General features: G+C 54.8%; 211 protein-coding genes and 2 pseudogenes (1 of these 213 running past the window's edge). 112 read left to right on the top strand and 101 right to left on the bottom strand.

The features are described 5' to 3' along the window. Positions 1 to 371 carry the 5' portion of a murein tripeptide amidase MpaA gene (mpaA, locus tag OOJ60_RS05165; protein WP_205612063.1) on the bottom strand. 358 nt of this gene lie to the left of the window's left edge, so the window shows 371 of its 729 coding nt (coding positions 1–371); the start codon lies at positions 369 to 371; its stop codon lies beyond the left edge, outside the window. A 183-nt stretch (positions 372 to 554) separates the two neighbouring features. Here mpaA and OOJ60_RS05160 point away from each other — a divergent pair, with 183 nt between their 5' ends. Further along, entirely contained in the window at positions 555 to 2,168 is a 1,614-nt protein-coding gene (locus tag OOJ60_RS05160) for a peptide ABC transporter substrate-binding protein (RefSeq protein WP_042283304.1), read from the top strand. A gap of 428 nt (positions 2,169 to 2,596) precedes the next feature. Here OOJ60_RS05160 and OOJ60_RS05155 read toward each other — a convergent pair whose 3' ends face one another. After that, positions 2,597 to 3,154 (bottom strand): LuxR C-terminal-related transcriptional regulator, encoded by a 558-nt coding sequence (locus tag OOJ60_RS05155; protein WP_205612062.1) that lies wholly within the window; start codon positions 3,152 to 3,154, stop codon positions 2,597 to 2,599. Between the two features lie 263 nt (positions 3,155 to 3,417). Here OOJ60_RS05155 and OOJ60_RS05150 point away from each other — a divergent pair, with 263 nt between their 5' ends. After that, positions 3,418 to 3,678: a DUF2534 family protein gene (locus OOJ60_RS05150; protein ID WP_042283301.1), complete on the top strand. Its 261-nt coding sequence runs from the start codon at positions 3,418 to 3,420 to the stop codon at positions 3,676 to 3,678. Positions 3,679 to 3,723: 45 nt separating this feature from the next. Here OOJ60_RS05150 and uspE read toward each other — a convergent pair whose 3' ends face one another. From uspE to ogt, 3 genes are all read right to left on the bottom strand, one after another. After that, positions 3,724 to 4,674 (bottom strand): universal stress protein UspE, encoded by a 951-nt coding sequence (uspE, locus tag OOJ60_RS05145; RefSeq protein ID WP_042283298.1) that lies wholly within the window; start codon positions 4,672 to 4,674, stop codon positions 3,724 to 3,726. A gap of 151 nt (positions 4,675 to 4,825) precedes the next feature. Then, positions 4,826 to 5,578, bottom strand: a complete 753-nt coding sequence (fnr, locus tag OOJ60_RS05140; RefSeq protein ID WP_060571260.1) for a fumarate/nitrate reduction transcriptional regulator Fnr — start codon at positions 5,576 to 5,578, stop codon at positions 4,826 to 4,828. A 193-nt stretch (positions 5,579 to 5,771) separates the two neighbouring features. Further along, positions 5,772 to 6,287, bottom strand: a complete 516-nt coding sequence (gene ogt / locus OOJ60_RS05135; RefSeq protein ID WP_042283293.1) for a methylated-DNA--[protein]-cysteine S-methyltransferase — start codon at positions 6,285 to 6,287, stop codon at positions 5,772 to 5,774. 421 nt (positions 6,288 to 6,708) lie between these two features. On the opposite strand from ogt, the gene smrA reads away from it, so the two are divergent. After that, on the top strand, positions 6,709 to 7,272 hold the full coding sequence (gene smrA / locus OOJ60_RS05130; RefSeq protein WP_042283291.1) for a DNA endonuclease SmrA: 564 nt from the start codon (positions 6,709 to 6,711) through the stop codon (positions 7,270 to 7,272). On the opposite strand, the gene OOJ60_RS05125 is transcribed toward smrA, so the two are convergent. Next, complete coding sequence (locus OOJ60_RS05125; protein WP_042284694.1) at positions 7,269 to 8,075, bottom strand: IclR family transcriptional regulator domain-containing protein; 807 nt, start codon at positions 8,073 to 8,075, stop codon at positions 7,269 to 7,271. The genes smrA and OOJ60_RS05125 overlap by 4 nt on opposite strands. 170 nt (positions 8,076 to 8,245) lie before the next feature. Between OOJ60_RS05125 and OOJ60_RS05120 the strand changes: the two genes are divergently transcribed. From OOJ60_RS05120 to pcaC, 6 genes are read left to right on the top strand one after another with little or no spacing between them, the layout of a single operon-like run. Next, positions 8,246 to 8,935, top strand: coding sequence for a 3-oxoacid CoA-transferase subunit A (locus OOJ60_RS05120; RefSeq protein ID WP_205612060.1), 690 nt, complete (start codon positions 8,246 to 8,248; stop codon positions 8,933 to 8,935). A 9-nt stretch (positions 8,936 to 8,944) separates the two neighbouring features. Beyond that, on the top strand, positions 8,945 to 9,601 hold the full coding sequence (locus tag OOJ60_RS05115) for a 3-oxoacid CoA-transferase subunit B (RefSeq protein ID WP_060571257.1): 657 nt from the start codon (positions 8,945 to 8,947) through the stop codon (positions 9,599 to 9,601). Between the two features lie 9 nt (positions 9,602 to 9,610). Then, positions 9,611 to 10,813, top strand: a complete 1,203-nt coding sequence (gene pcaF, locus OOJ60_RS05110) for a 3-oxoadipyl-CoA thiolase (protein WP_205612059.1) — start codon at positions 9,611 to 9,613, stop codon at positions 10,811 to 10,813. A 9-nt stretch (positions 10,814 to 10,822) separates the two neighbouring features. Next, positions 10,823 to 12,187, top strand: coding sequence for a 3-carboxy-cis,cis-muconate cycloisomerase (locus OOJ60_RS05105; RefSeq protein ID WP_205612058.1), 1,365 nt, complete (start codon positions 10,823 to 10,825; stop codon positions 12,185 to 12,187). After that, on the top strand, positions 12,165 to 12,929 hold the full coding sequence (gene pcaD, locus OOJ60_RS05100; RefSeq protein ID WP_205612057.1) for a 3-oxoadipate enol-lactonase: 765 nt from the start codon (positions 12,165 to 12,167) through the stop codon (positions 12,927 to 12,929). Before OOJ60_RS05105 ends, pcaD begins: the two co-directional genes overlap by 23 nt. Next, entirely contained in the window at positions 12,919 to 13,308 is a 390-nt protein-coding gene (pcaC, locus tag OOJ60_RS05095; RefSeq protein WP_200033319.1) for a 4-carboxymuconolactone decarboxylase, read from the top strand. Before pcaD ends, pcaC begins: the two co-directional genes overlap by 11 nt. 43 nt (positions 13,309 to 13,351) lie before the next feature. Here the strand turns inward: pcaC and OOJ60_RS05090 are convergent, their stop codons facing one another. Further along, positions 13,352 to 14,581: a sensor domain-containing diguanylate cyclase gene (locus OOJ60_RS05090; RefSeq protein WP_200033317.1), complete on the bottom strand. Its 1,230-nt coding sequence runs from the start codon at positions 14,579 to 14,581 to the stop codon at positions 13,352 to 13,354. Between the two features lie 493 nt (positions 14,582 to 15,074). On the opposite strand from OOJ60_RS05090, the gene OOJ60_RS05085 reads away from it, so the two are divergent. The 4 genes from OOJ60_RS05085 (at position 15,075) to dbpA (ending at position 19,128) form a co-directional block, all read left to right on the top strand. Continuing rightward, positions 15,075 to 16,196: a methyl-accepting chemotaxis protein gene (locus tag OOJ60_RS05085; protein WP_205612056.1), complete on the top strand. Its 1,122-nt coding sequence runs from the start codon at positions 15,075 to 15,077 to the stop codon at positions 16,194 to 16,196. Positions 16,197 to 16,285: 89 nt separating this feature from the next. Continuing rightward, positions 16,286 to 17,269: a zinc transporter ZntB gene (gene zntB / locus OOJ60_RS05080; RefSeq protein WP_042283273.1), complete on the top strand. Its 984-nt coding sequence runs from the start codon at positions 16,286 to 16,288 to the stop codon at positions 17,267 to 17,269. A gap of 286 nt (positions 17,270 to 17,555) precedes the next feature. Continuing rightward, a complete protein-coding gene (gene ynaL, locus OOJ60_RS24730) occupies positions 17,556 to 17,726 on the top strand; it encodes a proline-rich small protein YnaL (protein ID WP_373322593.1) in 171 nt (56 codons plus the stop codon). A 28-nt stretch (positions 17,727 to 17,754) separates the two neighbouring features. After that, positions 17,755 to 19,128, top strand: a complete 1,374-nt coding sequence (gene dbpA, locus OOJ60_RS05075; protein ID WP_205612055.1) for an ATP-dependent RNA helicase DbpA — start codon at positions 17,755 to 17,757, stop codon at positions 19,126 to 19,128. A 67-nt stretch (positions 19,129 to 19,195) separates the two neighbouring features. Here the strand turns inward: dbpA and ttcA are convergent, their stop codons facing one another. The 4 genes from ttcA to nifJ form a co-directional block, all read right to left on the bottom strand. Further along, positions 19,196 to 20,131, bottom strand: coding sequence for a tRNA 2-thiocytidine(32) synthetase TtcA (gene ttcA, locus OOJ60_RS05070; protein WP_042283261.1), 936 nt, complete (start codon positions 20,129 to 20,131; stop codon positions 19,196 to 19,198). Between the two features lie 196 nt (positions 20,132 to 20,327). Then, positions 20,328 to 20,762: a universal stress protein UspF gene (uspF, locus tag OOJ60_RS05065; RefSeq protein WP_042283257.1), complete on the bottom strand. Its 435-nt coding sequence runs from the start codon at positions 20,760 to 20,762 to the stop codon at positions 20,328 to 20,330. 203 nt (positions 20,763 to 20,965) lie between these two features. Next, positions 20,966 to 22,081 (bottom strand): porin OmpC, encoded by a 1,116-nt coding sequence (gene ompC, locus OOJ60_RS05060; protein ID WP_205612054.1) that lies wholly within the window; start codon positions 22,079 to 22,081, stop codon positions 20,966 to 20,968. 361 nt (positions 22,082 to 22,442) lie between these two features. Continuing rightward, positions 22,443 to 25,967 (bottom strand): pyruvate:ferredoxin (flavodoxin) oxidoreductase, encoded by a 3,525-nt coding sequence (gene nifJ, locus OOJ60_RS05055; RefSeq protein WP_205612053.1) that lies wholly within the window; start codon positions 25,965 to 25,967, stop codon positions 22,443 to 22,445. A gap of 602 nt (positions 25,968 to 26,569) precedes the next feature. On the opposite strand from nifJ, the gene OOJ60_RS05050 reads away from it, so the two are divergent. Both OOJ60_RS05050 and OOJ60_RS05045 read left to right on the top strand, forming a co-directional pair. Continuing rightward, positions 26,570 to 27,097 (top strand): C40 family peptidase, encoded by a 528-nt coding sequence (locus OOJ60_RS05050; protein WP_072014930.1) that lies wholly within the window; start codon positions 26,570 to 26,572, stop codon positions 27,095 to 27,097. A gap of 154 nt (positions 27,098 to 27,251) precedes the next feature. After that, complete coding sequence (locus tag OOJ60_RS05045; protein ID WP_042283247.1) at positions 27,252 to 27,524, top strand: putative hemolysin; 273 nt, start codon at positions 27,252 to 27,254, stop codon at positions 27,522 to 27,524. A gap of 3 nt (positions 27,525 to 27,527) precedes the next feature. On the opposite strand, the gene hslJ is transcribed toward OOJ60_RS05045, so the two are convergent. Together hslJ and OOJ60_RS05035 are read right to left on the bottom strand one after the other, a co-directional pair. Further along, complete coding sequence (gene hslJ / locus OOJ60_RS05040; protein ID WP_042283246.1) at positions 27,528 to 27,950, bottom strand: heat shock protein HslJ; 423 nt, start codon at positions 27,948 to 27,950, stop codon at positions 27,528 to 27,530. 104 nt (positions 27,951 to 28,054) lie between these two features. Continuing rightward, entirely contained in the window at positions 28,055 to 29,044 is a 990-nt protein-coding gene (locus tag OOJ60_RS05035) for a 2-hydroxyacid dehydrogenase (protein WP_042283245.1), read from the bottom strand. A 197-nt stretch (positions 29,045 to 29,241) separates the two neighbouring features. On the opposite strand from OOJ60_RS05035, the gene OOJ60_RS05030 reads away from it, so the two are divergent. From OOJ60_RS05030 to OOJ60_RS05000, 7 genes are all read left to right on the top strand, one after another. Next, a complete protein-coding gene (locus tag OOJ60_RS05030; RefSeq protein WP_042283241.1) occupies positions 29,242 to 31,881 on the top strand; it encodes a YdbH family protein in 2,640 nt (879 codons plus the stop codon). Further along, positions 31,878 to 32,069, top strand: a complete 192-nt coding sequence (locus tag OOJ60_RS05025; protein WP_042283238.1) for a YnbE family lipoprotein — start codon at positions 31,878 to 31,880, stop codon at positions 32,067 to 32,069. Before OOJ60_RS05030 ends, OOJ60_RS05025 begins: the two co-directional genes overlap by 4 nt. Before the next feature lie 7 nt (positions 32,070 to 32,076). After that, the gene (locus OOJ60_RS05020) at positions 32,077 to 32,400 is read left to right on the top strand and encodes a YdbL family protein (RefSeq protein WP_042283235.1); all 324 of its coding nucleotides are present in this window, start codon (positions 32,077 to 32,079) and stop codon (positions 32,398 to 32,400) included. A 101-nt stretch (positions 32,401 to 32,501) separates the two neighbouring features. Beyond that, positions 32,502 to 33,107, top strand: a complete 606-nt coding sequence (locus OOJ60_RS05015; RefSeq protein WP_181823136.1) for a CDP-alcohol phosphatidyltransferase family protein — start codon at positions 32,502 to 32,504, stop codon at positions 33,105 to 33,107. Next, positions 33,107 to 34,021: a phosphatidate cytidylyltransferase gene (locus tag OOJ60_RS05010; RefSeq protein WP_042283230.1), complete on the top strand. Its 915-nt coding sequence runs from the start codon at positions 33,107 to 33,109 to the stop codon at positions 34,019 to 34,021. The genes OOJ60_RS05015 and OOJ60_RS05010 overlap by 1 nt, the downstream gene beginning before the upstream one ends. Positions 34,022 to 34,026: 5 nt before the next feature. Beyond that, the gene (locus OOJ60_RS05005) at positions 34,027 to 34,638 is read left to right on the top strand and encodes a lysophospholipid acyltransferase family protein (protein WP_181823138.1); all 612 of its coding nucleotides are present in this window, start codon (positions 34,027 to 34,029) and stop codon (positions 34,636 to 34,638) included. 108 nt (positions 34,639 to 34,746) lie between these two features. Then, on the top strand, positions 34,747 to 35,160 hold the full coding sequence (locus OOJ60_RS05000; RefSeq protein ID WP_205612052.1) for a GFA family protein: 414 nt from the start codon (positions 34,747 to 34,749) through the stop codon (positions 35,158 to 35,160). A 30-nt stretch (positions 35,161 to 35,190) separates the two neighbouring features. Here the strand turns inward: OOJ60_RS05000 and azoR are convergent, their stop codons facing one another. After that, positions 35,191 to 35,796 carry an FMN-dependent NADH-azoreductase gene (gene azoR / locus OOJ60_RS04995; protein ID WP_042283223.1) on the bottom strand — a complete coding sequence of 202 codons (606 nt, stop codon included), beginning with the start codon at positions 35,794 to 35,796 and terminating at the stop codon, positions 35,191 to 35,193. Between the two features lie 201 nt (positions 35,797 to 35,997). On the opposite strand from azoR, the gene hrpA reads away from it, so the two are divergent. Further along, positions 35,998 to 39,900 (top strand): ATP-dependent RNA helicase HrpA, encoded by a 3,903-nt coding sequence (hrpA, locus tag OOJ60_RS04990; protein ID WP_205612051.1) that lies wholly within the window; start codon positions 35,998 to 36,000, stop codon positions 39,898 to 39,900. Positions 39,901 to 39,964: 64 nt separating this feature from the next. Here hrpA and OOJ60_RS04985 read toward each other — a convergent pair whose 3' ends face one another. Next, positions 39,965 to 41,284 (bottom strand): MFS transporter, encoded by a 1,320-nt coding sequence (locus OOJ60_RS04985; protein WP_200033303.1) that lies wholly within the window; start codon positions 41,282 to 41,284, stop codon positions 39,965 to 39,967. A 391-nt stretch (positions 41,285 to 41,675) separates the two neighbouring features. On the opposite strand from OOJ60_RS04985, the gene OOJ60_RS04980 reads away from it, so the two are divergent. Then, entirely contained in the window at positions 41,676 to 42,470 is a 795-nt protein-coding gene (locus OOJ60_RS04980; RefSeq protein WP_205612050.1) for a YdcF family protein, read from the top strand. Positions 42,471 to 42,667: 197 nt separating this feature from the next. After that, positions 42,668 to 44,107, top strand: coding sequence for an aldehyde dehydrogenase (gene aldA, locus OOJ60_RS04975; protein ID WP_181823141.1), 1,440 nt, complete (start codon positions 42,668 to 42,670; stop codon positions 44,105 to 44,107). A gap of 72 nt (positions 44,108 to 44,179) precedes the next feature. Here the strand turns inward: aldA and gap are convergent, their stop codons facing one another. Continuing rightward, complete coding sequence (gene gap / locus OOJ60_RS04970; protein ID WP_042283212.1) at positions 44,180 to 45,181, bottom strand: type I glyceraldehyde-3-phosphate dehydrogenase; 1,002 nt, start codon at positions 45,179 to 45,181, stop codon at positions 44,180 to 44,182. A gap of 189 nt (positions 45,182 to 45,370) precedes the next feature. Here gap and cybB point away from each other — a divergent pair, with 189 nt between their 5' ends. The 4 genes from cybB (at position 45,371) to OOJ60_RS04950 (ending at position 49,378) form a co-directional block, all read left to right on the top strand. Beyond that, positions 45,371 to 45,901, top strand: coding sequence for a cytochrome b561 (gene cybB / locus OOJ60_RS04965; RefSeq protein WP_042283210.1), 531 nt, complete (start codon positions 45,371 to 45,373; stop codon positions 45,899 to 45,901). Positions 45,902 to 46,095: 194 nt separating this feature from the next. Then, positions 46,096 to 46,371: a metal/formaldehyde-sensitive transcriptional repressor gene (locus OOJ60_RS04960; RefSeq protein ID WP_003833178.1), complete on the top strand. Its 276-nt coding sequence runs from the start codon at positions 46,096 to 46,098 to the stop codon at positions 46,369 to 46,371. 33 nt (positions 46,372 to 46,404) lie between these two features. Next, a complete protein-coding gene (locus OOJ60_RS04955; protein WP_060571240.1) occupies positions 46,405 to 47,523 on the top strand; it encodes an S-(hydroxymethyl)glutathione dehydrogenase/class III alcohol dehydrogenase in 1,119 nt (372 codons plus the stop codon). 166 nt (positions 47,524 to 47,689) lie between these two features. Beyond that, positions 47,690 to 49,378: a methyl-accepting chemotaxis protein gene (locus OOJ60_RS04950; RefSeq protein ID WP_233470874.1), complete on the top strand. Its 1,689-nt coding sequence runs from the start codon at positions 47,690 to 47,692 to the stop codon at positions 49,376 to 49,378. 62 nt (positions 49,379 to 49,440) lie between these two features. Here the strand turns inward: OOJ60_RS04950 and OOJ60_RS04945 are convergent, their stop codons facing one another. Further along, the gene (locus OOJ60_RS04945; RefSeq protein WP_205612049.1) at positions 49,441 to 50,364 is read right to left on the bottom strand and encodes a LysR substrate-binding domain-containing protein; all 924 of its coding nucleotides are present in this window, start codon (positions 50,362 to 50,364) and stop codon (positions 49,441 to 49,443) included. A 125-nt stretch (positions 50,365 to 50,489) separates the two neighbouring features. On the opposite strand from OOJ60_RS04945, the gene OOJ60_RS04940 reads away from it, so the two are divergent. After that, entirely contained in the window at positions 50,490 to 51,383 is an 894-nt protein-coding gene (locus OOJ60_RS04940) for a manganese-dependent inorganic pyrophosphatase (RefSeq protein WP_205612048.1), read from the top strand. Between the two features lie 42 nt (positions 51,384 to 51,425). Here OOJ60_RS04940 and pcaG read toward each other — a convergent pair whose 3' ends face one another. Both pcaG and pcaH read right to left on the bottom strand, forming a co-directional pair. After that, on the bottom strand, positions 51,426 to 52,046 hold the full coding sequence (pcaG, locus tag OOJ60_RS04935; protein WP_199957720.1) for a protocatechuate 3,4-dioxygenase subunit alpha: 621 nt from the start codon (positions 52,044 to 52,046) through the stop codon (positions 51,426 to 51,428). Beyond that, positions 52,043 to 52,783 carry a protocatechuate 3,4-dioxygenase subunit beta gene (gene pcaH / locus OOJ60_RS04930; protein WP_042283191.1) on the bottom strand — a complete coding sequence of 247 codons (741 nt, stop codon included), beginning with the start codon at positions 52,781 to 52,783 and terminating at the stop codon, positions 52,043 to 52,045. The genes pcaG and pcaH overlap by 4 nt, the downstream gene beginning before the upstream one ends. A gap of 236 nt (positions 52,784 to 53,019) precedes the next feature. On the opposite strand from pcaH, the gene hglS reads away from it, so the two are divergent. The 5 genes from hglS (at position 53,020) to rimL (ending at position 58,863) form a co-directional block, all read left to right on the top strand. After that, the gene (gene hglS / locus OOJ60_RS04925) at positions 53,020 to 54,363 is read left to right on the top strand and encodes a 2-oxoadipate dioxygenase/decarboxylase HglS (protein ID WP_205612047.1); all 1,344 of its coding nucleotides are present in this window, start codon (positions 53,020 to 53,022) and stop codon (positions 54,361 to 54,363) included. A gap of 45 nt (positions 54,364 to 54,408) precedes the next feature. Next, entirely contained in the window at positions 54,409 to 55,917 is a 1,509-nt protein-coding gene (locus OOJ60_RS04920) for a carboxylesterase/lipase family protein (RefSeq protein ID WP_205612155.1), read from the top strand. Positions 55,918 to 56,137: 220 nt separating this feature from the next. Next, a complete protein-coding gene (locus tag OOJ60_RS04915) occupies positions 56,138 to 57,793 on the top strand; it encodes a glucan biosynthesis protein D (protein WP_060571234.1) in 1,656 nt (551 codons plus the stop codon). Between the two features lie 161 nt (positions 57,794 to 57,954). After that, complete coding sequence (locus OOJ60_RS04910) at positions 57,955 to 58,185, top strand: YdcH family protein (RefSeq protein ID WP_042283183.1); 231 nt, start codon at positions 57,955 to 57,957, stop codon at positions 58,183 to 58,185. A gap of 132 nt (positions 58,186 to 58,317) precedes the next feature. Then, entirely contained in the window at positions 58,318 to 58,863 is a 546-nt protein-coding gene (rimL, locus tag OOJ60_RS04905) for a 50S ribosomal protein L7/L12-serine acetyltransferase (protein WP_205612046.1), read from the top strand. Here rimL and ydcK read toward each other — a convergent pair. Continuing rightward, the gene (gene ydcK, locus OOJ60_RS04900) at positions 58,855 to 59,835 is read right to left on the bottom strand and encodes a YdcK family protein (RefSeq protein WP_205612045.1); all 981 of its coding nucleotides are present in this window, start codon (positions 59,833 to 59,835) and stop codon (positions 58,855 to 58,857) included. The genes rimL and ydcK overlap by 9 nt on opposite strands. Before the next feature lie 112 nt (positions 59,836 to 59,947). Here ydcK and tehA point away from each other — a divergent pair, with 112 nt between their 5' ends. The 3 genes from tehA (at position 59,948) to OOJ60_RS04885 (ending at position 62,357) form a co-directional block, all read left to right on the top strand. Next, positions 59,948 to 60,952 carry a dicarboxylate transporter/tellurite-resistance protein TehA gene (gene tehA / locus OOJ60_RS04895; RefSeq protein ID WP_060571231.1) on the top strand — a complete coding sequence of 335 codons (1,005 nt, stop codon included), beginning with the start codon at positions 59,948 to 59,950 and terminating at the stop codon, positions 60,950 to 60,952. Further along, positions 60,949 to 61,545 carry a tellurite resistance methyltransferase TehB gene (tehB, locus tag OOJ60_RS04890; protein ID WP_042283172.1) on the top strand — a complete coding sequence of 199 codons (597 nt, stop codon included), beginning with the start codon at positions 60,949 to 60,951 and terminating at the stop codon, positions 61,543 to 61,545. The genes tehA and tehB overlap by 4 nt, the downstream gene beginning before the upstream one ends. A 143-nt stretch (positions 61,546 to 61,688) precedes the next feature. Next, positions 61,689 to 62,357 carry a DUF3313 domain-containing protein gene (locus OOJ60_RS04885; RefSeq protein ID WP_205612044.1) on the top strand — a complete coding sequence of 223 codons (669 nt, stop codon included), beginning with the start codon at positions 61,689 to 61,691 and terminating at the stop codon, positions 62,355 to 62,357. Positions 62,358 to 62,395: 38 nt separating this feature from the next. On the opposite strand, the gene OOJ60_RS04880 is transcribed toward OOJ60_RS04885, so the two are convergent. Continuing rightward, the gene (locus OOJ60_RS04880; protein ID WP_042283167.1) at positions 62,396 to 63,289 is read right to left on the bottom strand and encodes a DMT family transporter; all 894 of its coding nucleotides are present in this window, start codon (positions 63,287 to 63,289) and stop codon (positions 62,396 to 62,398) included. 171 nt (positions 63,290 to 63,460) lie between these two features. Between OOJ60_RS04880 and OOJ60_RS04875 the strand changes: the two genes are divergently transcribed. Next, positions 63,461 to 64,336: a helix-turn-helix domain-containing protein gene (locus OOJ60_RS04875; protein WP_060571229.1), complete on the top strand. Its 876-nt coding sequence runs from the start codon at positions 63,461 to 63,463 to the stop codon at positions 64,334 to 64,336. On the opposite strand, the gene OOJ60_RS04870 is transcribed toward OOJ60_RS04875, so the two are convergent. Beyond that, positions 64,313 to 65,479 (bottom strand): benzoate/H(+) symporter BenE family transporter, encoded by a 1,167-nt coding sequence (locus tag OOJ60_RS04870; protein ID WP_205612043.1) that lies wholly within the window; start codon positions 65,477 to 65,479, stop codon positions 64,313 to 64,315. The genes OOJ60_RS04875 and OOJ60_RS04870 overlap by 24 nt on opposite strands. 93 nt (positions 65,480 to 65,572) lie before the next feature. Between OOJ60_RS04870 and OOJ60_RS04865 the strand changes: the two genes are divergently transcribed. Both OOJ60_RS04865 and OOJ60_RS04860 read left to right on the top strand, forming a co-directional pair. Further along, on the top strand, positions 65,573 to 66,109 hold the full coding sequence (locus OOJ60_RS04865; protein WP_205612042.1) for a helix-turn-helix domain-containing protein: 537 nt from the start codon (positions 65,573 to 65,575) through the stop codon (positions 66,107 to 66,109). 78 nt (positions 66,110 to 66,187) lie between these two features. Then, on the top strand, positions 66,188 to 68,149 hold the full coding sequence (locus tag OOJ60_RS04860; RefSeq protein ID WP_205612041.1) for a peptidase U32 family protein: 1,962 nt from the start codon (positions 66,188 to 66,190) through the stop codon (positions 68,147 to 68,149). A gap of 104 nt (positions 68,150 to 68,253) precedes the next feature. Here the strand turns inward: OOJ60_RS04860 and OOJ60_RS04855 are convergent, their stop codons facing one another. Genes OOJ60_RS04855 through OOJ60_RS04845 form a run of 3 tightly spaced genes read right to left on the bottom strand, consistent with a single transcriptional unit; the run spans position 68,254 to position 70,792 of the window. Next, entirely contained in the window at positions 68,254 to 68,382 is a 129-nt protein-coding gene (locus tag OOJ60_RS04855; RefSeq protein ID WP_001164804.1) for a DUF2474 domain-containing protein, read from the bottom strand. Then, on the bottom strand, positions 68,382 to 69,392 hold the full coding sequence (gene cydB / locus OOJ60_RS04850; RefSeq protein ID WP_200033278.1) for a cytochrome d ubiquinol oxidase subunit II: 1,011 nt from the start codon (positions 69,390 to 69,392) through the stop codon (positions 68,382 to 68,384). The genes OOJ60_RS04855 and cydB overlap by 1 nt, the downstream gene beginning before the upstream one ends. After that, positions 69,392 to 70,792, bottom strand: coding sequence for a cytochrome ubiquinol oxidase subunit I (locus OOJ60_RS04845; protein WP_205612040.1), 1,401 nt, complete (start codon positions 70,790 to 70,792; stop codon positions 69,392 to 69,394). Before OOJ60_RS04845 ends, cydB begins: the two co-directional genes overlap by 1 nt. A gap of 168 nt (positions 70,793 to 70,960) precedes the next feature. On the opposite strand from OOJ60_RS04845, the gene OOJ60_RS04840 reads away from it, so the two are divergent. Both OOJ60_RS04840 and patD read left to right on the top strand, forming a co-directional pair. Further along, on the top strand, positions 70,961 to 72,370 hold the full coding sequence (locus OOJ60_RS04840; RefSeq protein ID WP_205612039.1) for an aminotransferase-like domain-containing protein: 1,410 nt from the start codon (positions 70,961 to 70,963) through the stop codon (positions 72,368 to 72,370). 309 nt (positions 72,371 to 72,679) lie between these two features. Then, positions 72,680 to 74,107: an aminobutyraldehyde dehydrogenase gene (gene patD / locus OOJ60_RS04835; protein WP_205612038.1), complete on the top strand. Its 1,428-nt coding sequence runs from the start codon at positions 72,680 to 72,682 to the stop codon at positions 74,105 to 74,107. A 101-nt stretch (positions 74,108 to 74,208) separates the two neighbouring features. On the opposite strand, the gene yncL is transcribed toward patD, so the two are convergent. Then, a complete protein-coding gene (yncL, locus tag OOJ60_RS04830) occupies positions 74,209 to 74,304 on the bottom strand; it encodes a stress response membrane protein YncL (RefSeq protein WP_072014929.1) in 96 nt (31 codons plus the stop codon). A 191-nt stretch (positions 74,305 to 74,495) separates the two neighbouring features. On the opposite strand from yncL, the gene ortT reads away from it, so the two are divergent. Continuing rightward, entirely contained in the window at positions 74,496 to 74,669 is a 174-nt protein-coding gene (ortT, locus tag OOJ60_RS04825; protein WP_042283144.1) for an orphan toxin OrtT, read from the top strand. A 39-nt stretch (positions 74,670 to 74,708) separates the two neighbouring features. On the opposite strand, the gene OOJ60_RS04820 is transcribed toward ortT, so the two are convergent. Genes OOJ60_RS04820 through OOJ60_RS04810 form a run of 3 tightly spaced genes read right to left on the bottom strand, consistent with a single transcriptional unit; the run spans position 74,709 to position 81,143 of the window. Further along, the gene (locus OOJ60_RS04820) at positions 74,709 to 76,862 is read right to left on the bottom strand and encodes a virulence factor SrfC family protein (protein WP_205612037.1); all 2,154 of its coding nucleotides are present in this window, start codon (positions 76,860 to 76,862) and stop codon (positions 74,709 to 74,711) included. Continuing rightward, positions 76,859 to 79,840 carry a virulence factor SrfB gene (locus OOJ60_RS04815; protein WP_205612036.1) on the bottom strand — a complete coding sequence of 994 codons (2,982 nt, stop codon included), beginning with the start codon at positions 79,838 to 79,840 and terminating at the stop codon, positions 76,859 to 76,861. The genes OOJ60_RS04820 and OOJ60_RS04815 overlap by 4 nt, the downstream gene beginning before the upstream one ends. 4 nt (positions 79,841 to 79,844) lie before the next feature. Next, the gene (locus tag OOJ60_RS04810; RefSeq protein ID WP_205612035.1) at positions 79,845 to 81,143 is read right to left on the bottom strand and encodes an SrfA family protein; all 1,299 of its coding nucleotides are present in this window, start codon (positions 81,141 to 81,143) and stop codon (positions 79,845 to 79,847) included. A 225-nt stretch (positions 81,144 to 81,368) separates the two neighbouring features. Between OOJ60_RS04810 and OOJ60_RS04805 the strand changes: the two genes are divergently transcribed. Next, positions 81,369 to 81,602 (top strand): YdcY family protein, encoded by a 234-nt coding sequence (locus tag OOJ60_RS04805; protein ID WP_060571221.1) that lies wholly within the window; start codon positions 81,369 to 81,371, stop codon positions 81,600 to 81,602. Between the two features lie 26 nt (positions 81,603 to 81,628). Here the strand turns inward: OOJ60_RS04805 and OOJ60_RS04800 are convergent, their stop codons facing one another. Next, positions 81,629 to 82,078 (bottom strand): DMT family transporter, encoded by a 450-nt coding sequence (locus tag OOJ60_RS04800; RefSeq protein WP_042283132.1) that lies wholly within the window; start codon positions 82,076 to 82,078, stop codon positions 81,629 to 81,631. Beyond that, positions 82,075 to 82,593, bottom strand: a complete 519-nt coding sequence (locus tag OOJ60_RS04795) for a GNAT family N-acetyltransferase (RefSeq protein WP_205612034.1) — start codon at positions 82,591 to 82,593, stop codon at positions 82,075 to 82,077. Before OOJ60_RS04795 ends, OOJ60_RS04800 begins: the two co-directional genes overlap by 4 nt. Before the next feature lie 37 nt (positions 82,594 to 82,630). On the opposite strand from OOJ60_RS04795, the gene OOJ60_RS04790 reads away from it, so the two are divergent. The 3 genes from OOJ60_RS04790 (at position 82,631) to OOJ60_RS04780 (ending at position 85,189) form a co-directional block, all read left to right on the top strand. Further along, positions 82,631 to 83,206: a helix-turn-helix domain-containing protein gene (locus OOJ60_RS04790; RefSeq protein ID WP_205612033.1), complete on the top strand. Its 576-nt coding sequence runs from the start codon at positions 82,631 to 82,633 to the stop codon at positions 83,204 to 83,206. Between the two features lie 57 nt (positions 83,207 to 83,263). Beyond that, on the top strand, positions 83,264 to 84,301 hold the full coding sequence (locus tag OOJ60_RS04785) for an NADP-dependent oxidoreductase (RefSeq protein WP_205612032.1): 1,038 nt from the start codon (positions 83,264 to 83,266) through the stop codon (positions 84,299 to 84,301). 222 nt (positions 84,302 to 84,523) lie between these two features. Further along, complete coding sequence (locus OOJ60_RS04780) at positions 84,524 to 85,189, top strand: GntR family transcriptional regulator (protein ID WP_042283124.1); 666 nt, start codon at positions 84,524 to 84,526, stop codon at positions 85,187 to 85,189. A 56-nt stretch (positions 85,190 to 85,245) separates the two neighbouring features. Here the strand turns inward: OOJ60_RS04780 and pqqU are convergent, their stop codons facing one another. Next, a complete protein-coding gene (pqqU, locus tag OOJ60_RS04775) occupies positions 85,246 to 87,366 on the bottom strand; it encodes a TonB-dependent receptor PqqU (protein WP_205612031.1) in 2,121 nt (706 codons plus the stop codon). Positions 87,367 to 87,630: 264 nt separating this feature from the next. Here pqqU and yncE point away from each other — a divergent pair, with 264 nt between their 5' ends. Both yncE and OOJ60_RS04765 read left to right on the top strand, forming a co-directional pair. After that, positions 87,631 to 88,692, top strand: a complete 1,062-nt coding sequence (gene yncE / locus OOJ60_RS04770) for a 7-bladed beta-propeller protein YncE (RefSeq protein WP_042283119.1) — start codon at positions 87,631 to 87,633, stop codon at positions 88,690 to 88,692. Positions 88,693 to 88,828: 136 nt separating this feature from the next. Beyond that, positions 88,829 to 89,050 carry a YgdI/YgdR family lipoprotein gene (locus tag OOJ60_RS04765; RefSeq protein ID WP_042283117.1) on the top strand — a complete coding sequence of 74 codons (222 nt, stop codon included), beginning with the start codon at positions 88,829 to 88,831 and terminating at the stop codon, positions 89,048 to 89,050. A 56-nt stretch (positions 89,051 to 89,106) separates the two neighbouring features. On the opposite strand, the gene ansP is transcribed toward OOJ60_RS04765, so the two are convergent. Beyond that, positions 89,107 to 90,549 (bottom strand): L-asparagine permease, encoded by a 1,443-nt coding sequence (gene ansP / locus OOJ60_RS04760; RefSeq protein WP_042283115.1) that lies wholly within the window; start codon positions 90,547 to 90,549, stop codon positions 89,107 to 89,109. 266 nt (positions 90,550 to 90,815) lie between these two features. Between ansP and OOJ60_RS04755 the strand changes: the two genes are divergently transcribed. Then, positions 90,816 to 91,433, top strand: a complete 618-nt coding sequence (locus tag OOJ60_RS04755) for a glutathione S-transferase family protein (RefSeq protein WP_205612030.1) — start codon at positions 90,816 to 90,818, stop codon at positions 91,431 to 91,433. Between the two features lie 50 nt (positions 91,434 to 91,483). Here the strand turns inward: OOJ60_RS04755 and OOJ60_RS04750 are convergent, their stop codons facing one another. Together OOJ60_RS04750 and OOJ60_RS04745 are read right to left on the bottom strand one after the other, a co-directional pair. Further along, the gene (locus OOJ60_RS04750; RefSeq protein ID WP_181823157.1) at positions 91,484 to 93,460 is read right to left on the bottom strand and encodes an alkyl/aryl-sulfatase; all 1,977 of its coding nucleotides are present in this window, start codon (positions 93,458 to 93,460) and stop codon (positions 91,484 to 91,486) included. Between the two features lie 166 nt (positions 93,461 to 93,626). Beyond that, positions 93,627 to 93,989, bottom strand: a complete 363-nt coding sequence (locus tag OOJ60_RS04745) for a DUF4406 domain-containing protein (protein WP_205612154.1) — start codon at positions 93,987 to 93,989, stop codon at positions 93,627 to 93,629. Positions 93,990 to 94,138: 149 nt separating this feature from the next. On the opposite strand from OOJ60_RS04745, the gene OOJ60_RS04740 reads away from it, so the two are divergent. Further along, a complete protein-coding gene (locus OOJ60_RS04740; RefSeq protein ID WP_060571213.1) occupies positions 94,139 to 94,894 on the top strand; it encodes a DeoR/GlpR family DNA-binding transcription regulator in 756 nt (251 codons plus the stop codon). Here the strand turns inward: OOJ60_RS04740 and OOJ60_RS04735 are convergent, their stop codons facing one another. Further along, positions 94,895 to 95,464 (bottom strand): flavin reductase family protein, encoded by a 570-nt coding sequence (locus tag OOJ60_RS04735; RefSeq protein ID WP_042283101.1) that lies wholly within the window; start codon positions 95,462 to 95,464, stop codon positions 94,895 to 94,897. Between the two features lie 135 nt (positions 95,465 to 95,599). Between OOJ60_RS04735 and nhoA the strand changes: the two genes are divergently transcribed. After that, a complete protein-coding gene (gene nhoA / locus OOJ60_RS04730; protein WP_205612029.1) occupies positions 95,600 to 96,445 on the top strand; it encodes an N-hydroxyarylamine O-acetyltransferase in 846 nt (281 codons plus the stop codon). Between the two features lie 40 nt (positions 96,446 to 96,485). Here nhoA and OOJ60_RS04725 read toward each other — a convergent pair whose 3' ends face one another. Continuing rightward, positions 96,486 to 99,287: an autotransporter outer membrane beta-barrel domain-containing protein gene (locus tag OOJ60_RS04725; RefSeq protein ID WP_233470873.1), complete on the bottom strand. Its 2,802-nt coding sequence runs from the start codon at positions 99,285 to 99,287 to the stop codon at positions 96,486 to 96,488. Position 99,288: 1 nt separating this feature from the next. Here OOJ60_RS04725 and OOJ60_RS04720 point away from each other — a divergent pair, with 1 nt between their 5' ends. Further along, complete coding sequence (locus OOJ60_RS04720; RefSeq protein ID WP_233470872.1) at positions 99,289 to 99,456, top strand: hypothetical protein; 168 nt, start codon at positions 99,289 to 99,291, stop codon at positions 99,454 to 99,456. Between the two features lie 312 nt (positions 99,457 to 99,768). Here OOJ60_RS04720 and narI read toward each other — a convergent pair whose 3' ends face one another. The 7 genes from narI to OOJ60_RS04685 form a co-directional block, all read right to left on the bottom strand. Next, on the bottom strand, positions 99,769 to 100,449 hold the full coding sequence (gene narI, locus OOJ60_RS04715; RefSeq protein WP_042283097.1) for a respiratory nitrate reductase subunit gamma: 681 nt from the start codon (positions 100,447 to 100,449) through the stop codon (positions 99,769 to 99,771). Further along, entirely contained in the window at positions 100,446 to 101,141 is a 696-nt protein-coding gene (narW, locus tag OOJ60_RS04710; protein ID WP_060569792.1) for a nitrate reductase molybdenum cofactor assembly chaperone, read from the bottom strand. Before narW ends, narI begins: the two co-directional genes overlap by 4 nt. Then, positions 101,141 to 102,685 carry a nitrate reductase subunit beta gene (gene narH / locus OOJ60_RS04705; protein ID WP_042283092.1) on the bottom strand — a complete coding sequence of 515 codons (1,545 nt, stop codon included), beginning with the start codon at positions 102,683 to 102,685 and terminating at the stop codon, positions 101,141 to 101,143. The genes narW and narH overlap by 1 nt, the downstream gene beginning before the upstream one ends. Then, positions 102,682 to 106,422 (bottom strand): nitrate reductase subunit alpha, encoded by a 3,741-nt coding sequence (locus OOJ60_RS04700; RefSeq protein WP_060569790.1) that lies wholly within the window; start codon positions 106,420 to 106,422, stop codon positions 102,682 to 102,684. The genes narH and OOJ60_RS04700 overlap by 4 nt, the downstream gene beginning before the upstream one ends. Positions 106,423 to 106,518: 96 nt before the next feature. Then, complete coding sequence (locus OOJ60_RS04695; protein ID WP_181823162.1) at positions 106,519 to 107,907, bottom strand: NarK family nitrate/nitrite MFS transporter; 1,389 nt, start codon at positions 107,905 to 107,907, stop codon at positions 106,519 to 106,521. A gap of 226 nt (positions 107,908 to 108,133) precedes the next feature. Continuing rightward, complete coding sequence (locus OOJ60_RS04690) at positions 108,134 to 108,712, bottom strand: TetR family transcriptional regulator (RefSeq protein WP_205612026.1); 579 nt, start codon at positions 108,710 to 108,712, stop codon at positions 108,134 to 108,136. Positions 108,713 to 108,780: 68 nt separating this feature from the next. Continuing rightward, positions 108,781 to 109,578: an IclR family transcriptional regulator domain-containing protein gene (locus tag OOJ60_RS04685; protein ID WP_042283082.1), complete on the bottom strand. Its 798-nt coding sequence runs from the start codon at positions 109,576 to 109,578 to the stop codon at positions 108,781 to 108,783. A 211-nt stretch (positions 109,579 to 109,789) separates the two neighbouring features. Between OOJ60_RS04685 and OOJ60_RS04680 the strand changes: the two are divergent. The 8 genes and pseudogenes from OOJ60_RS04680 to OOJ60_RS04645 all read left to right on the top strand — a co-directional run bounded on the left by OOJ60_RS04680 (position 109,790) and on the right by OOJ60_RS04645 (position 117,660). Next, positions 109,790 to 110,961: pseudogene (locus tag OOJ60_RS04680) on the top strand (muconate cycloisomerase family protein). Positions 110,962 to 110,973: 12 nt separating this feature from the next. Further along, complete coding sequence (gene catC, locus OOJ60_RS04675) at positions 110,974 to 111,264, top strand: muconolactone Delta-isomerase (protein ID WP_042283075.1); 291 nt, start codon at positions 110,974 to 110,976, stop codon at positions 111,262 to 111,264. Positions 111,265 to 111,330: 66 nt separating this feature from the next. Further along, positions 111,331 to 112,257, top strand: coding sequence for a catechol 1,2-dioxygenase (catA, locus tag OOJ60_RS04670; protein WP_205612025.1), 927 nt, complete (start codon positions 111,331 to 111,333; stop codon positions 112,255 to 112,257). 62 nt (positions 112,258 to 112,319) lie between these two features. Next, positions 112,320 to 113,702: a Rieske 2Fe-2S domain-containing protein gene (locus OOJ60_RS04665; RefSeq protein WP_205612024.1), complete on the top strand. Its 1,383-nt coding sequence runs from the start codon at positions 112,320 to 112,322 to the stop codon at positions 113,700 to 113,702. Further along, positions 113,702 to 114,187, top strand: coding sequence for a benzoate 1,2-dioxygenase small subunit (gene benB, locus OOJ60_RS04660; protein ID WP_042283068.1), 486 nt, complete (start codon positions 113,702 to 113,704; stop codon positions 114,185 to 114,187). The genes OOJ60_RS04665 and benB overlap by 1 nt, the downstream gene beginning before the upstream one ends. A 9-nt stretch (positions 114,188 to 114,196) precedes the next feature. Further along, the gene (gene benC, locus OOJ60_RS04655) at positions 114,197 to 115,213 is read left to right on the top strand and encodes a benzoate 1,2-dioxygenase electron transfer component BenC (RefSeq protein WP_042283064.1); all 1,017 of its coding nucleotides are present in this window, start codon (positions 114,197 to 114,199) and stop codon (positions 115,211 to 115,213) included. A gap of 10 nt (positions 115,214 to 115,223) precedes the next feature. Further along, positions 115,224 to 115,997, top strand: coding sequence for a benzoate diol dehydrogenase BenD (gene benD, locus OOJ60_RS04650; protein ID WP_205612023.1), 774 nt, complete (start codon positions 115,224 to 115,226; stop codon positions 115,995 to 115,997). 175 nt (positions 115,998 to 116,172) lie between these two features. Further along, positions 116,173 to 117,660 (top strand): MFS transporter, encoded by a 1,488-nt coding sequence (locus tag OOJ60_RS04645; RefSeq protein WP_060569783.1) that lies wholly within the window; start codon positions 116,173 to 116,175, stop codon positions 117,658 to 117,660. Between the two features lies 1 nt (position 117,661). Here OOJ60_RS04645 and OOJ60_RS04640 read toward each other — a convergent pair whose 3' ends face one another. The 3 genes from OOJ60_RS04640 to yddG form a co-directional block, all read right to left on the bottom strand. After that, positions 117,662 to 118,102, bottom strand: coding sequence for a GFA family protein (locus OOJ60_RS04640; RefSeq protein ID WP_042283057.1), 441 nt, complete (start codon positions 118,100 to 118,102; stop codon positions 117,662 to 117,664). Between the two features lie 87 nt (positions 118,103 to 118,189). Continuing rightward, positions 118,190 to 119,290: a porin OmpC gene (gene ompC, locus OOJ60_RS04635; RefSeq protein ID WP_042283054.1), complete on the bottom strand. Its 1,101-nt coding sequence runs from the start codon at positions 119,288 to 119,290 to the stop codon at positions 118,190 to 118,192. 451 nt (positions 119,291 to 119,741) lie between these two features. Next, complete coding sequence (gene yddG / locus OOJ60_RS04630; RefSeq protein ID WP_042283052.1) at positions 119,742 to 120,623, bottom strand: aromatic amino acid efflux DMT transporter YddG; 882 nt, start codon at positions 120,621 to 120,623, stop codon at positions 119,742 to 119,744. 288 nt (positions 120,624 to 120,911) lie between these two features. Between yddG and fdnG the strand changes: the two genes are divergently transcribed. From fdnG to fdnI, 3 genes are read left to right on the top strand one after another with little or no spacing between them, the layout of a single operon-like run. Then, positions 120,912 to 123,959 carry a formate dehydrogenase-N subunit alpha gene (gene fdnG / locus OOJ60_RS04625; RefSeq protein ID WP_205612022.1) on the top strand — a complete coding sequence of 1,016 codons (3,048 nt, stop codon included), beginning with the start codon at positions 120,912 to 120,914 and terminating at the stop codon, positions 123,957 to 123,959. A 12-nt stretch (positions 123,960 to 123,971) separates the two neighbouring features. Continuing rightward, positions 123,972 to 124,856 carry a formate dehydrogenase subunit beta gene (gene fdxH / locus OOJ60_RS04620; RefSeq protein WP_042283047.1) on the top strand — a complete coding sequence of 295 codons (885 nt, stop codon included), beginning with the start codon at positions 123,972 to 123,974 and terminating at the stop codon, positions 124,854 to 124,856. Continuing rightward, the gene (fdnI, locus tag OOJ60_RS04615; RefSeq protein ID WP_060569780.1) at positions 124,849 to 125,505 is read left to right on the top strand and encodes a formate dehydrogenase-N subunit gamma; all 657 of its coding nucleotides are present in this window, start codon (positions 124,849 to 124,851) and stop codon (positions 125,503 to 125,505) included. Before fdxH ends, fdnI begins: the two co-directional genes overlap by 8 nt. A gap of 111 nt (positions 125,506 to 125,616) precedes the next feature. Here the strand turns inward: fdnI and maeA are convergent, their stop codons facing one another. From maeA to bdm, 3 genes are all read right to left on the bottom strand, one after another. Then, on the bottom strand, positions 125,617 to 127,314 hold the full coding sequence (gene maeA, locus OOJ60_RS04610) for a malate dehydrogenase (RefSeq protein ID WP_042283043.1): 1,698 nt from the start codon (positions 127,312 to 127,314) through the stop codon (positions 125,617 to 125,619). Positions 127,315 to 127,473: 159 nt separating this feature from the next. Next, the gene (gene sra, locus OOJ60_RS04605) at positions 127,474 to 127,617 is read right to left on the bottom strand and encodes a stationary-phase-induced ribosome-associated protein (protein WP_042283041.1); all 144 of its coding nucleotides are present in this window, start codon (positions 127,615 to 127,617) and stop codon (positions 127,474 to 127,476) included. Between the two features lie 92 nt (positions 127,618 to 127,709). Further along, positions 127,710 to 127,925, bottom strand: a complete 216-nt coding sequence (gene bdm, locus OOJ60_RS04600) for a biofilm-dependent modulation protein (protein WP_042283038.1) — start codon at positions 127,923 to 127,925, stop codon at positions 127,710 to 127,712. A 331-nt stretch (positions 127,926 to 128,256) separates the two neighbouring features. Between bdm and osmC the strand changes: the two genes are divergently transcribed. After that, positions 128,257 to 128,688: a peroxiredoxin OsmC gene (gene osmC, locus OOJ60_RS04595; RefSeq protein WP_042283036.1), complete on the top strand. Its 432-nt coding sequence runs from the start codon at positions 128,257 to 128,259 to the stop codon at positions 128,686 to 128,688. Positions 128,689 to 128,757: 69 nt separating this feature from the next. On the opposite strand, the gene OOJ60_RS04590 is transcribed toward osmC, so the two are convergent. Genes OOJ60_RS04590 through OOJ60_RS04565 form a run of 6 tightly spaced genes read right to left on the bottom strand, consistent with a single transcriptional unit; the run spans position 128,758 to position 134,472 of the window. Further along, on the bottom strand, positions 128,758 to 129,528 hold the full coding sequence (locus tag OOJ60_RS04590; protein ID WP_205612021.1) for a 3-hydroxybutyrate dehydrogenase: 771 nt from the start codon (positions 129,526 to 129,528) through the stop codon (positions 128,758 to 128,760). Between the two features lie 10 nt (positions 129,529 to 129,538). Then, a complete protein-coding gene (locus OOJ60_RS04585) occupies positions 129,539 to 130,933 on the bottom strand; it encodes a GntP family permease (protein WP_205612020.1) in 1,395 nt (464 codons plus the stop codon). A gap of 43 nt (positions 130,934 to 130,976) precedes the next feature. Further along, complete coding sequence (locus tag OOJ60_RS04580; RefSeq protein ID WP_205612019.1) at positions 130,977 to 131,900, bottom strand: 3-hydroxyacyl-CoA dehydrogenase family protein; 924 nt, start codon at positions 131,898 to 131,900, stop codon at positions 130,977 to 130,979. Beyond that, the gene (locus OOJ60_RS04575; protein ID WP_205612018.1) at positions 131,890 to 133,095 is read right to left on the bottom strand and encodes an acetyl-CoA C-acetyltransferase; all 1,206 of its coding nucleotides are present in this window, start codon (positions 133,093 to 133,095) and stop codon (positions 131,890 to 131,892) included. Before OOJ60_RS04575 ends, OOJ60_RS04580 begins: the two co-directional genes overlap by 11 nt. Positions 133,096 to 133,105: 10 nt before the next feature. Continuing rightward, positions 133,106 to 133,762, bottom strand: coding sequence for a CoA transferase subunit B (locus OOJ60_RS04570; protein WP_042283025.1), 657 nt, complete (start codon positions 133,760 to 133,762; stop codon positions 133,106 to 133,108). Between the two features lie 11 nt (positions 133,763 to 133,773). Further along, on the bottom strand, positions 133,774 to 134,472 hold the full coding sequence (locus tag OOJ60_RS04565; protein WP_042283023.1) for a CoA transferase subunit A: 699 nt from the start codon (positions 134,470 to 134,472) through the stop codon (positions 133,774 to 133,776). Between the two features lie 142 nt (positions 134,473 to 134,614). Here OOJ60_RS04565 and OOJ60_RS04560 point away from each other — a divergent pair, with 142 nt between their 5' ends. The 3 genes from OOJ60_RS04560 (at position 134,615) to OOJ60_RS04550 (ending at position 138,133) form a co-directional block, all read left to right on the top strand. Continuing rightward, complete coding sequence (locus OOJ60_RS04560; RefSeq protein ID WP_181823173.1) at positions 134,615 to 135,502, top strand: LysR family transcriptional regulator; 888 nt, start codon at positions 134,615 to 134,617, stop codon at positions 135,500 to 135,502. 213 nt (positions 135,503 to 135,715) lie between these two features. Further along, positions 135,716 to 136,045 carry an acid-activated periplasmic chaperone HdeB gene (gene hdeB / locus OOJ60_RS04555; RefSeq protein WP_205612017.1) on the top strand — a complete coding sequence of 110 codons (330 nt, stop codon included), beginning with the start codon at positions 135,716 to 135,718 and terminating at the stop codon, positions 136,043 to 136,045. A 156-nt stretch (positions 136,046 to 136,201) separates the two neighbouring features. After that, positions 136,202 to 138,133, top strand: a complete 1,932-nt coding sequence (locus tag OOJ60_RS04550; RefSeq protein WP_205612016.1) for a methyl-accepting chemotaxis protein — start codon at positions 136,202 to 136,204, stop codon at positions 138,131 to 138,133. A gap of 49 nt (positions 138,134 to 138,182) precedes the next feature. Here OOJ60_RS04550 and dosP read toward each other — a convergent pair whose 3' ends face one another. Beyond that, positions 138,183 to 140,588, bottom strand: a complete 2,406-nt coding sequence (gene dosP, locus OOJ60_RS04545) for an oxygen-sensing cyclic-di-GMP phosphodiesterase DosP (protein ID WP_205612015.1) — start codon at positions 140,586 to 140,588, stop codon at positions 138,183 to 138,185. Between the two features lie 26 nt (positions 140,589 to 140,614). Then, positions 140,615 to 141,997: a diguanylate cyclase gene (locus OOJ60_RS04540; protein ID WP_042283011.1), complete on the bottom strand. Its 1,383-nt coding sequence runs from the start codon at positions 141,995 to 141,997 to the stop codon at positions 140,615 to 140,617. Positions 141,998 to 142,576: 579 nt separating this feature from the next. On the opposite strand from OOJ60_RS04540, the gene treZ reads away from it, so the two are divergent. Genes treZ through OOJ60_RS04520 form a run of 4 tightly spaced genes read left to right on the top strand, consistent with a single transcriptional unit; the run spans position 142,577 to position 149,807 of the window. After that, positions 142,577 to 144,367: a malto-oligosyltrehalose trehalohydrolase gene (gene treZ, locus OOJ60_RS04535; protein WP_205612014.1), complete on the top strand. Its 1,791-nt coding sequence runs from the start codon at positions 142,577 to 142,579 to the stop codon at positions 144,365 to 144,367. Beyond that, on the top strand, positions 144,364 to 146,934 hold the full coding sequence (treY, locus tag OOJ60_RS04530; RefSeq protein ID WP_205612013.1) for a malto-oligosyltrehalose synthase: 2,571 nt from the start codon (positions 144,364 to 144,366) through the stop codon (positions 146,932 to 146,934). The genes treZ and treY overlap by 4 nt, the downstream gene beginning before the upstream one ends. Beyond that, positions 146,934 to 149,015, top strand: a complete 2,082-nt coding sequence (gene glgX / locus OOJ60_RS04525) for a glycogen debranching protein GlgX (protein ID WP_205612012.1) — start codon at positions 146,934 to 146,936, stop codon at positions 149,013 to 149,015. Before treY ends, glgX begins: the two co-directional genes overlap by 1 nt. Beyond that, positions 149,016 to 149,807 carry an OBAP family protein gene (locus OOJ60_RS04520; protein WP_199957264.1) on the top strand — a complete coding sequence of 264 codons (792 nt, stop codon included), beginning with the start codon at positions 149,016 to 149,018 and terminating at the stop codon, positions 149,805 to 149,807. Positions 149,808 to 149,872: 65 nt separating this feature from the next. Here OOJ60_RS04520 and OOJ60_RS04515 read toward each other — a convergent pair whose 3' ends face one another. Genes OOJ60_RS04515 through ycgZ form a run of 3 tightly spaced genes read right to left on the bottom strand, consistent with a single transcriptional unit; the run spans position 149,873 to position 150,782 of the window. Beyond that, the gene (locus OOJ60_RS04515; RefSeq protein WP_060569769.1) at positions 149,873 to 150,139 is read right to left on the bottom strand and encodes a biofilm development regulator YmgB/AriR family protein; all 267 of its coding nucleotides are present in this window, start codon (positions 150,137 to 150,139) and stop codon (positions 149,873 to 149,875) included. Positions 150,140 to 150,185: 46 nt separating this feature from the next. Next, the gene (locus OOJ60_RS04510; RefSeq protein ID WP_205612011.1) at positions 150,186 to 150,491 is read right to left on the bottom strand and encodes a hypothetical protein; all 306 of its coding nucleotides are present in this window, start codon (positions 150,489 to 150,491) and stop codon (positions 150,186 to 150,188) included. Between the two features lie 51 nt (positions 150,492 to 150,542). Beyond that, the gene (ycgZ, locus tag OOJ60_RS04505) at positions 150,543 to 150,782 is read right to left on the bottom strand and encodes a regulatory protein YcgZ (RefSeq protein ID WP_042282993.1); all 240 of its coding nucleotides are present in this window, start codon (positions 150,780 to 150,782) and stop codon (positions 150,543 to 150,545) included. A 344-nt stretch (positions 150,783 to 151,126) separates the two neighbouring features. On the opposite strand from ycgZ, the gene OOJ60_RS04500 reads away from it, so the two are divergent. Together OOJ60_RS04500 and OOJ60_RS04495 are read left to right on the top strand one after the other, a co-directional pair. After that, entirely contained in the window at positions 151,127 to 152,344 is a 1,218-nt protein-coding gene (locus OOJ60_RS04500) for a diguanylate phosphodiesterase (protein ID WP_205612010.1), read from the top strand. Positions 152,345 to 152,493: 149 nt separating this feature from the next. Next, positions 152,494 to 153,231 carry a MerR family transcriptional regulator gene (locus OOJ60_RS04495; protein WP_042282988.1) on the top strand — a complete coding sequence of 246 codons (738 nt, stop codon included), beginning with the start codon at positions 152,494 to 152,496 and terminating at the stop codon, positions 153,229 to 153,231. A gap of 4 nt (positions 153,232 to 153,235) precedes the next feature. Here OOJ60_RS04495 and OOJ60_RS04490 read toward each other — a convergent pair whose 3' ends face one another. Then, a complete protein-coding gene (locus OOJ60_RS04490; RefSeq protein ID WP_205612009.1) occupies positions 153,236 to 154,597 on the bottom strand; it encodes a glycoside hydrolase family 10 protein in 1,362 nt (453 codons plus the stop codon). A 204-nt stretch (positions 154,598 to 154,801) separates the two neighbouring features. Between OOJ60_RS04490 and OOJ60_RS04485 the strand changes: the two genes are divergently transcribed. The 3 genes and pseudogenes from OOJ60_RS04485 to OOJ60_RS04475 form a co-directional block, all read left to right on the top strand. Further along, positions 154,802 to 155,068, top strand: a complete 267-nt coding sequence (locus OOJ60_RS04485) for a type II toxin-antitoxin system TacA family antitoxin (RefSeq protein ID WP_199957267.1) — start codon at positions 154,802 to 154,804, stop codon at positions 155,066 to 155,068. Continuing rightward, the gene (locus OOJ60_RS04480) at positions 155,056 to 155,541 is read left to right on the top strand and encodes a GNAT family N-acetyltransferase (RefSeq protein WP_060569764.1); all 486 of its coding nucleotides are present in this window, start codon (positions 155,056 to 155,058) and stop codon (positions 155,539 to 155,541) included. The genes OOJ60_RS04485 and OOJ60_RS04480 overlap by 13 nt, the downstream gene beginning before the upstream one ends. A gap of 471 nt (positions 155,542 to 156,012) precedes the next feature. Then, positions 156,013 to 156,279, top strand: a pseudogene (locus OOJ60_RS04475) (trans-aconitate 2-methyltransferase); the annotation flags it as partial. Positions 156,280 to 156,323: 44 nt separating this feature from the next. Here the strand turns inward: OOJ60_RS04475 and OOJ60_RS04470 are convergent. The 8 genes from OOJ60_RS04470 to sad all read right to left on the bottom strand — a co-directional run bounded on the left by OOJ60_RS04470 (position 156,324) and on the right by sad (position 165,701). Continuing rightward, on the bottom strand, positions 156,324 to 157,238 hold the full coding sequence (locus OOJ60_RS04470; RefSeq protein WP_042282973.1) for a bestrophin family protein: 915 nt from the start codon (positions 157,236 to 157,238) through the stop codon (positions 156,324 to 156,326). Between the two features lie 211 nt (positions 157,239 to 157,449). Beyond that, positions 157,450 to 158,901, bottom strand: coding sequence for a tagaturonate reductase (locus OOJ60_RS04465; RefSeq protein WP_205612008.1), 1,452 nt, complete (start codon positions 158,899 to 158,901; stop codon positions 157,450 to 157,452). Between the two features lie 106 nt (positions 158,902 to 159,007). Next, complete coding sequence (locus tag OOJ60_RS04460; RefSeq protein ID WP_407057097.1) at positions 159,008 to 159,535, bottom strand: GNAT family N-acetyltransferase; 528 nt, start codon at positions 159,533 to 159,535, stop codon at positions 159,008 to 159,010. An 85-nt stretch (positions 159,536 to 159,620) separates the two neighbouring features. After that, on the bottom strand, positions 159,621 to 161,057 hold the full coding sequence (locus tag OOJ60_RS04455) for a GGDEF domain-containing protein (RefSeq protein WP_205612153.1): 1,437 nt from the start codon (positions 161,055 to 161,057) through the stop codon (positions 159,621 to 159,623). A 180-nt stretch (positions 161,058 to 161,237) separates the two neighbouring features. Then, complete coding sequence (locus OOJ60_RS04450) at positions 161,238 to 161,597, bottom strand: DUF4186 domain-containing protein (RefSeq protein ID WP_042282964.1); 360 nt, start codon at positions 161,595 to 161,597, stop codon at positions 161,238 to 161,240. Continuing rightward, complete coding sequence (glsB, locus tag OOJ60_RS04445) at positions 161,597 to 162,523, bottom strand: glutaminase B (protein WP_205612006.1); 927 nt, start codon at positions 162,521 to 162,523, stop codon at positions 161,597 to 161,599. The genes OOJ60_RS04450 and glsB overlap by 1 nt, the downstream gene beginning before the upstream one ends. A 63-nt stretch (positions 162,524 to 162,586) precedes the next feature. Next, the gene (locus OOJ60_RS04440; protein WP_205612005.1) at positions 162,587 to 164,164 is read right to left on the bottom strand and encodes a methyl-accepting chemotaxis protein; all 1,578 of its coding nucleotides are present in this window, start codon (positions 164,162 to 164,164) and stop codon (positions 162,587 to 162,589) included. A 148-nt stretch (positions 164,165 to 164,312) separates the two neighbouring features. After that, entirely contained in the window at positions 164,313 to 165,701 is a 1,389-nt protein-coding gene (sad, locus tag OOJ60_RS04435) for a succinate-semialdehyde dehydrogenase (RefSeq protein WP_205612004.1), read from the bottom strand. 99 nt (positions 165,702 to 165,800) lie between these two features. Between sad and ptrR the strand changes: the two genes are divergently transcribed. Continuing rightward, positions 165,801 to 166,670: a putrescine utilization regulator PtrR gene (ptrR, locus tag OOJ60_RS04430; RefSeq protein ID WP_042282955.1), complete on the top strand. Its 870-nt coding sequence runs from the start codon at positions 165,801 to 165,803 to the stop codon at positions 166,668 to 166,670. Here ptrR and OOJ60_RS04425 read toward each other — a convergent pair. After that, entirely contained in the window at positions 166,667 to 167,455 is a 789-nt protein-coding gene (locus OOJ60_RS04425; protein WP_205612003.1) for a PhzF family phenazine biosynthesis protein, read from the bottom strand. The genes ptrR and OOJ60_RS04425 overlap by 4 nt on opposite strands. A gap of 194 nt (positions 167,456 to 167,649) precedes the next feature. Between OOJ60_RS04425 and OOJ60_RS04420 the strand changes: the two genes are divergently transcribed. After that, positions 167,650 to 168,846, top strand: a complete 1,197-nt coding sequence (locus OOJ60_RS04420; protein WP_060569751.1) for a sugar transporter — start codon at positions 167,650 to 167,652, stop codon at positions 168,844 to 168,846. Between the two features lie 56 nt (positions 168,847 to 168,902). Here the strand turns inward: OOJ60_RS04420 and OOJ60_RS04415 are convergent, their stop codons facing one another. Further along, on the bottom strand, positions 168,903 to 169,568 hold the full coding sequence (locus tag OOJ60_RS04415; RefSeq protein ID WP_042282942.1) for a MarC family NAAT transporter: 666 nt from the start codon (positions 169,566 to 169,568) through the stop codon (positions 168,903 to 168,905). Positions 169,569 to 169,825: 257 nt separating this feature from the next. Between OOJ60_RS04415 and marR the strand changes: the two genes are divergently transcribed. The 3 genes from marR to marB are packed head-to-tail and all read left to right on the top strand — an operon-like array spanning position 169,826 to position 170,912. After that, positions 169,826 to 170,260, top strand: coding sequence for a multiple antibiotic resistance transcriptional regulator MarR (marR, locus tag OOJ60_RS04410; RefSeq protein WP_042282939.1), 435 nt, complete (start codon positions 169,826 to 169,828; stop codon positions 170,258 to 170,260). A 20-nt stretch (positions 170,261 to 170,280) separates the two neighbouring features. After that, positions 170,281 to 170,661 carry an MDR efflux pump AcrAB transcriptional activator MarA gene (marA, locus tag OOJ60_RS04405; protein WP_148365360.1) on the top strand — a complete coding sequence of 127 codons (381 nt, stop codon included), beginning with the start codon at positions 170,281 to 170,283 and terminating at the stop codon, positions 170,659 to 170,661. 32 nt (positions 170,662 to 170,693) lie between these two features. Beyond that, positions 170,694 to 170,912 carry a multiple antibiotic resistance protein MarB gene (gene marB / locus OOJ60_RS04400; protein ID WP_042282936.1) on the top strand — a complete coding sequence of 73 codons (219 nt, stop codon included), beginning with the start codon at positions 170,694 to 170,696 and terminating at the stop codon, positions 170,910 to 170,912. A 30-nt stretch (positions 170,913 to 170,942) separates the two neighbouring features. Here marB and OOJ60_RS04395 read toward each other — a convergent pair whose 3' ends face one another. Beyond that, positions 170,943 to 171,554 carry a LuxR C-terminal-related transcriptional regulator gene (locus OOJ60_RS04395; RefSeq protein ID WP_042282935.1) on the bottom strand — a complete coding sequence of 204 codons (612 nt, stop codon included), beginning with the start codon at positions 171,552 to 171,554 and terminating at the stop codon, positions 170,943 to 170,945. Positions 171,555 to 171,882: 328 nt separating this feature from the next. Between OOJ60_RS04395 and OOJ60_RS04390 the strand changes: the two genes are divergently transcribed. Then, positions 171,883 to 176,010, top strand: coding sequence for an autotransporter outer membrane beta-barrel domain-containing protein (locus OOJ60_RS04390; RefSeq protein WP_205612002.1), 4,128 nt, complete (start codon positions 171,883 to 171,885; stop codon positions 176,008 to 176,010). A gap of 40 nt (positions 176,011 to 176,050) precedes the next feature. Here the strand turns inward: OOJ60_RS04390 and eamA are convergent, their stop codons facing one another. Continuing rightward, positions 176,051 to 176,950 (bottom strand): O-acetylserine/cysteine exporter, encoded by a 900-nt coding sequence (eamA, locus tag OOJ60_RS04385; protein WP_199957280.1) that lies wholly within the window; start codon positions 176,948 to 176,950, stop codon positions 176,051 to 176,053. A 205-nt stretch (positions 176,951 to 177,155) separates the two neighbouring features. Between eamA and ydeE the strand changes: the two genes are divergently transcribed. Further along, the gene (gene ydeE / locus OOJ60_RS04380; protein WP_205612001.1) at positions 177,156 to 178,343 is read left to right on the top strand and encodes an efflux MFS transporter YdeE; all 1,188 of its coding nucleotides are present in this window, start codon (positions 177,156 to 177,158) and stop codon (positions 178,341 to 178,343) included. A gap of 16 nt (positions 178,344 to 178,359) precedes the next feature. On the opposite strand, the gene urtE is transcribed toward ydeE, so the two are convergent. The 6 genes from urtE to OOJ60_RS04350 form a co-directional block, all read right to left on the bottom strand. After that, a complete protein-coding gene (gene urtE / locus OOJ60_RS04375; RefSeq protein ID WP_042282932.1) occupies positions 178,360 to 179,058 on the bottom strand; it encodes an urea ABC transporter ATP-binding subunit UrtE in 699 nt (232 codons plus the stop codon). A 9-nt stretch (positions 179,059 to 179,067) separates the two neighbouring features. After that, positions 179,068 to 179,865 carry an urea ABC transporter ATP-binding protein UrtD gene (gene urtD, locus OOJ60_RS04370; RefSeq protein ID WP_205612000.1) on the bottom strand — a complete coding sequence of 266 codons (798 nt, stop codon included), beginning with the start codon at positions 179,863 to 179,865 and terminating at the stop codon, positions 179,068 to 179,070. After that, complete coding sequence (gene urtC, locus OOJ60_RS04365) at positions 179,865 to 180,938, bottom strand: urea ABC transporter permease subunit UrtC (RefSeq protein ID WP_205611999.1); 1,074 nt, start codon at positions 180,936 to 180,938, stop codon at positions 179,865 to 179,867. Before urtC ends, urtD begins: the two co-directional genes overlap by 1 nt. Continuing rightward, the gene (gene urtB / locus OOJ60_RS04360) at positions 180,938 to 182,512 is read right to left on the bottom strand and encodes an urea ABC transporter permease subunit UrtB (protein WP_205611998.1); all 1,575 of its coding nucleotides are present in this window, start codon (positions 182,510 to 182,512) and stop codon (positions 180,938 to 180,940) included. Before urtB ends, urtC begins: the two co-directional genes overlap by 1 nt. 45 nt (positions 182,513 to 182,557) lie before the next feature. After that, positions 182,558 to 183,829, bottom strand: coding sequence for an urea ABC transporter substrate-binding protein (gene urtA / locus OOJ60_RS04355; RefSeq protein WP_205611997.1), 1,272 nt, complete (start codon positions 183,827 to 183,829; stop codon positions 182,558 to 182,560). A 207-nt stretch (positions 183,830 to 184,036) separates the two neighbouring features. Next, on the bottom strand, positions 184,037 to 185,140 hold the full coding sequence (locus OOJ60_RS04350; RefSeq protein ID WP_205611996.1) for a cobalamin-independent methionine synthase II family protein: 1,104 nt from the start codon (positions 185,138 to 185,140) through the stop codon (positions 184,037 to 184,039). Positions 185,141 to 185,580: 440 nt separating this feature from the next. Here OOJ60_RS04350 and mgtS point away from each other — a divergent pair, with 440 nt between their 5' ends. Both mgtS and OOJ60_RS24825 read left to right on the top strand, forming a co-directional pair. Then, positions 185,581 to 185,676, top strand: a complete 96-nt coding sequence (gene mgtS, locus OOJ60_RS04340; protein ID WP_000901367.1) for a protein MgtS — start codon at positions 185,581 to 185,583, stop codon at positions 185,674 to 185,676. Beyond that, positions 185,676 to 185,801 (top strand): hypothetical protein, encoded by a 126-nt coding sequence (locus OOJ60_RS24825; protein WP_420247951.1) that lies wholly within the window; start codon positions 185,676 to 185,678, stop codon positions 185,799 to 185,801. Before mgtS ends, OOJ60_RS24825 begins: the two co-directional genes overlap by 1 nt. 100 nt (positions 185,802 to 185,901) lie before the next feature. On the opposite strand, the gene OOJ60_RS04330 is transcribed toward OOJ60_RS24825, so the two are convergent. Together OOJ60_RS04330 and OOJ60_RS04325 are read right to left on the bottom strand one after the other, a co-directional pair. Next, positions 185,902 to 186,999, bottom strand: a complete 1,098-nt coding sequence (locus tag OOJ60_RS04330; protein WP_407057096.1) for a serine hydrolase domain-containing protein — start codon at positions 186,997 to 186,999, stop codon at positions 185,902 to 185,904. A gap of 272 nt (positions 187,000 to 187,271) precedes the next feature. Beyond that, complete coding sequence (locus OOJ60_RS04325; RefSeq protein WP_042282922.1) at positions 187,272 to 187,664, bottom strand: YdeI family stress tolerance OB fold protein; 393 nt, start codon at positions 187,662 to 187,664, stop codon at positions 187,272 to 187,274. A gap of 139 nt (positions 187,665 to 187,803) precedes the next feature. Between OOJ60_RS04325 and OOJ60_RS04320 the strand changes: the two genes are divergently transcribed. Genes OOJ60_RS04320 through OOJ60_RS04310 form a run of 3 tightly spaced genes read left to right on the top strand, consistent with a single transcriptional unit; the run spans position 187,804 to position 189,296 of the window. Further along, on the top strand, positions 187,804 to 188,313 hold the full coding sequence (locus OOJ60_RS04320; RefSeq protein ID WP_205611995.1) for a hypothetical protein: 510 nt from the start codon (positions 187,804 to 187,806) through the stop codon (positions 188,311 to 188,313). A gap of 9 nt (positions 188,314 to 188,322) precedes the next feature. Beyond that, positions 188,323 to 188,775, top strand: a complete 453-nt coding sequence (locus OOJ60_RS04315) for a DUF421 domain-containing protein (RefSeq protein ID WP_042282918.1) — start codon at positions 188,323 to 188,325, stop codon at positions 188,773 to 188,775. Next, a complete protein-coding gene (locus OOJ60_RS04310; RefSeq protein ID WP_042282916.1) occupies positions 188,775 to 189,296 on the top strand; it encodes a 2-oxo-tetronate isomerase in 522 nt (173 codons plus the stop codon). The genes OOJ60_RS04315 and OOJ60_RS04310 overlap by 1 nt, the downstream gene beginning before the upstream one ends. A gap of 37 nt (positions 189,297 to 189,333) precedes the next feature. Here OOJ60_RS04310 and dcp read toward each other — a convergent pair whose 3' ends face one another. Further along, positions 189,334 to 191,376 (bottom strand): peptidyl-dipeptidase Dcp, encoded by a 2,043-nt coding sequence (dcp, locus tag OOJ60_RS04305; RefSeq protein ID WP_205611994.1) that lies wholly within the window; start codon positions 191,374 to 191,376, stop codon positions 189,334 to 189,336. A gap of 137 nt (positions 191,377 to 191,513) precedes the next feature. Between dcp and ydfG the strand changes: the two genes are divergently transcribed. The 3 genes from ydfG to ydfZ all read left to right on the top strand — a co-directional run bounded on the left by ydfG (position 191,514) and on the right by ydfZ (position 193,422). Then, positions 191,514 to 192,260 (top strand): bifunctional NADP-dependent 3-hydroxy acid dehydrogenase/3-hydroxypropionate dehydrogenase YdfG, encoded by a 747-nt coding sequence (gene ydfG, locus OOJ60_RS04300; RefSeq protein WP_042282911.1) that lies wholly within the window; start codon positions 191,514 to 191,516, stop codon positions 192,258 to 192,260. A gap of 87 nt (positions 192,261 to 192,347) precedes the next feature. Next, on the top strand, positions 192,348 to 193,034 hold the full coding sequence (locus OOJ60_RS04295; protein WP_042282909.1) for a GntR family transcriptional regulator: 687 nt from the start codon (positions 192,348 to 192,350) through the stop codon (positions 193,032 to 193,034). Positions 193,035 to 193,218: 184 nt separating this feature from the next. Further along, positions 193,219 to 193,422, top strand: a complete 204-nt coding sequence (gene ydfZ / locus OOJ60_RS04290) for a putative selenium delivery protein YdfZ (RefSeq protein WP_042282907.1) — start codon at positions 193,219 to 193,221, stop codon at positions 193,420 to 193,422. A 103-nt stretch (positions 193,423 to 193,525) separates the two neighbouring features. On the opposite strand, the gene OOJ60_RS04285 is transcribed toward ydfZ, so the two are convergent. From OOJ60_RS04285 to OOJ60_RS04260, 6 genes are all read right to left on the bottom strand, one after another. Next, complete coding sequence (locus tag OOJ60_RS04285; protein WP_205611993.1) at positions 193,526 to 194,992, bottom strand: mannitol dehydrogenase family protein; 1,467 nt, start codon at positions 194,990 to 194,992, stop codon at positions 193,526 to 193,528. Between the two features lie 187 nt (positions 194,993 to 195,179). Continuing rightward, positions 195,180 to 196,517: an MFS transporter gene (locus OOJ60_RS04280; RefSeq protein ID WP_205611992.1), complete on the bottom strand. Its 1,338-nt coding sequence runs from the start codon at positions 196,515 to 196,517 to the stop codon at positions 195,180 to 195,182. Between the two features lie 57 nt (positions 196,518 to 196,574). Beyond that, positions 196,575 to 197,789 carry a starvation-sensing protein RspA gene (gene rspA, locus OOJ60_RS04275; protein ID WP_205611991.1) on the bottom strand — a complete coding sequence of 405 codons (1,215 nt, stop codon included), beginning with the start codon at positions 197,787 to 197,789 and terminating at the stop codon, positions 196,575 to 196,577. A gap of 179 nt (positions 197,790 to 197,968) precedes the next feature. Then, positions 197,969 to 199,342, bottom strand: coding sequence for an MFS transporter (locus OOJ60_RS04270; RefSeq protein ID WP_060569738.1), 1,374 nt, complete (start codon positions 199,340 to 199,342; stop codon positions 197,969 to 197,971). A gap of 75 nt (positions 199,343 to 199,417) precedes the next feature. Next, complete coding sequence (locus OOJ60_RS04265) at positions 199,418 to 200,437, bottom strand: Zn-dependent oxidoreductase (RefSeq protein WP_205611990.1); 1,020 nt, start codon at positions 200,435 to 200,437, stop codon at positions 199,418 to 199,420. A 105-nt stretch (positions 200,438 to 200,542) separates the two neighbouring features. After that, positions 200,543 to 200,869: a YnfA family protein gene (locus OOJ60_RS04260; protein ID WP_205611989.1), complete on the bottom strand. Its 327-nt coding sequence runs from the start codon at positions 200,867 to 200,869 to the stop codon at positions 200,543 to 200,545. Positions 200,870 to 201,022: 153 nt separating this feature from the next. On the opposite strand from OOJ60_RS04260, the gene OOJ60_RS04255 reads away from it, so the two are divergent. Next, positions 201,023 to 201,364, top strand: a complete 342-nt coding sequence (locus OOJ60_RS04255; protein WP_181823213.1) for a DUF1283 family protein — start codon at positions 201,023 to 201,025, stop codon at positions 201,362 to 201,364. A 33-nt stretch (positions 201,365 to 201,397) separates the two neighbouring features. Beyond that, positions 201,398 to 201,958 (top strand): spermidine N1-acetyltransferase, encoded by a 561-nt coding sequence (speG, locus tag OOJ60_RS04250; RefSeq protein WP_042282890.1) that lies wholly within the window; start codon positions 201,398 to 201,400, stop codon positions 201,956 to 201,958. 16 nt (positions 201,959 to 201,974) lie between these two features. Here the strand turns inward: speG and OOJ60_RS04245 are convergent, their stop codons facing one another. After that, a complete protein-coding gene (locus OOJ60_RS04245; RefSeq protein ID WP_042282888.1) occupies positions 201,975 to 202,703 on the bottom strand; it encodes a YnfC family lipoprotein in 729 nt (242 codons plus the stop codon). Between the two features lie 88 nt (positions 202,704 to 202,791). On the opposite strand from OOJ60_RS04245, the gene OOJ60_RS04240 reads away from it, so the two are divergent. The 7 genes from OOJ60_RS04240 to clcB all read left to right on the top strand — a co-directional run bounded on the left by OOJ60_RS04240 (position 202,792) and on the right by clcB (position 209,004). Then, positions 202,792 to 203,097: a DUF1161 domain-containing protein gene (locus OOJ60_RS04240; protein ID WP_042282886.1), complete on the top strand. Its 306-nt coding sequence runs from the start codon at positions 202,792 to 202,794 to the stop codon at positions 203,095 to 203,097. Between the two features lie 138 nt (positions 203,098 to 203,235). After that, positions 203,236 to 203,850 carry a Tat proofreading chaperone DmsD gene (dmsD, locus tag OOJ60_RS04235; protein WP_205611988.1) on the top strand — a complete coding sequence of 205 codons (615 nt, stop codon included), beginning with the start codon at positions 203,236 to 203,238 and terminating at the stop codon, positions 203,848 to 203,850. Between the two features lie 303 nt (positions 203,851 to 204,153). Next, positions 204,154 to 204,864, top strand: coding sequence for an osmoprotectant ABC transporter permease OsmY (gene osmY / locus OOJ60_RS04230; RefSeq protein ID WP_042282882.1), 711 nt, complete (start codon positions 204,154 to 204,156; stop codon positions 204,862 to 204,864). Positions 204,865 to 204,892: 28 nt separating this feature from the next. Further along, on the top strand, positions 204,893 to 205,795 hold the full coding sequence (gene osmX / locus OOJ60_RS04225; protein WP_060569730.1) for an osmoprotectant ABC transporter substrate-binding protein OsmX: 903 nt from the start codon (positions 204,893 to 204,895) through the stop codon (positions 205,793 to 205,795). Positions 205,796 to 205,804: 9 nt separating this feature from the next. Continuing rightward, complete coding sequence (gene osmW / locus OOJ60_RS04220) at positions 205,805 to 206,452, top strand: osmoprotectant ABC transporter permease OsmW (protein WP_042282879.1); 648 nt, start codon at positions 205,805 to 205,807, stop codon at positions 206,450 to 206,452. Next, positions 206,452 to 207,600 (top strand): osmoprotectant ABC transporter ATP-binding protein OsmV, encoded by a 1,149-nt coding sequence (osmV, locus tag OOJ60_RS04215; protein WP_042282877.1) that lies wholly within the window; start codon positions 206,452 to 206,454, stop codon positions 207,598 to 207,600. Before osmW ends, osmV begins: the two co-directional genes overlap by 1 nt. Before the next feature lie 114 nt (positions 207,601 to 207,714). Further along, positions 207,715 to 209,004 carry a voltage-gated ClC-type chloride channel ClcB gene (gene clcB / locus OOJ60_RS04210; RefSeq protein ID WP_205611987.1) on the top strand — a complete coding sequence of 430 codons (1,290 nt, stop codon included), beginning with the start codon at positions 207,715 to 207,717 and terminating at the stop codon, positions 209,002 to 209,004. On the opposite strand, the gene bioD is transcribed toward clcB, so the two are convergent. From bioD to OOJ60_RS04195, 3 genes are all read right to left on the bottom strand, one after another. Beyond that, positions 208,960 to 209,655: a dethiobiotin synthase gene (bioD, locus tag OOJ60_RS04205; RefSeq protein ID WP_042282874.1), complete on the bottom strand. Its 696-nt coding sequence runs from the start codon at positions 209,653 to 209,655 to the stop codon at positions 208,960 to 208,962. The two genes, clcB and bioD, sit on opposite strands and share 45 nt — an antisense overlap. A 125-nt stretch (positions 209,656 to 209,780) precedes the next feature. After that, on the bottom strand, positions 209,781 to 211,001 hold the full coding sequence (mlc, locus tag OOJ60_RS04200) for a sugar metabolism global transcriptional regulator Mlc (protein WP_042282872.1): 1,221 nt from the start codon (positions 210,999 to 211,001) through the stop codon (positions 209,781 to 209,783). 128 nt (positions 211,002 to 211,129) lie between these two features. Next, the gene (locus OOJ60_RS04195) at positions 211,130 to 212,029 is read right to left on the bottom strand and encodes a LysR family transcriptional regulator (protein WP_205611986.1); all 900 of its coding nucleotides are present in this window, start codon (positions 212,027 to 212,029) and stop codon (positions 211,130 to 211,132) included. Between the two features lie 121 nt (positions 212,030 to 212,150). On the opposite strand from OOJ60_RS04195, the gene OOJ60_RS04190 reads away from it, so the two are divergent. The 3 genes from OOJ60_RS04190 (at position 212,151) to OOJ60_RS04180 (ending at position 214,890) form a co-directional block, all read left to right on the top strand. Then, positions 212,151 to 213,404 (top strand): MFS transporter, encoded by a 1,254-nt coding sequence (locus OOJ60_RS04190; protein WP_060569726.1) that lies wholly within the window; start codon positions 212,151 to 212,153, stop codon positions 213,402 to 213,404. A 145-nt stretch (positions 213,405 to 213,549) separates the two neighbouring features. Next, positions 213,550 to 213,798 carry an acid resistance repetitive basic protein Asr gene (gene asr, locus OOJ60_RS04185; RefSeq protein WP_148365357.1) on the top strand — a complete coding sequence of 83 codons (249 nt, stop codon included), beginning with the start codon at positions 213,550 to 213,552 and terminating at the stop codon, positions 213,796 to 213,798. Between the two features lie 270 nt (positions 213,799 to 214,068). Next, the gene (locus OOJ60_RS04180) at positions 214,069 to 214,890 is read left to right on the top strand and encodes a trypsin-like serine peptidase (protein ID WP_205611985.1); all 822 of its coding nucleotides are present in this window, start codon (positions 214,069 to 214,071) and stop codon (positions 214,888 to 214,890) included. Between the two features lie 35 nt (positions 214,891 to 214,925). Here OOJ60_RS04180 and mdtI read toward each other — a convergent pair whose 3' ends face one another. From mdtI to OOJ60_RS24820, 3 genes are all read right to left on the bottom strand, one after another. After that, positions 214,926 to 215,255 (bottom strand): multidrug/spermidine efflux SMR transporter subunit MdtI, encoded by a 330-nt coding sequence (mdtI, locus tag OOJ60_RS04175; RefSeq protein ID WP_042282862.1) that lies wholly within the window; start codon positions 215,253 to 215,255, stop codon positions 214,926 to 214,928. Continuing rightward, the gene (gene mdtJ / locus OOJ60_RS04170) at positions 215,242 to 215,607 is read right to left on the bottom strand and encodes a multidrug/spermidine efflux SMR transporter subunit MdtJ (RefSeq protein WP_120714877.1); all 366 of its coding nucleotides are present in this window, start codon (positions 215,605 to 215,607) and stop codon (positions 215,242 to 215,244) included. The genes mdtI and mdtJ overlap by 14 nt, the downstream gene beginning before the upstream one ends. 108 nt (positions 215,608 to 215,715) lie before the next feature. Further along, a complete protein-coding gene (locus tag OOJ60_RS24820) occupies positions 215,716 to 215,886 on the bottom strand; it encodes a protein YdgV (protein ID WP_080949895.1) in 171 nt (56 codons plus the stop codon). A 136-nt stretch (positions 215,887 to 216,022) separates the two neighbouring features. Between OOJ60_RS24820 and OOJ60_RS04165 the strand changes: the two genes are divergently transcribed. Further along, positions 216,023 to 217,057, top strand: a complete 1,035-nt coding sequence (locus OOJ60_RS04165; RefSeq protein ID WP_205611984.1) for an AI-2E family transporter — start codon at positions 216,023 to 216,025, stop codon at positions 217,055 to 217,057. An 84-nt stretch (positions 217,058 to 217,141) separates the two neighbouring features. Here OOJ60_RS04165 and pntB read toward each other — a convergent pair whose 3' ends face one another. Both pntB and pntA read right to left on the bottom strand, forming a co-directional pair. Next, positions 217,142 to 218,530 carry a Re/Si-specific NAD(P)(+) transhydrogenase subunit beta gene (gene pntB / locus OOJ60_RS04160; RefSeq protein ID WP_205611983.1) on the bottom strand — a complete coding sequence of 463 codons (1,389 nt, stop codon included), beginning with the start codon at positions 218,528 to 218,530 and terminating at the stop codon, positions 217,142 to 217,144. 10 nt (positions 218,531 to 218,540) lie between these two features. Further along, positions 218,541 to 220,070: a Re/Si-specific NAD(P)(+) transhydrogenase subunit alpha gene (gene pntA / locus OOJ60_RS04155; RefSeq protein ID WP_205611981.1), complete on the bottom strand. Its 1,530-nt coding sequence runs from the start codon at positions 220,068 to 220,070 to the stop codon at positions 218,541 to 218,543. A gap of 527 nt (positions 220,071 to 220,597) precedes the next feature. Between pntA and ydgH the strand changes: the two genes are divergently transcribed. The 3 genes from ydgH to folM all read left to right on the top strand — a co-directional run bounded on the left by ydgH (position 220,598) and on the right by folM (position 223,917). Next, positions 220,598 to 221,542 carry a DUF1471 family protein YdgH gene (gene ydgH, locus OOJ60_RS04145; protein ID WP_042282850.1) on the top strand — a complete coding sequence of 315 codons (945 nt, stop codon included), beginning with the start codon at positions 220,598 to 220,600 and terminating at the stop codon, positions 221,540 to 221,542. A 211-nt stretch (positions 221,543 to 221,753) separates the two neighbouring features. Beyond that, positions 221,754 to 223,136: an amino acid permease gene (locus tag OOJ60_RS04140; protein WP_205611979.1), complete on the top strand. Its 1,383-nt coding sequence runs from the start codon at positions 221,754 to 221,756 to the stop codon at positions 223,134 to 223,136. A gap of 58 nt (positions 223,137 to 223,194) precedes the next feature. Next, entirely contained in the window at positions 223,195 to 223,917 is a 723-nt protein-coding gene (gene folM / locus OOJ60_RS04135) for a dihydromonapterin reductase (protein ID WP_199957303.1), read from the top strand. On the opposite strand, the gene OOJ60_RS04130 is transcribed toward folM, so the two are convergent. Beyond that, positions 223,914 to 224,249 (bottom strand): GlpM family protein, encoded by a 336-nt coding sequence (locus OOJ60_RS04130; protein WP_205611978.1) that lies wholly within the window; start codon positions 224,247 to 224,249, stop codon positions 223,914 to 223,916. The two genes, folM and OOJ60_RS04130, sit on opposite strands and share 4 nt — an antisense overlap. A 126-nt stretch (positions 224,250 to 224,375) precedes the next feature. On the opposite strand from OOJ60_RS04130, the gene rstA reads away from it, so the two are divergent. From rstA to tus, 3 genes are all read left to right on the top strand, one after another. Continuing rightward, positions 224,376 to 225,110 carry a two-component system response regulator RstA gene (rstA, locus tag OOJ60_RS04125; RefSeq protein WP_042282841.1) on the top strand — a complete coding sequence of 245 codons (735 nt, stop codon included), beginning with the start codon at positions 224,376 to 224,378 and terminating at the stop codon, positions 225,108 to 225,110. A 12-nt stretch (positions 225,111 to 225,122) separates the two neighbouring features. After that, positions 225,123 to 226,424 carry a two-component system sensor histidine kinase RstB gene (gene rstB / locus OOJ60_RS04120; RefSeq protein ID WP_042282839.1) on the top strand — a complete coding sequence of 434 codons (1,302 nt, stop codon included), beginning with the start codon at positions 225,123 to 225,125 and terminating at the stop codon, positions 226,422 to 226,424. 73 nt (positions 226,425 to 226,497) lie between these two features. After that, positions 226,498 to 227,427, top strand: a complete 930-nt coding sequence (tus, locus tag OOJ60_RS04115) for a DNA replication terminus site-binding protein (protein ID WP_199957305.1) — start codon at positions 226,498 to 226,500, stop codon at positions 227,425 to 227,427. Here tus and fumC read toward each other — a convergent pair. Both fumC and fumB read right to left on the bottom strand, forming a co-directional pair. Continuing rightward, on the bottom strand, positions 227,424 to 228,827 hold the full coding sequence (gene fumC, locus OOJ60_RS04110; RefSeq protein WP_200033164.1) for a class II fumarate hydratase: 1,404 nt from the start codon (positions 228,825 to 228,827) through the stop codon (positions 227,424 to 227,426). The genes tus and fumC overlap by 4 nt on opposite strands. 139 nt (positions 228,828 to 228,966) lie before the next feature. After that, a complete protein-coding gene (gene fumB, locus OOJ60_RS04105; RefSeq protein WP_205611977.1) occupies positions 228,967 to 230,613 on the bottom strand; it encodes a class I fumarate hydratase in 1,647 nt (548 codons plus the stop codon). Positions 230,614 to 230,686: the final 73 nt, after the last annotated feature.

Genomic DNA, 230,686 nt, shown 5'->3' with positions numbered 1-230,686 from the left:
ACATCGCGCTCAGGGGCGGCGCTGTTCCAGCGATAGACCGTTTCCCCGGCTTTCCAGTTCGCGGCGGGAAAATTGCGGTTCAGGTCGACGCCGTTGGCGTTGGCGCGCAGCCCTAACTGACAGCCGTCCGGATTCACCGCAAGGATCACATGATGGCGACGCAGCGACGGCGTCAGAGTACGCAGCGCGCAGGAAAGGGTAACCACCGACGAATTTTCGTCACCGTGCGTTCCCGCAACGATTAAACCGCTTTCACGATCTGCCGCCGGAGCCGGAAACCAGATCAGCGGAGCCCCTAACAGCGATCGACCATAATGTTCAGTGCCGGGCGGAAATGCGCCGCGCTCGGCGCGTGGGCGGGTAACGGTCATAAGCGTCTCGGATTGCTGAGGATAGTCTTCGCAGTGTTGTGCAATTTTTGCCGATAATCAAATTGATTTCACGCGTCCGGATATTTAGTCGTGATATCAATTTTTTGCCGGAAGGTATTTGCATTTCCCTATGGCGAAACAAATAATTACGCCATTAATGATAAGCCGTTTTGAGGGAATCGTATGAAGCACTCTGTTGCAGTCACCTGTTGTGCGCTGATGGTAAGCAGCATCTCTTACTCCTGGGCTGCGGAGGTTCCCGGCGGTACGGTACTGGCAGAGAAACAGGAGCTGGTTCGCCATATCAAAGACGAACCGGCAACGCTCGATCCGGCGAAAGCAGTAGGGCTGCCGGAGATCCAGGTCATCCGCGATCTTTATGAAGGGCTGGTGAATCAGAACGAAAAGGGGGAAATCATCCCCGGCGTCGCCACTCAATGGAAAAGCAACGATAACCGCATCTGGACATTTACCCTGCGTGAGAACGCCCGCTGGGCTGACGGCACACCTGTCACCGCGCAGGATTTTGTCTACAGCTGGCAACGGCTGGTTGACCCGAAGACCCTTTCTCCTTTCGCATGGTTCGCGGCGCTGGCAGGCATCAACAACGCGCAGGCGATTATTGATGGCAACGCGACGCCGGACAAACTCGGCGTTAGCGCCGTGGATGCCCGTACGCTGAAAGTCCAGCTGGATAAACCGCTGCCGTGGTTCGCCAATCTGACGGCAAATTTTGCGTTTTATCCGGTGCAAAAAGCCAACGTCGAAAGTGGGAAGGACTGGACCAAACCGGGTCATCTTATCGGCAATGGCGCTTACGTGCTGAAGGACAGGGTGGTGAACGAAAAGCTGGTGGTCGTGCCGAATACGCAATACTGGGACAATGCGAAAACGGTCCTGCAAAAGGTCACTTTTCTGCCAATCAATCAGGAATCCGCCGCCACAAAACGCTATCTGGCAGGGGATATTGATATCACCGAGTCCTTTCCGAAAAATATGTATCAAAAGCTGCTTAAGGACATTCCCGGTCAGGTTTATACACCACCGCAGCTGGGGACCTACTATTACGCGTTCAATACACAAAAAGGCCCTACGGCGGATTCCCGCGTGCGTCTGGCGCTGAGCATGACCATTGACCGTCGTATTATGGCCGGGAAAGTGTTAGGAACGGGCGAAAAACCGGCCTGGCGTTTCACGCCGGATGTCACCGCAGGCTTTACACCTGAGCCGTCGCCATTCGAACAAATGAGCCAGGAAGAGCTGAATGCGCAGGCGAAAACGCTGTTGCGCGCGGCGGGTTACGGACCGCAGAAACCGCTCAAGCTGACGCTGTTGTATAACACCTCCGAAAATCATCAGAAGATTGCCATCGCAGTGGCCTCGATGTGGAAGAAAAATCTCGGCGTAGAGGTAAAATTGCAAAATCAGGAATGGAAAACCTATATCGACAGCCGCAACACCGGCAATTTTGACGTTATTCGCGCCTCCTGGGTTGGCGATTACAACGAACCGTCGACATTTTTGTCGCTGCTAACGTCGACCCATTCCGGCAATATTTCGCGCTTCAATAACCCGGCGTATGACAAAGTGCTTACCCAGGCCACGCTGGAAAATACGGCCCAGGCGCGTAACGCCGATTACAATGCGGCTGAAAAAATTCTTATGGAACAAGCGCCCATCGCCCCGATTTATCAGTATACCAACGGACGGCTAATCAAACCTTGGTTGAAGGGGTATCCGATCGCCAACCCGGAAGATGTGGCCTACAGCCGGACGATGTATATCGTGAAGCACTGAATGTAAGCATGGCATTTCTGACTGGTCACACAGGGGCTATTCAGGTACCCGCCCCGGCAGGGAGATGCCATGCCAGTCGCGGCACAGATTGCCCATGCCGCGCAACAGAGAGTGGCGCAAGCGCTCGCACCTGTTTCTACAGACAGGTAACACAGTCGTGCAATGCGCCGCACTCCTTCATTATCAAATGAATCCGTTTGCAGAGTTAACGATGCAAGAAAAATAATGCCGTCAGCGCAAACAGAAGCGGTTTCCGTTAATCGCTCGCCAGCTAAGCGTAATAAACGTGTCGTAAGAGCACAAAAGAATAACAGTTTAATAATAAATTTAAACTATTTGGCTGGTGCGGAAAGAAGAGGGGGAGAAGGGACGTTCATATTTGGATGACATGCAAGCACGCCTCAGTGAAAAATCACTGAGGCGGTATATTAATGATAGTGACACCAGTGCCTGACCAGACTCACTTTATTACGCAGTCCCATTTTGCGCATCGCCAGACTTTTATAGGTATAAACCGTTTTACTGTCCAGTTGCATTACGCCTGCGATTCCCCTGACGGATATGCCGCTGATATACAGTGAAATGATCATGAATTCCTTCCAGTTGAGCATCCTTTGTGGCTCTTTGGGGCTTCTCACCTCGCACAAAGGGATAGCAATTTTTCTTTTACGTAACAGCAGAGATAGTCTGGCTTCAATGGCTACAAGGGGCATATTGATCTCACAATAGAACATCTTGCGATCGTCCACTTTCAGTGACAAAAAATTTAACAGCTGAGGATTGCCAATAATTAAAATACGTTCCGCATTACACGTGGTCAGCGCTTTTAGTTCTGATACGTCAATCCACGATTTTTCAAAGATGAAAACCGCTATACTGGCACCAGGATTTAATTCTTTTGAATTATGATTTATTATTTTTGCTACCAAATGCTCAACGGCTACTCGGGCGTAATGATCGTCGCCCTGAATAAAAATCTCCGCCATACCCAATCACCCATAGACATAAATAAGATTACATGTGAGACAACTTTAATGAAAAGTTCACCCCGATAGTGATTATTCTGGAGGGTAGAAAATAGGATAGCAATGCTTAAATTATCCAATTATGGACAGACTGTTTGTAACCAAACTGAATATTTGACAGGGATGTAATGTAAAGAGACGGAACATGACAGCAGACTTTAGCATAATGTCATGGTATTGTTACGCACAAGTAACGGAGCTTTCACTTACAGAAGGAGATCGTCATGATCATGAGAAAGCTTAAGACGGCGAGAGGAAAAAAATTCCTGCTTTGCCTGCTTGGCGTATTCATCATCGCTGCGACTGTCGTCACGCGTGCAACCATTGGCGGGGTGATTGAGCAGTACGACATACCGCTGGCGGACTGGACGACATCAATGTACGTCATCCAGTCATCGATGATTTGTGTCTACAGCCTGGTCTTTACGATTTTACTGGCGATACCGCTGGGGATTTACTTCCTCGGTGGGGATGACAAACCGTAAAAGAAAAGGCCCGACATTCGGGCCTTTCGCTTATAAATCTTACGGTTAATCGTCTTCGTCGTCGTCGAGTTCTACCGGAGTCTGATACTGATCGGGTTTGATGACCAGCAGGTCACAGCGCAAATGATCGATAACCTGTTCCGCGGTATTGCCAAGAAACGCGGCGGAGATACCGGTACGCCCCACGGTGCCCAGCACCACAATCCCCGCCTGCAAATGTTCAGCCAGATCCGGGATCACCTCTTCCGGTAATCCTTTCTCTACGTGGGTGACTTTTTCGTCGATACTGAATTTCTGGCGCAGAGACTTCATCGCCAACAGGTGCTGACCGCGAATCGCATCGTTATACACGCTGGGGTCGAACTCGGGCAGTTCAATAGCAATGTTGATGGGAGTGACCGGATAGGCGCCAACCAGATGCACTTCGGTATGGTTGACCTGCTCGGCCAGTTGCAGGGTTTCTTTAACCAGTTTCTCATTCAGCGCATTGTGATAAGGTTCTTCGCTGGCAAGGTTCACCGCCACCAGCGCTTTCCCGCCTTCTGGCCACGGCTGGTCTTTGACCATCCATACCGGGCTCGGACATTTACGCAATAAATGCCAGTCGGTCGGCGTGAAGATCACCGCTTCCAGTTTATCGTGCTGGTGGGCCATTTTTAGCACCAGATCGTGTCCGCCGCTGATGACCTCCTGAATGATGGCTTCAAAGGGACGGTTGTGCCAGACCACTTTAATGTCAATCGGAACGCCTGCTTCGAGATAGTATTTCGCCTGTTCGCGGATCCATGCGGTCCGCTGGCTGATGACGCCCTGACGCATTGCCGTACGCTCGTCTGGCGACAGCAGGGTCGTCATTTCGTATGAAAAGTCATAGATCGGCAGGAAGGCTTTTATGGTGCCACCAATCCGTTGATGCAAATAAACCGCACGCCGTAACGCAGGTTGATCGTCCTGATTCGGATCGATAACCACCAGCATGTTTTGATACATAGCCATACAGGGTCTCCTTACAACTGTCACCGCAGTCTGTAACTAAAAGAGTAACCCAATAACGAGAAATGAAACAGGGAAGAACCTTCTGTCAGATCAATAAATCAGGAAAATTTAGCGATTCGACAGAAGGTTTTCTGGAGAAGTTGCGGAAAGATTAAGCGACGTTACGCGTGTGACCGGCAAGCACCGCCAGCGCCTCACTGTTCTCGATGGTAATGTATTTGCCTTTTACTGCCAGCATGCCGCTTTTCTGGAAACGCCCCAGCAGACGGCTGATGGTTTCGACAGTCAGGCCGAGGTAGTTACCGATATCGCCGCGGGTCATGGTCAGACGAAACTCGCGCGGTGAGAAGCCACGCTGGGCAAAACGACGAGAAAGGTTATAGATAAATGCCGCCAGGCGCTCTTCCGCGTTTTTCTTTGACAGCAGCAGGATCATATCCTGGTCGCCTTTGATTTCGCCGCTCATCAGGCGCATCATCTGCTGACGCAGATTGGGCATTTTGCCTGACAGATCGTCCAGCGTCTCAAACGGGATTTCACAGACCATTGAGGTTTCCAGCGCCTGTGCAAAGCTTGGGTGATGGCCACTGCCGATAGCGTCGAAGCCAACCAGATCGCCCGCGAGGTGGAAGCCGGTAATCTGTTCGTCACCTTGTTCGGTAATGGTGTAGCTCTTGATCGTACCGGAACGAATGGCGTAGAGCGATTTCAGCTCATCACCTGCTTTAAACAGGGTTTGCCCTTTCTGGATCGGCTTTTTACGCTCGATAATATTATCAAGCTGATCAAGCTCATGCTCGTTAAGTGTGAACGGGATGCAAAGCTGGCTGATACTGCAATCCTGGCAATGGATAGCACAACCGCCAGACTGAATGCGCCGTATAATTCGCTTTTCCGGGATCATAGGTCTGCTCAAGCCGTAATTGATATTTGTCAATTTTAACATCTTTTTGGTGGGCACGTAAGTCTGAGCAGAGCGCAATAGCGGATAATTCCGGAAAGTGAGCGGAAAATATTTCTATCTTGTTGAAAAACCTCACCTTGAGTGAGGCATCTTTACGCAAAAGTGTGAGCAAGAAGGCACGAATTGCCTGGACTCAGAGTAACAAATAGCCTTCGTGACGTAGTAACCACTCTTTGCGCTGTACACCGCCAGCGTAGCCGGTCAGGGCGCCATTTCGGCCAATGACGCGATGGCAAGGCACCACAATGCTGATGGGATTCGAGCCATTGGCTGCGCCCACCGCGCGCGCCGCGCCGGGGCGACCAAGCTGTTCCGCCATCTGACCATAGTGCATCACCTGTCCTTTTGGAATAGTGCGTAACATCTGCCAGACGTCGCGCTGGAAGGGCGTTCCGCCGGTTGCGGTGGGGAGAGTGTCAATCACATCGATATTCCCGGCAAAATAGTCAGCCAGTTTATCGGCCAGCCCGCCGGGGTTTTTCGCCGGGATGCGGGAATACCCCCCGGCACGATAATGAATATCCAGCAGTTGTTCCATTCGGTCGCTATGCTGTTCCCATTCCACGGCGCGCAGGTGGAACTGTTCGTCGCAGAGGATCCACAATGGTCCCAGCGGGGTCGCAATTTTATCTTCCAGTAGTGTCAGCATTCGACGCCTCGTATCAGTACCGCTAATTAGCCGTCATCAATCTAGCATGGCGAACTTCCATGCCGCTATACCCCTGATTTGGGATAAAAAAAAGAGTCTGTCGACATCGCCAGACTCTACAGTACACACAGCAGTATTTCCTTAAGTAATCCCGGATGTTTTCCTGAATGCGGGTAATGACTTATAGCAAGAGCGGTGTTGGGGGTCCAGCCGGTATTAGTGATTGATTTTAAAAAATCATAAGTTAAATCAGATAGTTTAATTGCGGATAAACTGGGAGTGTATCACCCGTAAAAATTCTGCGCTGATAGCACGGACAAACAGGGATTCATCGTCGCTTACTGGAAACTTCTGTAAACCATTGTCGCTATTCAGGGGGACGGTTATGATAACGGTTGTCTTAAAAACGGGAGGATGAAGCATGAACCTTGACGACAAAGCGCTGTTTCTTGACGCCATGGAGGATGTCCAGCCTCTCAAACGTTGTACAGACGTTCACTGGCAGCCGGTGCGCAACGCGCGTAAGCCGCAGCGTATCGACACGCTGCAGCTTGATAATTTCCTCACCACCGGTTTTCTGGACATTGTCCCGCTGGCGCAACCGCTGGAATTTCGCCGCGAGGGGCTACAGCAGGGCGTGCTCGACAAACTGCGTGGCGGAAAATACGGTCAGCAGGCCAGCCTGAACTTATTGCGCCAGCCGGTGGAAGTCTGTCGCCAGCAATTGTTCCGCTTTATTCTCCAGTCTTTGCAGGATGGCTTACGTAATGTGCTCATCATTCACGGTAAAGGGCGGGACGATCACTCGCACGCGAATATCGTGCGCAGCTATGTGGCGCGCTGGCTGACCGAATTTGATGATGTGCAGGCGTACTGTACGGCGCTGCCGCACCACGGCGGCAGCGGCGCCTGTTACGTGGCGCTGCGTAAAACCGCACAGGCAAAACAGGAGAACTGGGAACGCCACGCCAAACGCAGCCGTTAATGTAGCAACAGCGACAGCTCCTGCGCGGCTTTTTGCAGTTCAGGCAGTACCCGGGTTCGCAGTTCCTCCGCGGAAACCTGTCCGGCATGGACGCCCACATTCAACGCTGCCTGTACCTGTCCCTGGGCGTTAATTAACGGTACGGCAATTGACCGTAGTCCCATCTCCAGTTCCTGATCGTTAAGCGCGTAGCCCTGTTGCCGCACTTTTTTTAGCTCCGCGCGCAGGGCCGAAACAGAATCGACGGTTTGCGAGGTGTAGCGAATCATGGTGATTCTTCCCAGCATATCATTCAGTTTATCTTCCGAAAGGTGGCTTAACAGTACGCGGCCCATTGAGGTAGACCACGCGGGCAGGCGGCTGCCAATGTCCAGATCGATGGTCATGATCCGCGAACTGGAGGCGCGGGCAATATAGAGAATATCGTCGCCGTCCAGCGTGGCGATGGAGCAGGATTCATTGAGCATATCGCTCAGATGCTTGAGTACCGGCTGCGTGGCGCGCGCCAGCGGCGTCGAGGCGAGGTAAGCATGCCCCAGCGCCAGGATCCGGGGGCGCAGTTCAAAATTTTTACCGTCTTCAGCATAGACAAACCCCAGTTTACCCAACGTATACAGACAGCGGCGTACCGCTGCGCGCGGAATGCCGGTCTTCTGGCTGATCTGCGATATCGACATCACCCGGCGCTGCGGCGTAAACGCCTGAATCACCTCCAGCCCGCGCGCCAGCGAGGCCATAAAATTCGGGTCGCCCTTAAACGGGTCGGCTTCGTTGCTCAAACGATCGTCCGGATGTTTTTCCACTGTTTTCCCCTCATTGTTCGCCATCGATCACATTCTTCGCACAAATATACACATCGTTCGATTATCGCACCATATTTCGATTATCGCCCTTGCCTGGCTTCGTTAAGTGGGTCACATTTTGTGCGAACAACGCAAAAAGGTGCGAAATACGCACAACAAGGAGCGACCAGATGATTGATAAGAGTGTGCCTTCGCTGGAGGAGGCCATTGCCGGGATCCCGGATGGCGCCACCATCATGATTGGTGGATTTGGTACGGCGGGGCAGCCCACCCGGCTGATTGACGCTCTGATAGACCAGGGGGCCCGGGAACTCACTATCATCAACAACAATGCGGGTAACGGCGAAGTGGGGCTCGCGGCGCTGCTGAAAGCGAAACGGGTGCGTAAAATGATCTGCTCTTTTCCGCGCCAGGTGGACTCGCAGATTTTTGACGGACTGTACCGTAACGGAGAGGTGACGCTGGAGCTGGTGCCGCAGGGGAATCTGGCGGCGCGGATCCAGGCAGCCGGTGCCGGAATTGGCGCAATTTATACCCCAACGGGCTATGGCACCCCGCTGGCGGAGGGTAAAGAAACCCGCTGCATTGATGGTAAAAACTATGTGCTTGAATATCCGATAAAAGCCGATTTCGCGCTGATTAAAGCGCACCGGGCTGACCGCTGGGGAAACCTGGTGTACCGCAAAGCGGCGCGGAATTTTGGACCGATCATGGCGACGGCCGCGCACACCACTATCGTCGAAGTGAATCAACTGGTTCCGCTGGGCGAACTCGATCCTGAACATATCATTACGCCGGGCATTTTTGTCCAGCGTATATTTTCGCTGGAAAACCTGGCAGAAACAGCGCTGCGTGCCTGAGGAGGAAAAATGAAAAGATTATCACGGGATGAAATGGCGAAACGCGTGGCGCAGGATATTCCTGAAGGGGCTTACGTCAATCTTGGTATTGGCCTGCCTACGCGGATCGCCAACTACCTGCCCGCAGACAAAGAAATCTTCCTGCACAGCGAAAACGGTCTGCTCGGCATGGGACCGAAGCCCGCGGAGGGTGAGGAGGATCCCGAACTGATCAATGCCGGAAAAGAGTATGTCACCCTGATGCAGGGCGGCTGTTATTTCCATCATGGCGATTCGTTCGCCATGATGCGCGGCGGTCACCTTGATATCTGCGTACTGGGGGCATATCAGGTTTCTGCGTCAGGGGACCTCGCGAACTGGAGCACCGGCGCGCCCGATGCGATCCCGGCGGTAGGGGGGGCGATGGATCTGGCGATCGGCGCGCGTCAGGTGTTCGTGATGATGGATCACTTAACCCGCGAGGGAGAATGTAAGCTGGTAGAGCACTGTTCCTATCCGTTAACCGGAATGAGATGTGTCAGTCGTATTTACACCGATCTGGCGGTGATCGACATTACCGAAAAAGGGCCCGTGGCGCGGGAAATTTTCAACGGACTCTCTTTTGAAGAGCTGCAGCGTATCACGCCGGTGACGCTGGGGTTTGAACAGCTGGCGCAAAGCGCATAAGGAACTAAGATGAATCAGGCATTTATCTGTGATGCGGTGCGCACGCCGTTTGGTCGCTTCGGCGGGACGCTGGCGAGCGTACGGGCGGACGATCTGGCGGCCATTCCGTTGAAAGCTCTGCTGGCGCGCCATCCGAATCTCGATCCGGCGGCGATTGATGATGTGATCTACGGCTGTGCGAATCAGGCAGGGGAAGATAACCGTAACGTGGCACGAATGGCGTTGCTGCTGGCGGGGTTGCCGGAAAGCGTGCCGGGCAGCACGGTGAACCGGCTTTGCGGCTCCAGTCTTGATGCGATAGGCATTGCCGCGCGGGCGATCAAGAGCGGAGAGACGCAGTTGATGATTGCTGGCGGCGTCGAGAGCATGTCGCGCGCGCCGTTTGTTATGGGGAAGGCGGAAAGCGCTTTTAGCCGCAGCATGAAAATGGAAGATACCACCATTGGCTGGCGTTTTATCAATGCGCAAATGCAGGCGCGATATGGTGTGGATTCGATGCCAGAAACGGCAGAAAACGTCGCACAACAGTTTGCCATTTCGCGGGCCGATCAGGATGCGTTTGCCCTGCGCAGCCAGCAACGTACAGCGGCGGCTCAGGAGCAGGGGCTTTTTGACCGGGAGCTGGTTTCTGTGACAGTGTCACAACGAAAGGGCGAGCCGCGGATATTCAGCGCCGACGAACACCCACGCGCCACCTCGGCTGATGCGCTGGCAAAACTGAAGGGCGTCGTGCGGCCTGATGGCTCGGTGACGGCAGGCAATGCCTCCGGGGTTAATGATGGCGCTTGCGCGCTGCTTATCGCCAGCGAGCAGGCAATGGCGCAGCAGGGATTGCAGCCACTGGCGCGCATTGTTGGCGTAGCGACGGCAGGCGTCGCGCCGCGTATTATGGGCTTTGGTCCCGCGCCCGCGGTACGTAAGGTGCTGGCGCTGACCGGATTAACGCTTGCACAAATGGACGTCATTGAGCTTAACGAAGCGTTTGCCGCTCAGGCGCTGGCGGTCATGCGCGATCTGGGTTTGCCTGATGAGGCCCCGCAGGTGAATCCGAATGGCGGCGCGATTGCGCTGGGGCATCCGCTGGGAGCATCCGGGGGAAGGCTGGCGATGGCCGCAGCGTATCAGCTACAGCGAACCGGTGGGCGTTATGGTCTCTGCACGATGTGTATCGGCGTTGGACAAGGCATCGCGCTGATAATCGAAAGGGTTTAAGGAGCAGAAATGCATTTGTTAACCCCGTTAATGCGCGGAACGGCGCTGACGGCAGAATTCTCAGAGCAGCAAGTGATCCAGGGGATGCTCGACTTTGAAGCCGCGCTGGCAAGGGCGCAGGCGGCTTGCGGTGTGATCCCTGTCGCCGCCGCCGGGCCGATCGTCCGGGCCTGTCGCGCAGAACGTATTGATGCGGACACGCTGGCAGAGTCGGCGCGCGCGGCGGGAAATCTGGCAATCCCCTTAGTCAAACAGTTAACCGCACAGGTAAAAGCCGATGATCCTGACGCGGCGCGCTACGTACATTGGGGCGCTACCAGTCAGGACGTTATTGACACCGGGATGGTGCTGCAACTGCGCGCGGCGCTGAACGCAACCCGTGCGCATCTCGCACGGTTAGTGGATACCGTTGCCAGCCAGGCATCGCGTTATCAGCAAACCGTCATGCCGGGACGGACCTGGATGCAGCAGGCGTTGCCGGTGACGTGGGGTCTGAAACTTGCCGGAACGCTCGACGCGTTATTACGCTGGCAGGAGCGCTTACAGCAATTGCTTCCGCGTGTGCTGGTGGTCCAGTTCGGCGGCGCGGCGGGCACGCTGGCGTCGCTCAGGCAGGACGCGCTGCCGGTGGCGTCGCGTCTGGCGCAGGAGCTGGCCCTTACGCTGCCGGATACGCCCTGGCATACGCAGCGCGATCGTATGCTGGAAGTGGCCGCGTGGTATGCCGGGATCGGCGGAACGCTGGGCAAATTCGCTCAGGATTTCGCACTGCTGATGCAGACCGAAGTGGCGGAAGTGAGCGAACCCGTCACCGCCGGGCGTGGCGGTTCCTCCACCATGCCGCATAAGCGTAACCCGGTCAGCTGCGCCGCCATTCTGACCGCGATGCAACGAACGCCGGGGCTAATGGCAACCCTCTACAGCAGTCAGCTTCAACAACATGAACGGGCGCTCGGCGGCTGGCAGGCCGAATGGGAAGTCTTGCCGGAAATCCTCATGCTGGTCGGTCACGCGATGCAAGAAACGCAACACTTGGTTGAAGGGATGCAGGTCTGCCCGCAAAAGATGCTTGAGAACCTGGAGATCACGCATGGCCTGATGATGGCGGAGTCGGTGACCCTGGCGCTCGCAGCGTTTGTCGGTAAACAAGAAGCGCATCATTTGATGGAAGATCTTTGCCATCGTGCAATCGAAAAGCGGTGTTCTCTGCTGTCGGTGTTGGTCGATGAACCACGCGTGACCGCGCATGTTGATAAATCTCGTTTAACAGCGCTGCTTGACCCGACGCAGGCCACTGGCAGCGCAAAACACTTTGTCCAGCGCGTACTTTCGCGCTATGAGGAGCGGCGGCATGGAACTGAACTTTCAGATTGAAGGGCCGGATAAAGCCCCGGTGGTAGTGTTATCGAATTCACTGGGTACGACACTGACCATGTGGGAACCACAGATGGCGGCGTTAACCGCGCATTACAGGGTGCTGCGTTACGACACGCATGGACACGGCGAAACGCGTAAACGGGGAGAAACGGACCTCGCGCGGCTCGGGCAGGATGTGATTGCGCTTCTGGACCATCTGGATATCCCGACAGCACATTTTTGCGGTATTTCAATGGGCGGGCTGACCGGTTTATGGCTCGCATGCCATCAGCCGCAACGAATGCGCAGTGTGACCGTGATAAACAGCGCGGCGCGGATAGGTAATGAAGCCGGCTGGCGCGACCGGGCGCAGCAGGTCCGCGCCAGCGGTCTCTCCGCGATTGCCGACAGCGCGCCTGAGCGCTGGTTTAGTCTGCCGTTTCGTCTGGCATCAGCAGAGACCGTGGCCGACCTGTGTCAGCAGCTCGTAGAATCGTCTGCGCAAGGCTATGCCGCCTGTTGTGATGCGCTGGCGACCGCCGATATGCGTGACGAGATAGCCGACATTCAGCGCCCGGTTTTGCTTATTGCCGGAGCTGACGATCCGGTGACCACCGTGGCCGATGCGCAGTATATGCACCAGCGCATTGCGGGTTCAACGATGGTCGTGGTGAAGGCGTCGCATTTATCCACGATTGAAGCGCCAGACGCGGTGAACGCGGCGCTGCTGTCATTCCTGGGAGGACAGAATGCAGGATGAAGACCGTTTTGAACAAGGCATGCAGGTGCGTCGCAGCGTACTGGGCGATGCGCATGTCGATCGCACCGTGAAAAACCTGACCTCGCTTAACGCCGATTTTCAGGATTTTATTACCCGCTATGCCTGGGGAGACATCTGGAGCCGTCCCGGGCTGGAACGCCATACGCGCAGCCTCATCACCATTGCGATGCTGATAGCGCTCAACCGGGAAGCGGAGTTGAAGATGCATTTGCATGCTGCTTTTAATAACGGGGCGACGCGAGAAGAACTGAAAGAACTGATCATGCATTCCGCGCTCTATTGTGGTTTACCTGCCGCCAACGCTACGCTGCATCTGGCGCAGCAGGTTTTCGATGAGCGTGATGCCGCCGGGCTGTAAGACACGCTGCCGGCGACCTGAAGCGTCGCCGGAAATGTCTCTGTCAGGCTGCGAGTACCCGATTGCGCCCTGCATTTTTGGCCCGGTATAAGGCAGCATCAACGCGTTTAAACAGGTCATCAAGGCTTTCATTTGGTTCATGTTGCGCCACGCCAATACTGACCGTAAATCGTGGCAGGCCCAACAGCGTGAGCTTTGCCACCGACGCGCGAATCGCTTCCGCCAGTAAAAGCGCATCATCCAGCGGCGTGCGTGGCAACAGCAGAATAAACTCCTCGCCGCCCCAACGGAAAACCCGATCGCCCTGGCGCGCGCTCTGCTGAAGGCAGTTCGCCAGCGCGCAGAGTACTTCATCACCCTTTAAATGCCCGTACATATCGTTAATGCTCTTAAACCTGTCAGTATCAATGAGCAGGAGACTGTAATCCTGCGCCAGGGAAAATGGGGTTATCTGTTCGGGGTCAGTCAGGAGATAAAGCTGGCGGCGATTAAGTAAACCGGTCAGCGCATCGTGTAATGCCGCATAGTGCAGCGCCTCTTCCAGCCGTTTTTGTTCGGTAATGTCGTGGACAATGCACAGCATCAAGCGATCGCCGTAGATTTCGATTGGCCCCGCATAGGTCTGGACATGACGGGGAGAGCCGTCCGCCATCTTGTGCACAAAATGTAATGGCTTATGGCCGCCGGGCAACCGGGCAATTTCATGCATGATGGGTAAGATTTGTCGTCCCAGCATATTAATTTCCCAGGTATGCTTTTGACACATCGCCTCAAGGCTGTAGCCGTAGAAATTGAGCGCCGCGAGATTGGCATCGACAATCAGTCCATCGCGCGAGGGATCAATCAGCAGAATAGGCGCCGTGTTGGTCAGAAAAAAACGGGCATAAAATCCCTGTTTCTTGCGCTGGTAGGCCACCGAACGGCTCGCTTTTAACCCCTGAACGGTCGAGATATCTATCCCTTCAAACAGAATCACCTCGCGATCGTCAGGCAGTTGTCTCAACGAAAGACGGCACGAGAGGGTGCCCGGCGTATTGTCCCGGCTTACGGTCAGGATTTCGATAATATCCCGGCGGCTGCGTAAATCGGTGATGTAATCTGCGAGCTGGCGGTGCGCATGAACCGAATACGCGCCCTGACGCAGTTGATTGAAGTCATTTTCCGGCATAAGCGCAGCGGCAGCGCGATTAGCAAACAACATTTCCCCCGTGAGCGGAAAGACGATCCAGACAGGCAGGGTCAATAAATCCAGAGCGTTAAAGTTGTGGGTCATTTTTATGGATCCTGTTTTTTAATCATGACATGTTGCGTAAGCGCAAAAAAACAGAACAAGAAGCAAGCGTGGCGAGACGGCGGCAATAAGCGAGCCAGATAAGTGCGCAAGTTTTAATCTAGCAGGGTTTCACCTTTACGCATGAGGAAACGGCGTGGCAACGCTTAAAAAAGCAGCGCTGAAATGGCCGCTGTCTGCAGGCAAAAACAGAAGAGGAATAAAAAATAGTAAAAACTAAACAGTTAAGCGCTGATGAAATTATCTGCGCAGAGATATTGCGTGGCTTAAGTATAAAACAACGGAAAGGAGTAAATAGCAGATTGTCCGTGTTTTATGCGTCCTTACTGCAAATTAAGGTGGTGGGGGAATGGCGTTAAGTGAAATTATCCATCGCATATCGTAAATGTTGGCGCAATGTGAAAAGCGGATGAAAATAGTGTTTCCTGATGCTATATAACTATTCACCCGCAATGTATTTTCTCCCGGAACTGAAATGTTAAAAAACATGAGTGTCAGAACGTTTATTATTGGCTTCCTGGTAGGCGTTTTCCTTTTATTCAATATTGTTCATATACTTTTCTCATCAAATATCCGCTTGGTTGTTTTAACGAATGTGATCTCGCTGACAGCGTTATTGTTTTTATGGTGGTATATGACAATATATCTTGTCACGCCGATCAACACGGTTAAGCGAAGTATTGCCGAAGTCACCGCCGGAAATCTGGGGGTGATAATCCCTGCGTTTGGTAATAACTGTGCGGGAAGACTCATTCCCGGAATTAACAGCCTGTCGGGTAATATCGCGACGCTGGTGCGTGAGATCCGCCATTCTTCTCACACCGCGCTGTCGCTGTCTGAACAGCTCGCCGCCCGCAGTGCGGAACTTTCGGTGAAAACCGAGCAGCAGTCGTCCTCACTGATTCAGACCGCGGCCAGTATGGAAGAAATGGCGGCGAGCACCCGTAATAATGCTGATAACACCCGTCTGGCCAATCATCAGGCCGATACGTCAAAACAGTGCGCGTATCACGGCAGCGAATTAATGGCGCAGGTTTCACATAATATGGAATCCATCGCGCACTGCGCGCAGCAGATGACGGAAATCATTACGCTGATTGACGATATTGCTTTTCAGACCAATATTCTGGCGTTAAATGCTGCCGTAGAAGCGGCACGCGCGGGTGAACACGGAAAAGGATTTTCCGTGGTGGCGACAGAGGTCCGGAATCTGGCGCACCGAAGCGCAGAAGCGGCGAAAAATATAAAAATGCTGATTGAAGAAACCCATAAAAATGTTCGGCAGGGAGCGGAGGTGGTCAGCGAAACAGAAAAAAATATGCAGATCATCGTCCAGGGCGCGGGGCAACTAAGCCAGCTCATGCGTGAAATTTCTGCCACTACCGTGGAGCAGGAAAAAGGCATCAACCAGATATCGCAGGCCATGAGCGAACTGGAAAGTGTTACCCAGAGCAATGCGCTGATGGTAGAGGAATTAACGGGTTCTTCTGCAGTATTGAAACGGCAGGTGGTCGAGTTGCAGTCTAAGACGCAGCAGTTTCGTTTATCTGCCACCACTACGTCGGCGCAACAGCACGTGCAGCCCAGGTTTTCATGATAAATATCAGCATTATGGGATAACGAGAAGTTGCTTAACCTACGCCGATAGCTAGACTAACCAGAAAAGCGCGACGTAGGGGAGGCGAAATGGAAGCCATAAAAGGGTCGGAAGTGAGTGTGCCGGATGCGGTGTTTGCCTGGTTGCTGGATGGCAAAGGCGGGGTGAAGCCGCTGGAGGATAACGATCTTATCGACAGCGCGCATCCCTGCTGGTTACATCTTAACTATACGCACCCCGACAGCGCGCAGTGGCTGGCCACAACACCGTTACTGCCAAACAATGTTCGGGACGCGCTGGCAGGGGAAAGCCTACGCCCACGCGTCAGCCGTCTGGGAGAAGGAACGCTCATAACCCTGCGCTGCATTAACGGCAGCACCGATGAACGTCCGGACCAACTGGTGGCGATGCGTCTGTATATGGATGAACGGCTGATTGTCTCCACCCGCCAGCGTAAAGTGCTGGCGCTGGATGACGTGGTGAGCGATCTGCAGGAAGGCACCGGTCCCGTTGACTGCGGCGGTTGGCTGGTGGACGTTTGTGATGCGTTAACCGACCATGCCAGCGAATTTATTGAACAGTTGCACGACAGGATCATCGACCTCGAAGACAATCTGCTCGATCAGCAAATACCGCCGCGGGGATTTCTTGCGCTGCTGCGTAAGCAACTGATTGTCATGCGACGCTACATGGCCCCCCAGCGTGACGTCTATGCGCGGCTCGCCAGCGAGCGTTTGCCGTGGATGAGCGATGACCAGCGGCGCCGGATGCAGGATATTGCTGACCGGCTGGGTCGCGGACTGGATGAGATCGACGCCTGTATCGCCCGTACCGGCGTAATGGCGGATGAGATCGCGCAGGTCATGCAAGAGTCACTGGCCCGTCGGACCTATACGATGTCGCTGATGGCAATGGTATTCTTGCCCAGCACCTTTCTGACCGGGCTATTTGGCGTCAATCTGGGGGGTATTCCTGGGGGAGAATGGCGTTTTGGTTTTTCGATCTTTTGCATTCTGTTAGTGGTTGTGATTGGTGGTGTTACTTTATGGTTGCATCGTAGTAAATGGTTGTAAAAACGGGGCTTTTAAGAGATTTCTTCTGCTAAAACGGCTTTAAAATTGAGCGAAGTCAATAAACATCGCGCCCGTTCGCGGCAATATCATTCTCGCAGGTGAATGCAACGTCAAGCGATGGGCGTTGCGCTCCATATTGTCTTACTTCCTTTTTTGAATTACTGCATAGCACAATTGATTCGTACGACGCCGACTTAAATAAGTCGGCTTTTTTTTGCCAGCAGGTTATCAACGACTACCCTAAAAGGGAGCCCACGATCTACCGGAGGCAAAAATGACTCGTCTGATGGTGTCCCTGAAACTGGAAATTCGTTTTTCCGATCCTGTACCGACCGATCCGGTTCCTGTTCCTGACCCGGTGCCGCGTCCGCAGCCCATGCCTGACCCACCGCCCGATGAAGAACCGATTAAATTGTCGCATCACAGGCGCAGATCTGCGAGGATACGCGCCTGCTGACTGTGAGTCGTTACCGCGAGATTAAATTGTGACCGCTTTTTCAACCCTGAACGTTCTGCCCGCCGCCCAGCTCGATAACCTCAACGAGTTGGGCTATTTGTCGATGACGCCTGTTCAGGCCGCCGCGCTACCGGCGATTCTGGCCGGGCAGGATGTCCGGGTTCAGGCCAAAACCGGCAGCGGTAAAACGGCGGCGTTTGGCCTTGGGCTTTTACAGCATATCGACGCCGCTCTGTTTAAAACCCAGTCGCTGGTGTTATGCCCGACGCGTGAACTGGCCGACCAGGTCGCGGGGGAATTGCGCCGTCTGGCACGCTTCCTGCCGAATACCAAGATATTGACCCTGTGCGGCGGCCAACCCTTTGGTACGCAGCGCGACTCTCTCCAGCACGCGCCGCACATCATTGTGGCGACGCCTGGACGGCTACTGGATCATCTGCAAAAAGGCACGGTTTCGCTGGATGCGCTTTCGACGCTGGTGATGGATGAAGCGGATCGGATGCTGGACATGGGGTTTAGCGACGCCATTGATGAGGTGATTCGCTTTGCCCCTGCGTCACGCCAGACGCTGCTGTTTTCGGCGACCTGGCCCGAGGCGATTGCCGCGATCAGCAGCCGCGTTCAGCGAAATCCGGTAACCATTGAGATCGATACGGTTGATGCGCTTCCGGCCATTGAACAGCAGTTCTTCGAAACGGCTCCCCAGGACAAAATTCCGCTGTTGCAAATAATACTCAGCCAGCATCAGCCAAAGTCTTGCGTGGTGTTCTGTAACACCAGGAAAGATTGTCAGGCGGTATGCGATGCGCTGAACGCAGCGGGGCAAAGCGCGCTGGCGCTGCATGGCGATCTGGAACAGCGGGATCGCGATCAGACGCTGGTGCGTTTTGCTAATGGCAGCGCACGCGTGCTGGTCGCCACGGACGTGGCAGCGCGCGGACTGGATATTAAGTCTCTGGAACTGGTCGTCAATTACGAGCTGGCGTGGGACCCTGAGGTCCATGTGCACCGTATTGGTCGAACGGCCCGCGCCGGGAATAGCGGTCTGGCGATCAGCTTTTGCGCGCCGGCAGAGGCGCAGCGAGCCAATATCCTTTCGGAAATGTTGCAGTTAACGCTGAACTGGCAGGATGCGCCAACGAACGTGACGCTAATGCCGCTCGAGGCGGATATGACCACGCTGTGCATTGACGGCGGGAAGAAAGCCAAAATGCGTCCTGGCGACGTGCTGGGCGCTTTAACTGGGGAGTTGGGACTGGACGGCGCGGACATTGGAAAAATTACCGTGCACCCGGCGCATGTCTACGTCGCGGTGCGTCAGGCGGTGGCGCATAAGGCGTGGAAACAGTTACAGAACGGGAAAATTAAAGGGAAGTCCTGTCGGGTTCGCCTGTTGAAGTAAGCCCTTTGGCGTTAACGCCGGATACGGCAAAGCCGTTATCCGGCAGGGTAAAAGCGTCAAACGACGCTTACTTCACCTCAACCACATTCAACCGTAGCTCAGCAAGCTGATGTTCATCTTCTTCTGGCTGCCAGCCTACAGGCTGTAGCGGGATATCTTCGCGATCGAACGCCAGATCGCCACCGTCTACCACCTCTGCGCCGTGTCTGATCCCTTTGAAGTCAAACAGGTTAATGTCGCTCAGGTGAGACGGCACCACGTTCTGCATGGCGCTGAACATGGTCTCAATGCGACCCGGGTAGCGTTTATCCCAGTCGCGCAGCATGTCGGCAATCACCTGGCGCTGTAAGTTCGGCTGTGAACCACACAGGTTACAAGGAATGATAGGGAACGCTTTCGCCTCGGCAAAACGTTCAATATCTTTTTCCCGGCAGTAGGCCAGCGGACGGATCACGATATGTTTACCGTCGTCGCTCATCAGCTTTGGCGGCATGCCTTTCATCTTTCCGCCGTAGAACATGTTAAGAAACAGGGTTTGCAGAATATCGTCGCGATGGTGTCCAAGCGCAATCTTGGTGGCGCCCAGCTCCGTAGCGGTACGGTAAAGAATACCGCGGCGCAAACGTGAGCACAGGGAGCAGGTGGTTTTGCCTTCCGGAATTTTCTCTTTTACGATCCCGTAGGTGTTTTCCTCAACAATCTTGTACTCCACGCCGAGTTGCTCGAGGTATTCAGGCAGAATATGCTCAGGAAAACCGGGCTGTTTTTGATCGAGGTTCACCGCCACCAGCGAAAACTGGATCGGTGCGCTTTGTTGTAAATTGCGCAAAATCTCCAGCATGGTATAGCTGTCTTTGCCGCCTGAAAGACAAACCATGATGCGATCGCCGTCTTCAATCATGTTGAAATCGGCAATGGCTTCGCCCACGTTTCGGCGCAGACGCTTCTGTAATTTATTGATGTTGTACTGCTCTTTTTTACTCATTTCTTGATTTTGCGACATGTAATAGAGGCTCAATTCATTGTGTGGCATCAGAGGGGGCGACATCACGCCGAAGGATCCGCGGACGCTGTCTGATATAAAAACCGTGGAGCGTATGGTACGGATTAGCGAGAAAAATGTCAGCACATTTAACAGGCAAAACGCAGGGGGCAGGTAAGAGAAGAAAAAGCCCGCAGCGGGGTGCGGGCTGAAAGGATTAGCGAACCACCAGTACCGAACATTCAGCGTGACGCACGACAGCCGCCGCGTTCGACCCTAACAGGTAGGTGGTGATATCCGGACGGTGCGAGGCAATAATGACCATATCCGCCGGCAATTTCTTCGCCATTTCCAGAATCTTGTCTTTTGGCGAACCCTCAGCAATATGTACCTGGACTCTGTCCGCCGGGATATTGAACTGCTTTATCATCTCTTCCAACTGAGATTTGGCTTCAGCTTTCAGATCGTCCATGGCGGGCAACTCTGCGGAGTAGGCCAGGCCCAGCGATGCGTAATAAGGCAGTGACGGAATCACGGTCAGAAAATGCACCTGCGCATCGTCAATCCTTGCTTCGGCTTCAACGTGGGAAATCACCCGTTGAGTTAATTCTGAGTCTGAAATATCGATAGGTACCAGAATCGTTCTGCTCATAAAAACCTCCTGTTAATGTATCCATATAAAGTGTAACGCCTTTTAGCTCGGTAAGTATAACGACGACGGTCACATTTTGGCATCACATATTTATGATTTTAATTATATGGTATGCATGTGTCAGCACAGCAAAGCGCGCAACAGAGAAGGACAGGGGTATTCAGCGCAGAGAATAGCCCGCCGTCGCCAGCGGGCTGAAGAGCTTAGAACTGGTAAACCAGACCCAGCGCTACAACGTCATCGGTGTTGATACCGTTGTTAGCATAGAAGTTGTCGTCTTCGTCCAGCAGGTTGATTTTATAATCAACATAGGTCGACATATTTTTATTGAAGTAGTAGGTCGCGCCGACGTCAGCGTATTTAACCAGATCTTTACTGGTGTCGTTACCCTGGCCGCTCAGGTCTTTACCTTTAGACATCAGGAAAGACACCGCCGGACGCAGGCCAAAGTCGAACTGGTACTGCGCAGTCACTTCCACGTTTTGCGTTTTGTTCGCTACGCCGTCATCGCCGTACGGGGTCATGTTGCGGGTTTCAGAATACATCGTCGCCAGGTAGATGTTGTTGGCATCGTATTTCAGACCCGCAGTCCAGGCATCCGCGTTTTCGCCGCCAGCCACTTTGCCGCCAGCGTTAACCTGTTCGTTGGTCCGGTCAGAGGTTGTGTAAGCAGCGCCAGCGCTGAAGCCCATGCCCATATCGTAAGTCGTCGAAATACCGAAACCGTCGCCATTGGAATGTTGAAGATCGCGGGCGTTGTTATTGGTGCCTTCCTGACCGTTCTGGTTTTCGTTGTTGCCCTGATACTGAAGCGCAAAGTTCAGTCCGTTTACCAGGCCGAAGAAGTCCGTGTTACGGTAGGTTGCGACGCCGTTTGTACGACCGGTCATAAAGTTGTCAGCCTGGGTGTATGAGTCGCCGCCAAATTCCGGCAGCATATCGGTCCAGCCTTCCACATCGTACAGTACGCCATAGTTACGACCGTAGTCGAATGAACCGTAGTCGCCGAATTTTACGCCCGCGAATGCCAGACGGGTCCAGGAATTTGAACCTTCGCCTTCTGTAGTATTCGCCTGAACGTTATATTCCCACTGGCCGTAACCGGTCAGTTGGTCGTTAATTTGGGTTTCGCCTTTGAAGCCAACACGAACATACGTTTGATCGCCGTCAGACTTATTGTTGTCAGAGAAATAATGCAGACCATCTACTTTGCCATAGAGATCTAATTTATTGCCGTCTTTATTATAGACTTCAGCGGCATGCGCTGCGCCAGCGGCTAACAGAGCAGGGATTACGAGAGCCAGTACTTTTCTTTTCATCGAAATAATCCTTTCGTTTATTATTTACCTGTGACTCCCTCTTAAGGGGAGTAAAAGCATGCTAAAGGAGAAGTTCCGTAAAGAGATAAGTATGAATTGTTACGTCTTAAGTAAAACCTTAATTAAATAATTCTATGGTAACAGTAATAATTAGCATGAATGTATTAACCAAAAATATATAAAATAAAAATTATACAAGTTGAATTTGATGCGATATTCTGCGCGGGTTATATGCCTTTATTGTCAAACTCTGCTTTTTGTTGGTCCATTGCGAAACGTACTGATTTACCAGCAAACATACTGACAAGCCCGAAACGATGTTCGGGCTTTTTTTTATTTCCGGGTGAATCCCGCCAGGCCGTTATTCACTGTTCGCTTTTTCTGCTTTCCCCGCCAGTTGCGCCAGTAAGTCATAGCGTTTTTGCAGGTCCACGGCGGCATCTTTCCATAGTTGCTCCGCGACCTCGGGCTGCTGCGCATTAAGACGGCGGAAGCGCTGCTCATTAAGCAGGGTTTCCGCCAGCGCATCTGACGGTGGACGAGAGTCAAGCGCCAGCGGCACTTTGCCTTCCTCCGCGCGACGCGGATCGAAACGATAAAGCGGCCAGAAGCCAGTCGCCGTCAGTTGACGCATCTGGTCGTGGCTCAGCGCCAGATCGTAGCCGTGCTCTTCACATGGGCTGTAGGCAATGATCAGCGACGGTCCTGGATACGCCTCCGCTTCCTGTATGGCTTTCACCGTCTGGTTTAGCTGCGCCCCAAGCGAGATCTGCGCGACGTAAACGTGACCATACATCATCATGCTGACGCCGAGATCTTTACGCGCCTTGCGCTTGCCGTGTTCGCCAAATTTTGTCACAGCCCCAAGCGGCGTGGCTTTTGACGCCTGGCCGCCGGTATTGGAATAACACTGCGTGTCCAGCACCAGAATGTTGACGTTTTCGGTCAGGCTCAGCACATGATCGAGACCGCCGAAGCCAATATCGTAAGCCCATCCGTCTCCGCCGATAAGCCAGATTGATTTCTCAACCAGCGCATCGGCATCGGCGACCAGCTCGCGCGCACCGTCGACATCTTTCAGATGCTGGCGCAGGGCGGCAACCTGTTCGCGGCGAACGTCCGGTGTCGCTTCGGCGTGCAATGCCTCGTAGAGCGCCGTTGGGATCTGTTCGGCAAACTGCGACAGCAGGCGCATCACCCGCACGCGATGCTGATCGACCGTCAGACGGAATCCCAGACCGAATTCGGCGTTATCCTCAAACAGCGAGTTAGCCCATGCCGGCCCCCGTCCGTTCGCATCGGTGGTGTACGGCGTTGAAGGCAGGTTACCGCCGTAAATGGATGAGCACCCGGTGGCGTTGGCAATCAACATGCGATCGCCGTACAACTGGGTCAGCAACTTGATATACGGCGTTTCGCCGCAGCCGGAACAGGCGCCGGAATATTCAAACAGCGGGGTGATTAACTGCGAAGTACGAATATCAATGCGTTCAAGTTTGCTGCGATCAATTTCTGGCAGAGCGAGGAAAAAGTCGTAGTTCACTTTTTCTTCTTCCACATGCTCAAGGCGGGACATCATATTAATCGCCTTGATTTCCGGGTTCTGGCGATCTTTCGCCGGGCACACCTCGACGCACAGGTTGCAGCCGGTGCAATCTTCCGGAGCGACCTGCAGCACATATTTCTGGCCACGCATATCACGAGATTTCACGTCCAGCGAATGCAGACTGGCTGGGGCGTTCTCCATCTCCTGTGGCGACACGACTTTGGCGCGAATCGCCGAATGCGGGCAGGCGGCGACACAATGGTTGCACTGAGTGCACAGTTCCTCTTTCCAGATTGGAATTTCTTCGGCTATATTACGTTTTTCCCAGCGCGTGGTGCCCATCGGCCAGGTACCGTCCGGCGGTAAGGCGGATACCGGAAGCGCGTCACCGAGTCCGGCGAGCATCGCGGCGGTGACCGTTTTGACAAAGTCAGGGGCTGCGTCCGAAACGACCGGTGGACGGTGGGCGCTTTGTGGATTCACCGACTGTAGCGGCACTTCAACAACCGATTCGCGGGCCAGCGCCAGCGCCTGCCAGTTGCGCTCCACCAGATCCTGTCCTTTGCTGCTGTAGCTTTTGGCGATTGCGCCCTGAAGTTCAGCCAGCGCGCTGTCGCCAGGCAAAATGCGCGTCAGATGGAAAAAGGCCATCTGCATGACGGTGTTGATGCGTGCGGCCAGACCGCATTCGCGAGCGATTTTCGCGGCGTTAATGACGTAGAAACGCGCCTTTTTCTGATTCAACACCGCCTGGACTTCCTGTGGCAAACGCGACCAGACCTCATCGGCGTTATAGGGGGTATTGAGCAGGAAAATCCCGCCAGGCTTGAGACGTTCTGCCATCGGGTATTTGTCGATAAACTGCAATTGATGACAGCCAACAAAGTCGGCCTGCGAAACAAGGTAGGCGGAACGGATCGGCTGTTCGCTGACGCGAAGATGCGAAACCGTCAAACCCCCGGCCTTTTTCGAATCGTAGACGAAGTAACCCTGCGCGTACCAGGGGGTCGAGTTACCGATAATCTTGATGTTGTTTTTGGTCGCCGAGACGCTGCCGTCGCTGCCCAGTCCGTAAAACAGCGCTTCCAGCCGGGCGCTGGAGGGAAGGGTGTTTTCCGGTAACGGCAATGACAAATTGGTCACATCGTCGTAAATACCCACAGTAAAACGCGATTTTGGTTGCGTGCTGCTCAGTTCAGTGAAGACCGCCAGCACGCAGTCGGGGCCGAACTCTTTCGAAGAAAGGCCGTAGCGTCCGCCGATAACGCGCGGCAGTGTCTCACGCTCGCCGCGGTTAAAGGCTTCCGCCAGCGCGGTCATGACGTCCAGATACAACGGCTCTGCCTGGGATCCCGGCTCTTTGGTACGATCGAGTACGGCGACCGAACGTACCGACGCTGGCAGAGCGCGCAGCAGGTGTTGTGCGGAGAACGGGCGGAACAAACGTACTTTCAGCACGCCAACGTTTTCACCGCGCGTCAGCAGTTCGTCGACCACCTCTTCGCAGGTACCGATACCCGACCCCATCAGGATGATCACGCGTTCAGCCTGTGGGTGACCGTAGTATTCAAAGGGGCGATATTGACGACCCGTCGCCGCGGCAAAATCATTCATCGCTTGCTCAACATGGTCGTAAACCGCGTTGTACCATGGGTTTGTCGCTTCCCGCGACTGGAAGTACGTATCCGGGTTTGCCGACGTGCCGCGAATCACCGGATGCTCCGGATTAAGCGCTCTGGCGCGATGGGCGTCGATTTCAGCCTGTGGCATCAGGTTCAGCAGCGTATCGTCAGCCAGCGGCACGATTTTGTTGATTTCATGCGAAGTACGAAAACCATCAAAAAAGTGAATAAAGGGCACCCGGCTTTTCAATGTGGCGATTTGGGCGATCAGCGCGAAGTCCTGCGCTTCCTGAACGCTGGCCGCGCACAGCATGGCGCAGCCGGTCTGGCGGACGGCCATTACGTCGGAATGATCGCCGAAAATAGACAGCGCATGTGTCGCCACGGTACGGGCGGCGACGTGCAGTACGAACGGAGTAAGCTGTCCCGCCAGTTTATACAACGTCGGGATCATCAATAGCAGACCCTGGGAGGACGTAAAGGAGGTCGACAGAGCCCCGGTTTGCAACGCACCGTGCACGGTAGCGATCGCGCCGCCTTCAGACTGCATTTCGACCACGCGCGGGGTATCTCCCCAGACGTTTTTAAGCCCGTTCCCCGCCCAGGCGTCCGCCTGTTCAGCCATTGTTGAACTGGGCGTTATGGGGTAGATGGCGATAACTTCACTGGTGCGGAACGCTACGGAGGCCACCGCGCCATTACCGTCAATTGTGATCATATGACACCCTTACATTGCGCAAATTGAAAGACGCTCTCTACAGCATGGCGTCCCGATAGTTATCTTTTCAGTATAGGACTTTCCTGTATTCCCTTGAAGTTATGCGGCTTTCGAGTGCACAAATTGACACACAGATCGCGAAACAAGATCGGAAATTTAATATTTATTTAACCCCGATGATGCCCACGTTTTTATTTTTCCGGGGGCAAGGTGTGCAATATATTTTTACGTTGTCATCAAAAAGTCGATTGTTTATTAACGTGGATTTAACAGCTTTATCTTATTTTTTAAGTGAGGTCCAAAACTGGACCGTAATTTTCTTTGAGAAATTTCTTAAGAAAATTATTACCCTTGCCGTTCTCCTGGGATATGGCTGTTCTTAATAAGATGATTTAAGTTTGGCTTTAGGTCTGCTGTCTCTACACTGGGTGCAGAACGGGGCAGGAAAGCCTTGTTATTTTTTGCTGTTAGCACAGTGATAATAACCAGCCAGTTGCGGATACACGCAATTTAAACATATTATTTACACGTAATAACGTGAATCTTCTTTGTGCGCGAAAAAGTCAGGATGTGATAATGTAATTACTTGTTTTGATTAAATTATGATTCGTTTATTTTTGCTTGCTTTACTTATATCTACCTCATCATCGTCTTTTGCGTTTGTTAAAATTCAGGCTAAAGACTGGGGCTTCAATACCTTTTCTACGTTGTCTTATGCTGATAATTCCGTAAATCGGTCGTCAGCTCAGCGTAACAACAAACAGCTTAAACAACGCATTATGCGTGAATTCGCACAGTGGCAGGGTACACATTACCGCTGGGGCGGGGACAGCCGCCGTGGCATTGATTGCTCCGCCTTTACGCGTCGTATTATTGCCTCGACGATTCATAAACACTTGCCGCGGACTGCCCGTGAGCAAAGTCATATCGGTCGTCGGATACATCAGAATGAACTTAACGTCGGTGATTTGGTGTTTTTCGAAACGAAACCAAACGTCCATCATGTTGGGGTTTATATCGGAAATGATGCGTTTATTCATGCATCCAGTTCGGAAGGTGTGACGTTGTCACATCTTTCAAACCGATACTGGCAGTCGCGCTATGTGACCGCTCGTCGGGTGAGTGTTTAAAGCTCGTGGGGCCACGTGAGATCAAAAACCGCACGGATAACGCGATAAAATGCGGCTGCGGCGCATAAATGCGCGCGTTGACTCTCGACGCGACAGCTTCGCATGCCTATTATTAGTGCGGTTCGTTTGGCTTTCAGAAGATAAGGGGAGAGAAATGCGCGCAGCGTTTTGGGTAGGATGTGCCGCGTTATTATTGTCGGCGTGCAGCAGTGACAATGAACCTGTTCAGCAGGCGACGGCGGCGCATGTCGCTCCGGGGTTAAGAGCGGCGATGACCAGCTCCGGCGAGGCCAATTGCGCCATGATAGGGGGATCGCTCTCTGTCGCCCGTCAACTGGACGGTTCTGCCATTGGCATGTGCGCGCTTCCCAACGGCAAACGCTGTAGCGAACAATCTCTCGCCGCGGGAAGCTGTGGTAGTTATTGATACTTACTGCATTAAGTCGGCCAGTTTATAGCTCAGAGTATGTTCCGCCGTCGCCAGCGTAAGCTGGTTAGCGGTCAGGTCTACCTGTGCACCCTTGCTGAGCATGGCGCTCAGCGTGGCGTCCAGTTGATTAAGTTGCGGGTCGGCGCACATCATCCGCGTCATTGCCAGATTTTTGGCTTTCAGCTCGCCATCTGACAGCGTGGCCTGACCGGTGAAGCGATTACACATCTTGCCTGAGATCGTCATCTTTTCTCCGAAGCTCAGCTCGGGAGCCTGCTGGCTTGCCGCGATCGGTTTTCCGTCCACGCTTTCCAGCACGAAGCGATGATGCTGTAGCTGCTCGCGGCTGACAGACACTTTTCCATTACTCACACAACCTGCCATCAGCAGGCTCAGCGCAACCAGCGCGACTACCTTCTTCATATCAACTCTCTGAATCTTAACAATCAATAACAGAATAACGATCTTACCGAATATGGCTTTGGGGAAAATCTGAAAACCCCTCCCAAACGTGGGAGGGATGAGCGTTAAAACAGGGCGTTAGGGCACGATTCACCGTTCATTAACTGCTGCAAATTGTGCAACGTAGTTTCTGAAATGCTGGTCAGCGCTTCCGCCGTGAGGAAGGCCTGATGCCCGGTAAACAGGACGTTGTGGCAGGCGGAAAGCCGACGGAACACATCATCCTGAATGACGTCATTAGACTTATCTTCAAAGAACAAATCGCGTTCGTTCTCGTAAACATCCATACCCAGCGAACCAATTTTCTGATTTTTCAGCGCTTCAATAGCCGCCTGGGAGTCGATCAGCGCTCCACGACTGGTATTGATCACCATCACGCCATCCTTCATCTGGTCAAAGGCCGCGTGGTTAAGCAGATGATAGTTCTCCGGCGTTAATGGGCAGTGCAGGGAGATCACATCCGACTCGGCAAACAACGTGGCGAGATCGACATATTCCACCCCCAGCTCAAGCGCAGCAGCGCTCGGGTAGGGATCGAACGCCAGCAGTCGCATACCAAAACCTTTCAGGATGCGCAGAGCGGCAATGCCAATTTTACCGGTACCAATGATCCCGGCTGTTTTACCGTGCATAGTGAAACCGGTTAAGCCCTCGAGCGAGAAGTTAGCATCGCGGGTGCGCTGATAAGCGCGGTGAATGCGACGGTTCAGCGTCATCATCATACCAACGGCGTGCTCAGCGACGGCTTCCGGCGAATAGGCCGGCACGCGCACGACCTGTAAACCCAGCTCCTTTGCCGCGTCAAGATCGACGTTGTTGAAACCCGCGCAGCGCAGCGCGATGAACTTAACGCCTTGTTTCTTCAGCTCTTCAAGTACCGGTCGACTTCCGTCATCGTTTACGAAAATACAGACGGCCTCGCAGCCATGGGCGGTTTTCGCTGTCTTTTCCGTCAGCAAAAAGTCAAAAAATTCAAGATCAAAGCCAAAAGCCTCGTTAACCTGTTGCAGGTACTTCTTGTCGTACTGTTTAGTGCTGTATACGGCGAGTTTCATAAGACTTTCTCCAGTGATGTTGAATCACACGTATTGAATTCAAATTATTTTACAAAATATAAAAAAGTATTGAAAGTGATACATATAATGAATAATTCTAGAGCATCTATCCTTAAACTGGGCATGTTTCGGCAAACATGACACAATAGTGGCCTTATTCGGCTTAATTTAATGCTAAATCAGGATATTAACTGCCCATGAAGGGTAAATACAAAGCCGTTCTGGCGATCGCTTTGCTGGTTATCCTCATACCGCTGACGCTGGTGATGACGCTTGGGTGGTGGGTCCCAACGCTGGCGGGCATTTGGCTGCCGCTCGGGACGCGCATAGCCTTTGAGCAAAGCCCACGCCTGACGCGTCAGGGCTTGCATATTCCTGAGATGACATATTTAGTCGGTGAATGTCCTTTGGCGCGCGTCACCCATGCGGACATTTCCCATCCCAGCCGCTGGCAGCTTACGATTAAAACCCTTCAGCTTGATTCCGCCTGCCTGGCTAAACTCCCGCAAAGCGAGTCGTCGCCCGCCGCGCCTCGCACCCTTGCCGAGTGGCAGGCGATGTTGCCGAATACCTGGGTCACTATCGACAATGTGGCGCTTTCTCCCTGGCAGGTATGGCAGGGAAAACTGAACCTTTCGCTTACCCCGTCGGTTCAACAAGTGCGCTATCAGGGGGAAAAGGTCACCCTTCGGGCGCAACTGCGCGGCCAGATGCTGTCCGTGAGTGAACTGGACGTGACGGCGTTTGAAGGGCAGCCGCCCGTCAGACTGGTTGGTGAATTCACGATGCCGCTGGTGCCGGATGGGCTGCCGACAAGCGGTCATAGCGTTGCGACGTTGACTCTGCCGCAGGCGCCTTCGCTGGTGGATGCGGAACTGGAATGGCGTGACAATACGGGGCAACTGATCGTGATGGCGCGCGGGCAGCATGAGCCGTTGCTCGACCTGCCGTGGAGCCTTACGTCTCAGCAACTCTCCATCAGCGACGGCCGCTGGACGTGGCCGTATGAGGATTTTCCCTTAAGCGGGCGTCTGGGCATTAAGGTTGATAACTGGCAGGAGGGGACAGAAAGGGCGCTGATTAGCGGTCGCCTTAATGTCCTTACCCAGGGCGACGCGGGCAAAGGAAACGCGGTGCTGACCTTTGGCCCAGGCAAACTCAGCATGGATAATAGCGCGATGCCGCTTCAGTTAACCGGCGAAGCGAAGCAGGACGATTTGATTTTTTACGCCAGGCTACCCGCCCAACTGAGCGGAAGCCTGAGCGATCCGCAACTGGCCTTTGAGCCTGGCGCGCTGCTGCGTTCGCGCGGGCGGGTCATCGACTCGCTGGACATTGATGAGATTCGCTGGCCGCTGGCAGGGGTGACGGTGACGCAGCGCGGCGTGGACGGTCGTCTGCAGGCCATTTTGCGCGCGCATGAAAATCAAATGGGTGACTTTGTGCTGCATCTCGACGGTCTGGCGAACGATTTCCTGCCGGATGCAGGGCGCTGGCAGTGGCGCTACTGGGGGAAGGGCCGTTTTACCCCTATGCATGCCGCCTGGGACGTGGCGGGAAAAGGGGAATGGCGCGATAAGGTCATCACCCTGACCGATCTCTCCACTGGCTTTAATCAGCTTCAATACGGCACCATGACGATCGACTCCCCGCGGCTGATACTCGACAAGCCGGTTCAGTGGGTGCGCGATGAAGCACAGCCGCGGTTTAGCGGCGCGCTCTCGCTCGACGCTGGCGAAACCCATTTTTCGGGCGGCAGCGTGTTGCCGCCGTCGACGCTCAAGTTCAGCGTTGACGGTAGCGATCCGACGTTGTTCCAGTTCAAAGGCGATTTACATGCCGGGGCGATTGGGCCGGTTCGGGTTAACGGACGCTGGGACGGCATTCGTCTGCGCGGACAGGCCTGGTGGCCGCAGCAGTCGCTAACGGTGTTTCAACCTTTGGTGCCGCCAGACTGGAAAATGACTCTGCGCGAAGGCGAGCTCTACGCCCAGGTCGCGTTCTCTGCCGCGCCGGAACAAGGGTTTGAAGCGGGCGGCCACGGTGTGCTCAAAGGCGGCAGCGCATGGATGCCCGACAACCAGATCAACGGTGTGGATTTCGTGTTGCCATTCCGTTTTGGCAACGGTACGTGGCAACTGGGTACGCGCGGACCGGTTTCGCTGCGGATCGCCGAAGTGGTCAATCAGGTGACAGCTACCAATCTCAGCGCCGATCTGCAGGGCGCGTACCCCTGGCGTGAAGAGGAGCCGCTGTTACTCACCGACGTCAGCGTCGACGTGCTGGGCGGTAAGGTGAGGATGCAGCAGTTGCGTATGCCGCAGCATGGCCCGGCGTTGATTCGTGTGGAAAATATTTCGTCCAGCGAGCTGATAAGCGCAGTGAATCCCAAGCAATTTGCCCTGTCCGGCCCGGTCAGCGGCGCGCTCCCACTGTGGCTGAATAATGAAAAATGGATCATTAAAGACGGCTGGTTAACGAATCCGGGTCCAATGACCCTGCGCATCGACAAAGACACCGCCGATGCGGTGGTGAAGGATAATATGGCGGCGGGCGCGGCGATCAACTGGCTGCGTTACATGGAGATCGCCCATTCCTGGACCAAAATCAATTTAGACAATCTCGGCGTACTGACCATGCAGGCGGCCATCACCGGCAACAGTCGCGTAGAAGGTAAGTCGGGGACGGTCAATCTCAACTACACCCACGAAGAAAATGTATTTGCGCTCTGGCGCAGTCTGCGCTTTGGCGACAACCTACAGGCATGGCTTGAACAGAACGCAACGCTGCCCCTGAAACACTGCCCGGAAGGCAAGGAATGTGAGGACTCCCAATGAAAATGATGACAGCCATGCTGGCGCTACTCCTGTCAGGGGTATTGACGGGCTGTACGCCGCGCATTGAAGTCGCGGCGCCAAAAGAGCCAATCACTATCAACATGAATGTCAGGATTGAGCATGAGATCCACATCAAAGTGGATAAAGACGTAGAAAGCCTGCTCAAATCACGTAGCGACTTGTTCTGAGGTTAGGATGAAACGAACATTACTTCTGACGACGCTGATTCTCAGCCTGCTGAGCGGAAATGCGCTGGCGCTGACCCTCAATGAGGCCAGAACGCAAGGACGGGTTGGGGAGACCCTGAACGGCTACCTCGTGGCGCTGAAAGAGGATGCCGAAACCCGGACGCTGGTGAAAGAGATCAACCAGGCGCGAAGCGTCAGCTACCAGCAGCTTGCTGAAAGCCACAATATTCCGGTAGAGGAGGTCGCGAAAATGGCCGGGCAAAAGCTGGTTGAGCGCGCCCGTCCGGGCGAGTACGTGCAGGGAATCAACGGTAAGTGGCTGCGGAAATAACTGATAAATTCTGAAATGTTGTCTGATAGCAGGGGGCGATGGCGCATCAATCGATAAAGTCAGGCATTATTACGCGACTTTTTAATTATCAGGGAATGATAATGACCCTCTATCAAATTAAGCCCGCTTTTCAGGCGCTTTTGCGTCCCCTCATGTTTTGGCTGCACCGACACCGCGTGACGGCTAATCACATTACCCTTGCCGCGATGGCGCTCTCATTCCTGACGGGCGGCGTGTTGGTGTGTTTCCCCCGTCTGGAACTGCTGGTCCTCCTGCCTGTCGTGCTCTTTGTGCGCATGGCGCTTAATGCGCTGGATGGCATGCTGGCGCGAGAGTGCAATCAGCAGTCAAGGCTGGGTGCGATTCTCAATGAAACCGGCGATGTCCTCTCCGACCTCGCGCTTTATCTGCCGTTTATGCTGATCCCGGACAGTAACCCAATGCTGGTTGTGGCGATGCTGTTCTGTGCGGCAATGACGGAATTTTGCGGCGTGCTGGCGCAAACCATTAACGGCGTGCGCAGCTACGCGGGTCCGTTAGGCAAAAGCGATCGCGCGCTGCTGTTTGGCTGCTGGGGACTGCTTTTGACGCTGTGGCCACAGCTGGCGACATGGAATAACGCCGTCTGGTGTGGCGCCATCCTTCTGCTGCTGTGGACGGCGGGTAATCGCTGTCGCAGCGCGTTGCGGGTCGAGGTGGCGAAGTGATGATGCTGGAGACATCCCTGGCGGCGGTATTCGCGCTGCTGTTGGCGGCAAGCGTGGTTAATGTGCTACTGGTTACGCTGCGTCCGGAGAAAGACTGGCGCGAATTAACGCTACGCATTCGCACATGGTGGGTCATCGTGGTGCTGTTTTCGCTGGCGATCCTGAGTCCTGCCTGGCTGGCGCTGACCTTTTTCGGGCTGGTCAGCTTTATGGCGTTGAAAGAGTTTCTGACCCTGGCGCCGTCCCGTCAGGCTGACCGTATGCCGCTGTTGTGGATGTTTATCGCTATTCCGGTTAACTACGGGTTTATCGGCAGTGGCTGGTACGGCATGTTTGTGGTGTTTATTCCGGTATATGTCTTTTTATTCCTTCCCGCGCGAATGGTGATCGCCGGCGACACGCAGGGCTTTTTGCGTACCGCTTCCCAACTGCACTGGAGTTTAATGACCACCGTGTTTGCGTTCAGCCATGTGGCTTTTCTGCTGGTGCTTCCTGCTGATGGCAAACAGACCGGCGCGCTACTGGTGCTGTTTCTGGTCGGTCTGACGGAATTTAACGACGTTGCGCAGTACATCTGGGGTAAGTCGTTCGGGCGCATTAAGGTCACGCCGACGGTCAGTCCGAATAAAACGCTGGCAGGATTGCTGGGCGGCGTGGCGACAACGGCATTGGTTGCCCTGCTGTTAGGGCCGTTACTGACACCAATGAGCGGGGCGATGGCGCTGCTTGCCGGGGTGATTATCGGCGTGACGGGGTTTTGTGGTGACGTGGTGATGTCGGCGATCAAACGGGATTGTGGCGTCAAAGACAGCGGCACTCTCTTGCCCGGACACGGTGGTATTCTCGACAGGCTGGACTCACTTATCTTCACTGCGCCGGTCTTCTTTCATTTCATCCGCTATTTTTACTTTTAACTACCATGACGCGACTACTTCGTACTCTGTTTACTCTTTGTGTTGTCTGGCCGGTCATTTGGCTATGGCTGGGGTTGCGTGTCCGGCACCGGGAACGTCTGCCGACACACGGTCCGGCGATTATTGTGGCGAATCACAACAGCCATATGGACGTGTTTGCGCTGCTTTCGCTGTTTTCTTTACGTCGTCAGGGTCAGGTGCATCCGGTTGCCGCGGCGGATTATTTTCTGCGTAATAAGTGGATGGCCTGGTTTGCGCTGAATATTCTCAACATTATTCCGGTGATGCGTAAAGGCGGCGACGCTAACCCGTTGGCCCGTTGCGAACAAGCGCTGCGAGAAGGCAAGACGCTGATTCTGTTTCCGGAAGGTACCCGCGGCGAGCCTGGAAAGCTGGCCCCGCTGAAGTCCGGGTTATGGCATCTGAGCCAGCGTTTTCCGGAGGTGCCGATTATTCCTGTCTGGCTGACCGGAACCGAACGGGTAATGGCGAAGGGCAACCGGATACCGCTGCCGCTGTTTATCGATGTGACCATTGGCGGGGCGATGTATGCGGATCCCGACAAGCGCGCGTTCATGGATAATCTCCGGGCGCAGCTGTTGGCGCTTTCGCAATAAAGCAAATTGGCTGATAGCGCACCGTTTTGCGCTATCAGGCACGTTGTCTTGAGCGTTTGTTTCTATACTGTCCACTGCAACGGCGTTATCGACTCATTGCGGGACAACATGATGACAAAAAAATATTCTGCTCAGTGCCACTGCGGCGCGGTCACCTTTACCGTTCAGCTTAGCGACGGGTTTCACACCGTACGCCGCTGTAACTGTTCGTTTTGCCGGATGCGCGGCGCCGTGGTGGTTTCTGCGCCGCTCGACGGTATCGACGTCATCACCGGGCGCGATAAGCTCACGGAGTACCGGTTTAATACTGGCGAAGCGAAGCATTATTTTTGTTCAGTCTGCGGGATCTACACCTTTCACCAGCGCCGTTCCAGTCCGGATCAGTATGGCGTGAACGTGGCCTGTATTGAAGACGTCTCGCCTTTTGACTTTTCACCGGTTGAGGTAACCGACGGGGTGAATCATCCCAGTGATGGCGCGAGTCGCAGTGTGGTGGGGTATCTGACTTATCAGTCAAAATGAACACCTCCCGCCGCAGCGGGAGGTGAGCGCTTACGCGGCTACCACGCTGTCGATAGCGGCTTTCGCGTCGGACTGCGCTTTTGATGCCACTTCCGGTCCGTAGGCGATTCCTTCGGCGAACACAAAGTTCACGTCGGTGATCCCAATGAATCCAAGGAACACTTTCAGGTATGGCGCGATCAGATCGGTCGGGGTATCTTTGTGAATACCGCCGCGGCTGGAGAGGATCACGGCGCGTTTACCGGTGACCAGACCTTCCGGCCCTTTCTCGGTATAGCGGAACGTGACGCCAGCGCGTGCGATCAGATCGAAGTAGTTTTTCAGCTGTGTCGGGATGTTAAAGTTGTACATCGGGGCGGCAATGACAATTACGTCGTGGGCTTTCAGTTCAGCAATCAGCTCATCAGACAGCGCCAGCGCTTCCTGTTGACGCGGCGTCAGCGGCGCATCGCTCGGGCGCAGGGCGCCGACCAGTTCGCCATCCAGAACCGGAACAGGGTTTGCCGCCAGGTCGCGTACGGTTACGGCATCAGCGGGATGTTTTTCACGCCATTGTTCAACAAAATAATCAGACAACTGACCAGACTGAGAGTACCCTGCCAGAATACTGGATTTAAGAACTAATACCTTGCTCATGGGTGTTTCCTTATAGGTGTTTGAATGGGCTGTGCCCCGTTGCGTGTTGACACTTTATTCACAATCCTGCCACAGAGATAGCGCAATATATCGAAGCCTATGTTCGAATTTATTGAACGACACACAACATGCGCTGATGTGGTACTCTATACCTATCATTTTGAAGAGATTTAACCAGGCAGAGCACTGCCATCTAACCTTATGACAGAACAACAAAAATTAACCTTCCACCTCCTGCAACAGCAGTTAGATGCGTTGATGCTGCGCGATCGCCAGCGTTTTGCTCGCCGCCTCCACGGCGTGAAGAAGGTTAAAAATCCTGATGCACAACAGGCCATTTACCAGGAAATGGCGAAAGAGATCGAACAGGCAGCCGGTAAAGTCGTGCTACGCGAAGCGTCACGTCCGGCGATCGTGTATCCGGAAAACCTGCCGGTTAGCCAGAAAAAACAGGCCATTCTTGAAGCGGTTCGCGATCACCAGGTGGTGATTGTGGCCGGGGAAACCGGGTCGGGAAAAACCACCCAGCTACCGAAAATTTGCATGGAGTTGGGGCGCGGGGTTAAAGGGTTGATTGGCCATACGCAACCGCGCCGTCTGGCTGCGCGTACCGTGGCGAACCGTATTGCTGAAGAATTGCAAACGGAGCCGGGTGGTTGCATCGGTTATAAGGTGCGTTTCAACGACCACGTCAGCGATAACACGATGGTTAAGCTGATGACCGACGGTATTCTGCTGGCGGAAATCCAGCAGGATCGTCTGCTGATGCAGTACGACACCATCATTATCGATGAAGCGCACGAGCGCAGCCTGAACATCGATTTTCTGCTGGGGTATCTGAAAGAGCTGCTGCCCCGTCGCCCGGACCTGAAAGTTATCATTACTTCCGCGACTATCGATCCGGAGCGATTCTCAAAACATTTCAACAATGCGCCGATTAAAGAGGTGTCAGGACGGACCTATCCGGTGGAAGTGCGCTATCGCCCGATTGTAGAAGAGGCGGACGATACCGAACGCGACCAGCTACAGGCTATTTTCGATGCGGTAGATGAACTGGGTCGTGAAAGCCCCGGCGATATTTTGATCTTTATGAGCGGTGAACGCGAAATCCGCGACACCGCCGACGCGCTTAACAAGCTCAATTTACGCCATACGGAAGTGCTGCCGCTGTACGCCCGGCTCTCCAATAGCGAACAGAACCGGGTGTTCCAGTCCCACAGCGGACGGCGCATTGTACTGGCGACCAACGTGGCGGAAACCTCGCTCACCGTGCCGGGTATTAAGTACGTCATTGACCCCGGCACCGCGCGCATTAGTCGTTACAGCTACCGTACAAAGGTACAACGTCTGCCTATCGAGCCGGTTTCTCAGGCTTCCGCTAACCAGCGTAAGGGGCGTTGCGGTCGCGTCTCGGAAGGGATCTGTATTCGTCTTTATTCCGAGGACGATTTCCTGTCGCGCCCGGAGTTTACCGATCCGGAGATTCTGCGTACCAATTTGGCGTCGGTTATTCTGCAAATGACCGCGCTGGGACTGGGCGATATCGCCGCGTTCCCCTTTGTCGAAGCGCCGGACAAGCGCAATATCCAGGACGGCGTGCGCCTGCTGGAAGAACTGGGCGCGATTACGACTGACGAACAGGCGAACGCCTATAAGCTAACGCCGCTGGGTCGCCAGCTCAGCCAGCTGCCGGTGGATCCGCGCCTGGCGCGCATGGTGCTGGAAGCGCAAAAACACGGCTGCGTGCGCGAGGCGATGATCATCACCTCCGCACTCTCCATTCAGGACCCGCGCGAAAGGCCAATGGACAAGCAGCAGGCGTCGGATGAAAAACATCGTCGTTTCCACGATAAAGAGTCCGATTTTCTGGCATTCGTAAATCTGTGGAATTATCTCGGCGAGCAGCAGAAGGCGCTGTCATCGAACCAGTTCCGCCGCCAGTGCCGCGTGGATTTCCTCAACTACCTGCGGGTGCGCGAGTGGCAGGATATTTACACCCAACTGCGTCAGGTGGTGAAAGAACTGGGCATTCCGGTCAATAGCGAACCGGCGGAATATCGTGAAATTCATATCGCGCTGCTTACCGGGCTGCTGTCGCATATCGGGATGAAGGATGCCGACAAGCAGGAATATACCGGCGCACGCAACGCGCGTTTCTCCATCTTCCCCGGCTCTGGCTTATTCAAGAAACCGCCAAAATGGACGATGGTGGCAGAACTGGTGGAAACCAGCCGTCTGTGGGGCCGTATTGCGGCGCGAATCGATCCGGACTGGGTGGAGCCTGTTGCCCAGCACCTGATTAAACGTTCTTACAGTGAACCGCACTGGGAGCGGGCGCAGGGCGCAGTGATGGCGACTGAAAAGGTCACCCTGTACGGTTTACCGATTGTCGCCGCCCGCAAGGTGAACTACAGCCAGATCGATCCGGCGTTATGTCGCGAGCTGTTTATCCGCCACGCGCTGGTCGAAGGCGACTGGCAAACGCGGCACGCATTCTTCCGCGATAACCTGAAGCTGCGTGCTGAGGTCGAAGAGCTGGAACACAAATCGCGTCGCCGCGACATTCTGGTGGATGATGAGACGCTATTTGAATTCTACGACCAGCGCATCAGCCACGATGTAATTTCCGCGCGTCATTTCGACAGTTGGTGGAAAAAGGTCAGCAGGGAAACGCCAGACCTGCTCAATTTTGAAAAGAGCATGCTGATCAAAGAGGGGGCGGAAAAGATCAGCAAGCTGGACTATCCCAACTTCTGGCATCAGGGCAATCTGAAGCTGCGCCTGAGCTACCAGTTTGAACCGGGCGCGGATGCCGACGGCGTGACTGTACACATCCCTCTGCCGCTGCTGAACCAGGTGGACGAGAGCGGTTTTGAATGGCAGATCCCCGGCCTGCGCCGTGAGCTGGTGATTGCGCTGATCAAGTCGCTGCCGAAGCCAGTACGGCGCAACTTTGTCCCTGCGCCAAATTATGCTGAGGCGTTTTTAGGCCGTGTAACCCCGCTCGAACTGCCGCTACTGGAGGCCCTTGAGCGTGAGCTGCGCCGCATGACCGGCGTGACGGTTGACCGCGAAGACTGGCACTGGGAACAGGTGCCCGATCATCTGAAAGTCACGTTCCGCGTTGTCGACGAGAAGAACAAAAAACTGCAGGAAGGACGTTCGTTAACGGCGCTGAAAGAGGCGCTGAAGGGCAAGGTTCAGGAAACCTTGTCTGCCGTGGCGGACGACGGTATCGAACAGAGCGGCCTGCATATCTGGAGTTTTGGCCAGCTTCCGGAAAGCTACGAGCAGAAACGCGGCAATTATAAGGTCAAAGCCTGGCCAGCGTTGGTGGACGAGCGCGACAGTGTGGCGATCAAACTGTTCGATAACCCGCTGGAACAGCGGCAGGCAATGTGGTCCGGCCTGCGGCGTTTGCTGCTGCTGAACATACCGTCGCCCATTAAGTACCTGCACGAGAAGCTGCCGAACAAAGCTAAGCTGGGTCTGTACTTCAACCCGTATGGGAAGGTGCTGGAACTGATAGACGACTGTATCTCCTGTGGCGTAGACAAATTGATCGACGCCAACGGCGGCCCGGTCTGGACAGAGGAAGGTTTTACCGCGTTACACGAAAAGGTGCGTGCCGAACTGAACGACACCGTGGTGGAGATAGCAAAGCAGGTTGAGCAGATCCTGACTGCCGTGTTTGCCATCAACAAGCGGTTGAAAGGGCGCGTGGACATGACGATGGCGTTGGGGCTGTCGGATATAAAAGCGCAAATGAGCGGGCTGGTGTATCGCGGCTTTGTCACCGGAAACGGCTTCAAACGTCTCGGCGACACGCTGCGCTATTTACAGGCGATCGAAAAACGGCTTGAGAAGCTGGCGGTCGATCCGCACCGCGACCGCGCCCAAATGCTGAAAGTAGAGAGCGTGCAGCAGGCGTGGCAGCAGTGGCTCAATAAATTGCCCCCTGCGCGACGTGAAGATGAAGATGTGAAGGCGATCCGCTGGATGATAGAGGAGCTGCGCGTCAGTTACTTCGCGCAGCAGCTCGGTACGCCTTATCCGATTTCAGATAAGCGTATTTTACAGGCGATGGAGCAGATAAACGGGTAATTGTTTGCACTGTGACGTGAACGTAGCGCCTCATCCGGTGAATACCGGGTGAGGCTTATGACTACTACAGTTCGTTCGGCTGAGCGTGAATAGCAGAAGACCGTTTTACCCGACTCGCAAAGAAGATGGCGGTGAGGGAGATAGCGACAGTGACGATCAAATACCACGCCACCGGCACCCAGTCGCCGTTATATTTCGCCAGCAGGCCCGTCGCGATAAGCGGGGCAGTGCCGCCAGCCAGTGCCGCGCCAATCTGGTAACCCAGGGTGATCCCGGTATAACGAACGTTAGCGCTGAAAATTTCAGAGCAGAGCGTGCCGAGAACCGCGGTGACGGGGGCCCAGAGAATGCCGAACATCACCACCGTCGCCAGTACGATTCCCCAGCTCGTGCCGGTATTGAGCAGTAGAAACCACGGCACGATAAACAGACCGAGCAGGCAGACGCTGACGGCATACATCCGTTTACGGCCCACTTTATCCGACAACAGGCCCATCAGCGGGATCATTACCGTAGCCACCAGCGCGCCAAGGGTAACGGCTTCCAGCGCTTGCGACTTTTGGTAGGTGAGCGTTGTCGTCGCGTAACTGACCACAAAGGTCGAAAAAATATAAAATGGCGCGGTTTCTACCACTTTGAGTCCTGCGGCGATCAGCACTTCACGCCAGTGATGGGTGAGCGTCTCGCGAAGCGGCGCTTTGGCGACCTGTCCGGATTGCTTCACTTTCTGAAAATCCGGTGTTTCGTCAATATCGCGGCGGATCCATAGCCCCAGCAGCACCAGTACGGAACTGAGCAGGAACGGGATGCGCCAGCCCCAGGAGAGGAAATCCTCTTCGCTGAACAGCGTCATTAACGACACGATAAACGTCGCCATCAGCATGCCGATGGTGACACCCGCCTGGGGAATACTGCCAAAAAAACCTTTACGTTTTTCCGGCGCGTATTCATAGGCCAGCAGAAGCGCGCCGCCCCATTCGCCACCTATCCCCATTCCCTGAATGATACGCATCAGAATCAACAAAATGGGCGCCCAGATACCAATCATCTCGTAGGTCGGCAACAGGCCAATCATCACCGTCGCGCCGCCCATCAGCGACAGCGTTAAGACCAGCGTTTTCTTACGGCCAATCCGGTCGCCGATATGGGCAAAGACAACACCACCGATCGGACGAATGAAAAAGGTCAGAGAGAAAGACAGATACGAGAGGATCAGACCGATAACCGGGTCAACCATCGGAAAGAAAATCTTGTTAAACACCAGCGCGGCGGCGGTGCCATACAGGAAGTAATCGAACCACTCAATCGCACTGCCGGTCAGGCTGGCGATGAGGACTTTTTTGTTTTTCTTCAGAATGGCAGTGCTACTTTCATGCGTTGTCATTGACGTTAAACCTCAGCCAGAGAGTAGAAAAAAGGTGACACCTGGCGGTGCGGAAGGTGCAACCTGAAACAGTCGGTTGGTTGTGAAATTGTTAATCAAACTAGGTAGGTTGGTTACATTTGACAAGGGGGAGGCGAAAGACATGCGCCAAAAATAAGGCAATTTACCAGGCGAATTTTCTGTGAGAGCAGAAGATATGACAGGGATGATTTATTAAACGGCTTAAAAACAGGATAATCGACAGGTGCAACCGATACGTTTTTAGACGTTTCTGGTTATTTCATGAATGTGACAAAAAAAGCGGCGAAATTTAACGCTTAACCTTTCAGAGAGATCTGCTGTTTATCCTGTCGGGCTGCGGTAGGCTGCTGAGAAAGAGGAGGAGCCCACTATGCGAACGTTCCTGAACATTTCCGACGCCTCCCTTGAGGCGATTAATACTGTAGGGCAGTGGCTGGCGCAGGATGACTTTCACGGCGGTGCGGCTTATCCGGCCGACTGCGTCGTGCTTGCCGGTAATGCCGTGATCCCCACCATTGATGCCGCCTGCCGCATCGCGAAAGAGCAATCTATTCCACTGTTGATTACCGGCGGGATCGGGCACTCAACGACCTTTCTGTATGCCGCCATTGCGCAGCATCCCCGTTACAATACGATTCGTACCACCGGACGCACCGAAGCGGCTATCCTTGCAGATATCGCACGCCAGTTCTGGCAGATCCCGGCGGATAAAATCTGGCTGGAAGAACGTTCCACTAACTGCGGTGAAAATGCCCGTTTTAGCGTCAGCCTGCTTACCGAGGTCACCGATCCCATCAATACGGCGATTGTGGTTCAGGACCCCACCATGCAGCGGCGCACTATTGCGACGTTTCGCCGGGTAACCCGTGACAACCCGGATGCGCCGCGTTGGTTAAGTCATCCTGGCTTCACACCGCTGCTTTGCCGGCATGACGACGGTCTTGCTTTTTCCAACATTGATGATCGCGTATGGACCATTGAGCGTTATTTAGCGCTGGTGGCGGGCGAAATACCACGCCTGCGTAACGACGAATCGGGCTACGGACCTTGCGGGCGCGACTTTATTGTTCACGTTGATTTTCCGGCGGATGTGGAAGCCGCATGGCAAACGCTGCACGACGATGAAGCACTCTATGCGGCCCTCACCGATCGCGCTTTGCGTTGAACCCTGCCCGTTTAGCCTTGTTTTCTCCCAAACGGGCATTTTTCCTGCCCTTGCCAGCAACCTTCTTTGCCCCTGAGCGGCCTCTTTTATGAGGCCGCTCACATTATCAAAACACCAGTTGGAATACTGACGGCATGATTGATGTTTATTAACAACAATTTCACTTGTTAAAAACATTTAAATCACAGGAGTAGCGCATGTCAGTACCCGTACAACATCCTATGTATATCGACGGACAGTTTGTGACCTGGCACGGAGAAGCCTGGATTGATGTCATCAACCCGGCGACGGAAGAGGTGATTTCCCGTATCCCGGACGGGCGGGCGGAAGATGCGCGTAAAGCGATTGAGGCGGCAGAACGGGCGCAGATCGGTTGGGAAGCGCTGCCGGCCATTGAACGCGCAGGATGGTTACGCAAAATATCCGCTGGCATCCGCGAGCGAGCTAATGAGATCAGCGCGCTGATTGTTGCCGAGGGCGGCAAGATCCAACAGCTGGCGGAGGTGGAAGTGTCATTTACCGCCGATTATCTTGACTATATGGCCGAGTGGGCGCGCCGCTACGAGGGCGAGATTCTGCAAAGCGATCGCCCCGGCGAGAATATACTGCTGTTTAAGCGCGCGCTGGGCGTGACCACCGGTATCCTGCCGTGGAATTTCCCGTTCTTCCTGATCGCGCGAAAACTGGCGCCCGCGTTGCTCACGGGCAATACCATCGTGATCAAGCCGAGCGAGTTTACGCCGAATAATGCCATCGCTTTTGCGAAGATCGTCGATGATATTGGTTTGCCGCGCGGCGTCTTTAACCTTGTGCTCGGTCGTGGTGAAACGGTCGGACAGGAGCTGGCGGGGAATCCTAAGGTGGCGATGGTCAGCATGACCGGCAGCGTGACGGCGGGAGAAAAAATTATGGCCACCGCCGCGAAGAACATCACCAAAGTATGCCTTGAACTGGGGGGCAAAGCGCCAGCTATCGTTATGGACGATGCGGATCTGGCGCTGGCGGTGAAGGCGATTGTTGATTCTCGCGTCATTAATAGCGGGCAGGTCTGTAACTGTGCCGAGCGGGTGTATGTCCAGAAAGGTATTTACGATCGGTTTGTCACGCGTCTGGCTGACGCGATGAAAGCGGTTCAGTTTGGCAATCCCGCCGAGCGTAACGACATTGCGATGGGACCGTTGATTAATGCGGCTGCGCTGGAACGTGTGGCGCAAAAAGTGACGCGTGCGGTTGAAGAAGGCGCGAAAGTGGTGCTTGGGGGTAACGCGGTGGAGGGGAAAGGCTACTTCTATCCACCGACGCTGTTGGTGGATGTGCGCCAGGAGATGGCGATCATGCATGAAGAGACTTTTGGTCCGGTGCTGCCCGTCGTCGTCTTTGATACGCTGGATGACGCGCTGGCTATGGCGAACGACAGCGACTATGGCCTGACCTCGTCGATTTATACGCAGAATCTCAATGTAGCGATGAAAGCTATCAAGGGACTCAGGTTCGGCGAAACCTACATCAACCGTGAGAACTTTGAAGCCATGCAGGGTTTCCACGCGGGCTGGCGCAAGTCAGGTATCGGTGGCGCGGACGGTAAGCACGGACTGAACGAGTATCTGCAAACGCAGGTGGTTTATCTGCAGTCGTAGCGTAAAGGCCGGGGTATTCACAGCGCGGGCGAGCAGAAGAAAAAAGGGCGGAGGAGCCTCTCCGCCTTGTTGTTAAAGCGTAACGTATTTTTCCAGCGTACGAACGAGTTGGGTGACGAATCCGTACTCGTTATCATACCAGGCCACGGTTTTCACCAGTTGCAGATCGCCCACCTCGGTAATCTCTGTTTGAGTGGCGTCAAACACAGAGCCAAAGTGCGAGCCGATAACATCCGATGAGACGATTTCGTCGTCGGTGTAACCAAAAGATTCGTTGTTATCGGTGGCCTGTTTCAGTGCGTTGTTCACCTCTTCGGCGGTGACTTTTTTATTCAGAATGGAGACCAGTTCCGTAACGGAGCCCGTCTTCACCGGGACACGCTGAGCATGGCCCTTCAGCTTGCCACTCAGTGCCGGGATCACCAGACCAATGGCTTTCGCCGCGCCGGTGGTATGGGGGATAATGTTTTCCGCTGCCGCGCGGGAGGCGCGCAGATCTTTTCCACGGGGACCATCGACCAGTGACTGGGTGCCGGTATAGGCGTGAATGGTGGTCATGGTGCCCACCTGAATGCCAAAGCTGTCGTGGAGCGCTTTAGCCATTGGCGCCAGACAGTTAGTTGTGCAGGATGCGACCGAGACAATCACATCGCTTGCCTGCAGCGTGTCATCATTAACGTTATAGACGATGGTTTTCATGTCGCCAGCGGGGGCGGAAATCAGCACTTTTTTAGCCCCGGCATCAATGTGCGCCTGAGATTTCTCCTTCGAGGTGTAAAATCCGGTGCATTCAATGATAATTTCCGCGCCTTTGGCCTTCCATGGGATATTTTTCGCGTCTTTCTCCGCATACACGGCAATCTCTTTGCCATCGACAATCAGCGCATCCTCGGTGAAGTCAACGCTCCACGGGAAAGGACCATAGTTGGAATCATGCTTCAGCAAATAAGCGAGGATTTTCGGCGAGGTGAGATCGTTAATGGCGACGACATCGACGTCGCTTTTGACCTCCAGTAAACGACGCAGTACCAGACGACCAATACGACCAAAACCGTTAATGCCAATTTTACTCATGGTTTACTCCTGTCAGGATGTAGCAGTGCGGTCTCTTTTTCCTTTCCAGGCTTAGTTCACTCTGGCGGGATGAGCAATCGCACTTCTTGCCGTTAAGCCTAACTGACTGAAAAACGATGAAGAAAAGTTAATGAATTTTTAACAAAAGCTCGCTATGTTGACGCTTTACGAATTTACTCAGGACGTATTATGGGCAATAAGTATTCAGGCCTGCAGATTGGAATTCACTGGCTGGTATTCTTACTGGTGATTGTGGCGTACTGCGCGATGGAGTTTCGTGGGCTTTTCCCTCGCAGCTACCGTCCGGTTATCAATATGGTGCATGTTTCATGTGGGATGAGCATACTGGCGCTGATGGTCGCGCGGCTCGTCGTTCGACTGAAATTCCCCGCGCCGCCGATTGAGCCAAAGCCTAAGCCGATGATGACCGGCCTGGCGCATCTTGGGCATCTGATCATTTACCTGTTGTTTATCGCGTTGCCGGTGATAGGCCTGATGATGATGTATAACCGCGGAAATCCGTGGTTCGCGTTTGGGATGGTGATGCCGCATGCGGCTCAGGCCAATCCAGATGCCGTGGCTATGCTGAAATCCTGGCATATTGTGCTGGCGAACCTGGGCTACCTGGTCATTGCGTTACACGCCGCCGCCGCGCTGATGCATCACTATATGTGGAAGGACAATACGTTGCTGCGCATGATGCCCCGTAAGCGGGGATAAAAACGGACGCTGATCGTCGAACGCGCGGGGGCTGGCGCGCGCTATGTAAGATGCTGGCTTTGATATTGTCTGCTGTACCTTTTGGCCCCGGTGGAGAAAAAGATCAACCGGGGCCTATGTCTTTCAGGGATCTCTTTATTTCAATGATGGCCTGTACCTGTTACTATACCCCCCTATAGTATGCAGGAGGGCCTATGCCACATTCACCTGAAGATAAAAAACGGATCCTGACCCGCGTCAGGCGCATACGAGGGCAGGTTGATGCGCTCGAACGCGCGCTGGAGTCTGGCGAACCTTGTCTGGCTATTTTGCAACAGATTGCCGCTGTCCGCGGTGCGTCTAATGGTCTGATGGGCGAAATGGTTGAAATCCATCTCAAAGATGAACTGGTGAGTGGAGAAACCACGCCGGACCAGCGTGCTGTGCGAATGGCGGAAATCGGTCACCTTCTTCGCGCTTATCTAAAATAAACACATCACCTCGCAATAATAGGGAAGAGAGATATGAAATCACGTGCAGCAGTTGCTTTTGGCCCTGGTCAACCGCTTAAAATTGTTGAAATTGACGTTGCGCCGCCCAAAAAAGGCGAAGTACTGGTGAAGATTACCCATACCGGGGTTTGCCATACCGATGCGTTTACCCTGTCCGGCGACGATCCTGAAGGCGTGTTCCCGGCCGTGCTCGGCCATGAAGGCGGCGGTGTGGTGGTCGAGGTGGGGGAAGGCGTCACCAGCCTGAAACCCGGCGATCACGTTATTCCGCTTTACACCGCAGAATGTGGCGAATGTAAATTCTGTAAATCCGGAAAAACCAACCTGTGCCAGGCTGTACGCGCCACGCAGGGTAAAGGTCTGATGCCGGATGGTACTACCCGTTTCTCTTATAAAGGCGAACCCATTTATCACTATATGGGTACCAGCACCTTCAGTGAATACACCGTGTGCGCCGAGATTTCGCTGGCGAAGGTTAATCCCCAGGCGCCGCTGGACAAAGTCTGCCTGTTGGGTTGTGGCGTGACCACCGGTATCGGTGCCGTACACAACACGGCGAAGGTAAAAGAAGGCGATACCGTTGCGGTCTTTGGGCTTGGCGGAATTGGTCTGGCTGTCATTCAGGGGGCGGTTCAGGCGAAAGCCGGGCGCATTATTGCCGTTGACACGAATCCGGAGAAATTCACCCTGGCGGGCGAGCTGGGTGCGACCGACTTTATTAACCCGAAGGACTACGATAAACCGATCCAGGACGTGATTGTTGACCTGACCGACGGGGGGGTGGATTTCAGCTTTGAATGTATCGGTAATGTCGACGTCATGCGCGCCGCGCTGGAATGCTGCCACAAAGGCTGGGGCGAGAGCATCATTATTGGCGTAGCCGGTGCGGGTCAGGAGATCAAAACGCGTCCGTTCCAACTGGTGACTGGCCGTGTCTGGCGCGGTTCCGCGTTTGGCGGTGTAAAAGGGCGTACGCAACTGCCGGGGATGGTAGAAGAGGCGATGGCGGGTAAGATCCAGCTGGATCCGTTTATTACGCACCGTCTGCCGCTGGAACAAATCAACGAGGCCTTTGACCTGATGCATAAAGGCAAATCGATTCGTACCGTTATCCATTTCGGCGATAAGTAATCCCTTTGCCAGCGGAGCCTCCGCTGGCATTTTTCCTTTCTTTAGCAAAAATGTTGTCAAAGTGTGACGAAGTCAGCGCTTTTTGCGATAAGTAAACCTTCCTGAATGCCGATGACTATCTAACGGGCGTGTATCACGCATAAATCCAATAAGAGAGTCGACGGTCATGGACAACACATCATCGATGCAAGCACCGCATAAGCTGGGCTTCCTGCATCAAATCAGGCTGGTTCCGCTGTTTTCCTCCATTCTCGGTGGCATCCTTTTACTTTTCGCGCTAAGCTCCGGCCTGGCCGGTTATTTTCTGATGCAGGCTGACCGCGATCAGCGCGACGTCACGGATGAAATTCAGGTGCGAATGGGGTTATCAAACAGTTCTAACCATCTGCGTACCGCGCGGATCAACATGATCCACGCCGGTGCGGCAAGCCGTATTGCCGAAATGGACGACATGAAAGCGAATATCGCGGCGGCGGAAAAGCGGATTAAACAGTCTGAAGATGGGTTTAATACCTATATGGCGCGGGCGGTGAAAACCCCTGCTGATGAAGCGCTGGATGGCGATCTGAACAGCAGTTTTCAGGCATACCTGGCCGGTCTGCAGCCTATGCTGAAATACGCTAAAAACGGCATGTTCGAAGCTATCATTAATCACGAAAGCGAACAGGCGCGGCAGCTTGACGACAACTACAACAAGATCCTTCTGAAGGCCATTGAGATACGCACGGCGCGCGCTACACACTTAAGCGAGCAGGCGCATCAACGCACCCGTTTAGGGGTAATGTTTATGATTGGCGCCTTTGCGCTGGCGTTACTGCTGACGCTGATGACCTTTATCGTCCTGCGTCGCACCGTGATTCGTCCGTTACAACATGCCGCCCAGCGCATTGAGCAAATCGCGGCGGGCGATCTCACCATGCAGGATGAGCCGACAGGTCGCAGCGAGATTGGCCGTCTGAGCCGCCATTTGCAGCAGATGCAGCGTTCGCTGGTAAACACCGTCGGCGCGGTGCGTCAGGGGGCAGAGGAAATCTATCGCGGCACGAGCGAGATCTCCGCAGGCAATACCGACTTGTCGTCGCGTACCGAGGAGCAGGCGGCGGCAATCGAACAGACCGCCGCCAGCATGGAACAACTGACCGCGACGGTAAAACAAAACGCCGACAATGCGCACCACGCCAGTAAACTGGCGGAAGACGCGTCTGGTAAAGCCAGCCGTGGCGGCCAGATGGTGTCCGGCGTCGTGCAGACAATGGGCAATATTTCCACCAGTTCGAAGAAGATTTCCGAAATTACCGCTGTGATTAACAGCATTGCGTTCCAGACGAATATCCTGGCGCTCAACGCGGCGGTTGAAGCCGCCCGCGCCGGTGAGCAGGGACGCGGGTTCGCCGTTGTCGCCAGCGAAGTGCGTACACTCGCCAGCCGTAGCGCCCAGGCGGCAAAAGAGATAGAAGGCTTGATCAGCGAATCGGTGCGTCTTATCGATCAGGGGTCTGGCGAAGTGGTGGCGGCGGGGAACACCATGACCGATATTGTCGACGCGGTGAAACGGGTGACCGATATCATGCTGGAGATTGCGGCGGCGTCGGATGAACAAAGTCGCGGCATCGTCCAGGTAAGCCAGGCGATTTCCGAGATGGATAAAGTCACTCAGCAGAATGCGTCACTGGTGGAAGAAGCTTCTGCCGCCGCCGCGTCACTGGAAGAGCAGGCCGCACGACTGACGGAAGCCGTAGGCGCGTTTCGTTTACAGAGCGGAAGCGGCGTCACGCGGACGATAACGGCCCGCCGCGCGCCGGAACCTGTTCCGACGCCGGTCACGGCTGGCACAGACAACTGGGAAACCTTCTGACGGTTATCAACCACGGGCCGGATAGGGCGCATTCACGCCGCCATCCGGCCAGGCGGTTGCGTTTATAGCGGCATGGATTTACGAATCGCGCCTATCAGCGTTTGCGCGCCGGAAGAAAGCGGTGAGTCCACGCGGGTAAGAATACCAATGGGCTCGCCCGCGCCCTGGGTCGGCACCGGCAGGGAGACCAGTGTCGCCTGGCGCAGATCTTCTTTCACCGCCCCGGATGGCACAAACCACACGTAGTCGTAGTCGACGGTAAGCTGGCGCGACAGCGAGGCCGAAAGCGTTTCGATACAGCCGGTGGGCAACTTGCAGCCCTGGCTTTGCAATAACGCCTCGGCGTTTTGCCGTGGCACGGTGCCTTTCGGCGACACCACCACGGGCCACTCCATGACCCGACTGAGAGTGACATTTTCCTGCAATAGCGGATGATCGGGTCGGACAACCAGCTTTAATGACTCGAGAAACAGCAGTTCGTAGTTCAGGCCGCTCATCAGTTCCGGATCGGACATCCGGCCAATGCCGATGTCAATCTCGCCGGATTTCAGTCCCGCCAGCAGCATAGTGTTATTCATGGTGGCCACCTGCAGGGTGGTCTCTTTTTGCTGTTGATGAAACGGGCCAATCACTGCAGGCAGGATACCCAGCGCAGCGGTGGGCAGCGCGCCGATTCTCACTACATCATTGTTTAGACCTTCTTTACGGTTTAGCGCCTGTCCGGCCGTATTGAGCGCATCAAGCACTTTTACCGCATGGGTCAGAAACTGCTCCCCCGGAAGGGTCAGTTGGGCGCCAAGTCGCCCGCGTTCAAACAGGCGGGTTCCGGTCAACTGCTCCAGCTCGTTCAGCGTTTTTGACAGCGCGGGCTGGCTGAGGTTAAGGGTTTCGGCTGCACGCCCCAGTGTTCCTTGTTGAGCGACAGCGACAAATGTATGAAGATGGCGCAATCGGATGCGCTGACTGAACAAACTATTTTTTTCCATAAGCGATGTTAAAAACAGAGCCGTGCCGGTGACAAGTAAAGTTGTTTGTTTTTGATAACTTGATTGCAAAATATAATTAACATTTAACTCATTTAAGTAACAGCGATTTCTCTGCGGAGGGGAAAATGATTCATGTCATAGGCCACCTTAATCCAGACAGCGATGCGATATGCTCGGCGTATATGACCGCGTGCTGGCTTCAGATGCGCGGCTTACCGGCCACGGCCTGGCGTCTCGGCGAACCGAATCGCGAAACCCGCTTTATCTTCGAACAGGCGGGGCTGGACATGCCGCCGTTGTTGACCCTGCCGCTCACCGGACTTGACGTCTGGCTGGTGGACTTTACGGAGCCATCACAAGGGCCGGAAACCCTTCAGCCCAGCAATGTTGTTGGCATTATTGACCATCACCGACTGGGCGGGCTAATGACCCGCCTGCCGCCGGAGGTGTGGATTAAACCGGTTGGCAGCAGCGCCACATTGCTGTGGCAGTTAATGACGCCACAGCACAGGGCGCAGGTCACTTCCGCGCAAGCGCAATTACTGCTGGGCGCCCTGTTAAGTGACACTGTCACGCTAAGATCGCCCACGACCACTGACGACGATCGTCAGGCGGTAGCCGAACTGACGGAACAGGCAGGCGTGACGTTAAGCGCCTTTAGTGAGGGATTATTAAGCGCGAAAACCAGCGTGGAAGGCTTAACCGCCAGCGCGCTTCTGCAAAAGGATACCAAGCGCTTCACTCTTCATGGGTTGCAGGTCAGCGTCGCGCAGATCGAGCTTTACTCTCTGGATCAGGTATCCGGCGTGCTGGAAGCCCTGCGAGGCGAGATGGCGGAATACGCCACCCGCAGCGGCGCGGATCTGGTGGCGCTGATGCTGACCGATATTAACGCCGGGCATTCGCAGCTGTGGTTTGCCGGTTCACATCAGCCGGCGCTGTCGCAGCCCGTGACGGTCGAGGGTATGCTGAGTCGCAAGAAACAGATGTTGCCCTGGCTGGAGAAGCATCTGGCCTGATGCAAAACGTCAGCGGGCTGAAGCCCCAGCCCGCTGCTACCGTTAAACGTCAAAAAAGACCGTTTCTTTTTCGCCCTGCAGATGAATATCAAAGGTATAGACCGTCTCGTCGCCGCGCTGAACACGCCGGGCAATGAGCGTCTGGCGGCGAACTTCCCATTCGATCAGGTTTAGCACCGGGTCGCGCTGGTTCGCCTCAGGTTCATCGGCAAAATACATCCGGGTGTGCAGGCCAATATTGATGCCCCGGGCGACAATCCACAGGTTAACGTGCGGCGCCATGACCCTGCCGTCACGCCCGACGACGCATCCCGGTTTGATGGTTTCAAAGCGCCAGACGCCGCTGTCGAAGTCGGAACAGGCGCGTCCCCAACCGCGGAAATCAGGGTCAAGTTTTTTATCTTCCTGATGGTCGGCTGGATGGTTATACCGTCCGTGGGCATTGGCCTGCCAGATTTCCAGCAGCACATCGCGCACCGGTGTGCCGGAACCGTCGATCACCCGGCCTTCAAGGGTAATACGCTCACCTTCGGTATGGCTGTTGGTCAGCGTGGCGCTGACGTTTTTCTCAAAGATCTGAAAGCCTGCCGCGTCCGGCGCTAACCCAATATGCACATACGGTCCCGCCGTTTGTGAGGCGGTTTCCGGTAAATAATCTTTCATCGTGCGACCCCCTGAGTCCGGTTTTCAAACAGTGTGGCGCGCTGGCCTCGCAGCACCAGATCGAAACGGTACGCCAGACAGTCCAGCGGAACGGCGGCGTGGGTGTCCAGTTCGGCAATCAGGGTGCGAACAGCGTCGTCGTTGTTGAGGGTTCTGACAATGGGACACTGCCTGATAAGCGGGTCGCCTTCAAAATACATCTGGGTGATCAGACGCTGGGCGAAGGCATCGCCGGACAGTGAAAAATGAATATGCGAAGGACGCCAGTCGCTGGCCTGATTACGCCACGGATAGGGACCTGGTTTGATGGTGCGGAAAAAATAGTAGCCGTTTTCATCGGTTAACACGCGTCCGCAGCCGCCAAAATTGGGGTCGATAGGCGCGAGATACTGATCTTTCTTGTGGCGGTAGCGGCCACCCGCATTCGCCTGCCAGACTTCAACCAGCGTATTTTTCATCGGACGACCGAAGCCGTCACGAACATAGCCGTGGACAATAATACGTTCGCCAATCGGTAAACCGTCTTTGGCGTAATTCATGATCAGGTCGTTGTCCAGCGGACCCAGATCGCTATCGCTGAATACCGGACCGGTGATTTCCGATAATGAGTTTTGCAAAGAGATCAGCGCATTGCGCGGCGAACGCAGCACGCTGGTTTTGTAGCCAGGGGCAAAGGCCGGCGGATGGCTGTTGTAGTCGCGATGAATGACCTCGCGGGCGAAACGGTTATCTTGCATAGCGGGCTCCTGTACGGGTAAGAGAATTATTGTTTTCAGGTCGCCTGCCAGAGTTTCTGTAAATACAATGTTAATTAAAAGTGAATTTATGTCGATTATTACATAGCTGTGAGTTATAGAAGGGGGGCGCAACGCGACGGGCCGAGTTTCGGCGGGATCACACTTTGTAAATTCTTCCCCACGGAATGAACGGCCTTTTCTACACTCCAGGTAACATTCACTGGAGACATGACATTATGGCGAACAGCATCACGGCAGATGAGATTCGGGAACATTTTTCGCAAGCAATGTCAGCGATGTACCAGCAGGAAGTTCCGCAGTACGGCACGCTGCTCGAACTGGTCGCTGATGTCAATCTGGCGGTACTGGAAAATAACCCCACCTTGCACGAAAAACTGGCTAACGCCGACGAACTGGCCCGTCTGAACGTAGAACGGCACGGGGCGATACGCGTCGGGACGGCAGAGGAACTTTCCACGCTACGGCGCATGTTTGCGATCATGGGCATGTTTCCGGTCAGCTATTACGATCTTTCTCAGGCTGGCGTACCGGTGCATTCGACGGCGTTCCGGCCCGTCGATGACGCCTCGTTATCGCGAAACCCTTTCCGGGTCTTTACTTCGCTGCTTCGCCTGGAGCTGATTGAAAATGCGGCGTTACGTCAGCGCGCGGCGGAAATCCTCGCCCAACGTGATATTTTTACGCCGCGTTGCCGGGAACTGCTTGATGTCTGGGACAAGCAAAACGGTTTCGACGCGGCACAGGCGCAAGAGTTCGTCGAGGAAGCGCTGGAAACGTTCCGCTGGCACCGTCATGCTACCGTGGACGCGCAAACCTATCTGGCGCTGCATAATGAGCACCGACTGATTGCCGACGTGGTCTGTTTTCCTGGCTGCCATATTAATCATCTCACGCCGCGCACGCTGGATATTGACCGTGTACAGGCGATGATGCCGGAATGCGGTATCGAACCCAAGATACTGATTGAAGGCCCGCCGCGTCGCGACGTGCCGATCCTGCTGCGCCAGACCAGCTTTAAAGCGCTGGAAGAACCCGTGTTGTTTGCTGGCGAAAAGCAGGGCACACATACCGCGCGCTTTGGCGAAATTGAGCAGCGTGGGGTGGCGCTGACCGTCAAAGGACGGCAGCTTTATGACGCGCTGCTCCAGCGCGCCGGGACCGGGAAAGTCAATTTGACGCATCAATTGCATTTGCAGGAGGTGTTTAAAGCATTTCCCGACAGCGAATTCCTGTTGCGCCAGCAAGGGCTGGCCTGGTTCCGCTATCGACTGACGCCGACGGGCGAAGCGCATCGTCATGCCATTCACCCTGGTGACGACCCGCAGCCCCACATTGAACGCGGTTGGGTGGCGGCGCAGCCCATTACCTACGAAGATTTTTTACCGGTCAGCGCAGCGGGCATTTTCCAGTCAAACCTGGGAAATGAAACCCAGGCGCGCCGTCATGGTAATGCCAGCCGCGACGCGTTTGAGCAGGCGCTGGGATGCCCGGTGTTGGACGAGTTTACGCTGTACCAGGAGGCGGAGGAGCGCAGTAAACGGCGTTGCGGCCTGCTTTAATCAAGGTATGCTGTAGGAATTTGCAATTACCGGGTAAACATGGACATGGTAAATCCCACTATTCCGCTGGCCGATACCGTACAGGGAAAACTGATCGGTGTCGTTGAGAAAGACATTCATATCTGGCGCGGTATTCCCTATGCCGCGCCGCCGGTCGGCGAACGGCGCTGGCGCGCGCCGCAGCCGGTCACTCCCTGGTCCGGTACGCGTCAGGCTGATACGTTTTCCCGTGCCAGCTGGCAGGACATCGAATACTGTAAAGCGCTGGGCGGCGGCGATCCGGGCGCGTTCTCCGAAGACTGTCTCTACCTTAACGTCTGGTCTCCTGCCGGGCGGCGCGCACCGCTGCCAGTGATGGTCTGGCTTCATGGCGGCGGCTATACCCTGGGCGCAGCAAGCCTTCCACCGTATGACGGCCTTGCGCTGGCGAAGCGCGAGGTTGTGGTCGTCACCGTCAATTACCGTCTGGGTCACCTGGGCTTTTTCGCCCATCCGGCGCTGGAAGGGGAAAGCGATGAGCGCGTGAATAATTTTGCGCTGCTCGATCAAATCGCCGCGCTGCGTTGGGTACAGGAAAATATCGCTGCGTTTGGCGGCGATCCGCAGAACGTGACGCTGTTTGGTGAATCCGCAGGCGCGCGCAGCGTACTTTCCCTGCTGGCGTCGCCTAAGGGCAACGGCCTGTTTCACAAAGCGATTGTGCAGAGCGGTTACACCTTACCGGATACGCCGCGCGAGATTGCCCTTGAAAACGGCATTGCGCTGGCGGGGCACTTCGGATTGCAAAACGCGACGGCTGAACAGCTGCGTGCGATTCCGGCAGAGGCTTTCTGGCCGCTCGGCGCGCCGTACAAAATCGCCCCGACGCCGATCTCTGGCGACGCCGTGTTGCCCGAACCGATGCTGGATGTCTTTTTTGCGGCGAAGCAGCATCCGGTCCCGCTGATGATCGGTTCCAACAGTGACGAAGCGAGTGTGATGGCCGTTTTCGGCGTCGATCTGGCTGAACAAATCCAGAAACTGCGCCGCGAGCGCAGGCTGGGTCTCGGTCTGATTAAATTACTCTATCCCGGCGTGAAAGGGGACGAAGAGTTGGGGCGTCAGGTGTGTCGCGACATGGCCTTTACCGCGCTCGGCTATGTGGTGATGCAGGCGCAGCAGCGGGTAGGAGAACCCTGCTGGCGCTACTGGTTCGATTATGTGGCGGAAGCCGAGCACGATACCTACGCCAACGGCGCGTGGCATGGCAACGAGGTGCCTTATGTGTTTGATACCCTTACGCTCGCCGAGCCTGCGCGAGACTACGTGAACGAAAACGATCTGGCCTTCGCCGCGCAGGTCGCCGACTACTGGGTCAACTTTGCCCGTCACGCCAGCCGTACCTGCGATACGCTTCACGGCCCGGTACGCTGGTCTGCCTGTATCAAAGGACGCGACCGGCTGCTGCGAATCGGCCTGAACAAGCGAGCGGGTTTCAAGGTTGAAAACCGGTTTATGCGCGCGCGTCTGGCGCTGTTTAAGCGAGTCATGACCCAACACGTCAGTCTTGACTAGATTTGCAAAAGTTGAAGGTCGCGAGAAGCAAGTTTACATGGGAATCAGTCAGTTCCGATCGACAGAAAATATTTTACGTTTTGCTCAGATAATCAGCGGCCAACAATTGGATTATTAATGAAATTTGTCTAGAGTGAGCGGTCAGAATTATGCTTCCTCTTGCCGCTGTCGAGCGCCAGCGCGGGACCATTCACGAGACCAGAAGGACTGATTTTCAGGTATGAATCGCAGACGATTTATTAAAGGTTCAATGGCAATGGCCGCCGTGTGCGGTACCGGCGGTATTGCTTCACTCTTTACCCGCGCCGCATACGCGGCCGAATCAGATATCGCCGACGGGCAAACTGTGCGGTTTGATTATTCGGTGCTGCAATCCATGGCCCACGATCTCGCGCAGAAACCGTGGGGCGGCGCGCCACGCGCGTTGCCGGACACCCTGGCGAATCTGACGCCTCAGGCTTACAACAGCATTCAGTATGACGCCGCCCGGTCGCTGTGGAATAACGTCGAGGGCCGCCAACTGGATGCCCAGTTCTTCCACGTGGGGATGGGCTTCCGTCGCCGGGTGCGCATGTTCTCTGTCGACGCCGCCACGCATATGGCGCGTGAAATCCACTTCCGCCCGGAGCTGTTCAAATATAACGACGCGGGCGTGGACACTAAACAGCTTGAGGGCCAAACCGACCTCGGTTTTGCCGGTTTCCGCGTATTCAAAGCGCCGGAACTGGCGCGACGTGACGTCGTGTCATTCCTTGGCGCCAGCTATTTCCGCGCGGTGGACGATACCTATCAGTACGGCCTGTCTGCCCGCGGTCTGGCGATTGACACCTACACCGACACGAAAGAGGAGTTCCCGGACTTTACCGCTTTCTGGTTTGATACAGTGAAGCCGGGGGCCACCACGTTTACCGTGTATGCGCTGTTAGACAGCCCAAGCATTACCGGCGCCTATAAATTCGTGATCCACTGTGAGAAGAGCCAGGTGATCATGGACGTGGAAAATCGCCTGTACGCCCGCAAGGACATCAAACAACTGGGTATTGCGCCGATGACCAGCATGTTCAGCTGCGGCAATAACGAACGCCGCATGTGCGATACCATTCATCCGCAGATCCACGACTCTGACCGACTGGCGATGTGGCGCGGCAACGGCGAATGGATCTGTCGCCCGCTGAACAACCCGCAAAAATTGCAGTTTAACGCCTATACCGACAACAACCCGAAAGGCTTCGGTCTGCTGCAGCTGGATCGGGACTTTAGCCACTATCAGGACATTATGGGCTGGTACAACAAGCGTCCGAGCCTGTGGGTGGAGCCCCGTAACCAGTGGGGCAAGGGCACCATCGGGCTGATGGAGATCCCGACCACGGGCGAAACGCTGGATAACGTGGTCTGTTTCTGGCAGCCGGAAAAATCGATCAAGGCGGGAGATGAACTGACGTACAAATACCGACTGTACTGGAGCGCGCAGCCGCCGGTTCGTTCGCCGCTGGCGCGCGTGATGGCTACCCGTACCGGTATGGGCGGATTTCCGGAAGGCTGGGCGCCGGGCGAGCATTATCCGGAAAAATGGGCGCGTCGTTTTGCCATTGATTTCGTTGGCGGCGATCTGAAAGCTGCGGCGCCTAAAGGCATTGAGCCGGTGATTACGCTTTCCAGCGGCGAAGCGAAGCAGATTGAAATTCTCTACGTCGAACCGTTCGACGGCTACCGCATCCAGTTTGACTGGTATCCTACCTCTGATTCGACCGAACCGGTGGATATGCGCATGTTCCTGCGTTGCCAGGGCGAGGCGATTAGCGAAACCTGGCTGTATCAGTATTTTCCTCCCGCGCCGGACAAGCGTCGCTATGTCGATGATCGCGTGATGCGTTGATCCTCGCGACGCCCTTTGCAAGGCAAGGGGCGTCAGCGTTTCCCCGAAATATCTGTACAAGAACTAAACACGATCCCGTTCGCATTTTTCCCTGAGTCAAATGAGTAAGCTGAAGATGTGTATTTCTTATACACGCGTTTGTTCACTAACAGGGAGAGCGTATGTTTCCAGAATACAGAGATCTGATTTCCCGACTGAAAACCGAGAACCCTCGCTTTCTGTCTCTTTTCGAAAAGCACAATAACCTTGATCACGAAATAGCCAGGCTGGAAGGCGCCGATGGTCGGGGATACAATCTCGAAGTCGTTCGCCTTAAAAAACAGAAACTCCAGCTAAAGGACGATATGCTCAAAATCTTACAGAAAGAGAGTGCTAACGAGAGCCAGGTATAACCGCTCCCGTTCTCTGAAAAGGGCTTCCCACGCATCGGGAGGCCCTTCTTGTTTTGGCTAAGTGTTTGCATTACCGCTGAAAAATCTGCTAAACAGAATGCTGGGCGGCGGTACGGCAAAACAGGAGTCAATATGACAGAAACAATCAACGCGGGCGAGAACCTGCAGCTGCAGGCGGTTGCGGAGCATCATATTGCGCCACTGCATCAGCTGGTACGCAAAAACAGCGCCTGGCTGCAGCAGTCGCTGAACTGGCCTGCGTCAGTGCGCGGGGAAGAAGACACGCGTAAAAGCGTGCAGGGGAATATCCTGTTGCATCAACGCGGCTATGCGAAAATGTTCATGATTATGGCCGGCGATGAACTGGTGGGCGTACTGTCGTTTAATCAGATTGAGCCATTAAATAAAGCGGCATATATCGGTTACTGGCTGGATGAGTCGCATCAGGGAAAAGGCACGATGTCACGCGCGCTTCAGGCGCTAATGCGCCACTACGCTGAGCGCGGCGAGGTGAGGCGCTTTGTGATTAAATGTCGGGTGGCCAATCACGCCAGTAATCAGGTTGCCCGGCGCAACGGCTTTGAACTGGAAGGCTGTCTGAAACAGGCTGAATACCTGAACGGCCGCTATGACGACGTGAACCTTTATGCCCGTATTATCAGCGCGTCATCAGACTGAGCCGACCAGCGGGGTGCGGGTGATATACTGCTCGCCGTGGTAGACTTTGGGGCCACGCAGATGAATGGCCTCATCGCCTGAAGCCTCAATAACGGTTGAACCGCCAATATCCACGTGATTTTCGATCACTACTTCGCCGTTAATACGCGCATCGCCCTCAACCAGCACGTGATCGTCAAGTAACATCGGGCCGCCGCACAGTCGCGCCTTTCCACCCACCATCACGTGATGTTTGAGCACGCAGTTGCCTTCTACCGTCGCCTGTTCGGCAACCTGCGAACTGTAGCGTAGAGTGGGGATCGCGTCTTCCTCGAAACCCGCGATAACGCGCGCGTGACCGTATACTTTGGCGCAATCACACAACCAGACGTTATTTTCAGCGTTGCCTTCAACAAGCGCGAAATCAAACACTTCGGCCCGGTGTTCGATAAACGCATGGGTGACAATGGCGTCCCCATAGATTTGCGCCTGATGTACAATCTGCGAATGAGCGACCGTGGCACGATCGTAAATCTGTAAAAGTTGATCGCATTCGGTCGTCATTCCCCGCGCGGCAAAAATTTCTGACTGGTGCAGAATGCGTGCATCGCCGGACAACCGACACTCACCGCGTACGGTGGACGCCTGAACAGTGACGTTGTCACTTATTTCAGCGCCGTGGCTTATCTCCGCGTGGTCTATCCAGACATTATCGCCAATACGTGCGCCGTCGCGAATGACGCAGGGCTGGGTGATGCGGGCGTTTCCGCTGATTTTAGCGCCAGAAAAAACCAGCGAATTTTCATCATAGATCCAGCACGTGCCCTCCTGAGACAATGCGCTTTCCTGATCGAGCCAGCCGCCGACATCGCCGGCTTTGACATCGTTGAAGTCAATCAGGGCGATAATCTGGCGCAAAAGGACATGCTGTTTCCGATCGTTTTCCTGATAGCTGAAGGCGCGCGGGGTCTCATCAAGGCGGTATTTTTGCATACAAGGTATCCGTGGTTTCGCTCACTATAACCGTAGCAAATTTTACGCCGCTGGCTAAACGCAGAGAAATTACATAAAATGCATTTCAAATATACTTTATAAATTAAACAAAATGCGTAAAGAAAAAGCAGGTGATTGTGTTCTGAATTTGCCCGCCGGCTATTTTGGCATGGTGCTGGGGACTATTGGGATGGGCTTTGCCTGGCGCTATGCCAGTCATATCTGGGCCGTCAGCCACTGGATTGGCGACGCGCTGGTGATCCTGGCGATGGTGATATGGGGACTGCTGACGCTGGCATTTATGACCCGGCTGGTGCGTTTTCCGCACAGCGTGATTGCGGAAATTCGCCATCCGGTCATGAGCAGTTTTGTCAGCCTGTTTCCGGCGACCACAATGCTGGTCGCTATCGGGTTTGTTCCCTGGAGCCGGCCGCTGGCGGTGGCGCTGTTCAGCATAGGCGTGGTGATCCAACTGGCCTATGCCGCCTGGCAAACGGCGGGGCTGTGGCGCGGCGCACATCCACAAGAGGCCACCACGCCGGGGTTGTATCTGCCGACCGTCGCCAATAATTTTATCAGCGCGATGGCCTGCGGCGCGCTGGGTTATACCGATGCCGGTCTGGTCTTTCTGGGCGCGGGGGTCTTTTCGTGGCTCAGCCTTGAGCCGGTGATCCTGCAGCGCCTGCGTAGCGCCGGAGAACTCCCCACCGTACTGCGGACATCTCTTGGCATTCAACTGGCGCCCGCGCTGGTGGCCTGTAGCGCCTGGCTTAGCGTTAACGGCGGCGAAAGCGATACGCTGGCGAAAATGCTGTTTGGCTATGGCCTGCTTCAGTTGCTTTTTATGCTGCGGCTGATGCCGTGGTATTTGTCACAGCCCTTTAATGCCTCCTTCTGGAGTTTCTCGTTCGGCGTGTCAGCGCTGGCCACGACAGGGCTGCATCTCGGTCATGCCAGCGAGTCCGGTTTTTTCCACAGCCTCGCCGTGCCTTTATTCATCTTTACGAATGTTATTATTGCATTATTGCTGGTCCGTACGTTCGCGTTACTGGTGGAAGGTAAACTGCTTATCCGCACTGAACGTTCGGCGCTGTTAAAAACTGAGGATAAAAAATGACCCTTCGCGACGAACATTACTTTACTGAAAAATATGATTTAACCCGCACCCATTCTGAAGTGCTGGATGCTGTCAGGGTGGTTAAGCCGGGTAAAACGTTGGATTTGGGCTGCGGCAATGGCCGTAATAGTCTGTATCTGGCGGCGAACGGTTTTGATGTGACCGCATGGGATAAAAACCCGATGAGCATCAAGAATGTTGAGCGTATTAAAGCGGCCGAAGGGCTGGAGAATCTGCAAACCAACGTGGTCGATCTTAATGCTCTACGTTTTGACGGCGAGTACGATTTTATCCTCTCGACCGTGGTATTGATGTTCCTTGAGGCCAACACGATCCCGGGGCTCATCGCTAACATGCAGCGTTGTACTAAGCCGGGTGGGTATAACCTGATTGTCGCGGCGATGGATACGGCGGACTATCCCTGCACCGTTGGTTTTCCGTTTGCCTTCAGGGAAGGGGAACTGCGCGACTACTACGCAGGTTGGGAGCAGCTGAAATACAATGAAGATGTCGGTGAGCTACATCGTACCGATGCGAACGGCAACCGGATTAAGCTGCGTTTTGCCACCCTGTTAGCCCGCAAAATGGCGTGATGCCGGAAGGACGAGTACGCCATTTATTTCTGGACAAAAAAGGGTCGGTAAAGTGTGGTTTGCTTACCATTTTTAATGCAACATAAATGATTTCCCTTTGCTATTATTGCGCATGCATATGTGCACATTTAAGGGATCGTTTCATGCGTACTCGTACTTTTTTCAGCGTTGCTATGCTTGCAGGGTTACTGACCTTATCCGGTTGTGCGTCAAAAATCACACAACCGGAAAAATATTCTGGCTTTTTAAAGGATTACTCCAGCCTCGAGGAAACGACATCGGCATCAGGACAGCCGGTGCTGCGTTGGGTTGATCCTGACTATAATGCCGCCAATTACGACAGCGTTGTCTGGACGCCCATCACGTATTACCCGGTACCCAAGCCGAACACGCAGGTCGGTCAGGAGGTCCTCGACGAGTTGTTGAATTACACTAACACCAAAATGAAAGGCGCCATTGCGCAGCGTAAACCGCTGGTGACCACGCCTGGCCCGCGTAGCCTGATCTTCCGTGGCGCCATTACCGGTGTTGACGCCAGCAAAGAAGGGTTGCAGTTCTATGAAGTGGTGCCGGTTGCGCTGCTGGTTGCCGGAACGCAAATGGCGACGGGACACCGTACCATGGACACCCATCTCTACTTTGAAGGCGAGTTAATCGACGCGGCGACCAACAAGCCTGTTATTAAAGTGGTTCGCCAGGGCGAAGGGAAAGATCTGAACAACGAAAGTACGCCGATGGCGTTTGAAACGCTTAAGCAGGTCGTGGATAACATGGCCACCGACGCCACCATGTTTGAAGTTCGCCAGAAATAACGCCGTTCTTCTCGCGCCATCACCCGATGGCGCTGTGACTACGCCAGCCGCCGACGCAAAAGCGCTGGCGGTTTTGCGAACATCACCAGATTGCCCAGTAAGATCAGCGCCAGCCCCACGACCGCATTCATCTGCCAGACATAGCCTTCGTAGAAAGTGGAGATCGACAGCGCGACCAGCGGAAACAGCAGCGTACTGTAAGCGGCGTTGCCGGGGCCGATACGCCCGACCAGGGTGAAATAAGCGCCAAAAGCAATCACCGAACCAAAAACCGCCAGATACAGCAGGGCGCCCAGGTAACTGACGGTCCACTGCGGCATAAAACTGTCGCCGCGCAGCAGGGCGATGATGGCAATCAAAAGCGTACCGTACAGCATTGCCCAACTGTTCGTGGTCATGATTTCCAGCCCGTTCTTTTGATGTCGCAGGCTGATCATATTACCGAGTGAAAAGCCGAAGGTGCCCAGTGCGCTAAGTCCAATTCCCCAGAGCAGTTCCTGGCTAAAGCCGCTGCCGACCAGATCCTGCCAGAACAGCGTCACGATCCCCGTCAGTCCCAGCGCGGCAGCGGCAAAGAAGCGAGCTGGCGGCTTTTGTGCGAAGAAAATAAAGCTGTTCACTGCGTTAAACAGCACCGCCATAGAGAAAATCACCGATTCCAGCCCCGTGTTGATCCACGCGGCGGCGGTATAAAAACACCAGAAGTTAAAACAAAAGACACACGCGCCCTGTAACAGACAGAACAGATGGTCGCGGGGCGTCAGTTTGCGCAGTTTGCCCCGCACCAGAAGAATGACCATCATCAGCGCCGTCGCTACGGCAAAACGCCAGAAGATAGACACCGGGGCGGCCACGGGGCCCTGTTGCAGATAAATGGCGATCCACGTCGTGCCCCAAATCATTACTACCAGACAGTACAACAATGCATTCATCACGTTTTACCTCTTATCAAACGATGGCTCACTGTCACAAAGTTGCCGGGAATGCGCTTTCATCCCCTTGCGCACACTTGCAAAATCTTGCGCTTTTTTCCTTTGAGGGCATGGTAAGCGCGGCAACCTGCGATAGACTGAGGATCTGCTAAATGTTGTCGATATGGTGATATGTCCCGGTCCTACGATGCGTTTGAAAACCTGCGCAAACATAATGCTGTGCTGCATGAGTCAGTCGCGCTGCATTCTGGCGTCCAGCTGGCGGCCTGGTCGAACAAGCGCGATACCATTACGCAATATTGCGATCATCACACCCTCAGTCTGTACATTGAGGATGGCTATGAGAGTTATCACAAAACGTCCAGCGGCTGGGAAAACGGCGGCGGGCCGGATCGGTTTTGTCTGATGCCAAAAGAGAGCGAATCGACGTGGGATATTCGTGACGACTTATCCTTTGTGCATCTTTACTGCACCGATGCGCACCTGCGTGAAGTGGGCGAAAAAGTGTGGGACAAGAGTCCTTACCGTTTCACACTCGAAGAACGGTTATTTGGCAACGACCCGGGTATCACCGCAGTCTATCGCCAGTTTTTTCTCGGTAACGACTGGCAGCAGCCCGCCAATCACCTGACGCTGAGCGCGGCCTCGTCGCTGTTGATGACTCACTTGATCCAGCACTACAGCAACGTCCAGTGGCGCCTGCCTACCGTAACCGGCGGACTGGCGCCCGTGACGCTGCGCAACGTGCTGGCGTACATCGATGCCCATCTGGCGGAACCGCTGACACTTGCCGACTTAGCCCGCGAGGCGGCGCTCAGCGAATTTCATTTCGCCCGTATGTTTCGCCAGTCGATGAAAATGGCGCCACATCAGTATGTGATGCAGCGACGCATGGCGCTGGCGAAGCAACTGGTGTGTCACACCCGTCAACCGTTAACCGACATTGCGCTGGCCTGCGGGTTCAGCTCTCCGAGCCATTTCAGCAACCGCGTTAAGCAAGTGACGGGGAAAACACCCTCGCAGCTACGCGCGGCGGGAGAAGGTTAACGTGGCGAAGCAGACACCACCCGCCATCAGCCCCCAGAATGCCGAGCCGATACCCCACAGCGTCACACCGCTGGCGGTGACCAGGAACGTGACGATAGCCGCATCGCGTTCCGCGTCATGGTTCAGCGCCTGATACAGACTGCCGGAGAGGGTGCTTAACAGCGCTAATCCTGCCAGCATCTGCACGCCGCTCACCGGTAGCGCCGCCATTATGCCGGTAATCGAACAGCCGAAAATCCCCGCCAGAAGATAAAACACCCCGGCTGACGCTGCCGCCAGCCAGCGCTTTGACGCATCCGGATGCGCATCCGGACTTTGACAGATTGCCGCTGTGATGGCGGCAATGCAGATGGAATACACGCCAAATGGCGATAACAGCAATGCCAGCAGGCCCGTCACCACAATCAGCGGTGAAACAGGCACGTCATAGCCGCTGGCCTTCATTGTCGCCACGCCGGGCGCATTCTGTGACGCCATTGTGACCAGAAATAGCGGTACCGCCACGCCTAACGCGTGCGCCAGAGAAAACGAAGGCGCAATAAACGTCGGTATAACCGGAGCGACGCTCAACGTACGGGTCACCACTTCGCCCTCAAGCCATGCCACCAGTGCGCCCGCGAACAGTGCGGCAATGACGGCATAGCGCGGAGCAACTCGCTTTAACGCCAGCCAGGCCAGCAACATACTGCCGCACAGCATCAAATGGCCCTCCAGATTGGTGAAGGCCTGCAAACCAAAACGCAGCAGAATGCCAGCCAGCATCGCGGCGGCGAGCGAGTGGGGGATAATCCTCATCATGCGCGCAAACAGACCTGTTATTCCGCAGATGACAATCAGCGCGTTGGCGACGATAAACACGCCAACCGCTTCCGTCAGCGTTACCCCCTGCAAGCCCGTGACCAACAGCGCCGCGCCAGGTGTAGACCATGCCGTCAATACCGGAGCGCGATACCACAGTGACAGGCCCAGCGTACTGACGCCCATTGCAATGCCGAGCGCGGTCATCCAGCCGGCGATCTGTTCGGCGCTGGCGCCTGCGGCCACGGCGGCCTGCCAGATAATAGCCGCCGAGCTGGCATAGCCGATGAGAACCGCCACAAACCCTGACAGAAGCGTCGGTAGCGGAAGCGAGAAAGCGCGCATAGCAACCTCTTGTGCGTTATAACGGTCGCTTGAATCTACCATTTGAGCGTTATAGCGCACAAGTGGTAAGCTGCTGTTTTTGGGAGGACGCGTATGGACAATCTCACACAGTATCTGGCGAGCACGCTGAAAACGTTGCGCACCCAGCGCGGCTGGAGCCTGTCGCGCCTGGCGGACGCGACAGGGGTGTCGAAAGCCATGCTTGGGCAGATCGAACGGAACGAATCCAGCCCGACCGTGGCGACCCTGTGGAAGATCGCCACCGGGCTGAACGTCCCGTTTTCTACGTTTATTTCACCGCCGGAATCGACGCCTTTGCCGACGTTTGATCCTCAGCAGCAGGAAATGGTGGTGACGCCGCTGTTTCCGTGGGATCCGGAACTTTGCTTCGACCATTTTTCCATTCTTCTGGCGCCCGGCGCGCTCAGCGAATCCACGCCGCACGAGGCGGGGGTAATTGAGCACGTCGTGGTGATCTATGGCGAGCTGGAGATGTGTATAAACGCGCAGTGGCGGACGATCAAAACCGGAGAAGGCGTGCGTTTTGCCGGTGACCACGCCCATGCCTATCGCAACACCAGCGCGCACACTGTCCATTTTCATTCGCTGATTCATTACCCGCGCAGTTAAGCGGGAAAACTATTTCGCAATGCCGCGCTTCTGACTACAATAGCCGCCATTTTGCTGCTACTGGATAAAAACAACGCTATGCGCCAGCACCCACATCGCCTTGAATTGTTAAGCCCGGCACGTGACACCGCCATCGCCCGCGAAGCCATTTTACACGGCGCGGACGCCGTTTATATTGGCGGTCCCGGTTTCGGCGCGCGTCATAACGCCAGCAACAGCCTGAAAGATATCGCCGAACTGGTGCCGTTTGCCCATCGCTTTGGCGCGAAAATCTTTGTTACGCTGAACACCATTCTTCATGACGATGAGCTGGAGCCCGCCCAGCGCCTGATTACCGATCTTTACCAGACCGGCGTCGACGCGCTGATTGTTCAGGATATGGGAATTCTTGAACTTGACATTCCGCCGATTGAACTGCATGCCAGCACGCAATGCGACATCCGTAGCGTCGAAAAAGCGAAATTTTTGGCTGACGTCGGTTTCACCCAGATTGTGCTGGCGCGCGAGCTGAGCCTTGCGCAAATTCAGGCGATTCATCAGGCGACCGATGCCACTCTCGAATTTTTCGTGCATGGCGCGCTCTGCGTCGCATATTCCGGCCAGTGTTATATTTCTCACGCCCAGACCGGACGTAGCGCCAACCGCGGCGACTGCTCCCAGGCGTGCCGTTTACCGTACACCCTGAAGGACGATCAGGGCCGGGTTGTGTCTTACGAGAAACATCTGCTGTCGATGAAAGACAACGATCAAACCGCTAACCTCGGCGCGTTAATTGATGCAGGTGTACGCTCCTTCAAAATTGAAGGGCGTTATAAGGACATGAGTTACGTAAAAAATATCACCGCCCACTATCGGCAAATGCTGGATGCGATCATTGAAGACCGCAGCGATCTGGCGCGCGCGTCTTCCGGTCGCACCGAGCATTTCTTTATCCCGTCCACGGATAAAACGTTCCATCGCGGCAGCACCGATTACTTTGTCAATGCGCGCAAAGGCGATATTGGCGCCTTTGACTCACCAAAATTCATCGGCTTACCCGTTGGCGAAGTGCTGAAAGTGGCGAAAGATCACCTTGATGTTGAAGCCAGTGAACCACTGGCGAACGGCGATGGCCTGAACGTACTGATCAAACGTGAGGTGGTTGGTTTTCGTGCCAATACTGTCGAAAAAATCGGGGAAAACAGTTATCGCGTCTGGCCGAACGAGATGCCTGCCGACCTGCACAAAGTGCGCCCGCGACATCCACTGAACCGTAATCTCGATCATAACTGGCAGCAGGCGTTAACCAAAACCTCCAGCGAGCGGCGGGTAGCGGTGGATATCGAACTCGGCGGCTGGCAGGAACAGCTGATCCTGACGTTAACCAGCGAGGAAGGGGTGAGCGTGACGCACACGCTGGACGGTCAGTTTGACGACGCCAACAACGCTGAAAAAGCGCTGAGTAACCTCAAGGATGGGCTGGCGAAGCTGGGGCAGACGCTCTACTACGCGCGTGACATTCAGGTTAACCTACCCGGTGCGCTGTTTGTGCCAAACGGGCTGCTCAACGCGTTCCGTCGGGAAGCCATTGAGATGCTGGATAAGGCGCGACTTGCTCGCTACAAACGCGGCGTGCGCAAACCGGTCTCAGATCCCGCGCCGGTCTACCCGCAGACGCATCTGAGTTTTCTGGCAAACGTCTATAACCAGAAGGCGCGTGAGTTCTACCATCGTTATGGCGTACAGTTGATCGACGCGGCGTATGAAGCGCATCAAGAAAAGGGCGATGTGCCTGTGATGATCACCAAGCATTGCCTGCGTTTTGCCTTTAATCTGTGTCCGAAACAGGCGAAAGGTAACATCAAAAGCTGGAAAGCGACGCCAATGCAACTGGTCAACGGTGATGAGGTGCTGACGCTGAAATTTGACTGTCGCCCGTGTGAAATGCACGTTATCGGCAAGATTAAAAATCACATTCTTAAAATGCCGCTGCCGGGCAGCGTGGTGGGTTCCGTCAGTCCGGAAGATCTGATGAAAACGCTGCCGAAGCGTAAACCTTAATCCTTTGCGACATCAGCCCGGTGGCGTTAACCGGGCTGATGTGTCGGTATTTATTTCCGCCGGTTAACGCCTGGCCCAAAGCCGACATCCGGCGAGGTGTCCGCTTAATGCGCTTTAAACCCCGCCGCGGTCATGAGCAGGCGAAAAAACATGCCCACCGCCGCCAGCGCCAGCACGCTGCCGCCCCAAAGGATGACCAGCCACATCAGGCGTTTCCAGAGAGAATGTTGCATCAGTGATACCCCTCGCCATGCTGCACTTTGCCGCGAAACACATAGTAACTCCAGAAGGTGTACACCAAAATCACCGGAATGATGAGCAGCGCACCGACGAGCATAAACCCCTGACTCTGGGCGGGGGCGGCTGCCTGCCAGAGGGTAACCGAAGGCGGAATAATGTGCGGCCAGATACTGATGCCCAGGCCGCTGAAACCAAGGAAGATTAGCCCGAGCGTCAGCACAAACGGGAACGTGTGGTTTTCCGGACGACCCAGTGTGCGCCATAACCAGATGCTGAACGCGATCACCAGCACTGGAACCGGCAGCAGATAGCCCAGGTTGGGAAGCGTAAACCAACGGTCGGCGATCGCCGGATGCGCTAACGGTGTCCAGAGGCTGATTATCGCGATTGACAACAGCAGGGCCAGCAGCAGTTTTTTCGCGACGCTGCGCATTTTATCCTGCAGCGGATTTTCGCTTTTCATCACCAGCCAGGTTGCGCCTAAGAGCGCATAGGCAACGACCAGTCCGACGCCACAGAACAGAGTGAAGGGGGTTAACCAGTCGAACGGCCCGCCGCTGTAGCGGCGACCGGTCACCGGGAAACCGTTGATCACTGCGCCAACCACGATCCCCTGGGCGAAGGTAGCCAGAATCGACCCGCCGAGAAAAGCATGGTCCCAAAATGGGCGGTGGGCTGGCGTGGCCTTGAAGCGAAATTCGAAGGCCACGCCGCGAAAAATCAGTCCGATCAGCATCAGCGTCAACGGAATGGTCAGCGCATCGATAATAACCGCATAGGCCAGCGGGAAAGCCCCAAACAGCCCCGCGCCGCCCAGCACCAGCCAGGTTTCATTACCGTCCCATACCGGCGCGACGCTATTGACCATCACATCACGATCCTCTGCGTCTCGTGTAACAGGAAACAGAATGCCAATACCCAAATCGAATCCATCCATCACGATATACATTAGCGTGGCGAAGACGATGATCACAAACCAGATAACCGATAAATCAATACCCATTAGCGATGTGCCTCATGTTGAGAATCGAGGACGGCGGCGGAAAGCGGCCTGGCGGGTGTGCCCGGCGGCGGCGCGGAATCATCTTCCAGCGGGCCTTTGCGGATCAGGCGAATCATATAGCTGTAGCCGACGCCAAAGACTGAGCTGTAGACAACAAAGAAAGCGAGCAACGAAATGCTCATATGTAAATCGCCGTGGGCCGACACCGTGTCGGCAGTACGCTGTAAACCGTACACCACCCACGGCTGGCGTCCGACCTCAGTGGTCACCCAGCCCGCGAGAATGGCGATGAGCCCCGAGGGTCCCATCCATAGCGCAAAGCGCAGGAACGGGCGCGAGGTGTAGAGGCGCTGCCTGTAGCGCAGCCAGAGCGCACAGAGCCCCAGCAGGACCATTAACATGCCCAGGCCGGCCATGATGCGAAACGACCAGAACACGATCGTCGAGTGAGGGCGATCCTCTTTGGCGAATTCTTTTAGCGCCGGAACCTGTTTATCCAGACTGTGCGTCAGGATCAGGCTTCCCAGCGCCGGGATCGCCAGTCCATAGCGGGTGCGTTCCTGTTCCATATCCGGCCAGCCAAACAGCAGCAGCGGCGTCGGCTCACCCGGCGGGTTTTCCCAGTGACCTTCAATCGCGGCGATTTTGGCTGGCTGATGTTTCAGGGTGTTCAGCCCATGCATATCGCCGATTAACGCCTGCACCGGCGCGACAATAAGCGTCATCCACAACGCCATGGAAAACATCGTGCGAATGGCTGGCGTTGTGTTGCCGCGCAGCAGATGCCAGGCCGCCGAAGCGCCGACAAACAGCGCGCTACTGAGAAATGCGGCGACGGACATATGCAGCAGGCGGTAAGGGAACGAAGGATTGAAGATAACGGCGAACCAGTCCACGGGCACAACCTGGCCGTTGACGATCTCAAACCCCTGCGGCGTTTGCATCCAACTGTTAGACGCCAGGATCCAGAAGGTGGAAATGAGGGTGCCAAGCGCCACCATGCAGGTTGAGAAGAAATGCAAACCCGGACCGACTTTATTCCAGCCAAACAGCATCACCCCGAGGAATCCGGCTTCAAGGAAGAAAGCGGTCAGCACTTCATAGGTAAGCAATGGCCCGGTAATACTGCCTGCGAATTCCGAAAAGCCGCTCCAGTTGGTGCCGAACTGATAGGCCATCACCAGACCGGAAACCACGCCCATGCCGAAATTGACGGCGAATATTTTCGACCAGAAGTGGTACAACGAGCGCCAGACCGGATTTTTGCTTTTTAGCCAAAGGCCTTCCAGCACCGCCAGATAACTGGCAAGCCCAATGGTGATTGCCGGAAAGATAATGTGAAAAGAAACCGTAAAGGCGAACTGGATCCTTGCCAGGTGAAACGCATCAAGACCAAACATGCCTGACTCCGCACTAAAAATTGATTCAGCGCAATTCTAGGCGTGTGAGGCAATGAGGGGCAGAAACAGAACAGGCATATTTAACCATAACAGTTTGCAAATCGTTGTGAATTTTATTCACTGTTATACACTGCGAGGCTCACCTGCATTGACCGACGAGAAACCAGAATGAAAAAATACCAGCGTCTGGCTGAACAACTTTGCGAACAGATCGCCTCTGGCGTCTGGCAACCCGGCGATCGTCTGCCGTCTCTGCGCGAACAGGTCGCCAGCAGCGGCATGAGCTTCATGACCGTCGGACATGCTTACCAACTGCTGGAAAGTCAGGGGCGAATTATTGCGCGTCCGCAGTCCGGCTATTACGTCGCGCCACGCCCGATTCTCCAGCCGACCGTGCAGCCAGCCCAGGTGATGCGTGACGAGGCTGTCGACATCAATACCTCTATTTTTGAGATGTTACAGGCCAGCCGTGATGCCTCGGTCATGCCGTTCGCCTCGGCGTTTCCCGATCCGCGCCTGTTTCCGCTCCAGCAGCTTAACCGCTCGCTGGCGCAGGTGAGCAAAACCGCGACCGCCATGAGCGTGCTCGAAAATCTGCCGCCTGGCAACGCAGAGCTGCGTCATGCCATCGCCCGTCGCTATGCCCAGCAGGGCATAACCGTCTCGCCGGATGACATTGTCATCACCGCCGGTGCGTTAGAAGCGCTTAATCTGAGCTTACAGGCGGTCACCGAGCCCGGCGACTGGGTGATTGTGGAAAACCCCTGTTTCTATGGCGCGCTGCAAGCGCTGGAGCGATTGCGGCTTAAAGCGCTGTCAGTGGCGACCGACGTGAAAGAGGGGATCGATCTCGCGGCGCTGGAACAGGCGTTACAGGATTATCCGGTAAAAGCGTGCTGGTTGATGACTAACAGTCAGAACCCGCTTGGCTTTACGCTTAGTCCGGCGAAAAAAGCGCGGCTAGTCGCGCTCCTTGACAAGCATAATGTGATGCTGATTGAAGATGACGTGTACAGCGAACTCTACTTTGGCCGCGAAAAACCGTTACCCGCCAAAGCCTGGGATCGCAGCGACCGGATCCTGCACTGTTCTTCATTCTCGAAGTGTCTGGTTCCGGGCTTTCGCATTGGTTGGGTGGCTGCCGGCAAGCACGCCCGCACTATTCAGCGCCTTCAATTAATGAGCACGCTGTCGACCAGTTCGCCCATGCAGCTGGCGCTGGTCGATTACCTGTCTACCCGTCGCTATGACGCCCATCTTAGACGCTTGCGCCGTCAGCTTGCTGAGCGCAAACAACAGGCCTGGCAATCGCTGCTGCGTCACCTGCCTGCCGACGTGAAGATCCATCATAACAACAGCGGCTATTTTCTCTGGCTCGAACTGCCGGAATCAATGGATGCAGGAGAACTGACCGCGCAGGCGCTGGCGCACCAAATCAGTATTGCTCCCGGGAAAATGTTTTCCACCTCGGACACCTGGAAACGCTTTTTCCGCTTCAACACCGCCTGGCAGTGGGGGGAAAGAGAGGAGAGCGCCGTTAAACAACTCGGTCACCTTATTCGCGAACAGCTGAAATAGCGCGTCGTAATGTGTAAAACAGGTTCTGATTATCCATGAGCCTGCTTTTGCCTGTCATTCATAGGAAATATCAATACCCGTCAATTTTCCTTTTGCTCGCTAACGCCTTGTCTATATTAGGGAAGAGAGACTCTTTACCCTTGTCCGCGACGTAATGCGCGTTACGTCACATCCTGGTCAAATTTCTTCTCTCCGGGCGGTGGGCTTTCTGTGCGCCGACTATTCTCTGGAAAGAACAACATTCTGCGGTACGACTGTCGTGACAGCGTCGCCGGAAACGGTAAATAAACAATGACATGGGAAAATGCTATGCAACATCTCTTACTGATTAACGGCGAGCTGGTCTGCGGTGAAGGCGAGAGGCAGCCCGTCTATAATCCGGCGACGGGCAAGGTGCTTCTGGAAATAGCCGAAGCCTCTCCTGCGCAGGTTGACGCCGCCGTTCGCGCAGCCGACAGGGCGTTCAGCGAATGGGGACAAACGACGCCTAAAACGCGCAGTGAACGGTTGCTGGCGCTGGCTGACGCGATAGAGCAGAACGCGCAGGTTTTTGCCGAACTGGAATCCCGCAACTGTGGGAAACCGCTGCATTGCGCGCTCAACGATGAGATCCCGGCGATTGTCGATGTGTTCCGTTTCTTTGCCGGCGCCGCTCGTTGTCTCAACGGTATGGCTGCCGGGGAATATCTGGAAGGACACACCTCTATGATCCGGCGCGATCCGGTGGGTGTCGTCGCCTCAATTGCGCCGTGGAACTATCCTCTGATGATGGCCGCGTGGAAACTGGCGCCTGCGCTGGCAGCCGGTAACTGCGTGGTGATAAAACCCTCCGAAATCACGCCGCTGACCGCGCTCAAACTTGCCGAACTGGCCAAAGATATCTTCCCGGCGGGCGTGCTGAATGTGCTGTTTGGTCGTGGTAAAACGGTTGGCGATCTGCTGACCGGGCATAAAAAAGTGCGCATGGTGTCGTTAACCGGTTCGATTGCCACCGGCGAACACATTATCCGTCATACCGCGCCCGCCATTAAGCGTACACACATGGAACTGGGCGGCAAAGCGCCGGTTATCGTGTTTGATGATGCCGACATTGACGCCGTGGTCGAGGGCGTGCGTACATTCGGCTTTTATAACGCCGGACAAGACTGTACCGCCGCCTGCCGAATTTATGCGCAAAAGGGGATCTATGACGCGCTGGTGGAAAAACTTGGGGCGGCGGTTGCCAGCCTGAAAACGGGGGCGCCGGAGGAAGACTCTACTGAACTGGGGCCACTGAGTTCACTGGCGCACCTTGAGCGGGTCGCAAAAGCGGTCGAACGGGCCAAAGCGCTTGGACACATTAAGGTGATTACCGGCGGACAGAAGGTGGACGGTCCCGGCTATTATTTTGCGCCGACGCTGCTGGCGGGGGCAAAACAGGAGGACGAAATCGTGCAGCGGGAAGTCTTCGGCCCGGTAGTGAGCGTGACGCCGTTTGACGACGAGGAACAGGTGCTGACGTGGGCCAACGACTCGGAGTACGGTCTGGCCTCGTCGGTGTGGACACAGGATGTTGGGCGCGCGCACCGGGTCAGCGCCAGGCTCCAGTATGGCTGTACGTGGGTAAACACCCATTTTATGCTGGTCAGCGAAATGCCGCACGGTGGGCAGAAAATGTCAGGTTATGGGAAAGACATGTCACTGTATGGGCTGGAAGATTACACCGTTATTCGTCACGTCATGGTTAAACATTCATAGCCTTTATGATCAGTGCGGGATCGAACGGGGCGGGAAAAGATCGTACGTTGCAGGCAGAGAGAAAAATCTCTCTGCCAGTCTGCGCCGCAGGGATGTAGAAATTAAATAAACCAACCAAATCTCAATGAGATAAGCGTTACCAGTCCGACGGCAGCAAAAAGATTGATCACTACGACAGTTCTGCTTGAGACATTCATTTAGGCCACCCTGAGTTATTACCCCTTTGTGTATAGTTCGGGATCGCAAATTGCGCAATAGGACAACCCGGGGTTATTCATCGGCAGCGACAAAATCGGAACAGCGCCAGACCAGAGCGATAAAACTTGATGTACATCAAAAAAAAGAGCATATTGCGCGCGTTTCACTTCTCTGGCCGGATGTCCCGTCAATGTCTTTGTATCAAAAAATGCTCGTTTTTTATGCGGTAATGGCCGCGCTGACTTTTCTCATCACCTGGTTTTTATCGCACGATAAAAAACGTATCCGTTTTTTGAGCGCCTTTCTGGTGGGAGCGACCTGGCCTATGAGCTTCCCGGTCGCATTGCTGTTTTCGCTGTTTTAACACGGCTGAACAGGAGGGCGGTGATGCACCTACTGCCTGTTATTGTCCCCCATTCAACAGCGTGTTCAGCGCGTTTTTATCCTCTGGCGTCACTTCATGTGGATGGCTGAATCCATTGTTCTCCTGCGCGCGCGTATACAGCGCCACCAGCCAGTCATAGACGTAGCGGCTGGCGGCATGTACCGGCCGGTCGTTTAACGCTGTCAGGCGTGCCATAGGTGGACGTTTTGCCGCGCTGAAAATCGTCTCGCCTTTGGCCATTCGACTGGCAGGGCGTTCGCTTTCCTCAACGTCGGCATAACCGAGCCAGGCGACAAAGTTGGCGATGTTGGCGTGCAACTGCGCGCCGCAGTTCTCGTCCTGTTGCACAATTTGCTGTAACTGCTGCGCAAGCTGCAAGCGGTAGCTGGCGGCGATCAGTATTGCGACCACCTGCCTGAGCGTGGCGGGCTTCAGACCTAAACGTGTGGCATTGCTGTCGTCGCGGCTCCACTGGCGAAGATGGTTGATCCACAATTTGTGCGCCCGGTCGCCGGTATCATTACCCTCAACCGTTTGAGGCGCGTCGTGAACCTCCGCAAAAAGATCGACAGCGTCGTTGAACAGCCCGCTAACCTGTTCTTCCCTCGGCTGGCGTATCTGGAGCAGGCTCTCAAACTGTTGCACCTCGGGAACAAGGCCATCCAGCAGATCGCCGTGATGTGCTGCCTGTTGCTGTAATTCACGGACAACCGTTTCGGCGCTGGACAGGTTGTCAGGCAGCAGGCACAGCAGTTCACGCAGATACTGCCGATGCCGGGCATGAAGCGCCTCAATGCGTGCTTGCCGCTGGGGGAACGACGTGGCGTGGGACAGCCATTCGATCAATCGTTGCAGACTGTTTTTATCCAACGCCTGAAGGGTGCCCCAGTGCTGACCGGGATTGCCCATCAGTTGCTGGACGGTTTCATCCAGATTCTCTCCGCTTACAAAGCGCGCGTCTTGCGGGGTGATCGCCCATACCACGCCCGGTAGCGCTGTGTCGCGTAAGGGTTGGGTTTCGTGGACCCAGTTCAGTAGCCGCCTGGCGGTAGCGGGTGTTTGCGTGCGGTTAGCGGTGGCATTGCAGATGACTAACACGTCAGGCTGTCGCTGCTGACGATAGTGCTCTAGCAGCCAGCCGAGTTTAGCCTGCCATAAGGGCTGTGGAGAGGTGACGGGCGCCAGCGGAATATCCAGCAGATCGACCTCGTCAAGTACGCCGTCCTCCACGCTCAGCACCAGCTCGCGGGTAAGCAGCGCAAGGGGATCTTGCGGCAGGCTTACGGCCGCCAGCAGCGCGCCTTCCACCACGGGATGCACCACCACGTCATTTTGCGCTTCCGGTGAGGCATGGGCTTCCTGGGTGATAAAACGCTCGGACGGTAAACCATACTGATCGACCAGCAGGCTGAGCGGCGCAGCAACTTCGCCAGCGTTACCGGTCTGTTGAAGCACATGCGCCAGCGCCAGCCACTGCTGCGTTAGTTCCGGCTGTTCGCCCCACAGCAGCGACCAGATGCTGGCGCGGGTAGTGAGATCCACATACGGAAGCACAAGCGCGAACTGATGCCAGAGCGCATCGTCAAACTGTTGTTGAGAAGCCGGTCGGCACTGACGACAGAAGCGGGCGACGGTGGCGACTTCCGCCGCCGTAACGCCGGGGACGGGATGACGCTGGCGCAGCGACCGCCATTTTTCGAGACGCGATTCAATCATCGCTTTTTCTGCCTGGCGGCATGCTGGCTGCGTGTGGGCCATCGTGATAAAGATTTGCACCAGTTCGGCTTCGGCGAGAAGCCGCAGACGTAACGGCCATTCGTCATCGGGCGAACTGGCCTGCCGCGTAAAGCGTAGCGCCATGTTGGCGGCGGCATGGCCGGGGTTAATATGGCTGAAATAGTCGAAATAGCGGTCCGGCATCACCACATTCATCCTGCCGTTTCCACTGCTGCACAGGGCGGAAAGTAAATGGGCTTTCGCTGACTGGGAATAACCGTACAGCCCGATACAGGCGCGTGACTGACGGGCGGTCTCCAGCGCAATCTCCGTGGCGTTCGCGGCGTGAAGCTGCGTCAACAGCGCGTCTGCTTCGGCATCCAGCGTGACGGCGTAGCGGCGGGTGCGCTCTACCCAGGCAATAGCGGCCTGAGAAAGGGTTAACGTTTTGCTCATTTCAGGTACACGCTCCCGCTGTCGATCCAGTAATGACTGCCGCTGTGTCGACGGTCAGCCAGGGTATTTAATTTTAAGGTCAGGGCATCCGCCGGAACGGGCGTGCCGTCCTGTAACCAGGCGTCGCTGAGGACAAACGATTCGGGACCGTTTTCTTTGCTGCCGCCGCGCAACTGAAGCCGCACGTTCAGCACACCGTCACCGGCAATATTTTTAGCCAGTTCGGCGGAGTTGATGCTCAGCGTATAGAGCGGCGTCGCGGGCCAGCGGCTGTTCGCCAGTTGGCGGAAACCGAGCGTCACGTTACCACGCAACGGAAAGTGGACGCGGGTATCCAGCTTTTCGCCGGGTTTATCCAGATCGATATCGCGATACCAGACATTTTCGTCGCGCAGGATGTTGACGGTGTTATCCAGCACGCCGAGATAGCGTACCGTTGACCAGGCGCCGATATCGGCTGCTTTAAAGTTAAAGCGCGGCAGACGCAGATCCAGCGCCAGACTGCACAACATCGCACCGACGGCGGCAGTGGATTTCGGGTTGCCGATCCGTCCCTGCTGGTTGAACGGATACCATTCATGCACCCGGTAGTTATCCATCCATACTATCCGGTTGACCGGAACAGGTTGAAGATGGCGGATCAGCGCCTGCACCGCAGGCAGACAGGCGGGCCTGCCGGTCACCAGCAGCACGTCGCAGCAATAGTGCGAAATGGCTTCGCACACCGCATGCAGCGGCGAGGTAAGTGTGAATTGCCCGGCCAGCATCGCCTCTTGCAGCTGGCTGAACTGCACCTGTAACGGCACGCTAAACACATCGAACGCTGGCGTGCCGGGCGGCAGCGCATGGTCGACGGCCTGCTGAATGTAGTTCATGACGTTGCGGGTTGGGCGCTGAGGTAACAGCTCGCCAAAGGTGGCATGCACCCCGGCCAGCGGATCGTTGATGTCGCACTTTTCCCATGCGGAAAGCACCGCGTGCCCCAGCGGCATAAACAGTTGAAGCGCCGTTTGCTGGCGCAGCACCGCCTGGGTATCTATGCGCCCGGAATCGCCAAACAGCGTGGCGAGCAGGGCGGCGGCATCGGTGACGCCTGCCTGCTGCAGCCGGGTTTGCAGCGCCGGTAAGATGCATCTCTGAATGACATCCAGAAGCATGTCATCGCCTGCGACCTTAAATCCTTCGCGAAACAGCAGGCGCGGGGTGATTTTAACATTTGTGCCGACGCCGTCGTCCAACTGATAGTGAACAATCGCCATGTCAGTGGTGCCGCCGCCAATATCAATCGAGGCAACGCGCAGCGCCCGGCCTTTGCTTTCGCCCGGCTCGGGCTGGCGGTCCGGACGCGCCATTGTGCGGAAAAAGGCTTCGCTACGTCCGGCGTAATGGGAGATTGCTTCGTTATACAGCCACACCAGTTGCCCGCAGCTGGCTTCGTCCCATTCCATCTGGATCTCAGGCACTGGCACCCGGCTTTTTTCCTGCTGTTTACGGCTGCTAAAGTCGTCGTCCTGCGGATGCCACCCCATGGCTTTCCAGACAAGGGCAATGGCTTCAAACATACGCTGGCGGAAGATCTCCCGCTCCTGCTTTGGCATTGCCGAGGGCAGGGTGAGGATCAGCGTACGCAACTGGCGCGGCGATGCGGGAAACCCCAGCCGCAGACGTGTCGCCACACTGTTGATCTGCCCCAGCGCCTGGGCGAGGATCTCGCAGAGCATATGGGTCATCAGGGTGCTGCGGCTGTACTGCGGGGAGAATACCGGCAGGCGTTCATCCTGCGGCAGCGCGTACAGAGGCTGGCCGTCGTCATTCATCAGATTCATCAGCGGAAAGGCGGTCGCGAGCGGTTCACGCTGGGTTTTGCTGTTCATCTGGCTGAAGCGCCAGTCGTGCAGTACCGGCGTTTCATCCCACAGGTAGCGGCGGGGACTGGAAATACCGCTATTGCCGTCGGTTCCGGTTCGTTGCATCGCCAGTTTACGCGCTTCGTCGCCAACCCTGACAATCGACGGCCAGATAAACGCGTCTTCGCGTCCGCTTTCGACGGAAAAATGCTGCTTGCCGAAGCGGGCTTCCGAGAACTCAAGGCGACTGGTGAACAGCGGATCGTTCAAAAACTGCGGCTCGCTCAGCGATCGCACCTGCAGTTCTGCCGTCTGGCGCAGGCCGTCGTTGGCATCGCCGTGATCCTCAATCAACACGCCGCAGGTGTGGGTATTGCCAACGTCAAGGATCAAATCGACCGGAATCGCGGGAGTGCTCAGCGTCTCTGTGACCAGCCTGACCTCTGGCACCGTTAGCTGTTCGCCGAGTAACGCCAGCAGATTCAGCCAGTGCGCCTGATATTCAAAACTGCGCAGCGCCTGATTGATGGCCTGTTCCGGACGGTTTTCCACCTGGCTGACATGATGCAAAAACACCTCGCGTAGCCAGCCATCAATCCACGTCTGATCGAGAAAATCAGCCACTTCGTCATCGCGCCAGGCCAGCGCAAAGCGGGTACCGTTCAGTACATCGTTTTCACTGGGGGCGAGCGCGGAGGGAGTCGCGTCGCTCAACTGACTGTCGAGCGCGAGCGTAACGCGGTGGGTATGACCTGCGCTGTCAGGTAAGGCGAGTTTGCGAACCTGCACGCGCGCCCAGTTATCCGGACCTTCAACAAAGGTGCGCGGCGGGTTAAAGCGCAGGAACGGCAGCGGTAGCCAGACGCCGTCCAGTACCGCAAGCGAATACTGTAGCGACTGTGTGCTTTCGGGTTTAACCACTTCTGGCTGCATTCCCGGACGCGCCGGCAACGTATAGCGACCGTTTGCCAGATCGTAGTCCAGACGCAGCAGCGGGCCGTTAGCGGTTTTCCGCACAAAACGGCCATGATGTGCCGACTCCTGCGGCGTCAGGCCGAAGTCAAGAAACTGAACGCCGCTGTTTGCGATGAGCGTGACGCTCTGTTTGTAATCACACAAATTCACCAGCATAAGATCAGGCACCTATCTTTTTAAACGTCAACGGGATCTCCGCTTGACCGTCGAAGCGGGCGGTACAGACGGCGACGTCATTTGTCCCGGCTTTACAGGTGATTTCCGGCATCGGATAGCGGGAGCCATCGGCGCAGCGCGCATTTCCACGGCTTTTGATCATGAGCTCGCCGCTCTGATGCAGACCGGAAAAAAGCTCGGCGCGACAGACAATGCTGTCGCCATGCACCAGTCGCGCTGTCCCTTTGTTATTCTGGATCTGATAGCGCAACGAGGGCGCTTTCCCGGTCGCGGGGTCTTTCACCTCCATTACTACGCGCCAGCGACCGTTGAGAAAACGGGTCGTACCGGCCTTCACCTGATTAGCCTCCATGACCAGCGCGTCTTTCGGTATCGCAGCAATGACCACCGGCGCGACGGCGGGCGGGGTCTTTTTCTCCTCCGGAATAACGTGCGCCTGCTGCAGCGGTAGCGTGGCGGTCAGTTCCGGCAGAGCAGGCATTGCGGGTTGCGGCGCACTGACGCTTTCCGTCGCGACCGCGGGGGTTTGCGCGTGCCAGAGCAGCGGCGCGGCAAGCGCGGCAATGGTGACGGCGGCAACCGGCACGCTCCACAGCGGCAGTCGGCGCGCCGGTTTCGCGGACGCTTTTTCCTCCGCCACGATGGACGGCGCGACTAGCGGGCTGATGGTTTCAGAGACGGGCGGAGTTACCGGCACGACGGGGACTGACAGCAGTGGTTCATCCGCATGGGGAAAAGCGTTCTCTGGCGCGGTTTCTTCTGCAGGGGCGGGGTCAGCGTGAATGTTCGCTTCGGGCGAATCTTCGAGATACAGGCATGCCAGCACATCGTCACGCACGTTTTCGTTAAGGTTGATAAAACCCCAGAAGGTGATAACCGGTTTCCCATCCACCAGGAAGACGTGGTTTTCACCGGGAAATTGTACGGCTTTTTCGAGCAAGGAGCCGAAAAGCTGTAACGCCGTTTTTCCGGATTGCAGGCTCTTGCGGCTCAGGGCGGCGGCGCTGTCCAGCGTCGCGGAAAGCGTGCGGAGGGCGCGACGGCGCGCATCAACGTCAGCCGCTTTCCACGCAACGGCCTGGCCTTCTACAGGAGAATACCAGTCCACCCGGTCACCGCTGTCGTTAATTTGCGGAATGGCGAGACAATCGACCATCGCCAGTTGCTTTCGCAGCCGGAGTGTTTCACGAATTTGCAGCGCTGAATCAAAGACGGCCTGGCCGCCACCGCCGACGGCCTGATAGTCATCAAGATTGCCGCTGCGCAAGAGAGTTTTTGCCACGTTAGGGTCCTTAAGACTTTTTCACGCATCTACTTTACGGCGTCATAACGCGAGCAAACGGTGGAAGAAAGGCATAAAGGGGCGAATTATCCCGCCATAGAGGGGTTGACGTTGTGAAAAAGACTTAAGGGAAACTGACGGATATGCATTACGGATTAAATGCCGCAAGCGAACGGATTTCAGCGTATGATGAAGGTTTCATCAGTCTGTTGAAAAGGAGAAGCTATGTCGCACCTGGATGAGGTTAGCGCCCGCGTTGATGCCGCGATTGCGGAAAGCGTTATTGCTCAGATGAACACGCTGTTGATCGCCCTGAGCGACGATGGCGAATTAAGCCGCGAAGATCGTTACACCCAGCAGCAACGGTTGAGAACCGCCATCGCGCATCATGGCCGGCAGCATAAAGAAGACGCCGAAGCGCGCCGCGAGCAGTTGACAAAAGGCGGCACGATCCTGTGATGGGCCAGATGGCGGCAGGGCGGTCGTTAAAACGATCGTCTTGCCACCAGCCATGCGCCCACCACCAGCATCACCGCGCCACAAACCGGACCAATCAGCGCCCTCAGCGGTACCCCGTGGCTGCGCAGGAGGTCCAGCGCCAGTCCGCCGATAAGCTGACTGGCGACCAGCACGGCAATCGTGGTCGCCGCCCCCACATGCTGATAGCCGCTGATGCTGGCAAACACGAAAAACGAACCCAGCAGGCCAGGAATTAACGTCCACCAGCGAACGCTGGAGGCCAGTTCGCCAAATCCCGCCATACCCTGCCTAAACCACAATAGAGTGACAAACAGCACGATGCCGACCAGCGAATTCAGCAGCATGGCGATCAAAATAGTGGAAGAGGTCTGGGTGATGCGCACCATCAGGGTGTTCTGCACCACCAGGCCGATACCCGCGGCGATCAGAAAGGCGAGCGTCAGCGATGTGTTCATCCGCGCGCGTCCGGTTGCAGACGATCGTCAAGCTGAAGCTGCATGAATGTCAGATCCAGCCAGCGGCCAAATTTGGTCCCTACCTGCGGCATTTGCGCGGTGATTTTGAACCCGAGCGTGCTATGAAGATGCAGCGAAGCCTGATTTTGCGACTCGATGCCCGCGACCATCACGTGCTTGCCGCAGGCGCGCGCTTCCTCAATCAAGCGGCTCAATAGCTGGCGTCCCAGTCCTTTCCCCTGATGATCCGGGTGAACGTACACCGAATGTTCCACCGTGTGGCGAAATCCGTCAAAGCTGCGCCAGTCGCCAAAGGAGGCGTACCCCGTCACCTTACCGTTTTCTTCAGCTACCAGCACCGGATACCCCAGCAACTGACGCGCTTCGAACCAGGCCATGCGGTTATCGGCGTCTACGGTTTGATCGTTCCAGATCGCCGCCGTGTGTAACACGGCGTGGTTGTAGATCGCTGCGATATCCCCGCAATCCTCTTTGCTCGCGAATCGAATAAGCATCTTGAACCTCAGGAAATGTTCACTATAGTATTACGATATGAATACTATTGAAGACAGCATAAATCAACGCATCAGTGCAAGAATTCGCATTGAGCGAGAATCCCGCGGCTGGTCGCTGACTGAACTGGCTGAACGCGCGGGCGTTTCACGGGCGATGATCCATAAAATCGAACGTGCGGAAAGCAGCCCGACGGCGACGCTGCTCGGCAGGCTTTCCGGCGCCTTTGGCATCAGTATGTCAACGCTGATTGCGCGCGCCGAAATGCAAGAAGGTAAACTGCTGCGTGCGGCGGATCAACCCGTCTGGCACGATCCGCAGAGCCAGTATTTGCGCCGCCACGTTTCGCCACACAGCGACTTGCCTCTCGATCTGGTGCAAATTGAGCTTCCCGCAGGAAGTGATATCCCGATGCCCGCCTCAGCCTATGTACAGGCGCGGCAGTTGATCTGGCTTCAGCACGGGGAACTGGTGTTCGTTGAGGGTGAAACCCGCCACGAGATGAAAGCGGGCGATTGTCTTGAGCTGGGGCCGCCCAATGATTGCCGTTTTATCAATGAATCAGCGCAAACCTGCGTTTACCTCGTTGTGCGTTTAAACCTCGCGGGACGTTAAAGACAGGCGCGGCCTGCTACTATTGATGGATTCATGCCAAACGCTGAGGAGAACATCATGGGTCAACAAGAACACCGTAATCGTCGCTGGGTTTTAGCCTCCCGACCCCATGGCGCGCCCGTGGCGGACAATTTCCGTCTTGAAGAGGATGAGGTCGCCACCCCGGGCGAAGGCCAGGTTTTGTTACGCACGGTTTACCTTTCCCTCGATCCGTATATGCGCGGACGAATGAGCGACGAACCGTCGTACGCGCCGCCGGTCGCGCTGGGTGAGGTCATGGTTGGCGGAACGGTGAGCCGCGTCGTGTCGTCAAACCATCCAGACTACAAGCCTGGTGAATGGGTACTGAGCTACAGCGGCTGGCAGGATTATGATATTTCCGACGGCGCGGGGCTGGTGAAGCTCGGCAACGATCCTGAACAGCCATCCTGGGCGCTCGGCGTATTGGGGATGCCCGGTTTTACCGCTTACATGGGCTTGCTGGATATAGGTCAGCCGAAAGAGGGTGAAACGCTGGTGGTTGCCGCCGCAACCGGTCCAGTCGGGGCGACGGTGGGGCAGATTGGCAAGATCAAAGGCTGCCGTGTGGTCGGCGTTGCCGGCGGCGCGGAAAAATGTCGTCATGCCACTGAAGTGCTGGGTTTTGACGTTTGTCTGGACCACCATGCGGATGACTTTGCAGAGCAAATGGCAAATGCCTGTCCACAGGGGATTGATGTCTATTATGAAAACGTCGGCGGTAAAGTCTTCGACGCTGTACTTCCGTTGTTGAATACCTGCGCGCGGATCCCGCTTTGCGGTCTGGTCAGCGGCTATAACGCGACAGAACTCCCCGCCGGTCCGGACAGACTGCCGCTGCTGATGGCGACGATACTGAAGAAACGCATTCGTCTGCAGGGTTTTATCATTGCGCAGGATTATGGTCACCGTATTCATGAGTTCCAACAGCAGATGGGACGTTGGGTTAAAGAAGGTAAGATTCATTATCGTGAACAGGTGACGGAAGGACTGGAAAACGCCCCAGAGGTCTTCATCGGTCTGTTGAGTGGTAAAAACTTTGGCAAAGTCGTGATTCGCGTCGCGGAAGATGACTGACAAACATGGCGGCCCTGGCCGCCATAAAAAAATGGGCAGTTTTTAAATTTCCGGCTTTAATTAAATCACCGCGTGCAAGGCAAATTAAATTGCCAGGGCCGTTAAAATAACGCGGGTAAATGATCACGGTTGTCGTTTTATTTTTTCACCAGGCGAAATCTTAAACAATTAAATCTTTCAGGTTTAATTGCGATTGGCTATATGATGAGGTGAAGAAATAGAATGCCTGGTACGGAAAAGTCGCAGCACATCAGTCTGACAACACACGTTGAAAGAGGATTAAAAGATCGATTAAGTCTTGGCGAGCTGAAGCCTGGCGCCAGATTAATTACCAAAAATATTGCTGAGGAGTTGGGGATCAGTATCACGCCGGTGCGTGAGGCGCTGTTACGTCTGGTGTCTGCCAGCGCGTTAACCATTGCGCCCGCGCAAGCCTTCATGGTGCCGGAAATCAATATGGCGCGATTCGCGGAAATCATCCGTATTCGCTGTGAACTGGAAGGGATGGCGGTTATGGAAGCCACGGGGCGGATTACGCCGGAACGGATGGAACTCCTGGAGGCGCTGCTTGCGACGTATCAGCAGGCGCATGAAAGAGGCTCGGTAGCCGAGCGACTGCGGGCAAACCGGGCGTTACGCTTCAAAATTTATCACTTTGCCAACATGCCGACGCTGTGCGAAATGATCGAACAGCTGTGGGTACAAATGGGGCCAAGCCTGCATTTTCTCTATGATCTGGAAAAAGAGGGCGCGTATCCACACAGTGTCGATCATTACCATCAATTATTTAAGGTTATTGCCCAAGGAAATAAAGAGGCCAGTCGCGACTGTTTAATCGACATCATCAATAAAAATGTCGCCATCGTTAAACGACAATACCTTAATTAAGTACTGCTTAAATTTAGCGGGGAATCTCCCCGCTATGACTACCCTTATTACGCAGGTTATTCAAAACGCCATGCGAGGTTAACACCCACGCCGAAATTTCTCCCCGGAGCAGGTTCGTAGTATCTGCCGTTCGATTCATTCACAATGACCGAGCCAACATACGCTTTGTCAAAGAGGTTGTCGACCCGCCCGAACACATCCACCGTCAGATTACTGTAGTTGATTTTATATCCGGTATTCAGCCCTACGACAGTATAAGAGGGCGCTTTGGCGGTGTTTTCATCGTCAGCCATAATATCCCCCATGTAGCGGGCATCAGCCCCGGCATACCACCCTTCATCCGGCACATAACCCAGGGACGCAAAACCCATGTTGCGGGCGATCCCCGGCATCCTGTTACCGTTGCAGTTCTGGTCGTTGCAGACGTTGCTACGGTAGGTGGCGTCCAGCCAGGTCCAGGAGGCGTTGACGCGCCAGTTTTCGCCAAAACGCTGATCCCACCCCAGTTCTATCCCCTGACGCCGGGTCTTGCCCGCATTCTTATACGTTGTCCGACCGCCGCTGCTGGAATCCACCACCAGTTCGTCGTCCGTGTCGGTCTGGAACAGCGCCGCCGTCAGCAGTCCGTTGCCGATACGGGTTTTGCTGCCAATTTCTATCGTATCGTTAGTGGAAGGTTTAAGATCGAAATTCATCCCGCTTTGCCCATCCGCACGGTAGGAAAGCTCGTTTATGGTCGGCGTTTCAAAACCGCGGCCCGCTGCCAGATAGAGGTTCCAGGCGTCCGTCACGGCATACTTCAGCGATCCGGCTGGCAACCATTTATGATAGCTGGCATCGCCGCTGTCGTCGCCGTTGCCCGGCGTCACGTAGCGATCGTTAGAGTCGAACCAGACCGAACTGTAGCGCACGCCTGCATCAAGGGAGAGTTTGTCGGTCAGTTGCCACTGCGTCTGCAGGTAGGGGTCGACGTTCCACATCAGGTTGCGCTCGTCCCGGCGGCGCTCGCCTTTTTGGCCGTACTCTGGTACGCCGTCAGTGAGACGGTAATTTGTGTAGCCCTTACGGTTCTCACTCATATTTTCGTAGTTCAGCCCGGCAGTAAACGTCATGGGTACAATCAGTTCCCCGCGGTGCGTCCAGCGACTGTCGATGCCCTGGTAATGACGCTGCAGCGAGATAACGCCGCCCGCATGGGACGGCCTGAGCTGAGGGGCCATCGGGATCGACTGATACTGGGTGGTTTCACGTTGCCCGGCATACATCATCACGCTCATGTCGTCCTGGGCGCTAAGCTGTCGTTCATAGCGCAGTCCGGCCTGCGTCTGCTTGATGGTTTTACGCGTGTGATACTGCTCCGCGCGCGGCGACTGTTGCGGGTTATCGCGCCATTCGGCTTCGGTCAGGCCGCCGGGATCGTCAGCTTTAATATCGACGCTGTTAAAAATCAGACTCAGCTTGCTTGCCTCGTCGAGACGCACGCCCAGTTTCGCATTGGCGAGATTCTTTTGCGCGCCGCTACGATCGCGGTAGCCGTGGGTAGTAAAACGGGTCGTCGACACCGTGTAGTCCACATCGCCAGCCTGGGTGCCATCGCCGAACGCGCCGGTCGCTTTTAACCCGTAGCGCCAGCTGCCGTAACTTCCATAATAGCTGCTTGCCTCGATGGTCGGCGGCTGTTGTCCGGTTTGTGTCGTCACGTTCATGACCCCGCCGGAAGCATTGCCGTAAAGCGCGGAGAAGGGACCGCGCAGTACTTCAACGTTTTGCACGCTGCTGAGATCGATATTTGACGTCTGCCCCTGTCCGTCCGGCATCGTTGCCGGGATGCCGTCAACATACAAACGAATGCCGCGCACGCCATAAGTTGAACGCGACCCAAAGCCACGGATAGAAAGCTGAAGGTCCTGAGCGTAGTTTTGTCGGTTCTGCACCTGCAGGCCCGGCACGCGGGTCAGGGATTCGGAAAGATTGATGCGCGGCGCCGCCCGGCGCATATCTTCGCCCTCGACCACGCTGACGGCGGCGGGGGTATCCAGTTCAGAAACGGCCTGGGGTGAGGCGCTGACGATCAGCGTTTGTTCATCGGCTTCGCTGTCCGCTGCGGCCAGCGGAGAGAACACGAGTGGAAAGAGCAGAGCGGGAACTGCGGTATATCGTATGGAAATAATCTTCATGAAAAAAGGCCAGTTAAAGTGAACGTACCCATAGGTATGTAAGTTACATGTTAATTCGTTTGTAAAATTTTGAAAATTTTAACGGCACAATGCGTTAAGAATTAATGGAGAAATTAAGAAGATTGTAGACAGGATGCGAAGAAGTGCTCCACTTTCTGACAAATAATGATTACCATTCCCATTTATAAAAGAGAGCAAAACCATGATCTTGCTCAGCGAAGCGATGTGAAGCAGCAAAATAGCGATATATCAAAGGGAGTCGTCATGCATTTTCGTCATCAGTTTTCCCCGCGCCTGCGTGGTGCTTTACTGTTAGGTTCACTGCTGGTTGCCTCATCGTTCAGCACTCAGGCGGCAGAAGAGATGCTGCGTAAAGGCGTGGGCAAGGGCGCTTACGAAATGGCCTACAGCCAACAGGAAAACGCGCTGTGGCTCGCCACCTCGCAAAGTCGCAAGCTGGATAAAGGCGGTATTGTTTATCGTCTCGATCCGGTCACGCTGGACGTGACGCAGATCATTCACAACGATCTCAAACCGTTTGGCGCCACCATTAATAACGCGACCCAGACGCTGTGGTTTGGTAACACGGTGAATAGCGCGGTCACTGCCATCGATGCGAAGACCAGCGAAGTGAAAGGACGACTGGTGCTGGACGCCCGCAAACGCTCCGAAGATGTCCGTCCGCTGCAGCCGCGTGAGCTGGTTGCTGATGAAGCAACGAATACGGTGTATATCAGCGGGATTGGCAAAGAGAGCGCGATTTGGGTGGTGGACGGCGAAAAGATCGCCCTGAAAGCGACCATTGAAAACACCGGTAAAATGAGCACGGGTCTGGCTATCGACAGCGGCGCGAAGCGTCTTTACACCACCAATGCGGATGGCGAGCTGATCACCATCGATACCGCCACGAACAACATCATCAGCCGTAAGAAACTGCTTGATGACGGTAAAGAGCACTTCTTTATTAATCTGAGCCTGGACACCGCCGGTCACCGCGCGTTTATTACCGACTCGAAAGCGGCGGAAGTGCTGGTTGTTGATACCCGCAACGGCAACGTTCTGGCGAAAGTCGCTGCGCCGGAATCGCTGGCCGTGCTGTTTAACCCGGCGCGTAATGAAGCCTACGTCACCCACCGTCAGGCCGGTAAAGTGAGCGTGATTGACGCGAAAAGCTACAAGGTAGTGAAAACCTTCGATACGCCGACCTTCCCGAACAGTCTGGCGCTGTCGGCAGACGGCAAGACCCTGTACGTGAGTGTGAAGCAGAAGTCGACACGCGAAAAAGAAGCCACGCAGCCAGACGACGTGATTCGTATTGCGCTGTAAACCCGCAGGAGGGGGAAACCCCTCCATTCACGTTCCCATACCCGCCGATACGCCTCGTTACATCCCGCTGATAGCCTGAATAAGCCCAGGGAATTACACTGTCCCGCTTCGGTTAAATGAATCACTTGGGAATGCTATGAAAAAGCCACTGTTCTGCCTTTGCGCTGGCGTGATGCTGTTCGCACTGGCAGGTTGCTCCACGAATTACGTTATGACTACCAAAAGCGGGCAAACCATCGTCACGCAGGGAAAACCGCAGCTTGATAAAGAGACGGGAATGACCCGCTATACCGATCAGGACGGGAATGCACGGGAAATCAACAGGAATGACGTGGCGCAGCTTATCGAAGCGGATTAGTCGACGCCGTTGAAAAGCAGGCCTGATCGGCGTCGTCGGTCAGGCCTTTGTCATTTTTATGGCGCAGTGCGATGGATTTCCGCAACGCGTTTACGAACGCCAAACCAACCGGCAACCAGCAGAATGGCGATCAGCGGCAGGGAAGCGATGGTATAGGTGCCGTTCGGATAGTCAAACGCCATCAGCACCAGTACGCTTAACAGGAAAAGCAGCGTCAGCCAGGAGGTGAACGGCGCGCCCGGCAGCTTGAAGCTGACATCGGCGGCTTTGCCCTCTTTGATTGCCTTGCGCAGGCGCAACTGGCACACCACAATGAATCCCCACGACGCGATAATGCCCAGCGAGGCGAAGTTGAGGACGATCTCAAAAACCTGGGAAGGCACCAGATAGTTGAGGAAGACGCCCACAACATACACCGCCAGCGTCGCCATAATGCCCGCCCAGGGCACATGCTGGCGGCTCATCTTACTCATAAATTTCGGGGCGGAGCCGCCCATCGCCATTGAGCGCAGAATCCGTCCGGTGCAGTACAGGCCGGAGTTCAGACTGGAGAGCGCGGCGGTCAACACCACAATGTTCATGATGCTGCCAATATAGGGCACGCCAAGTTTTGAGAAGAACGTGACGAACGGGCTTTGTCCGGCCTGGTAGGCATTCCACGGCAGCAGCAGAACCAGCAGCACCACGGAACCCACGTAGAACAGGCCAATACGCCAGATCACGCTGTTAATGGCTTTAGGCACCATGGTCTGCGGATCTTTACACTCACCGGCGGCGGTGCCGACCAGTTCGATAGAGGCAAACGCAAAGACGACACCCTGCACCAGAACCAGCGCGGGCAGCAGGCCGTGAGGGAAGAAGCCGCCGTTATCGGTGATCAAATGAAAACCGGTGGCGTTGCCGTCCAGCGGTTTGCCGGACCCCAGAAAGACCGTGCCCACCACCAGAAAGATCACAATTGCCAGCACTTTCACCAGCGCGAACCAGAACTCCATTTCGGCAAACCATTTTACGCCAATCATGTTCATGGTGCCGACGATGGCCAGCGCGCCGAGAGCAAAGACCCATTGCGGTACGTCGCCAAACGCGCCCCAGTAGTGCATATACAGGGCCACGGCGGTGATATCGACAATTCCCGTCATCGCCCAGTTGACGAAATACATCCACCCGGCCACATAAGCGGCTTTTTCACCGAGAAATTCGCGGGCATAAGAGACAAAGCTGCCGCTGGAAGGGCGATGGAGAACCAGTTCGCCCAGCGCGCGAAGGATAAAGAACGAGAAAATCCCGCAAACGAGATAAACCAGCGCCAGCGCCGGACCGGCCATTTGCAGGCGTGCGCCCGCGCCTAAAAATAACCCGGTGCCAATGGCGCCGCCAATGGCGATCATCTGAACCTGACGGTTGCCCATTGCTTTGTGATAGCCTTCCTCATGGGCATTCAACCAGCGTCGCTTCGCCGCGTGCTGCGCCGACGCCGTGGTGTCTTGTGTATTCATTCCGTTTCCTGTTACCTGTCTAAGTGAGAATACTGTTGTCGCGACAGCCGCCGCGACGCGGTTAATTTTTCCCGTCATTCTGTGTACGGATAAAACCACCGGCGAAGCATCCTACCTGCAAATAATAAACGGCGCAAAATATACGAATACGAATGGTCAGACTGCGTAATAAATAAGCAATGCGCACCTGCAACGCGCCGGATCGGGCTACGGGCGGCATCTGCCAGGTTACTCTACACTTACTCTTTTAACCGGGTGGAGGCAGTATGATTAAGATCTACGGCGCGCCGGGCTGGGGTTCGGCGATTAGCGAGCTGATGCTTACGCTGGCGGACATTCCCTATCAGTTCGTTGACGTCAGCGGATTTGACCGCGACGGGCCGCAGCGCGATTTACTGTTAAAGCTGAATCCGCTGTGTCAGGTGCCGACGCTAACGCTGGAAAACGACGCGGTAATGAGCGAAACGGCAGCCATCGCGCTAATGGTCCTCGACCGCCGTCCCGAACTGGCTCCCCCTGTTGGCAGTGCGGAACGACAGCAGTTTCAACGTTTGCTGATCTGGCTGGTCGCTAACGTCTATCCGACCTATACCTTTGCCGATTACCCTGAACGCTGGTCGCCGCAAGCGCCAGAAGCGCTGAAAAAAAACGTTATCGAATACCGTAAATCGCTCTATCTGTGGCTAAATGACCAGCTCAGCGCTGAGCCGTATGCGTTTGGCGAGCAGTTAACCCTGCTGGACTGCTACCTCTGCGTGATGCGCACATGGGGACCGGGACACGACTGGTTTCAGGACAACACGCCCAATATCAGCGCGATAGCGGATGCGGTGTGCCAGTTACCGACGTTACGTCAGGTGCTTAAGCGCAATGAGATTGTATAAGTGCGGAAACGGAGAAAGCGATGCCCGGCAGTGAGCCGGGCATACGCTGATTACGGGGTGACAATATTGAACCAGAATTCGAACTTATCCATATAGCCGAGCAGTTCGTTGAGTTTTTCCGCATTGCCGGTGATTTTTACGTCACCTTTGTCCGTGGCCTCTTTCAGCGTTTCCTCTTTTAGCACAATGCGATTCAGTGCGTCGCGCGACAGGCTGATCGTCGCGTCTGCCTGCGGATCTTCAACGTTTGCGGTATGGTTCAGGACGCCGTTTTCCAGCTCCACTTTGTATTTCCCGCCGTCTTCCCCAAAGTCAATATTAAGCACTGCTTTCGCATCCGCCGCCTTTTCACCGTTGATGTGAACCGCGAGATAATCAAAGAACATTTCCGGCGTCATTGCCCGCACGGTATCCGGGCTGGCGGTGTTAGGCGTAGGCATTTTTTGCACGCCATTACGCAATTCCTGTGCGCCAGTCAGATAAAAGTTACGCCACGGACCCGATTCCGCCTGGTAACCCAACTGTTCGAGCGCATCCGCCTCCAGGTTCCTTGCCGCCTGATTATTCGGATCGGCAAAGACCACTTTGCTTACCACTTGCGCAACCCAACGGTAATTCCCCTGATCGTAATCCTGCTTCGCTTTTTGCAGAATGGCATCCGCGCCGCCCATGTATTCGACAAATTTTTTCGCCGCTTCTTCTGGCGGCAGCTCATCAAGGGTAGCCGGATTGCCATCAAACCAGCCGAGATAGAGCACATAAGTGGCTTTGACGTCGTGGCTGACGGAACCATAGTAGCCGCGGTTCGCCCAGGTGTGGGCAAGCGACGGCGGCAGTGTAAAGTTAGCGGCGATCTCGTCGCGGGTGAGCCCCTGATTCGCCATGCGCAGGGTCTGGTCGTTGATATAGCGGTACAGGTCGCGCTGGCTCTTCAGCAGTTTCACGACATTGTCGTTACCCCATGTCGGCCAGTGATGCTGGGCGAGGATAATTTCGGCTTTATCACCCCATAAATTGAGCGCTTCATTAATGTATTTTGACCACGGCAACGGCTGGCGAATTTTGGCGCCGCGCAAAGAATACGTGTTATGCAGCGTGTGGGTGACATCCTCGGCGGTCTCGATGATTTTCTTCTCTTCGATATACCACAACATTTCGGAAGGGGCTTCAGAGCCTGGCGCCATCATGAAATCGTAGGTCAGGCCGTCAATCACCTCTTTTTGCCCTGTTTTGGTGATGTAGTGGGTCGGGGCGATCAACGTGACGGTACCAGCAGACGTCGTGGTGCCCAGTCCCGCGCCTACCTGGCCTTTGACGTCAGGCTTTAGCAGGTTGCCGTACATATAACTGGCCCGGCGGCTCATCACATTACCAGCCATGATATTTTCCGACACCGCTTCTTCCATAAAACCTGCGGGCGCGTAGATTTTCACTTTGCCGGACTTCACATCCGCTTCATCCACCACGCCGCGCACGCCGCCATAGTGGTCAACGTGGCTGTGGGTATAAATGACGGCCACAACCGGTTTGTTCCCGCGATTTTTATAATACAAATCCATGCCGACCTTTGCCGTTTCCGCTGAAACCAACGGGTCAACAACGGTAATACCTTCTTTTCCTTCGATAATCGTCATATTGGACAGATCGAGGTTTCGGATCTGATACACCCCGTCAGTCACTTCAAACAGGCCGCTAATGTTAATCAGTTGCGCCTGACGCCAGAGGCTTGGGTTGACTGAATCCGGCGCTTTATCGCCTTCTTTAATAAACGCGTACTGTTGGGGGTTCCAGATCACATTGCCTTGTTCACCCTTGATTACCTCCTGCGGTATCGGGGCGATAAAGCCCTTATGCGCATCGGTAAAGTCTGTGTTATCCGAGAAGGGCAGTTGATTATAAAGCGCGTTATTGGCCTGTTGGGTGGCGGCTGTGGCGTCTTTCGGCGCTTCGACAGCCAGAAGGGGCAGGGAATATGACGTCAGCATCCCAGCGAGGATGAAGCCTCTGGCGATGGTATTGAGTTGCATTGAATAACCTCTCTTTAGAATGGCGGATAGGCTTTTAGGTATGTCATGCACAACGGAGGGTTGGCGTGGAAATTTGAGGTAATGCAACATTAACTATAGTGGGCTTCGCAAGGACGGCAAGGCGGTGCAGATACCGGCAGGTGATTGATATCTGCACAATTTATCATCAGGCCTGCGGAATAGCCTCCAGAGTGGTGTAGACGTTCAGTCCCAGTTGGCGGGCGATCTCGATATCTTTATCCGCGCCTTGGGAAGCGCCGGGAATACGATAAATGGCGTTACAGCGGGTGATCAACCGATGTGCGACCGGATAGAGCATCGCTTCGCTGATGTCATCGTCCAGCGAGGTTGAACCCGCCGCTTTCGCCAGCGGCAAGGCGAGCCATTCGCCAATCACCGGGATATGCCCGCGCTGGTAGACGGCAAGCGCGGCGGCTTCCAGACGGTGCAAATTCGCATCAATCAATGCCTGTTTACCGTCTGTACCGCTGCGATACGGTCCGGCGATCAAGATAAGTTGTGCTGTCATCATGTCCTCACTAAAGAAAAAGAGTGCGCAGAATTGCGTATTTCTGCACGTTTTTGTTGCCTGAGAGGCCCTGCGTTTGTAGAGTAGGCATCATAAACAGCAAATTCGTGCACGATCAAGAGTGATCGTGCAAAACCAGGAATAAACCGATGCTTACCGATCAGCGTAAAAAATTGATTCTCGATCTGCTCGCCGCAGAAGGACAGGTGTTGTCAAAATCGCTCAGCAGCCGTTTTGCGGTTTCGGAGGACACCATTCGCCGTGACCTGCGGGAGTTGGCGGCAGAAGGGCGTTTACAGCGGGTTCACGGCGGCGCGCTGCCTGCCTCTTCCGCCGTTGGCACGTTTGTGGAGCGAAAAACGCTTAAAACCGATGCTAAAAAACGACTGGCGCAGAAAGGCGCGACGCTTATCTCAAACGGCCAGGTGGTCATTGTGGATGGCGGTACGACCACCACCGAGCTGATTGCCTGTCTGCCGGACGATCTCAACATTACGGTAGTCACGCACAGTCCGGGCATTGCGCTGGGGCTGGTGAATCATCCTCTCATCGAAATCATACTGATTGGCGGTCGGGTGTATAAACACTCCATCGTTACCGTTGGCGCGGCGGCGGTGGAAGGTATCCGCAATATTCAGGCCGATCTGTTTTTTATGGGGGCAACAGGGATCCACCCGGAAGTGGGATTAACCACGGGCGATTACGAAGAAGCGTGCATCAAACGCGCATTTTCCGCCAGGGCGGCGGAAACCATCGTTCTGGCTTCACCGGAAAAAATCAATACGGCCTCGCCCTTCGCCATTGGCGATGTGTCGTTGATCAACACCGTCGTGGTGGAAGATAACACCGATAACGGCTGGATCACCGCCATGCGGGCGAAAGGCGTGACGGTAATAAAGGCCTAATTAGCCCGCAGTGACGCGTTTACCGCTGGTCACAAACGTACCCGCGCCGAGGTGGTGCAGGGTATTACGTTTATCGTCATCGAACTGCCAGCGGCCTTCCGTGAACGCCCGCGCATCCGCAGCGGCAGAAACCACTTCACCAAACAGAGTATCGTATTTTTCCTGGGCTGCGGTGGCGGGAAGCAGGCGGCATTCCATCCACGCAAGGCATTTTTCTTCGACTAACGGCAGGCCAAGCACCGGGCCGTTTACCACCGGAATACCATAACAGTTGAACTTGTCCTCGTCGCGCCCGGAAACGCTGCCGACAGCCCATGTCCAGTTGGTCGCCGCTACGCCGGGTATGACGATGCCGAACAGGCCGCTGCGCTCAATCAACTCGCGTGACCAGGTTGATTTATCCACCACTATCGCGATACGAGGCGGCTCAAATTCAACCGGCATTGACCAGGCGGCGGCCATGATATTGCGTCTTGCGCTGGCGTCGTCGCGACTGGTGATCAACACCGTGGGACCGTGATTGAGCAGGCGGCTGGCGTGGCGTAATTCGACAGGGCGGAATCGACTCATCGGGTTGTCTCGCAAAGTGTTTTCTGAGTATTAATGATAAGTGGCCGGGCGCCAATTTGCACAATAAGTGGCGTCTCTTTCGGGATCCATCGTTTATACTCTTTCGCACCTTACCGGATCACCGCAGGAACCCCGATGACCCCCATCCTGAATGCCTACTTCGCCCGCCTGAACTGGTCCGGGCCGACCGACGTCACCCTTGAGACGCTACGGGCGCTGCACTTACAGCATAACTGTACCATTCCTTTTGAAAACCTGGACGTTCTGCTGCCGCGCGAAATGCAGCTGGACGAACAGTCGCTGGCGGAGAAACTGATCGGCGCCCGCCGTGGCGGCTACTGTTTTGAGCAAAATGGCGTATTCGAGCGGGTCTTACGCGAACTGGGGTTTACCGTTCGCAGCTTGCTGGGGCGGGTTGTGCTGTCGAATCCGCCGAGCCTGCCGCCGCGAACCCATCGTCTGCTGTTAGTCGAAGTGGACGGCGAAGCGTGGATCGCGGATGTTGGTTTTGGCGGACAGACGCTGACTGCGCCGATTCGCCTGCTTGCGGACATCCCACAGCAGACGCCGCACGGTGAGTACCGACTGTTGCAGGAAGGCGAAGACTGCATTTTGCAATTTCGTCACCACACGCACTGGCAGTCGATGTACCGTTTCGATCTGGTTACTCAGCATCAGAGCGATTATGTGATGGGCAACTTCTGGTCCGCGCACTGGCCGCAGTCGCATTTTCGCCATCATTTGCTGATGTGCCGTCATTTGCCTGATGGCGGCAAGCTGACGCTCACCAATTTCCACTTTACCCATTATGAACACGGGCACTCGGTTGAGCAGATTCACTGTCCGGACGTCGCGTCACTGTATGCCTTACTCCAGGATCGTTTTGGGCTCGGGGTAGACGATGCAAAGCATGGGATCAGCGAAGCTGAACTGGCAAGGGTGATGGCGGCGTTTGATACGCATCCGGAGGCGGGGAAGTAAGTCACAGGCCCGGAAGCATTGCGCCATCGGGCCGTATTTATCAGAACGACGCTTTAATGCCGAGCATCGCCGAGGTGTCGCTGTAGCCTTTATCACCAATCTGCTGGCCGACGTTGCCCCACAGGGAGACGTTCTTCGTCAGCTGGCCTTCCACACCGGCCTTCAGCTCGCCGATATTGCGGGCGCCGTCCAGATTCACGTTGTCACCGTTCATCGACACGCCAAAGTCCTTGCTGTTGTGGATCCAGTTCGCTTCAACAAACGGCTGGAAGGTGCGGTCTTTGCCGTCATCCAGTTTGTTGTGGCCCTTGCCGAACAGACGCACGCCGACGCGGGTCTGCACGTTGCCGTCACCGTGACCTTCCACGCGGGTGCCGTTGGCTTCGCGGTGTTCGTCCGCCTTCACGCCCATCCAGGTGACCTGCGCTTTCGGCTGGATGTACAGCGCGTTACGCTCGCTGATGTCCGCCAGCTTCCAGGTGTAGCCGGATTCCACCGACGCGGTGAAGCCTTTTGAGTCGTACTCTTCGGATTCGACGCCGCGACCGGAAACAGTGTTGTCAAACCAGCTGTACTGCGCCCAGGTATCGACATACGCGCCTTCGTGGGTGGCGTTATCCTGCAGCCAGGTGCCGTACAGACCGACACTGTAACCGCTGATGCGGCTGTCGGCGCGGTTGCCGTTACGCTGGTTTTCCGCCCGAGCCTTCTGGTTGGCATAGCCCGCCATCAGACCAAGGTGGAAACGGTCAGTGTTGTCGGAAGACCACTGGGCGATGTCGCCGCCAAGCTGCATCACATAGCGGTTGGCCTGCATATCCAGCTGGCCGCTGCTGTCTTTCTGCCGGGTGTGGCCACCGACGTTGCGCAGCCACAGGCTGGTCACCGCTTTCTCGCCGGTCAGGGCGTCGACGTAGTGGGTTTCGCCCAGGCGGTCGTGCAGACGGGTGTTAAACATCGTGTTCGCCGCCTGCAGGTTCATACCGTACAGACCGGCTTCCGGACGCACTGCGTTTTCGCGCGGGGTTGGGGAAGGCTCTACCGGATCAACAGGCGCCAGCGGCTCTTGCGGCTCTGGTTGCTGTTCTGTCGATAGCGCGCTGGTCAGATACCAGTTCTTGTCGTTCTGGCCTTCACCACGCGCCAGGGTGTAGTCATAGGCACCCGCCACGATACGCCCGTTTTGGGTGAACACGCCGTCAGAATTGCCCGCCACACTGATCAGTTCTATACCGTTCGTTGTCAGGCCGCCTGCGCCGCCCGCGTTCAGCACCGTCACGTTCGTGTTACCGGAGGTATTGCCCTGCACAACCAGCTTGTCGGTGGGTGAGGCATCATCGCCCAGTTGGGTGTTCATCACGAGATTACCGTTATTACCGGCGTAATCACCGTTCACCGTCAGGGTTTTAAACGTTGCCGCGTCGCGGGTCAGCGTGCGGGAGGCGGTGTCGCCAGGCATAAAATTCAGCGTGGCGTCGTTCAGGGTCAGCGTGGTCAGTGTGGAGTTGGCAATCATATCCCAGCGGCTGTTGCTACCATTCAGTTCCATATTGATGGAACCTTGTTCTTCAATAGCCGTGTCGCCATAAATGTAGGAGTTATCGCCAGAGACAATGTTAATCGCATGGTCGCCGCGGACCAGCATTTTACCCCATGCAACCAGCTTATTATTGTTAGTGATATCCGTTGAACCCCAGCGTCCATAAATGGAGTACAGCGTATCGGCGACAGACTCGTAGGCGTTCCGATCGCCTAAAATGACATCGCCAGTAAACAGGGCGTCCGCCTGATAAAGCAGATATGACTCTTTACCCCCCTTAGAGGTAATGGCGATGTTGCCGACGATCGTATCGGCGTCCCATTGCACGATACCGTCATCCTGATTCACGTTGGCGCTAAAAAAGCCCCACAGCGTTGCCTTATCATTGCCGGATAACGTTATTTTCGCATCGTTGATACGATGCGTAGCCGTCTCAGCGGGATCGTCACCCCACAAATAAATACCGCGGACAATATCATTTCCCGAGCTATCAATATCAATTTTATTGATAATCAGATCGGTATGTTTACCGTTGCCGCCGAGGTATGTCAGTCCATCAGCGTAGCCTTCCTCGGTGGTGCTTTTAATTTTGATGCTGACATCGTTGAAGACACGCTTACCGCTCAGGGAGGAACTGGTGAACGAGTCGAAAATAAGAATGCCTGTGACATCAGAGTAGCGGTCAGTTGAATTACTGGTTAACTGAATATCCGTATGTCCGGCCAACTCCAGGTCGGTATATGTGCGAATCCCTTCCAGATAAAAGGTGGGGGAGACAATATTAATGGTGGTGTTACCGGTGACGGTGACTTTCCCGCCCCATAAAGCCATGCCGGTATCGGTTGAGTCGCCAGATTCACGGATGCCGGGACGGGTATACGCGATATCAATATTCTCGGCGTTTAAAATCCCCTGCGATCCGGCGCTGATACCGCCGCCTCTGATGGTGGTCAGGCCTTTCAGGTCGGCCCGGGCATTATCGCCAACGTACAGCCCGTCCGATTCTTCGCTGTCATTCATGTTAATGAAGGTGTAATTTTCGGCGGTGAGTTTGCCGGTGCCGTACAGGGCAATACCATCGGAAGTCGAATAGGTCCCATTCGTGCGCGGGTCGAAGTTAAGGGTAAAATGATTACCCAGATTTATTTCACCGGCTTTAAGGTAAGCGAACCAGACGTTTCGGGAACCTGTTGCGTTAACTACGCCGGTACTGTTCATTGTGATATTGTCGGCGAAATCAACGCGACCATCAGCAACGTTAATATCAATTCTTGAGATTTCATCCCCATTGGTGATATTCACCGTGCGTTGGTCGCTGGGCGTGCTGGCGTCGAGAGTATATTTTACTGGCGCGGAAAAAGCAGAAAAGGTTGTAGTGGCTAATAATGCACTTAATAATAAAGCAATTATTTTGGGTTTAATTTGGGGTGATAAGGCAGGTATCTTCATAGATAAATTCCAGTATCCTTGAGTAATGCGTAGATAAGACACCAGTCCTGGTGTCTGTTATTTATTTCATAGAAAGGTAGAACGGCAGGAAAATTGTCTAATTCTGCTTAAGCGAAGGCAAATGAAATGATTTTAACTCGTCGCCAGCATTAATGGCTCAGGCGGGCGCTGAGTGCTGGTCAGAGATGCGGCATTTAAAGTATTTAAGAGAATTTTCAACTGTGGCACACCAATCTTCGTCATTTCTTAAATACAGCGCCGCCGTGTTAAGGAAACAGGCAGTGATACTTAAGGAAATAAACCCGGCAGGCGAGGCGCTACCGGGCGAAAAAACTTATCGGCGAGAACGGACTATCTGGTATCGGCGGGTAAAATACTCAAACGGCGCGCTCCAGACGTGTACCAGACGGGTGAACGGGAACAGCAGAAAAATGGTCATCCCCAACACCAGATGGACGCGGAAAACAAAGGCAACGCCATTAAGCATTTCTGACGAGCCGCCACGGAAGGTGACAATACTCTGTGCCCAGCCAACCAGCTTCATCATTTCACTGCCGTCAGGATATTGGGCTGAAAACGGAATAGTACTCAGCCCAAGCAGGCACTGGATCAGCAGGATGCTCATGATGATAATGTCCGGCGTGGTCGAGGTGGCGCGGACGCGCTGGTTGGTGAGACGACGCCAGAGCAAACCAGCGCCGCCAATGAGCGTCAGTACACCGCACACGCCGCCGAGAACCATCGCCATTTGCTGTTTGACCGCGATCGGCAAAAACCAGGCGTACATCCAGTGCGGTGTCAACATGCCGAAAAGATGGCCGAAGAAAATGCCGAGTATGCCGATGTGGAACAGGTTCGACCAGACCACCATGCCGCGCTTATCCAGCATCTGGCTGGACGAGGCGCGCCAGGTGTACTGACCATAATCATACCGCAGCCAACTGCCGAGAAAAAAAACGGTCGCGCAGATGTACGGGTAGATATCGTAAAAAAAGACGTTCAGGTACTGTATCATTTCGGGCCTCCCGCACTGACGTCGACGTACTGCGGCGCCACGTCCTGGCTAAAGCGTCGTTGATATTGCTGTAACGGTGAGCTGTCACAGGCTGTGGCGTTATCTTCAATAAACTTCACCTGTTCTTCTTCCCAGACGGCATCAAGCGCCTGACGAGTGTCATCACGGCTTTCTTGCGTTACCTGTGGCGTGACGCTGTCACTTGAAAGCGGGCTTCCGGCGAGGTTCAGCAGGGCATCGAATAATTGATACCACGGGGCGCCGCGCTGTTTCAGCCTCCCTCCCAGTAACGCCAGAATCGGCGCGACGTTTTGCAGACCTTCGCGCGCATCGGCTTCCGACAAAATGCTGAGATATTCGAGATACAGCGGCAAATGGTCGGGAAGTTCGCGACAGTCGAGTTGCAGACCCACTTTCTCGTACTGGGTCATCAGATCGACCATCGCCTGGCCGCGATCGCGGGACTCGGCGTGGACATGTTCAAACAGCAGTAGCGACGTGGCGCGGCCACGGTCAAAGACTTCACACCATTCGGCCTGCTTATCCAGCAGCGGGGCGTTGAGCATGTCGGTGGCGAAGCCGTTGAGCGCAGGCGCGTCGTGACGCACCATCGCCAGCACTTCGTCTTTGCATTCCCAGAGAAACTCATCCGGGTATTCCATCAACAGACCGATCGCTTTGAGGATTTGCATTATTCTCCCTCCGCTTTATCACGCACTTCGGTGATGTTGATGGCGTCAATGCGGCTACTGTTGAACAGGTTGAACTTGGTGTCGGAACCGTGGCAGCCGTCGCCAAAGGTAAAGCCGCAGCCGTTGCGCTCAGGGAAGGCGTCGCGCGCCATCTCGCGATGGCTGGTCGGGATCACGAAACGGTCTTCGTAGTTGGCGATCGCCAGATAGCGATACATCTCCTCAACCTGTTCGACGCTCAGGCCCACTTCCTCAATGGCGCGGGTATCCGTCACGCCTTCCACTGTTTGCGAACGCATGTAATGACGCATGGCCATCATGCGCTTCAGGGCGCGCAGCACCGGGCCGGTATCGCCTGCGCTGAGCATATTCGCAAGGTACTGCACCGGAATGCGCAGGCTTTCGATCGCCGGAAGTACGCCATTTGACGGCGGCAGCCCTCCGGCGTCGGCGTAAGACTGAATCGGCGACAGCGGCGGGACGTACCAGACCATCGGCAAGGTGCGGTATTCCGGATGCAGCGGCAACGCCAGTTTCCAGTCCATCGCCATTTTATAGACAGGGGAACGCTGCGCCGCGTCGATCACGTTCTGCGGAATACCCTGTTTCAAGGCCTCTTCAATCACCGCCGGGTCGTTCGGGTTCAGGAACACGTCGCACTGACGCTCGTACAGATCGGTTTCATGCTCGGTGCTGGCGGCTTCTTCGATGCGGTCTGCGTCATACAACAACACGCCGAGGTAGCGAATGCGCCCAACACAGGTTTCAGAACACACGGTTGGCTGACCGGACTCAATGCGCGGATAGCAGAAGATGCATTTCTCAGACTTGCCGCTCTTCCAGTTGAAGTAGATTTTTTTGTACGGGCAGCCGCTAATGCACAGACGCCAGCCGCGGCACTTGTCCTGGTCGATCAGCACGATGCCGTCTTCTTCACGCTTATAGATCGCGCCGCTCGGGCAAGTGGCGACGCAGCTTGGGTTCAGACAATGTTCGCAAAGGCGGGGCAGATACATCATGAAGGTATTTTCAAACTGCCCGTACATTTCCTTCTGGATCTTGTCGAAGTTACGGTCACGGGCGCGCTTTTCAAACTCGCCGCCAAGCAGTTCTTCCCAGTTTGGCCCCCAGATAATTTTGTCCATCCGCTTACCGTCAATCAACGAGCGCGGGCGGGCGGTCGGCTGGTGTTTACCCTCCGGCGCGCTGTGCAGGTGCTGATAGTCAAAAGTAAAGGGCTCATAGTAGTCGTCTATCTGCGGCACAACCGGGTTTGCGAAGATTTTGGTGATGACGCCCATTTTTCCGCCCATGCGCGGACGTATTTTACCGTTCACGTCGCGAACCCAGCCGCCTTGCCACTCCTCCTGATCTTCCCAGTTTTTCGGATACCCGATACCCGGTTTGGTTTCGACGTTGTTAAACCATGCGTATTCCATCCCTTCACGTCCGGTCCAGACGTTTTTACAGGTGACAGAGCAGGTGTGGCAGCCAATGCATTTATCGAGGTTAAGCACCATCCCAACCTGTGAGCGTATTTTCATTTTTTCGCCTCCTGTACCTGATTGCGACCTTCATCATCCAGCCAGTCGATATTTTTCATTTTTCGAATCATGATGAACTCGTCGCGGTTAGAGCCGACGGTGCCATAGTAGTTAAAGCCATAGGCCAGTTGAGCGTAGCCGCCGATCATGTGTGTGGGTTTCGGACAGACGCGGGTTACCGAGTTATGAATACCGCCACGCATCCCGGTAATTTCTGACCCCGGAATATTCATGATGCGTTCCTGGGCGTGATACATCATGGTCATCCCCGGCGGTACACGCTGGCTGACCACCGCGCGAGCGGTCAGTGCGCCGTTGGCGTTGAAGGCTTCAATCCAGTCGTTATCTTCAATGCCCAGCTCGCGGGCGTCGGTTTCGCTGATCCAGACAATCGGTCCCCCACGTGACAGCGTCAGCATGAGCAGGTTTTCGCTATACGTAGAGTGGATGCCCCATTTTTGATGGGGCGTCAGGAAGTTGAGCGCTTTTTCCGGGAAGCCGTTGGGCGGGATCTCGCGCATTTCGCTGACGCTGCGGGTGTCAATCGGCGGTCGATAGGCGACAAGGCTTTCACCGAATGCGCGCATCCACTGATGATCCTGATACAACTGCTGGCGGCCAGAAAGGGTGCGCCAGGGGATCAGTTCGTGGACGTTGGTGTAACCCGCGTTATAAGAGACATGTTCGCTTTCCAGACCGGACCAGGTGGGGCTGGAGATGATTTTGCGCGGCTGCGCCTGAATATCACGAAAACGGATCTTCTCATCTTCTTTATTCAGCGCCAGATGGGTATGTTCGCGCCCGGTCATCGCGCCGAGCGCTTCCCACGCTTTCACCGCCACCTGACCGTTGGTTTCCGGCGCCAGCGCAAGGATCACTTCAGACGCGTCCAGCGCGGTGTCGATCCGCGGTCGGCCTTTAGCCGGGCCTTCGCGCTTGGTATAGTTCAGTTTACCGAGGAATTCGACTTCCGCCTCGGTATTCCAGGTGATGCCCTTGCCGCCGTTGCCCAGTTTATCCATCAGCGGGCCGAGCGAGGTGAAGCGCTCGTAAGTGGCGGGGTAGTCGCGTTCCACGACCACCAGGTTGGGCGCGGTTTTGCCGGGGATCAGATCGCACTCGTTTTTGCGCCAGTCGAGGATATCAAACGGTTGCGACAATTCTGCCGGGGAGTCGTGCTGCAACGGCTGCAACACCACGTCGGTTTCCTGACCCAGATGGCCGACACACACCTCGGAAAAGACCTTAGCGATGCCCTTGTAGATCTCCCAGTCGCTGCGCGATTCCCAGGCGGGATCCACCGCCGCCGACAGCGGGTGAATAAACGGGTGCATATCCGACGTGTTCATATCATCTTTTTCGTACCAGGTGGCGGTCGGCAACACGATATCGGAGAACAGGCAGGTGCTGGACATTCGAAAGTCGAGCGTGACCAGCAGATCCAGCTTGCCTTCAATGGCGGCAGACTGCCATTCCACTTCTTCCGGCTTAATCCCCTCGCTAGAGCCGAGCGCTTCACCCTGAATGCCGCTTTCGGTCCCGAGCAAATATTTGAGCATGTATTCATGCCCTTTGCCGGATGAGCCGAGGAGGTTCGAGCGCCAGACAAACAGGTTGCGCGGGTGGTTATTGCCGCTGTCCGGCTGTTCGCAGGCAAAGCGGATATCGCCCGATTTTAGCGCCTGCACGGTGTAATCCACGGGTGACTGACCGGCTTTTTCCGCACGGGTTTTTAGCGTCAGCGGGTTAAGATTGAGCTGCGGCGCGGACGGCAGCCAGCCCATACGCTCAGCCCGCACGTTGAAGTCAATTAAATGGCCGGTAAATTTCGCCGGGTCGGCTAACGGTGAGAGAAGCTCCTGCGCAGTGAGCTTCTCATAACGCCACTGGCTGGCGTGATTATAGAAGAATGAAGTGCTGTTCATCTGGCGCGGCGGACGGTTCCAGTCCAGCGCGAAGGCCAGCGGCAGCCAGCCAGTCTGCGGACGCAGTTTTTCCTGGCCGACGTAGTGCGCCCAGCCGCCGCCGCTTTGTCCGACACAGCCGCAGAACACGAGGATGTTAATCATTCCGCGGTAGTTCATGTCCATGTGATACCAGTGGTTAACGCCGGCACCGAGGATAATCATCGAACGCCCGTGGGTTTTATGCGCCGTATCGGCAAATTCGCGGGCAATGGTTTCAATATGGTAACGCGGTACGCCGGTGATCTGTTCCGCCCAGGCGGGCGTATAGGCTTTCACTTCCGCATAATCTTTCGCGCCGTACGCATCGTCCAGCCCACGATCGAGGCCGTAGTTGGCGAGCACCAGATCATAGACGCTTACCACCGGACAACTGCTGCCGTCAGCAAGCGTCAGGCGTTTCACTGGCAACTGACGGACCAACACCGGTTCCTGCTTCACGCTACGGAAATGCGGGTTTTCGTTCCCCCCGAAATAGGGGAACGCCACCCCCAGGACCTCGTCATGTTGACCGAGCAGCGACAGCGTCAGTTCAGTTTCGTGGCCTGCCGCCAGCGGCTCGAGGTTCCATTTGCCTTTTTCACCCCAGCGGAAGCCAATTGAGCCGTTGGGCGCAACTAACTCACCGGCGCTGTTGTATGCCACGGTTTTCCATTCCGGATTGTTGGCTTCGCCAAGACCGCCGACCAAATCGGACGCACGCATCATGCGGCCCGGAACGAAGCTGCCATCCTCGCGCGCATCCAGCAAAACCAGCATCGGCATGTCGGTATAGCGGCGGCAATAGTTGAGGAAGTAGTCGCTGGGGTTATCGAGATGGAACTCTTTGAGAATGACGTGGCCCATCGCCATCGCCAGCGCGCTGTCGGTGCCTTGCTTCGGCGCCAGCCACTGGTCGCTCAGCTTAGCGACCTCCGAAAAGTCAGGCGTAATGGCAACGGTTTTCGTGCCTTTGTAACGGACTTCGGTAAAGAAGTGGGCGTCCGGGGTTCGGGTCTGGGGGACGTTTGACCCCCAGGCAATGATGTAGCTGGAGTTGTACCAGTCGGCGGATTCCGGCACATCGGTCTGTTCGCCCCACGTCATTGGCGATGCTGGCGGCAGGTCGCAGTACCAGTCGTAGAAGCTCAGGCAGGTCCCGCCGAGCAGCGAGAGATAACGGGTTCCGGCGGCATAGGACACCATCGACATTGCCGGGATCGGCGAAAATCCGGCAACGCGGTCCGGACCGTAGGTTTTTATCGTCCAGACGTTGGCCGCCGCGATCAGTTGATTCAACTCTTTCCAGTTGGACCGGATAAATCCGCCACGCCCGCGCACCTGTTTGTAACTCATGCATTTCTGCGGGTCGTTCATGATCGATTCCCAGGCCAGTACCGGGTCGCTGCACTGGGTCAACGCTTCGCGCCACAGTTCGATCAGGCGCTTGCGCACTAACGGGTACTTCAGACGATTGGCACTGTATAAATACCACGAATAGCTGGCCCCGCGTGGGCAACCGCGCGGTTCGTGGTTGGGCAGATCCGGACGGGTACGCGGATAGTCGGTCTGCTGGACTTCCCAGGTGACCAGGCCGTTTTTCACATAAATTTTCCAGCTACAGGAGCCGGTACAGTTCACCCCGTGGGTGGAACGCACAATCTTGTCGAACTGCCAGCGTTGACGATAACTGTCTTCCCAGTCGCGGTTGGTGTGCATCACCTGACCGTGACCGTCAGCGAAGGTGTCGCCTTTAGATTTAAAATAGCGGAAGCGATCCAACAGCTTGCTCATGACATTTCTCCTGCTTCGATAATGTTGCCGTCGTTCTGCAAGCCGGAGGACGGGGCAAGCGCCTTCTCCGGCCTGATAACAGCGATGAATATGTTGTTATTGTTGTGTGGGTTTGCGGCGACCGTAGACCAGCCAGGTCACCAGTACGCAGACGATGTAGAACACCAGAAAAATTTTCATGGCGCCGACGGGAGAGCCGGTCATTGCCAGAGACGTACCAAAGGCTTTCGGGATAAAGAAGCCGCCGACCGCGCCGATGGCGGAAATAAAGCCCAATGCCGCCGCGGTATCGGTCACCGCTTCACGCTGCGCCTGCTCATCTGTGCCGCCGCGAAGTTTGACTTTGTAAAGGGTGAGCTGGCGGAAGATCACGGCAATCATCTGGAAGGTGGAGCCGCTGCCCAGGCCCGCCGTGAAAAATAGCCCCATAAAGACGAGGTAGAAGGCGATAAAACTTCCTGAACCTGTACCGGGCAATGTCAGGAACAGTAGCGCGGAAAACAGCGCCATAAAGATGAAGTTGATCAGCGTCACGCGAACGCCGCCGAACTTATCGGAAATCACACCGCCAGCAGAGCGCGCCAGTGCGCCGATAAACGGGCCGAAAAACGCCAGATTCAGAATGTCGACCTCCGGAAACTGCGTTTTGGACAGCATGGCAAAGCCTGCTGAAAAACCGATAAACGAGCCGAAGGTCGCCAGATACAGCAGGCTGAGCAGCCAAAGATGAAAACGCTTGAGCACCGGTAACTGCGAGGCGATGGAGGCTTTTGAACTGGCGATATCGTTGGTGCCTACCCAGGCGGCGACAGTGGCGATAGCCAGTAGCGGCACCCAGATCCACGCGGCATTCGCCAGGGAGAGCAGACTGCCGTCAGGCTGCGGAACGCCCTGCACGCCGAGGAAGGTGAAAAGGGGCAAGAAGATCACCAGCGGCGCGACCAACTGCATTACGCTCACCCCGAGGTTGCCCAACCCTCCGTTAACGCCCAGCGCGCTTCCCTGTTTCGCCTTTGGAAAAAAGAAGCTGATATTGCCCATGCTGGAAGCAAAGTTGGCCCCGGCAAAACCACAGAGCAGCGCAATAATAATAAACACCCCGAAAGGGGTATTCGGGTTCTGTACGGCAAAACCGAGCCAGACGCAGGGAATAATCAGGATCGCGGTGCTGAAAACCGTCCAGCGACGTCCGCCAAATATAGGCACCATAAAGGAGTAGGGGACGCGTAATATTGCGCCAGAGAGAGAGGGTAATGCCGTTAATAAAAACAATTGATCGGTGGTGAAATTAAAACCAATTTTATTAAGATTGACCGCCACCGCGCTAAAAAGCATCCAGACACAGAAGGCAAGTAACAGACAAGCCACTGAAATCCAGAGATTTCGTCGTGCGATGTGTTTTCCTTTATGTTCCCAGAAAGCGGGATTTTCAGGCTTCCAGTCACTCAAGAGATAACGATTATTTTTCTCATTTTGTAGCGCCATATTGCCCCTCGCATGCACATGTCGTTCATAAAAAAATAAAAAAGCAGGCCAAAGGGCGCATAACGCACGCTGTGCATTCGCCCTTTTTAGAATTTATTGATGTTTTTAGGAATATTGATGAAAGGATAGATAGAAAACGCGCAACCGGGCGGCGCGAAGGGGAAGAAAAAGTTGCTTAAGTGTTACTAAATGTAAACAAAAGATGTGCTGTTTTTACATCTACGGTTCAGGAAAACAGCTCCAGGCTGATCATACGATCCAGATGACGTTCAAAAGCGGGATCCGCCATTTCCTGAAGACCAAGCACATACATGCCATCCAGGCCGCACACCAGGGCAATCAAACGCCAGGCAATATCCGCAGGTCCATCTGCCGTCGAGAATTCCCCTTCTGCCACTCCACCTTCAATAATGGCCGTGGTCTTTTCATGCCACATGCGCATAGTGAGCAGGTAGGCGCTTTTGATATCCGCGTCCTGGTCGGCAAGGATCTGCGCTTCACGCCAGAGTTTGATATAAGGTTCGAAACCGCCGTCGTCGCTGCCAAGCATAGCATGCAGGCGCGCGCGCCAGCTGGCATCTTCGCCCGGGACGTCTGCGTCAAGCAACGTACTGATAATGCGCACAAATGCTTGCGATTTCAGATCGCCGGCAGAGGTAAAGTGATGATGTACCTGACCAGCGGCGACTTTCGCCTCGGTGGCAATACGTCGGACCGTCATGGCTTTAAATCCGTCTTCCAGCCCCACGCGCATTGCCGCCTGCAAAATCACTTCACGACGCTCATCTTTATGCAGATAGCCCATATGTACCTGTATCTTCCCGAAAAATGGCAGTGTAACAAAAAGCTGGACGCCTGTTCAATTACGGCAGTTTATAGCTTAAGCGACAGCTCCATCGCAGCGCGACGCAAGGGCGCGAGGGCTTTTAGCTTTAGTGCGTCGGCGCTCATCGATGAAGCCGGTACGCCGACGTTTAACGCGGCGACAAGGGTGCCGCTACGCGAAAGCAGCGGTACCGCCAGCGAGCATAAGCCCACTTCGATCTGACGATCGGCGAGCGCGTACCCTTGCATCCGCACCCGTCTGATTTCATCGCGTAGCGCAGAACGATCGCAAAGGGTATACGGGGTATAACGCAGTAAACTTGCTCGTGACAGTGTCACCTCTAACTGCTCTTCCGGCAGCGCGCTTAGCAGTACCCGTCCCATTGACGTAGCCCACGCCGGTAAACGACTCCCGCGCCCGATATCGACGCTGAGCAAATTGTTCATGGCTGCCCGGGCGATGTAAAGCACGTTGTCGCCGTCCAGCGTGGCCGCAGAGCACGACTCGCCGAGCGTTCTGGCAAGATCATCTAATGCCGCCTGCGCCACTTTCGCCAGCGGCGTACCGGCCAGATAGGCATGGCCTACGGCCAGAACGCGCGGAAGCAGCTCATAGCTGCGGCCATCAGGCGTGTGCACCATGCCAAGTGCGGCGAGAGTGTACAGACAACGCCTGACCGCGGCGCGTGAAATCTGCGTCTTTTGACTGAGTTGTGAGATGGTCAGGCGCTGACGCTGCGGGGTGAAGGCGTTCAGTACCGCCAGACCGCGCGCCAGCGACAGCATGAAATTCGGGTCCGATGCGGCCTGTCGCGTGCCGATCGTCGGCTGATGTTCATCGCTCATTGAATTCCTCTCCGCTGCAATTCGAAGCCATAGCGCACTCACTATACCTCGCGTGCGGGGACGGAAGGCGGAATATCCCCGTTTTCCCACGGGGATCACATTATTAACTTCAATGTAACATTCGCGCCGATAATCGCACACCATTTCGATTATCGCCGTTGACCCACTTCCCGGCTGACCCCTATTGTCAAAAGCACCGTCACCGTTCGTTATTGATGACGATCGCAAAAGTTATGACACGCATCTCAGGAAGAAATGATGAGCGCAACCGTTGAAGAGATTGAAAGCTGGCTGGTCGATGTTCCGACCATCCGCCCCCATAAATTATCGATGACCACGATGGGCTGTCAGAGTCTGGTTATCGTGCGTATCACCCGTTCGGACGGCATTCAGGGCCTGGGAGAGGCGACAACCATCGGCGGGCTGAGCTACGGCGTAGAAAGTCCGGAGGCAATCCAGTCTGCGATTAGCCATTATCTGACCCCGCTGCTCAAAGGTCAGCCCGCAGATAATCTCAATGTGCTGACGGCGCGGATGAACGCAGCCGTGAAGGGCAATACTTTTGCGAAATCGGCCCTCGAAACGGCGCTACTGGACGCGCAGGCAAAAGCGCTTGGGTTGCCCGTTTCTGCGCTTCTGGGCGGCGCGCTGAACACTGCGCTGCCCGTTCTCTGGACGCTGGCAAGCGGCAATACCGCAAACGACATTGCCGAAGGGCAGCGACTGCTGGAGGAAGGTCGACACCAGGCGTTTAAGCTGAAAATTGGCGCCAATGCGCTGGATGACGATCTTGGCCACACGCGGGCTATTGTCGAGGCGCTTGGCGATCGCGCCAGCATTCGGGTAGATGTAAATCAGGCATGGGACGCGACCGTCGCCGCGAAAGGCTGTCGGGAACTGGCGGCGATGGGGGTCGATCTGATTGAGCAACCGGTCAGCGCGCAGGACAGCGCGGCGCTGGTACGCCTGAGTCAGCAAACTGACGCCGCCATTCTGGCCGACGAGTCCGTCGCCAGCCACTTTGACGGTTACCGTCTGGCACAGCAGGGGTTTAGCGGCGCCTGGGCGTTAAAAATCGCCAAAGCGGGTGGTCCCGCCAGCGTGTTGAAACTGGCGCACGTCGCGCAGGCTGCCGGAATCAGTTTGTATGGCGGCACCATGCTGGAAGGAACGATTGGCACTGTCGCGTCGCTGCACGCCTGGTCGACGCTGTCATTACCGTGGGGAACGGAGATGTTTGGGCCGCTGCTCCTGAAGGATGACATTGTCTGCGTACCGCTGTCCTTCGCGAATGGCCACGTGGCGCTGCCGCAAACGCCCGGACTGGGCGTGGAACTGGATGAGGATAAATTACGCTTTTATGCCCGCGCACAGCGGGAATAACAGGAGGTCAACATGCTATTTAAAGTGGAAATGACCGTCAATATTCCGTACGGACTGCCGGTTAAAGAACAAGAAGAGATGAAAGCCCGCGAAAAAGCGTATTCCCAACGGTTACAACGGGAAGGGAAATGGCGCCATATCTGGCGCGTCGCAGGGCTGTACGCCAATATCAGCGTTTTCGATGTTCAGGATGCTGAAGAATTACATCAAATACTTATGGGGTTGCCGCTTTATCCTTTCATGGAGATTCATGTGGAAGCGCTGTGTCGCCACCCGTCGTCGATTCATGACAGCGATAAATAATCCTTACGCCGAACGCCGGAAATCGTTCTGGTATGACCCTACAGAAAATAAGAAGCGAGAAATATTATGAGCCATTCATTTATCAACCAACACACTGTTCAGGATTTATTGCGTGAAAGCGCCGGATTAAACTCGACCGATGGAAACGAACGTTTTAAATCGATTATTCATCGCTTGCTCACGAATATCTGTACATTAATTGACGACTACAATGTGACGCAGGAAGAATTCTGGCATGCGGTGAATTATCTGCATGAACTTGGCGGACGTAAGGAAGCGGCGTTATTGGCGGCCGGATTGGGTCTGGAGCATTTTCTCGATCTGCGCCAGGAAGCTATCGAAGCCAGCCAGTCATCCGAAACGGGAACCCCACGCACCATTGAAGGGCCACTGTATGTTGCAAACGCGCCGCTGGCTGACGGGCATGATCGGATGGATGACGGTCTGGACGACGGAGAAGTCATGTGGCTGTACGGTGAAGTAAAAGACGTGCAGGGACACCCCGTCGCAGGCGCGATCGTGGACATCTGGCACGCCAATACGCTCGGCAACTATTCGTTTTTCGACTCCAGCCAGAGCGAATATAACCTGCGTCGCCGTATTCGCACCGACGCGGAAGGACGCTACAGCGTGCGGAGTATTTTGCCTTCCGGCTATGGTTGTCCTCCTGATGGCCCTACCCAGGCGTTACTCGATCGTCTGGGCCGCCACGGTAACCGGCCTGCTCATATCCATTTCTTTGTCTCTGCGCCGGGCTTTAAGCACCTTACCAGCCAGATTAACCTTAATGGCGATCGCTACCTGTGGGACGATTTTGCGTTTGCCACTCGCGATGGTCTGATCGCCGATCCGGTGAAGGTTACCGATCCCGCATTAATTGCGCAGCGTCAACTGGCAGGAGAACATACCGAGGTGCGATTCGACTTTACGCTCTGCAAGGCGCAGCGCGCCGAAGAAGAACAGCGTATTACTCGCCTGCGCGCGCTGGAATAATTCACCGCCCAATAAAGATTCACTGAACGCTTAATCCTGAATGATGCAGGAGGACCAGACACATGCAAAAAACGCTCTCGGCATTAAAAGATAAAATTTCCCAGGCCTTAATTGTCGATCGGGAAAACCATATTTATCGCTGTCATCGCTCTATCTTTACCGATAGCCAATTTTTTGATTTTGAAATGAAGCATATATTCGAAGGCAACTGGGTATTTCTGGCGCATGAAAGTCAGATCGCGCAACCCGGCGATTATTATACTCTGACGCTGGGCCGCCAGCCCGTTATTATTACGCGCGACAAGCAGCAGACCCTCCATGCGTTAATTAATAGCTGTGCGCACCGCGGCGCGATGTTATGCCGACGTAAAACCGGAAATAAAAACTCGTTTACCTGTCCGTTTCATGGCTGGACGTTCAGTAATAACGGCAAGCTGCTCAAGGCGAAAGATGAAAGTACCGGCGGGTATCCAGACTCTTTTAAGCAGGACGGATCGCATGATTTAAAAGCCCTGCCACGCTTTGCGTCTTATCGTGGATTTTTATTCGGTAGCCTCAATGACGAGGTACAACCGCTGGAGGAGTATCTTGGCGAGACACGGAAAATCATCGATCTGATTGTCGACCAGGCGCCGGAAGGGCTGGAAGTGCTGAAGGGGTCTTCCAGCTATGTCTACGAAGGGAACTGGAAGCTGGGAGCGGAAAACGGCGCCGACGGCTACCATGTCAGCGTCGTGCACTGGAACTATGCCTCGACGATGTCGCGACGCAACTATGAAGCGGACGGTACGCGCGCGGTGGACGCCAACGGCTGGTCAAAAAGCCTCGGTGGCGGCTATGGCTTTAAAAATGGCCACATGTTGCTCTGGACGCGCGCCATCAACCCGGAAGTGCGCCCGGTTTATGATCACCGGGCGCGGCTTCAGGCGACATTCGGAGAACGGCGCGCGGACCAGATGGTCAACGAAACCCGCAATTTATGCCTGTATCCCAACGTCTATCTGATGGATCAATTTTCGACACAAATTCGCGTTATTCGTCCTCTGGCGGTAGACAAAACGGAAGTCACGATCTGGTGTTTCGCGCCAAAAGGGGAATCTGATCAAGCGCGGGCGCTACGTATCCGTCAATACGAGGATTTCTTTAATGTCAGCGGTATGGGAACCCCTGACGATCTCGAAGAGTTCAGCGCCTGCCAGCGTGGATACCTGGGGGAAAATCTGGCCTGGAGCGATCTGAGCCGCGGCGCGCTGCACTGGGTCGACGGTCCGGACGAGCACGCCCGTCATGCCGGTTTTACGCCTCTGTTGAGCGGGGTGAAGTCCGAAGACGAGGCGCTGTACATCGCGCATCACCATCACTGGCAAAACGTGATGCTCGCGGCAGTCGAAAAAGAGCGGCAACGTTACGAGCAGTCGATCACCCAACGCGTGGAGGTAGTCTGATGTTGACCCTGGAACAGGTGCGTCAGTTTCTGTATTACGAAGCGCGGTTGCTGGATGATCGCCAGTGGGATGCGTGGCTGAACTGCTATAGCCCCGGCGTGGTGTTCTGGATGCCCGCGTGGGGAGATGATGATAAACCGACCCGCGATCCGCAGCGTGAAATCTCGCTTATTTATTACCCGAACCGCGAGGGGCTGGAAGATCGGGTGTATCGCATCAAAACGGAACGGTCCGGCGCCAGCACGCCGGAACCGCGTACCACCCATATGATCGCGAATGTCGAACTGTTGGGCGAAACGGCGGAAGGCCTGGCGGTGCGCTACAACTGGGTGACCTACAGCCACCGGTATCAGCATACCGATGCGTATTTTGGCACGACGCACTGCACGCTGATTGAAGAAAGCGGCGTCCCGCAAATTGTGCGTAAAACAGTGCGGCTGAACAATGACTATATCCGTCAGGTGATTGATGTGTATCACATTTAAGAGGTGCTTATGAGTTTTACGATTGCCCTTAATTTTGAGGACGGCATCACCCGTTTTATTCAGTGCAACGCGGGCGAAAAGGTGCTTGATGCGGCTTACCGGCAGAAGGTTAATCTGCCAATGGATTGCTCAGATGGCGTCTGCGGCACCTGTAAATGTCATTGCGCCAGTGGGGAATATGCCCTCGGTGACGATTTCATCGAAGACGCTTTGAGCGACGATGAAGCCCAGGCAAGACAGGTACTGACCTGCCAGATGGTGCCGTGCAGCGACTGCGTGATCGATGTGCCTGTTGCCGCCGCGCAGTGTAAAACCGGGCTTACGACGCTGGACGCGACGGTACGGGCAGTGGACGCGCTGTCGGCTACGGCGTTTGAACTGGTGATAGACGCCGATGAACCGCTGGCATTTTTGCCGGGACAGTACGTCAATATTCAGGTTCCCGGCACGAACCAGGTGCGCGCCTATTCATTCAGTTCGCTGCCGGATAACCGCGAATGCCGGTTTTTGATCCGCAATGTGCCGGGCGGGCTGATGAGCCAGTGGCTGACCCAGCGCGCACGTTCTGGCGACCGTCTGACCCTCAGCGGCCCGATGGGCAGTTTTTATCTGCGCGGCGGCGAGCGTCCGTTGTTGATGCTGGCGGGCGGAACCGGGCTGGCGCCCATGCTCTCCATGCTGGAAGCGCTGGCGGCGCAGGGAAGTCAGCGTCCGGTGACGCTGTTGTATGGCGTGACTTATGACATTGATCTTGTCAAAACGGCCCGGCTGGAGGCTTTTCGTGAGGGGCTGGTCAATTTCCACTGGCTACCGGTGGTTGCGGATGCCGACAGCGCCTGTCCGCAGCGGGGTTATGTCACCGCGTATCTCAATGACGCCTTGCTGAATCAGGGGGATGTGGATATTTACCTGTGCGGGCCGCCGCCGATGGTCAACGCGGTCGCTGCTACGCTGCGGGAAAGGGGAATCGATCCCGCCGGATTCTGGTATGAGAAGTTTATCGCCAGCCAAAGCGCCGCGGCATAAGGAGAACAGGATGCGATTTCACACTAAAGTCGTCGCGATTACCGGCGCGGCGCAAGGGATTGGTCGCCAGACCGCAGAGCAGGCGGCAAAAGAGGGCGCAACGCTGTTACTGATCGATCGTTCCCGTCACGTTCATGAACTGGCTGCGACACTCACCGCTGAGGGCGTTCAGGTGCTGGCGCTGGAGGCCGATCTTGAGCAGTGGGAAAGTACCGAACAGGCCTTCGGAGCAGGCGTTGCACATTTCGGTCGTATAGACGTATTGATTAATAACGTCGGCGGGACGATCTGGGCGCGGCCTTTTGCCGACTATCAGCCAGAGCAGATCGAAAAGGAAATCCGCCGCTCTCTGTTTCCTACGCTGTGGGGCTGTCGTGCAGTGCTGCCGTGGATGCTGAAACAGGGGGCTGGCAGCATTGTCAATGTATCGTCCGTAGCGACATCTGGGGTGAATCGGGTGCCTTATTCGGCAGCGAAAGGCGGGGTCAACGCCTTAACCCGCTCCATTGCCATGGAATACAGCCACCAGGGGATCCGGATAAACGCCGTGGCGCCGGGAGGAACAGAGGCGCCAGAGCGTGTCACGCCGCGTAATACCGAAACGCCCACCGCGCAGGAAAAAATCTGGTATCAGCAGGTTGTGGATCAGACCCTGGACAGCAGCCTGATGCACCGCTATGGCACGCTTGAAGAACAGGCGCAGGCGATATTGTTTCTGGCAAGCGACCAGGCGAGCTATATCACCGGTGTGACCCTGCCGGTGGCCGGGGGCGACCTGGGCTGAGTTTATTCTCGCCATCCGGCTGGCTGGTCGGATGGCGCTGTTTTCCTGTCTTGCTTTCCCTGATACCCACGAATTCAGATAATCACGGCGCTCAATAAAAAGTTGGACATATGTTCAATTTTCCGTAGGATCGGTAAATCTGGACGCGTGTCCAGTTTGTCTTAAGGGAAGCGTTATGTTTCGTCAGTGGTTAACATTAGTGATTATTGTGTTGGTCTACATTCCGGTTGCTATCGACGCGACGGTGCTGCATGTGGCCGCCCCCACGCTGAGTATGACGCTGGGCGCCAGCGGCAACGAGCTGCTGTGGATCATTGATATTTACTCGCTGGTGATGGCAGGGATGGTATTGCCGATGGGCGCGCTGGGCGATCGCATCGGTTTTAAACGTTTGCTGTTACTTGGCGGGGGCCTGTTTGGTCTGGCTTCGCTCGCTGCCGCATTCGCACACAGCGCCAGTTGGCTGATCGCCACGCGCGCCATTCTGGCGATCGGTGCGGCGATGATCGTTCCGGCAACGCTTGCCGGGATCCGCGCGACCTTCAGCGACGCACGCCATCGTAATATGGCGCTGGGCGTCTGGGCGGCGGTAGGTTCCGGCGGCGCTGCGTTCGGGCCGCTGGTGGGGGGAATACTGCTGGAGCACTTTTATTGGGGCTCGGTATTTTTGATCAACGTGCCTGTCGTACTGGTTGTGCTGACCCTTACCGCGCGCTATGTGCCGCGTCAGACGGGACGCCGCGATCAGTCATTGAATTTGGGGCACGCCATCATGCTGATTATGGCCATCTTATTGCTTGTTTACAGCGCGAAGACCGCGTTGAAAGGGCATATCGCCATTGGCGCAATTGCCTTAACCGTCATTAGCGGCGCGCTGCTGCTGATACAGTTTATCCGTATCCAGCTTGCGGCCTCGCGTCCGATGATCGACCTGCGGCTGTTTACGCATCGCATCATTTTAAGCGGCGTGGTGATGGCGATGACCGCCATGATCACGCTGGTCGGTTTTGAGCTATTAATGGCGCAGGAATTGCAGTTTGTGCATGGCTTCACACCGTATCAGGCGGGGCTGTTCATGTTACCTGTCATGCTTGCCAGCGGCTTCAGCGGCCCCATCGCCGGTATGTTGGTGTCCCGATTTGGACTACGCACCGTGGCGACGGGGGGGATGGCATTGAGTGCGCTGAGTTTTTATGGCCTGGCGATGACTGATTTCAGCACACAGCAACTGCAGGCCTGGGCACTGATGGCGCTGCTGGGATTTAGCGCTGCCAGCGCGCTGCTGGCGTCAACGGCAGCCATTATGGCCGCGGCGCCGGGCGAGAAAGCGGCAGCGGCAGGGGCGATAGAGACAATGGCCTATGAGCTGGGCGCTGGACTGGGCATCGCCATTTTCGGTCTGTTGCTGAGTCGTAGCTTTTCTGCCTCGATTAGCTTGCCGGAAGGGCTGAACGCCGAAGAAATGACCCGCGCATCGTCGTCGATGGGGGAAGCGGTGCAACTGGCGCAGACGCTGCCCGACGCGCTGGGAGAACACATTATTGATGCCGCGAAACAGGCCTTTACCTGGTCACACAGCGTGGCGCTAAGCAGCGCCGGCAGTATGCTGATTCTGCTGGCGGTGGGTATGTGGTTTAGCCTCGCAAACGTCAACCGCGACTAGCTTAGTGGGTTAACTGGCACAGGCTGTCCAGCGCTTCGACCTCTTTGCCGCTTAACCGGGCGTACTGTCCGGTCAGCCGCCAGAACGCGGGCTGGGTTTCTGTGTAGATTTCAGCGGCGAGGATCAAACGACGGCGATCGCCTTCGTTCAGTTCAAGCAGCGTCCAGGGGATAAAATAGCGCAGCGTGTCGGTGAGCTTAAACCACAGCGGACAGCCGCAGCCGGAACAGAAGTAGCGTTCCCCCCGCGAGGAGGAGGTAAAAAAGGCCGGTTCAGGCGCGTCGGGATCCATCATCGGATGACCGCTGGCCTCCAGGTACATTGCAATGCCGCCTGACCATTTCTGGCACAGCGTGCAGTGACAGGCGTAAACATCGAGCGATTCGATATCAACGGTAAAATGGCTCTGCCCACAGAGACAACGTCCTGTATAGGTTTGCACGGCATACTCCTTATGACCGGTTTATGCATCGGTAAAAAAAGCCAGCCCGACGTGGGCTGGCTTCTATACCGCTCAATTCTAAATGAATTAGAACTGGTAGGTCAGACCCACAGCAACGATGTTGTCAGTGGAGATACCAGCAGCGCGGGTGAAGTTGTTTTCGTCAACCAGGTTGATTTTGTAATCAACGTAGGTGGACATGTTTTTGTTGAAGTAGTAGCTCGCGCCAACGTCAACGTATTCAACCAGATCCTGGTCGCCGTAACCGCCGATGTCTTTACCTTTGGATTTCAGGTAAGCCAGGGACGGACGCAGACCGAAGTCGAACTGGTACTGTGCTACCACTTCGAAGTTCTGCGCTTTGTTAGCAATACCGTTTACATCACCAAAGGTGGTCATGTTGCGGGTTTCTGCATAGGTTGCCGCCAGGTACAGGTTGTTCGCGTCATATTTCAGACCCGCAGCCCACACTTCTGCGTTCTTGCCGCGAGCGTAGAACACGTTGTCACCCGCAGTCTGAGAATCGGTACGGTCAGATTTCGCGTAAGCGGCGCTTGCGGCGAAGCCTTCGTACTCGTAGCTGGTAGACAGACCAAAGCCGTCGCCATTCTGTTCGGTGAGCTTAGAACGACCGTTGTTCGTTTCGTCGCTGGCGCCATTTTTACCCTGGTACTGAACGGCAAAGTTCCAGCCGTCAACCAGACCGAAGAAGTCGGTGTTACGGTAGGTCGCCACGCCAGAAGCACGCTGGGTCATGAACACGTCGGTCTGGGTCCAGGTGTCGCCACCGAACTCAGGCAGAACGTCGGTCCATGCGCCAACGTCATACGCGACGCCATAGTTACGGCCATAGTCAAAAGAACCGTACTCACCAAATTTCAGACCGGCAAACGCCAGACGGGTTTTATTACCTTTGGTGCCGTTAGATTCGGAGTTATTGCCTTTGAATTCGTATTCCCACTGGCCGAAACCGGTCAGTTGGTCATTGATTTGTGTTTCACCTTTGAAACCCAGACGTGCGTAAGTTTTGTCGCCATCATCGCCGTTATTGTCAGAGAAGTAGTGCAGAGCGGTAACTTTGCCGTACAGATCCAGTTTGTTGCCGTCTTTGTTATACACTTCTGCTGCATTAACAACGCCTGCTGCCAACAGGCTGGTCACTGCCACTGCGACTAATTTAAGTTTCATTTTAGATAATCCTTATAATTTTCTTAATGTGTTTCCTAAACCATTGCTAAACGAGGCTTCTCATCAATGGCAAGCTATTTTTAAATTACGCAGTAGCACCAATTCAATAATAAGTTTCATCTTATTGCTGGATATTTACAGATGTGTGATCCAGATCTCCTTAATATCCTGAAATAAATTAGTTACAAATGGGATTAGGCTTAAGTGAAATATTTATTAGGCTAACAATGTGCGATGAAGTGGTTATTTTGCGGTAAATTACGCAGGCTAACTATATCGGGATAAATGAATTTGACAGGCAGGGATTTAATAGTTAAGCATCATTTTAGTATCATTAATTTAACAGATTGCTAAATTCGAGGAAATATTTTGGTTTAATCTTAATAAAGACTAAACCAAATTCAAAAAGGTTGCCAGACAGAGAAAAAGCGGTCGGCAGTTGTGATGACGGTCACGCCCGGCGGGTCGCCCACCAGCACAGCAACGATCCCACACAGACCATCACCGCGCCCTGCCAAAAAGAGAAAGAGAGCGGAGCGCTCAGCAGTACGGCTGCGAGCGCAGAGGAAAGCACCGGCGTGAAATAGGAGCCCACCGCCATAATGGTGACATTTCCGTGCAGAATACCCACGTTCCAGGCGGCATAAGCAAAACCTAACGTCAGGGCGGCGGAAAACAGTTTTATCACTACCGGCGTGGTAAAGACCATTACAGGCTGCGGCGTCATAAAATAATGCGCCCATAAGCTCAACGCTGTGAGCAAAACAAAAACCGTAATGCCGTTAAAGCCACGTGCATATTTATTGGTCACTGTGCAGTAGGTTGCCCAGATAAACGCACCGAGAAAGGCGAGAAAATAGCTCAGCGGACTGGTTGTGACATTGTTGATAATTTCGGCAGGGTTCAGTCCATTCTCACCGCCCAGTACCCAGCAGACGCCGACCAATGCCAGCAGTAATCCGGGAACAATCACCCAGTTGGTTTTTTGTCCGTTAAATAAAATGGCGAACAAAATAGTCAGGCTGGGCCACAAATAATTGACCATGCCGACTTCAATCGCCTGATGACGTGACGCCGCATAGCCAAGCGAAAGCGCAAGGCAAATTTCATAACTGACAAACAGAACGCTACCGGCAATCAAATAGCGCACAGGAAAACGGCGAATATTGGGAAAACCGACGGTAAAAATCAGCAGCAACCCGCTGAGGGAATAGATTGCCGCCGCGCCACCCACTGGCCCCAGCCCTTCACTTACGCCGCGAATCAACCCCACCATTGTGCTCCACAGCACGATCGCGATAAGTCCAATGAGCGTTGCTTTTTGTCTTGTCATTCTGTTTGCCGTTTCCCTAACCCTGCAAAAAAATAAGCTGAAATATATAGCACTTTTTTAGCGGAGGATGCCAGGTCAATGCGCATACGAGTTACCACTAAGGTGGTATATAAAACCGGCAAAAGGCACTATTTAGTAGCGGAAGCGTTTCGTTATTGATTTGACGCAATATGCGTAAGGTTATTGCTGTTAGTTTCCTCGCGGAAGTTTATACGCGTCATTTTTCACCCTGCTTTCGAGCAGGAAGAAAGATGGCGGGTATCTCACTCTGGAAAAAAGAGGAAAGCAATGGACGTCAGCCGCAGAAAGTTTTTTAAAATCTGCGCGGGCGGTATGGCCGGAACCACAGTGGCAGCGCTGGGATTCACCCCAAAAATGGCACTGGCTCAGGCGCGAAATTATAAGCTGTTGCGCGCGAAAGAGATCCGAAACACCTGCACATACTGTTCCGTGGGTTGCGGGCTATTAATGTATAGCCTGGGGGATGGAGCTAAAAACGCGAAGGAAGCGATTTATCACATTGAGGGGGACCCGGATCATCCGGTAAGCCGTGGTGCGCTGTGTCCAAAAGGCGCAGGCCTGCTGGATTATGTTCACAGTGAGAACCGTCTGCGCTATCCGGAATACCGTGCGCCGGGTTCCGATAAATGGCAACGCATCAGTTGGGATGAAGCGTTTACCCGCATTGCAAAACTGATGAAAGCTGACCGCGACGCCAACTTTATTGAAAAGAACGAGCAGGGCGTTACGGTTAACCGTTGGCTTTCAACAGGGATGCTGTGCGCCTCAGCCGCCAGTAATGAAACCGGCATGCTGACGCAGAAGTTTGTGCGCTCGCTCGGCATGCTGGCTGTCGACAACCAGGCGCGCGTCTGACACGGACCAACGGTAGCAAGTCTTGCTCCAACATTTGGTCGCGGTGCGATGACCAACCACTGGGTCGATATTAAAAACGCTAACGTCGTGATGGTGATGGGCGGTAACGCCGCTGAAGCCCATCCGGTGGGATTCCGCTGGGCGATGGAAGCGAAAAACAACAATGACGCCACGTTGATTGTTGTTGACCCACGCTTTACGCGTACAGCCTCGGTAGCGGATATTTACGCGCCGATTCGTTCCGGCACGGACATTACGTTCCTGTCCGGCGTGTTGCTGTACCTGATCGAAAATAACAAAATCAACGCGGAGTACGTTAAGCATTACACCAACGCCAGCCTGCTGGTGCGTGATGATTTTGCTTTTGAAGATGGACTGTTCAGCGGTTACGACGCGCAAAAACGGCAGTACGATAAGTCGTCCTGGAACTACCAGTTCGATGAAAACGGCTATGCCAGACGCGACGACACGCTGACGCATCCGCGCTGCGTATGGAACCTGTTGAAACAGCATGTTTCCCGCTATACGCCGGACGTGGTGGAAAACATCTGCGGTACGCCGAAAGCTGACTTCCTGAAGGTTTGTGAAGTGCTGGCTTCCACCAGTGCCGCCGACAGAACCACCACGTTCCTGTACGCGCTGGGCTGGACGCAGCATACCGTTGGCGCACAAAACATCCGTACGATGGCGATGATTCAGCTGCTGCTCGGCAACATGGGGATGGCAGGCGGCGGGGTTAACGCCCTGCGCGGTCACTCCAACATTCAGGGCTTAACCGATCTCGGTCTGCTGTCTACCAGCCTGCCTGGCTATCTGACGCTGCCGTCCGAAAAGCACGGCGACTGGCAGAGCTGGCTTGACGCCAACACGCCTAAAGCGACCCAGGCCGATCAGGTGAACTACTGGAGCAACTATCCGAAGTTTGCCGTCAGTCTGATGAAAGCATTCTATGGCGACGACGCGCAAAAAGAGAATAGCTGGGGCTTCGACTGGTTGCCGAAGTGGGACCAGGCTTATGACGTCATAAAATATTTCAATATGATGGATAGCGGAAAAGTCACCGGCTACATTTGCCAGGGCTTTAACCCGGTTGCGTCCTTCCCGGACAAAAACAAAGTGGTCCGCAGCCTGAGCAAGCTGAAGTACATGGTGGTGATCGATCCGCTGGTGACCGAAACCTCGACTTTCTGGCAGAACCACGGCGAGTCGAACGACGTCGATCCGACAGCGATTCAGACTGAAGTGTTCCGTTTGCCATCCACCTGCTTTGCGGAAGAAGATGGCTCGATTGCCAACTCCGGTCGCTGGCTGCAGTGGCACTGGAAAGGGCAGGACGCGCCGGGTGAAGCGCGTAACGACGGCGAAATTCTGGCGGGTATTTACCACCGTCTGCGCGAGATGTATCGCACAGAAGGCGGTAAAGGCGCAGAACCGCTGCTCAAAATGCGCTGGAGCTACAAACAGCCGGATCATCCGGAATCGGAAGAAGTGGCGAAAGAGAACAATGGCTACGCGCTGGCCGATCTCTATGACGCCAACGGCGCGCTGATTGCGAAGAAAGGGCAACTGTTGAGCAGTTTCGCGCAGTTGCGTGACGACGGCACCACGTCTTCCTCCTGCTGGATCTACACCGGTAGCTGGACCGAGCAGGGCAACCAGATGGCCAACCGCGATAACGCCGATCCGTCCGGGTTGGGTAATACGTTGGGCTGGGCATGGGCGTGGCCGCTGAACCGCCGCGTACTGTATAACCGCGCATCGGCGGACATCAACGGTAAACCGTGGGATCCGAAGCGAATGCTGATCCAGTGGAACGGGACGAAGTGGACGGGGAACGATATCCCGGACTTCAACACCGCGCCGCCGGGAAGCAAAACCGGTCCGTTCATTATGCAGCCGGAGGGCGTTGGGCGTCTGTTCGCGCTGGATAAACTGGCGGAAGGGCCGTTCCCGGAACACTACGAGCCAATGGAAACGCCGCTGGGGACCAACCCGCTGCATCCGAACGTGGTTTCCAGCCCGGTGGTTCGCATCTATGAAGACGACGTACTGCGCTTAGGCAAGAAGGATAAATTCCCGTATGTGGGAACAACCTATCGTCTGACTGAACACTTCCACACCTGGACCAAACACGCGCTGCTGAATGCCATCGCGCAGCCGGAACAGTTCGTGGAGATCAGCGAAACGCTGGCGGCGGCCAAAGGCATCGCCAATGGCGATCGCGTTACGGTGAGCAGCAAGCGTGGGTTTATCCGTGCGGTAGCGGTTGTTACCCGCCGCCTGCGTACGCTGAACGTGAACGGTCAGCAGGTTGAAACCGTTGGGATCCCGCTGCACTGGGGCTTTGAAGGGGTGGCGCGTAAAGGTTATATCGCCAATACCCTGACGCCAAACGTCGGTGATTCAAACTCGCAAACGCCGGAATACAAAGCGTTTTTAGTTAACATCGAGAAGGCGTAAGGGGGCTAGCATATGTCTTTGGAAACGCAGGACATTATCAAACAGTCCGCAACCAACTCCATCACGCCGCCCCCACGGGCGCGTGATTACAAGGCTGAAGTCGCCAAGCTCATTGATGTCTCCTCCTGCGTAGGCTGTAAAGCCTGCCAGGTGGCGTGTTCAGAGTGGAACGACATTCGTGATGAGGTGGGCCATTGCGTCGGGGTGTACGACAACCCCGCCGATCTCAGCGCCAAGTCGTGGACGGTGATGCGCTTTAGCGAAACCGAGCAGAACGGCAAACTGGAATGGCTGATCCGCAAAGACGGCTGTATGCATTGTGAAGATCCGGGCTGTCTGAAGGCGTGCCCGTCTGCCGGCGCCATCATCCAGTACGCCAACGGGATCGTCGATTTCCAGTCAGAGCACTGCATCGGCTGTGGCTACTGCATCGCCGGGTGTCCATTTAATGTGCCGCGCCTCAATAAAGAGGATAACCGCGTCTATAAATGTACGCTTTGCGTCGATCGGGTGAGCGTGGGTCAGGAACCGGCCTGTGTGAAAACCTGTCCGACCGGGGCAATCCACTTCGGCACCAAGAAAGAGATGCTGGAGCTGGGCGAGCAGCGCGTCGAGAAGCTGAAAGCGCGCGGCTATGAACACGCAGGCGTCTACAATCCGCAGGGCGTCGGCGGGACGCACGTAATGTACGTGCTGCACCACGCGAACCAGCCGGAGCTGTATCATGGTCTGCCGAATGAGCCGAAGGTCGACACCTCAATCAATCTGTGGAAAGGGGCGCTGAAACCGTTAGCCGCCGCTGGCTTTATCGCCACCTTTGCCGGGCTTATCTATCACTACATTGGTATTGGCCCGAACAAAGAAGTGGACGATGACGAGGAGGAGCATCATGAGTAAGTCGAAAATGATTGTGCGCACGAAGTTTATCGACCGCGCCTGTCACTGGACGGTGGTCATTTGCTTCTTCCTGGTGGCGCTGTCGGGGATTTCGTTTTTCTTTCCGACCCTGCAATGGCTGACGCAGACCTTCGGGACGCCACAGATGGGACGCATTCTGCACCCGTTCTTCGGCGTGGCGATCTTTATCGCCCTGATGTTCATGTTTGTGCGTTTTGTCCACCACAACATTCCGGATAAGAAAGACATTCCGTGGCTGAAAAACATTGTGGAAGTGCTGAAAGGCAACGAACACAAAGTGGCGGATGTCGGCAAATACAACGCCGGGCAGAAGATGATGTTCTGGTCGATCATGAGCATGATTTTTGTGCTGCTGGTCACCGGCGTGATCATCTGGCGCCCGTACTTCGCGCAGTATTTCCCGATGCAGGTGGTGCGTTACAGTCTGCTGATCCATGCCGCTGCCGGCATCATCCTGATGCACGCGATCCTTATCCATATGTATATGGCATTTTGGGTGAAAGGGTCGATCAAGGGGATGATTGAAGGAAAGGTGAGTCGTCGCTGGGCGAAGAAACACCATCCGCGCTGGTATCGCCAGATCGAGAAAGCCGAAGCGAAAAAAGAGAGTGAGGAAGGGTTACGTTAATCCCCTCATAGTCCAACAGGCGTGACTGCGGTCGCGCCTTTTTTTATCTGTAGAAAATTTCTTAAGGCAAAAGCGTAGGCCCGGTAAGCGCAAGCGCCACCGGGCAAAACATCAGATAGAGGTGCGGCGATAGTCGCGGTATTCCGCGCGCCAGAAATTGTCGTCGATAGCCTGTTGCAGCGCTTCGGCAGAGGTTTTCACCGCCACGCCTTGCTGCTGCGCCATTTTGCCGACAGCAAAAGCGATGGCGCGGGATACCGTCTGGATATCTTTGAGTTCCGGCAGCACCAGACCTTCACCGTTAAGCACCAGCGGCGAGTACTGCGCCAACGTCTCGCTGGCCGACATCAGCATTTCATCGGTAATACGCGACGCGCCTGAGGCGATAACCCCCAGACCAATGCCCGGGAAGATATAAGCGTTGTTGCACTGGGCGATAGGGAAGACTTTATCTTTCCAGACGACCGGCGCGAACGGACTGCCGGTCGCGACCAGCGCGTTACCTTCGGTCCACGTAATGATGTCCTGCGGCGTGGCTTCCACCCGTGAAGTCGGGTTTGACAGCGGCATGACGATGGGGCGCGGACAGTGCTTGTGCATCTCGCGAATGATCTCTTCGGTAAACAGACCGGTTTGCCCGGAGACGCCAATCAGAATATCCGGTTTAACGTTACGCACCACATCCAGCAGCGACAGCACTTCACTGTCGGTGTCCCACGTCTTCAGATTCTCACGCTTCTGCACCAGTTTGGTCTGGAAGGAGAGCAGGTTCGGCATCTGATCGGTAAGCAGACCAAAACGATCCACCATAAACACTTTCTGCCGCGCGGCTTCTTCGCTAAGGCCTTCGCGCTGAGTCTGGGCAATGATCTGCTCGGCAATGCCGCAACCGGCGGAGCCTGCGCCGAGAAAGACGATTTTCTGTTCGCTGAGCTGGCTGCCTGCCGCACGGCTGGCGGCAATCAGCGTCCCGACGGTCACCGCCGCAGTACCCTGAATGTCGTCGTTAAAGGAACATATTTCATTACGATAGCGGTTCAGCAGCGGCATTGCGTTTTTCTGCGCGAAATCCTCAAACTGCAACAGCACATCCGGCCAGCGGTGCTTAACGGCCTGGATGAATTCGTCGACAAATTCATAATAGTCATCGTCGGTGATGCGTGGGTTACGCCAGCCCATATACAGCGGATCGTTGAGCAACTGCGGGTTGTTGGTACCCACATCAAGCACAACAGGCAGGGTATACGCCGGACTGATGCCGCCGCAGGCGGTGTACAGCGACAGCTTACCGATAGGAATGCCCATCCCTCCGATCCCCTGGTCACCCAGGCCCAGAATCCGCTCGCCGTCGGTCACCACGATAACTTTGATATTGTGGTTTGGTACGTTTTGCAGGATGTCGTCCATGTTGTGACGGTTCTGGTACGAGATAAAAACGCCGCGGGCGCGACGGTAAATCTCGGAAAAGCGTTCACATGCCGCGCCGACTGTCGGGGTATAAATAACCGGCATCATCTCATCAAGATGATTGTTTACCAGGCGGTAGAATAGGGTTTCGTTGGTATCCTGAATGTTGCGCAGGTAGATGTGCTTGTCGATTTCGGTTTTGAATCCCTGATACTGGATCCACGCGCGTTCAGCCTGTTCTTCGATCGTCTCGACCACTTCCGGCAGTAACCCCAGCAGGTTGAAGTTACGACGTTCTTCCATGCTGAAAGCACTCCCTTTATTTAACAGGGGGAACTCCAGCAGTACCGGGCCAGCGTAAGGAATATAAAGGGAACGCATTTTTTTGCTTTTGGTTTCCATGTCACTCACTCTTTTTTGAATTTCCGTCCCTGGCTCCTTTTATAATACTGTGCCGTTCAACCAGGGCATCGGACACCGAGTATAAAGCATCATGCCCCCTGGAAACAAAAACACCATCGCTTTTGCGATGGTGTTTATCATCAGATTCTGACTACGCGGTTACTTTTTGCTATCCGGACGACGCTTTCTGCCGGTAGGGTTGTTCACCACGCTGGACGTGTCGCCTTCCGTCACCAGTTTGCGCTGATTGGAAATTTTATGGTCCAGTCCAAGAATATGACGGGCCTGACGGTTCGATTTCATTTTAACTCCTCAATCCTGTTCCAAGTTTTAAGGACAAATTCGCCAATGCGAAAGAAACGTAACCCCTTAGGTTGCGGTATCAGCATAGCACCTTATGCAGAAGCGTGCTGGCCGCTGACCACATAATTGATCGTTTGCTGGTAGATGTCACTGAGGATGTCATTGTCGGTGGCTTCCACCCATTTGGTCAGTTCCATTAAAATGTCATCTTCGGTGACAGCGCCATGTTCTGCGCGGAGACCTTGCTCAATAGCATGAACCAAAGCCGGTTGTGCGTTTGAGGTATTTGCTGAGTAATAAGTAAACATAGGATGCCTCCGTGTCGGTGTATTTATAAGTACGGCTCGCAGAAATTTAATTCACATTCAGAATGGCAAATATTTTTATCGCTGTAGCTCAGAAAAGTCCTGGAAGATAATAAAACTATTTTAACTCTCTGATTTGCCGGTGTTTAAAAGGGTTTTAATTCGCGTTCATCACGCTTTAATATATATTTAATATGCCTGTAAATATAATCTATATGGTATTGGGGCAAGCGTTATTTTTCATTTTAATCGTATTCTGAATTTTATTGAATAGTCCATCAGACCTGCCAGCCATGGTCTATACTTGCATTTTTGAGCCAACAGGAGAGCAGCAATGACAATCCATAAAAAAGGTCAGGCACACTGGGAAGGCGACATTAAACGTGGAAAAGGCACTGTTTCTACCGAAAGCGGTGTCCTGAATCAACAGCCTTATGGCTTCAATACCCGTTTTGAAGGCGCAAAGGGCACGAATCCGGAGGAGCTGATTGGCGCGGCGCATGCGGCGTGCTTTTCTATGGCGCTTTCGTTGATGCTGGGTGAAGCGGGCTTTACGCCAGAGGCGATTGATACCACTGCCGATGTGTCACTGGACAAAGTGGATAACGGGTTTGCAATTACCAAAATCGCGTTGCACAGCGAAGTGCGCGTGCCAGGGATTGATGCGGAAACTTTTGACGGCATTATCCAGAAAGCCAAAGCGGGATGCCCGGTGTCTCAGGTGCTGAAAGCGGAAATCACCCTCGATTATCAGCTGAAAGCCTGACAAGCCCTGTTACCGGGTGACGGGGCGTCACCCGGTAAACAAAACGTCTCCGGGCGACGCCAAACCGCATTACTGCGCCACCCACCCTCCATCCATATTCCACGCCGCGCCGCGAACCTGGGCCGCGCCTTCGGAACATAAAAACAGAGCCAGTTCCCCTAATTGCTCGGGTGTGACAAACGCCCGCGAAGGTTGTTTTTCCGCTAATAACGCTTCCCGCGCGTCACTGGGGTCTGCGCCTTCCGCGATGCGTTTGTCGATCTGCTGTTGTACCAGCGGAGTCAGCACCCATCCTGGACAGAGCGCGTTACAGGTTATGCCGGTCTGCGCGGTTTCCAGAGCGGTGGTCTTCGTGAACCCCACCACGCCGTGCTTGGCCGCGACGTAGGCCGCTTTGTCTTTTGAGGCCACCAGCCCATGCACTGAGGCGATATTGATGATGCGGCCCCAGTTTTGGGCGCGCATAGAGGGTAACGCCAGACGCGTGGTGTGAAAAACCGAGGAGAGGTTAATGGCGAGAATCGCATTCCACTTCTCGACGGGAAAATGTTCAATCGGCGAGACGTGCTGGATCCCGGCGTTGTTAATCAGGATATCCACGCCGCCGAATTCCCGTTCGGCGTAGCGCATCATCTCTTCAATTTGTCCGGCATCGCTGAGATCTGCGCCGTGGTAGCCCGCCCTGACGCCACAGGCGTCAATGGCGTCTTTGGCGGCCTCAACATCACCAAAGCCGTTCAGGATAATCCGCGCCCCGGCTTTTGCCAGGCTCTGCGCAATGCCCAACCCGATGCCGCTGGTGGAGCCGGTAATCAGCGCCGTTTTTCCGTTCAAAGTCATCGCATTCTCCTCAGACAATTCCGGTGGTATAGAACACACCAATCACAAAAAGTACCGCCAGGCTTTTGATGATCGTAATGGCGAATATCCCGCCGTAGGCCTGACGGTGGCTCAGCCCGGTAATGGCGAGCAGGGTAATGACCGCGCCATTGTGCGGCAGGGTGTCCATTCCGCCGCTGGCCATTGACGCCACGCGGTGAAGCACTTCCAGCGGAATGTTGGCGGCGTTTGCCGCCGCACTAAAGGTATCTGACATCGCCGCCAGCGCAATACTCATCCCGCCGGAAGCGGAACCGGTGATCCCGGCGAGGGTGGTGATGCTGATTGCCTCATTCAACAGCGGATCGGGGATAGCCGCCAGCGCGTTAGACAGCACCAGAAAACCGGGAAGGGCGGCGATCACCGCGCCAAAGCCGTATTCGGACGCGGTGTTCATGGCCGCCAGGATCGCGCCGCCTACTGCGGTTCGGCTGCCTTCCGCCAGACGCCCCTGTATATTGCGATAGCCGAAAATCACCACCATCAGGATCCCTGAGACCAGCGCCGCCTCAACGGCCCAGATGGCGGTTATCTTGCTGATTTCGGTCGTCACCGGCGTAGCCAGTCCGGGCAGGTCAAGCTGGTGAGTGCTGCCGTACCAGACCGGGATCCAGCGGGTAAACAGCAGATTGAGCACGCCCACCAGGATCAGCGGTGAAATGGCGACGAAGGGATTGGGCAAATTGATATTGTCCGGTGTTTCCGGTTCGTTTTGCAGCTCGGTACCATAACCTTCATTCCTGGCTAACGCTTTTCGCCGCTGACGCTCAAGGTACAAAAGCCCGACAAAAATGATAAACAGCGAGCCGATCAACCCAAGCCACGGCGCGGCCCAGGCATTGGTGCCAAAAAAGCTGGTCGGAATGATGTTCTGGATCTGCGGCGTTCCCGGCAGCGCGTCCATGGTGAAAGAGAATGCGCCCAGCGCCACCGTCGCGGGGATCAGTCGCTTGGGTATCTGGCTCTGGCGAAACAGTTCGGCGGCAAAAGGATACACGGCGAAAGCCACCACAAACAGCGACACGCCGCCGTAGGTCAGCAGGGCGCAGACCAGCACAATCACCGGGATCGCATGACGCCGTCCAAGCAGATTGATCGCCGCGGCAACGATTGAACGCGAAAAACCGGACAGTTCAATCAGCTTGCCAAACACCGCCCCCAGTAAGAAAACGGGGAAATACAGCTTTACAAAGCCAACCATCTTTTCCATAAACAGGCCCGTAAAGGCCGGGCCGACAGCGGCAGGCTCGGTCAGTAAGACCGCCCCTAATGCCGCGATAGGCGCAAACAGGATAACGCTGTAACCGCGGTAGGCTGCCAGCATCAGTAGACCCAACGCGGCCAGGGCAATTAACACACTCATCATGACTCCTCGGTATCGTTGTTATAGTGGGGTACAGAAAGAGAAGTTACGGTTTCAGGGCAAAACGCAGCTGATGCCGTCTGCGTTCGCGGATACTGTCTTTTCGCGTCTCGTCCCAACGGTAAAACCCCTGGCCGCTGCGCATCCCGGTGTCACCGTTGGCGACGATGTCCGCGACCAGCGACATCATGTCGCTGCCGCTGGCCAGTTCCGGCAGCAGATGGCGGCAGATATCCTGAACGGTGTTGAGTCCGGTCATGTCCGCCGCTTCCAGCGGGCCGACCATGCCATAACGTCGACCCAATGAGGCGCGCATCACCCGATCCACCACGTCCGGGCTGGCGATGCCGCTTTTGACGATATGCAGCGCTTCGCGCAACAGCGCAAACTGCAGACGGTTGCCGACAAAGCCCGGCGCGGCGCGATCGAGGATCACGGCTTCCAGTTGCATACCGCTCAGCAGCGCCTGAACCTCCTGCATATACCGTGGCGCAGTTGCGCTGCCCGGTACAATCTCAACCAGCGGGATAAAATGCGGCGGATGCCAGAAGTGGGCGATCAATAAGCGCTGTGGATGGCGAAGCTTTTCCGCCAGCGCGTCCGGCGGCAACCCGCTGGTGTTGCTGGCGATGATGGCCTGCGGATCGATAACCTGCTCCAGCTGCGCATACAGCGCGTGCTTAAGTTCAAGGCGCTCGGGAATGGCTTCGATCAGCAGCGATGAAGCGGCAATATTGGCAAGCGATGTGGTCCCCTGCAGCCGGGACAGGACAGTGGCTTTATCTGCCGCGGAAAACTGCCCGGCCGCGATCAATTCCTCCAGGATCTCGCCAGCAACGGACGTTATTTCCGCAGTACGTGCTCTGTCGGTGTCGTACAGCCAAATCTCATGCCCGGAACGGGCAAAATGGCAGGCGATACCTACGCCCATCAGTCCTGCGCCCAGGACAGCGAAACGGTTAGTTTGCATGGCGATTACCTCTGGTGCGTTCCACCGCCAGCGCCACCCCCTGACCACCGCCGACGCACAAGGTTGCGAGTCCTTTGTCGACGTTGCGTCGCGCCATCTCGTGCAGCAGTGTGACCAGAATGCGGCAGCCGGACGCGCCAATCGGATGACCGAGCGCGATAGCGCCGCCGTTAACGTTAACTTTGCTTTCGTCCCAGTCGAGTGCCTGACCGACCGCCAGCGCCTGTGCGGCAAAGGCCTCGTTCGCTTCGATCAGATCGACTTGCGCCAGCGTCCAGCCCGCGCGTTGCAGGCATTGCTGCGAGGCTTCAACAGGACCGATCCCCATGACCGCCGGATCGACGCCAGAAACGGCGTAGCCAGCAATGCGCGCCAGCGCCGGTAAATTCAGCGCCGCGGCGCGGCTGGCGCTCATCAGCATCACGGCGGCGGCGCCATCGTTAATCGACGAGGCGTTCCCGGCGGTAACCGTCCCGTCTCCCGGACGAAAGACCGGTTTTAGTTGGGCCAGTTTCTCAGCCTGTGTGTCCGCACGCGGCTGTTCGTCTCGCTCAACCCGTCGCGGCGGTTTCTTACCCTGCGGAACGTTTAGCGGTGTGATTTCGGCGCTAAAGTAACCAGCCTCGAGCGCCAGCGTCGCTTTTCGCTGTGAGCGAAGGGCAAACGCATCCTGTTGCTCACGGCTAATGACAAACCTCTCTGCCAGATTCTCGGCAGTGATGCCCATGTGGTAGTCATTAAACGCGTCCCAAAGGCCGTCATGTACCACGCTGTCCTTCATGCTGGCGTGGCCGAGGCGCAGACCGGTCCGTGCGCCGTCCAGCAGGTAGGGGGCGTTGCTCATACTTTCCTGTCCGCCTGCAATAACAATCTCCGCATCACCGCAGCGAATGGCCTGAGCCGCTTGCAGCACCGCTTTTAATCCCGATCCACAAACCAGATTCAGCGTCACCGCCGGCGTCGTGACCGGCAGTCCGGCGCGGAGGGCTGTTTGCCGCGCCGGGTTTTGTCCACAGCCTGCGGTCAGTACCTGCCCGAAAATGACTTCGTCGATCGCATCGGCTGGCAGGGCGGTTTTCTCCAGCAATGCGCGAATGACGCACGCGCCGAGTTCTACCGCCGGGAGCGGGGCTAAAGCGCCGTGAAAGCTGCCAATGGGCGTGCGGGTGGCCGCAACGATAACAACATCCTGCATGGTCATCTCCTCAGGTGAACTGCATTTCAGGCACGTTTTCCGCCACAACCAGCTTGCCGGCGGTTTTCGCGACGATCTCCTCGACGCTCACGCCTGGCGCACGTTCGCGCAGGATGAAGCGGCCATCGGCAATGTCCAGCAGCGCCAGGTCGGTGAGGACACGTTTGATACAACTGACGCCGGTGAGCGGTAATGTGCAGGCCGGAAGCAGCTTGGATTCGCCGCTTTTAGACGCGTGGGTCATGACCACGATGATGTTTTCCGCCCCCGCGACAAGATCCATCGCGCCGCCCATCCCTTTCACCATCTTGCCGGGGATCATCCACGAGGCGATGTTGCCGTTAACGTCAACTTCAAACGCGCCCAGCACGGTCAGGTCAACGTGTCCGCCGCGGATCATGGCGAACGACTGCGCTGAGTCGAAAATCGCCGCGCCCTTGCGTGCGGTGACGGTCTGTTTTCCGGCGTTGATCATATCGGCATCCAGTTCGTCCTCCGTCGGGAACGCCCCCATTCCCAGCAGTCCATTTTCCGATTGCAGCATCACGTCCATGCCCTCGGGGATGTAGTTGGCGACAAGGGTGGGGATGCCAATCCCCAGGTTGACGTAATAGCCGTCGCGCAGTTCCCGGGCGACGCGCATAGCCATTTGTTCGCGGGTTAACATGTTCTGTCTCCTTAGCGGCGTAATGTGCGTTGCTCAATGCGTTTTTCGAAATGGCCCTGAATCAGGCGATCGACGAAGATGCCAGGGGTATGAATCGCGGCAGGATCAAGTTCGCCAGGGGGGACGATTTCTTCGACTTCGACGACCGTGATGCGTCCGGCGGCAGCCATTAGCGGATTGAAATTCTGCGCGGTATGGCGATAGATAACGTTACCGTACCAGTCGGCCTTCCAGCCTTTAACCAGCGCGAAATCACCGGTAATCGCGCGTTCCATAATGTACGGGCGACCGTTGAACTCCCGCACGTCTTTACCCTCGGCCACTGGCGTACCGTAACCGGTGGCGGTGAAGAAAGCAGGGATCCCCGCGCCGCCTGCGCGTAACTGTTCCGCAAGCGTGCCCTGGGGCGTCAGCGTCGCTTCCAGTTCGCCGCTCAGTACTTGTTGTTCAAAGAGGGCGTTTTCACCGACATAAGAGGCCACCACTTTGCGTACCTGGCGTGTTTCCAGCAGTACGCCCAGACCGAAGCCATCGACGCCGCAATTGTTTGACACCACTGTCAGTCCCTGAACCCCGCGACGGCGAACCTCGGCAATCAGGTTTTCCGGTATACCACAGAGTCCAAAGCCGCCCGCCAGCAGCGTCATGTTGTCGGTGATCCCGTCCAGCGCCTCTTGATACGTAGCGACGCGTTTATCCAGTCCAGACATATCATTGCCCCTCCAGTTGTCCTTGCCGACATCATTAGGGGCGGAAAATGATTTGTTAATTTTAAATTTGTGACTCACTCATTTGGTTTTTTTATCAATTTGATGTTAATTAAATGTATTCAAACAGTTAATGGGGCACAAAATGAGAATGAGCATCAAACAGTTACGCGCATTTTTAGCGGTAGCTCACACTCTGAATTTCGCCCACGCCAGCGAACGGCTGAATATATCCCAGCCCGCGCTAAGTTTGACGATCAAAGGTCTGGAGGAATCGCTGGGGGGGCCATTACTGTTGCGAACCACGCGGAGAGTCACGCTGACCCAGGAGGGGGAAACGTTGCTGACGATGGCGCGTCAGCTTATTGCCGACTGGGATAACACTGAAGAAGCCATGCGCCAGCGCTTTACACTCCAGCGGGGAAAAGTGTCGGTAGCGGCGATGCCGTCCTTTGCGGCGAACGTCCTGCCGCCGGTGCTGAAAGCCTTTCGTGACCGCTACGCCGGGATCAACGTTACCGTTCATGATGTGATCAATGAACAGGTGATTGAAATGGTAAGTGAAGGGCGGGTGGAAATGGGGATTGCCTTCGAACCGGATTATTCCGGGCATCTGCACTTTACCCCGCTCGGTCTGGACCGCTTTGTGGCGATAGTCCCGCCGGATTCCCGTCTCGCGACGCGGGAACGGCTTTGCTGGCGCGAGCTGTTGAGCCTGGATTTTATCGCTCTCCAGCGTCCTTCGGCTGTGCGTCTGATGCTGGAAGAACAACTGGCGCAAAGCGGCCGCCCGCTGGAGGTGGCGCTGGAAAGTCATCAACTGGTTACCGTGGGGCGTCTGGTGGCAAACGGCCTCGGCGGTAGCGCGGTGCCCGCGCTCTGCCGCACGCAGATGACCGAGCTTGGCGCGGTGTGCCTGGAACTGGACGGTCCGGTGATTGAACGCAGAGTGGGCGTGCTGCGATCGGCCCATCATAAGCTCTCTACCGCCGCCCAGGCATTGTTAGATACGTTGAAGAAGGCGTATGGATAAGCGTCAGGTTAGTCCCGGTTGCCCGGCGGGGTAGTTCACGGATAGCCGCCTCTTTGCAAACAGCGGGATTAGCATCCAAAAATATAAAAAATAGCCATAACATCAGAGCGCATATTTATTTCATGTTCGTGAAGGGTATTATTTCTTTCGTTCTACATTAACGGTTTAAGCGCGCATGTAGAGATTATTGATCTCATAAATGGAGTAAGAATAATGAACACATTTTCCTTCGCGACAGCAGGTATTTTAGCGGCAGCGCTGTTAACCAGTCTCAGCGTCAATGCGGCGATCAGTAACACAAAAACAGACGTTACCCCCAGGGGGATGAGCTGCCAGGAGTTTGTTGACCTGAACCCGCAAACCATGGCGCCCGTGGCTTTCTGGGTATTGAACGAAGATGAAGATTTTAAAGGCGGGGATTACGTGACCTTTGACGAAACCGTCACCACGGCGGTGCCGCTTGCTGTCGAAATATGCAAAAAACATCCTCAGAGCGAATTAACAAAAATCAAAGACGAAATCAAAAAAGAATTAAGCAAATAAATCTGAGTCGTTATTTAAACCCAGCCAGAGTGCTGGGTTTTGTTATTTGTGACAACGTCACATGTCAATCATCTTCATCCCGGAAATAAATAATAAAGCTCTTCTCCGGCTTGCCGATACTGAATACAAATTAGCCTGAATGATAAGGAAGTTTGTATGGACTGGTATCCGTCACGTATTTCCACGCGCCTGACGCTCGGCGGAATCGTGCTGCTGATTGTTACGACGCTGGTGATTGTGGTGATTATGCTCTGGCGAGGTCAGCCTCGCGTTGTGGAGATTAACACTGCGCTAATAGAAGAGACAGGACATGGCCTGACGCGCCAGCTCAGTACCGTCCTGTCACGGGTAGAGGGGGAAACTGTCAGCCTGGCGCGTCTGGCAGAGGTCTTGCCCAATGATGAAACACTGTATCGCACCGTTGCTCCGCAGTTACTGGGCATCGACAGCGACAGCATTATTACCGGAGGCGGTATCTGGCCGGAGCCGAACGCTTTTACGCCAGGCCTGGAGCGACGCAGTTTTTTCTGGGCGCGTAATACCGATAATAAGCTCGTTTATTCGGATGAATATAACGCTGCTACCGGTAATGGGTACCATAACGAAAGCTGGTATCAACAGGCGAAAGGACGGTCTGCGGAAAACTGCCTGTGGTCTGACGTTTATCAGGACGCCATTTCCGGGATTAACATGGTGACCTGCAGTGTGCCTTATCTGCTGTCGGGTCAGTTTGCCGGGGTTGCCACCACGGATATACGCCTTGATAACGTCGCCCGCTTTATGCAGAAAGAGGGCGGTCACACCGGTGGTTACGCCTTTGTGGTGGATAAGCAGGGGCAGATCCTCTATTTCCCACCAATCGAGCAGCAACAATTTAAAACCGTCAGTGAGCTGGTCAACGCCTCGCCATGGCTCGCGCCTGTCGCCAGCCAGTTACGCACGCTCAGCGTAGCGAAGACCAGCACTGCGTCCGTCGCGCTGGAGCACGACGGCATTCTTAACGCCGCTTCGCGGGTCATGCTGTTTCCAATGGCGGATACCGGCTGGGTGGTCGGACTGGTTACGCCAGAAGCACGTATTGTCGGGCTGGCAAAGGAAATGATGCGTGACGTTCTGGTGGTATTGATCCCGCTGATGGCGTTGCTGCTGTTGGGCGCGTGGCTGCTGGTGCGCCGGTTGATTGCCCGTCTGGATGATACCCGCAAAGCGCTGGATGATATTGCGCAAGGGGAAGGCGATCTTACGCGTCGTCTGGCGGTAAAAGGTAAAGACGAGATTTCCGCTATCGCTGAAGCCTTTAATCTCTTTGTCGATAAAATCGCCGCAATCCTGATCACGGTACGCGGAAGCAGCGAAGTGGTCGCCAGTACGGCCACAAGCCTCGCTGACAGCAACACCGAACTGTCCACCCGCGTCACGCAACAGGCGGCGGCGCTGGAAGAGAGCGCTGCCGCAATGGAGCAGCTTAACGCCACGGTGCAGCAGAATGCCGCCAATACCGCACTGGCGGATGAACTTTCGGAAAATACCGCGCAGACCGCCAACCGCTGTGGCGATGTGATGCACGAGGTGATTTCCACTATGGATAACGTCAGCGCGTCGTCCGGGCGGATGGTAGAAATTGTGTCGGTAATCGACAGTATCGCTTTCCAGACCAATATTCTGGCGCTCAATGCGGCGGTAGAAGCGGCGAGAGCCGGGGATGCGGGACGGGGCTTCGCCGTCGTTGCCTCGGAAGTTCGCACGCTGGCACAGCGTAGCGCAACGGCGGCTCAGGAGATCAAAGCCCTGATAGACGAGTCGGTTTCACATGTTGACAGCAGCAGCCAGCAAATCCATCACGCGGGAGATCGGCTACAGGAGCTGGTGGGGCACGTCCGTCAGGTTCGTCAGTTGATGGGCGAAATTCGTGTGGCCGGGGAAGAACAGCGTAAGGGTGTGGCGGAAGTGACGCTGGCGGTGACCGAAATGGACGGAACCGTGCAGCAAAACGCGTCGCTGATTGACGATGCCGCCGCGCGTACTCAAATCCTGAAAGCCGAGGCGGATCAACTGGCGAAGCAGGTCTCTTCTTTTACGCTGCCTTAAATCTGTGGCAGTGCTTCAGGCCCGGCGGAAAACGTGCCGCCGGGTCGCATCAGAGGCTGACCGGAAGCGTACTGTTCATCCACCCTGGGATCTCCTCTGCCGCAACCGGACGAGAGAAGTAATATCCCTGAATCACTGGGCATCTGACCGAGCGTAAAAATTCAAACTGTTCTTTGGTTTCCACCCCTTCCGCGATCACCACCAGATTTAAACTTTGTCCGATACGGGTAATGGCTTCCAGCAGCGACTGGATCCGTGTTTCCGTCAGGCAGCGGTCAACAAACGATTTATCAATTTTCAGCTCGGTCACGGGCAGACTGACCAACCGTGACAGACCGGAAAAGCCGGTGCCAAAATCATCGACCGACAGCCCAACGCCCATATCACGTAGCACCGTGATGCGTTTGAGGATCTCTTCATCCTGCTCCATCATCATGCTTTCAGTGATTTCCACCGTTAGCTGTTCGCCCGGTATGGCGAATTCCAGCATCGCTTCCGACACCTGGTTGGGCAATTGATTGCTGCGAAAATGCAGGGCCGAGAGGTTAACCGATAAGGTGGGTATGGTCAGCGACTGCGCGCGCCATTCGGCCAACTGACGGCAGGCTTCCCGAACCACCCAGCGTCCGATGTTTTCGATTTCCCCAATTTCTTCCGCCAGCGGAATAAAGCGGCCTGGAGGAACATTGCCGTGCTTCGGGTCGCTCCAGCGGGCCAGCGCCTCGAAACCGTAAAGCTCACCGGTTTCGGCGAAAATCTGCGGCTGATAGACCAGACGCAGATGGTTGTTGGCAATGGCGCTTTTTAACGCTGCGCCCATCCGCAGGCGTTCTCTAACCGCGCGGTTCATCTCCGGGTCAAAGAATTGCCAGCCGTTACCGCCTGCCTTGCGGATAAAGTCCATCGCATTGTGCGCCGTCGACAGCAGGTAATCACGGTTTTTACCCGCTTCATAGCTGATGCCAATACTAAACGTCAACGGGAAGGGCTTATCGTCAAACAGCGTCGCTTCATTACCAATGCTAATAAGCTCGTCGGCGAAGTGCGTAATGTTGCTCATTTCACTGTCATGGCTGACCAGCACAAACTGGGTGCCTTCAATTCGGCTGAGGTACTGATCGGGTCTTAGCCGTTCACGGATCTTATTGATGATCTGCAATAGCACCTGGTCGGCCACGGCGTAGCCCAGACTGTCTATCACGTCCTGGAAATGATCCACGCCTATCAGAAAAACCACCGGCGAGCGCTGAGGCTCTTCGCGGGTGGTTTCATCGAGATAAGCATGCAGATGGTTACGATTAGGCAGACCGGTGAACGGGTCAAACTGCAGCAAATGCTCAATCTGCTGTCGGCTTTTCTCCTGCTCAAGCGCCAGCGCGGCCAGATGCTGGCTGATATCGGCAACCCGCTGGATGAAGGCGCTGGTCTCTTTTCCTTTAACGGTTTTAATTAACAGCGTACCGGCGGGGGAGCCGTCGCGCTGGCGGATCGTCAACGACCAGACGTCGAGGTTTTTGCGCGCCGCTTTTCCTGAAGATGACGCCCAGAAATGCCGGGCGCCATCTTTTAGCGCATACAGTGAGACGTGGGTGTCTCTGAGAACGGCTTCAATATTGCGGCAGATGATTTCTCCCATTTCCTGGAACGGCGGGCTGGCGCACATCGCCGCAAGAATATTGCCTTCCAGTTGGCGAATTTGCCGTTCTTCCGTGACGTCAGAGAAGGTCATCACCAGATTGGGCAGATCGGTTTCTTTGCCATATACCGGGCTGATGGAGGCTTTGATCCAGATTTCCTCGCCGGAACGGGTAATGACCAGGAACTCGTCCTGGTCGCGGGTGGTTTTCCAGAGCAACTGTTGCAGCCGCAGACGATTATCTGACGGCGTTTCGGGAATGTGGAGCAGGCTGTCCGGCAACTGTCCTGACGCCTCCTGAATGTTGTATCCGAACATTTCGCTGAAGGCGCGATTGCACTGGACGATGCGCCGCTCATGGTCAAGAACGATAACGGGACGATCAAGGTGGTCGACGGCTAACAGCAGCAGACGCGTTTGCTCCTTTTGTTCCATTTCTACGCTGGCGTCACGGGCAAACGCCAGATAAAAGATCCGGCCCTCCACGCTAATTTTCGACAGCGCAAAGCGGGTCCACACTTTGCTGCCGTCTTTGCGTTCCAGCAGCAGTTCCCGGCTCATGCCGACGACGCGCGGCTGCCCGCCTTCGCGGTTATGGCGAATATAGTCCGGATGCACCGCGCGCAAATCCCGGGGAATAAGCATCGAAATGCCTTTCCCGAGCACTTCATCACGGCTGTACCCCCACAGCTTTTCCGCCGCCGGATTAAAAAACAGCACTTCGTCGTTGTCGTTGATCAGCACGGCGCCCATCATGCTTTGCTCAAGCGCGGGAATGAAAATGCTGTCTCCGGTGCTTTTAACGTCGGTTAGCTTCATGTGTTACCTCTGCGTCCGGAAAACACTCAGGCGCCTGGTTTCCAGAGTTCAACACGGTTTCTGCCGTGCCTTTTCGCAATGTATAACGCCTCGTCAGCAATCTGAATTAAGCGTTCATAATCGGGGTGGCCGTTAAACATCGCCGCGCCAATGGAAAGCGAAAGCGGGATCGCTTCACCATCGGGAGACTTAATTTTGGTTTTCTCAACGCGGCTGCGAATACGCTCCGCGATGCGCAGGGTATCAGTCTGGGTGGCTTCGGTCAGCACAATAATAAATTCATCGCCGCCGTAGCGAAAAACATAGTCACTGCTGCGCACGTTGTCGTAGAAGGCCTGGGAAACGCGCCGCAGGATCTCGTCACCGGTATTGTGTCCCCAGGTGTCATTAATCTCTTTAAATTTATCCACATCAATAATCAGAATGGAAAGCGGCGTTCCGGCACGGTTGGCGTGGGCGATTTCGCGTTTAAAAATGGTGGGCAGAAACCGGCGATTGAGTAGCTTCGTCAATACATCCATTCCCACTTCATGGCGCGAAACTTCTTCAAACAGTTCGCGAAGCAGAGTGATGATTTGCGAAACGGTATTGCGGATTTGCAGAAGGAACTTTACCCGCGAGGCTTTATTGTTCAGCGCTTTTGCGGTTCCCCGGGTTTGATGAAACAGGCCGTCAAAATCCTGGATCAGTCGGGAAATATGGCCCACTTCAGCGATGCCGCTAAAATAGTGACGCCCTTTATGGTTAAACCACAACCCAAAATCCGCCTGACTTAACGGCAGACTGTTGCCAAAGTCGGCGTCGAGCATAATTTTATAGATAATATCCATTTCCCAGGCGAGCAGTGAGGCAATCTGGCGCTCTTTTTCTTCTTCGGCATTTTCCAGCAGGGAAAAAATACGATAGTTTTCATCTTCTTTTGCCGCGCTGCTTTCGCTAAAAGAGAAGGCCCGGGACATGACTTCCATCGCCAGATCGATGCTGTTAATAGAAAAATGGTAGATCAGGAGTTTCTCTGTCGCCTCATGGTGACTGTCTATGATGATCGGGTAGAGCAATTTTTTCAGAACCCGAAAACCCATTTCCACCAGTTCGACGGGAATCCCGATTCGGGCATGAACTTCAGCGACCGTATGTTGCACTTTGATTAACTCATCAACGTCACCGCTAGTGCAGGAGAGCACATCGACAATCCACTTTTCCAGCGCGTGTTTTAGCTGCCGCTCCACCTGTTCATTACTTAAAAATTCTTCAGCATGTGGGTCGGCAAGCACAATACGATAAAACTCGATGCTCAGGGTGTGCGCGTGGTGAATCGCAATCTCAGAAGCCAGTTTACGAATATGCGGATCCGTTTGTTCAACCAACGCGACCCATTCGTCTTTCATTCTTTTAAGATACATCTCCATCAGGCAGATCCTTACGGTCGTTCGCGAAAGACACGGGACAGGCGTCTTCGCAGTTTTATGGATAGTAGATCGAATTAAATAATACGTCACACCTGTAATGTAGCATCATCATATGAAAGAAAGAGTGTCATGACTTAAGGGATATTTTTATACAAATCTGCAGGCAAAGCCTGAAAATCCGGCGTTATCACCATAAGCAATAAAAAGCCCGTTCTTTTAGTCTGTTTTTAGATGAATAACCTTTTTGCGCCTGCGTGAATAAAAGAGAAAATGAAAACCAAAAGCCGTCATGGTTTATACGTATTTATTTTAGTCTATCCCTCGCGTATTGATTTCAGGAAATAACGTTCGTCATTATTCATTGAAAGAAATATCAAACACCTGCGTAAACCCCATTTATCGATCCGCTTTTCAGGGGGGCGCGAGTCAGAAAAAGCGCCCCATACGTGACACTGTCACCTCGCAATCGTCAGAGCTGGTCTATGCTTGTTCTGCGTATGCTGTTTCATACAGCAACGGTAGGGGTATTTGCTGCATAAAACTCACCCGAGGATGAAACGGGTCTAATGGGGCGACAGTATGAGTTCAAAATCCTTTATCAGAAGTTGGGGGTGTGAATTTGTGGCCGCGGATGTCGTTCGCTTTCGCATTTGGGCGACGAGTCAGGAAAAGATGTATCTCCGTATTCACGATCGAAACCACGAAATGACGGCCAGCGGAGAGGGATGGTTTGAGTGCCAGGTTAACGGCGTCAAGGCGGGAACGCCTTATCAGTTTGTATTGAACGACGGGACGGCAATTCCCGATCCGGCCTCGCGTGCGCAGTGTGACGATGTGAACGGCGCGTCGCGCGTCGTCGATCCAGAGGCCTATTGCTGGCAACACACTGACTGGCAGGGATGTCGCTGGGAAGAAGCGGTGTTCTATGAGCTGCATCTCGGCGCCTTTACGCCTGAAGGGACATTCCAGGCGGCAATCGCCAGACTTCCGTATCTCGCGGAACTGGGCGTTACCGTCATTGAACTGATGCCGGTTTCGCAGTTTGGCGGTCAACGCGGCTGGGGTTATGACGGCACGTTGCTGTATGCGCCGCATTCCGCCTACGGTTCACCAGACGATTTTAAAGCGTTTGTTGATGCCGCACACGGTTACGGTTTGTCGGTGGTTCTTGATATCGTGCTCAACCACTTTGGGCCGGAAGGTAACTACCTGCCGCTGTTATCTGAGAACTTTTTCGACGCCGCGCGCATGACGCCGTGGGGTAACGGCATCGCCTATGAAAACGACGCGGTACGCCGCTATATTGCAGACGCGCCGCTGTACTGGCTGGTGGAGTATCAGCTTGACGGATTGCGCTTTGACGCCATCGATCAGATCAAAGATGACGCGCAACCGCATCTGCTGGTAGAGATAGCCGAACGTATCCGTCGTGAGATTAGCGACCGGCCGATACATCTCACCACCGAAGACAACCGTAATGTCTTGTTTTTACATCCGCGTTCTGAAGATGGCGCGACGCCACTCTTTTCCGGTGAGTGGAACGACGATTTCCATAACGCCATTCACGTCATGGCGACCGGGGAAAATCACGGGTATTACGCCGACTTCGCCACTCAGCCCGAACGCTATGTTGCCCGCGCACTGAGCGAAGGGTTTGCCTGGCAAGGGGAAATGTCCGCCGTTAGCGGAGAAGCGCGCGGCGTTAGCAGCCAACAGCAGTCACCGACTACCTTTGTCGATTTTATTCAGAATCACGATCAGATTGGTAACCGTGCGCAGGGCGAACGGCTGATTACGCTGGCGGGAGCCGAGAAAACACGGGTACTGCTTGCCACACTCCTGATGTCGCCACATATTCCGCTGCTGTTTATGGGCGAGGAATACGGCGAAACGCATCCCTTTTTATTTTTTACGGATTTCCATGGCGATCTTGCGCGCGCGGTGCGTGAAGGCAGGGCGAAGGAATTTGCCGGACACGCCGGACATGAAGGCGAGAACGTACCAGATCCCAATGCGCCTGAGACGTTCCAGCGCGCGAAACTCGACTGGCAAAAAATGCAGCATGAAGAAGGAAAAGCGTGGCTGACCTTCACCCGGGATCTGTTGAGCAGACGCCGGCGCGTTATCGTCCCGCTGCTGAAAACCGCACGCGGCGGTGAAGGCGAAGTGGTGCAGACTGCCCTTGGTTTTGTTGCTGTGCGCTGGCGTTTCCCGACAGGCGTTTTGTCGCTGGCGTTCAATATTGGCGATGTGCCAGTGGTGCTGCCGGAAATGCCGGGGAAAACGGTTTTCGCCTGGCCGGAAGCCAGCGAGCGTCTTAATCCAAATGCCATTGTCGTCCGATTCGCACAGGGAGAAATCTTACCATGATCCCTTCATCGACCTACCGAATTCAGTTTCGCAACGGCATGACTTTTGACGCCGTTAGCGAACGGATACCGTACCTGAAAAAGCTCGGGATCAGCCATTTATATGCCTCGCCAATTTTTACGGCGACAGCGGGCTCGACCCACGGTTATGACGTCACAGACTGTAATGAAATCGATCCTGCCATCGGCGGGCGGGAAGGATTTGATCGCATGGTGCAAGCGCTTCACGCTGCGCAAATGGGGCTGATCCTCGATATCGTCCCTAACCATATGGCCAGTTCGCTGGAAAATCGCTGGTGGCGTGACGTTATTGAACACGGAGAGAAAAGCGTTTACGCCAGCCATTTCGATATCGACTGGACACAGCGACTGACATTACCGTTTCTTGGCGACACCTTTGAGAAAGTCCTGGAAAAAGGGGAGATCAGCATCAAAGCGGATCCGCAAACGGGTAAACCGACGCTGGCCTATTATGACGCCTTTTACCCGCTGGATCCGACAACCTGGCAGGGAAAGGAAGCGGATGTGCTGGCGATGACCGATAAACAGGCCATTGCCGACTTGCACCAACGGCAACCCTGGCGGTTGATGTCCTGGCGCGAGGCCGCGACAAATCTGAGCTATCGCCGTTTCTTTGAAGTCACTGGACTGGTTGGCGTTCGCGTGGAGGACAATCGGGTATTTGATGACACCCATCAACTGATCCTTGAACTGGTGGCAAACGGCGCTGTGGACGGATTGCGTATCGACCATATTGATGGCCTTGCCGATCCGCAGGCCTATCTTCAGCGTTTACGTCAAAAGGTCGGTGAGGCGTGCTATATCACCGTTGAAAAAATTCTTGCCCGCGGGGAGGAATTACCGCAGGAATGGCCGATTTCGGGTACCACCGGCTATGAGTTTATTGCGGCTCTGGCCGAAGTGCTGGTGGACGATCGCGCGCTGGGCGATCTCCGACGCGTCTGGCAGGATGCAGTCGGTCAGCAGGTGGATATGCGCGCTGAACTGCGTAAGGCGCGGGTCCTGATGATAGAGCGTAATTTTGCCGGCGAATTTGCCCGCTTGTTGAAACTGGCAAGCGAACTGGCCCGTCAACAGCGCGTCGATATTGATGACGAGACGCTGCGCGGCGCGCTGCGAGAACTGCTGATTGCCTTTCCGGTGTACAGAACGTATGGCACCGCGCAGGGATTCAGCACGGCGGATAGCGAGCTGCTGCGACGTGTCACTGCACAGCTGAGCGCCAGTGAGTTTGCCCCGGACGCTCAGGCGCTTGGTTTTCTCTCTCGGTTGTTGGTCGGAGCCGATGACGCCTGCCTGACCACCACGGCGGCGACCTTCCGCACGCGCTTCCAGCAGCTCACCGGCCCGCTAATGGCCAAATCGGTAGAGGACACGCTGTTCTTTCGCCAGAACATGGATCTGGCGCTAAATGAAGTTGGCGCAGAGCCCGTTCAACGCTTTTTCTCACTCACGCGCTTTCATCAGGAGATGCAGTCCCGTTTACGGCTACAGCCGGATGCGCTGTCCAGCACGTCGACTCACGACACCAAACGCGGCGAAGACGCCCGCGCCCGGTTATACACGTTGACCGAGGCGCCGACGCGTTGGGCGGAGCATCTGGCGCGATGGCGGCAAATGAACCAGACCCATGTCCGGTTTCTCAATGACGGCACCGCGCCCAAAGCGGCGGATACCTGGATGCTCTATCAGGCGCTGGCGGGGGTATGGCCCGCGGTATTCCGTCCGGATGACGCGAACGGTTTGCAGGCGCTTGAGGAGCGATTCCTTGAATTTGTGGAAAAAGCGCTACGCGAAGCCAAGCTGCGGACGGACTGGGTGGATACCAACGAGGCCTACGAAACGGCGGTTCTGGATTATGCCCGGCATATGCTGTCATCAGAAAACACGCTGTTTTTGCAGGATTTTCACGCTGCGTTGCAGCCGTTTATTCGTGCCGGACTGGTGAATAGCCTGACCCAGACGTTGATTAAACTGACCGCCCCCGGCGTGCCGGATATCTACCAGGGCAGCGAGGCGCTCAATTTCAGTCTGGTTGACCCGGATAATCGTCGCCTGCCGGACTTTGCCCTGTTGGCCCGCCAGCTCGCACAGGCAGACAGCCGCGTATTTACGCAGGAAGCGTGTTGGATGAATGGTCAGGTGAATCAGTATGTGACCGCCGTTCTGCTGCATCTGCGACAAAGGTTTCCCACGCTGTTTCGCAAGGGCGACTATCTGCCGCTCGACGCCGAGGGGGACAACGCGGAGCACGTCATTGCTTATGCCAGAGCAGATGAAAAAAACGCGCTGGTGGTGGTGGCGCCACGCTGGGTATTCCATCGCATAGAGGGCGAACTCTCCTCTGCAGGCGGCACGCTGTGGGCAGACACCCGTATCGCGTTGCCCGCACGGCTGGCGAATCGTCAGTATGAAGACGTCTTTCATCACGAGACGGTCGATGTCGGCGCCACGCTTGACGTCGCGCAACTCCCCGGTCATCCACTTATTGCTGTTTTACGCGAACACCCGTCTGAACAGACGAGTGCAGAAAGGGAAAATGGATAATGGCAAAAGCAAAAGGTAAAAAATTTGATATCACAGCAGGGCACAGCCAGCAGTTAGGGGCAAACTACGACGGACAGGGGGTTAATTTTGCGCTTTTCTCCGCCCATGCCGAGCGCGTAGAACTGTGTCTGTATGATCCGAGCGGACAAAACGAAATTGCCCGCCTGACCTTACCGGAATTTACGCATGAGATCTGGCACGGCTACGTGCCGGGGCTGAAACCCGGGGCGCTGTACGGCTATCGGGTTCATGGGCCTTTTGATCCAGAGAACGGGCACCGTTTCAATCCCCATAAATTGTTGATAGACCCTTATGCCCGGGAACTGGTGGGGGATATCGCCTGGAATGACGCGCATTTCGCTTACGATCTGGAAAGCGAAGAAAAGGATCTTAGCTTTGACACCCGCGACAGCGCCCCGTTTACGCCAAAATGTAAGGTTGTCGACCCGAATGCGTTCGACTGGCAGGATCACCGTCGCCCGGATATTCCCTGGCCCAGCGCCATTGTCTATGAAACTCACGTCAAAGGTTTCACCTGGCTGAATCCCGCGATACCGCAAGAATTACGCGGCACGTTTGAAGGGATGGGCCATGCGGCAAGCGTGGATTACATTAAAAGTCTTGGCATTACCTCCGTCGAACTGCTGCCGGTTCACTGGTTTCCGGACGATCAGCATCTGCTGGACAAAGGTCTGAAAAACTTCTGGGGATATAACACGCTGGGCTTTTTCGCTCCGGCGACGCGCTACTACGGTCCGCGCGGTATACAGGGCTTTCGCGACATGGTGCGCGCCTATCATGATGCGGGTATCGAGGTCATTCTGGATGTGGTGTATAACCACACCGCGGAAGGTAACGAGCTGGGGCCGACGCTGTCATTTAAGGGTATTGATAACTTCTCCTATTACCGCACGCTGGCGGATCAGCATCGTTATTATATTAATGACACGGGGACGGGGAATACCGTTAATACCTCTCATCCCCGCGTGCTGCAGATGGTGATGGACTCGCTGCGCTATTGGGCGGAAGCGATGCACGTTGATGGTTTCCGTTTTGATCTCGGGACGATCCTCGGTCGCGAACCGGAGGGGTTTGATCAGCGCGGCGGCTTCTTTGACGCGATGATGCAGGATCCGGTGCTGTCGAAACTCAAGCTGATCGGTGAACCCTGGGACATTGGGCCGGGCGGGTATCAGGTAGGCGGTTTCCCGCCAGGGTGGGGAGAATGGAATGATAAATACCGCGATACGGTGCGCGAATACTGGAAGGGCGACAACGTTTCTACCGATTTTGCCGCACGCCTGCTTGGCTCCGGCGATCTCTATGACCTGCGAGGGCGGCGGCCATGGGCGAGCGTCAATTTTGTTACCGCGCATGACGGTTTCACCCTGAACGATCTGGTGTCCTATAACGAGAAGCACAACGAGGCGAATGGCGAGGACAATAACGACGGACATAACGATAACCGGTCATGCAATTATGGCGCGGAAGGTCCCACGGATGATGCCGTCATTAACGCCACGCGCGAACAGCAAAAGCGTAATTTCCTCGCCACGCTGCTGCTGTCCCACGGTACGCCGATGCTGCTGGCCGGTGATGAGTTTGGCCGCAGCCAGAACGGGAATAACAACGGCTACTGCCAGGACAGCGACATTTCCTGGGTCCACTGGGAGAATTTACCGGAGTCGGCGCACCAATTGCGGGAATTTACGCGCCACCTTATTGAACTGCGGAAACAGCAGCCGTTGCTGCGTCGGGAAAACTGGCGCGATGGCATGGTTATCCAGTGGTTTAATGCCGGGGGCGGGCTACAGCAGCCGGAGCAGTGGGATGAAGGCTCCACGCTTGGCGTGTATATCGGTCGTCCGGATCTCGAGACCGAAGACGGGATCTGGCACGAAGTTCTGCTTCTGTTGAATCCCTTCGAATGTAGCGTGCCGTTCAGCATCCCGCAAACGGGGGATGGCGGTTGGGTACTGGAACTGAATACGGCTAATGACCCTGAACAGGGACTGATTATCGAAAATGAAACGGATTATGAACTTGCCGGACGCAGCATCGCATTATTCAGGAGGCCATAAGTGAAAAAAGGGTTATGCATTGCAGCATCGGTTGCGTTATTAACGGCCTGCGGGGCGAACACGACCCCGCCGAAGACGCCGATACCCGGTAAAGAAACGTCTGCAAGCCTGCGTACGCTGGAAGCCGGGGCGGAAGTGATACAGTCCCGGCCGCCGATCGAGGCCATCAGCGCCTATCTGGATGGCTTCCATTTCTACAGTGGCGATAAAAATGGCCAGATGGAAGCGCATCATTATGTCACTGTACTTAATGATGAAGTGATGCAGGCGGTGATCTACGACGGGAATACTAAAGACGCGCGTCTGATGGGCGTTGAATACATCATTAGCGAGCGGTTATTCAATATGCTGCCGCCAGAGGAAAAAAAACTCTGGCATAGCCATCAGTATGAAGTGAAGTCCGGCAGCCTGGTGGCGCCGGGTCTTCCCGCCGTCGCGGACAAAGCGTTGATGAGCAAAATCGTCAACACCTACGGCAAAACCTGGCATACATGGCATACCGATCGCGATAAAACGCTTCCAATGGGGATCCCCGCGTTGATGATGGGCTTTACCGGCGACGGGCAGTTGGACCCGGCGCTATTAGCCGATCGGGACCGTCGACTGGGTATTAATACGCAAGAAATTAAACAACAGCGGCGGGATATTGTGGCGCATCCGGTAGCACAAGGCGCCAACGCCTGGGAGAAAGGGCAAGTGATACAGTTAAAAAGGGTCAGCGGCGCGGGGGAGCATGGTCATGGCATGACGCGCTCTTTTGGTAAGGCTGAGCAAAATCAACAAAAGCCGTAATGTTCACAGCCCATCCTGCAACGGGACAGCGTGTCAGGATGGGCCAGAAAGACAGAGGGTAAACCTTAAATATCATCCATGGTGTAGCCAACGACAATTTCCAGTGTTTTCCGTAACACATCAGCCTGTACCACGCTGTCCGTAGTTTCCAGCGCCTGGACCAGCCATAAAATAATCGCTTTATTGGTGATATGCCCATCAGAAGCCATAATGCTGCTGATAGCGGTCGCCAGTACCGCTGACTCCTCGGCAAGACGGTCGCCTGCGTTGCGGAAAAATTCGGACATTGCTGTATCTGGAAGAACTGCGTAAAAATCGGTCTGCTTAAGCATCGCTTGTCTCATGTGCTTTCACCGTTAAGTTGTAAAATGGCGTTGGTTAGTGCATTTTTTTTGTGCTGTCTGACTGGCGACTGCCAAACAGCTCAAGCACGTTGCCCCGTCGTACTGCTTGTGAATCTGGTCGGCGCGCGCGTTGACGCTTTCTGGCCGCCATGGCGGTGACTTCGGTCATGACGCTTTGTATGGCCTCTTGTCGTTTACTGTCTCCCGCGTTGGCCTTCATATTTCCCAGCGTCACGATCAGTGCCTGGGTGCTAATGGGACCATGGCTTTTCAGCAGCGTTAATACCGCTTCACCGATGATTTCATCCGTCAGTCGTTCATATTCTTCACTTCTGTTCATAACCGCATCTCTGGTTGCCAACGCTGACACTGGCGTTGGCGTGAACCTCCACTAACGATCAAACAGCAGACCAATCAGCGTGTGATAGTGGTGTTCCTCCGCTTCGCTATTCGCTTTTTCAAGGCGGCTCAGCAATTTAGTACAAAGCGACTTCCTGTTCAGGCTCTTGCCGTCGGTGAGGATTTCCACCACAAGTTGACCCAGGGTTTCCTGCTGAGTCGGCAGGCTAGCTTTATTGAAGTACTGGGCAATCGCATTCGCTGAATCGGACATGTTGATGTTGTGATGCATGTGTGACTCCCATTTGTTTCAATAATCTACAAAGTTGTAATTTAAGTTATACAAATATAGAAAATGTGTACATAGGATGCGTACAAAATAGCATGCTAATTTTTAGCTTTTTGTGCTAACCGTTTAAAATCAATAAATTAAAATCAATAATTTACAATTTGTGTCATCAATAGCTGTACAACATTTTTAGGCGGGAATTGGGTAAATTATGCCAATATTTAGACAATAGAAATGTAACATTTTCCTTTGTGAACATATTGTTAGCGTAAAGTGAGTTTTCTGGAGACGGGAAGGCACGGTTCTGGTAGGGTATTTATGTTCCCTCCTATATATCTGGACTCATCATGCTCACAACGGTTATCTACCGTAGTCATATTTGCGACACTTTTTCCCTGATCTCTCTTGAAAAAATGGTGGCAGCAGCAAAGGTAAAAAACGAACAGTCCAACGTCACCGGGATCCTGTTGTTTAACGGAAAACATTTTTTTCAACTGCTTGAAGGGCCAGAGGAGGGCGTTCAGCAGATCTATCAACACATCATCAACGATGAGAGACATCATAATCTGGTAGAGTTATTGCGTGACTACGGGCCGTCACGCCGCTTTGGTAAAGTGGGAATGGAGCTTTTCGACCTGCGCGAATTTGCCAGAAATGACGTTTTGCAACACGTACTCGATAAAGGTACCACCCGGTATCAATTGGCGTTTAACGACCGACCGCTGAAATTCTTTCGCACTTTTATAGAAGCGACCGAAAAGGAAAATTATTTTGCCATTCCACCGGCAAATACCTGGGAATTTATTGCCGAAGGTGTAAGCAGGGAAAAGAGTGTGCAAGAAGATACCCACGCAGAATGTTGCTTTGCCTTTCAACCATTAATCGATCCTTTCGCCCGGGAGATTGTCGCGCTGGAAGCCTTGCTGCGAACGCCAGACGGACAGGGGCCAGAACGTTATTTCGCCGGGCTTACCGGGACGGCACTTTACGAAGCGGATCTGCACAGTAAAACGCAGGCCTTTGCGCTGGCGGGCAGGCTGAATTTGCAGCGATATTCACTGTCGGTGAATGTGTTGCCTATGACGCTGGTCAACATTCCCCACGCGGTACAAACGTTGCTGGACGCCATTGAGCGTTCCGGCCTGGTGCCGGAACAAGTGACGGTTGAATTCACAGAACGCGAAGTGATCTCGGGGCTTGAGCAATTTACCGCTTCTGTCAGACTACTCAAAAGCGCCGGAATTAGCGTGGCGATTGACCACTTTGGCGCCGGGTCTGCGGGCTTGTTATTGCTGTCGCAGTTCCAGCCGGATCGCATAAAAATTAACCGGGAACTCATTATGGATGTCCACAAAAGCGGGCCCCGGCAGGCCATTGTACAAGCGATCGTCAAATGCTGCTCGTCGCTGGAAATAGCGATTTCTGCGGTTGGCGTTGAAAAGGCGGAAGAGTGGATGTGGCTGGAATCAGCCGGTATCAGTCAGTTCCAGGGCTATCTGTTCGCCCGTCCATCTTTAGGAGGTGTCTCGCCGATTGCTTGGCCGGAAAGGGCTGCCGATCTTTAATGCCAGGTTAAAAAATTGTTGCTCCATCTTACTGAGAATTGGGAATAAATTCACAAATCCCTGCTTGTACAGGAAAATTTGATTTGTACAGCGCAGGGGGTTTGGTTAACTTATACATGGAAGTACAGCTTTGCAGTAAGAGGGATGCTATGGCTTTTTACAGTATTGGTGATGTGGCCGAACGATGCGGAATCAACCCGGTTACGTTGCGTGCCTGGCAAAGACGCTATGGATTATTAAAACCTCAGCGCAGCGAAGGCGGTCACCGTCAGTTCGACGAAGATGACATCAGACGTATCGAAGAGATTAAACGCTGGATCAAAAGCGGCGTGCCGGTGAGTAAGGTTAAAGCGCTGATTGAAGGCAGCCAGACTGCGCAACACGACGGCTGGTTATCGCTTCAGGAAGAAATGATGGTCACGCTGCGTCGTGTCAGTCCCGACAAACTGCGCGTACGCATTGATGAACTGGGCGCCAGCTATCCGGTTGATGATGTGATCGATCATATTTTTGTTCCGATGCGTCAACGACTTAATCTTGAGCAGGCTACCGCACGCGTCATGGGCAGTCTGCTGGATGGGGTGCTGATCGACTATGCGATCACGCGCCTGAATGCGTTACGCGCTCAGGCTGATAAAGAGGCATATCTGCTGTCATGGGAGTGTGAAGACCGGACACGTCTTTGGCTGGAAGGCTGGCGTTTGTCGCAGCAGGGCTGGAATATTCACGTGCTGCCGGAGCCGCTGGAATCGCCGCGCCCGGAAATGTTCCCCGGTCAGGATATTTTCGTCTGGATTGGGAAAGCGCCCACCACGCGCCAGCAAGAACAACTGGCGAGCTGGCGAGAGCAGGGGTATAGCATTGCCCTGCATTCATCGCCGTCCTGAATCGCTACATCTTTTCTTTATTTGACGGGTGACCACTCAGGTTTGCCCAACGCTGTCGTAAATAATGAACGGCCTGCTGCGTTTGCGGCTGATTAAGGTTGTTTTCCCTGAACAGTATTGTGCCGTTGATTTGCGGAACCGAGTCGTTCAGGTCGAGCTGTTTTTTCAGTTCCGGCACGCCGCCGTTTACCGTCCAGTCCGGCTCGTTACGCGAGGGTTCGCCCACCTTATACAACGCCACGCCAATATAAAGTCGGGTTGTCGTAGGCTTCACCACATCCGCCCACCATTTAGCGAGCACATCATAGCGCGCGGCGTCGCGAGAGAAGGGCCAGTACAGCTGCGGCGCGATGTAGTCCAGCAAACCTTGCTGTACCCAACGGCGCGTGTCCGCGTAAGACTCATCATACGCCGCGGCGCCACGGGTGTCTGAACCGGCGGGGTCGTGTGAGCGGTTACGCCAAACCCCTGCCGGACTTACACCAAATTCTACGTCCGGGTTATTGTGTCGGAGGGTGCGCGACACCTGTTCAATTAACTGCTGCGTATTGTGCCGTCGCCAGTCGGCTTTGGTATGAAACCCTTGACCGTAGCGCCTGAAGGTCACGCTGTCATTAAGCGCAGATCCCGGTGATTCAGCATAGAAATAGTCGTCGAACTGAACGCCATCAACCGGGTATTTTTTCACGACCTCCGCCACAATGCTGGTTATCCAGTCGCGAACCTCCGGGATCCCCGGGTCAAGAACATAGCGGTCGCCAGCTGTACGGATCCAGTCACGGTGAAGGACAAAAACGCTGGCGGGCTGCAGTGACACAGTGCGGTTCAGTTCGGCAACCGTAGAAGGTCGGGTATTAACCGAGACGCGATACGGATTGAACCATGCGTGAACCCTCATCCCACGCTTATGCGCTTCGTCAAGCATAAACTGCAGCGGATCGTAACCGGGGTCCTGGCCAATTTTTCCGGTAAGCATGTCTGACCAGGGCAATATCGCCGAGGGCCAAAGCGCGGTACCGTCAGGTTTTACCTGAAAAAATACGGTATTGATGCCGAGCCGCTGTAAATTATCGAGCTTATCGGTTAGCGCTTTTTGCTGCATGGCGATACGCGAACGCGCGTCGCTGACAGTGACTGACGCGACGGGAGGCCAGTCGAGACGGGAAACCGTCGCCAGCCAGACGCCGCGAACGGGTTCGTTCAACTTTTGTTGTTTCACGGGCGAAGCAGGCGTTGCTGATGGCGGCGTTACCAGCGAGGCGGGTGGTGTAGAAGAGCAGCTAGCCAGTAGAAGCGCCGACGCGATTGCAGCCGTGTAAGTCCTGATACGAAATAAAGGAAGAAAACGAGGAGAACTGATATCCATATACGTCCGTTGCCGGTTAGCGCGAAAGTGAAATTATTGTGGTCTGATTCGAGGGTAAGTCAAGATAACGGCGCGAATGATTTGATAGGTGAGGCGGGAACAAGGCTTTGACGGGATCTTAAAAGTTCTTTAACTGTATAGCATTCGCTATACACGTTTGATGTGTTATGCTTGTAAAGCAATTGCTATACAAGGAGCAGACCTATGAAATCAGATGTTCAGCTTAACCTTAGAGCGAAGGAATCTCAAAGGGCGCTCATCGATGCTGCAGCAGAGATTCTCCATAAATCACGTACAGACTTTATCCTGGAAATGGCGTGTCAGGCTGCTGAAAATGTGATCCTCGAGAGACGTGTTTTCAATTTTAACGATGAACAGTATGCCGATTTCATCGATATGCTGGACGCCCCGGTAGGGAATGATCCCGTTATAGAGAAACTCCTCGCGAGGAAGCCTCAGTGGGATGTGTAACAGCGCCTGAACCGTTATCGAGTTCCCATCAACTGGCTGAATTCGTCAGCGGAGAAGCCGTTCTCGATGACTGGCTAAAACAGAGAAGTTTAAAAAACCAGTCTTCTGGCGCGGCCCGAACCTTCGTTGTATGTAAAACAGGTACGAGACAAGTGGCTGGTTTTTACTCTCTGGCCACCGGCAGTGTTAATCATGTGGAAGCGACGGGCAATCTCAGGCGCAACATGCCAGATCCCATCCCAGTAATCATTCTGGCTCGCCTGGCAGTTGATGTCTCATTCCATGGAAAAGGGCTTGGTGCGGATTTGCTGCACGATGCGGTTCTGCGCTGTTATCGGGTAGCAGAGAATATTGGCGTTCGTGCGCTCATGGTGCACGCGCTCACTGAGAAGGCCAAAGACTTTTACATTCATCATGGCTTTAAAGCATCGCCAGCGCAGGAACGAACCTTGTACCTTAAACTCCCACAATAGTTTAAAAGAAAAGGGCATGTGCCTGATTTTAACCCACGGGTATTCAGTAGATGAATTGGGGGTACGATGCCATGGTTTATAAAATTCAATTTAACATAATATACATTATGCGCACCAAGGTATTGTTAGCTCAATACTAGCGTCTATATGTGGGTCATTTTTCCCTACCAGGTCGATAACTCACTTTTCCTGATGAGGAGTTTCTGTGGCTATACATGACGCCGGGATATTCATCATGAAAGAAATTTCTCGTAGATACTTTTCGCTTCAGGACGTTCAGAAGCGACGTTCCTGTCTGCTTAGGGCTGCCAGCACACTAACAGCCTCTGGGATAACCTCCGCTGGCGTATTTCCATAGCCGATAACCAACCCTGCGGCGGCATCGTTGCTGACGCTGTATGAAGAAAAGGCCTGAACGCCTATGCCATGCTGACGTGCGAGTGAGACAATTTTCTTATCGTCGGTGCCAGGTATTACGATATCCTAAGCGAAGCCGGTTGCGAGGTGGATATCTGGCGCACAACCTACTACCACCAAATGCCATCCCATCAGGCTATAATCGACTGGGTCAGTGCGACCGGGCTGCGGCCCTGGTTACAGGATCTTAATGAGCCAGCGCAAAAACGCTATCTTGCCCGCTATCACGCGCTGTTACAGGAGCAGTACCCGCTTCAGGAAGATGGGCAGATACTGCTGGCATTCCCACGACTGTTCATGGTCGCCCGTCGCCTGACATAACGATCGAGCGCGCGCCGCGTTTAACAACGATACAGCCAGGAAGGTTATGTCAGTTGATAGTGCTTGTCCGGAACGTGCTTCGCCGGAATGGCTGTTTCATTGTTCATTTGAAGCAGATCGATCTCGATGGCATTACAGATAGCATCAAGCGGCAAGTCGTTGTTTTCCGTACCGAACGGATCTTCCAGTTCTTCCGCCAGCGCATCCAGGGAGATAAAGGTATAGGAGATCAGTACCGAGATAAACGGCGTCATGTAATGCAGGTCAACAACCAGCGCAAACGGCAGCATGATGCAAAACAGGTACACCGTGCGATGCAGGATCAACGTATACGCAAATGGCACCGGCGTATTGGCGATTCTCTCGCATCCTGCCAGCACCGCTGACATATCGTTTAACCGATTGTTTAAACTGTGAAATAATATATCAGACAAACGTCCGTCGCGCCGACGAACAGCCAGCCACTCCCCCATCAGCAGCAGAATGCGGTTTGCCGGAGAGTGCGCGGCGAAGACCTGTTTCAGATCTTCCGCGTTGAGGTATTTCGCCAGAGGTTCGGCCTGCGGTTTTCGCCGCAGCGTCATGCGCAAACAATGGGCAAAGGCAATTTGCAGGCGAACAAATTCTCCAGACTGCGTGTCGTCCGGGAGCGTGGTTTTGACTTCCCGCAACAGCGACCGTGAGGCAATCATTAACTGTCCCCACAGTTGTCTCGCTTCGACATAACGTGCGTAGCAGGCGTTGTTGCGAAACCCTAAAAATATCGCGATGGCCACACCAAGGATGCTGAACGGCGCAAGCGTGAACTTGATACCGAGCATGGTGTACCACGGAAGCATGATGATAACAGCGATGGAAAGCAGGAAATTCAGCAGTAAACGGGAAGAGATTTTAGCTAAAACGGAGCCATGCCAGACGAATATCAGGCGTAGCCAATGCTGTTGAGGACGAACAATCATGACGGTTTTCAGAAAAGAAGCGAATCCCGTTATTAAACGTGATCTGGATCAAACTTACAACTTTCTTGAAACGGGCCCTGTTATATCTGTCAGACCGTTCACGGCTCAGGAGTCACAGAGCGACAGGTATAAAAATAGATTGTATGTTGTAACTAATGATCATAAACAATAAACCCGGCCTTCGCCGGGTCAATCTTATCGCACACTTATTTTAGCATAGCGGTTTTACCGCTTCGCGCATGCCTTTGCTCAGGATGTTGTCAAGATCGCTGGTCACATGCTCCACCAGTCCTGGGACATTGGTCAGGTCCTGCTCCCAGTGTTCCTCTGCGGCCAGAACGGCGCTAACCAGTTGCTGCGTACTCACTTGGCGATCGCCATGCTGGCTCCAGAGCTGCTGGAAATGGGTGATCCAGTGCGCGTCATCCTGCACCGGATACGCTTCACCGCCACGTTCCCCGCGGTAGAAGGCAATCAGCGCGGCTAAAGCAAACGTCAAACGCGCCGGTAATTTACCGTTGGCCCTCTGCCCTGCCAGCAGTTGCGGAAGAATGCGGGTGCGGAATTTCGTCATGCCGTTCAGAGCGATCGACAGTAACTGATGCTTAATGTACGGGTTACGGAAACGTCCGGTGACCGCGCTGGCGAACGATTCCAGTTCATCACGCGGCAAATCAAGCACAGGAATGATTTCCTGATAGACAGCCTTTTCCACAAAAGCGCAGATATCGCTATCATTCATCGCCTCGCCGACCGTATCCAGACCCGCCTGGAACGCGACCGGAACCAGCGCGGTGTGCGCGCCGTTCAGAATGGCTACCTTACGCTCTTTATAAGGCTTGATATCATCGACGATCAAAACATTCAGCGGGTATTTGTCGAGGCGTAGCTCGGAAGCCAGGGTCTTCGGTCCCTGAATAACAAACAGGTAGAAATGCTCGGCGGTATCCAGGAAGCCATCGTGATAACCCAGTTCTGCTTCCAGTTGTGCCACTTCATCTCGTGGGTAACCCGTCACAATACGGTCCACCAGCGTTGAGCAAAACACATTAGCCTCATCCAGCCAGGTAACAAAGGCCGCCGGCAGTGACCATTCCTGCGCATAGCGCAGCACCAGTTCACGCAGCGCGTCGCCGTTATAGTCGATCAGCTCACAAGGAATAATAATCCAGCCTTTATCCTGCGCGCCGTTGAAATGACTAAAGCGCTCAAACAACAGGCGCGTCAGCTTCGCCGGATAGCTCACCGCCGGGGCATCATCGAACTTATCGCCCGCATGGTAGCTGATGCCCGCTTCGGTGGTGTTAGAGAAGACAAAACGAATGTCCGGGTTGTGCGCCAGCTTCAGGAACGCATCGTACTCACCATAAACACTTATCTCACGGTTCACTGAACGAATCAAACGCGCATCGCTGACGGCCTCGCCCTGCTCATTCAAGCCGCGAATGATTGTTGTATAAAGCCCATCCTGCGTGCTGAGCGATGGCGGGAAAGCGCTGTCGATGGGACGTACAATCACCACACCGGCGTTCAGATCGGTATGTTCATTGAGCAGATCGATCTGCCAGTCAACAAAGGCGCGCAGAAAGTTACCTTCACCAAACTGAATGATGCGTTCAGGATAGTGGGCACCGGGAAAATCGCTACGGTTTAGAGTTTTCACAATGGGTTCCCTTTCGATTAGTCATACAACCCGATTAAATTGGTAGAACAGGTTAGCAAAACTTTACGCCAGTAAAACCCCGTTTTGATCAAGTGATAGCGATAAATCAAAGCGCTTTGTAGAAAACTGTGGTGCCGGTCAGCGTTCCATCAGGCATCAGCGCATAATCAGGTATCACACCCGCTTTTTGCCACCCGCACGAGTGGTAGAACAACTCGGCATCGCTACCGGTGGCGGTCTCCAGGACCAGTTGTGTTTTACGCTGTTCCCGTGCGCACGTTTCAAGCGCCTGCATCAGATGGCGGGCCAGTCCCTGCCGCCGCGCCGAAGAGTGAACGAGCAGTTTAGCGACATCCGCCCGATGAGGCTGGTTTTCGGGTTGCCGGGTAATAAGCTGCACGGTGCCGACAATCACGCCCTGCTGATTTTCAATAACGAGAACCTGTCGCTCGCCTCTGCCCACGCTTTGGGCGACATCGTTCCAGAAAACATTCGCTTTTTGCCGATCGAAGGGGGAAAGAAAACTGACCGACGCGCCGCGATTGACGCAGTCAGTCAGAAGATCACTGAGTTCATCCTGTCGCGCGAGAAGCGTCTCAGCGCTCAATAACATACAGGGGGGTAATGGCATTATAAGGGCTCCTTGAGTAGACCTTGATACCATGCACTTAACATTGTGATAACACAACATGCCGGTCATAGCAGTTTGTTATGACGTCTTACGCCAGATCGCTTTCTGACAGTATCGCCAGGTCAGCCTGGCGAGCGCTGGTACGATTACGCCCCTCTCTCTTCGAGCGGTACAGACACTCATCCGCTTCCACCATCAGCGTGTTGAAAAGCTCCGTCAGCGTGCGTCCTGCCACCCTGCCGTTCCCCAGACCAATACTGACCGTCAGATAGACGCTTTGCTGTTGCCAGTTGAAAGGTTGTAGCGCCACGGCTTTACGGAGAGTTTCAGCGATACGCATTCCTTCTTCAGGATGCAGTGTCGGCATGACCACAGCAAATTCTTCGCCACCCATGCGGGCAATGAGTCCTTTGCCCCCAACAATTTTTTGCAGTTGCTGAGCAAACACCCGCAGCACCCGATCGCCACATTCATGGCCGTGGCTGTCATTGATGCTCTTGAAGAAATCGATGTCCAGAAGCATAACGGTAAAATGCTGCGTTGCTGGCGCATCCTGCCGCTTCAGCGCCTCGTAAAGGCCCGAGCGCGAGTAAACCTGAGTCAGAAAATCAAAATCGGCGCGTAAAGAAACCTGCTTCATCAGGGAATTAATTGCCGCTACGCTAACTGAAACCATAATGGGGCAAATGGCCATGGTGGCAATCCCCAGCCTCGCGGAAAACATTTGCGGGATCGAGAATGGCGACGCAACGGCGATATCGATAATTGAATTTGCCACCAGCACGATTTCCACCGCACCGGTAATAAAAGTTAACAGACAGGTCACCTGAGGCGCATAGCGTACGGCGCACCAGATAAGCGCAGGAAGGGGAAAGGCAAGGCTCCCTGCTCCGCCAATGATCACCGAGGCCAACACCGAGACGATCAGCGCGATAACCGGCATCATCTGTTCCGGCTTGAAGCGTGTAACGACGCCCGGCATGCCGAGAGTCAACATACAGGGGATAATTAACACGCCCGTTGAAAATTGCTCGCTAAACCAGTCAGCAAACAACGGCCAGAAAGAAAGACGATCAATGCCTACCGAGCCTGTCGCGCCGACCAGGGCACAGATCAATGCGGCGATCAGACAGTAATTAAATAAGCGTAAAGCGCTAATCGGCTGATATTTATTTTTCCCCAGTCGTTTATCACGAATGACCAGCTGGGCGACAATAACAATAAATACCATATTGGAGAGATTAATTACCAACGACACCCAACCCCATTGCGTGGTGAGCGCATCATAGCCAAGCATCGCAACATAACTTACCGCGTAGTAATGCGGTCGGTTTAACCAGACGAAGCGTGCAAAAATCCCGGCCAGTACGCCATTTAGCGGCCAGAACAGCGACAGTTCATGAATCAGGCGCAGCTCTGCACCGATAAAATAGAACAGTGTGGTGAACGCAAATACCGCGACCGCATTACGCAGTGGACGATCTTCCTGAAACAGGCGGAAAGAAGGAATGGGAAGTGATTGCATTAACTCTCTGTCCATATCACTGCCGGGGGCAATTATCTCTGCGGCGTAATGGTAATCTTTTGAGAATAGCATGAATTATTCTCAAAGATAGTCATTACCGGCAGCGTTAACCTGTTATTTTCCCGGCTGGAATAAAATAAACCCTGGCAATTTTACGGTTTTACACTACGCCGTTAATTATCAGGTTTTATTCATTTGAATAACCAGCCAGTGATGAATAACCGCAACAATATAACGTTGTTGCTCTTCAGTCAGCGCGTCGCCTTGCGGGATCGCATGCCATTTAGCAAGACAGCCGCGACAGCAGGTCGCCGTGGCATGCTGGGCAATAAAAACGGGATGGCCGCGCATCGGGGTTTGTTTGCCGTCGTTCAGCGGAATGGCGGGCGCAAGTCGTTTTGCCACAAAGTCTGCGGCGTGCTGGTCAATAACCTCTGCGCCTTTATCCCAGCAGTACTGCCGCTCTTTCGGCCCGAGACGAAAACGGGAGCGAAACGTTGAACGGGAAAGTCGTGCAAACAGGGAATCAAATGTATTCATCAGTACACCGAACGACCTAACCGCTTTGTCAGTTGCTCCAGCGCGGCGATGCCCGCCAGCGAATTACCGGTCGGGTCCAGCTCAGGACTCCAGACGGCTATTGCCATTTCGTGGGGAACGATCGCCACGATCCCGCCGCCGACGCCCGACTTGGCCGGTAGACCGACGCGCCAGGCAAATTCGCCGGCGTTCTGATACATTCCACTGGTCGCCATCAGCGCATTGATCTGCCGGGCCTGTAAAGGCGTCACCACCGGTTCATCAAGGTGAAACGCCTTTCCCTGATTAGCAAGAAAGACAAAGGTCCGCGCGAGCTCAACGCAATTCATCTTTAGCGCGCAGTAATGGAAGTAATTTTGCAGCACCGTCGTGACGTCATGATGGAAGTTACCGAAGGACTTCATCAGCCAGGCGATAGCGGCGTTACGGGCGGAATGCTCGAATTCAGAACGAGCGACCACCGTATCGTAACCGACGTCCGAAACGCCGCTCAGCGCACGGACAATTTCCAGCATGCGCTGACGCGGCGCGCTCAGCCGCCCCTGTAACATATCGCAGACCACCAGCGCGCCCGCGTTGATAAACGGATTGCGCGGGATCCCCTGCTCCATCTCCAGTTGCACCAGCGAGTTAAACGGCGAACCGGAAGGATCTTTTCCGACGCGCGGCCAGATCTCATCTTCCGCATAGTGGCGCATCGCGACCACCAGACTGAGCACCTTAGAGATAGATTGAATCGAAAAGCGTTCAGTCGCGTCCCCCGCCTGCCAGCGCTGACCGTCAACGGTACAAATCGCAATGCCCAGCCGGGCGCCGTCAACGGAGGCGAGCGCAGGGATGTAGTCAGCCACTTTTCCCTGGCCGATCAGTGGACGAACCTCAGCCAGAATGGTCTCTAAAATTGAATTGTCCAGGGCGATTGCCACCGTCTGCTCCTTGCCTGCCAGTCAGAAAAGGCCTGGGAGTATAGCAGAGCGAAATGTGTCACGTCAGGCCGTAAGGCGAAATCGCGCCACGGCGTTGATCAACTGATGTGACTCCGCATGCAATTGCTGTGAGGACGCCGACGCGGTATCCACCAGCTCCCGCGTATCGCTCGCCGCCCGGTTAAGCGCCTGCAACTGACGCGTCATCTCATGAATGCGGCTACCCTGATGCAGCGTGGCGGTAGAAATATCCTTTAACGACGCGCCCAGGTTATCCACCAGAGCCATCACCTGCTGAAGGTTTTTTTCCAGATGGTTTACCGCATCGGAACCCTCTTCTATCCCCTCCAGCGAATGATGGATCAGCGCCTGGATATCCTGTGTTGACTGACTGCTCTTACGCGCCAGCACCCCCACTTCCCTGGCGACGACCGCAAAGCCTCGCCCCTGCTCCCCGGCATGTGCCGCCTCAATTGCCGCATTCAGCGCCAGAATATTGGTCTGGAACGCAACGTTATCGATAAGCGCGACAATCCCGCGCATTTCTGAAGAGCGATCGACAATCGCCTGCATCGAACGGTTGACCGTATCCATCATTCTGTCTCCGCCGGCAGCAATCGTCCGCGCGTCTTCCGCGCGCTGATTTGCCCGCTGCGCGATCCCGCTGTTATCTTCAACGTGATTTTCCAGTACAGACACCTGCGCCGTGACGTTGTTCAGTTCTTCGCTTTGCCGGGCGGACTGCTGGTACAGCCGCTGATTGTTCTGCGCCAGTCGATCGATGTTATCCGCCATTGCCGCCGTCGCATCGCTCACCTGTTGAACAAGCTCGCGCAGTCCCTGCTGCATTGCGCCAATACGTTTCGAAAGCTGTGACACTTCACGATTAAACTGCGGCACCGCGGGTACTGTCAGAGAAAGATCGCCTGCCGCCAGAATATTAATATGCCCGATAAGCTGACGCAGCGGCGTTATAACCCAACGTGACATTCCCCACCACACGGCCACCGCAATTACCAGCAGCATGACAGGCAGCGCCCAGAACAGGCGCTGAAGGTTAAGCAAGCGATCAAGCAACTGCTGGCGTCCTTGCTCTCTCGCTTGTGCGTTAACCTTTTGCACCCGACTATAGTTTTCATTGAAATCGGCCTGGAATGCCTGTACCGGCACCGCAAAGAAGGCATCGATCGATTGTGTTTCGCTTAATCCCTCCACCTGCTCCGCTATCCCGCCGCTGAAGCGCTGATAGCTTTCCACCAGATCGGTATCCGCACGCGGATCCATCTTTCGCCAGGCGTCCCACGCCGCGCCGGACTGCTGAAGCGCCAGCCTTGCCTCATCAATAAGCGCTTGCCAGCTTCCTTCTGAGCCTGTCGCGGCATCCTGCATAAAGTACACTCCCGCGCGGTTAAGCAGGTCGCTTGCCGTCAGCAACGCGATACGCGACGCCTCCAGCGTTGCCTGCTGGCGTAGCGCCAGTTGATTGTGCTGTTCGTTCTCCCGCGCCTGACTGACGGAAAATGACAGCATCAGCGTGGAGGTCACCTGCAGCACGCTGAATAGCGCAATTATGCAAAAAATGCCGGTAAGCAGGCCAAACTGACGGCGGACAACACGGCGTAAAATTTGAGTTAAGTTCATAATATTCTTCAGTATCAACACGTTATACGCGAGTCTACGAAGCGTAAATGACAAAACTATGGCAGAAATATGACAGGTCGAATTGGATTACGCAGACGCCGGGTAGGCAGTGCTACCCGGCTGAGACAGGTTAGCTAACGCAGCGGGATTAAACGCGGTTCTTCCACACCGTCTGGACGTTGCAAAACTCATGCAGGCCAAAGTGAGAAAGCTCGCGACCAAAACCGCTCTTTTTCACGCCTCCAAACGCCACGCGGGCATCGCTGGCGCTGAAGCCATTAATAAAGACGCCGCCGCATTCAAGGCGAGCGGCCATTTCCCTGGCGCGAACCTCATCCGCCGTAAAAAGGGTCGCAGACAGGCCAAAATCGCTATCATTGGCCAGTTCCAGCGCGTGTTCAGCATTTTTCGCTACAGTAATGGCGGCAACCGGCCCGAACAATTCCTCACGGAACGCGGTCATTTCAGGCGTGACGTTAGCCAGCACCGTCACCGGGTAATAATTCCCCTTTCCGGCCATTTTCTCACCACCCAGCAGCAGTTGCGCCCCCTGCGCAAGCGTGGCCTGTACTTGCTCATGCAACTCGTCACGCAGATCGAAACGCGCCATCGGGCCAAGATCGTTGTGCTCGTCAAGCGGATTCCCCATTTTCAGCGCCGCGGCAGCGGACACAAAACGTTCGGTAAACGTATCAGCAATCCCTTCTTCGATAATAAAACGTTTCGCTGCCGCGCAAACCTGCCCGGTATTCTGGTAACGTCCGGCCACCGCCGCTTTCACCGCCAAATCCAGATCGGCGTCGTTAAGGACAATAAACGGATCCGAACCGCCCAGTTCAAGCACACATTTTTTCAGCGCCGCCCCGGCCTGAGCGCCGATTGCCGCGCCGGCGCGAACGCTTCCCGTGACGGTCACAGCGGCAATCCGTCGGTCCTGGATGACAGCGCTGACGCCAGCGTTATCGGCGTTCAACCAGCCATAAACGCCCGTCGGGATCTCCGCTTCCGCAAACACTTGCGCGATGATTTGCGCGCAGCCCGTCACGCATGGCGCGGGTTTTAACAGGTAGCCATTCCCCGCCAGCAAAATCGGCACCGCCCCGCGCAGCACCTGCCAGAGCGGAAAGTTCCAGGGCATCACCGCCAGAATGGTGCCGAGCGGTCGGTACTCAATCACCGCCTGCTGATTTTCCACCAGCGTCGACTCGGTCGCCAACATCGCCGGACCGTGCTCTGCATACCAGTCGCAAAGCGCCGCTGACTTAGCGACTTCGGCGCGCGCCTGTTTAACAGGTTTGCCCATTTCACGGGTAATGCACTGTGCCATTTCTTCACCATGAACACGCAGCGCCTGACCGAGATCACGCAGCTTTTGCGCGCGAAACGCCACACTGGTGCGCTTCCATGTCGCGAAGCCCTGCTCAGCAAGCGATAAAGCCCGCTCGATATCGTGCTGGCTGGCCCACGGTAACGCGGACAGCTGTTCGCCAGTATCGGGATTAACAGAAATGGCATGTGTTGCAGATGAAATCGTCACAGGGTTTCTCCATTGTTGGTTTTATCATCATCATGGACGCGTTTACTCTTTCCTTAAAATGAATAATATTGAGCAGGGTATTCACAAAATGAGAAAACTATGGACCTGACGCAACTGGAAATGTTTAACGCAGTGGCCGAAACGGGCAGTATCACGCAGGCTGCGGCCAGGGTGCATCGCGTGCCGTCGAACCTGACCACCCGGATACGCCAGCTTGAAGCCGATCTTGGCGTCGATCTGTTTATTCGCGAAAACCAGCGCCTGCGTCTTTCTCCCGCCGGGCATAACTTTTTGCGCTACAGTCAGCAGATCCTGGCGCTGGTCGACGAAGCGCGAATGGTAGTGGCAGGCGATGAACCGCAGGGCCTTTTTACCCTCGGTTCGCTGGAAAGCACCGCCGCGGTACGCATTCCGGCGACGCTGGCGGAATTTAACCAGCGTTACCCTAAAATTCAGTTCTCGCTGGCGACCGGCCCTTCCGGAAAAATGCTTGACGGCGTACTGGAAGGTCACCTTAACGCCGCGTTTATTGACGGTCCCGTTCCCCACCCGGGACTGGAAGGCATTCCTGTGTATAAGGAAGAAATGATGGTGGTCGCGCCACACGGTCATCCGCCGGTATCGCGCGCCAGCGATGTCAATGGAAGCAACCTGTTCGCCTTCCGCGCCAACTGCTCGTACCGTCGGCATTTCGAAAGCTGGTTTCACGACGACCAGGCCATGCCGGGCACAATCCATGAAATGGAGTCATATCACGGCATGCTGGCCTGCGTGATCGCCGGTGCAGGGATTGCGCTGATCCCCCGCAGTATGCTGGAAAGTATGCCCGGTCATCACCAGGTGGAGGCATGGCCGTTGCCAGAAGAGTGGCGGTGGCTTACCACCTGGCTGATATGGCGGCGCGGCGCCATGACGCGCCAGCTGGAGGCGTTCATCACGCTCCTGAAAGGGACATCAACGCCGGGTTAACCCGTTATAATCCTACCCGTTAAATACGTTCTCGCCTTCCCGCCCATCAGTACCCGATCGTTTCGCCACTCGCAGCGCACGTCGCCGCCGCGAGCGGAGACTTGACGGGCGAGCATTTGCGTTTTATTGAGCTTTGCGCCCCAGTACGGAATGAGCATCGTATGCGCAGAGCCCGTGACCGGATCTTCCCATACCGCCTCGCCAGGGGAGAAAAAGCGACTCACAAAATCATATTCGCCGTCACCTGCCGCGGTTACCGAGACTTTATGTTCGCCGGGTCGCATTGCGCCAATAGCCGGGGTGAGCGACTCCACCTGTTGACGGCTTGCCAGCTCAATCATCCAGGCGCGTCCTTTGCGGGCGTGGAGATACTGTTCTATCCCCAGCGCGCGAAGCATTTCCGGCGGCGGCGTCTGTTCTTCGGTCGCGCCAGCGGGAAAGTCCAGTGTTAACCATTCGTCGCACCGCTCCACGGTCAGACGACCGGAAAGCGTATCAAAATGAAGTCTACTATCAGGATAATTAAGGTGACTGAAAATGACATGCGCGCTGGCAAGCGTGGCATGGCCGCAAAGATTAACCTCATTACGGGTGGTAAACCAGCGCAGGGAAAAACCGCTTTGCTGGCGGACGATAAAGGCGGTTTCCGATTGATTATGCTGCTGCGCCATCTTCTGCAGGATGGCGTCAGGCAGCCAGTCATCAAGCAGACAAACTGCCGCGGCATTGCCCCCGAATGCGCTATCGCTGAACGCATCAACCAGATAAAAATCAATCTTTTTCATGCCGTTACCCCGTCCGTCTTTGTTTTCTTGCAAAGTGGCATAAATACCGAATATTCACAAGCGTCGATCTCTATAATGTGACAACGTCACTTATCCAGTAAAAGGAGATCTGAATCACAAAATGATTGTCTTTTCGCCAATAAACGTTTTAAGATCGCCTTCTCATCCTTTCGCAACTAACCCGACTCATTTCTATGACAACTCACACTGTTTCCCGCAAGGTCGCGTGGCTACGGGTAGTTACGCTTGCCATTGCAGCGTTTATTTTTAATACCACGGAATTCGTCCCTGTCGGTCTGCTGTCTGATATCGCGCAGAGCTTTCATATGCAGACCGCCCAGGTCGGGATTATGTTGACCATCTACGCATGGGTCGTGGCGCTGATGTCGCTGCCGTTCATGCTGCTGACCAGCCAGGTTGAACGACGTAAGCTGTTGATTGGTTTGTTCGTGTTGTTTATTGCCAGCCATGTCCTGTCGTTTCTGGCATGGAATTTCACCGTGCTGGTGCTTAGCCGTATCGGTATCGCCTTTGCGCATGCGATCTTCTGGTCGATTACCGCCTCACTGGCGATCCGTCTGGCCCCCGCCGGGAAGCGCGCGCAAGCGCTGAGCTTAATCGCCACCGGCACCGCGCTGGCGATGGTGCTTGGCCTGCCGATCGGACGCATTGTCGGTCAGTATTTTGGCTGGCGTACCACATTTTTCGCGATCGGTATGGGCGCGTTGATCACCCTCGTTTGTTTGATAAAACTGTTGCCGACATTACCCAGTGAACATTCCGGCTCGTTAAAAAGCCTGCCGCTGTTATTTCGCCGGCCGGCGCTGGTGAGCCTTTATCTACTGACCGTTGTCGTGGTAACCGCTCATTATACCGCTTACAGTTACATTGAACCGTTTGTTCAGACCGTCGCCGGGTTGAGCGCCAATTTCGCTACCGTGCTGCTGTTGGTGCTGGGCGGAGCAGGCATTATTGGCAGCGTCGTGTTTGGTAAGCTAGGCAACCAGCACGCGTCGGCGCTGATTAGCGTCGCCATCCTGTTGCTGACGGTATGTCTCTTGCTGCTGTTGCCTGCGGCGGGCAGCGAAATGCATCTCGCCGTCCTGAGTATTTTCTGGGGGATTGCCATTATGGTGATTGGTCTCGGGATGCAGGTAAAAGTGCTGGCGCTGGCGCCCGATGCCACCGACGTGGCGATGGCGTTATTCTCTGGCATCTTCAATATCGGCATTGGCGCTGGCGCGCTGCTGGGCAATCAGGTAAGCCTGCACGGCTCAATGTCGTCTGTGGGCTATGTCGGCGCCGTCCCGGCGCTGGCCGCGCTGATTTGGTCGATCATCATCTTTCGGAAATGGCCTGTCTCGCTGGAAGAACAACCTCAGCATAGCTGATAAAGCGTGAATCCGTCCTGACCGGAAGGACCGACCAGGACGGTATGACGTGCGCATTAGGGGTAGGTTTTAATAATTTCCAGAACGCCGTTAATAATAAACTGCACGCCCATACAAACCAGCAAAAAGCCCATCAGTCGGGAAATCGCTTCGATACCGCCCTTACCCACCAGGCGCATAATGGCGCCGGAACTGCGCAGACAGCCCCAGAGGATCACGGCGACGGCGGCAAAGATAATGGGCGGCGCAACGGTAATCACCCAGTCCGGGAAATCGGCGCCGTGGCGTACCGTGGATGCCGAACTGATGATCATCGCAATCGTTCCCGGACCTGCAGTGCTCGGCATTGCCAGCGGCACAAAGGCGATGTTAGCGGTGGGCTCATCAACAAGCTCTTCCGACTTACTTTTCGCTTCCGGCGATTCATGCGCCTTCTGCTGCGGAAACAGCATCCGAAAACCAATAAACGCCACAATTAACCCACCGGCAATACGCAGACCGGGAATGGAGATGCCAAACGTATTCATCACCAGTTGACCGGCATAGTAGGCCACCATCATGATGGCAAACACATAAACCGAGGCCATCAGCGACTGGCGGTTGCGCTCTGCGCTGTTCATGTTTCCGGCGAGGCCAAGAAATAACGCTACGGTCGTTAACGGATTCGCCAGCGGCAGAATCACCACCAGCCCCAGTCCTATCGCTTTAAACAACTCCATCATAATGGCTTCAGTTCCTGTTTCAATCGTCTGGCGGCAAGTATAAGTGGAAACCCGTCTCCTTCGCCATTCCGCGGCTGTAAGCATTCATGAGCGTCAAAAACTCATAATGTCTAATTATCATTAACATATTCGAATGTGATTTAGATCACGCAAAACGGCTTTTAGCAAATCGTGTGATCGGCCAATTCATTCGTTTGACTTATAGTTGCCTGGGCAATATTATCTGCCGTAACTAAATACTTGCCAGGGCAACCATTGTGAAAAGCACCAGTGACTTATTCAACGACATCATTCCGCTGGGTCGCTTGATCTACATGGTTAATCAGAAAAAAGATCGCCTGCTGAACGAGTACCTCTCGCCGCTGGATATCACGGCATCGCAGTTTAAGGTGCTTTGCTCGATTCGCTGCGCAGGTTGTATCACCCCGGTTGAGTTGAAAAAAGTGCTGTCCGTCGATCTTGGCGCGCTAACGCGAATGCTCGACCGTCTGGTCTGTAAAGGCTGGGTCGACCGACACCCTAACCCGAATGACAAGCGCGGCGTGTTGGTCACACTGACCGAGCACGGCGCGGCAATATGTGAGCAATGTCATCAATTAGTAGGGCAAGACCTGCACCAGGAATTAACAAAAAACCTAACGGCTGACGAAGTGGCAACGCTTGAGTATTTGCTCAAGAAAGTTCTGCCGTAAAAACAAAAAGAGGTATGACGATGTCCAGACGCAATACTGACGCTATCACCATTCATAGCATTTTGGACTGGATCGAAGATAACCTTGAATCGCCGCTCTCACTGGAAAAAGTGTCTGAGCGTTCAGGTTACTCCAAATGGCACCTGCAGCGGATGTTTAAAAAAGAGACCGGCCATTCGTTAGGTCAGTACATCCGCAGCCGTAAGATGACGGAAATAGCGCAGAAATTAAAGGAAAGTAACGAGCCGATTTTATACCTGGCCGAACGTTACGGTTTCGAGTCGCAGCAAACGCTGACCCGGACCTTCAAAAACTATTTCGACGTTCCGCCGCATAAATACCGTATTACCAATATGCACGGGGAATCACGGTATCTGCACCCGCTAAACCATTGTAGCTAAAATCGCCTGTAAACGACGTAATCGAGGAAATCATGAAACTGTTGTCTTCTGTAATGCTGGCCCTGCTGCTGGTTATTTCCGGCCAGAGCGTTGCAGAGCAACCCGCCCAGCTTTCGACATCAGATAATCGCGACACGATGCTGATTCCAACCGCTCAGGAACAGTCACCGTTCGATCTGAACCATATGGGCACGGGAAGCGACAAGTCCGACGAACTGGGCGTGCCTTATTACAACCGGCACCGACTCTGATTCGTCTTGCCCCGCCTGCGCGGGGCTTTTTTAGTCCTTCTCCTCAATCTTGTGATACAGTCCAGCCAGATTCTCCACCGCGAATTTTTTGTAGATATTCCTGCGATGATGGCAAACGGTCTTTTCGCTCAGATTAAACTGTCGCGAAATTTCTTTATTCTTCTTACCAAACATGATGTAAGGCAGCAGACTCACCTCTTTTTGTGACAGCTGGGCTTCCTTTTCCAGATGATACAATTTCATGTTTTTGGTAATGACGATTTTTTGATTTCCTTCTTTAAAATTCTCCAGAAAGCTGCTGATTTTTTTGATCACAGCCTTACAGTCGATACTAAATTCCGAGATTGAATTGATAATAATATTATCAATAGTGCTTTCGTAGCACCGCTCACGGGTAATCAATACGATATAACTCTCAGGATAGTGAGATTTAAAATCGAACAATTCACTCAACAGTTGGGTATTGCTTTCGCCATAGTCCACAATAATGGCTTTGATCTTAGCAATACTTTTTTTGTGAATCTCGCGAATATGATTAACATAGCGGACTTCTGAAAATGAATGATGCTCTCTTCTGATTTCTTCAATAATATAGCCAAATCCTTTCTTAAAGTATCCACACGATGTGATAACAACAATCACGTTTCCATTCCTTTGACATGGTTTTTATAAAACTATTTACAGCATATTTTAAATGGCCCGCAAATCAGAAGGCTCCCGGCAGTATAAGATAATTCTTAATCCCGGAGTAACAAAATGTGCTGCCACGCACAGTTTTGGTGATGAATTTAATTTTAAGCACCATATAAAACAAAGCGTTATGACAAGATTAGGATTTTTCTTAAGTCGTAATCTGACGTCCTATATCACTCATTCTCGTCGTTTGCTAAATTTCGAAATGTAACTAAGGGTAAATAGTTTCCTGGTTCACTACTTTTCAAGGTTCCTCAGCAACTGGATGGCAAATATTATGGAAAATAAATTAAGCCTTACCCCTCTGGCTAAAAGTATTAGCCTGATTGTCGGCAGTAGCATGGTGCTTTTTGCCGCGCCCGCAGCTGCTGATTGCACAACGTACACGGACGGGATCTGTAATTTGAAAGAATTTCAGATGACCTCCCCTGTTAAGCCGACACCGACTGCCTGGTATTTTACGCTGCCTACCCAGGAGGCGGCCATCAATGCCCAGGCACAAACACAAAACGTCTATTTCGCCAGCGGTACATCGTCGCGTAGCGCAAACGACATTCAGCATCTGGTCGTCGATGGCGCAAATTTAAGCGATTATTACATTAACGCCAGTAAAAATGGTACAGCGGGGATTCACCTGGTAAATAACGCTACTGTTGACTGGCTGGAAGCGGGTGGGAATCTCACAAATAAAACCAACACTATCATCACGGTGGATAAATCCACATTGAATGGCGCTAATGCGAACACGGATTATGACAAGACGCAGAAAGCGCCCCAGCGCAGTAAATATTACGCCCGCGGTTCGGCGATCTACCTCTCGTATTACGATACCGGCGATAACACCATCGACATCCGCAACGGCAGCGTGCTGAATGGCCGGATCCTGACCGGCAGCGCAGGAAAAAATAGTATTTCGGTCAGCGACAGTGCGATTAACAAAGGCAATATCAACGTCGCCTACGCGAAAGACGATATCACCATTGCCGTAGATAACAGTGCGATCGATACCCGCGATGCAGCAATAGCTAATGAAAATGCGATTCTTATTTCCGGCGGCAATACCAATAAAACCAACAGCGTCACGCTGAAAAATAAAAGCCAGCTAACCGGCTCGCTGAAAATTGCCGCGACCGGCGGCCTGAATACGGTGACGGTTGATGACAGCACCCTAAAGGCCACCACTGCCGCAAATGCTATTGATATCGCCAAAGGTAAGGCCCTCGACCTGACGCTGGCAAACAGCCATGTGACAGGCATAACCGCACTGGCCGCCAGCGACCGTCTCAACGCAACGCTGACGGCCAGCCAGATGACCGGCGATCTGCTGTTGAACACGGCTACAACCACTTCCGTCGGTCTGGTGGGCTCCGTGTTGACCGGTTCTGTTAACGCCAGCGCGCTTAGCGGCGAAGTGGATCTGCTGCTTAAAGACAGCCAGATCTCAGGCGACGTGACGTTGAAAGACGGGGATATTGTGCGTGGCAATGTGATTCTCGATAACGCCCAGGTCGGCGGACAGCTATATGGAAACGCCAATAGCACCCTGACGCTCATGGAATCGATGACTCAACTGCAGGGCGATAAATTCAGCCGCTTCGGTAAACTCAATGTGCGCGCCACCACCACCCTCGGCGGCGGTTTTAGCGACAATAACGTTGGAACCCTGCTGGAGGTAACAGGTGGCGTGATTAACGCGCCCGTGGCCCTCACCGCCGGCAAACTGATTTTTAACCAGGCCAGACTGATTGCCGATTCCCTCTCTTTGCGCGACAGCGCGTCGCTGGAGTTGACCCAAAACAGCCAGCTGGAAACCCACTCCAGCCAACTGTTCAGTACTGTCGCCAACGTTGATGGCGCAACGCAGTTTAATGAGACCGGCAATCGCCTGACCCTCAGCGAGAGTACCCTGACCCTGACTGACGACACCTACCAACTTGCGTGGCTGAAGTCGGTTAACCAGTTGCTTGGCAGTCAGTCCAACGCCTCGCTTGTCATGACCGGGCAACTGATGAATAACGACACCGTCACCGGCGAAGCGACAGTGACTGACGCCGCCACCGCCGGCGCAGTTCTCGCGAACGTCGACGTCGTGGCGGACAAAAACCGGGTCGTTGTCGGTAGCACACAGGCGATGTCAGACCAGGAAATCGCTGTCGCCAACAGCTTTGGCGCCGCCAGTCTGCGTCTTGAAGGCGCAGGCGTTGCTTCCGTCGCTATCGTTGGTGGGAAGTCGTTAACCCTGACCGGCGCATCTGGCGGCTCGCTGATCAGCGTGGCGGGTAATCCCGACGCGGAGGTTAACGTTGACGTGGAAAGCGGAAGCCTGAATCTCGGTACGCTGGCCACCGCGAATACCACTGATTATCTTCGCGGACAGCTGAATATTGGTCAGGATGGCGCGCTGAACGTGGTGTCCGGCGATCATACGGTCACCAGCGCCGCCGCGTCGGGGATCGTCAGCCAGGGGGAAATCAGTATCGGGAATCAGGCTGTACTGCACGCGAACGTCGAGCTGGTCGGCAGCGGCGCAATGGCCGTTGACGGTACTCTCGACGCCGGGAAACTTCTCGCCACCGCCGACGCTGACGGACTCAGCCAGGCGAAAATCTTTGTCGGTCACGATGCTGCTGCGGGCAAACTGATTGCCAGCGAGGTGGATCTCCACGGTGCCAGCGTTTTCATCGACCCTCAATGGCAACAGAACGCCACCATCGACACGGCGTCTCAGGCCGCGTTTGGCGGGGAGAACGTTAACGGTCGTCTGACGGTCGGGCAAAACGCGTTGCTGGTGCTGGGCGACACCCGCCTGCAACCGGCGATCGATGACTTCGCCAGCACCGGGCTGGCATGGTCGCCAACCGGCGTCACCGCAGCGCTGGCTGTCGCAACGCCGCAAACCCTCATCGCCTCTCAGGGGGGGATACGGGTGGACGGTTCGCTCAGCCAGCCGTCCTCTGACTATGCCGCAACGCTGAACCGGGCGCAGTTTGGCGAACAGTCACTGCTGATGGTGAACAGCAAAAGCACAACGCGCGGTAACGCCGCGTTGAACGCCACCGACGGCAACCTGAACGTGGCCTCCTCCGCGCAATTGTATGTTAAAGACGCCAAAGCGAATCAGCACTACACGATTGCGCACGGTTTCAACAACATAGAGATCGCCGGTTCCGGCTGGCAGGACAATAACCTGATCCTCAATAAACTGCTGAGCGCGAAGACCACCTGGCAGGAAGGCGATGTGATTGTCAGCACAGTCGCAAAAGCGGCCCAGGACGTACTGCCCGGCGTGGTGACAACACATGCGCTGGATACCATGATCGCTCAGGGCATCAACGACACGCAAAGTGGCGATGCGGGATTGCGCTTCCTTTCACAGGCGGTAGAAAGCCCGCAGATTGGCGTCCAGGAGGTGGTAAACACCGTTAACAGCGCCGCGCAACTGGCCGTCGCCGCAGGGGTTCAGGCCACGACGCTGGCAACCGGACTTGCCGCTTCCCGGACGATACAGCAACGCATGTCGCTGGCCCATCCTGAATTCGCCGCCGGAGACGGTACCGTCTGGGTCCAGGCCCTCTACGGCAACCAGCGGGCGCGCGACTTTTCTTCCGGACAGGCGGACTATGGCTTTGATACCGACTACTACGGCGTGATGCTTGGCGGTGAAGGGTCCTGGGACTCCGCGATTGGACCAATGCGCACCGGGATCGCCGCCCATGCCGGTCGTGGTAACACTGATTCTTCCGGCGACTTCAACACCACGCATAACGACTTCGATTTCTGGGGCGTTTCGCTGTACCAGAACTGGCGTCGTGATGCGGTTAACGTCACCGCGGATATCGGCTTTAGCGCGAACAGTAACGATATCGAACAGGATCTGCCCGGCTGGATAAATCAGGGGCGCAAACTGAATGGCGATGTAGACTCACAGTTGCTGACCGCAGGCTTAACCGCCGAGTACCGCGTTGAAAATCAGGTTGTAAATGTCATTCCTTATGCAGGCGTACGTTACAACCAGCTTAAAACCAAAGGCTTTACTACACGGAACGCGAATCATGAAACGGTCTTTAAAACGGACGAAGAAACCCAGAACATCTGGCAGTTCCCGGCGGGGGTAAAATTGAGTAAAACCTTCGCCCTGGATTCAGGATGGGATCTGTCCACCCAGGCGGATGTCGCGGTCATCACCCGTGCAGGCGATACCCATTCTGACACCCGGATCCGTGCCCAGGGCATCAGCGCGACAGACGCCATTACGGCGAACATCACTGATAAAACCGCCTTTGCCGGACAGTTAGGCATGACGCTGCATAAAGGCGATATGGCCTGGGGCGTGGGTTACGGCGCCAATGTGTCTGACCATAGTAGCGATCAGAAAGTGATGGTCAGTTGGCAACTGACGTTCTGACCGGTAAGCCGCATGGAAACATGCGGCTTTTCTGCGTCTGCTATCCCCTGACCTGCGCGATATTGCGCCAGCGAAAACCAAACACGTTAATGTAGAGTCCCGCCATAATCAGCACCGCGCCCAGGCATTGCAGTCCGCTTAACGTCTCGTCAAGCAATACCGCGGCGCTCGCCAGGCCAACCACCGGCACCAACAGCGACAGCGGCGCCACGCGCCAGGTTTCATAACGCCCAAGCAGCGTGCCCCAGATACCGTAACCCACAATTGTGGCGACAAACGCCAGGTAGACCAGCGACAGGATCGTCGTCAGGTCAATGTCGACGAGGCTCTGGATCATGTGGGGCGCGCCATCAAGAAGTAATGACGAGACAAAGAATGGCATAATCGGAATGAGCGCGCTCCATACCACCAGTGACATCACTGGCGGTCGCGACGCATGCTGCATAATCTTTTTATTAAAGATATTGCCGCAGGCCCAGCAAAAGGCTGCCGCCAGCGTCAGCATAAAGCCGAACAGCGCCACGTGTTGACCGTTGAGGCTGGCTTCAATCAGCACCAGCACGCCGAATACAGCAAGCGCGATCCCGGCGATTTGCCTGCCCTGTAAACGCTCGCCAAAGGCAAACGCGCCGAGCACGATGGTGAAAAAAGCCTGTGCCTGCAGCACCAGAGACGCCAGCCCGGCAGGCATACCAAAATGGATGGCGCAAAACAGAAACGCGAACTGGCCGAAGCTAATCGTCAGACCGTATCCCAGCAGCAGCGTGAGCGGAATGTTAGGCCGCGCAACAAAGAAGATAGCAGGGAAAGCCACCAGCAAGAAGCGTAACCCCGCCAGCATCAACGGCGGCATATTGTGCAGACCCACTTTGATCACCACAAAGTTAAGTCCCCAGACCACCACGACCAGTAACGCTAACAGTCCGTCTTTTCGCGACATACCACCGCCCTGAATTATTAAATTTTTGTAAACAAGTTAAAGTAACGTAAAACATTAGCACGCAACAGATCATTAATTCTGGTAGGGATAACAGTGCACGATCGAACAATTTATCCGCTATACATCACATTTTTGCCGTGCTATTCCTTAAAAGTCATTGAGCACAAAAATATAACGAAACGAGAACCCACTGTCGGGCATAGACATGAACAAAACGCTAAGACGATCCACCCTGGCTTTACTTGCTTCTTCCCTGTTACTGACGATTGGTCGCGGCGCAACGCTGCCCTTCATGACCATCTATTTGAATCGCCAGTATCATCTGAGCGTGGACGTGATCGGCTATGCCATGACCATTGCGTTAACCATCGGCGTTATTTTTAGCCTCGGTTTTGGCATTCTGGCGGATAAATTCGACAAAAAGCGCTACATGCTGCTGGCAATCTCCGCCTTTGCCTTCGGTTTTATCGCTATACCGCTGGTACATAACGTGGTGCTGGTCGTGCTGCTGTTCGCGCTAATTAACTGCGCTTACTCAGTGTTTGCTACCGTTCTGAAGGCCTGGTTTGCCGATAACCTGTCACCCGCCGCGAAGGCGAAGATTTTCTCGCTTAACTACACGGTACTGAACATCGGCTGGACCGTCGGGCCGCCGCTCGGCACCTTACTGGTGATGCAAAGCATTAATCTGCCCTTTTGGCTTGCCGCAATCTGTTCCGCCTTCCCGCTGGTGTTTATACAGCTTTTGGTTAACCGTTCGACCGCGCGCGCTGAGGCAGATACCCGCGTGGCCTGGTCGCCGTCTGTACTGCTCCAGGATAAAGCCTTGTTCTGGTTTACGCTGTCAGCGTTTCTCGCGTCATTCGTCAGCGGCGCATTCGCGTCCTGTATCTCTCAGTATGTCATGGTGGTCGCAGACGGCGATTTTGCGGAGAACGTGGTGGCTGTCGTCCTGCCCGTTAACGCGACGGTGGTTGTCGGTTTACAATATGCCGTTGGCCGCCGACTGACGCCCGGCAATATTCGCCCCCTGATGGCTTTCGGGACCGTCTGCTTTGTCATCGGTCTCGCCGGTTTCATGTTCGCCGGAGAAAGTCTCTTGCTTTGGGGCATCGCCGCCGCAATCTTCACGCTTGGCGAAGTCATTTATGCGCCGGGCGAATATATGCTGATCGATAACATCGCGCCGTCGGGCATGAAGGCCAGCTATTTTTCTGCGCAATCGTTGGGCTGGCTCGGGGCGGCGGTCAACCCTCTCGCCAGCGGCGTGATCCTAACAGCCTTCCCCGCCTGGACGCTGTTTGCTGTGCTGATGGTGGCGATCATCATCGCCTGGGCGATGATGCTGAAAGGCATGCGCGCCGGACCCTGGGGCCAGCCTGCGCTGTGTTAATCACCTGCGGGCGGTATCAGATAGCGACCAGCCCGCGCACCCCCTCCGTTTCCATGTTTTCTCCGCGCCCGCGCTGAATAATACTGCCCCGCGACATCAGCAAATACTGATCCGCCAGTTCGGCGGCAAAGTCATAAAACTGTTCGACCAGCAGTATCGCCATATCACCACGGCGCGCGAGCTGGCTGATGACCTGACCGATCTCTTTTATCACCGAAGGCTGGATACCTTCCGTGGGCTCATCAAGGATCAACAGTTGTGGACGACTCGCCAGCGCGCGTCCGAGTGCCAGCTGCTGCTGCTGTCCGCCGGAGAGATCGCCCCCCCGGCGATGCTTCATCTCATGCAGAACCGGAAAAAGCGCATAGATATCCTCCGGTACCGTTCTCGCCTCGCGCCCTGAAAAGCGGGAAAGTCCCAGTAACAGATTCTCTTCCACCGTGAGGCGCGGGAAGATCTCTCGCCCCTGCGGCACATAGGCCACGCCCGCCTGCACCCGCTGATGCGGCTTGCGATGAGTGATGTTTTTTTCCTGCCAGGTGACTGTACCGGTGCGCGCCGGGATCAGCCCCATCAGGCATTTCAGCAGCGTCGTTTTACCCACGCCGTTGCGCCCCAGCAGACAGGTCACTTCGCCGATTTTCGCCTCGAAGGACACGCCGCGTAGGATATGGCTTCCACCGTAGTATTGATTCAGTTCATTTACCTGTAGCATTTGCGTTCCTTAGCGTCCGAGATACACATCAATGACCTGTTCATTGGCCTGCACGTCGCGCAGACTGCCTTCCGCCAGAACGCGTCCCTGATGCAGCACCGTGACGCGATCGGCAATGGTTTCGACAAAGCCCATATCGTGTTCCACCACCATCAATGAATGTTTTCCCGCCAGCGTCCGGAACAGTTCCGCGGTGTACTCCGTTTCCGCATCGGTCATCCCTGCCGCGGGTTCGTCGAGTAATAGCAGGTGCGGCTCCTGTACCAGCAACATGCCAATCTCCAGAAATTGCTTTTGTCCATGAGAGAGCCGCCCGGCGTGACGCCCGCGTTCAGTCCGTAACCGCAATAGCCCGAGCATTTCATCGATCCGATCATGTTGTTCGCTGTTTAGCGTGGCGCGCAACGACGCCCACACCGATTTATCGCTTTTCATCGCCAGCGCCAGATTGTCCGCCACCGTCAGAGCTTCAAACACCGTGGGTTTCTGAAACTTGCGGCCAATACCCTGGCGGGCAATGGCGATGGGATCCAGCGTCGTCAGATCCGTCGACTGGTCATACAACGCTTTTCCGCTTTGGGGCCGCGTTTTACCGGTAATTACGTCCATAAGCGTGGTTTTTCCTGCGCCGTTGGGGCCGATAATGCAGCGCAGTTCTCCTATGCCAATGTTCAGGGTGAGATCGGTTAGTGCCTTAAAGCCATCAAAGCTGACGTTGATGTTTTCCAGCTGTAATACCGGGTCGGTTTGCTGGCGATAGCGATCGCCCGGCACCTGGCGGGTGAAAAGCCCTTCGTCTGGCTGCATTATTTTTCTCCTTTACGAAACAGGCCAATCACGCCGCGCGGTAAAAACAAGGTGACAACAATGAAAATTAACCCGAGAAACAGCTGCCAGTATTCCGGCATGATGACGGTGAACAGGCTTTTCGCCCCGTTAACCAGTACCGCGCCAGTCACCGGCCCAATCAGCGAACCGCGTCCCCCCAGCGCAACCCAAATGGCGGCCTCAATGGAGTTGGTTGGCGACATTTCGCTGGGGTTAATGATGCCGACCTGTGGCACGTAAAGCGCACCGGCCAACCCGCAAAGCACAGCGGAAAGCGTCCAGACCAGCAGCTTGAAGCCCTTCGGATCATAACCGCAAAACATCAGCCGATTTTCTGCGTCGCGAACGGCGGTCAGGATGCGCCCAAATTTACTCCGCGCCAGCGCGAATCCCAGCCACAGCGCCAGCACCAGCAGAAGCACCGTCGCCAGAAACAGCCCAATTCGCGTGCTGGTGGCGGTGATCGGCAGTCCCAACAGGGTCGTGAAGCCAGTAAAACCGTTGTTACCGCCAAAGCCGGTTTCGTTACGAAAGAACAGCAGCATCCCGGCGAAGGTCAACGCCTGCGTCATGATCGAAAAATAGACGCCTTTGATCTTCGATCGAAACGCAAAGTAACCAAAGATGAGCGCCAGCACGCCCGGCGCCAGCACCACCAGCGCCAGCGCCCAGGCGAAATGTTGCGTTCCCCACCAGAACCACGGCAGTTCGGTCCAGGAAAGAAAAGACATAAACGCCGGTAATCCCTCCCCGGCAGCCTGGCGCATCAGGTACATCCCCATCGCGTACCCGCCCAACGCAAAGAAAATTCCGTGTCCGAGCGACAGCATACCGGCATAGCCCCAGACAAGATCCAACGCCACCGCCACAATCGCATAGCAGAGGATTTTGCCGGCAAGCGTAAGCGTCCAGACGGATATCGCCAGCGGGTGGTCGGCAGGGAGCAGCGCCAGAAACGGCAGCGTCACCAGCATTAGCAGGGCAAGCGAACCTGTCACGAGGCTGGCGCGCGGCGCTTTGCGCGCCAGCGTTAAGGTCATTGGCATAGTCATTAGTCAGCCACCCTCCCTTTTAAGGCAAACAATCCCTGGGGTCGCTTCTGGATAAACAGAATGATCAACACCAGAATGACGATCTTCCCGAGCACCGCCCCCATCTGCGGTTCAAGGATCTTATTAAATACCCCGAGGCCAAACGCCGCCGCCACGCTGCCAGCAAGCTGACCAACGCCGCCCAGCACCACCACGAGAAAGGAGTCGATGATGTAGCCTTGCCCCAGCTCAGGTCCGACATTGCCAAGCTGCGACAACGCCACGCCGCCAAGGCCGGCAATGCCCGATCCCAGACCAAACGCCAGCATATCCACCCTGCCCGTCGGGACGCCGCAGCAGGCCGCCATGCTGCGGTTTTGCGTCACCGCCCGCACCCGTAACCCCAGCCGCGTTTTAGCGAGCAGCAGCCAGGTAAAGACCACCACCAGCAGCGCAAAGCCAAACACCACTATCCGGTTCCACGGCAGTACGAGGTTCGCATACACCTGCACGCCGCCGGACAGCCAGGCCGGATTCGCCACTTCCAGGTTCTGTGCGCCAAAGGTCATGCGCACCAGTTGGATCAGCATCAGGCTAATACCCCAGGTCGCCAGCAATGTCTCCAGCGGACGACCATAAAGATGGCGGATCACCCCGCGTTCGAGAATCATTCCCACGCTGGCGGTGAACAGAAAGGCTACCGGTAACGCGACGAGCGGATACATCGCCAGCCACTGCGGCATGAACTGCGCCATCAGGTGTTGCACCATCCACGTACAGTAAGCCCCAAGCATTAGCATTTCACCGTGGGCCATATTGATTACCCCGAGCAGGCCATAGGTTATCGCCAGGCCGAGGGCCGCCAGCAGTAACACCGAACCTAATGACAATCCCATAAACGCCTGCCCGAGCAGTTCGCCTGTCGCCATACGATGCTGAATCCGCGTCACGCTCTCAGTTGCCGCTTCACGTACGCTGGCGTCAGGCTCGTGCGCATGGTCGGTAAAGGGTTGCAGACGCGCCTGCATTTCCGGATCGCTGGAATCGCCGAGCAGCGTAATGGCCTGACGACGAACGTCCGCGGAAGGACTGGTCAGTTGTAGACTCGCCAGCGCGCCGGTCAGACGCGATGTCACAACGGGATCGCTTTCTGCGGCCAGACGCTGCTGGATAAGCGGCAGCATGGCAGACTGCGCGCCGCGCTGTAGCGCCGTGGCGGCGGCGCGCCTTTCCGTGACACTGTCACTTATAAGTTGATGCGTGGCCAGCGCGCCAGCCACCAAATTACGCAACCGGTTAGTCAAGCGCAGCTTTTTAAGTGTGCCGGTTGGCGTACTGGCTGCGCCCAGCGTCGTCAACTGTGTCCCGTTTTGCGTGAAAGCCCGTTTTTTGCTGTCAAGCAGCACACTTTCCTTGCTTAATGCCGCCAGCAACGGCAGCCGCTGCGGTTCAGGCGACGCCGTCCACTGCTCCAGCAACTGCGCCTGTTGGTTGCGGCTGGCGGCGACAAACGTGTCGGCATCGCTGGCCTGAACCAACCACGGCATCAACCCCAGCGCCAGCACGACACCGTGAATAAAGCTCATGGCTTTCATGTCCTGTTCTCCCGTTATCCTGCCCTCCCGCCGGAGGGCGTCGTCTCAGTTACTCGCCGTTTTCACCGGCTGCTCTGATTTTTTATCGTTACCGGCAATGAAGGGACTCCATGGCTGGGCGCGGACCGGTTCTTCAGTCTGCCACACCACATTAAACTGACCGTTGTCTTCGATTTCGCCGATCATCACGGGCTTATGCAGATGATGGTTGGCGGCATCCATCGTCAGGGTAAAGCCTGATGGCGCCTGGAAGGATTGTCCTGCCATCGCCGCACGGACCTTATCAACTTCGGTCGTTCCGGCTTTCTCAACCGCCTGCGCCCACATGTGCAGGCCGACGTACGTGGCCTCCATCGGATCGTTTGTAACGACCGTCCCGGCGTTCGGTAAGTTGTGCGCTTTCGCGTAGGCGCGGTAGTCGGCGACAAACTTCTGGTTTACAGGGTTATCGACGGACTCAAAATAGTTCCAGGCGGCAAGGTTGCCGACCAGCGGCCTGGCATCGATACCGCGCAGTTCTTCTTCACCAACCGAGAACGCCACAACCGGTACATCGGTTGCTTTCAGCCCCTGATTAGCCAGTTCTTTATAGAACGGTACGTTTGAGTCGCCGTTAATGGTGGAGACCACCGCCGTTTTGCCGCCAGCGGAGAATTTTTTGATGTTGGCAACGATAGTCTGGTAATCGCTGTGACCAAACGGGGTGTAAATCTCTTCGATATCTTTATCTGCCACCCCTTTTGAATGCAGGAAAGCGCGCAGGATCTTGTTGGTGGTACGCGGATATACGTAGTCGGTACCGAGCAGAAAGAAGCGTTTAGCGCTACCGCCATCTTCACTCAGCAGATACTCGACGGCGGGAATAGCCTGTTGGTTAGGCGCGGCGCCGGTGTAAAAAACATTCGGCGACATCTCTTCTCCTTCGTACTGTACCGGATAAAACAGCAGGCCGTTGAGTTCTTCAAACACCGGTAACACTGACTTTCGGGAAACGGAGGTCCAGCAGCCAAACACGACCGCCACCTTATCCTGGCTCAGCAACTGCCGCGCTTTTTCGGCAAACAGCGGCCAGTTGGACGCCGGGTCGACCACCACCGGTTCCAGTTTTTTCCCTAATACCCCGCCTTTTGCGTTGATTTCCTCAATCGTCATCAGCGCAACGTCTTTCAACGGGGTTTCCGATATCGCCATAGTGCCGGAAAGCGAATGCATAATGCCGACTTTAATGGTGTCGGCGGCCTGGACGCTGAAGCTAAGCCCCATGGCAACCACCGAGGCAGAGAGGGCAAAAGCTTTAAGTAATGTACGACGCTGCATAGTTTCACTCCTGAAAAGAAAGATGCTGTGCGATCCGACAAACAAAACGGCGCAAAAATGACGTTCAGGAGGAATAAGGCAAAAAAGATGCCAGAACGGCGAAGGAGAAAAAAACGCGCCGAGTGGCGCGATATAAAGGGGTAATGAACCACAATGGCACAGCGCTGCATTACGAGCGTGCAGCGTCGTGCTCAGTCATGAAGCAATTTACCAGACCTGCCGGGCAATTTCGGTGATTAGTTTAATTTTGCTCCATTGTTGGGCTTCCGTCAGCGTATTTCCTTCTTCAGTCGAGGCGAAACCACACTGCGGACTCAGGCAGATTTGCGCCTTGTCGACATAATGTGCGGCTTCCTCAAGGCGCGCTTTCACCCCTTGCGGATTTTCCAGTTCGCCGTGTTTGGTCGTGATCAGTCCCAGCACGACCTGCTGATGGCCAGGGCGAATAAAGCGCAGCGGCGCGAAGTCACCGGAGCGATCGTTATCGTATTCAAGGAAAAACGCATCCACATTCACGCTGCCAAACAGGATCTCAGCGACCGGCTCGTAGCCTCCTTCCGAAATCCAGGTAGACCGGAAATTACCGCGACAGACATGCAAGCCAATCGTCATATCAGCGGGCTTATCACGCAACGTGCGATTAATTACGTCGGCATAGATGCGCGCCAGGGCGTCCGGATCGTCTCCCCGCTCACGGATCTGTTGGCGCTGCGCATCGGAACATAAGTAAGCCCATACGGTATCGTCCAGTTGCAGGTAGCGGCACCCGGCAGCATAAAATGCGTGAATAGCATCACGCCAGGTGGACGCGAGATCGTCGAAATAAGCATCGAGGTGTGGATACACCGTCGCGTCAATGTCCTTACGCCCGCCACGGAAGTGCAATACGCTGGGGCTGGGAATGGTCATTTTCGGCTGCGCATTGCCGCTGATGCTTTTCAGATAGCGAAAATCCTCCAGCATCGGATGATCACCGAACGCCAGCTTCCCGGTGACGCGAACGCCGTGGGCTTTAGTCTGAACGCCGTTGAACTGAATACCTTGCGCTGCGTCGTAACGCTCTACGCCCTGCAGTCCGTCAAAGAAATCAAAATGCCACCAGGCACGACGAAATTCCCCGTCCGTCACAACGTGCAGGCCGCAGGCGCACTGTTGCTCTACCACATGACGTATCGCTTCATCTTCAACCGCGCGCAGCTGACTGGCGCTTAACGCCCCGCGGGAATACTGTTGGCGAGCCTGTTTAATTTCATCCGGGCGTAAAAAGCTCCCAACGACTTCTGCACGAAACGGGGCCTGTTGTCTTTGCATGCGATCTCCTTTGTCATCCGGCAATGATTACCGGAGGTGATAGTTTCTTATTTGAATATTAAGACTTCTGGATGGCTATACGTCCAAACTGACATACCACAGGCCGTCGGGCAAACGAGAAAAATTCATGCCCGTTGAAATTAATTCAGTTTGTCGCCGGGGGAAAGCTAAAGCGCAGGTTACGTTCGCCCATCCGGAAGTGCCGCCTGTCATGCTTTTCACTGCCAGTCCTATGTTGCCCACAGCAACGCCGCATGATTGCGCCACCCTTTTCGACATGCTTATGTCGACCCTCTCTCGCAATATCGTTAAAAATTTACTTTTATCGGGAAATAATCACTTAATTCAGCTTTTGTTTAGATTAGAGCTGCTAATATCTCTGTCATCAACCGAAATTAAGGTAAGCGAGGAAACACACAATCAAATAAACGGAGGCAAACATGCTGGGAAATATGAACGTATTTATGGCAGTTCTGGGAATTATCTTGTTTTCCGGATTTCTCGCCGCGTACTTCAGCCACAAATGGGATGACTAATGAACGGAGATAATCCTGCACCGCGAAGGCCCCTTGTCGCATTACAGCACAAGGGGCCACTTTTTTATCTGTCGCCAATAAAAAAAAACCGCCGGATAACCGACGGTGAATGCTTGCATGGATAGATTGTTTTTACTCTTTTCGTTGTCATGCGATTCCTTGCTCAACAACGAATCACAGCCAACTTACCACGCCTTTTCTCAATGGAAGTTAAACGGCGAAGATTTACCCGTCCGCCGGTCGCGTTTCTAATTTTGTCAAAATGGCGTGTCCAAAGTAATTACTCCAGTTAAAGCTGTTTTGCAAAACCACCACTGCATTTTGATTTTTCTTGTCGTAGCCAATATAGCTAGAATAGCCGCCAATATAACCAACCTGATAGGTAATGGTACGATCAGGTAACGTATCACTCACCCATGCAATGTTTGCCGCCTCTTTTTCCTGAGCGAAATAAACGCGCGAAACCTCGGCGAACGCCGCGCTGAGCGCGACGGGTTGACCTGGGGCAAAGTGGGCGCGAGCATAGGTCGCCAGATCGCGGGCGCTGCTGTACAAACTTGCCGCCCCCACCATATTGTTTTTAAACACCCAGTCCGGCGTCAGATGACCACGCGATATAAACTTTGGCTGATCGCCTGCGTGGCCGAGGGCGCGATAAGGGTATGCCTGAAGCTGCGCCGGAATGAAACTGCTGTTATTCATCGCCAGCGGCTGAAACAGTAGCCGGTTTGCCAGCGACTGGATGGTCTCCCCGGTTTTGCGTTGCACACTGTAGCCCAGTAAGGCATAGCCAATATTCGAATACTGCGGTATTCGCGCGTCCGGCGCGCTGAAATCGGCGAGATAACGTAGCACATCGTCACTGTCCAGCTGCGTATAAAAGTTTTCGCCGGTGCTGAAATAACGCAACACGTTTTCCAGCGTCAACAGATCGATAGGTTGTCTGGGTAAGCCCGACGTGTGGGTCGCGAGCTGTAACAACGTGATCTTTTTCGCATCGTCACTGAGCGCCGTGTTAACGGGTAAAAGCTGTTCCAGCGTGTCGTCCCAGCCAAACACGCCCTGTTGGACCAGCATGGTTAACACTTCTGCCGTTACCCCTTTACTAAGCGAACCCAGCGCAAACAAGGTGTCTGGTGTAATGGGATATCGATGACGCGCGTCGGTAACACCATAACAGTGAAATTCTACCGGCCCGTTATGCTGGATCACCGCGACAACCATGCCGGATACCTGCTTTTCCTGCATGTATCGGGTCACCATTGGGTCGATGCCGCGCGCGTAATAGCCCACCACGGCCTGCGCGCTTTTTTGCGCAGGCATATCCATCTGAGAAAGCGTACTGTTTCCGCAGGCGGACATTAAAAAGATCGAAGCGAGGATCAGCGGCTTGCCCGGATTCATCGTCAACCCGCCGCCCGTACAGTCATCGTATGCCACGGCGATGACGAAACAGAGAGCATGAGGGAAGAAAAAGCGGACATAGTGAGGATGGGCTCCAGAAAAAGAAGCCCGCATTGTACATCAGTCACCTGACGTATTGAATGTCAGCGTTGTCTTAATCCTTGACCTCCGCCGACATGACTAAACGTGTCCTATTTTTGTAGACGGGTTACCCGCACGACCGGCGGCGTCGACTTTTTGTCCAGGCTGCCATTGATATTGATCATCTGGTCCGGCTGCACTTCACGTCCATCAAATACGGACGCAGGGATCACCGTATCGATTTGCCCCGATTTGTCGCGGAACACGTAGGTATCATTGCCTTTTTTGTCGATCAGATTGCCTCGCAGAGAGACCGTAGCCCCATCATGCATCGTTTTAGCAAATTCAATCGTCATTTTTTTAGCATCCTCCGCTCCCCGGTAGCCATCTTCAATCGCGTGAGGCGGTGGCGGCGCAGCATCTTTTTTTAACCCACCTTCATCAGCCGCTAACGCGTAAGGCATTATAAGAACACTCGTTAATACGATAATGTTAAATTTCATTTTTTCCCCTTTCGGCGTTCGGTTTGACTTATTAAGTCTGGTTGCTATTTTTAAATTTTACAAATTAGCGTCCTGCTGAGGAGTAGATTGGTGTGAAATCAAGCAGGTACGGCAACCTCAATTTACAGGCAGGTAGACTATGCCCGGTTCTGACGATACCAAACACCCTATTCCGTTTGTTGAAGAAAGTCGTAAGGCGCTTAACTTTGAAGATAAATTCAGACGAATCGGCTTTACATGTTTGCTGTTAATAATTATCGCGGCATTAAGCGGTTTATTTTCCAGCGGTTACTTTAGCAGCAGCAAACTCGTCGCCGATAACCCAAAGTTGCAGGTGGAATATGAAAAATTCGGACGTCTGATGAAAGATGACACGCTCAAAATTAGCTTGCCTTCCCCACCTTCCGGCCCCCTTACGCTGCAATTAGGCAAGGATTTTACCGCTTCCTTCCAGATAGAAACCATCACCCCTGAGCCAGACAGCATGCGCAACGTCAACCATCAAATGGTCATGGAGTACGCATCAACGCCAAACGCGGAGACCACCGTCTGGCTAACGGTTAAACCGCTCCGACCCGGCTTTTTTCAGACCACTCTTTCGGCCAATTCCGGGGCGGAAAAAGTGATTTCTCAATTCGTTTATCCGTAGGAGACGCGTATGGACATGGTTCTCAGAGCGATCGCCATCTACCTGATTTTGCTGATCGTGATTAAAATTGCCGGTAGACGGACGCTCATGCAAATGACGAGTTTTGATCTGATCCTGTTGCTGATAATCAGCGAAGCGACACAACAGGCTTTACTGGGAGAAGATTTTTCCGTTACCGGCGCCATGCTAACCATTATCACCCTTGTGGTGGTTGATATTTTGTTTGGCTATCTGAAAAAGAAAATACCCGGCGCAGAAAATCTTATTGATGGTGCGCCCGTTATTCTGGTGGCTCACGGTGCCGCTAATCAGACAAAACTGCAGAAAGTCAGCGTGTCGTGTGACGATATTATGCTCGCCGCACGTCAGAATCATGGCATACTGGAAATGAAGGAAATTAAATATGCCATACTGGAAAGAAACGGACAAATTTCTATTATTCCAGAGACTGAAAAATCATGATGCCAATACCGACAAATAAAATTATTACGCTGCAAAATACCCAGACTGTCGCCGCCCTGACAAACCGCCTCGGCACGTTGCTCAGTCAACGACAATTACGCCTGACAACAGCGGAATCCTGTACCGGCGGGAAGCTGGGATCGGCGCTCTGCGCAGCCGAGGATACGCCGACATTTTACGGCGTCGGCTTTATCACCTTTACCGATGAAGCGAAAACAAGGATCCTCGGCGTGGCGGAACGCACGCTGGAAATACATACTGCCGTCAGTGAGGCGGTCGTGGCGGAGATGGCGACGGGCGCGCGCGAACACGCCGATGTTGATATCAGTATCGCCATAAGCGGCTACGGCGGCCCGGAAGGCGGTGACGACGGAACGCCTGCGGGCACCGTCTGGTTTGCCTGGGATATAGACGGCGCGGTTTACACCGTTGTGCAACAATTTAGCGGGGAGTGCGAAGAGGTGCTGGATCAGGCCGTTCGTTTTGCTCTTGCCCAGTTGCTGCGTCTGCTTGAGGATTAAAAATGAGCGGTGCCCTCTGACGGGCACCTCCTGTTGGTTACGCCAACCCGCGATGTTTCAGCATCGGCGTGATGGTGGGTTCACTTCCCCGCCAGGCCGGATAAAGGCGGTCGAGATCTTCACTGTTACCACGAGAGAGAATCGCGTCACGAAAACGTTGCCCGTTCTCGCGCGTCAACCCGCCCTGCTCCTCAAACCATTGATAGCCGTCATCTGCCAGCATTTGCGTCCATAAATAGGCGTAATACCCTGCGGCATAGCCGCCGCCGAAAATATGGGCAAAATAACTGCTGCGATAGCGCGGGGGAACGGCAGGCAGGGCGAGATCCTCTGCAGCCAGCAACTGCGCTTCAAAATCGCCGACGTCCTGCGCGTCGCATGCGCCGGGTAAACTGTGCCACCCCATATCCAGCAGTGCGGCGCTGAGCAGTTCGGTCATGTCATAACCTTTGTTGAACAGGCTTGCCCTGCGCATTTTCTCCTGTAACGCTTCGGGCATTTTTTCCCCGCTGGCGTAATGGCGGGCGAAACGCGCAAACACTCCGGGATGGCTTGCCCAGTGCTCGTTAATTTGCGACGGAAACTCCACAAAATCACGCGGCGTATTCGTACCAGACAGCGTGGCGTAGCGTTGTGTGGCGAACAGACCGTGAAGCGTATGGCCAAACTCATGGAATAAGGTGATGACATCATCCCAAAAGAGCAGCGCGGGTTGTCCTGCGGCTGGCTTCTGATAATTACAGACATTGTAGATGACCGGGCGGCTATCAGTGAGCGTTGATTGCTCGACAAAATTGCCCATCCATGCCCCGCCGCTTTTCGAATCGCGCGCGAAGAAATCACCGTAAAACAGCGCCAGCCCGACGCCGTCATGGTCGAAGATCTCCCAGACGCGGACATCTGGGTGATACACCGGAATATCAAAGCGTTCAACAAACGTAATGCCAAAGAGTTGGTTCGCCGTCCAGAACACCCCTTCGTGAAGTACCGTGTTGAGTTCGAAGTACGGCTTAAGCTGAGACTCATCGAGGTCGTATTTCGCACGCCGGACCTGCTCGGCATAATACGCCCAATCCCAGGCCTCGGCGGTAAACCCGCCCTGTTCCTCGTCGATGACCTTCTGAATATCAGCCTGTTCATTCTGCGCGCGTTGACGCGCCGCCGGGACAATGGCGCGCATGAAAGCCAGCGCCGATTCCGGCGTTTTTGCCATTTGATCGGCGATTTTCCACGACGCGTAATCCGCAAACCCTAACAGTTTCGCCTGGGCGGCGCGAAGGCAGACCAGCCGCTGAATGATCGTCCGCGTATCGTTTTCATCTCCCTTCTCAGCCCGCTGCCATCCGGCGGTAAATAAATTCTGCCGTGTCTGACGGTCACGTAACGCGCTGAGCGCCGGTTGCTGCGTCGTGTTCAACAGAGGGATCAGCCAGCCTTCATTCAGCCCTTTCTCCTGAGCCGCGTCGCGGGCAGCAGCGATTTCAACGTCGCTCAACCCATCGAGCTGGTGTGCATAATCCACCACCAGACCGCCGGACTTATTGGCCGCCAGCAGTCGTTGGTTAAACTGACTGGTCAGGGTCGCCGCCTCGGTATTGAGGGCTTTGAGCTGCGCCTTGTCTGAATCGCTGAGCCTTGCGCCCGCGAGGACAAAACGCTGATGGAGCACCTCAAGCAGCCGTCGCGACTCGCTATCCAGTTGCAGCGAGGCCAGCTGCTGCCAGAGGCTGTCGACGCGAGAAAACAGCGCTGCGTTCAGCCAGATATCATTCGCCAGCTCTGCCAGTTCAGCCGAAAACGCTTCGTCCAGCCGCTGTAATTCTTCGTTGGTGTGCGCGGAGGTCATGGCGAAGAAAACGCTGGTTACCCGGCTTAGCAACTCGCCGCTTTTCTCCAGCGCCACGACAGTATTGTCAAAGTCTGGCGCGGCATCGTTTTCAATAATGGCGGCAATTTCAGCGCGCTTCTGGCGCAGTCCTTCGTCAAAGGCCGGGCGATAATGCGCGATTTCTATCTGATCAAATTGGGGTGCCTGATACGGTAGCAGGCTCGGTTTAAAGAACGGATTCGTTAACGACATCTTTCACTCCTGAAAACGATTTGTTCACTAGAGTAGGCTTCCGTGGAAAAGACCGCAATCCTGTTAACGAGCATTACCCGCCAGCGTTGATCGCGTGCTATGGTAGTACGACGTAAAAAGCGTTGAGGAACAGTGAGATGATCGTTTTAGTAACCGGAGCAACCGCAGGTTTTGGTGAATGTATTACACGTCGTTTTGTTGAGAATGGGCATAAAGTGATTGCCACTGGCCGTCGCCAGGAACGCCTGCTGGAGCTAAAAGAGTCGCTGGGCGAAAACGTCCTGACTGCGCAACTGGACGTGCGCAACCGCGCGGCCATCGAGGAAATGCTGGCGTCGCTGCCTGCGCAATGGCGCGAAATCGATCTGCTGGTTAACAATGCCGGGCTGGCGCTGGGGATGGAACCGGCGCACAACGCCAGCGTTGAAGACTGGGAAACCATGATCGACACCAACAATAAAGGCCTGGTTTATATGACCCGCGCGGTCCTGCCAGGCATGGTTGAACGCAATCGCGGCCATATCATTAATATCGGCTCCACCGCCGGGAGCTGGCCGTATGCCGGAGGCAACGTTTACGGGGCGACTAAAGCCTTCGTTCGTCAGTTCAGCCTGAATCTGCGCACCGATCTGCACGGCACCGCCGTCCGCGTGACCGACATCGAACCGGGTCTGGTGGGCGGCACAGAGTTTTCTAACGTGCGCTTTAAGGGCGACGATCAGAAAGCGGGGAAAACGTATGAAAATACCACCGCCCTGACACCGGAAGATGTAACGGAAGCGGTCTGGTGGGTGGCGACGTTACCTGCTCACGTCAACATCAATACGGTAGAAATGATGCCCGTTACCCAGTCCTTCGCCGGACTGAGCGTACATCGCGGCTAATTTCTTCTCCCGGCCTGCGGGCCGGGTATAGCGCATCACAAAAAAGTGGTAGTATTTGTGGGTTAACTTTCTAAAAAGTAAGAGCGAATGACCGTCGAAACGCAACTCAACCCTACACAGCCCGTAAATCAGCAGATTTATCGCATTCTTCGTCGTGATATCGTGCACTGCCTGATCGCGCCAGGCACGCCGTTATCAGAAAAAGAGGTCTCGGTTCGCTTTGATGTGTCACGCCAGCCGGTACGCGAAGCCTTCATTAAACTCGCGGAAAACGGATTGATCCAGATCCGTCCCCAGCGCGGCAGCTACGTCAATAAGATCTCTTTATCACAGGTACGAAACGGCTGCTTTGTCCGTCAGGCCATTGAGTGTGCGGTCGCGCGTCGCGCGGCAGCGATGATGACCGACAGCCAGTGCTATCAGCTTGAGCAGAATCTCAACCAGCAGCGCATCGCCATTGAGCGTAAGCAGCTCAATGATTTCTTTGAACTGGACGATGACTTTCATCAGAAACTGGCGCTGATTGCCGACTGCCAGCTGGCCTGGGACACCATCGAAAACATCAAGGCGACTATTGACCGCGTGCGCTACATGAGCCTCGATCACGTTTCGCCGCCGGAGATGTTGCTTCGTCAGCATCTGGATATTTTTGCGGCGCTGGAGAAGCATGACGCCGATGCGGTTGAAAACGCGATGACGCAGCATTTGCAGGAAATTGGCGAGTCGGTGCAGTTGATTCGTCAGGAAAACAGCGACTGGTTTACTGAAGAATAATTCCTCTCCCTCACCCTCCAGGGGTGAGGTTTCACATTTACACCTCTGCACGTCTGCATCAAAAAAGATGTGAGCTTGATCAAAAACAAAAAAACTTCGGACTGATGAGCGTATTTATATAGCGCCCGTTACGTGGGACCAGAGCCCACGGGCTTTGACGGTAAGTTAGAAAGGAGAAAACACCATGATGACATACGATCGTAACCGTAACGCAATCACCACCGGCAGCCGCGTCATGATCAGCGGTACTGGCGTCACCGGTCGCATTAAAGCTATCGCGACAGAGGGTCTGGACGCCGCGCAAATCCGTCGCGAAAAAACCGTGGAAGTGGAAGGTTGTGAAGGTAAGTTTGCGCCCGTCGAACTGATTCGTCTTGGCATGAACTGATGGTGTGAATGCCAGATGGCGTTTCACTTTTCCGGCCTGGTCTGAGTTTGGCTGAAAATCCCAGGTCGGATAAACAAAGCGCCATCCGGCAACCGCGTTGCTGTTACTTCAGATTTGCAGCATAGCGAGCCACGGTTTTTTTCGCCCCTTCCGCCAGCAGGGCCTGGTAGGCTTCTTTCACCGCGTTGGTGAACAACGCCACGTGTGGCAGTTCGTTTCCGAAGATCGCCTCAATCCCTAACAGGGCTTCAACGCGGCTTTCCCCTTCCGCACTGCTTTGCACCGCCTGTTGAATCACCGGCAGTAACGGATCGTTGACTTCAATCGCCTTCCCCTGTTCGTCCACACCGCCGACATAGCGCATCCAGCCCGCCACGCCCAGCGCCAGCAGGTCGAAACGGCTATTATGGGCCAGGTGCCAACGCACCGAGTCCAGCATACGCTGCGGCAGCTTCTGACTACCATCCATCGCGATCTGCCAGGTACGGTGGCGCAGTGCCGGGTTGCTGTAACGCTCAATGAGCAGATCGGCGTAGCGCGTCAGATCAACCCCCTGTACTTTTAGCGTTGGCGCCTGCTCATTGAGCATCAGCCCACGGGCCGCAATGCGGTAATGTTCATCCTCCATGCAGTCGTTAATGTGCTGATAGCCCGCCAGATACCCCAGGTAAGCGAGGAAAGAGTGGCTACCGTTCAACATACGCAGCTTCATTTCTTCAAATGGGATCACGTCAGCAACCAGTTCAGCGCCTGCTTTTTCCCATTGTGGACGCCCGGCGACGAAATTGTCTTCAATCACCCACTGACGGAACGGCTCACACGCGACACCCGCCGGATCGCGCACGCCGGTCAGTTGTTCGATTTTATCCAGCGTTTCGGTGGTCACTGCCGGAACAATGCGGTCAACCATGGTCGACGGGAACGTCACGTGTTGCGCGATCCATTCTGCCAGCTCCGCATCAACCGCGCGGGCATAGGCAGTGACCACGTTTCGCATGACGTGTCCGTTCTCCGGCATATTGTCGCAGGACATAACGGTGAAGGCGGGCAGTCCTGCCGCTTTGCGTCGCGCCAGCGCTTCAACCACCACGCCCGGTGCAGTTTTAGGCTGGTGAGGATTCCGGAGATCGGCTGCGATCATTGGGTGATCCAGCATTAACTGCCCGGTGGCGGGAGAATGGCAATACCCTTTTTCGGTGATGGTCAGTGAAACAATCGCCACCTGCGGTTCGCACATTGCCGCGAGCACTGCTTCCAGTCCATCCACCTGGGCATGCAGCGCGTTCTTCACCACGCCAACCACTCTTGCCGTCCAGGCATCGGCAGACATTTCCGCCACGGTGTACAGGTTATCCTGCTGTTTCAAATCGGCAATTTGCTGCTCGCCGCCGATCAGGTTCACTTCACAGTATCCCCAGTCGCTGTTGTGCTCAGCCGCCAGGATGTCGGTATAAACGCCCTGGTGCGCACGATGGAACGCGCCAAAGCCGAGATGAACGATACGCGGAATCAACGTGTTGCGATCGTAGCCAGGTAACGTCGCTTTTGCCGTTAAGAGCTTGTTTTGCATTGTATGACCTATTTGGAATGAAATCAGGACCGTTTCAGAGTAACGCCTGTATGGTTGTATGTTTTGATTTGAATTAAGCTTTCGCTAATTGGTATAACATCATTTTTAAGTTATGTGACAACATGCGAGATGCGCTGACAAACCGTCTTAAGGCCGCCGTTACGCGGCCTTTCACGTTCCATGCGGCTTAACCGTGTTTATGCCAGTCCTGATATTCATGTTTCAGACGTTGGGGAGCCGTTTCTGGCATCATGAGCAGACCTATCACCGATACAATGCCGAGTACAATGACGTAACTGGCCAGTCCGTAATAATGTCCACCTGTCATCTGCAGGATCTTAACCGCTACCAGCCCCAGTACGCCGCTGCCGATCAGTGACCCTAACTGCCAGATGAGTGCGATACCGCTACAGCGAATATGCGTCGGGAATAATTCGGGGAAAAATGACGCCTGAGGGGCATAACACATGCTGTGACCAAAGCTAATGACAACAATCATCACTAACTGCGTTAACCAAAAGTTATCCTGATTAATCGCCAGGAAGAACGGAATAATCATTACGACCTGAATCAGTGCGCCGATGATATAAACCGGTTTGCGGCCAATCTTGTCACACAGCGCCCCCATCAGCGGAATCGCTAACACTTCCAACACCACTGCCACAATCATCGTTTCCATCAGGATGTTGGCATCCAGATTATTGGCTTTACCGTAGGCCAGAACGATCACCGTAAACATCGCAAAGGTACAGGCTTCAATTAACTTTGCGCACACCCCTTTGACCACAATACCAGGAAAATCCCGGATAACCTCAACCAACGGACGTGATTCCTCCGCCTTAGTTTCACGAATCTGCGCAAAGACGGGGGACTCATCAATCTTCAGACGGATGAACAGGCCGACGATAACCAACAGGAGACTCAACAAGAATGGGATACGCCAGCCGTAATCCATCATAGCTTCTGGCGATAATGTCGCGTTCAGTAAGGCAAAAAGCGCCATCGGTAACAGAAATCCAACCGGCGCGCCAATCTGGACCCAACTGGCGAAGAAGCCGCGGTGTTTGGGCTCCGCGTATTCCGCGGTCATCAATACCGCACCGGCCTGCTCGCCTCCCACGCCGAATCCCTGTAGAACGCGGATGAAAATCAGCAATACAGGAGCCCATACGCCAATTTTTTCATAGGTTGGCAATAATCCAATACAAAACGTCCCCAGTCCCACAATCAAAATCGTAATGACGAGCGCTTTTTTACGCCCTACTTTATCGCCAATGTGACCAAAAACGATACCGCCCAGCGGCCTTGCCAAAAAACCGACGGCATAGGTGGCGAATGCGGCCAGCGTACTGATTAACGGATCGTCGCTGGGGAAGAAAAGATGCCCAAAAAACAGGACAGCAGCGGTGCCATAAGCAAAAAAATCATAATATTCCGCAGCGGTACCAATTGCTGAAGCGGAAGCAACACGACGGACCACAGGTTTGCTATCAACATTATTTTTAATATCAACCGAACTAACCATACATGTTTACCTTCGTTGGATCAGAGGTGAGCAACTTCCTTGTCGTTTAGGTTTACTTTACCAGTTCCACAATGTGCCATCTTCCAGTCGGGCGACCGGCAGATAAGCGGGGTCATAGGGATATTTCGCCGCCAGCTTTTCGTCGAACTCAATGCCCAGTCCCGGTTTGTCGCCCGGGTGCATATAACCGTTGTCAAAACGCCAGTTATGCGGGAAAACTTCCAGCATTTGCTCTGAATAGCCCATGTATTCCTGAACGCCGAAGTTGGGCACCCAGAGATCAAAGTGCAGCGCCGCAGCCATGCACACCGGAGAGAGATCGGACGGCCCGTGGGAGCCCGTGCGAACCTGATAAAGCGACGCGAAATCGGCGATGCGGCGCATTCCGGTAATGCCGCCTGCATGGGTGATGGTGGTGCGGATATAGTCGATCAGCTGTTCTTCTATCAGTTGCTTGCAGTCCCAGATACTGTTAAAGACTTCACCGACAGCAATCGGCGTAACGGTATGTTGTCGAATCAGGCGGAAGCATTCCTGGTTTTCCGCAGGCGTCGGGTCTTCCATCCAGAACAGACGATAATCTTCGATGCTCTTTCCAAAACGCGCCGCTTCAATCGGCGTTAAGCGATGATGCATGTCATGCAGCAAGTGTTCATTGAATCCGAACTTGTCGCGAACGGCTGCAAACAGCTTCGGCGTGAAGTCGAGGTATTTCTCGGTAGACCAGAGCTGTTCTTCCGGCCACTGTCCCTTGGTTGCGGGTTCGTAGGCCAGCCCTTTCCCTTTGGACATACCGTAAGTGGTTTTCATCCCCGGTACGCCGCACTGCACGCGAATCGCTTTAAAGCCCATCTCTTTATGGCGAGCGTAATCTTCCAGCACATCGTCAACGGTATGTCCGGTAGTGTGGCAATATACCATCACCCCTTCGCGGGACGCGCCGCCGAGCAATTGATACAGCGGCATGTTTGCCGCTTTGGCTTTGATGTCCCAGAGCGCCATGTCGACAGCAGAGATGGCAGACATCGTTACCGGGCCGCGACGCCAGTAAGCCCCCTTGTAAAAAAACTGCCAGATATCTTCGATACGGTGCGCATCGCGACCGATTAACTGTGGGCAGAGATGATCTTTCAGGTACGACGCGACAGAAAGCTCGCGCCCATTCAGCGTGGCATCGCCCAGTCCGGTGATACCGTCTTCGGTGGTTATTTTCAGCGTGACAAAGTTACGTCCCGGACAGGTGACAAAAACCTCAGCCCCTACAATCTTCATTTTTCTTCCTACCTCTATGTGGTGATATTAAGAATTTATGCCTTACGCATACTACCATACAAGTATAACAAACCTGTTTCTCCACTGAGATCACAAAAATCAGCGTCCACTGACGTGGGGTTTGTGCCGATGCGCAAAAAAAGCGGTCCGTGAATACGTAACCGCTTTGAACGCAGGGGTTAAATGCGGCTGGCGCTGGGCAGCCTCTGTTTACTGCCTGTAACCTCTGCCGCATCCTCAGGAATACGCAGATCGCGATCGCAGACTTCCGGCATCAGTAGTGCGGAAATGAGGCCTATCAGGGAATAAATGACGATCATCACCAGGATCGGCAGCCAGTTGCCGGTCATGTTGCAGAAAATACCCGCCAGTACCGGACCGAACCCCACCGCGACCAGCCCCCCGGCCTCCTTCGATATCGCCATGCGGGTGAAGCGGTTACGGGAGCCGAAGATCTCCGCCATGGTGATATTTTCAAGTGCAAACAGGCCAAGCACCGCAAAGTTATGAATGACAATCAGCGCCGTCATGATGATCCCGGGGCTGTACGTTTTATCCACGACAATCGACAGCATCGGGTAAGCAAGAATGATGGCCGAGATGTTTAACAAAATGTAGGGTAAACGACGACCGTATTTGTCTGACAGCCAGCCCAGAAGCGGGATAGTGATAAAACCGATAATCGAGCTTATCATCAGCGCATCCGTGGGTATCGATTTGTTGAATAACAGCGTCTGGACGAGATAGCCGGCAAGAAACGTCTGGATCAATCCCGAGTTACCGGCTTGCCCAAAACGTAACCCCGTTGCCAGCCAGAACGATTTACTGGTAAACATCGCGCCCAGAGAAACATCTGCCGCCGTCGGCGCTGCGGTGGTTTCACCTTCGTTGACCTGCTCAAACACCGGACTTTCTTTCAGATTCAGGCGCAGCCATATGGCAAAGATCATGACCACTACGCTTGCGAGGAACGGAATACGCCATCCCCAGGCCAGCAACGCTTCACGGTCAAGAGCGAAAAACATCACAGCCCAGATCGCCGTGGCGCTTAACGTACCGCAGTTGGTGCCCATCGCCACCAGAGATGAAATGATTCCGCGTTTCCCTTTCGGCGCGTATTCCGCCAACATGGTTCCGGCGCCAGAAATTTCCGCCCCCGCGCCTAGTCCCTGAATAATACGTAAAGTGACTAACAGCACTGGCGCAAAAATTCCGATTTGCGCGTAAGTCGGCAAAACGCCAATTAAGGTGGTGCAGATGCCCATCATGGTGATGGTGATAAAGAGCACTTTTTTGCGCCCTATTCTGTCGCCCATCTTGCCGAATATAAAAGCGCCGACGATACGAGCGATATACCCTGCGCCGTAGGTGCCCATCGCCAGAATAAGCGCCATAGCCGCGGATTGTTCCGGGAAAAATATCTCATGAAACACCAGCGCGGCGCCAAGAGAATATAACTGGAAATCCATAAATTCCAGGGCAGTGCCTAACCAACCTGAAACGGCGGCGCGCACCAGATCCTGCGTACTTCTTTCATGTTTTAATGTATTCATATTAGCTATCTCTGAAAAGGAGATGCGTACCACAAAATACCCGACGAATCGGGCATTTACCGCATTGTTCGTCTGTTATGCAGAAAAGGTCAGTAATACTTTGCAGCACTGACGCTGATCTTTTTCGAATATTTCAAGGGCGTCGGTAATATGGTGATAGTCAAACTGATGAGTAATTAACTTTTCAGGATCGATAAATCCCTTTTCCATCCATTCGATGACGGTGGGAAATTTGTGCGCATTCAGTCGCGATGAAAAAATAGAAAGCTCTTTACCGGTAATGCCCTGCTGCGTAATCACGCACGGGTCGCTGGAAAAACCCATTAACACGATACGCGCCGCAGGTGACGCAAGGCCAATGGCTTCCGGGAGAATGGCTGGATGACAGGCCGCGTCAACAATCAGGGTCGGCTTGATTCCTTTTTCTTCGAGCCAGGATTGCAGTGTAAGCTCGCTATTATTCAGGATCACATCAGCGCCGCATGTTTTTGCCATCGCCAGTCGTTCTTCAATACGATCGGCCACAATCACGGTGCCAACGTGATAAACACCTTTTAACGCCTGTAAAGTGGTTAACCCCATCGGACCGGCGCCGTAAATGAGCGCAATATCATTTTCTGTCGGCTCAACCTGTCCGGTAACATTTGCGGCAATCGTAAAAGGTTCAACCATCACGGCGTGACTATCGGGGATCGTCTCCGGAATAACGTAGGCATTCCTGGCTGGCGCAGTCACATATTCACTAAAACCGCCGTCCCGGTGCACGCCTAATACCACTAATGACGTGCAAACATTGGGTTTGCCAATTGAGCAGGGATAGCATTCCCCGCAGCTAATAACCGGATCCAGCGCCACACGTTCACCAATACGGCGCGTATCTACGCCCTCGCCCACTTTATCTATCACACCAAAAACTTCGTGACCGATAACGCGTGGATATTTCGCAAACGGATTATGACCGCGATAAATATGACTGTCCGATCCGCATATTCCGGCGAGTTTAACCCGAACGCGAACGTCTCCTTTTCGCGGTTCGGGTAATTCCCGTTGTTCAATCACCAGATTATTGGGTTGCTGAATAACGACACTTTCCATGCGCTTTCCTTACATCAAATTAGTGATGCAAGAAATTTATTCATTCCTGAACTACCATACAAGCATGGTGATCAAAAAACCGACGGGCGATCACAAAAAAGCGATCTATGTCCGTCCCCATCCCGCAACAATGATCAGCATGCCACACAGCGCAACGACGGCCCCTGTCCAGTCATAAAGACTAAGTTTAACGCCGTCCACTATGCGTAACCATACGAGCGCAGTACATACGTAGACGCCGCCGTAGGCGGCATATACGCGTCCGCTGGCAGCCGGATGGAGCGTCAACAGCCAGACAAACAGGGCCAGAGCAATGCCAGCGGGAACCAACAGCCAGATCGTTGCCCCGCGTTTTAGCCAGAGCCAGGGTAAAAAGCAGCCGACGATTTCACACAACGCCGTGGCAATAAAAAGAAGTGTCGTTTTGATCATGGTTGTCGTTTATTGAGCTGAGGTTAAATCATGATACGCGATAATCGTCGTCGCTTATCCATGACCTTCAGGCGGGTATGCCCTGCGCCGTGATTAGTGTAGAATTTGCCTGCAAGTGATGATTTTATACCCCACTCATGAAAGGAATTTGCCATGAACATTACACTTAGCAAGCGTCTGGGCCTGACGGCAATGCTGCTGCTTGGTGCTGTCGTGTATACCGCGTCTGCTCAGGCTGAGACCAGCAGGCTGGTGATCGAGTCCGGCGACAGCGCGCTGAGCCGTCAGCAAGCGACAATGCAAAAAGAACAATGGAATGACACGCGCAATCTGCGCCAGAAAGTGAATAAACGCGCTGAAAAAGAGTGGGACAAAGCAGATGCCGCTTTTGATAACCGCGACAGCTGTGAGCAAAGCGCTAATCTCAATGCGTACTGGGAACCGAATACCCTGCGCTGTCTGGACCGCCGTACTGGCCGGGTTATCGCGCCTTAATGTCGTGATGCGAAAAGACGCTAAGGAATCGGTATGACAAGCGCCCTCAGTGTAAAGTTGCGCCCGCTGGAGCGTGAAGATTTACGTTTCGTCCATCAACTCGACAATAACGCCAGCGTAATGCGTTACTGGTTCGAAGAACCTTACGAGGCATTCGTTGAGTTGTCGGATCTCTACGACAAGCACATTCACGATCAAAGTGAACGCCGGTTTGTCGTGGAGTGCGATGGCCAGAAAGCCGGACTGGTTGAACTGGTGGAGATTAACCACGTCCACCGCAGAGCCGAGTTTCAGATCATTATTTCCCCGGAATTTCAGGGTAAAGGACTTGCCTCACGCGCGGCCAGGCTGGCGATGGACTACGGATTTACCGTACTTAACCTGTATAAACTGTATTTAATCGTTGATAAAGAAAATGAAAAAGCGATTCATATCTACCGTAAGCTGGGCTTTATGGTGGAAGGCGAGCTAATCCATGAGTTTTTCATCAACGGCGAATACCGCAACACCATACGAATGTGTATTTTCCAGCATCAGTATCTCACGGAACTGAAAACGTCCGCACCCGCCATGTTGAAACCGACCGCGCAGTAAACGCTGCGCGGCAGCGTCAGTAATAATCGATGGTATTTTTAATGGTGTAGTTATGCTCAACGGCGGGCTTGACGCTTTGATCGATAATCACCAGCGTGCAATCTGTAGGATTGGCGTGACTGTCGTAGTCGCAGGTCTGCTTCACATTGCCTAACGGGCGATCGTTCAGCAGACTTACTGCCGTATAGTCGAGCTTCTTACGCGGGTCCGATGAAGGTTTCGCTTCCACCGATAATGTCTGATCTTTCGTCACGGTGGTTTTACCCAGTGGATACCCTTCGGAATCATAGCGATAATGTACTTTCATCTCTTTACCAACGGCGGTGACAATAAACCCATTGTCATCGGTGTCCCAGACCACACCCGCAGAGGGCAGCTCCGCTAGCTGGCATTTCCCTTGCAGGCGCACCCGCTTTTCCAGCGTTTCCGCGTCGCGGTAATAATTAGCATCCAGAACAAGGGCAACGGCGGTATTATTTTCCAGGTCGTGCAACTCCAGCGTATCAAAGCAGCCTTCCTCAGAAAGCGAGCCATTTACCCGTTTCGCCACTTCGCCCTTTTCATTGAGTAATGTCTGGCTGAAGTCTTTCACCGGGCCCCGCAGCGGGTCAAAGTCGAACTCATTTGAGAAGCTGGCCATTTCAGGCGTAAAAGAAAGCGGCAGCGTGTTATTGTCGCATCCTGCCAGCACAAGGCCGCAAAGCAAAAAAAGGCACTGTTTTTTCACACATTCCCCGTCAACCATGGATGATTCCCAATCATATTAGCAAATACAGTTATTTACACTAAGGGTGCTATGCTTATTTTAGCGCATCTCATAAAAGGAGCAGATGATGAAAGTCACCCGAGGAATACTGACGTGTTTATTGTTGAGCGCGTCCCCGCTGGTTTTTGCGGTTCCGAACTCGTGCGAACGCGTTAAAAGCGATATTGAACAGCGCATCATTAATAACGGCGTGCCGGAAGCGAATTTTACGCTCAGCATTGTGCCAAACGATCAGGCTGACCAGCCGGATTCCCAGGTCGTCGGACATTGCGCCAACGACACCCACAAAATTCTGTATACCCGCACCAGCAGCGGCAATGCACCGGCAAATACTGCGCCTTCGCAGGATGGCGCCAGCGCCGAACCGCAATAATGCGACCCGATGTTACCCGCCTTTCCCGGTGGGTAACGTCCTTTTGATTTGGATTAATACCCGCCGCGCCTGAACAGGTACACTCTCGCCCACTGATGCACGCATCGTGCAATACACCTGCATTGTTGGATACTGTTAATGACTGAATTTACGCAACGTGACGATTTCGCCATGACGGCGCGGGTACTGGGCGCGCTGTTTTACTATGCGCCGGACAGCAATGAGGCCGCGCCGCTGGTCGCATTATTAAAAACAGAAGAGTGGCAGGCCCAGTGGCCGCTGCCCGCGCATAAGCTCGCGCCTCTCGGTCAGTTGCTTCAGCGCGACGCGGAAGAAACGCTGGCGCAGGCATGGCAGCGTCTGTTTGTCGGACCTTACGCGCTGCCTTCGCCACCGTGGGGTTCCGTCTGGCTGGATCGTGAAAATGTGCTGTTTGGTGATTCCACGCTGGCCCTGCGCCAGTGGATGCGCGACAACGGGATTCACTTTGCGATGCAGCAAAATGAGCCGGAAGATCATTTTGGCGCCTTGTTGCTTCTCGCCGCCTGGCTGGCAGAAAACGGGCGCCATACGCAGTGCGCCGAACTGCTGGCGTGGCATCTGTTGCCATGGTCGTCGCGCTTTCTCGATGTTTTTATCGACAATGTCGGACATCCGTTTTACCAGGCCGTCGGCGAGCTGGCGCGTATGACCCTTGCCGACTGGCAGTCGACGCTGATCGTACCGGTGGCAGTGAAAAAACTGTATCGGTGAGCACAAATCCTCACTTTACGCTGGCCGGAAAGCAGAAGGATGGCGCTTCCGGCATAACACAATTGTGACAACGTCACTTTTTATTGCCGCTTTTAAGACAATTCTTTACAGAGCGAACCACCCGTTGCGCCATAAGGCCTGATCCCCCTTACAGATCAGCAGCCTGGTTCACTTTTTACGCCGTCTGACTGGCGGCCTTCTCCCCCTGTTGCTATAGCTCAAAACACCCTGCCGATACATGGCATAACAACACGCAGCGGCAACCCGCTGCCATAACGCATGCAAACAGGGAGACACACCGCAATGCACACTTCCGCGTTAAAACGCGTCGCCGCCTTCACTTTCGCCATTATCATTGTGCTGGCGCTGGTGGTCTGGGGAGTCGGCCTCGACACGCTTCAGGCCCGACAGGTCGATCTGCTGTATCTCGGTAAACAGCACCTGTTCTTAGTGTTCAGTTCAATGTTTTTGGCTCTGCTGGTGGGGATCCCGAGCGGCATTTTACTGAGTCGTCCAGCCGCCAAAGGCATTGCCGAATACGTCATGCAGATCTTTAATGTCGGCAACACCCTGCCTCCGCTGGCTGTGCTGGCGCTCGCCATGGTGATTATCGGCATCGGCGATATTCCGGCGATCGTCGCGCTGTTCCTGGCTTCGCTGTTGCCCATCGTTCGTAACACCTACGCGGGCCTCTGCTCCGTCCCGGCCTCGCTGATTGAAGCAGCGAACGGCATTGGCATGACCAAATGGCAGCGGTTGTGGCAGGTGGAATTGCCGAACGCATGGCCGGTCATGCTTTCAGGGATCCGGATCGCCACGGCCATTAACGTCGGTACCGCCCCGCTGGCCTTTCTGATTGGCGCCAGCAGCTACGGCGAGCTGATCTTCCCTGGTATTTACCTGAACGACTTCCCGACGCTTATTCTGGGCGCGACCGCCACGGCGCTTTTCGCCCTGATCCTCGACAGCCTGCTCGCATGGCTTGGCCGGGCCCTGAGTCCGCACACGGCCTGAAGACAATGATAAGAACATGGAGCGCTAAATGAAGATTAAAAGACACCTGTTGGGCTGGCTTGCCTGCGTGCTGATTTTCAGCGCGCAGGCGCAAGCCGCCCCGATCGTCCTCGCCACGAAAGGCTTTACCGAGCAGCACATTCTGTCGGCGATGACGGTGCTGTATCTGCAAAAGAAAGGCTTTCAGGTTGAGCCTCGCACCAATATTGCGGCCGTGATTTCGCGTAACGCCATGGTCAACAACCAGATTGATGTGACCTGGGAATATACCGGCACTTCGCTGATCATTTTTAACCGTATCGATAAACGGATGACGCCGCAGGAGTCCTACGACACGGTGAAGCGGTTGGATGCAGAGAAAGGTCTGGTCTGGCTGAAACCCGCCGATATGAATAATACCTACGCCTTTGCCATGCAGCGCAAGCGCGCCGAGGCGGAAAACATCACCACGATGTCCCAAATGGTGGCGAAAATTGACCACATTCGCCAGACCGATCCGGATAAAAACTGGCTACTGGGCCTCGACCTTGAATTTGCCGGTCGTAGCGACGGTATGAAACCTTTACAGCAGGCTTACCAGATGAATCTGGACCGCCCACAGATCCGGCAGATGGATCCTGGTCTTGTCTATAACGCCGTTCGCGATGGTTTTGTTGACGCAGGCCTGGTGTATACCACCGATGGGCGAGTAAAAGGGTTCGATCTGAAAGTTCTGGAAGACGACAAAGGCTTTTTCCCCAGCTACGCGGTCACCCCGGTGGTGCGCAAACCGATTCTTGATGCCAACCCGGGACTGGAAGAGGCGCTGAATACCCTTTCCGCTCTACTGAACAATGACGTAATAAGTACGCTCAATGCGAAAGTGGATATCGATCATCAGTCGCCTCAGCAGGTCGCGCGTGAATTCCTGCAACAGAAAAAGCTGCTGTAAGGAGCCAATATGGACACGATTCATTTCATGATTGATAACGCGGGCTATCTCGCCAGCCTTACCTTCCAGCATTTATGGCTGGTGCTGTTGGCCGTCGGCCTGGCAATAGTGATTGGCGTACCGCTGGGCGTGCTGATTGTTCGCCACAAATGGCTGGCCACGCCGGTTCTCAGCTTCGCGACCCTGATGCTCACCATCCCGTCTATTGCGCTGTTTGGCTTAATGATCCCGCTCTTTTCGCTGATCGGTCAGGGAATCGGCGCGTTACCCGCCGTTACCGCGGTATTCCTCTATTCATTGCTGCCAATCGTGCGCAATACCCATACGGCGCTGGACAGTCTGCCGCCGGGGCTGCGTGAGGCCGGTCGCGGTATCGGCATGACCTTCTGGCAGCGCCTGCGCTGGGTTGAAATTCCGATGGCGCTACCGGTGATATTTGGCGGTATTCGCACCGCTGTGGTCATGAACATCGGCGTAATGGCGATCGCCGCCGTGATTGGCGCGGGCGGTCTGGGCTTACTGTTATTAAACGGTATCGGCGGCAGCGATATTCGCATGCTGATCGCCGGTGCGTTGTTGATTTGTATTTTAGCGATTGTGCTGGACTGGCTACTGCATCGCCTGCAGGTCGTTCTGACACCAAAGGGGATTCGATAATGATAAAACTGGAAAACCTCACCAAACAATTTTCCCAGAAGAAGGGCCAACCGCTGAAGGCGGTAGATAACGTTAATCTGAACGTTCCGGAAGGCGAAATGTGCGTTCTGCTGGGGCCGTCAGGCTGTGGCAAAACCACCACGCTGAAAATGATTAACCGCCTGATCACGCCCAGCAGCGGTAATATCTTGATCAACGGCGAAGACACCAGCGGAATGGATACTGTCACCTTGCGCCGCAATATTGGCTACGTGATCCAGCAAATCGGCCTGTTCCCGAACATGACGATTGAAGAGAACATCACCGTGGTGCCGAGGATGCTGGGCTGGGACAAGGCCCGCTGTCAACGACGCGCGGAGGAGTTAATGGATATGGTGGCAATGGATGCGAAGAAATTTCTCCACCGCTATCCAAAAGAGATGTCCGGGGGGCAGCAGCAGCGTATCGGCGTGATCCGCGCGCTGGCAGCCGATCCGCCGGTACTGCTGATGGATGAACCGTTTGGCGCCGTTGACCCCATTAACCGGGAAGTGATCCAAAACCAGTTTCTGGAAATGCAGCGCGCGTTGAAAAAGACCGTTATGCTGGTGAGTCATGATATTGATGAAGCCCTGAAGCTCGGCGATCGGATCGCGGTTTTTCGGCAGGGGCGAATCGTCCAGTGCGCCAGCCCGGATGAACTGCTGGCGAAGCCGGCTAACGAGTTTGTCGGCTCGTTTGTCGGCCAGGACCGAACGCTTAAACGTCTGCTGTTGGTTTCAGCGGGGGATGTCACCGATCAGCAGCCGACGCTGACGGCACGTCCCACTACCCCGCTGCAGGAGGCCTTTGCCATCATGGACGATAACGATATTCGCGCGATCACCGTGGTGGATGCCGACGGAAAACCCGTGGGCTTCGTTAAGCGCCGGGAAGCGCGGAACGCCACCGGGGTCTGTTCGGATATCATTCATCCCTTCCGCATCACCGGAAAGGCGGAAGATAACCTGCGTATCGTGCTGTCGCGTCTGTACGAGAGTAACACCAGTTGGATGCCCATTGTCGATGAAGACGGCCGCTACAACGGTGAAATTTCCCAGGACTATATTGCCGATTACCTGAGTTCGGGACGCACCCGCCGGGCGTTGAACATCCACGACAGTCATTAACCGCGTAGCCTGACAGAGGGTTGCTGATCAGGCTACCCCTTTTCGCACTCACGGCTTTGCTTCTGTGCCCTTTTCCCCGCAAAATAGACGGTTTCAGACTTCCTGTAACCGTTTATGCATCGTCTCCATGCCTGGCCCGATCTACGCGCCATGTTTCGCCGCCTGTGCTTTGCCGCCCTCGTGGGCATCTTCGCCGCGCTGGCGGTTGCCTGCTTCCGTCATGCCATGCTATTGCTGGAATGGGTATTTCTCAGCAATGACAGCGGCAGTCTGGTCAACGCCGCGACGGGTCTGTCGCCCTGGCGACGCGTCCTGACGCCAGCGCTGGGAGGACTGGCGGCCGGTTTGCTGCTGTGGGGATGGCAAAAGCGCAGCCAGTTGCGACCGCACGCGCCCACTGACTATATGGAAGCCCTGCAAACCGACGGTCGGTTTGATTATGGCGCGAGCTTAATCAAATCCCTGGCTTCGCTACTGGTGGTCGCCAGCGGTAGCGCGATTGGTCGTGAAGGGGCGATGATTTTGTTGGCCGCGCTGGCGGCCTCCTGCTTTGCCCGCCGGTTCGCGCCTCAGCACGAGTGGAAATTGTGGATCGCCTGCGGCGCGGCGGCAGGTATGGCCAGCGCGTATCACGCCCCGCTGGCGGGCAGCCTGTTTATTGCGGAAGTCCTGTTTGGTACGTTGATGCTGGCGTCCCTCGGTCCGGTCGTTGTTTCCGCCGTGGTAGCGCTGCTGATCACCCATGCGCTGAACGGGGGTAACGATGTGCTCTACACGGTTCATCTGTCGCGGTCGCTGCATCTTACCGAGTACGGACTGATCGTCAGCACAGGCCTGCTTGCCGGTCTTTGCGGTCCCCTGTTGATGGGGTTGATGTCTGCCAGCCACCGCGCATTTCTTCTGCTCAAACTGTCACCGCCGTTGCAGCTGGCGCTGGGCGGGCTCATCGTCGGCTTACTTTCCCTGCTCACGCCAACGGTATGGGGCAACGGCTACAGCGTGGTGCAGTCATTTCTGATTTCGCCGCCGCTGATGGCGGTTGTCATGGGGATTTTTCTTTGCAAGCTGCTCGCGGTGCTGGCCAGCAGCGGTTCCGGCGCGCCTGGCGGCGTATTCACCCCGACGCTGTTTATCGGCCTGGCCGTAGGGATGTTTGTTGGACGCATTTGGGGAATGTGGCTTCCCGGTTCCGACGAACTGGCGGTCTTGTTAGGCTTAACGGGAATGGCGACGCTGCTGGCAGCGACAACGCATGCGCCCGTAATGTCGGCGCTGATGATTTGTGAAATGACCGGAGAGTATCGACTGCTCCCCGGCTTGTTGATAGCCTGTGTACTGGCCTCGGTGCTGTCGCGAACCTTACGCCACGACTCGATCTACCGCCAGCACGCTGCCGAGCATTGACAGGCGAATGTACTGACCCAGTTCTCGCTGCTCAGCGCGCGGCAGATAAGGCAGCTCGCCAATCAGCGGCGCGGGCAGTTTTTTGCTCAGCACGTCGATAATTTCGGCGTAGTGCGCGAGGCCCGGATTGATGCGGTTTGCGACCCAGCCGATCAGCGGTAAGCCGTCATTGGCGATCGCCTGGGCTGTCAGCAGCGCATGGTTGATACACCCTTCCTGAATGCCCACCACCATCAGTACCGGAAGCTGTTCCTGAACCACCCATTCGGAGAGCGGGCGCAGATCGTTCATCAGGCTGCGCCAGCCGCCGGTGCCTTCTACCACAACGTGATCGACCTTTTCAGTCAGGCTGGCCAGCCCGTCAGAAATCAGGGTGTAATTGATGGGACAACTGTGGGCGACGCTGCTTTCATCTTCGCTCAGCGCGATGGGATTCACCGCTTCATAGGGCAAGTCCAGCGTAGAGACGCTCTGCAGCACCAACGCGTCTTTATTGCGCAGACCGTCCGGGGTCTCTTTACTGCCCTTGGCGACAGGCTTATAGCCAGCCACGCTTTTACCACCCGACGCTAACGCTTGTAGTAATGCGCGGGAAACCACCGTCTTCCCAACAGAAGTGTCTGTACCTGTAATAAAGAAACGCTTCAGCATCACTAACTCCACCGTTATGCTTCGAAAATATAAGCCAGGAAAATAATACAGTAGAGAAAGTCTAAGGTATGCCAGAATAGCTCAGCTTGCGTTAGCGCAAATTTTGGTAGATCAAATCAAAAATGTTAACCCTGTAATAGACGAATCAGTAAAGAACCGTTATACATCGCGTCTTTTACCAGTGCGGCGCCGGCCATGGTGCCCTGATTAGAAAACTGCGTACTCTCGACAACCATATTTTTGCTGTAGGCAGGTAGCGCCTGTTGCCGAATGCTGTCTGCGATGGCCGGAAACAGCACATCAGCGGCTTTGCTCAGCGGCGAGCCAATCAGTATTTTTTGCGGGTTAAATAAATTCACCATGATCGCCAAAATGCGCCCCACATGGGCCCCGACGCCCGCGATAATATCTTTTGCCAGTAGATCGCCCTGTAGCGCGGCCTGACACAGTGAATCCACGGTGAGCGGCTGCCCGTGCAGCGTGGAACTCATCGACTGCCCCAGACGAAGCTGGGCCAGCTCAAGTACGCTCTCGATACTGGCGATGGTTTCCAGACAACCGTGGTTGCCGCAGTAGCAACGTTTACCGTAAGGGTCGACCTGTGTATGCCCGATCTCCACCAGGCTACTGCTCCCTGCGTGTAGCAAATGCCCGTCGGTGATGACCCCTGCGCCAACGTTATGGTCAATGACCACCTGAATCACATCGCGCGCGCCGCGAGACGCGCCAAACAGAGCTTCCGCCATCGTCCATGCGCTAATGTCATGCTGAATGTACACCGGCACTCCGGTGTGTTGTTCAAGCGCTTCCCCCAGCGGCATCTCTTTCACATCTTCATAAAAGGGCATCCGGTGCACGATACCGTTTTCGGTATCGATAATGCCAGGCAGAGTAATGGCGATAGAGGTCAGGCGTTCGAGCAACTGCTGATGACGGATGAAAAACTGGTCGATCAACGTGATGATACGTTCGAGTAACGGCTGTTCGTCGTCAAGCGGCAGTTCCAGACACTCTTCGACGACCAGCTTACTGCTGAGATCGCGTAATGCGAGAAAGATTTCGCCCCGGCTGATACGCAGAGATAAATAGTGCCAGGCCTCGGTCTCCACCACCAGCCCTACCGCGGGTCGGCCCCGGCTTCCGGCCTCTTTGATTTCCAGTTCCTGAACCAAATGCGCTTCCAGCATTTCACGGACAATTTTGGTGATACTGGCTGGCGCAAGCTGCGCGAGACGAGAAAGGTCGATACGCGATACCGGCCCCAGCTGATCAATCAGGCGATAAACCGCGCCCGCATTGGTCTGCTTTATTTGATCGATGTGCCCAGGCTGACTATCAGCAACCACCTCTGACTCCCTTTATTTTCGCGCTCCGAAATAATCTGTAGGCTATGGTGAAGTACTTCAATACGCAACGTCAACTTTTTACTTAGCCGTGTGATTTACCGCACATTTTTAGCCGTTATTAAATTAATTTAAGCGCTTCTCACTGCCTGAAGTAACTGCTGGCGAAAACGGATCGCTGCCTGACTGTGTTCACGGTGGCAGGACCAGACCAGCCACATTTCGGAAACGGCATCTTCTTCCGCCAGCGGCACCCAGCACATTTCATTAAGCTGCACCTTTTTGAACGACGCCGGAAGAATGGAGACACCTAAACCTGCGGCAACCAGGCCGATGATGGTCATCGCTTCCCCCACCTCCTGCGTAATGACCGGAGAAAGATTATAGCGGCGCATTAACCCGAGAATGTCGTCATAAAGGCCGGTGCCAACATGCGGGTCGAAAAAGACAAACGGCTCTTTTGCCAGTTCCGCTAATGTCACCACGGGCTTTTGCGCCAGTCGGTGCGCGCGCGGAATCATGGCCATTAAAGGTTCATGCAAGATCACTTCGTATTGTAACGTTTCCGGTAGCGGCGTGTTGCGCATGAGCCCCAACTCCAGCGCCCCTTCGCCAAGCGGCGTGAGCTGCTCGCGAGTATTCATCTCCCGGGTCTGAAGGTGCACGTCAGGATAATGCTGGCGGAACAGGGACAGCGTATCGGAGACGGCGCGGATAAACGGCGCAGAGGAGGTAAAGCCGATGCGTAACTCCCCCGCTTCTCCCTGATGGAGCCGCGCCGCGCGAGCGGCGGCATCGTCCACTTGCGCAAGGATCTGACGGCTGTCAGCGAGGAATTGCTTGCCCGCCGCGGTCAGCGCCACGCTGCGATTGGTACGCGCCAGCAGTCGCGCGCCAACATGCTGTTCCAGCATCTGAATTTGCTGACTTAGCGGCGGCTGCGAAATATTCAGACGGGCGGCGGCGCGTCCAAAGTGAAGTTCTTCTGCAACAGCAACGAAATAGCGCAGATGACGTAACTCAATATTCATATCTTTAACATATTATTTGAGATAATTAATATATTAGACAGAATATTGAGATTTTCCTACCCTAATCATCAGGGTTGCGCCCGTCCCTTTTCGTCACGGGGCTATTGAGCAAGGATTTCAAGTGAGTCGTACAACTACGGTCAGTGACGCGTCGGCAGGCGACATTGAACCACAGCGCATTTCTCAGCCGGTTCAGTTTATCAAACGGGGGACATCCTCCTTCATGCGCGTCACGCTGGCGCTGTTCTCGGCAGGTCTGGCGACCTTTGCCCTGCTTTATTGCGTACAGCCTATTCTTCCCGTGCTCTCTCACGAGTTTGGCGTGTCGCCTGCAAGCAGCAGTATTTCACTGTCGATCTCTACCGGAATGCTGGCCGTTGGCCTCTTGTTTACCGGTCCATTGTCAGACGCGATTGGCCGTAAGCCGGTAATGGTTACCGCCCTGCTGCTGGCCTCCTGCTGTACGTTGCTGTCAACCCTAATGACAAGCTGGCACGGCATTCTGATCATGCGTGCGCTGATTGGTCTTTCGCTCAGCGGCGTGGCGGCGGTTGGGATGACCTATCTGAGCGAAGAGATTCACCCCAGTTTTGTCGCTTTTTCCATGGGGCTCTATATCAGCGGAAACTCCATCGGCGGAATGAGTGGGCGCTTGATCAGCGGTGTGGTAACAGACTTTTTCAGCTGGCGTATTGCGCTGGCCGCGATTGGCTGTTTCGCCCTCGCGTCAGCCCTGATGTTCTGGAAAATCCTGCCGGAATCGCGCCATTTCCGCCCGACCTCTTTACGGCCTAAGTCGCTGTTTATCAACTTTCGCCTGCACTGGCGTGACCGCGGGCTGCCGCTGCTGTTCGCGGAAGGCTTTTTGTTGATGGGATCCTTTGTCACCCTGTTTAACTACATTGGCTATCGGCTGATGCTGTCCCCCTGGGAACTGAGTCAGGCGGTGGTCGGCCTGCTGTCGGTCGCCTACCTGACCGGCACCTGGAGTTCGCCGAAGGCGGGCGCCATGACCGTCCGCTACGGGCGAGGTCCGGTCATGGTGGTTTCTACGGGCGTAATGCTGGTTGGCCTGTTGATGACCCTCTTCAGTTCACTCTGGTTGATTTTCACCGGTATGCTGCTCTTTTCCGCCGGATTTTTCGCCGCCCACTCAGTGGCAAGCAGTTGGATCGGTCCGCGCGCCCGCCGCGCAAAAGGTCAGGCGTCGTCTCTGTATCTGTTCAGCTACTATGTAGGATCAAGCATCGCCGGGACGCTGGGCGGCGTATTCTGGCACAATTACGGCTGGAACGGCGTCGGTGGGTTTATCGCTATTATGCTGGTGCTGGCGATTGTTGTCGGTCTGCGCCTGCATCGCCGTCTGCACGTTTGACCTGGTAGAATTATTTCGGTTGGCGCTGTACATAGGGTTACACGCCGATACCAATGACTCACGGACGTCCTCGATTATCAGCGATAAAGTATTTTCAACGGCCCCGCAGTGGGGTTGAATGAAAAACCAAATCGAGGGTATGAAAATGAAAAACGTATTAGCTCTGGTTGTTGCCGCTGCTATGGGTCTGTCTTCCGCCGCGTTTGCGGCAGAGACGGCAACCTCTCCCGCTCCGGCAACGCAAAGCGCTCCGGCAAAAACCACTCATACTAAAAAGCATCACAAAGCGGCCCCACAGAAAGCGCCAGAGCAAAAAGCGCAAGCGGCTAAAAAACACAGCAAAAAAACCGCCACGCATCAAGCCGCTAAACCGGCTGCCCAGCCTGCAGCATAATTCCCGTTAAAACGTCGGCGCGCCCCTTTGCGCTAACGTATGCTGGCGCTGGACGCCCTGTTCAGCGCCTTTCTTCGGAGGGCTTCAGCGTGGGTCGTTATCGTTTTGAGGTCATTCTTATTTCATTAATTTTCTGCGCGCTTATTGCTATCCGCTTCTGGTTCGCCTGATCGTAGTTCGCTGATTTTGCTCTCACTTCTCCGTCGTTACGTCTATAGTATTTACTGAGGGTTTTCTTTTAATAATCATAATTACCCACCAGAGTGTGATATGCGTAAAACCGTTGCTGTATTACTGGGCTCGTTTTGTTTTACATCGGGTATGGCGTATGCGGACAAACCTGATGCGCAAACCGATACCAGTGAAGTCAAAACGCTATTTTTCGGTCAGGACGATCGTGTTCCGGTTGAGGATCCAACCGATGCGCCGTGGGATGCGATTGGCCAACTCGAAACCGCCAGCGGCAATCTTTGCACCGCCACGCTTATCTCGCCACACCTGGCGCTCACTGCCGGACATTGTTTATTAACCCCGCCCAGAGGCACACCGGATAAAGCCGTCGTGCTGCGTTTTGTGTCCAAAAAAGGGATTTGGCGTTACGAAATTCACGGGATTGAAGGTCGGGTTGATCCGGGGCTGGGTAAGCGTCTGAAAGCCGATGGCGATGGCTGGATTGTCCCCCCTGCCGCGGCATCATGGGATTTTGGTCTGATCGTACTGCGTTATCCCCCCTCAGGCATCACCCCATTACCTTTATTCGACGGGGATAAAGACGCCCTGACCGCAGCGCTGAAAGAAGCCGGACGTAAAGTCACCCAGTCAGGCTATCCGGAAGATCATCTCAACACGCTTTATTCCCATCAGGACTGTATCGTCACCGGCTGGGCGCAAAAGGCGGTGTTGTCGCATCAGTGTGATACCCTTCCCGGTGACAGCGGTTCTCCTCTGATGCTTAAAACGGCGACGGGCTGGCAGCTCATTGGCGTACAGAGTTCAGCCCCTGCGGCTAAAGACCGCTGGCGGGCCGATAATCGCGCCATTTCGGTGACCGGCTTTCGCGATAAGCTGGATGCGCTGGCTGAACAGCCATAAGACAACGCCGCCCGCGCGAGGCGGGCGGCAGAACTTCAGGCAAGTTTAATCATCACCATACCGACCAGCAGTAGCGCAACGCCAATCCATCCTTTAGGGTTCAAACGTTGACCAAACAGAATCCAACCGGCAGCCAGCGTCGCGGCGATACCAAAACCGCCCCACAGCGCGTAGGCTACCGACAGGTCAATGCCCTTTACCGCCTGGGAGAGCGCGCTAAACGCCGCTAATACGGCGGCCAGCGACAGAATGCCGTAGAATTTACGCCGGAAACCGTCAGAGAATTTTAAAAAGACGTTAGCCATAATTTCCAGCACGATCGCCACGGCCAGCCACGCGGCATGAACCCATTCAAACTGCTGCATGGTTCACCTCCTTCGTCGTGCGGCGTGGCTTACGGGTGCCGGATTTAATCAGCACAATCCCCAGCACCAGCATCGTCAACCCCGCAATTTTCATCGCCGGGAGCGCTTCGTCAAATAGCAGCACGCTGAACAGCGTAATAAACAAAATGCCAATACCTTCCCACAGCGCATAGGCGACGCCGAGGGCGATTTTTTTTACGGCAAATGAGAGGAAAATATATGACAACGTAATCATCACCAGCATCAAAATAAATCCGCCGTTGCCATCGCTAACACTTGCCCATTTCATCGACAGCGTCCCGGTAATTTCTGCCACAATGGCCAGGCCTAATAAAATCCAGTAAAACATGATGCTTCTCCTGCTTGAGAATATAATCCATTGGGCTTGCTGAAGGCAGCAAACCTGAAAATAAAATCAGTCAGCTCAGCGCATGACGCGAGCGTAAGCAGAAGAAAGGGACTAAAGCGCGTTGCGCCAGTGCTGCTCACCGGCAAGCAGGAAAGAGGAAGACGTGCGTAAAAGAGTCTGGGTGGAAAAAAACGTCCTGAACATATTGTCCATAATATTACAATTATCCGCAGTGTTGCTTCTCGTCATCGCGGATGATAATTGTCCTCGGTAGTTGAACACGCCTGATTTGTACCACAGCCTAAGAATTAACTCAAAACCTTTTCACTTCTTTACCCTCCCCGTTTGATTTCTGCCAGGACGACGCGACAGAAATCACATTATTATATCCGGCAAGACCAAAATTTCAGGAAAACGCATGGCTAAGCCAATCATTACGCTGAACGGTTTAAAGATCGTTATTATGCTCGGCATGCTGGTGATCATTCTTACTGGCATTCGCTTCGCGGCGGATATTATCGTCCCGTTTATTCTGGCGATATTTCTTGCTGTGGTACTCAATCCGCTGGTTCAGCGGATGGTAAAACTGCGCGTTCCGCGCGTGATGGCCATTTCAATACTGGTGTTAATCATCGTGATGGCGATGGTGCTGCTACTGGCTTATCTTGGAACCTCATTAAACGAACTGGCGCGCACATTGCCGCAGTATCGTTCCTCGCTGGTCGTTCCGCTAAAAAATCTCGAACCCTGGCTGGTTCGTTTAGGCATTGGCGTTTCCGTTGATGAACTGGTGAAGTATATCGATCCGAATGCGGCGATGACGCTGGTGACCAATCTGCTGGCGCAGTTGTCCAATGCCATGTCGTCGATTTTTCTGCTTCTGCTGACGGTGGTATTTATGCTGCTGGAGGTTCCGCAACTGCCCACGAAATTCCAGCAGATATTGACCCGCCCGGTGGAAGGCATGGCGGCAATACAGCGCGCGATTGACAGCGTGTCGCATTATCTGGTGCTTAAAACCGCCATCAGCATCGTCACTGGCTTAGTGGTGTGGGCAATGCTGGCAGCGCTTGAGGTGCGTTTCGCGTTCGTCTGGGGACTGCTGGCGTTTGCGCTAAACTATATTCCCAATATCGGTTCCGTGCTGGCAGCGATCCCGCCAATCGCGCAGGTATTGGTGTTTGGCGGCCTGTACGACGCGCTGGTCGTACTGGCGGGGTATCTGATGATTAACCTCGTGTTTGGTAACATTCTGGAACCCCGCATTATGGGTCGGGGACTTGGTCTATCGACGCTGGTGGTATTTCTGTCGTTGATTTTCTGGGGCTGGCTTTTGGGCCCGGTAGGCATGCTGCTTTCAGTGCCGCTGACGATTATCGTGAAGATTGCCCTTGAACAAACCGTTGCCGGACAGAGCATCGCCATTCTGCTTAGCGATGTGAATAAAGCGTAAACCAGTAAAAGAAAACGGCCTCCGCAGAGGCCGTCAGGAGATCGGTGGGCCTGATAAACACAGTGGCATCAGGCGCCCCATATCTTAAAGCGCTTTCAGAATCGCATCCACGCTGGCTTTGGCATCGCCAAACAACATATGGGTGTTCTCTTTGAAGAACAGCGGATTCTGTACGCCTGCATAACCGGTGTTCATTGAGCGTTTAAAGACGATAACGTTCTGCGCTTTCCAGACTTCCAGTACCGGCATGCCGGCAATTGGGCTGCCCGGATCGTCCTGCGCCGCCGGGTTGACGGTGTCGTTAGCGCCAATCACCAACACGGTGTCGGTGTCAGAGAAATCATCGTTGATTTCATCCATTTCCAGCACGATGTCATAAGGCACTTTGGCTTCGGCCAGCAGAACGTTCATATGGCCAGGCAAACGTCCGGCGACCGGATGGATACCGAAACGGACCTTGATGCCGCGTGCCCGCAGCTTCTCAGTGATTTCCGCCACTGGATATTGCGCCTGCGCCACCGCCATACCGTAGCCGGGGGTGATGATCACGGTATGCGAGTTTTTCAGCATTTCTGCGGTGTCTTCCGCGCTAATCTCACGGTGCTCGCCGACTTCTTCGTCACCACCAGATGACGAACCATCGGTGCCGAAACCGCCTGCAATGACGCTAATGAACGAACGGTTCATCGCCTTACACATAATATATGACAGTATCGCACCGGAAGAACCAACCAGCGCCCCGGTCACAATCAGCAGATCGTTGCTCAGCATGAAGCCCGCCGCCGCCGCCGCCCAGCCCGAATAGGAGTTCAGCATTGAAACGACGACCGGCATATCCGCGCCGCCGATGGAGGCCACCAGATGCCAGCCAAACGCCAGGGCGATGATGGTCATCACCAGCAGCGCCAGCACCTGCAAACCGACGCTCTCGGTACGGACAAAAACGAGCAGTAACAGGAAAGACACGACCAGCGCCGCGAGGTTCATTTTATGCCGGTTCGGCAGCATCAGCGGTTTAGAAGAGATCTTCCCGCGCAGCTTACCAAACGCGACAACGGACCCGGTAAAGGTCACCGCGCCGATAAAGATACCCAGGAACACCTCCGTCAAATGGATGTTCACCAGAACCGGATCCAGGCCCGCTTCGTGATACAGATAACTGTTAAAGCCGACCAGCACCGCAGCCAGGCCAACAAAGCTATGCAGAATCGCCACCAGCTCGGGCATTTCGGTCATTTCGACTTTCTTCGCCAGACGAATACCAATCGCGCCACCGATGATCATCGCCACCAGGATCCAGGCGACGTTGCCGGTATCGGGGCCGAAGATCGTGGCAATCAGCGCAATCGCCATCCCGGCGATACCGAGGTTATTTCCCTGTTGGGACGTTTCATGTTTTGAAAGCCCCGCCAGGCTGAAAATAAACAGGATCGCGGCAACAATGTATGCAGCTGTAACTAATCCTCCAGACATGTGTTACCCCTTAGTTTTTCCGGAACATTTTCAGCATGCGCTGAGTCACGGTGAAGCCACCGAAAATATTAATGCTGGCAATCAGCACCGCGATAAAGCTGAGGAAGCTCACCCAGCCGCCCTGGCCAATTTGCAACAGCGCGCCCACCACGATGATCCCGGAAATAGCGTTGGTCACGGACATGAGCGGAGTATGCAGCGCGTGGGAGACATTCCACACGACGTAGTAACCCACCACACAGGAGAGCGCGAATACGGTAAAGTGACCGAGGAACTCTTTTGGCGCGACATCAGCCAGCCAACCGAACAGAATAATCGCCAGCGCCATCAGCGCATATTTACGCCACGGCGACGCCGGTTTCTCCGACTCTTTCACTTCCGGCGCGGCTTTCACCGCGGCTTTAGGTTGCGCGGAAACCTGAATTGGCGGCGCAGGCCAGGTAATTTCCCCGTCACGCACGACCGTCACGCCGCGCACCACAACGTCGTCGAAATCGACATTGATCGTGCCGTCTTTTTCCTTGCAAAGCAGTTTCAGCAGGTTAACCAGGTTGGTGCCGTACAGCTGAGAGGACTGCGTCGGCAGACGCCCTGGCAGGTCGGTGTAGCCAATAATCTTCACGCCATTCGGGGTGGTGACCACCTCATTTGCAACGGTGTACTCGCAATTGCCGCCATTTTGCGCCGCGAGATCCACTATCACGCTGCCCGCCTTCATTGAATCAACCATTTCACGGGTGATCAGCTTCGGCGCGGGTTTGCCGGGGATCAGCGCGGTGGTAACAATGATGTCTACCTCTTTCGCCTGCGCGGCGAACAGCGCCATTTCGGCTTTAATAAACGCTTCGGACATCACTTTGGCGTAGCCGTCGCCGCTGCCCGCTTCCTCTTTAAAATCCAGCTCGAGGAATTCCGCGCCCATACTCTGGACCTGTTCTTTCACTTCCGGACGGGTATCGAAAGCGCGGACAATCGCCCCCAGGCTGTTCGCCGCGCCAATCGCGGCCAGCCCCGCCACCCCGGCGCCGATCACCATCACTTTGGCCGGCGGGACTTTCCCTGCGGCCGTAATCTGACCAGTAAAGAAACGACCAAATTCGTGGGCCGCCTCAACGATCGCGCGATAACCCGCAATGTTTGCCATCGAGCTTAACGCGTCAAGCGACTGGGCGCGTGAAATGCGCGGCACCGAATCCATCGCCATGACCGTCACATTACGCTCGGCAAGCTTCTGCATTAACTCCGGATTTTGCGCCGGCCAGATAAAGCTCACCAGCGTGGTGCCCGGGTTGAGTAACGCAATTTCATCGTCCTGCGGCGCGTTGACCTTCAGAATCACCTCGGATTGCCAGACTGCGCTGCTATCCACAATGTCAGCGCCCGCGTCAGCAAAAGCCTTATCGTCAAAACTTGCCAGTCCACCCGCGCCGCTCTCTACCGCGACGGTGAAACCCAGCTTCAGCAGCTGTTCCACCGTCTTCGGCGTGGCTGCGACTCGGGTTTCATTGGTAAACCGTTCTCTTGGTATGCCAATTCGCATAATGTTCCCTTCCATCGTTATTTTTGATGATGGTTTGTCAGTGATCGTGAAGTTGCGCACGCAATTTCACGCGGGAGGTAAAGTCTTACCCCGGCTCAATAAAACAGTAACAAACTCCATATAACGTACTGAAAATAGCGCCTGTGATCTAGCGCCAAAAATCAGTATTTGTTAGGTAATCTGCAAAATATGAACGATTCAGCCCTCTGACCGGGATAATGACCTTCAAATCCTTGCCAAAGGCCCATAATTCGCTCAAGCGAAGCGGCAAAACATGATTTAGCGCCATTGCAGATCAATTAATTAACATTAAATTAACTTATGAAATTCTGTCTGTTCATTAGTTTAGGCCGCGAAGCGCCCATTTTTTCGACATATCACATTTTGTTATCGGCCTTGTGACCGCATTCGTTATGTTGATTGAAAAATGACGCAGACATTCACCAGGTTTAAATGCAATAATCAGCCACGTTTCTAGTCAATAACAATACCAGTACCTGGTTTGCGCAAGGCGAAGGATTATTTTTATGAAGCTTAAGAACACTCTCCTGGCGTCCGCACTGCTCTCTGCGACGGCTTTTTCTGCGAACGCAGCAACGGAACTGACGCCGGAGCAAGCGGCTGCACTGAAACCTTATGACCGCGTTGTCGTCACGGGCCGTTTTAACGCGATTGGCGATGCGGTCAAAGCCGTCAATCGCCGCGCGGATAAAGAAGGCGCCGCCTCTTTTTATGTTGTAGACACCTCCGATTTTGGTAACAGCGGCAACTGGCGCGTTGTGGCCGACCTTTACAAAGCTGACGCGGAAAAAGCGGAAGACAGCAAAAATCGCGTAATTAACGGTGTAGTGGAGTTACCGAAAGCTCAGGCTGTTCTGCTGGAACCGTACGATACCGTAACGGTCCAGGGCTTCTACCGCAGCCAGCCGGAAGTGAATGACGCCATAACCAAAGCGGCGAAAGAAAAAGGCGCCTACTCCTTCTATATCGTGCGTCAGGTTGATGCGAACCAGGGCGGCAACCAGCGTATTACCGCGTTTATTTATAAAGAAGATGCGAAAAAACGTATCGTTCAGAGCCCGGACGCCATCCCGGCCGATTCTGATGCTGGACGCGCAGCGCTGGCCGCGGGCGGCGCCGCCGCGAAGAACGTTGAGATCCCGGGCGTAGCCACCACCGCATCGCCGAGCGCGGAAGTAGGCCGCTTCTTTGAAACCCAGTCAACCAAAGGTGGACGTTACACCGTCACACTTTCGGATGGTACCAAAGTCGAAGAACTGAACAAGGCCACTGCGGCAATGATGGTGCCGTTTGACAGCATTAAGTTCACCGGTAACTACAGCAACATGACCGAAGTCTCTTATCAGGTCGCGAAGCGTGCGGCGAAGAAAGGCGCCAAGTATTATCACATCACCCGCCAGTGGCAGGAACGTGGTAATAATATGACCATCAGCGCCGATCTGTATAAGTAAGTTCCTACAGGCCCGGTACGCGAAAGCGCTGCCGGGCAAGAGTGATTAACACCATCAGGCCGACTTTTCGCACAATCAGTCACAAATCTTTCCGCGAACATTGCATACAGCCCCTTCTCTCCGTAAAATCCCGCGCCTTAGTGGCTTTCACCATTTTTATGCGTTTTGCCATAATAATTATTCTCCACCGTTCCTTTGAAACTGGATAATCATGGAAAAAAAACTGGGACTGAGCGCGCTCACTGCGCTGGTTTTAAGCTCGATGCTTGGCGCTGGTGTGTTCAGTCTGCCGCAAAACATGGCCGCTGTTGCCAGCCCGTCAGCTCTGCTGATTGGCTGGGCTATAACCGGCGCGGGTATTTTACTGCTGGCGTTCGCCATGCTGATTCTGACCCGTATCCGTCCCGACCTGGATGGCGGCATCTTCACCTATGCCCGCGAAGGCTTCGGTGAGCTGATCGGTTTTTGCTCCGCCTGGGGTTACTGGCTTTGCGCCGTTATCGCGAACGTTTCTTATCTTGTCATCGTGTTTTCAGCGCTCAGTTTCTTCACTGACACCCCCGCACTTCGCCTGTTTGGCGATGGCAATACCTGGCAGTCGATCGTCGGCGCCTCGGTTCTGCTGTGGGTGGTCCATTTTCTGGTGCTGCGCGGAGTACAGACCGCCGCGAGCATCAACCTGGTAGCGACGCTTGCCAAGCTGTTGCCGCTGGGGTTATTCGTCGTGTTAGCGATAATGGCGTTCCGTCTGGATACGTTTAACCTCGACTTCACCGGCGTAGCGCTGGGCGTTCCTGTCTGGGAGCAGGTGAAGAACACCATGTTGATTACCCTCTGGGTCTTTATCGGCGTAGAAGGCGCGGTGGTGGTCTCAGCACGCGCCCGCAACAAACAGGACGTCGGTCGCGCCACGCTACTGGCGGTACTTGCTGCGCTTAGCGTTTATCTGCTGGTCACCCTGCTCTCGCTGGGCGTGGTTGCGCGACCAGATCTGGCCGAAATGCGTAACCCGTCGATGGCGGGTCTGATGGTGCAGATGATGGGACCGTGGGGCGAAATTATTATTGCCGCCGGGTTGATTGTTTCTGTCTGCGGCGCGTACCTCAGCTGGACGATTATGGCCGCCGAAGTGCCGTTCCTGGCCTCGACCCATAAAGCGTTTCCACGTATTTTCGCGCGCCAGAATGCCCAGGGCGCGCCGTCGGCGTCGCTGTGGCTGACTAACATCTGCGTTCAGGTGTGTCTGGTGCTGATCTGGCTCACAGGTTCCGACTACAACACCCTGCTGACCATTGCATCAGAAATGATTCTGGTGCCCTATTTTCTGGTTGGCGCGTTCCTGCTGAAAATCGCAACGCGTCCCCTGCACCAGGCCGTGGGTGTCGGAGCCTGCATTTATGGCTTATGGTTATTGTATGCGTCGGGCCCGATGCACCTGCTGCTTTCCGTGGTGCTGTACGCGCCGGGTCTGTTGGTGTTCCTGTACGCGCGTAAAACGCATACACATGATACTGTTCTGAATCGTCAGGAACTGATTTTGATTGGACTGCTGCTGGTTGCCGCGGTTCCGGCGACCTGGCTGTTGGTGGGGTAATTGTCATCCCATCGTTTAACGCGAATTGCCTGGCTTGCAGGCGCATAAGGAGCTTTCGATGGGAAACAAACACCCTTTGCCGATTCTGATCACCGGGGGCGGACGCCGCATTGGACTGGCCATCGCCTGGCATTTTATTCATCAGCAACAGCCGGTAATCGTCAGCTATCGTACCCCTTATCCGGCGATTGACGGACTGGCGAAAGCGGGCGCACTCTGTATTCAGGCCGATTTTTCCACCAATGAAGGCGTGTTAGCTTTTGCTGACACCGTGAAAGAAAGCGCCCCAGGGTTACGGGCAATCGTGCATAACGCCAGCGCATGGATGGCGGAAAAACCCGGTACGCCCCTGACCGACGTGCTGGCATGCATGCTACAGATCCACGTCAATGCGCCCTATCTGCTCAACCACGCTCTTGAAGGCATGTTGCGCGGCCACGGTCATGCCGCCAGCGACATTATTCATTTCACCGATTACGTGGTGGAGCGCGGCAGCGATAAACATATCGCCTATGCCGCCAGTAAAGCTGCGCTGGACAACATGACCCGCTCTTTTGCCCGCAAACTGGCTCCGGAAGTAAAAGTGAACGCTATCGCCCCGTCGCTCATTTTATTTAATGAGGGCGACGACGCGGAATACCGTCAGCAGGCGCTGAATAAATCGTTAATGAAAACGGCGCCGGGTGAAAAAGAGGTGATCGATTTAATCGATTATCTGCTGACCAGTTGCTTCGTGACTGGCCGCAGTTTCGCCGTCGACGGCGGCCGCCATTTGCGTTAGTGCAGCCTGACCCAGCAAAAAATCAGCAGCCAGGCGCTCAGGCACCAGCAAATAACCGCCCCGCCGAGCGCCATCGGTAGCTTCATCACCCCGGTGAAATACCAGAGCGACAGAAGATACACGAAATAGGGAATGATCGACCACATACTGAATATGATGGTGGTTCTTAACGCTTCGATACCGCGCTCGCTGGCGACGATGTAATGCGCGATCAACGCGAAAGTGGGAAATAGCGGAATCAACCCTGCAATATAATAATTTTTCGTTTTTGCCAGTAAGCCGATCACCACCACTACCAGCGCGCCGAGAGTGGCTTTTATTACGAGTCCCATTGCCTTGCCTTAACACATCAATAACATCGGCTGTTAGCATAACGGAAGCGCTTCCGTTTAGGAAAGATTAATGGAAGGCGGCGCCGCCGCGGTGTATGTTGGCGTTTTTAGTCTGGCAATAATGGCATGAACACGATTGTATTTGTCGAAGACGATCCTGAGGTTGGCGCGCTCATCGCAGCTTATCTGGCAAAACACGATTTTGACGTAGTGGTTGAGCCGCGCGGTGATAAGGCGGAAGCGCGTATTCTGGAAGTGCAGCCCGATCTGGTCCTGCTGGACATCATGCTTCCCGGCAAAGACGGTATGACATTGTGTCGTGATATTCAGGGGCGCTGGCAGGGACCGATTGTGCTGCTTACCTCTCTCGACAGCGATATGAATCACATCCTCGCTCTGGAAATGGGCGCCTGCGACTACATACTGAAAACGACGCCCCCTGCCGTGCTACTCGCCCGCCTGCGCCTGCATTTACGTCAAAGCGAACACGCCACTCTGGCGAAAGGCATTCAGAGCGGCGGCGCGACGCCGTACAACCCTTTACGCTTTGGCTCGCTGAGGGTCGATCCGATTAACCGTTCAGTGTCGCTGGGCGGCGAACAGGTCTCCCTTTCCACCGCCGATTTCGAACTGTTATGGGAACTGGCGACCCATGCCGGACAGATTATGGATCGCGACGCGCTGCTGAAAAATTTGCGCGGCGTCAGCTACGACGGACTGGATCGTAGCGTGGACGTCGCAATTTCACGTCTGCGTAAAAAGTTGCGCGATAACGCCACGGAACCCTATCGCATAAAAACCGTGCGAAACAAAGGCTACTTGTTTGCGCCCCATGCCTGGGATGATGAAACCGCATACTGAGTGGAGAATGGAATGAAAAAACTCTTTGTGCAGTTTTATCTCCTGCTGTTTGTCTGCTTTCTGGTGATGACCCTGCTGGTTGGCCTGGTCTACAAATTCACCGCCGAGCGCGCCGGAAGGCAGTCGCTGGATGATTTGATGAAAAGCTCACTGTACCTGATGCGCAGTGAACTGCGGGAGATCCCGCCCCGTGACTGGGGTAAGACCATCAAACAGATGGATCTCAATCTCTCCTTCGACTTACGCGTTGAACCGCTGACCCACTTCCGGCTGGACGCGTCCTCAATGGAGCGCCTTCGCAGCGGCGACATTATTGCGCTGGACGATCAGTACACCTTTATTCAGCGTATTCCGCGCAGCCACTACGTGCTAGCCGTCGGTCCGGTGCCCTATCTCTACTACCTGCATCAGATGCGCCTGCTGGACATCGCGCTGATGGCGATCATCGCCATTTCACTCGCCCTGCCGGTGTTTATCTGGATGCGTCCTCACTGGCAGGACATGCTGCGACTTGAAGCTGCGGCTCAGCGTTTCGGTAAAGGTCATCTGGGCGAGCGACTGAATTTCAACAGCGGTTCCAGCTTTGAGCGGCTGGGCATTGCTTTTAACCAGATGGCTGACAACATCACTGCGCTGATCGCCAGTAAAAAACAGTTGATTGACGGTATCGCCCATGAACTGCGCACGCCGTTGGTGCGTCTTCGCTATCGGCTGGAGATGAGCGAAAACCTCAGTCACCAGGAGTCGCTGGCGCTTAATCGTGACATCGGGCAGCTTGAGTCGCTGATCGAGGAGCTATTAACTTATGCCCGTCTCGACAGGCCGCAAAATGAACTGCACCTTAGCGAACCGGACCTCCCGGCGTGGATTACGTCGCACATTGAAGACGTACAGAGCGTCACTCCGGAACGCACGCTAACCCTCTCACAGGTCGTTCGCGGGCACTACGGCGCACTGGATATGCGTCTGCTGGAGCGCGTTCTGGATAACTTACTCAACAACGCACTGCGTTACTGCAAAACGACCGTTGAAATTAGCCTGCTGCGGGACGGACACCTCGCGACGTTGATTGTCGAGGATGACGGCCCAGGCATCGCGCCCGATGCCCGGCAAAAGGTGTTCGAACCTTTTGTGCGCCTGGACCCCAGCCGCGATCGCGCCACCGGTGGATGCGGTCTTGGGCTCGCCATTGTCCACTCCATCGCGATGGCGATGGGGGGGACGGTGAGCTGCGGCGTAAGCCACCTTGGCGGCGCGCAATTTCGTTTTAGCTGGCCTCTCCGGTCCCCCATCGCGCAAGAATCCCTTGCCTGACGACGACCGCACTGTAGCCGCCGACGAAAAGTTGTGCTATAAAAAAGTATGTTGTAACTAATGAGAATCAATCATGGCACGCTACGATCTTGTCGACCGACTGAACAGCACGTTTCGTCAGATGGAGCAGGCGCTCGCGGCGCTGACGGAAGCGCTCAGCCAGCAACCCCTGACGATTGCCCGCGTTTTTTCCCTGCCGGAGATCAGTAAAGAAGATGAGCATAACCCGCTGGAGACCATTGCGGTCAAACAGCATCTGGGTAAAGAAGCGCTGTCGCTGGCGTTAGCGCATTATCGCCACCTGTTCATTCAGCAGCAGTCGGAGAAGCGCAGCAGCAAAGCGGCGGTTCGTCTGCCCGGCGTGATCTGCTTTCGGGTGGATAACGCCAGTCAGCAGGCGTTACAGCGTCAGGTTGAACAGATAAACCAGTTGAAAACCACCTTCGAATATATCGTTACCGTGGAGTCAGGCTTACCCTCTGCAGCGCGATTTGAATGGGTGCATCGTCATTTACCCGGGTTGATCACGCTAAATGCCTACCGCGCGTTGACGGTGATTAACGATCCGGCGACGCTGCGCTTCGGCTGGGCGAATAAACATATCATCAAGAATCTCACCCGCGACGAGGTGTTGGCCCAGCTTGAAAAAAGCCTCAACACCCCACGTAGCGTACATCCCTGGACCCGCGAGGAGTGGCAGGCAAAGCTGGAGCGAGAATACCAGGATATCGCCGCGCTACCGCAGCGGGCGAAATTGAAAATTAAGCGTCCGGTCAAGGTCCAGCCCATCGCCAGGGTCTGGTATAAAGGGAAACAGAAGCAGGTGCAACACGCCTGCCCGACCCCGCTGATTGCGTTAATCAGCACGGATAACGGCGCGGGTGTGCCCGACATCGGCGAACTGCTGAATTACGATGCCGATAATGTTCAGCACCGTTTTAAACCCCAGGCGCAGCCGCTACGGTTGATGATTCCCCGGCTGCACCTGTACGTGGCGGATTAACGGCCCGGCTTCATGCTGCCGACCATCTGCTCTGGCCGCACCCAGCGATCAAACTCCTCTTCGCTGAGGTGGCCCAGCGCCAGAGCGGCGGCTTTCAGCGTCAGCCCCTCTTTGTGCGCTTTTTTGGCGATCTCTGCCGCTTTATCATAGCCGATGTGGGTATTCAGCGCGGTGACCAGCATCAGCGACTCGTTAAGCAACTGGTTGATGCGCTCGCGGTTCGGTTCAATCCCTGTCGCGCAATGGGCATTAAAGCTTTCCATGCCGTCGGCCAGCAGACGCACAGATTGCAGGAAATTATGAATCACCATCGGGCGATAAACGTTGAGTTCGAAGTTTCCCGACGCCCCTCCCATGTTGATTGCCACATCGTTGCCCATCACCTGGCAGCACAGCATCGTCAACGCTTCACATTGAGTCGGGTTAACCTTGCCCGGCATGATCGAACTGCCCGGTTCGTTTTCCGGGATAGCGATTTCACCAATGCCGCAGCGCGGACCAGAAGCCAGCCAGCGCACATCATTGGCGATTTTCATCAGTGAGGCCGCCAGCCCTTTCAGCGCGCCGTGAGCGTGTACCAGCGCATCACAGGTGGCAAGCGCTTCAAACTTATTGGGTGCGGTAACAAACGGCGCCTGGGTTATCACCGCCAGTTCATCGGCCACGCGACGCGCATATTCAGGATGGGTATTCAGACCTGTACCAACGGCGGTGCCGCCAAGCGCCAGTTCCGCCACGTGCGACAGGCTGGCCTCCAGGTGTTTATGGTTATGCTCAAGCATTGCCACCCAGCCGGAGATTTCCTGACCGAGCGTCAGCGGCGTGGCGTCCTGTAGGTGGGTACGACCAATTTTGACAATGTCGGCGAAGGCGTGGGATTTCTCGCGCAGGGTCTGGGTTAATATCGTCAGTTGCGGAATAAGTTGCTTACGTAACGCCAGCAGCGCAGCCACATGCATGGCCGTCGGGAAAACGTCATTTGAGCTTTGGCTCTTGTTGACGTCATCATTGGGATGCACTTTGCGATCCATTCCGCGCACTCCGCCCAACAGCTCGCTTGCCCGGTTCGCCAGAACTTCATTCATATTCATATTACTTTGCGTACCGGAACCGGTCTGCCAGATAGCCAGCGGAAACTCATCGGCATGTTTGTCTGCCAGCACTTCGTCGGCGGCCTGCATAATGGCAGAGGCCTTCTCCGGCGAGAGCAGCCCTAAATCCTCGTTCACCTTTGCCGCTGCACGCTTAGTGAGCGCCAGCGCGTGGATCAGCGCGACGGGCATTTTTTCGGTCGAAATACGAAAATGCTCCAGTGAACGTTGGGTTTGCGCGCCCCACAGTTTATCTGCCGGGACATCAATTGCACCCATCGAATCTTTCTCGCGGCGTACCGTTACCATTACCTTCTCCTTACTTAATGCGTTGATGAGGTTATGTTCGACATTGCCCACTTGCTTGCGGTCTTATGAGTATTAACGATGACGTAACCGTCGTTTGGTGGTTCGTGCGAAAAAAAACCGCCCCGTAGGGCGGCTGACGTTATTTCACGCAGCGTGCGCACTGCGACGTCTGAATCTGCTGGAAAAAGTCATTTCCTTTATCATCCACCAGGATAAAGGCCGGGAAATCTTCCACTTCGATCTTCCAGATCGCTTCCATGCCCAGTTCCGGGTATTCCACACATTCGAGGCTCTTGATGCTGCCCTGTGCCAGCACCGCCGCCGGGCCGCCAATACTGCCGAGGTAGAAACCGCCGTGCTTGTGACAGGCATCGGTGACCTGCTGGCTGCGGTTCCCCTTCGCCAGCATTATCATGCTGCCGCCGGCGGCCTGAAGCTGATCGACGTAAGAATCCATCCGACCTGCGGTAGTTGGGCCGAGCGAGCCCGATGCGTACCCTTCCGGCGTTTTCGCCGGACCGGCGTAATAGATGGGATGATCTTTCACATACTGCGGCAAGCCTTCGCCCCGATCCAGACGCTCTTTCAGTTTGGCATGGGCGATATCACGCCCCACAATAATGGTTCCGTTCAGAGACAGACGCGTGGAAACCGGGTACTGCGACAGTTGCGCCAGTATATCTTTCATCGGGCGGTTCAGGTCAACGCGCACCGCTTCCCCTTCGCCTGCTTTGCGCAGCGCCTCGGGAATATATTTACCCGGATTATGCTCAAGTTTTTCGATCCAGATCCCATCGCGGTTAATCTTCGCCTTGATGTTACGGTCCGCGGAACAGGAAACCCCCATCCCCACCGGACAGGACGCCCCGTGACGCGGCAGACGAATCACCCGGATATCATGAGCGAAATATTTGCCCCCGAATTGCGCGCCCAGCCCCAGATTTTGCGCTTCCACCAGCAGCTCTTTTTCCAGCTCAACGTCGCGGAAAGCCTGACCGTGTTCATTTCCTTCCGTTGGCAGCGCGTCATAATATTTCGCAGAGGCCAGTTTGACGGTTTTCAGGTTTGCTTCGGCAGACGTGCCGCCAATAACAAACGCGATGTGGTATGGCGGGCAGGCCGCAGTGCCCAGCGTGCGCATTTTATCGATCAGATAATTTTTCAGTTTACCCGGCGTCAGCAGCGCTTTGGTTTCCTGATACAGATACGTTTTATTCGCCGATCCCCCGCCCTTGGCGATACAGAGAAATTTATACTCATCGCCATCCACGCTATAAAGGTCAATCTGCGCTGGCAGGTTGGTGCCGGTATTCACTTCTTTATACATGTCCAGCGCGGCATTCTGCGAGTAGCGCAGGTTATCTTCGATATAGGTGTTATACACCCCGCGCGCCAGCGCAGCCTCATCGCCGCCGCCAGTCCACACGCGTTGCCCTTTTTTGCCGACAATAATCGCTGTACCGGTGTCCTGGCAGGTCGGCAAAATGCCTTTCGCGGCGATGTCGGAGTTACGCAGAAACTGCAGCGCAACGTACTTGTCGTTTTCGCTGGCTTGTGGGTCAAGCAGAATATCGGCGACCTGCTGCTGATGCGCCGGGCGCAGCATGAACGAGGCGTCGTGGAAGGCCTGGCGCGCCAACAGCGTGAGCGCCTGTGGCGCGACTTTCAGGATCTCTTGTCCTTCAAATTCGGCCACGGAAACGTGTTCACTGGTCAGCAGATAGTATTCGGTATCATCCTTTTTAAGGGGAAAAGGATCCTGATAAAAGAAGGGTTTGTTTGACATTGATCTCTCACTTACTGCTCGGTCTGATTATCTTAGGCTTCAGGGCAGATGTTCCTTTGCCCTCGTTAAAAGC

The organism is Citrobacter sp. R4 (assembly GCF_026719175.1).
Taxonomy (GTDB): Bacteria; Pseudomonadota; Gammaproteobacteria; order Enterobacterales; family Enterobacteriaceae; genus Citrobacter_A; species Citrobacter_A sedlakii.
Note: the sequence above shows the minus strand (reverse complement) of the source record. Positions and strands in the feature narration are given on the sequence as shown.

Coding starts and splice junctions, on each gene's coding strand:
- OOJ60_RS05160 (WP_042283304.1), top strand. CDS start 555: ATGAAGCACTCTGTTGCAGTCACCTGTTGTGCGCTGATGGTAAGCAGC.
- OOJ60_RS05155 (WP_205612062.1), bottom strand. CDS start 3,154: ATGGCGGAGATTTTTATTCAGGGCGACGATCATTACGCCCGAGTAGCC.
- OOJ60_RS05150 (WP_042283301.1), top strand. CDS start 3,418: ATGATCATGAGAAAGCTTAAGACGGCGAGAGGAAAAAAATTCCTGCTT.
- uspE (WP_042283298.1), bottom strand. CDS start 4,674: ATGGCTATGTATCAAAACATGCTGGTGGTTATCGATCCGAATCAGGAC.
- fnr (WP_060571260.1), bottom strand. CDS start 5,578: ATGATCCCGGAAAAGCGAATTATACGGCGCATTCAGTCTGGCGGTTGT.
- ogt (WP_042283293.1), bottom strand. CDS start 6,287: ATGCTGACACTACTGGAAGATAAAATTGCGACCCCGCTGGGACCATTG.
- smrA (WP_042283291.1), top strand. CDS start 6,709: ATGAACCTTGACGACAAAGCGCTGTTTCTTGACGCCATGGAGGATGTC.
- OOJ60_RS05120 (WP_205612060.1), top strand. CDS start 8,246: ATGATTGATAAGAGTGTGCCTTCGCTGGAGGAGGCCATTGCCGGGATC.
- OOJ60_RS05115 (WP_060571257.1), top strand. CDS start 8,945: ATGAAAAGATTATCACGGGATGAAATGGCGAAACGCGTGGCGCAGGAT.
- pcaF (WP_205612059.1), top strand. CDS start 9,611: ATGAATCAGGCATTTATCTGTGATGCGGTGCGCACGCCGTTTGGTCGC.
- OOJ60_RS05105 (WP_205612058.1), top strand. CDS start 10,823: ATGCATTTGTTAACCCCGTTAATGCGCGGAACGGCGCTGACGGCAGAA.
- pcaD (WP_205612057.1), top strand. CDS start 12,165: ATGGAACTGAACTTTCAGATTGAAGGGCCGGATAAAGCCCCGGTGGTA.
- pcaC (WP_200033319.1), top strand. CDS start 12,919: ATGCAGGATGAAGACCGTTTTGAACAAGGCATGCAGGTGCGTCGCAGC.
- OOJ60_RS05090 (WP_200033317.1), bottom strand. CDS start 14,581: ATGACCCACAACTTTAACGCTCTGGATTTATTGACCCTGCCTGTCTGG.
- OOJ60_RS05085 (WP_205612056.1), top strand. CDS start 15,075: ATGTTAAAAAACATGAGTGTCAGAACGTTTATTATTGGCTTCCTGGTA.
- zntB (WP_042283273.1), top strand. CDS start 16,286: ATGGAAGCCATAAAAGGGTCGGAAGTGAGTGTGCCGGATGCGGTGTTT.
- ynaL (WP_373322593.1), top strand. CDS start 17,556: ATGGTGTCCCTGAAACTGGAAATTCGTTTTTCCGATCCTGTACCGACC.
- ttcA (WP_042283261.1), bottom strand. CDS start 20,131: ATGTCGCAAAATCAAGAAATGAGTAAAAAAGAGCAGTACAACATCAAT.
- uspF (WP_042283257.1), bottom strand. CDS start 20,762: ATGAGCAGAACGATTCTGGTACCTATCGATATTTCAGACTCAGAATTA.
- ompC (WP_205612054.1), bottom strand. CDS start 22,081: ATGAAAAGAAAAGTACTGGCTCTCGTAATCCCTGCTCTGTTAGCCGCT.
- nifJ (WP_205612053.1), bottom strand. CDS start 25,967: ATGATCACAATTGACGGTAATGGCGCGGTGGCCTCCGTAGCGTTCCGC.
- OOJ60_RS05050 (WP_072014930.1), top strand. CDS start 26,570: ATGATTCGTTTATTTTTGCTTGCTTTACTTATATCTACCTCATCATCG.
- OOJ60_RS05045 (WP_042283247.1), top strand. CDS start 27,252: ATGCGCGCAGCGTTTTGGGTAGGATGTGCCGCGTTATTATTGTCGGCG.
- hslJ (WP_042283246.1), bottom strand. CDS start 27,950: ATGAAGAAGGTAGTCGCGCTGGTTGCGCTGAGCCTGCTGATGGCAGGT.
- OOJ60_RS05035 (WP_042283245.1), bottom strand. CDS start 29,044: ATGAAACTCGCCGTATACAGCACTAAACAGTACGACAAGAAGTACCTG.
- OOJ60_RS05030 (WP_042283241.1), top strand. CDS start 29,242: ATGAAGGGTAAATACAAAGCCGTTCTGGCGATCGCTTTGCTGGTTATC.
- OOJ60_RS05025 (WP_042283238.1), top strand. CDS start 31,878: ATGAAAATGATGACAGCCATGCTGGCGCTACTCCTGTCAGGGGTATTG.
- OOJ60_RS05020 (WP_042283235.1), top strand. CDS start 32,077: ATGAAACGAACATTACTTCTGACGACGCTGATTCTCAGCCTGCTGAGC.
- OOJ60_RS05015 (WP_181823136.1), top strand. CDS start 32,502: ATGACCCTCTATCAAATTAAGCCCGCTTTTCAGGCGCTTTTGCGTCCC.
- OOJ60_RS05010 (WP_042283230.1), top strand. CDS start 33,107: ATGATGCTGGAGACATCCCTGGCGGCGGTATTCGCGCTGCTGTTGGCG.
- OOJ60_RS05005 (WP_181823138.1), top strand. CDS start 34,027: ATGACGCGACTACTTCGTACTCTGTTTACTCTTTGTGTTGTCTGGCCG.
- OOJ60_RS05000 (WP_205612052.1), top strand. CDS start 34,747: ATGATGACAAAAAAATATTCTGCTCAGTGCCACTGCGGCGCGGTCACC.
- azoR (WP_042283223.1), bottom strand. CDS start 35,796: ATGAGCAAGGTATTAGTTCTTAAATCCAGTATTCTGGCAGGGTACTCT.
- hrpA (WP_205612051.1), top strand. CDS start 35,998: ATGACAGAACAACAAAAATTAACCTTCCACCTCCTGCAACAGCAGTTA.
- OOJ60_RS04985 (WP_200033303.1), bottom strand. CDS start 41,284: ATGACAACGCATGAAAGTAGCACTGCCATTCTGAAGAAAAACAAAAAA.
- OOJ60_RS04980 (WP_205612050.1), top strand. CDS start 41,676: ATGCGAACGTTCCTGAACATTTCCGACGCCTCCCTTGAGGCGATTAAT.
- aldA (WP_181823141.1), top strand. CDS start 42,668: ATGTCAGTACCCGTACAACATCCTATGTATATCGACGGACAGTTTGTG.
- gap (WP_042283212.1), bottom strand. CDS start 45,181: ATGAGTAAAATTGGCATTAACGGTTTTGGTCGTATTGGTCGTCTGGTA.
- cybB (WP_042283210.1), top strand. CDS start 45,371: ATGGGCAATAAGTATTCAGGCCTGCAGATTGGAATTCACTGGCTGGTA.
- OOJ60_RS04960 (WP_003833178.1), top strand. CDS start 46,096: ATGCCACATTCACCTGAAGATAAAAAACGGATCCTGACCCGCGTCAGG.
- OOJ60_RS04955 (WP_060571240.1), top strand. CDS start 46,405: ATGAAATCACGTGCAGCAGTTGCTTTTGGCCCTGGTCAACCGCTTAAA.
- OOJ60_RS04950 (WP_233470874.1), top strand. CDS start 47,690: ATGGACAACACATCATCGATGCAAGCACCGCATAAGCTGGGCTTCCTG.
- OOJ60_RS04945 (WP_205612049.1), bottom strand. CDS start 50,364: ATGGAAAAAAATAGTTTGTTCAGTCAGCGCATCCGATTGCGCCATCTT.
- OOJ60_RS04940 (WP_205612048.1), top strand. CDS start 50,490: ATGATTCATGTCATAGGCCACCTTAATCCAGACAGCGATGCGATATGC.
- pcaG (WP_199957720.1), bottom strand. CDS start 52,046: ATGAAAGATTATTTACCGGAAACCGCCTCACAAACGGCGGGACCGTAT.
- pcaH (WP_042283191.1), bottom strand. CDS start 52,783: ATGCAAGATAACCGTTTCGCCCGCGAGGTCATTCATCGCGACTACAAC.
- hglS (WP_205612047.1), top strand. CDS start 53,020: ATGGCGAACAGCATCACGGCAGATGAGATTCGGGAACATTTTTCGCAA.
- OOJ60_RS04920 (WP_205612155.1), top strand. CDS start 54,409: ATGGTAAATCCCACTATTCCGCTGGCCGATACCGTACAGGGAAAACTG.
- OOJ60_RS04915 (WP_060571234.1), top strand. CDS start 56,138: ATGAATCGCAGACGATTTATTAAAGGTTCAATGGCAATGGCCGCCGTG.
- OOJ60_RS04910 (WP_042283183.1), top strand. CDS start 57,955: ATGTTTCCAGAATACAGAGATCTGATTTCCCGACTGAAAACCGAGAAC.
- rimL (WP_205612046.1), top strand. CDS start 58,318: ATGACAGAAACAATCAACGCGGGCGAGAACCTGCAGCTGCAGGCGGTT.
- ydcK (WP_205612045.1), bottom strand. CDS start 59,835: ATGCAAAAATACCGCCTTGATGAGACCCCGCGCGCCTTCAGCTATCAG.
- tehA (WP_060571231.1), top strand. CDS start 59,948: ATGCGTAAAGAAAAAGCAGGTGATTGTGTTCTGAATTTGCCCGCCGGC.
- tehB (WP_042283172.1), top strand. CDS start 60,949: ATGACCCTTCGCGACGAACATTACTTTACTGAAAAATATGATTTAACC.
- OOJ60_RS04885 (WP_205612044.1), top strand. CDS start 61,689: ATGCGTACTCGTACTTTTTTCAGCGTTGCTATGCTTGCAGGGTTACTG.
- OOJ60_RS04880 (WP_042283167.1), bottom strand. CDS start 63,289: ATGAATGCATTGTTGTACTGTCTGGTAGTAATGATTTGGGGCACGACG.
- OOJ60_RS04875 (WP_060571229.1), top strand. CDS start 63,461: ATGTCCCGGTCCTACGATGCGTTTGAAAACCTGCGCAAACATAATGCT.
- OOJ60_RS04870 (WP_205612043.1), bottom strand. CDS start 65,479: ATGCGCGCTTTCTCGCTTCCGCTACCGACGCTTCTGTCAGGGTTTGTG.
- OOJ60_RS04865 (WP_205612042.1), top strand. CDS start 65,573: ATGGACAATCTCACACAGTATCTGGCGAGCACGCTGAAAACGTTGCGC.
- OOJ60_RS04860 (WP_205612041.1), top strand. CDS start 66,188: ATGCGCCAGCACCCACATCGCCTTGAATTGTTAAGCCCGGCACGTGAC.
- OOJ60_RS04855 (WP_001164804.1), bottom strand. CDS start 68,382: ATGCAACATTCTCTCTGGAAACGCCTGATGTGGCTGGTCATCCTTTGG.
- cydB (WP_200033278.1), bottom strand. CDS start 69,392: ATGGGTATTGATTTATCGGTTATCTGGTTTGTGATCATCGTCTTCGCC.
- OOJ60_RS04845 (WP_205612040.1), bottom strand. CDS start 70,792: ATGTTTGGTCTTGATGCGTTTCACCTGGCAAGGATCCAGTTCGCCTTT.
- OOJ60_RS04840 (WP_205612039.1), top strand. CDS start 70,961: ATGAAAAAATACCAGCGTCTGGCTGAACAACTTTGCGAACAGATCGCC.
- patD (WP_205612038.1), top strand. CDS start 72,680: ATGCAACATCTCTTACTGATTAACGGCGAGCTGGTCTGCGGTGAAGGC.
- yncL (WP_072014929.1), bottom strand. CDS start 74,304: ATGAATGTCTCAAGCAGAACTGTCGTAGTGATCAATCTTTTTGCTGCC.
- ortT (WP_042283144.1), top strand. CDS start 74,496: ATGTCTTTGTATCAAAAAATGCTCGTTTTTTATGCGGTAATGGCCGCG.
- OOJ60_RS04820 (WP_205612037.1), bottom strand. CDS start 76,862: ATGAGCAAAACGTTAACCCTTTCTCAGGCCGCTATTGCCTGGGTAGAG.
- OOJ60_RS04815 (WP_205612036.1), bottom strand. CDS start 79,840: ATGCTGGTGAATTTGTGTGATTACAAACAGAGCGTCACGCTCATCGCA.
- OOJ60_RS04805 (WP_060571221.1), top strand. CDS start 81,369: ATGTCGCACCTGGATGAGGTTAGCGCCCGCGTTGATGCCGCGATTGCG.
- OOJ60_RS04800 (WP_042283132.1), bottom strand. CDS start 82,078: ATGAACACATCGCTGACGCTCGCCTTTCTGATCGCCGCGGGTATCGGC.
- OOJ60_RS04795 (WP_205612034.1), bottom strand. CDS start 82,593: ATGCTTATTCGATTCGCGAGCAAAGAGGATTGCGGGGATATCGCAGCG.
- OOJ60_RS04790 (WP_205612033.1), top strand. CDS start 82,631: ATGAATACTATTGAAGACAGCATAAATCAACGCATCAGTGCAAGAATT.
- OOJ60_RS04785 (WP_205612032.1), top strand. CDS start 83,264: ATGGGTCAACAAGAACACCGTAATCGTCGCTGGGTTTTAGCCTCCCGA.
- OOJ60_RS04780 (WP_042283124.1), top strand. CDS start 84,524: ATGCCTGGTACGGAAAAGTCGCAGCACATCAGTCTGACAACACACGTT.
- pqqU (WP_205612031.1), bottom strand. CDS start 87,366: ATGAAGATTATTTCCATACGATATACCGCAGTTCCCGCTCTGCTCTTT.
- yncE (WP_042283119.1), top strand. CDS start 87,631: ATGCATTTTCGTCATCAGTTTTCCCCGCGCCTGCGTGGTGCTTTACTG.
- OOJ60_RS04765 (WP_042283117.1), top strand. CDS start 88,829: ATGAAAAAGCCACTGTTCTGCCTTTGCGCTGGCGTGATGCTGTTCGCA.
- ansP (WP_042283115.1), bottom strand. CDS start 90,549: ATGAATACACAAGACACCACGGCGTCGGCGCAGCACGCGGCGAAGCGA.
- OOJ60_RS04755 (WP_205612030.1), top strand. CDS start 90,816: ATGATTAAGATCTACGGCGCGCCGGGCTGGGGTTCGGCGATTAGCGAG.
- OOJ60_RS04750 (WP_181823157.1), bottom strand. CDS start 93,460: ATGCAACTCAATACCATCGCCAGAGGCTTCATCCTCGCTGGGATGCTG.
- OOJ60_RS04745 (WP_205612154.1), bottom strand. CDS start 93,989: ATGACAGCACAACTTATCTTGATCGCCGGACCGTATCGCAGCGGTACA.
- OOJ60_RS04740 (WP_060571213.1), top strand. CDS start 94,139: ATGCTTACCGATCAGCGTAAAAAATTGATTCTCGATCTGCTCGCCGCA.
- OOJ60_RS04735 (WP_042283101.1), bottom strand. CDS start 95,464: ATGAGTCGATTCCGCCCTGTCGAATTACGCCACGCCAGCCGCCTGCTC.
- nhoA (WP_205612029.1), top strand. CDS start 95,600: ATGACCCCCATCCTGAATGCCTACTTCGCCCGCCTGAACTGGTCCGGG.
- narI (WP_042283097.1), bottom strand. CDS start 100,449: ATGATACAGTACCTGAACGTCTTTTTTTACGATATCTACCCGTACATC.
- narW (WP_060569792.1), bottom strand. CDS start 101,141: ATGCAAATCCTCAAAGCGATCGGTCTGTTGATGGAATACCCGGATGAG.
- narH (WP_042283092.1), bottom strand. CDS start 102,685: ATGAAAATACGCTCACAGGTTGGGATGGTGCTTAACCTCGATAAATGC.
- OOJ60_RS04700 (WP_060569790.1), bottom strand. CDS start 106,422: ATGAGCAAGCTGTTGGATCGCTTCCGCTATTTTAAATCTAAAGGCGAC.
- OOJ60_RS04695 (WP_181823162.1), bottom strand. CDS start 107,907: ATGGCGCTACAAAATGAGAAAAATAATCGTTATCTCTTGAGTGACTGG.
- OOJ60_RS04690 (WP_205612026.1), bottom strand. CDS start 108,712: ATGGGCTATCTGCATAAAGATGAGCGTCGTGAAGTGATTTTGCAGGCG.
- OOJ60_RS04685 (WP_042283082.1), bottom strand. CDS start 109,578: ATGAGCGATGAACATCAGCCGACGATCGGCACGCGACAGGCCGCATCG.
- catC (WP_042283075.1), top strand. CDS start 110,974: ATGCTATTTAAAGTGGAAATGACCGTCAATATTCCGTACGGACTGCCG.
- catA (WP_205612025.1), top strand. CDS start 111,331: ATGAGCCATTCATTTATCAACCAACACACTGTTCAGGATTTATTGCGT.
- OOJ60_RS04665 (WP_205612024.1), top strand. CDS start 112,320: ATGCAAAAAACGCTCTCGGCATTAAAAGATAAAATTTCCCAGGCCTTA.
- benB (WP_042283068.1), top strand. CDS start 113,702: ATGTTGACCCTGGAACAGGTGCGTCAGTTTCTGTATTACGAAGCGCGG.
- benC (WP_042283064.1), top strand. CDS start 114,197: ATGAGTTTTACGATTGCCCTTAATTTTGAGGACGGCATCACCCGTTTT.
- benD (WP_205612023.1), top strand. CDS start 115,224: ATGCGATTTCACACTAAAGTCGTCGCGATTACCGGCGCGGCGCAAGGG.
- OOJ60_RS04645 (WP_060569783.1), top strand. CDS start 116,173: ATGTTTCGTCAGTGGTTAACATTAGTGATTATTGTGTTGGTCTACATT.
- ompC (WP_042283054.1), bottom strand. CDS start 119,290: ATGAAACTTAAATTAGTCGCAGTGGCAGTGACCAGCCTGTTGGCAGCA.
- yddG (WP_042283052.1), bottom strand. CDS start 120,623: ATGACAAGACAAAAAGCAACGCTCATTGGACTTATCGCGATCGTGCTG.
- fdxH (WP_042283047.1), top strand. CDS start 123,972: ATGTCTTTGGAAACGCAGGACATTATCAAACAGTCCGCAACCAACTCC.
- fdnI (WP_060569780.1), top strand. CDS start 124,849: ATGAGTAAGTCGAAAATGATTGTGCGCACGAAGTTTATCGACCGCGCC.
- maeA (WP_042283043.1), bottom strand. CDS start 127,314: ATGGAAACCAAAAGCAAAAAAATGCGTTCCCTTTATATTCCTTACGCT.
- sra (WP_042283041.1), bottom strand. CDS start 127,617: ATGAAATCGAACCGTCAGGCCCGTCATATTCTTGGACTGGACCATAAA.
- bdm (WP_042283038.1), bottom strand. CDS start 127,925: ATGTTTACTTATTACTCAGCAAATACCTCAAACGCACAACCGGCTTTG.
- osmC (WP_042283036.1), top strand. CDS start 128,257: ATGACAATCCATAAAAAAGGTCAGGCACACTGGGAAGGCGACATTAAA.
- OOJ60_RS04590 (WP_205612021.1), bottom strand. CDS start 129,528: ATGACTTTGAACGGAAAAACGGCGCTGATTACCGGCTCCACCAGCGGC.
- OOJ60_RS04585 (WP_205612020.1), bottom strand. CDS start 130,933: ATGATGAGTGTGTTAATTGCCCTGGCCGCGTTGGGTCTACTGATGCTG.
- OOJ60_RS04580 (WP_205612019.1), bottom strand. CDS start 131,900: ATGCAAACTAACCGTTTCGCTGTCCTGGGCGCAGGACTGATGGGCGTA.
- OOJ60_RS04575 (WP_205612018.1), bottom strand. CDS start 133,095: ATGCAGGATGTTGTTATCGTTGCGGCCACCCGCACGCCCATTGGCAGC.
- OOJ60_RS04570 (WP_042283025.1), bottom strand. CDS start 133,762: ATGTTAACCCGCGAACAAATGGCTATGCGCGTCGCCCGGGAACTGCGC.
- OOJ60_RS04565 (WP_042283023.1), bottom strand. CDS start 134,472: ATGTCTGGACTGGATAAACGCGTCGCTACGTATCAAGAGGCGCTGGAC.
- OOJ60_RS04560 (WP_181823173.1), top strand. CDS start 134,615: ATGAGAATGAGCATCAAACAGTTACGCGCATTTTTAGCGGTAGCTCAC.
- hdeB (WP_205612017.1), top strand. CDS start 135,716: ATGAACACATTTTCCTTCGCGACAGCAGGTATTTTAGCGGCAGCGCTG.
- OOJ60_RS04550 (WP_205612016.1), top strand. CDS start 136,202: ATGGACTGGTATCCGTCACGTATTTCCACGCGCCTGACGCTCGGCGGA.
- dosP (WP_205612015.1), bottom strand. CDS start 140,588: ATGAAGCTAACCGACGTTAAAAGCACCGGAGACAGCATTTTCATTCCC.
- OOJ60_RS04540 (WP_042283011.1), bottom strand. CDS start 141,997: ATGGAGATGTATCTTAAAAGAATGAAAGACGAATGGGTCGCGTTGGTT.
- treZ (WP_205612014.1), top strand. CDS start 142,577: ATGAGTTCAAAATCCTTTATCAGAAGTTGGGGGTGTGAATTTGTGGCC.
- treY (WP_205612013.1), top strand. CDS start 144,364: ATGATCCCTTCATCGACCTACCGAATTCAGTTTCGCAACGGCATGACT.
- glgX (WP_205612012.1), top strand. CDS start 146,934: ATGGCAAAAGCAAAAGGTAAAAAATTTGATATCACAGCAGGGCACAGC.
- OOJ60_RS04515 (WP_060569769.1), bottom strand. CDS start 150,139: ATGCTTAAGCAGACCGATTTTTACGCAGTTCTTCCAGATACAGCAATG.
- OOJ60_RS04510 (WP_205612011.1), bottom strand. CDS start 150,491: ATGAACAGAAGTGAAGAATATGAACGACTGACGGATGAAATCATCGGT.
- ycgZ (WP_042282993.1), bottom strand. CDS start 150,782: ATGCATCACAACATCAACATGTCCGATTCAGCGAATGCGATTGCCCAG.
- OOJ60_RS04500 (WP_205612010.1), top strand. CDS start 151,127: ATGCTCACAACGGTTATCTACCGTAGTCATATTTGCGACACTTTTTCC.
- OOJ60_RS04495 (WP_042282988.1), top strand. CDS start 152,494: ATGGCTTTTTACAGTATTGGTGATGTGGCCGAACGATGCGGAATCAAC.
- OOJ60_RS04490 (WP_205612009.1), bottom strand. CDS start 154,597: ATGGATATCAGTTCTCCTCGTTTTCTTCCTTTATTTCGTATCAGGACT.
- OOJ60_RS04485 (WP_199957267.1), top strand. CDS start 154,802: ATGAAATCAGATGTTCAGCTTAACCTTAGAGCGAAGGAATCTCAAAGG.
- OOJ60_RS04470 (WP_042282973.1), bottom strand. CDS start 157,238: ATGATTGTTCGTCCTCAACAGCATTGGCTACGCCTGATATTCGTCTGG.
- OOJ60_RS04455 (WP_205612153.1), bottom strand. CDS start 161,057: ATGCAATCACTTCCCATTCCTTCTTTCCGCCTGTTTCAGGAAGATCGT.
- OOJ60_RS04450 (WP_042282964.1), bottom strand. CDS start 161,597: ATGAATACATTTGATTCCCTGTTTGCACGACTTTCCCGTTCAACGTTT.
- OOJ60_RS04440 (WP_205612005.1), bottom strand. CDS start 164,164: ATGAACTTAACTCAAATTTTACGCCGTGTTGTCCGCCGTCAGTTTGGC.
- ptrR (WP_042282955.1), top strand. CDS start 165,801: ATGGACCTGACGCAACTGGAAATGTTTAACGCAGTGGCCGAAACGGGC.
- OOJ60_RS04425 (WP_205612003.1), bottom strand. CDS start 167,455: ATGAAAAAGATTGATTTTTATCTGGTTGATGCGTTCAGCGATAGCGCA.
- OOJ60_RS04420 (WP_060569751.1), top strand. CDS start 167,650: ATGACAACTCACACTGTTTCCCGCAAGGTCGCGTGGCTACGGGTAGTT.
- OOJ60_RS04415 (WP_042282942.1), bottom strand. CDS start 169,568: ATGATGGAGTTGTTTAAAGCGATAGGACTGGGGCTGGTGGTGATTCTG.
- marA (WP_148365360.1), top strand. CDS start 170,281: ATGTCCAGACGCAATACTGACGCTATCACCATTCATAGCATTTTGGAC.
- marB (WP_042282936.1), top strand. CDS start 170,694: ATGAAACTGTTGTCTTCTGTAATGCTGGCCCTGCTGCTGGTTATTTCC.
- OOJ60_RS04390 (WP_205612002.1), top strand. CDS start 171,883: ATGGAAAATAAATTAAGCCTTACCCCTCTGGCTAAAAGTATTAGCCTG.
- eamA (WP_199957280.1), bottom strand. CDS start 176,950: ATGTCGCGAAAAGACGGACTGTTAGCGTTACTGGTCGTGGTGGTCTGG.
- ydeE (WP_205612001.1), top strand. CDS start 177,156: ATGAACAAAACGCTAAGACGATCCACCCTGGCTTTACTTGCTTCTTCC.
- urtE (WP_042282932.1), bottom strand. CDS start 179,058: ATGCTACAGGTAAATGAACTGAATCAATACTACGGTGGAAGCCATATC.
- urtD (WP_205612000.1), bottom strand. CDS start 179,865: ATGCAGCCAGACGAAGGGCTTTTCACCCGCCAGGTGCCGGGCGATCGC.
- urtC (WP_205611999.1), bottom strand. CDS start 180,938: ATGACTATGCCAATGACCTTAACGCTGGCGCGCAAAGCGCCGCGCGCC.
- urtB (WP_205611998.1), bottom strand. CDS start 182,512: ATGAAAGCCATGAGCTTTATTCACGGTGTCGTGCTGGCGCTGGGGTTG.
- urtA (WP_205611997.1), bottom strand. CDS start 183,829: ATGCAGCGTCGTACATTACTTAAAGCTTTTGCCCTCTCTGCCTCGGTG.
- OOJ60_RS04350 (WP_205611996.1), bottom strand. CDS start 185,140: ATGCAAAGACAACAGGCCCCGTTTCGTGCAGAAGTCGTTGGGAGCTTT.
- mgtS (WP_000901367.1), top strand. CDS start 185,581: ATGCTGGGAAATATGAACGTATTTATGGCAGTTCTGGGAATTATCTTG.
- OOJ60_RS24825 (WP_420247951.1), top strand. CDS start 185,676: ATGAACGGAGATAATCCTGCACCGCGAAGGCCCCTTGTCGCATTACAG.
- OOJ60_RS04330 (WP_407057096.1), bottom strand. CDS start 186,999: ATGCCTGCGCAAAAAAGCGCGCAGGCCGTGGTGGGCTATTACGCGCGC.
- OOJ60_RS04325 (WP_042282922.1), bottom strand. CDS start 187,664: ATGAAATTTAACATTATCGTATTAACGAGTGTTCTTATAATGCCTTAC.
- OOJ60_RS04320 (WP_205611995.1), top strand. CDS start 187,804: ATGCCCGGTTCTGACGATACCAAACACCCTATTCCGTTTGTTGAAGAA.
- OOJ60_RS04315 (WP_042282918.1), top strand. CDS start 188,323: ATGGACATGGTTCTCAGAGCGATCGCCATCTACCTGATTTTGCTGATC.
- OOJ60_RS04310 (WP_042282916.1), top strand. CDS start 188,775: ATGCCAATACCGACAAATAAAATTATTACGCTGCAAAATACCCAGACT.
- dcp (WP_205611994.1), bottom strand. CDS start 191,376: ATGTCGTTAACGAATCCGTTCTTTAAACCGAGCCTGCTACCGTATCAG.
- ydfG (WP_042282911.1), top strand. CDS start 191,514: ATGATCGTTTTAGTAACCGGAGCAACCGCAGGTTTTGGTGAATGTATT.
- OOJ60_RS04295 (WP_042282909.1), top strand. CDS start 192,348: ATGACCGTCGAAACGCAACTCAACCCTACACAGCCCGTAAATCAGCAG.
- ydfZ (WP_042282907.1), top strand. CDS start 193,219: ATGATGACATACGATCGTAACCGTAACGCAATCACCACCGGCAGCCGC.
- OOJ60_RS04285 (WP_205611993.1), bottom strand. CDS start 194,992: ATGCAAAACAAGCTCTTAACGGCAAAAGCGACGTTACCTGGCTACGAT.
- OOJ60_RS04280 (WP_205611992.1), bottom strand. CDS start 196,517: ATGGTTAGTTCGGTTGATATTAAAAATAATGTTGATAGCAAACCTGTG.
- rspA (WP_205611991.1), bottom strand. CDS start 197,789: ATGAAGATTGTAGGGGCTGAGGTTTTTGTCACCTGTCCGGGACGTAAC.
- OOJ60_RS04270 (WP_060569738.1), bottom strand. CDS start 199,342: ATGAATACATTAAAACATGAAAGAAGTACGCAGGATCTGGTGCGCGCC.
- OOJ60_RS04265 (WP_205611990.1), bottom strand. CDS start 200,437: ATGGAAAGTGTCGTTATTCAGCAACCCAATAATCTGGTGATTGAACAA.
- OOJ60_RS04260 (WP_205611989.1), bottom strand. CDS start 200,869: ATGATCAAAACGACACTTCTTTTTATTGCCACGGCGTTGTGTGAAATC.
- OOJ60_RS04255 (WP_181823213.1), top strand. CDS start 201,023: ATGAACATTACACTTAGCAAGCGTCTGGGCCTGACGGCAATGCTGCTG.
- speG (WP_042282890.1), top strand. CDS start 201,398: ATGACAAGCGCCCTCAGTGTAAAGTTGCGCCCGCTGGAGCGTGAAGAT.
- OOJ60_RS04245 (WP_042282888.1), bottom strand. CDS start 202,703: ATGGTTGACGGGGAATGTGTGAAAAAACAGTGCCTTTTTTTGCTTTGC.
- OOJ60_RS04240 (WP_042282886.1), top strand. CDS start 202,792: ATGAAAGTCACCCGAGGAATACTGACGTGTTTATTGTTGAGCGCGTCC.
- dmsD (WP_205611988.1), top strand. CDS start 203,236: ATGACTGAATTTACGCAACGTGACGATTTCGCCATGACGGCGCGGGTA.
- osmY (WP_042282882.1), top strand. CDS start 204,154: ATGCACACTTCCGCGTTAAAACGCGTCGCCGCCTTCACTTTCGCCATT.
- osmX (WP_060569730.1), top strand. CDS start 204,893: ATGAAGATTAAAAGACACCTGTTGGGCTGGCTTGCCTGCGTGCTGATT.
- osmW (WP_042282879.1), top strand. CDS start 205,805: ATGGACACGATTCATTTCATGATTGATAACGCGGGCTATCTCGCCAGC.
- osmV (WP_042282877.1), top strand. CDS start 206,452: ATGATAAAACTGGAAAACCTCACCAAACAATTTTCCCAGAAGAAGGGC.
- clcB (WP_205611987.1), top strand. CDS start 207,715: ATGCATCGTCTCCATGCCTGGCCCGATCTACGCGCCATGTTTCGCCGC.
- bioD (WP_042282874.1), bottom strand. CDS start 209,655: ATGCTGAAGCGTTTCTTTATTACAGGTACAGACACTTCTGTTGGGAAG.
- OOJ60_RS04195 (WP_205611986.1), bottom strand. CDS start 212,029: ATGAATATTGAGTTACGTCATCTGCGCTATTTCGTTGCTGTTGCAGAA.
- asr (WP_148365357.1), top strand. CDS start 213,550: ATGAAAAACGTATTAGCTCTGGTTGTTGCCGCTGCTATGGGTCTGTCT.
- OOJ60_RS04180 (WP_205611985.1), top strand. CDS start 214,069: ATGCGTAAAACCGTTGCTGTATTACTGGGCTCGTTTTGTTTTACATCG.
- mdtI (WP_042282862.1), bottom strand. CDS start 215,255: ATGCAGCAGTTTGAATGGGTTCATGCCGCGTGGCTGGCCGTGGCGATC.
- OOJ60_RS04165 (WP_205611984.1), top strand. CDS start 216,023: ATGGCTAAGCCAATCATTACGCTGAACGGTTTAAAGATCGTTATTATG.
- pntB (WP_205611983.1), bottom strand. CDS start 218,530: ATGTCTGGAGGATTAGTTACAGCTGCATACATTGTTGCCGCGATCCTG.
- pntA (WP_205611981.1), bottom strand. CDS start 220,070: ATGCGAATTGGCATACCAAGAGAACGGTTTACCAATGAAACCCGAGTC.
- ydgH (WP_042282850.1), top strand. CDS start 220,598: ATGAAGCTTAAGAACACTCTCCTGGCGTCCGCACTGCTCTCTGCGACG.
- OOJ60_RS04140 (WP_205611979.1), top strand. CDS start 221,754: ATGGAAAAAAAACTGGGACTGAGCGCGCTCACTGCGCTGGTTTTAAGC.
- folM (WP_199957303.1), top strand. CDS start 223,195: ATGGGAAACAAACACCCTTTGCCGATTCTGATCACCGGGGGCGGACGC.
- OOJ60_RS04130 (WP_205611978.1), bottom strand. CDS start 224,249: ATGGGACTCGTAATAAAAGCCACTCTCGGCGCGCTGGTAGTGGTGGTG.
- rstA (WP_042282841.1), top strand. CDS start 224,376: ATGAACACGATTGTATTTGTCGAAGACGATCCTGAGGTTGGCGCGCTC.
- rstB (WP_042282839.1), top strand. CDS start 225,123: ATGAAAAAACTCTTTGTGCAGTTTTATCTCCTGCTGTTTGTCTGCTTT.
- tus (WP_199957305.1), top strand. CDS start 226,498: ATGGCACGCTACGATCTTGTCGACCGACTGAACAGCACGTTTCGTCAG.
- fumC (WP_200033164.1), bottom strand. CDS start 228,827: ATGGTAACGGTACGCCGCGAGAAAGATTCGATGGGTGCAATTGATGTC.
- fumB (WP_205611977.1), bottom strand. CDS start 230,613: ATGTCAAACAAACCCTTCTTTTATCAGGATCCTTTTCCCCTTAAAAAG.